This is a genomic window from Salinicola sp. MH3R3-1 (assembly GCF_001937155.1).
Classification (GTDB): domain Bacteria; phylum Pseudomonadota; class Gammaproteobacteria; order Pseudomonadales; family Halomonadaceae; genus Salinicola; species Salinicola halophyticus.
On sequence record NZ_MSDP01000001.1, the window covers coordinates 1 to 228,192 of the forward strand.

General features: G+C 62.1%; 206 protein-coding genes, 2 tRNA genes, 1 other RNA gene and 3 pseudogenes. 109 read left to right on the forward strand and 103 right to left on the reverse strand.

Features of this window, described 5'->3' with window-relative positions; genetic code table 11:
- From BTW08_RS19060 to nuoN, 3 genes and pseudogenes are all read left to right on the forward strand, one after another.
- Window positions 1-208, forward strand: a pseudogene (locus BTW08_RS19060) (NADH-quinone oxidoreductase subunit L); the annotation flags it as partial.
- 93 nt (window positions 209-301) lie between these two features.
- A complete protein-coding gene (nuoM, locus tag BTW08_RS00010; protein WP_075560460.1) occupies window positions 302-1,828 on the forward strand; it encodes an NADH-quinone oxidoreductase subunit M in 1,527 nt (508 codons plus the stop codon).
- Window positions 1,825-3,285 (forward strand): NADH-quinone oxidoreductase subunit NuoN, encoded by a 1,461-nt coding sequence (nuoN, locus tag BTW08_RS00015; protein WP_083627598.1) that lies wholly within the window; start codon window positions 1,825-1,827, stop codon window positions 3,283-3,285. Before nuoM ends, nuoN begins: the two co-directional genes overlap by 4 nt.
- Window positions 3,286-3,435: 150 nt before the next feature.
- On the opposite strand, the gene BTW08_RS00020 is transcribed toward nuoN, so the two are convergent.
- Together BTW08_RS00020 and BTW08_RS00025 are read right to left on the reverse strand one after the other, a co-directional pair.
- Window positions 3,436-4,257 (reverse strand): endonuclease/exonuclease/phosphatase family protein, encoded by an 822-nt coding sequence (locus BTW08_RS00020; RefSeq protein WP_075560461.1) that lies wholly within the window; start codon window positions 4,255-4,257, stop codon window positions 3,436-3,438.
- Window positions 4,258-4,261: 4 nt separating this feature from the next.
- The gene (locus BTW08_RS00025; RefSeq protein WP_075560462.1) at window positions 4,262-4,900 is read right to left on the reverse strand and encodes a thiol:disulfide interchange protein DsbA/DsbL; all 639 of its coding nucleotides are present in this window, start codon (window positions 4,898-4,900) and stop codon (window positions 4,262-4,264) included.
- 379 nt (window positions 4,901-5,279) lie between these two features.
- On the opposite strand from BTW08_RS00025, the gene yihA reads away from it, so the two are divergent.
- On the forward strand, window positions 5,280-5,900 hold the full coding sequence (gene yihA / locus BTW08_RS00030; RefSeq protein WP_075560463.1) for a ribosome biogenesis GTP-binding protein YihA/YsxC: 621 nt from the start codon (window positions 5,280-5,282) through the stop codon (window positions 5,898-5,900).
- A 358-nt stretch (window positions 5,901-6,258) separates the two neighbouring features.
- On the opposite strand, the gene BTW08_RS00035 is transcribed toward yihA, so the two are convergent.
- From BTW08_RS00035 to argH, 7 genes and pseudogenes are all read right to left on the reverse strand, one after another.
- A complete protein-coding gene (locus BTW08_RS00035) occupies window positions 6,259-6,993 on the reverse strand; it encodes an HAD family hydrolase (protein WP_075560464.1) in 735 nt (244 codons plus the stop codon).
- 11 nt (window positions 6,994-7,004) lie between these two features.
- On the reverse strand, window positions 7,005-7,919 hold the full coding sequence (locus BTW08_RS00040) for a tyrosine recombinase XerC (RefSeq protein WP_075560465.1): 915 nt from the start codon (window positions 7,917-7,919) through the stop codon (window positions 7,005-7,007).
- On the reverse strand, window positions 7,903-8,643 hold the full coding sequence (locus BTW08_RS00045) for a DUF484 family protein (protein WP_075560466.1): 741 nt from the start codon (window positions 8,641-8,643) through the stop codon (window positions 7,903-7,905). The genes BTW08_RS00040 and BTW08_RS00045 overlap by 17 nt, the downstream gene beginning before the upstream one ends.
- A 71-nt stretch (window positions 8,644-8,714) precedes the next feature.
- Window positions 8,715-9,548 (reverse strand): diaminopimelate epimerase, encoded by an 834-nt coding sequence (gene dapF / locus BTW08_RS00050; protein WP_075560467.1) that lies wholly within the window; start codon window positions 9,546-9,548, stop codon window positions 8,715-8,717.
- A complete protein-coding gene (gene lysA / locus BTW08_RS00055; protein WP_075560468.1) occupies window positions 9,548-10,852 on the reverse strand; it encodes a diaminopimelate decarboxylase in 1,305 nt (434 codons plus the stop codon). The genes dapF and lysA overlap by 1 nt, the downstream gene beginning before the upstream one ends.
- A gap of 155 nt (window positions 10,853-11,007) precedes the next feature.
- Window positions 11,008-11,106, reverse strand: a pseudogene (locus BTW08_RS19290) (lipoprotein); the annotation flags it as partial.
- Between the two features lie 19 nt (window positions 11,107-11,125).
- Window positions 11,126-12,538: an argininosuccinate lyase gene (gene argH, locus BTW08_RS00065; protein ID WP_075560470.1), complete on the reverse strand. Its 1,413-nt coding sequence runs from the start codon at window positions 12,536-12,538 to the stop codon at window positions 11,126-11,128.
- A gap of 341 nt (window positions 12,539-12,879) precedes the next feature.
- Here argH and hemC point away from each other — a divergent pair, with 341 nt between their 5' ends.
- From hemC to BTW08_RS00090, 5 genes are all read left to right on the forward strand, one after another.
- Window positions 12,880-13,830, forward strand: coding sequence for a hydroxymethylbilane synthase (gene hemC, locus BTW08_RS00070; protein ID WP_075560471.1), 951 nt, complete (start codon window positions 12,880-12,882; stop codon window positions 13,828-13,830).
- Window positions 13,830-14,618: a uroporphyrinogen-III synthase gene (locus BTW08_RS00075; protein ID WP_075560472.1), complete on the forward strand. Its 789-nt coding sequence runs from the start codon at window positions 13,830-13,832 to the stop codon at window positions 14,616-14,618. The genes hemC and BTW08_RS00075 overlap by 1 nt, the downstream gene beginning before the upstream one ends.
- A 6-nt stretch (window positions 14,619-14,624) precedes the next feature.
- Window positions 14,625-16,415 carry a uroporphyrinogen-III C-methyltransferase gene (locus tag BTW08_RS19295; RefSeq protein ID WP_075560473.1) on the forward strand — a complete coding sequence of 597 codons (1,791 nt, stop codon included), beginning with the start codon at window positions 14,625-14,627 and terminating at the stop codon, window positions 16,413-16,415.
- Window positions 16,412-17,635: a heme biosynthesis HemY N-terminal domain-containing protein gene (locus BTW08_RS00085; protein WP_075560474.1), complete on the forward strand. Its 1,224-nt coding sequence runs from the start codon at window positions 16,412-16,414 to the stop codon at window positions 17,633-17,635. The genes BTW08_RS19295 and BTW08_RS00085 overlap by 4 nt, the downstream gene beginning before the upstream one ends.
- 93 nt (window positions 17,636-17,728) lie before the next feature.
- Entirely contained in the window at window positions 17,729-18,679 is a 951-nt protein-coding gene (locus BTW08_RS00090) for an ROK family protein (protein WP_075560475.1), read from the forward strand.
- Window positions 18,680-18,719: 40 nt separating this feature from the next.
- Here BTW08_RS00090 and BTW08_RS00095 read toward each other — a convergent pair whose 3' ends face one another.
- Window positions 18,720-21,209, reverse strand: a complete 2,490-nt coding sequence (locus BTW08_RS00095) for a mechanosensitive ion channel domain-containing protein (protein ID WP_075560476.1) — start codon at window positions 21,207-21,209, stop codon at window positions 18,720-18,722.
- Between the two features lie 532 nt (window positions 21,210-21,741).
- Between BTW08_RS00095 and BTW08_RS00100 the strand changes: the two genes are divergently transcribed.
- Window positions 21,742-23,529, forward strand: a complete 1,788-nt coding sequence (locus BTW08_RS00100; protein ID WP_139313541.1) for a hypothetical protein — start codon at window positions 21,742-21,744, stop codon at window positions 23,527-23,529.
- Between the two features lie 40 nt (window positions 23,530-23,569).
- The gene (locus tag BTW08_RS00105) at window positions 23,570-23,758 is read left to right on the forward strand and encodes a hypothetical protein (protein ID WP_139313542.1); all 189 of its coding nucleotides are present in this window, start codon (window positions 23,570-23,572) and stop codon (window positions 23,756-23,758) included.
- A gap of 98 nt (window positions 23,759-23,856) precedes the next feature.
- Here BTW08_RS00105 and ssrA read toward each other — a convergent pair.
- Window positions 23,857-24,236, reverse strand: a transfer-messenger RNA (tmRNA) gene (gene ssrA, locus BTW08_RS00110).
- A 90-nt stretch (window positions 24,237-24,326) separates the two neighbouring features.
- Window positions 24,327-24,806 (reverse strand): SsrA-binding protein SmpB, encoded by a 480-nt coding sequence (smpB, locus tag BTW08_RS00115; protein WP_075560479.1) that lies wholly within the window; start codon window positions 24,804-24,806, stop codon window positions 24,327-24,329.
- A gap of 211 nt (window positions 24,807-25,017) precedes the next feature.
- Between smpB and BTW08_RS00120 the strand changes: the two genes are divergently transcribed.
- Complete coding sequence (locus BTW08_RS00120) at window positions 25,018-25,452, forward strand: type II toxin-antitoxin system RatA family toxin (protein WP_075560480.1); 435 nt, start codon at window positions 25,018-25,020, stop codon at window positions 25,450-25,452.
- Between the two features lie 13 nt (window positions 25,453-25,465).
- On the forward strand, window positions 25,466-25,774 hold the full coding sequence (locus tag BTW08_RS00125) for an RnfH family protein (protein WP_075560481.1): 309 nt from the start codon (window positions 25,466-25,468) through the stop codon (window positions 25,772-25,774).
- A gap of 68 nt (window positions 25,775-25,842) precedes the next feature.
- Here BTW08_RS00125 and BTW08_RS00130 read toward each other — a convergent pair whose 3' ends face one another.
- On the reverse strand, window positions 25,843-26,265 hold the full coding sequence (locus BTW08_RS00130; protein WP_075560482.1) for an outer membrane protein assembly factor BamE: 423 nt from the start codon (window positions 26,263-26,265) through the stop codon (window positions 25,843-25,845).
- 72 nt (window positions 26,266-26,337) lie between these two features.
- Between BTW08_RS00130 and fur the strand changes: the two genes are divergently transcribed.
- Complete coding sequence (fur, locus tag BTW08_RS00135) at window positions 26,338-26,787, forward strand: ferric iron uptake transcriptional regulator (RefSeq protein ID WP_075560483.1); 450 nt, start codon at window positions 26,338-26,340, stop codon at window positions 26,785-26,787.
- A 158-nt stretch (window positions 26,788-26,945) separates the two neighbouring features.
- Here the strand turns inward: fur and recN are convergent, their stop codons facing one another.
- Window positions 26,946-28,619, reverse strand: a complete 1,674-nt coding sequence (gene recN, locus BTW08_RS00140; RefSeq protein ID WP_075560484.1) for a DNA repair protein RecN — start codon at window positions 28,617-28,619, stop codon at window positions 26,946-26,948.
- Between the two features lie 251 nt (window positions 28,620-28,870).
- On the opposite strand from recN, the gene grpE reads away from it, so the two are divergent.
- The 3 genes from grpE to dnaJ all read left to right on the forward strand — a co-directional run bounded on the left by grpE (window position 28,871) and on the right by dnaJ (window position 32,838).
- Entirely contained in the window at window positions 28,871-29,503 is a 633-nt protein-coding gene (grpE, locus tag BTW08_RS00145; protein ID WP_075560485.1) for a nucleotide exchange factor GrpE, read from the forward strand.
- A 153-nt stretch (window positions 29,504-29,656) separates the two neighbouring features.
- A complete protein-coding gene (gene dnaK / locus BTW08_RS00150; protein ID WP_075560486.1) occupies window positions 29,657-31,594 on the forward strand; it encodes a molecular chaperone DnaK in 1,938 nt (645 codons plus the stop codon).
- A gap of 98 nt (window positions 31,595-31,692) precedes the next feature.
- Entirely contained in the window at window positions 31,693-32,838 is a 1,146-nt protein-coding gene (dnaJ, locus tag BTW08_RS00155) for a molecular chaperone DnaJ (RefSeq protein ID WP_075560487.1), read from the forward strand.
- 129 nt (window positions 32,839-32,967) lie between these two features.
- Here the strand turns inward: dnaJ and BTW08_RS00160 are convergent, their stop codons facing one another.
- Genes BTW08_RS00160 through BTW08_RS00175 form a run of 4 tightly spaced genes read right to left on the reverse strand, consistent with a single transcriptional unit; the run spans window position 32,968 to window position 38,261 of the window.
- Window positions 32,968-33,291: a formate dehydrogenase subunit delta gene (locus tag BTW08_RS00160; RefSeq protein WP_083627601.1), complete on the reverse strand. Its 324-nt coding sequence runs from the start codon at window positions 33,289-33,291 to the stop codon at window positions 32,968-32,970.
- Between the two features lie 40 nt (window positions 33,292-33,331).
- A complete protein-coding gene (fdhF, locus tag BTW08_RS00165; protein ID WP_075560488.1) occupies window positions 33,332-36,196 on the reverse strand; it encodes a formate dehydrogenase subunit alpha in 2,865 nt (954 codons plus the stop codon).
- Between the two features lie 2 nt (window positions 36,197-36,198).
- A complete protein-coding gene (locus BTW08_RS00170; RefSeq protein WP_075560737.1) occupies window positions 36,199-37,755 on the reverse strand; it encodes a formate dehydrogenase beta subunit in 1,557 nt (518 codons plus the stop codon).
- Window positions 37,755-38,261: a formate dehydrogenase subunit gamma gene (locus tag BTW08_RS00175; protein WP_075560489.1), complete on the reverse strand. Its 507-nt coding sequence runs from the start codon at window positions 38,259-38,261 to the stop codon at window positions 37,755-37,757. The genes BTW08_RS00170 and BTW08_RS00175 overlap by 1 nt, the downstream gene beginning before the upstream one ends.
- Window positions 38,262-38,427: 166 nt before the next feature.
- On the opposite strand from BTW08_RS00175, the gene BTW08_RS00180 reads away from it, so the two are divergent.
- Complete coding sequence (locus BTW08_RS00180; protein ID WP_075560490.1) at window positions 38,428-39,552, forward strand: substrate-binding domain-containing protein; 1,125 nt, start codon at window positions 38,428-38,430, stop codon at window positions 39,550-39,552.
- A gap of 74 nt (window positions 39,553-39,626) precedes the next feature.
- Here BTW08_RS00180 and BTW08_RS00185 read toward each other — a convergent pair whose 3' ends face one another.
- The 6 genes from BTW08_RS00185 to BTW08_RS00210 all read right to left on the reverse strand — a co-directional run bounded on the left by BTW08_RS00185 (window position 39,627) and on the right by BTW08_RS00210 (window position 47,343).
- Window positions 39,627-41,282: an OFA family MFS transporter gene (locus BTW08_RS00185; RefSeq protein WP_075560491.1), complete on the reverse strand. Its 1,656-nt coding sequence runs from the start codon at window positions 41,280-41,282 to the stop codon at window positions 39,627-39,629.
- A gap of 271 nt (window positions 41,283-41,553) precedes the next feature.
- A complete protein-coding gene (locus tag BTW08_RS00190) occupies window positions 41,554-42,588 on the reverse strand; it encodes an esterase-like activity of phytase family protein (RefSeq protein ID WP_075560492.1) in 1,035 nt (344 codons plus the stop codon).
- Window positions 42,589-42,708: 120 nt separating this feature from the next.
- The gene (locus BTW08_RS00195) at window positions 42,709-44,574 is read right to left on the reverse strand and encodes a TRAP transporter large permease subunit (RefSeq protein WP_075560493.1); all 1,866 of its coding nucleotides are present in this window, start codon (window positions 44,572-44,574) and stop codon (window positions 42,709-42,711) included.
- A gap of 76 nt (window positions 44,575-44,650) precedes the next feature.
- Window positions 44,651-45,652 carry a TRAP transporter substrate-binding protein gene (locus BTW08_RS00200; protein ID WP_075560494.1) on the reverse strand — a complete coding sequence of 334 codons (1,002 nt, stop codon included), beginning with the start codon at window positions 45,650-45,652 and terminating at the stop codon, window positions 44,651-44,653.
- Between the two features lie 99 nt (window positions 45,653-45,751).
- Window positions 45,752-46,495 carry a GntR family transcriptional regulator gene (locus BTW08_RS00205; protein ID WP_075560495.1) on the reverse strand — a complete coding sequence of 248 codons (744 nt, stop codon included), beginning with the start codon at window positions 46,493-46,495 and terminating at the stop codon, window positions 45,752-45,754.
- Between the two features lie 80 nt (window positions 46,496-46,575).
- Window positions 46,576-47,343, reverse strand: coding sequence for an SDR family oxidoreductase (locus tag BTW08_RS00210; protein WP_075560496.1), 768 nt, complete (start codon window positions 47,341-47,343; stop codon window positions 46,576-46,578).
- 642 nt (window positions 47,344-47,985) lie between these two features.
- Here BTW08_RS00210 and dapB point away from each other — a divergent pair.
- The 4 genes from dapB (at window position 47,986) to greA (ending at window position 54,142) form a co-directional block, all read left to right on the forward strand.
- Entirely contained in the window at window positions 47,986-48,795 is an 810-nt protein-coding gene (gene dapB, locus BTW08_RS00215) for a 4-hydroxy-tetrahydrodipicolinate reductase (protein WP_075560497.1), read from the forward strand.
- 384 nt (window positions 48,796-49,179) lie between these two features.
- Window positions 49,180-50,337: a glutamine-hydrolyzing carbamoyl-phosphate synthase small subunit gene (gene carA / locus BTW08_RS00220; RefSeq protein WP_075560498.1), complete on the forward strand. Its 1,158-nt coding sequence runs from the start codon at window positions 49,180-49,182 to the stop codon at window positions 50,335-50,337.
- 102 nt (window positions 50,338-50,439) lie between these two features.
- The gene (gene carB, locus BTW08_RS00225; protein WP_075560499.1) at window positions 50,440-53,673 is read left to right on the forward strand and encodes a carbamoyl-phosphate synthase large subunit; all 3,234 of its coding nucleotides are present in this window, start codon (window positions 50,440-50,442) and stop codon (window positions 53,671-53,673) included.
- Complete coding sequence (gene greA, locus BTW08_RS00230) at window positions 53,666-54,142, forward strand: transcription elongation factor GreA (protein ID WP_075560500.1); 477 nt, start codon at window positions 53,666-53,668, stop codon at window positions 54,140-54,142. The genes carB and greA overlap by 8 nt, the downstream gene beginning before the upstream one ends.
- Window positions 54,143-54,362: 220 nt before the next feature.
- On the opposite strand, the gene yhbY is transcribed toward greA, so the two are convergent.
- Window positions 54,363-54,689, reverse strand: coding sequence for a ribosome assembly RNA-binding protein YhbY (gene yhbY, locus BTW08_RS00235; protein ID WP_075560501.1), 327 nt, complete (start codon window positions 54,687-54,689; stop codon window positions 54,363-54,365).
- Between the two features lie 377 nt (window positions 54,690-55,066).
- On the opposite strand from yhbY, the gene rlmE reads away from it, so the two are divergent.
- The 19 genes from rlmE (at window position 55,067) to hemG (ending at window position 75,974) form a co-directional block, all read left to right on the forward strand.
- On the forward strand, window positions 55,067-55,744 hold the full coding sequence (gene rlmE, locus BTW08_RS00240; protein ID WP_075560502.1) for a 23S rRNA (uridine(2552)-2'-O)-methyltransferase RlmE: 678 nt from the start codon (window positions 55,067-55,069) through the stop codon (window positions 55,742-55,744).
- A gap of 90 nt (window positions 55,745-55,834) precedes the next feature.
- A complete protein-coding gene (gene ftsH / locus BTW08_RS00245) occupies window positions 55,835-57,802 on the forward strand; it encodes an ATP-dependent zinc metalloprotease FtsH (RefSeq protein ID WP_075560503.1) in 1,968 nt (655 codons plus the stop codon).
- Between the two features lie 157 nt (window positions 57,803-57,959).
- The gene (gene folP / locus BTW08_RS00250; protein WP_075560504.1) at window positions 57,960-58,841 is read left to right on the forward strand and encodes a dihydropteroate synthase; all 882 of its coding nucleotides are present in this window, start codon (window positions 57,960-57,962) and stop codon (window positions 58,839-58,841) included.
- On the forward strand, window positions 58,838-60,223 hold the full coding sequence (gene glmM, locus BTW08_RS00255) for a phosphoglucosamine mutase (protein ID WP_075560505.1): 1,386 nt from the start codon (window positions 58,838-58,840) through the stop codon (window positions 60,221-60,223). Before folP ends, glmM begins: the two co-directional genes overlap by 4 nt.
- Before the next feature lie 79 nt (window positions 60,224-60,302).
- Window positions 60,303-61,052 carry a triose-phosphate isomerase gene (tpiA, locus tag BTW08_RS00260; RefSeq protein WP_075560506.1) on the forward strand — a complete coding sequence of 250 codons (750 nt, stop codon included), beginning with the start codon at window positions 60,303-60,305 and terminating at the stop codon, window positions 61,050-61,052.
- 4 nt (window positions 61,053-61,056) lie between these two features.
- Window positions 61,057-61,437 (forward strand): preprotein translocase subunit SecG, encoded by a 381-nt coding sequence (gene secG / locus BTW08_RS00265; RefSeq protein WP_075560507.1) that lies wholly within the window; start codon window positions 61,057-61,059, stop codon window positions 61,435-61,437.
- 84 nt (window positions 61,438-61,521) lie between these two features.
- Window positions 61,522-61,608: transfer RNA gene (locus BTW08_RS00270), tRNA-Leu, on the forward strand.
- A 151-nt stretch (window positions 61,609-61,759) separates the two neighbouring features.
- A tRNA-Met gene (locus BTW08_RS00275) sits at window positions 61,760-61,836 on the forward strand.
- Between the two features lie 175 nt (window positions 61,837-62,011).
- On the forward strand, window positions 62,012-62,473 hold the full coding sequence (gene rimP, locus BTW08_RS00280) for a ribosome maturation factor RimP (RefSeq protein ID WP_075560508.1): 462 nt from the start codon (window positions 62,012-62,014) through the stop codon (window positions 62,471-62,473).
- 121 nt (window positions 62,474-62,594) lie between these two features.
- The gene (gene nusA, locus BTW08_RS00285; protein ID WP_075560509.1) at window positions 62,595-64,088 is read left to right on the forward strand and encodes a transcription termination factor NusA; all 1,494 of its coding nucleotides are present in this window, start codon (window positions 62,595-62,597) and stop codon (window positions 64,086-64,088) included.
- A gap of 27 nt (window positions 64,089-64,115) precedes the next feature.
- A complete protein-coding gene (infB, locus tag BTW08_RS00290) occupies window positions 64,116-66,641 on the forward strand; it encodes a translation initiation factor IF-2 (protein WP_075560510.1) in 2,526 nt (841 codons plus the stop codon).
- Window positions 66,642-66,707: 66 nt separating this feature from the next.
- The gene (rbfA, locus tag BTW08_RS00295; RefSeq protein WP_075560511.1) at window positions 66,708-67,190 is read left to right on the forward strand and encodes a 30S ribosome-binding factor RbfA; all 483 of its coding nucleotides are present in this window, start codon (window positions 66,708-66,710) and stop codon (window positions 67,188-67,190) included.
- Window positions 67,190-68,116, forward strand: a complete 927-nt coding sequence (truB, locus tag BTW08_RS00300; RefSeq protein WP_075560512.1) for a tRNA pseudouridine(55) synthase TruB — start codon at window positions 67,190-67,192, stop codon at window positions 68,114-68,116. Before rbfA ends, truB begins: the two co-directional genes overlap by 1 nt.
- Window positions 68,117-68,253: 137 nt before the next feature.
- The gene (rpsO, locus tag BTW08_RS00305) at window positions 68,254-68,523 is read left to right on the forward strand and encodes a 30S ribosomal protein S15 (RefSeq protein WP_075560513.1); all 270 of its coding nucleotides are present in this window, start codon (window positions 68,254-68,256) and stop codon (window positions 68,521-68,523) included.
- Between the two features lie 289 nt (window positions 68,524-68,812).
- A complete protein-coding gene (gene betC / locus BTW08_RS00310; protein ID WP_075560514.1) occupies window positions 68,813-70,327 on the forward strand; it encodes a choline-sulfatase in 1,515 nt (504 codons plus the stop codon).
- Between the two features lie 198 nt (window positions 70,328-70,525).
- Window positions 70,526-72,115, forward strand: a complete 1,590-nt coding sequence (locus tag BTW08_RS00315; protein ID WP_075560515.1) for an ABC-F family ATPase — start codon at window positions 70,526-70,528, stop codon at window positions 72,113-72,115.
- Window positions 72,116-72,198: 83 nt separating this feature from the next.
- Entirely contained in the window at window positions 72,199-72,831 is a 633-nt protein-coding gene (locus BTW08_RS00320; RefSeq protein WP_075560516.1) for a cysteine hydrolase, read from the forward strand.
- Window positions 72,832-73,022: 191 nt separating this feature from the next.
- The gene (locus BTW08_RS00325; protein WP_210403156.1) at window positions 73,023-74,390 is read left to right on the forward strand and encodes an aryl-sulfate sulfotransferase; all 1,368 of its coding nucleotides are present in this window, start codon (window positions 73,023-73,025) and stop codon (window positions 74,388-74,390) included.
- Between the two features lie 105 nt (window positions 74,391-74,495).
- The gene (gene hemG, locus BTW08_RS00330; RefSeq protein WP_075560518.1) at window positions 74,496-75,974 is read left to right on the forward strand and encodes a protoporphyrinogen oxidase; all 1,479 of its coding nucleotides are present in this window, start codon (window positions 74,496-74,498) and stop codon (window positions 75,972-75,974) included.
- A 55-nt stretch (window positions 75,975-76,029) separates the two neighbouring features.
- Here the strand turns inward: hemG and BTW08_RS00335 are convergent, their stop codons facing one another.
- The 5 genes from BTW08_RS00335 to BTW08_RS00355 all read right to left on the reverse strand — a co-directional run bounded on the left by BTW08_RS00335 (window position 76,030) and on the right by BTW08_RS00355 (window position 81,707).
- The gene (locus BTW08_RS00335; RefSeq protein ID WP_083627602.1) at window positions 76,030-76,875 is read right to left on the reverse strand and encodes an HAD-IIA family hydrolase; all 846 of its coding nucleotides are present in this window, start codon (window positions 76,873-76,875) and stop codon (window positions 76,030-76,032) included.
- Between the two features lie 100 nt (window positions 76,876-76,975).
- Window positions 76,976-77,908: a glyoxylate/hydroxypyruvate reductase A gene (locus BTW08_RS00340; RefSeq protein ID WP_075560520.1), complete on the reverse strand. Its 933-nt coding sequence runs from the start codon at window positions 77,906-77,908 to the stop codon at window positions 76,976-76,978.
- A gap of 19 nt (window positions 77,909-77,927) precedes the next feature.
- Window positions 77,928-79,535: a gamma-glutamyltransferase gene (locus tag BTW08_RS00345; protein WP_083627603.1), complete on the reverse strand. Its 1,608-nt coding sequence runs from the start codon at window positions 79,533-79,535 to the stop codon at window positions 77,928-77,930.
- On the reverse strand, window positions 79,532-80,638 hold the full coding sequence (locus tag BTW08_RS00350) for a serine hydrolase (RefSeq protein ID WP_246837610.1): 1,107 nt from the start codon (window positions 80,636-80,638) through the stop codon (window positions 79,532-79,534). Before BTW08_RS00350 ends, BTW08_RS00345 begins: the two co-directional genes overlap by 4 nt.
- Before the next feature lie 91 nt (window positions 80,639-80,729).
- Complete coding sequence (locus BTW08_RS00355; protein ID WP_075560521.1) at window positions 80,730-81,707, reverse strand: TDT family transporter; 978 nt, start codon at window positions 81,705-81,707, stop codon at window positions 80,730-80,732.
- Between the two features lie 168 nt (window positions 81,708-81,875).
- Between BTW08_RS00355 and BTW08_RS00360 the strand changes: the two genes are divergently transcribed.
- Entirely contained in the window at window positions 81,876-82,769 is an 894-nt protein-coding gene (locus BTW08_RS00360; RefSeq protein ID WP_075560522.1) for a LysR substrate-binding domain-containing protein, read from the forward strand.
- 167 nt (window positions 82,770-82,936) lie between these two features.
- Here BTW08_RS00360 and BTW08_RS00365 read toward each other — a convergent pair whose 3' ends face one another.
- Window positions 82,937-83,401 carry a DUF2501 domain-containing protein gene (locus tag BTW08_RS00365; protein ID WP_075560523.1) on the reverse strand — a complete coding sequence of 155 codons (465 nt, stop codon included), beginning with the start codon at window positions 83,399-83,401 and terminating at the stop codon, window positions 82,937-82,939.
- A gap of 266 nt (window positions 83,402-83,667) precedes the next feature.
- Between BTW08_RS00365 and BTW08_RS00370 the strand changes: the two genes are divergently transcribed.
- The 10 genes from BTW08_RS00370 (at window position 83,668) to BTW08_RS00415 (ending at window position 93,095) form a co-directional block, all read left to right on the forward strand.
- Entirely contained in the window at window positions 83,668-83,856 is a 189-nt protein-coding gene (locus tag BTW08_RS00370) for a hypothetical protein (protein ID WP_075560524.1), read from the forward strand.
- 182 nt (window positions 83,857-84,038) lie between these two features.
- On the forward strand, window positions 84,039-85,262 hold the full coding sequence (gene ubiM / locus BTW08_RS00375) for a 5-demethoxyubiquinol-8 5-hydroxylase UbiM (protein WP_075560525.1): 1,224 nt from the start codon (window positions 84,039-84,041) through the stop codon (window positions 85,260-85,262).
- A gap of 107 nt (window positions 85,263-85,369) precedes the next feature.
- Window positions 85,370-86,272 (forward strand): phosphogluconate dehydrogenase (NAD(+)-dependent, decarboxylating), encoded by a 903-nt coding sequence (gene gnd, locus BTW08_RS00380; RefSeq protein ID WP_075560526.1) that lies wholly within the window; start codon window positions 85,370-85,372, stop codon window positions 86,270-86,272.
- Between the two features lie 365 nt (window positions 86,273-86,637).
- Window positions 86,638-86,862: a glutaredoxin-like protein NrdH gene (gene nrdH / locus BTW08_RS00385; protein ID WP_075560527.1), complete on the forward strand. Its 225-nt coding sequence runs from the start codon at window positions 86,638-86,640 to the stop codon at window positions 86,860-86,862.
- Window positions 86,863-86,944: 82 nt separating this feature from the next.
- Window positions 86,945-87,349 (forward strand): class Ib ribonucleoside-diphosphate reductase assembly flavoprotein NrdI, encoded by a 405-nt coding sequence (nrdI, locus tag BTW08_RS00390; protein ID WP_075560528.1) that lies wholly within the window; start codon window positions 86,945-86,947, stop codon window positions 87,347-87,349.
- A complete protein-coding gene (nrdE, locus tag BTW08_RS00395; RefSeq protein WP_075560529.1) occupies window positions 87,331-89,508 on the forward strand; it encodes a class 1b ribonucleoside-diphosphate reductase subunit alpha in 2,178 nt (725 codons plus the stop codon). The genes nrdI and nrdE overlap by 19 nt, the downstream gene beginning before the upstream one ends.
- A 97-nt stretch (window positions 89,509-89,605) precedes the next feature.
- Window positions 89,606-90,586, forward strand: a complete 981-nt coding sequence (gene nrdF / locus BTW08_RS00400) for a class 1b ribonucleoside-diphosphate reductase subunit beta (protein ID WP_075560740.1) — start codon at window positions 89,606-89,608, stop codon at window positions 90,584-90,586.
- 198 nt (window positions 90,587-90,784) lie between these two features.
- Window positions 90,785-91,558: a hypothetical protein gene (locus BTW08_RS00405; protein WP_075560530.1), complete on the forward strand. Its 774-nt coding sequence runs from the start codon at window positions 90,785-90,787 to the stop codon at window positions 91,556-91,558.
- A 160-nt stretch (window positions 91,559-91,718) separates the two neighbouring features.
- Window positions 91,719-92,339: an NUDIX hydrolase gene (locus BTW08_RS00410; protein WP_075560531.1), complete on the forward strand. Its 621-nt coding sequence runs from the start codon at window positions 91,719-91,721 to the stop codon at window positions 92,337-92,339.
- A gap of 99 nt (window positions 92,340-92,438) precedes the next feature.
- Window positions 92,439-93,095, forward strand: coding sequence for a tellurite resistance TerB family protein (locus tag BTW08_RS00415; RefSeq protein ID WP_075560532.1), 657 nt, complete (start codon window positions 92,439-92,441; stop codon window positions 93,093-93,095).
- On the opposite strand, the gene BTW08_RS00420 is transcribed toward BTW08_RS00415, so the two are convergent.
- Complete coding sequence (locus BTW08_RS00420) at window positions 93,092-94,333, reverse strand: MFS transporter (protein ID WP_075560533.1); 1,242 nt, start codon at window positions 94,331-94,333, stop codon at window positions 93,092-93,094. The genes BTW08_RS00415 and BTW08_RS00420 overlap by 4 nt on opposite strands.
- A 175-nt stretch (window positions 94,334-94,508) precedes the next feature.
- Between BTW08_RS00420 and BTW08_RS00425 the strand changes: the two genes are divergently transcribed.
- Window positions 94,509-95,090: a TetR/AcrR family transcriptional regulator gene (locus BTW08_RS00425; RefSeq protein ID WP_075560534.1), complete on the forward strand. Its 582-nt coding sequence runs from the start codon at window positions 94,509-94,511 to the stop codon at window positions 95,088-95,090.
- A 12-nt stretch (window positions 95,091-95,102) separates the two neighbouring features.
- Here BTW08_RS00425 and BTW08_RS00430 read toward each other — a convergent pair whose 3' ends face one another.
- The 14 genes from BTW08_RS00430 to BTW08_RS00495 all read right to left on the reverse strand — a co-directional run bounded on the left by BTW08_RS00430 (window position 95,103) and on the right by BTW08_RS00495 (window position 108,259).
- Window positions 95,103-96,152, reverse strand: coding sequence for an EscU/YscU/HrcU family type III secretion system export apparatus switch protein (locus BTW08_RS00430; RefSeq protein WP_075560535.1), 1,050 nt, complete (start codon window positions 96,150-96,152; stop codon window positions 95,103-95,105).
- A 34-nt stretch (window positions 96,153-96,186) separates the two neighbouring features.
- The gene (locus tag BTW08_RS00435; RefSeq protein WP_075560536.1) at window positions 96,187-99,729 is read right to left on the reverse strand and encodes a hypothetical protein; all 3,543 of its coding nucleotides are present in this window, start codon (window positions 99,727-99,729) and stop codon (window positions 96,187-96,189) included.
- Between the two features lie 174 nt (window positions 99,730-99,903).
- Window positions 99,904-100,722, reverse strand: a complete 819-nt coding sequence (sctT, locus tag BTW08_RS00440) for a type III secretion system export apparatus subunit SctT (RefSeq protein WP_075560537.1) — start codon at window positions 100,720-100,722, stop codon at window positions 99,904-99,906.
- A gap of 30 nt (window positions 100,723-100,752) precedes the next feature.
- A complete protein-coding gene (sctS, locus tag BTW08_RS00445; protein ID WP_075560538.1) occupies window positions 100,753-101,022 on the reverse strand; it encodes a type III secretion system export apparatus subunit SctS in 270 nt (89 codons plus the stop codon).
- A 1-nt stretch (window position 101,023) separates the two neighbouring features.
- Window positions 101,024-101,683 carry a type III secretion system export apparatus subunit SctR gene (gene sctR / locus BTW08_RS00450; protein ID WP_075560539.1) on the reverse strand — a complete coding sequence of 220 codons (660 nt, stop codon included), beginning with the start codon at window positions 101,681-101,683 and terminating at the stop codon, window positions 101,024-101,026.
- Complete coding sequence (sctQ, locus tag BTW08_RS00455; protein ID WP_075560540.1) at window positions 101,676-102,848, reverse strand: type III secretion system cytoplasmic ring protein SctQ; 1,173 nt, start codon at window positions 102,846-102,848, stop codon at window positions 101,676-101,678. The genes sctR and sctQ overlap by 8 nt, the downstream gene beginning before the upstream one ends.
- Complete coding sequence (locus BTW08_RS00460) at window positions 102,845-103,327, reverse strand: hypothetical protein (protein ID WP_075560541.1); 483 nt, start codon at window positions 103,325-103,327, stop codon at window positions 102,845-102,847. The genes sctQ and BTW08_RS00460 overlap by 4 nt, the downstream gene beginning before the upstream one ends.
- Window positions 103,324-104,751, reverse strand: a complete 1,428-nt coding sequence (locus BTW08_RS00465; RefSeq protein WP_075560542.1) for a FliI/YscN family ATPase — start codon at window positions 104,749-104,751, stop codon at window positions 103,324-103,326. Before BTW08_RS00465 ends, BTW08_RS00460 begins: the two co-directional genes overlap by 4 nt.
- Window positions 104,748-105,335 carry a type III secretion system stator protein SctL gene (gene sctL, locus BTW08_RS00470; RefSeq protein ID WP_075560543.1) on the reverse strand — a complete coding sequence of 196 codons (588 nt, stop codon included), beginning with the start codon at window positions 105,333-105,335 and terminating at the stop codon, window positions 104,748-104,750. The genes BTW08_RS00465 and sctL overlap by 4 nt, the downstream gene beginning before the upstream one ends.
- Complete coding sequence (locus BTW08_RS00475) at window positions 105,332-106,018, reverse strand: hypothetical protein (RefSeq protein ID WP_075560544.1); 687 nt, start codon at window positions 106,016-106,018, stop codon at window positions 105,332-105,334. Before BTW08_RS00475 ends, sctL begins: the two co-directional genes overlap by 4 nt.
- On the reverse strand, window positions 106,015-106,803 hold the full coding sequence (sctJ, locus tag BTW08_RS00480; protein WP_075560741.1) for a type III secretion inner membrane ring lipoprotein SctJ: 789 nt from the start codon (window positions 106,801-106,803) through the stop codon (window positions 106,015-106,017). The genes BTW08_RS00475 and sctJ overlap by 4 nt, the downstream gene beginning before the upstream one ends.
- Window positions 106,804-106,839: 36 nt before the next feature.
- A complete protein-coding gene (locus tag BTW08_RS00485; protein ID WP_210403157.1) occupies window positions 106,840-107,289 on the reverse strand; it encodes a hypothetical protein in 450 nt (149 codons plus the stop codon).
- A 219-nt stretch (window positions 107,290-107,508) separates the two neighbouring features.
- Window positions 107,509-107,706: a hypothetical protein gene (locus BTW08_RS00490; RefSeq protein ID WP_075560545.1), complete on the reverse strand. Its 198-nt coding sequence runs from the start codon at window positions 107,704-107,706 to the stop codon at window positions 107,509-107,511.
- Between the two features lie 88 nt (window positions 107,707-107,794).
- A complete protein-coding gene (locus BTW08_RS00495) occupies window positions 107,795-108,259 on the reverse strand; it encodes a hypothetical protein (protein ID WP_075560546.1) in 465 nt (154 codons plus the stop codon).
- A 458-nt stretch (window positions 108,260-108,717) separates the two neighbouring features.
- Here BTW08_RS00495 and BTW08_RS00500 point away from each other — a divergent pair, with 458 nt between their 5' ends.
- A complete protein-coding gene (locus tag BTW08_RS00500; RefSeq protein ID WP_075560547.1) occupies window positions 108,718-109,512 on the forward strand; it encodes a tetratricopeptide repeat protein in 795 nt (264 codons plus the stop codon).
- Between the two features lie 13 nt (window positions 109,513-109,525).
- On the opposite strand, the gene BTW08_RS00505 is transcribed toward BTW08_RS00500, so the two are convergent.
- From BTW08_RS00505 to BTW08_RS19065, 7 genes are all read right to left on the reverse strand, one after another.
- On the reverse strand, window positions 109,526-109,993 hold the full coding sequence (locus BTW08_RS00505; protein ID WP_139313544.1) for a hypothetical protein: 468 nt from the start codon (window positions 109,991-109,993) through the stop codon (window positions 109,526-109,528).
- A gap of 47 nt (window positions 109,994-110,040) precedes the next feature.
- The gene (locus BTW08_RS00510; RefSeq protein WP_075560549.1) at window positions 110,041-111,384 is read right to left on the reverse strand and encodes a type II and III secretion system protein family protein; all 1,344 of its coding nucleotides are present in this window, start codon (window positions 111,382-111,384) and stop codon (window positions 110,041-110,043) included.
- 214 nt (window positions 111,385-111,598) lie between these two features.
- Window positions 111,599-113,785, reverse strand: a complete 2,187-nt coding sequence (sctV, locus tag BTW08_RS00515) for a type III secretion system export apparatus subunit SctV (protein ID WP_075560550.1) — start codon at window positions 113,783-113,785, stop codon at window positions 111,599-111,601.
- Window positions 113,782-114,174 (reverse strand): hypothetical protein, encoded by a 393-nt coding sequence (locus BTW08_RS00520; RefSeq protein WP_075560551.1) that lies wholly within the window; start codon window positions 114,172-114,174, stop codon window positions 113,782-113,784. Before BTW08_RS00520 ends, sctV begins: the two co-directional genes overlap by 4 nt.
- A 31-nt stretch (window positions 114,175-114,205) precedes the next feature.
- Window positions 114,206-114,634, reverse strand: a complete 429-nt coding sequence (locus BTW08_RS00525) for a hypothetical protein (RefSeq protein ID WP_139313545.1) — start codon at window positions 114,632-114,634, stop codon at window positions 114,206-114,208.
- Between the two features lie 63 nt (window positions 114,635-114,697).
- Entirely contained in the window at window positions 114,698-115,651 is a 954-nt protein-coding gene (locus BTW08_RS00530; RefSeq protein ID WP_083627606.1) for an EscD/YscD/HrpQ family type III secretion system periplasmic domain-containing protein, read from the reverse strand.
- Between the two features lie 272 nt (window positions 115,652-115,923).
- Window positions 115,924-116,097, reverse strand: coding sequence for a hypothetical protein (locus BTW08_RS19065; RefSeq protein WP_167369271.1), 174 nt, complete (start codon window positions 116,095-116,097; stop codon window positions 115,924-115,926).
- An 844-nt stretch (window positions 116,098-116,941) separates the two neighbouring features.
- On the opposite strand from BTW08_RS19065, the gene mntP reads away from it, so the two are divergent.
- Both mntP and BTW08_RS00540 read left to right on the forward strand, forming a co-directional pair.
- Complete coding sequence (gene mntP, locus BTW08_RS00535; RefSeq protein WP_075560743.1) at window positions 116,942-117,523, forward strand: manganese efflux pump MntP; 582 nt, start codon at window positions 116,942-116,944, stop codon at window positions 117,521-117,523.
- Between the two features lie 66 nt (window positions 117,524-117,589).
- The gene (locus BTW08_RS00540; protein ID WP_075560554.1) at window positions 117,590-118,201 is read left to right on the forward strand and encodes a cyclodeaminase/cyclohydrolase family protein; all 612 of its coding nucleotides are present in this window, start codon (window positions 117,590-117,592) and stop codon (window positions 118,199-118,201) included.
- Here the strand turns inward: BTW08_RS00540 and BTW08_RS00545 are convergent.
- The 3 genes from BTW08_RS00545 to rhtA form a co-directional block, all read right to left on the reverse strand.
- On the reverse strand, window positions 118,196-118,801 hold the full coding sequence (locus BTW08_RS00545) for a LysE family translocator (protein WP_075560555.1): 606 nt from the start codon (window positions 118,799-118,801) through the stop codon (window positions 118,196-118,198). The genes BTW08_RS00540 and BTW08_RS00545 overlap by 6 nt on opposite strands.
- 138 nt (window positions 118,802-118,939) lie before the next feature.
- Window positions 118,940-119,773 carry an AraC family transcriptional regulator gene (locus BTW08_RS00550; RefSeq protein ID WP_075560556.1) on the reverse strand — a complete coding sequence of 278 codons (834 nt, stop codon included), beginning with the start codon at window positions 119,771-119,773 and terminating at the stop codon, window positions 118,940-118,942.
- Window positions 119,774-119,936: 163 nt separating this feature from the next.
- On the reverse strand, window positions 119,937-120,830 hold the full coding sequence (rhtA, locus tag BTW08_RS00555; protein WP_075560557.1) for a threonine/homoserine exporter RhtA: 894 nt from the start codon (window positions 120,828-120,830) through the stop codon (window positions 119,937-119,939).
- A 97-nt stretch (window positions 120,831-120,927) separates the two neighbouring features.
- Here rhtA and BTW08_RS00560 point away from each other — a divergent pair, with 97 nt between their 5' ends.
- The gene (locus BTW08_RS00560) at window positions 120,928-121,500 is read left to right on the forward strand and encodes an XRE family transcriptional regulator (RefSeq protein ID WP_075560558.1); all 573 of its coding nucleotides are present in this window, start codon (window positions 120,928-120,930) and stop codon (window positions 121,498-121,500) included.
- 214 nt (window positions 121,501-121,714) lie between these two features.
- Complete coding sequence (locus BTW08_RS00565; RefSeq protein ID WP_075560559.1) at window positions 121,715-123,322, forward strand: inorganic phosphate transporter; 1,608 nt, start codon at window positions 121,715-121,717, stop codon at window positions 123,320-123,322.
- A 107-nt stretch (window positions 123,323-123,429) separates the two neighbouring features.
- Here BTW08_RS00565 and BTW08_RS00570 read toward each other — a convergent pair whose 3' ends face one another.
- Window positions 123,430-124,221 (reverse strand): helix-turn-helix domain-containing protein, encoded by a 792-nt coding sequence (locus tag BTW08_RS00570; protein ID WP_075560560.1) that lies wholly within the window; start codon window positions 124,219-124,221, stop codon window positions 123,430-123,432.
- A 126-nt stretch (window positions 124,222-124,347) separates the two neighbouring features.
- Here BTW08_RS00570 and BTW08_RS00575 point away from each other — a divergent pair, with 126 nt between their 5' ends.
- The 5 genes from BTW08_RS00575 (at window position 124,348) to ampC (ending at window position 130,217) form a co-directional block, all read left to right on the forward strand.
- Window positions 124,348-125,019, forward strand: a complete 672-nt coding sequence (locus BTW08_RS00575) for a hypothetical protein (protein ID WP_139313547.1) — start codon at window positions 124,348-124,350, stop codon at window positions 125,017-125,019.
- 31 nt (window positions 125,020-125,050) lie between these two features.
- On the forward strand, window positions 125,051-125,584 hold the full coding sequence (locus BTW08_RS00580) for a 2Fe-2S iron-sulfur cluster-binding protein (RefSeq protein WP_075560562.1): 534 nt from the start codon (window positions 125,051-125,053) through the stop codon (window positions 125,582-125,584).
- Entirely contained in the window at window positions 125,581-126,582 is a 1,002-nt protein-coding gene (locus BTW08_RS00585; RefSeq protein ID WP_075560563.1) for a xanthine dehydrogenase family protein subunit M, read from the forward strand. The genes BTW08_RS00580 and BTW08_RS00585 overlap by 4 nt, the downstream gene beginning before the upstream one ends.
- Window positions 126,579-128,921 carry a xanthine dehydrogenase family protein molybdopterin-binding subunit gene (locus tag BTW08_RS00590; protein ID WP_075560564.1) on the forward strand — a complete coding sequence of 781 codons (2,343 nt, stop codon included), beginning with the start codon at window positions 126,579-126,581 and terminating at the stop codon, window positions 128,919-128,921. The genes BTW08_RS00585 and BTW08_RS00590 overlap by 4 nt, the downstream gene beginning before the upstream one ends.
- 108 nt (window positions 128,922-129,029) lie before the next feature.
- Window positions 129,030-130,217, forward strand: coding sequence for a class C beta-lactamase (gene ampC / locus BTW08_RS00595; RefSeq protein WP_075560565.1), 1,188 nt, complete (start codon window positions 129,030-129,032; stop codon window positions 130,215-130,217).
- 49 nt (window positions 130,218-130,266) lie between these two features.
- Here ampC and BTW08_RS00600 read toward each other — a convergent pair whose 3' ends face one another.
- Together BTW08_RS00600 and mqo are read right to left on the reverse strand one after the other, a co-directional pair.
- A complete protein-coding gene (locus BTW08_RS00600) occupies window positions 130,267-131,268 on the reverse strand; it encodes an MDR family oxidoreductase (RefSeq protein ID WP_348638905.1) in 1,002 nt (333 codons plus the stop codon).
- 112 nt (window positions 131,269-131,380) lie between these two features.
- Window positions 131,381-132,988, reverse strand: coding sequence for a malate dehydrogenase (quinone) (mqo, locus tag BTW08_RS00605; RefSeq protein WP_075560566.1), 1,608 nt, complete (start codon window positions 132,986-132,988; stop codon window positions 131,381-131,383).
- A 405-nt stretch (window positions 132,989-133,393) separates the two neighbouring features.
- On the opposite strand from mqo, the gene BTW08_RS00610 reads away from it, so the two are divergent.
- From BTW08_RS00610 to BTW08_RS00625, 5 genes are all read left to right on the forward strand, one after another.
- Entirely contained in the window at window positions 133,394-133,903 is a 510-nt protein-coding gene (locus BTW08_RS00610; RefSeq protein WP_075560567.1) for a DUF6438 domain-containing protein, read from the forward strand.
- A 166-nt stretch (window positions 133,904-134,069) separates the two neighbouring features.
- Entirely contained in the window at window positions 134,070-134,243 is a 174-nt protein-coding gene (locus tag BTW08_RS19070) for a hypothetical protein (RefSeq protein WP_157957535.1), read from the forward strand.
- 156 nt (window positions 134,244-134,399) lie between these two features.
- Window positions 134,400-134,936 carry a gamma carbonic anhydrase family protein gene (locus BTW08_RS00615; RefSeq protein ID WP_075560568.1) on the forward strand — a complete coding sequence of 179 codons (537 nt, stop codon included), beginning with the start codon at window positions 134,400-134,402 and terminating at the stop codon, window positions 134,934-134,936.
- A 148-nt stretch (window positions 134,937-135,084) separates the two neighbouring features.
- Window positions 135,085-135,411 (forward strand): thioredoxin family protein, encoded by a 327-nt coding sequence (locus tag BTW08_RS00620; RefSeq protein ID WP_075560569.1) that lies wholly within the window; start codon window positions 135,085-135,087, stop codon window positions 135,409-135,411.
- A gap of 60 nt (window positions 135,412-135,471) precedes the next feature.
- Window positions 135,472-136,404, forward strand: a complete 933-nt coding sequence (locus BTW08_RS00625; RefSeq protein WP_075560570.1) for a DUF808 domain-containing protein — start codon at window positions 135,472-135,474, stop codon at window positions 136,402-136,404.
- Between the two features lie 44 nt (window positions 136,405-136,448).
- Here the strand turns inward: BTW08_RS00625 and BTW08_RS00630 are convergent, their stop codons facing one another.
- Window positions 136,449-137,024 carry a gamma-glutamylcyclotransferase gene (locus BTW08_RS00630; RefSeq protein WP_075560571.1) on the reverse strand — a complete coding sequence of 192 codons (576 nt, stop codon included), beginning with the start codon at window positions 137,022-137,024 and terminating at the stop codon, window positions 136,449-136,451.
- A gap of 223 nt (window positions 137,025-137,247) precedes the next feature.
- On the opposite strand from BTW08_RS00630, the gene BTW08_RS00635 reads away from it, so the two are divergent.
- A complete protein-coding gene (locus tag BTW08_RS00635) occupies window positions 137,248-137,898 on the forward strand; it encodes a hypothetical protein (protein ID WP_075560572.1) in 651 nt (216 codons plus the stop codon).
- 25 nt (window positions 137,899-137,923) lie between these two features.
- Here BTW08_RS00635 and BTW08_RS00640 read toward each other — a convergent pair whose 3' ends face one another.
- The 4 genes from BTW08_RS00640 to BTW08_RS00655 form a co-directional block, all read right to left on the reverse strand.
- Window positions 137,924-138,196, reverse strand: a complete 273-nt coding sequence (locus BTW08_RS00640) for a hypothetical protein (RefSeq protein ID WP_075560573.1) — start codon at window positions 138,194-138,196, stop codon at window positions 137,924-137,926.
- A gap of 125 nt (window positions 138,197-138,321) precedes the next feature.
- Window positions 138,322-139,695, reverse strand: coding sequence for a nucleobase:cation symporter-2 family protein (locus BTW08_RS00645; protein WP_075560574.1), 1,374 nt, complete (start codon window positions 139,693-139,695; stop codon window positions 138,322-138,324).
- Between the two features lie 107 nt (window positions 139,696-139,802).
- Window positions 139,803-140,339 (reverse strand): YkvA family protein, encoded by a 537-nt coding sequence (locus tag BTW08_RS18755; RefSeq protein WP_083627608.1) that lies wholly within the window; start codon window positions 140,337-140,339, stop codon window positions 139,803-139,805.
- A 166-nt stretch (window positions 140,340-140,505) separates the two neighbouring features.
- Window positions 140,506-141,486, reverse strand: coding sequence for an AraC family transcriptional regulator (locus BTW08_RS00655; protein ID WP_075560575.1), 981 nt, complete (start codon window positions 141,484-141,486; stop codon window positions 140,506-140,508).
- A gap of 79 nt (window positions 141,487-141,565) precedes the next feature.
- Between BTW08_RS00655 and BTW08_RS00660 the strand changes: the two genes are divergently transcribed.
- The 3 genes from BTW08_RS00660 to BTW08_RS00670 all read left to right on the forward strand — a co-directional run bounded on the left by BTW08_RS00660 (window position 141,566) and on the right by BTW08_RS00670 (window position 146,481).
- Window positions 141,566-142,798, forward strand: coding sequence for an MFS transporter (locus BTW08_RS00660; RefSeq protein ID WP_075560576.1), 1,233 nt, complete (start codon window positions 141,566-141,568; stop codon window positions 142,796-142,798).
- Between the two features lie 242 nt (window positions 142,799-143,040).
- Window positions 143,041-144,705 (forward strand): phosphoglucomutase (alpha-D-glucose-1,6-bisphosphate-dependent), encoded by a 1,665-nt coding sequence (pgm, locus tag BTW08_RS00665; protein ID WP_075560577.1) that lies wholly within the window; start codon window positions 143,041-143,043, stop codon window positions 144,703-144,705.
- Window positions 144,706-144,717: 12 nt separating this feature from the next.
- Window positions 144,718-146,481, forward strand: coding sequence for a DUF4153 domain-containing protein (locus BTW08_RS00670; protein WP_075560578.1), 1,764 nt, complete (start codon window positions 144,718-144,720; stop codon window positions 146,479-146,481).
- Window positions 146,482-146,536: 55 nt separating this feature from the next.
- Here the strand turns inward: BTW08_RS00670 and stpA are convergent, their stop codons facing one another.
- The gene (gene stpA / locus BTW08_RS00675; RefSeq protein ID WP_075560579.1) at window positions 146,537-147,811 is read right to left on the reverse strand and encodes a glucosylglycerol 3-phosphatase; all 1,275 of its coding nucleotides are present in this window, start codon (window positions 147,809-147,811) and stop codon (window positions 146,537-146,539) included.
- A gap of 298 nt (window positions 147,812-148,109) precedes the next feature.
- Between stpA and BTW08_RS00680 the strand changes: the two genes are divergently transcribed.
- Both BTW08_RS00680 and BTW08_RS00685 read left to right on the forward strand, forming a co-directional pair.
- Entirely contained in the window at window positions 148,110-148,598 is a 489-nt protein-coding gene (locus tag BTW08_RS00680; protein WP_075560580.1) for a pyridoxamine 5'-phosphate oxidase family protein, read from the forward strand.
- A 157-nt stretch (window positions 148,599-148,755) separates the two neighbouring features.
- Entirely contained in the window at window positions 148,756-149,793 is a 1,038-nt protein-coding gene (locus BTW08_RS00685) for a CNNM domain-containing protein (RefSeq protein WP_075560581.1), read from the forward strand.
- Window positions 149,794-149,827: 34 nt separating this feature from the next.
- Here the strand turns inward: BTW08_RS00685 and phnE (BTW08_RS00690) are convergent, their stop codons facing one another.
- From phnE (BTW08_RS00690) to phnD, 4 genes are all read right to left on the reverse strand, one after another.
- On the reverse strand, window positions 149,828-150,640 hold the full coding sequence (gene phnE / locus BTW08_RS00690) for a phosphonate ABC transporter, permease protein PhnE (protein ID WP_075560582.1): 813 nt from the start codon (window positions 150,638-150,640) through the stop codon (window positions 149,828-149,830).
- A complete protein-coding gene (gene phnE, locus BTW08_RS00695; protein ID WP_075560583.1) occupies window positions 150,637-151,437 on the reverse strand; it encodes a phosphonate ABC transporter, permease protein PhnE in 801 nt (266 codons plus the stop codon). Before phnE (BTW08_RS00695) ends, phnE (BTW08_RS00690) begins: the two co-directional genes overlap by 4 nt.
- Window positions 151,434-152,225: a phosphonate ABC transporter ATP-binding protein gene (phnC, locus tag BTW08_RS00700; protein WP_075560584.1), complete on the reverse strand. Its 792-nt coding sequence runs from the start codon at window positions 152,223-152,225 to the stop codon at window positions 151,434-151,436. Before phnC ends, phnE (BTW08_RS00695) begins: the two co-directional genes overlap by 4 nt.
- A gap of 62 nt (window positions 152,226-152,287) precedes the next feature.
- A complete protein-coding gene (gene phnD / locus BTW08_RS00705) occupies window positions 152,288-153,298 on the reverse strand; it encodes a phosphate/phosphite/phosphonate ABC transporter substrate-binding protein (protein ID WP_075560585.1) in 1,011 nt (336 codons plus the stop codon).
- 232 nt (window positions 153,299-153,530) lie between these two features.
- Between phnD and zigA the strand changes: the two genes are divergently transcribed.
- The 3 genes from zigA (at window position 153,531) to BTW08_RS00720 (ending at window position 157,755) form a co-directional block, all read left to right on the forward strand.
- Entirely contained in the window at window positions 153,531-154,733 is a 1,203-nt protein-coding gene (zigA, locus tag BTW08_RS00710; RefSeq protein ID WP_075560586.1) for a zinc metallochaperone GTPase ZigA, read from the forward strand.
- A gap of 473 nt (window positions 154,734-155,206) precedes the next feature.
- A complete protein-coding gene (locus BTW08_RS19410; RefSeq protein WP_075560587.1) occupies window positions 155,207-156,523 on the forward strand; it encodes a PAS domain-containing methyl-accepting chemotaxis protein in 1,317 nt (438 codons plus the stop codon).
- 131 nt (window positions 156,524-156,654) lie between these two features.
- Entirely contained in the window at window positions 156,655-157,755 is a 1,101-nt protein-coding gene (locus BTW08_RS00720) for an NADH:flavin oxidoreductase/NADH oxidase (RefSeq protein WP_075560588.1), read from the forward strand.
- Window positions 157,756-157,810: 55 nt separating this feature from the next.
- Here BTW08_RS00720 and folE2 read toward each other — a convergent pair whose 3' ends face one another.
- Both folE2 and BTW08_RS00730 read right to left on the reverse strand, forming a co-directional pair.
- Window positions 157,811-158,731 (reverse strand): GTP cyclohydrolase FolE2, encoded by a 921-nt coding sequence (gene folE2 / locus BTW08_RS00725; protein WP_075560589.1) that lies wholly within the window; start codon window positions 158,729-158,731, stop codon window positions 157,811-157,813.
- A 65-nt stretch (window positions 158,732-158,796) separates the two neighbouring features.
- Entirely contained in the window at window positions 158,797-159,966 is a 1,170-nt protein-coding gene (locus tag BTW08_RS00730) for a mandelate racemase/muconate lactonizing enzyme family protein (RefSeq protein WP_075560590.1), read from the reverse strand.
- A 130-nt stretch (window positions 159,967-160,096) separates the two neighbouring features.
- On the opposite strand from BTW08_RS00730, the gene BTW08_RS00735 reads away from it, so the two are divergent.
- On the forward strand, window positions 160,097-161,029 hold the full coding sequence (locus BTW08_RS00735; RefSeq protein WP_075560591.1) for a LysR family transcriptional regulator: 933 nt from the start codon (window positions 160,097-160,099) through the stop codon (window positions 161,027-161,029).
- Between the two features lie 52 nt (window positions 161,030-161,081).
- Here the strand turns inward: BTW08_RS00735 and BTW08_RS00740 are convergent, their stop codons facing one another.
- Entirely contained in the window at window positions 161,082-161,951 is an 870-nt protein-coding gene (locus BTW08_RS00740) for an aldo/keto reductase family oxidoreductase (RefSeq protein ID WP_075560592.1), read from the reverse strand.
- A gap of 109 nt (window positions 161,952-162,060) precedes the next feature.
- On the opposite strand from BTW08_RS00740, the gene BTW08_RS00745 reads away from it, so the two are divergent.
- From BTW08_RS00745 to BTW08_RS00760, 4 genes are all read left to right on the forward strand, one after another.
- Complete coding sequence (locus tag BTW08_RS00745; protein ID WP_075560593.1) at window positions 162,061-162,960, forward strand: LysR family transcriptional regulator; 900 nt, start codon at window positions 162,061-162,063, stop codon at window positions 162,958-162,960.
- Between the two features lie 59 nt (window positions 162,961-163,019).
- Complete coding sequence (locus BTW08_RS00750; RefSeq protein WP_075560594.1) at window positions 163,020-163,952, forward strand: LysR substrate-binding domain-containing protein; 933 nt, start codon at window positions 163,020-163,022, stop codon at window positions 163,950-163,952.
- A 154-nt stretch (window positions 163,953-164,106) separates the two neighbouring features.
- A complete protein-coding gene (locus BTW08_RS00755) occupies window positions 164,107-165,375 on the forward strand; it encodes an amidohydrolase family protein (RefSeq protein ID WP_075560595.1) in 1,269 nt (422 codons plus the stop codon).
- Window positions 165,376-165,449: 74 nt separating this feature from the next.
- Window positions 165,450-166,841 carry a sodium:solute symporter family protein gene (locus BTW08_RS00760; RefSeq protein ID WP_075560596.1) on the forward strand — a complete coding sequence of 464 codons (1,392 nt, stop codon included), beginning with the start codon at window positions 165,450-165,452 and terminating at the stop codon, window positions 166,839-166,841.
- 48 nt (window positions 166,842-166,889) lie between these two features.
- Here the strand turns inward: BTW08_RS00760 and BTW08_RS00765 are convergent, their stop codons facing one another.
- The 6 genes from BTW08_RS00765 to BTW08_RS00790 form a co-directional block, all read right to left on the reverse strand.
- Entirely contained in the window at window positions 166,890-167,732 is an 843-nt protein-coding gene (locus tag BTW08_RS00765; protein ID WP_075560597.1) for a metal ABC transporter permease, read from the reverse strand.
- Window positions 167,729-168,652, reverse strand: a complete 924-nt coding sequence (locus BTW08_RS00770; RefSeq protein WP_281491922.1) for a metal ABC transporter permease — start codon at window positions 168,650-168,652, stop codon at window positions 167,729-167,731. The genes BTW08_RS00765 and BTW08_RS00770 overlap by 4 nt, the downstream gene beginning before the upstream one ends.
- Window positions 168,652-169,548: a manganese/iron ABC transporter ATP-binding protein gene (locus tag BTW08_RS00775; RefSeq protein ID WP_075560598.1), complete on the reverse strand. Its 897-nt coding sequence runs from the start codon at window positions 169,546-169,548 to the stop codon at window positions 168,652-168,654. Before BTW08_RS00775 ends, BTW08_RS00770 begins: the two co-directional genes overlap by 1 nt.
- Window positions 169,545-170,486 (reverse strand): metal ABC transporter substrate-binding protein, encoded by a 942-nt coding sequence (locus BTW08_RS00780; RefSeq protein ID WP_075560599.1) that lies wholly within the window; start codon window positions 170,484-170,486, stop codon window positions 169,545-169,547. Before BTW08_RS00780 ends, BTW08_RS00775 begins: the two co-directional genes overlap by 4 nt.
- A gap of 551 nt (window positions 170,487-171,037) precedes the next feature.
- Entirely contained in the window at window positions 171,038-171,451 is a 414-nt protein-coding gene (locus BTW08_RS00785; protein ID WP_210403158.1) for an HAD family hydrolase, read from the reverse strand.
- A gap of 284 nt (window positions 171,452-171,735) precedes the next feature.
- Entirely contained in the window at window positions 171,736-172,419 is a 684-nt protein-coding gene (locus BTW08_RS00790) for a GntR family transcriptional regulator (RefSeq protein ID WP_075560600.1), read from the reverse strand.
- A gap of 170 nt (window positions 172,420-172,589) precedes the next feature.
- Between BTW08_RS00790 and BTW08_RS00795 the strand changes: the two genes are divergently transcribed.
- The 3 genes from BTW08_RS00795 to BTW08_RS00805 are packed head-to-tail and all read left to right on the forward strand — an operon-like array spanning window position 172,590 to window position 175,360.
- Window positions 172,590-173,357 (forward strand): class II aldolase/adducin family protein, encoded by a 768-nt coding sequence (locus BTW08_RS00795; RefSeq protein ID WP_075560747.1) that lies wholly within the window; start codon window positions 172,590-172,592, stop codon window positions 173,355-173,357.
- Between the two features lie 2 nt (window positions 173,358-173,359).
- Window positions 173,360-174,304 carry a glyoxylate/hydroxypyruvate reductase A gene (locus BTW08_RS00800; protein ID WP_075560601.1) on the forward strand — a complete coding sequence of 315 codons (945 nt, stop codon included), beginning with the start codon at window positions 173,360-173,362 and terminating at the stop codon, window positions 174,302-174,304.
- Window positions 174,305-174,340: 36 nt separating this feature from the next.
- The gene (locus BTW08_RS00805; protein ID WP_075560602.1) at window positions 174,341-175,360 is read left to right on the forward strand and encodes a histone deacetylase family protein; all 1,020 of its coding nucleotides are present in this window, start codon (window positions 174,341-174,343) and stop codon (window positions 175,358-175,360) included.
- A gap of 25 nt (window positions 175,361-175,385) precedes the next feature.
- Here the strand turns inward: BTW08_RS00805 and BTW08_RS00810 are convergent, their stop codons facing one another.
- Window positions 175,386-175,940, reverse strand: coding sequence for a flavin reductase family protein (locus BTW08_RS00810; RefSeq protein ID WP_210403159.1), 555 nt, complete (start codon window positions 175,938-175,940; stop codon window positions 175,386-175,388).
- Window positions 175,941-176,216: 276 nt separating this feature from the next.
- Here BTW08_RS00810 and BTW08_RS00815 point away from each other — a divergent pair, with 276 nt between their 5' ends.
- A complete protein-coding gene (locus BTW08_RS00815; RefSeq protein WP_075560604.1) occupies window positions 176,217-176,423 on the forward strand; it encodes a hypothetical protein in 207 nt (68 codons plus the stop codon).
- A gap of 172 nt (window positions 176,424-176,595) precedes the next feature.
- Entirely contained in the window at window positions 176,596-177,456 is an 861-nt protein-coding gene (locus BTW08_RS00820; RefSeq protein ID WP_075560605.1) for a glycine betaine ABC transporter substrate-binding protein, read from the forward strand.
- Between the two features lie 170 nt (window positions 177,457-177,626).
- Here BTW08_RS00820 and BTW08_RS00825 read toward each other — a convergent pair.
- Together BTW08_RS00825 and BTW08_RS00830 are read right to left on the reverse strand one after the other, a co-directional pair.
- Window positions 177,627-178,265: pseudogene (locus BTW08_RS00825) on the reverse strand (peroxiredoxin); the annotation flags it as partial.
- A 257-nt stretch (window positions 178,266-178,522) separates the two neighbouring features.
- Window positions 178,523-179,056 carry a C40 family peptidase gene (locus tag BTW08_RS00830; RefSeq protein WP_075560607.1) on the reverse strand — a complete coding sequence of 178 codons (534 nt, stop codon included), beginning with the start codon at window positions 179,054-179,056 and terminating at the stop codon, window positions 178,523-178,525.
- Window positions 179,057-179,298: 242 nt separating this feature from the next.
- Here BTW08_RS00830 and gloA point away from each other — a divergent pair, with 242 nt between their 5' ends.
- Window positions 179,299-179,832 carry a lactoylglutathione lyase gene (gloA, locus tag BTW08_RS00835; protein WP_075560608.1) on the forward strand — a complete coding sequence of 178 codons (534 nt, stop codon included), beginning with the start codon at window positions 179,299-179,301 and terminating at the stop codon, window positions 179,830-179,832.
- On the opposite strand, the gene BTW08_RS00840 is transcribed toward gloA, so the two are convergent.
- The gene (locus BTW08_RS00840; protein WP_210403160.1) at window positions 179,829-181,100 is read right to left on the reverse strand and encodes an alpha-hydroxy acid oxidase; all 1,272 of its coding nucleotides are present in this window, start codon (window positions 181,098-181,100) and stop codon (window positions 179,829-179,831) included. The two genes, gloA and BTW08_RS00840, sit on opposite strands and share 4 nt — an antisense overlap.
- A gap of 198 nt (window positions 181,101-181,298) precedes the next feature.
- Here BTW08_RS00840 and BTW08_RS00845 point away from each other — a divergent pair, with 198 nt between their 5' ends.
- Together BTW08_RS00845 and BTW08_RS00850 are read left to right on the forward strand one after the other, a co-directional pair.
- Window positions 181,299-182,951 carry a glucan biosynthesis protein gene (locus BTW08_RS00845; protein WP_075560610.1) on the forward strand — a complete coding sequence of 551 codons (1,653 nt, stop codon included), beginning with the start codon at window positions 181,299-181,301 and terminating at the stop codon, window positions 182,949-182,951.
- 195 nt (window positions 182,952-183,146) lie between these two features.
- Window positions 183,147-184,538, forward strand: a complete 1,392-nt coding sequence (locus tag BTW08_RS00850; RefSeq protein ID WP_075560611.1) for a Na+/H+ antiporter family protein — start codon at window positions 183,147-183,149, stop codon at window positions 184,536-184,538.
- Between the two features lie 29 nt (window positions 184,539-184,567).
- Here the strand turns inward: BTW08_RS00850 and BTW08_RS00855 are convergent, their stop codons facing one another.
- Entirely contained in the window at window positions 184,568-185,473 is a 906-nt protein-coding gene (locus BTW08_RS00855) for a polysaccharide deacetylase family protein (protein ID WP_075560612.1), read from the reverse strand.
- Between the two features lie 118 nt (window positions 185,474-185,591).
- Here BTW08_RS00855 and BTW08_RS00860 point away from each other — a divergent pair, with 118 nt between their 5' ends.
- A complete protein-coding gene (locus tag BTW08_RS00860; RefSeq protein ID WP_210403161.1) occupies window positions 185,592-186,737 on the forward strand; it encodes a M42 family metallopeptidase in 1,146 nt (381 codons plus the stop codon).
- A gap of 157 nt (window positions 186,738-186,894) precedes the next feature.
- A complete protein-coding gene (locus BTW08_RS00865) occupies window positions 186,895-188,301 on the forward strand; it encodes an AbgT family transporter (RefSeq protein WP_075560613.1) in 1,407 nt (468 codons plus the stop codon).
- A gap of 12 nt (window positions 188,302-188,313) precedes the next feature.
- Here BTW08_RS00865 and BTW08_RS00870 read toward each other — a convergent pair whose 3' ends face one another.
- The 7 genes from BTW08_RS00870 to BTW08_RS00900 form a co-directional block, all read right to left on the reverse strand.
- Window positions 188,314-189,258: an efflux RND transporter periplasmic adaptor subunit gene (locus BTW08_RS00870; protein ID WP_075560614.1), complete on the reverse strand. Its 945-nt coding sequence runs from the start codon at window positions 189,256-189,258 to the stop codon at window positions 188,314-188,316.
- Window positions 189,259-189,271: 13 nt separating this feature from the next.
- Window positions 189,272-189,487, reverse strand: a complete 216-nt coding sequence (locus BTW08_RS00875; RefSeq protein WP_075560615.1) for a DUF1656 domain-containing protein — start codon at window positions 189,485-189,487, stop codon at window positions 189,272-189,274.
- The gene (locus BTW08_RS00880; protein ID WP_168170617.1) at window positions 189,477-191,630 is read right to left on the reverse strand and encodes an FUSC family protein; all 2,154 of its coding nucleotides are present in this window, start codon (window positions 191,628-191,630) and stop codon (window positions 189,477-189,479) included. The genes BTW08_RS00875 and BTW08_RS00880 overlap by 11 nt, the downstream gene beginning before the upstream one ends.
- 284 nt (window positions 191,631-191,914) lie before the next feature.
- Window positions 191,915-193,177 carry a winged helix-turn-helix domain-containing protein gene (locus BTW08_RS00885; protein WP_075560617.1) on the reverse strand — a complete coding sequence of 421 codons (1,263 nt, stop codon included), beginning with the start codon at window positions 193,175-193,177 and terminating at the stop codon, window positions 191,915-191,917.
- 121 nt (window positions 193,178-193,298) lie between these two features.
- Window positions 193,299-194,318, reverse strand: coding sequence for a metal ABC transporter substrate-binding protein (locus BTW08_RS00890; protein ID WP_075560618.1), 1,020 nt, complete (start codon window positions 194,316-194,318; stop codon window positions 193,299-193,301).
- A 72-nt stretch (window positions 194,319-194,390) separates the two neighbouring features.
- Window positions 194,391-195,275: a metal ABC transporter permease gene (locus BTW08_RS00895; protein ID WP_075560619.1), complete on the reverse strand. Its 885-nt coding sequence runs from the start codon at window positions 195,273-195,275 to the stop codon at window positions 194,391-194,393.
- On the reverse strand, window positions 195,272-195,970 hold the full coding sequence (locus BTW08_RS00900) for a metal ABC transporter ATP-binding protein (protein WP_075560620.1): 699 nt from the start codon (window positions 195,968-195,970) through the stop codon (window positions 195,272-195,274). Before BTW08_RS00900 ends, BTW08_RS00895 begins: the two co-directional genes overlap by 4 nt.
- Before the next feature lie 413 nt (window positions 195,971-196,383).
- On the opposite strand from BTW08_RS00900, the gene BTW08_RS00910 reads away from it, so the two are divergent.
- The 6 genes from BTW08_RS00910 (at window position 196,384) to BTW08_RS19425 (ending at window position 201,056) form a co-directional block, all read left to right on the forward strand.
- Window positions 196,384-196,665: a HigA family addiction module antitoxin gene (locus tag BTW08_RS00910; RefSeq protein ID WP_075560621.1), complete on the forward strand. Its 282-nt coding sequence runs from the start codon at window positions 196,384-196,386 to the stop codon at window positions 196,663-196,665.
- 563 nt (window positions 196,666-197,228) lie between these two features.
- Entirely contained in the window at window positions 197,229-197,975 is a 747-nt protein-coding gene (locus BTW08_RS00915) for a hypothetical protein (protein ID WP_210403163.1), read from the forward strand.
- 456 nt (window positions 197,976-198,431) lie between these two features.
- Window positions 198,432-199,070: a hypothetical protein gene (locus tag BTW08_RS00925; RefSeq protein WP_075560623.1), complete on the forward strand. Its 639-nt coding sequence runs from the start codon at window positions 198,432-198,434 to the stop codon at window positions 199,068-199,070.
- Window positions 199,071-199,158: 88 nt separating this feature from the next.
- Window positions 199,159-200,373, forward strand: coding sequence for a GIY-YIG nuclease family protein (locus BTW08_RS18860; protein WP_139313548.1), 1,215 nt, complete (start codon window positions 199,159-199,161; stop codon window positions 200,371-200,373).
- A 126-nt stretch (window positions 200,374-200,499) separates the two neighbouring features.
- Window positions 200,500-200,784: a GNAT family N-acetyltransferase gene (locus BTW08_RS19420; protein WP_281491915.1), complete on the forward strand. Its 285-nt coding sequence runs from the start codon at window positions 200,500-200,502 to the stop codon at window positions 200,782-200,784.
- Window positions 200,785-200,786: 2 nt separating this feature from the next.
- Entirely contained in the window at window positions 200,787-201,056 is a 270-nt protein-coding gene (locus BTW08_RS19425) for a GNAT family N-acetyltransferase (protein WP_281491916.1), read from the forward strand.
- A gap of 884 nt (window positions 201,057-201,940) precedes the next feature.
- Here BTW08_RS19425 and BTW08_RS00940 read toward each other — a convergent pair.
- Complete coding sequence (locus BTW08_RS00940) at window positions 201,941-202,648, reverse strand: SIMPL domain-containing protein (RefSeq protein WP_075560624.1); 708 nt, start codon at window positions 202,646-202,648, stop codon at window positions 201,941-201,943.
- Window positions 202,649-202,889: 241 nt separating this feature from the next.
- On the opposite strand from BTW08_RS00940, the gene BTW08_RS00945 reads away from it, so the two are divergent.
- Entirely contained in the window at window positions 202,890-203,264 is a 375-nt protein-coding gene (locus BTW08_RS00945; RefSeq protein WP_075560625.1) for a hypothetical protein, read from the forward strand.
- 470 nt (window positions 203,265-203,734) lie between these two features.
- Window positions 203,735-204,109 (forward strand): hypothetical protein, encoded by a 375-nt coding sequence (locus BTW08_RS00950; RefSeq protein ID WP_075560626.1) that lies wholly within the window; start codon window positions 203,735-203,737, stop codon window positions 204,107-204,109.
- Between the two features lie 239 nt (window positions 204,110-204,348).
- On the opposite strand, the gene BTW08_RS00955 is transcribed toward BTW08_RS00950, so the two are convergent.
- From BTW08_RS00955 to BTW08_RS00965, 5 genes are all read right to left on the reverse strand, one after another.
- Window positions 204,349-205,731, reverse strand: a complete 1,383-nt coding sequence (locus BTW08_RS00955) for a trehalose-6-phosphate synthase (protein WP_075560627.1) — start codon at window positions 205,729-205,731, stop codon at window positions 204,349-204,351.
- Between the two features lie 11 nt (window positions 205,732-205,742).
- Complete coding sequence (locus tag BTW08_RS18865) at window positions 205,743-205,946, reverse strand: hypothetical protein (protein ID WP_139313549.1); 204 nt, start codon at window positions 205,944-205,946, stop codon at window positions 205,743-205,745.
- A complete protein-coding gene (gene otsB, locus BTW08_RS00960; protein WP_075560628.1) occupies window positions 205,913-206,683 on the reverse strand; it encodes a trehalose-phosphatase in 771 nt (256 codons plus the stop codon). Before otsB ends, BTW08_RS18865 begins: the two co-directional genes overlap by 34 nt.
- Window positions 206,684-206,783: 100 nt before the next feature.
- The gene (locus BTW08_RS19075) at window positions 206,784-206,960 is read right to left on the reverse strand and encodes a hypothetical protein (RefSeq protein WP_168170618.1); all 177 of its coding nucleotides are present in this window, start codon (window positions 206,958-206,960) and stop codon (window positions 206,784-206,786) included.
- A 177-nt stretch (window positions 206,961-207,137) separates the two neighbouring features.
- The gene (locus BTW08_RS00965) at window positions 207,138-207,440 is read right to left on the reverse strand and encodes a hypothetical protein (RefSeq protein ID WP_075560629.1); all 303 of its coding nucleotides are present in this window, start codon (window positions 207,438-207,440) and stop codon (window positions 207,138-207,140) included.
- A 249-nt stretch (window positions 207,441-207,689) separates the two neighbouring features.
- On the opposite strand from BTW08_RS00965, the gene BTW08_RS00970 reads away from it, so the two are divergent.
- Window positions 207,690-208,892, forward strand: coding sequence for an ABC transporter substrate-binding protein (locus BTW08_RS00970; RefSeq protein ID WP_075560630.1), 1,203 nt, complete (start codon window positions 207,690-207,692; stop codon window positions 208,890-208,892).
- Window positions 208,893-208,988: 96 nt separating this feature from the next.
- Here the strand turns inward: BTW08_RS00970 and BTW08_RS00975 are convergent, their stop codons facing one another.
- The 5 genes from BTW08_RS00975 to typA form a co-directional block, all read right to left on the reverse strand.
- Window positions 208,989-210,299 carry a branched-chain amino acid ABC transporter permease gene (locus tag BTW08_RS00975; RefSeq protein WP_075560631.1) on the reverse strand — a complete coding sequence of 437 codons (1,311 nt, stop codon included), beginning with the start codon at window positions 210,297-210,299 and terminating at the stop codon, window positions 208,989-208,991.
- A complete protein-coding gene (locus tag BTW08_RS00980) occupies window positions 210,299-211,297 on the reverse strand; it encodes a branched-chain amino acid ABC transporter permease (protein WP_075560632.1) in 999 nt (332 codons plus the stop codon). The genes BTW08_RS00975 and BTW08_RS00980 overlap by 1 nt, the downstream gene beginning before the upstream one ends.
- A gap of 60 nt (window positions 211,298-211,357) precedes the next feature.
- Window positions 211,358-212,062, reverse strand: coding sequence for an ABC transporter ATP-binding protein (locus BTW08_RS00985; protein WP_075560633.1), 705 nt, complete (start codon window positions 212,060-212,062; stop codon window positions 211,358-211,360).
- Window positions 212,063-212,149: 87 nt separating this feature from the next.
- Window positions 212,150-212,920, reverse strand: coding sequence for an ABC transporter ATP-binding protein (locus BTW08_RS00990; protein ID WP_075560634.1), 771 nt, complete (start codon window positions 212,918-212,920; stop codon window positions 212,150-212,152).
- A gap of 213 nt (window positions 212,921-213,133) precedes the next feature.
- Window positions 213,134-214,987 (reverse strand): translational GTPase TypA, encoded by a 1,854-nt coding sequence (gene typA / locus BTW08_RS00995; RefSeq protein ID WP_075560635.1) that lies wholly within the window; start codon window positions 214,985-214,987, stop codon window positions 213,134-213,136.
- A gap of 346 nt (window positions 214,988-215,333) precedes the next feature.
- On the opposite strand from typA, the gene BTW08_RS01000 reads away from it, so the two are divergent.
- Window positions 215,334-215,894: a nucleotidyltransferase family protein gene (locus BTW08_RS01000; RefSeq protein ID WP_075560636.1), complete on the forward strand. Its 561-nt coding sequence runs from the start codon at window positions 215,334-215,336 to the stop codon at window positions 215,892-215,894.
- Here the strand turns inward: BTW08_RS01000 and BTW08_RS01005 are convergent.
- The gene (locus BTW08_RS01005; RefSeq protein ID WP_246837612.1) at window positions 215,891-216,817 is read right to left on the reverse strand and encodes a polysaccharide deacetylase family protein; all 927 of its coding nucleotides are present in this window, start codon (window positions 216,815-216,817) and stop codon (window positions 215,891-215,893) included. The genes BTW08_RS01000 and BTW08_RS01005 overlap by 4 nt on opposite strands.
- A 509-nt stretch (window positions 216,818-217,326) precedes the next feature.
- Between BTW08_RS01005 and glnA the strand changes: the two genes are divergently transcribed.
- From glnA to BTW08_RS01030, 5 genes are all read left to right on the forward strand, one after another.
- The gene (gene glnA, locus BTW08_RS01010; protein ID WP_075560638.1) at window positions 217,327-218,733 is read left to right on the forward strand and encodes a glutamate--ammonia ligase; all 1,407 of its coding nucleotides are present in this window, start codon (window positions 217,327-217,329) and stop codon (window positions 218,731-218,733) included.
- Between the two features lie 143 nt (window positions 218,734-218,876).
- Window positions 218,877-219,491: a DUF4124 domain-containing protein gene (locus tag BTW08_RS01015; protein WP_246837614.1), complete on the forward strand. Its 615-nt coding sequence runs from the start codon at window positions 218,877-218,879 to the stop codon at window positions 219,489-219,491.
- A gap of 213 nt (window positions 219,492-219,704) precedes the next feature.
- On the forward strand, window positions 219,705-220,748 hold the full coding sequence (gene glnL / locus BTW08_RS01020; protein ID WP_075560639.1) for a nitrogen regulation protein NR(II): 1,044 nt from the start codon (window positions 219,705-219,707) through the stop codon (window positions 220,746-220,748).
- A gap of 85 nt (window positions 220,749-220,833) precedes the next feature.
- Window positions 220,834-222,243 (forward strand): nitrogen regulation protein NR(I), encoded by a 1,410-nt coding sequence (glnG, locus tag BTW08_RS01025; RefSeq protein ID WP_075560640.1) that lies wholly within the window; start codon window positions 220,834-220,836, stop codon window positions 222,241-222,243.
- Window positions 222,244-222,419: 176 nt separating this feature from the next.
- Window positions 222,420-224,162 carry an alpha-amylase family glycosyl hydrolase gene (locus BTW08_RS01030; protein WP_075560641.1) on the forward strand — a complete coding sequence of 581 codons (1,743 nt, stop codon included), beginning with the start codon at window positions 222,420-222,422 and terminating at the stop codon, window positions 224,160-224,162.
- Between the two features lie 136 nt (window positions 224,163-224,298).
- Here the strand turns inward: BTW08_RS01030 and BTW08_RS01035 are convergent, their stop codons facing one another.
- On the reverse strand, window positions 224,299-225,411 hold the full coding sequence (locus BTW08_RS01035) for a cobalamin-independent methionine synthase II family protein (RefSeq protein WP_075560642.1): 1,113 nt from the start codon (window positions 225,409-225,411) through the stop codon (window positions 224,299-224,301).
- A gap of 399 nt (window positions 225,412-225,810) precedes the next feature.
- Between BTW08_RS01035 and BTW08_RS01040 the strand changes: the two genes are divergently transcribed.
- Together BTW08_RS01040 and BTW08_RS01050 are read left to right on the forward strand one after the other, a co-directional pair.
- Window positions 225,811-226,629, forward strand: coding sequence for an oxaloacetate decarboxylase (locus BTW08_RS01040; RefSeq protein WP_245392263.1), 819 nt, complete (start codon window positions 225,811-225,813; stop codon window positions 226,627-226,629).
- Window positions 226,630-226,842: 213 nt separating this feature from the next.
- A complete protein-coding gene (locus tag BTW08_RS01050; protein WP_075560645.1) occupies window positions 226,843-228,177 on the forward strand; it encodes a deoxyguanosinetriphosphate triphosphohydrolase in 1,335 nt (444 codons plus the stop codon).
- The last annotated feature ends 15 nt before the right edge of the window (window positions 228,178-228,192 follow it).

Consider the following 228,192-nt stretch of genomic DNA (forward strand, 5'->3'; position numbering starts at 1 on the left):
CTATGACTGGCTGTTCGTGCGGCCCTATCAAGGGCTGGTGAAGGTCAACCGCAACGACTGGATCAACACGCTATGCAATATCCTGCCGTGGTTGGCGCGAGCTTCTCATCACGGGCTGCGCCTGACCCAGACGGGGCTGATGCGCCACTATGCCGTGTCGATGGTGCTGGGGGCGACGCTGCTGCTCGCCTTCCTGCTGGTGGGTTGACGCCATGAGCACACCAACGATGCACAGTGCTGGCAGCCCGGCGACAGCATGTCGGGAACCAACGGAATTCACTCTATCGCGGATGGCTGATTCATGACTCTGGTCTGGCTGATACTGATCCCCTTCATCGGCGGTCTGCTGTGCTGGCAGGCGGAACGCTTCGGAGACCAAGCGCCGCGCTGGATCGCGCTCGGGACCATGCTGCTCGAGCTTCTGCTTGTGATGGGGCTGTGGATCGGCAGCGACTTCAGCCTGCCGGCCGAAGGTGCCGCCGCTGCCTGGACACTGGAGTGGCAGGCCGACTGGATTCCGCGCTTTGGCATCCAGGTCCACCTGGCGATCGATGGCCTGTCGCTGCTGATGATCGCGCTGACCGGGCTGCTCGGCGCCATGGCGGTGATCTGCTCGTGGAAGGAGATCGTGCTTCGGGTCGGGTTCTTCCACCTTAACCTGCTGTGGATTCTGGGCGGTGTGGTCGGGGTCTTTCTCGCCATCGATATGTTCCTGTTCTTCCTGTTCTGGGAAATGATGCTGGTGCCGATGTACTTCCTGATCGCGCTGTGGGGCCACAGCGGTTCGAAGGGCAGTTCGCGTATCGGTGCCGCGACCAAGTTCTTCATCTACACCCAGGCCAGCGGCCTTTTGATGCTGATCGCGATTCTGGGGCTGGTATTCGCGCATCACGCGGCCACCGGCAACTACACGTTCGCCTATGCGGACCTGCTGAACACGCCACTGTCCGAGACCACCGCCTGGTGGCTGATGCTGGGCTTCTTCGTGGCGTTCGCGGTCAAGCTGCCGGTGGTGCCGCTGCACGGCTGGCTGCCGGATGCCCACGCCCAGGCGCCGACGGCCGGTAGCGTCGATCTCGCCGGCATTCTGCTCAAGACGGCGGCCTACGGCATGTTGCGTTTTGCGCTGCCGCTGTTTCCCGAGGCGTCCCACGCATTCGCGCCGATAGCGATGACGCTGGGCCTGATCGGCATCTTCTACGGCGCGATCCTGGCGTGCGGCCAGCGCGATCTCAAGCGCCTGATCGCCTACACCAGTATTTCCCATATGGGCTTCGTGCTGATCGGTATCTATGCCGGGACCGAACTGGCACTGCAGGGCGTGGTCGCGCTGATGGTGGCGCACGCGTTTTCCGCGGCGGGGCTGTTCATTCTCTCCGGCCAGCTCTACGAACGTCTGCACACCCGCGACATGCGCCTGATGGGCGGCCTCTGGGGCCGCATCCGTGGTCTGCCAGGGTTTGCGCTGGTGTTCGTGGCGGCATCGCTGGGCTTGCCGGGCACGGCCAATTTCGTCGGCGAGTTCATGGTGATGTTCGGCGCCTTCGGCGTGGCGCCCTGGATCGTGGTGATCGCCAGTGCCGGCCTGATTCTGGCCGCCGTCTATTCGCTGTTCATCATGCAGCGGGTCTATTACGGCCCACCGGCCGAGGAGACGCCACTGGCTGATCTGGATCTGCGCGAGACGATCCTGCTGTTCGGCATCGTCGCGCTGGTGGTGTTCTTCGGCATCTATCCGCAGCCGCTGCTGGATACGTCCGCCGGGGCCGTGCAAATCGTGCAGCAGAGTGTTCAGCAGGTCGGGGCAATGACGGGAGGTCCTCAATGAGTCATGACGCCGTGATGGCGCTACTCGCCATTTCCCCGTTGATCGTGGTCAGCATGACCGTGGTCGTGGTGATGCTGCTGATTGCCTGGCGCCGCAACCACACGCTGAGTGCCATCGTCACCGCCATCGGGCTCAACGTCGCCCTGCTGGCGCTGCTGTTCGGCTGGACGATGGGCACGGTCGACGTCACCTCGGTGCTGGTGGTCGACGACCTGTCACGTTTCGGCGGGGTGCTGGTGCTGATGTCGACGCTGGCCTGCGTCACCCTGGCGCATCATTACCTCGAAGGCTACGACGGTCCGCGAGACGAATTCTACCTGCTACTGCTGAGTGCGGCTGCCGGTGGCCTGGTGCTGGTTTCGGCGCGCCACATGACGACGCTGTTCTTCGGCATCGAGCTGCTGTCGATGCCGCTGTTCGGGATGCTCGCCTACACCTTTCGCGATCGGGGGGCGCTGGAGAGCGGCATCAAGTACATGGTGCTGTCGGCGGCGGCCACGGCGTTTCTACTGTTCGGCATGGCGCTGCTCTATGCGGTGACAGGGACGCTGGATTTCGCCGAACTGGGCGCGGCGCTGTCGCGTGACGGCGGGGATCCGTGGCTGCTGGCCGGCGCTGGCCTGATGCTGGTGGGCTTGGCGTTCAAGCTCTCCATCGTGCCGTTCCATCTGTGGACGCCGGATGTCTATCAGGGCGGCCCCGGGCCGGCGACGACGTTCCTGGCCACCGCCAGCAAGGTGGCGGTGTTCCTGGTGCTGCTGCGGCTGTTCCAGTCGACGCTGGCCTTCCACCAAGACTGGTGGCACGACCTGCTGGGCTTCATCGCCGTGATCACCATGCTGGTGGGTAACCTGCTGGCGCTGACCCAGAACGATCTCAAGCGCCTGCTGGGCTACTCGTCGATCGCCCATTTCGGCTATCTGCTGGTGGCGCTGGTGGTCAACGACGGGCTCGCGGTGGAGACGGTCGGGGTCTATCTGGTGACCTACGTGCTGACGACCCTCGGAGCCTTCGGTGTGGTCACACTGGTGTCGAGCCCGTACGTCGCGACCGGCGGTACGGCCGATGCCAGCCCCCTTCACCATTATCGCGGTCTGTTCTGGCGTCGGCCCTATCTCACGGCGGTGATGACGGTATCGATGCTATCGCTGGCGGGGATTCCGTTCACGGCGGGCTTCATCGGCAAGTTCTACATCATCGCCGTGGGTGTCGAGGCGCATCGCTGGTGGCTGGTTGGCAGCGTGGTGCTGGGTAGTGCCATCGGGCTCTACTACTACCTGCGGGTGATGGTCACCCTGTTCCTCCACGAACCCGGCATGCAGCGTCGCGATGCGACTCACGACTGGGCCGAGCGCGCCGGCGGCATGGTGGTGCTTGGGGTGGCGGCCCTGGTGATCCTGCTGGGGCTCTATCCCACGCCGATGATCAACTGGGTCAGCTGGGTGGCGGGGTCCTGACTCTCGTCAATACCCGTGGCGCTCGCAACAGTGCCACGGGTACCAACGACGTTTGCCCAACCATTGGGACCTGCCAAAAAAACGCCTCTTCGGAGGCGTTTTTTTATGGGTCGCAATCACGTCTTCAATCGGCGCGGAACGGCTTGGCGTTCAGGAATCCGCGCTGCGGCTGTTGGCCATCCCGATACTGCGGCGACAGGCGGCCGGCAGGTGAATGTCCACGGCGACGGGAAGGTGGTCGGAGAACATCGCTTCCAGCACGCGAGGCTTCTCGGCCCTCAACGATGACGACAGCAGGATATGATCGAGGGCCCGGCGGGGTTGCCAGGCCGGATAGCTGAGCTGCGGCTTGAGCGGATTGAGATCCAGCGCGCGACAGAAGCGCGGATGAGCCAGCAGCTGATCCGGCGTGCAGTTGAGATCGCCCATCACCACGACGTGGTGCAGCGGCTGGATGATCTCTCCCAGGTAGTCGAGCTGGCGCAGCCGACCGCGCTGGCTGAGTGCCAGGTGCGCGACGAAGACGTGCAGCGCGTCCGGGCCTTCGCCATAGCGAGCATGGATCGCGCCGCGCCCGCGCATTCCGGGCAGCCGATGCTCATCGACCCGGTTGGGGGTAAGACGCGACAGTAGCCCGTTGCTGTGCTGGGCAACGTGACCCAGGTTGCGGTTGAGCTGCTGGAAGTGGAAGTCAAAGGCTGAGCGGTTGGCGAGATATTCGACCTGATTGACATGATTGGAACGAAAGCTGCCGCCGTCGGCCTCCTGGAGCCCGACGATATCGTACGCCGACAGAGCGCTGGCGACGATGTCGAGACGCGAGCTGCGTTTGGGGTGAGGCAACAGGTGCTGCCAGCTACGCGTGAGATAGTGATGATAGGCCGAGGTATGGATGCCGACCTGCAGATTGCAGGTCAGCAGCTTCAGTGTCGGCGCGATCTCGCTGGCGGGTGTCGAGGCAGCTACGGACATTCGGTCACTCGCTCTCGGTACGTTCCTCGCGGACTTTCTCGATCAACGCGCTGGCGATCTTCGGCATGTTCTCCAGCGAGCCGGCGGAGTTTGGCGTGACGACATAGCGGCCATCGACGATCAGATCGGGCACGCCCATCAGCTGATAGCCGCGCATCTTGGCCGATGCCTGCTGAATCTCGCTTTTCACGCCGAAGGAGTCGAGTGCCTTGAGGGCTTCGTCCTTGCTGACGCCATAGTTGGTGAAGAACTTGGCGATCTCGTCCTTGTCGGTCAGCCGCTTACCCTGCTTGTGGATGGCGTCCATGAAGTCCTGACGCATTTCATGTTCGATACCCAGCTGCTTGGCCGCATAGAACGCGATGGCGTGCTGTTCCCAGACTTTGCCCAACGGCGCCGCCATCCGGTCGAAGCTGACGTCGTCCGGGAGCTGATCGACCCACTCGTTGAGCGGCTTCTCGAGAGCGTAGCAGTGGGGGCAGCCATACCAGAACACTTCGGTGACTTCGATCTGGTCGGCGGGCACTTCCGTCTTCATCGGCTGGTCGATGACCTGATAGTCCTGACCTTCGACGATATCCGCCGCCATCACTGCGCCCGAGAACGTCAGCCCTGCCAATAGCGCCATAAACGACTTGATCATGCGTTGCTGCTCCTGAATGTCGAGAAAGAAAACCGGTGGTTGAAGCCTTCGTTGTCGAAGCGTCGAGGCTGGAACGCCGCTCGGAAAACATCGCTGCACCGCTGATGAATGCCACGCTACCCGTATTGGAGCCTCGAACGGGCGGCAGGTTCCCTCGCTAGCCTGCTACCGACCCCTTTGCCGTTAGCCTGACAGAAATGAGCGGAAAAGCGTAGGGTGCCCGTCGCTCGTGTTCGGAAGCGAAACATCGTCGCTCGTGTTCGGGAGCGAAACATCGGGCGCTCGTCTTCGGGAGCGCGACTCGACGTCAGCGCTCATCCGCGGGAGAGCACGCGTGCTACACTGCGCGGCGTTACCGTCCACGATGATCGAGCTTGCCATGACTGCCACCCCCGCGCGCCTCAACTACCAGACGGCGACCTTTCAGATCAGCGCGCCGACGCTGGCCAAATGCCCGTTCGATCGGGGAGTCGAGGTCGCTTTCGCCGGACGTTCCAATGCGGGCAAGTCGAGCGCCATCAATGCGCTGACCCAACAGCGGGCGCTGGCGCGAACCTCGAAGACGCCGGGGCGCACGCAGTTGATCAACTTCTTCACGTTGCAGAACGACGATCAGCTCAGGCTCGTCGATCTACCGGGTTACGGCTATGCCAAGGTCCCGGAAGCGATGAAGAAGGAGTGGCAGGCCCATCTCGCCGATTACCTGCATAACCGCCGTTCGCTGGCCGGCTTGATCCTGCTGATGGACGTGCGCCATCCACTTAGCGAGTTCGATATCCAGCTGCTCGAAATGGCGGACGACCGCAAGCTACCGGTCCACATTCTGCTGACCAAGGCCGACAAGTTGAAGCAGGGCCCGGCCAAGGCCTCGTTGCAGCAGGTCAGGCAGCGCCTGGCCGAATGGGAAGACCTGGTCAGCGTGCAGCTCTTCTCGTCGCTGAAGCGCCAGGGCCTCGATCAGGCTTACGGAGTGATGGATCGGTGGATGACGGCGGACTGATCGAATTCGATCCAGCATCTGCTTGGCGGCGAATGCGGGATGCTTCCCCGAAAGACTTATTCGAGTTTCTCCCGCTAACCACTGAAGCCATTCTATCGACCGTTCCGCTCGTTATCGTGAGGGGCAGGCCCCTCACACTCCCCTTTTTGACGCCCAGGACGGCTAAAACCTGCCTGCATCATCGCTGAGCTCGGGTCGGCGCAAAAGGGCATCCTGCCCAACGCGCCTCTTGCATCATCCATGATGCAAGCCCCGGCTCATCGATTCAGCAGGCCGCGCCGTCCTGAATAGGCGTCGAAAGATGGCAAATTCGAGGCCGAGTCGGTCGCAGGGCGTTAATCATGACCCCGAAGTGGGCTCAGACGTCCTGTCGATCCAGCTTAGCGACGATCTCCGGCAGCTCTCGCACATGCGTCACGCGATGCACTCGCGGCGGCAGCTCGCGCTCGCCTTCGTTCTTGGCGTCGATCCAGACGGCATGCATGCCGAGTCGTTGCGCGGCGAGAACGTCCTCTTCCCAATTGTCACCGACGTGCAGGGCACGATAGGGCTGGGTGCCGAGTTGCGCCACGGCGGACAGGAAGGGGCGCGGGTCCGGCTTCGAGGCGTGCATTTCACCCGCGAGAATGATCACGTCGAAGTGATGATCCAGCGACAGGCGCCGCACGTCGACGTTGCCGTTGGTGATGACGCCGAGTCGATAGCGCCGGGCCCAGGCATCGAACATGGGGACGACCTCAGGATAGAGCGCGACGTCGTGGCGCAGGGCCATGAACTGCTCGAAGCCGGCTGCCGCCCACTGCGCCGCTTCGGCCGGAGACAGGCCGTGCTCGGTCAGCAGCTCAATCATGGCGCGTTCGCGAATCCAGCTGTGATCGCCCCGACTCAACGGGAAGCGCTGCATCAACGAGGCGCGAATGGATTGATAGGCTTCCAGCGGGAAGGCTTCGGCCAGCGGTGTCGCCGTGGGGCCGCGATGGGCGTCGATCTGTTCGACGAGCCATTGATAGTGCGCCGGCTCGGCATGGGCCATGACCGGGCCGTTGTGCCACAGCGTGTCGTCTAGATCGAAGGTGATGGCGTCCAGCGGCATGGCGGATGGTCCTAGGGTTTGTCGGAACTCTCGTTGGCGGGCGAAGCCGGCTTGCGTCGCGCGCGGGGATGAGCCTGATCGTAGACCTCGGCGAGCTGCTGCCAGTCCAGGCGGGTGTAGATCTGCGTCGTCGACAGATTGGCGTGGCCCAGCAGCTCCTGCACCGCGCGCAGATCCTGGCTCGATTCCAGCAGATGGCTGGCGAAGGAGTGGCGCAGGCGGTGAGGGTGAAGGTGCTCCGGCAGGCCGCGCTTGCGGGCCGTGTCGGCCAGCCGGCTCTGGATCGATCGATGCCCGAGGCGCCCGCCATGCTGGGCCACGAACAGGGCCGGTTCGCCGTCTCCCGCCAGGGTGCTGCGAAATCCGAGCCAGCTCTGGATGGCCTGGCTGGCGCGACTGCCCAGCGGCACCTGGCGAGGCTTGCCGCCCTTGCCCACGACGCGTACGTGGCGTTGGTCGAGGCTGGCAAGATCGAGTGCCGCCAGTTCCGCCAGGCGCAGGCCGCAGGAGTAGAAGAGTTCCAGCATGGCCTGATCGCGGAAATCGAGCGGATCGCCGTCGTGGGGCGTGTCGAGAAAGTGGCCGAGCAGATCGACATCCACCGGACTGGGCAAGTGGCGCGGCTGACGTGGCGCCTGGGTCAGCTGCACCGGATTGTGTTCGAGTTCACCCCGGTTGACCAGCTCATCGGCGAAACGCGAAAGCGCGGCGCGGCGTCTGGCCAGGGTTCTCGGCGCCATGCCGCGGGTTCGCTCGTGGGCCAGGTAACGCCGCAGCAGCGCGACATCGAGCTCGCGCCAGCTATGCACGTCCTGCGTTTCGAGGTAGCCGATCAGCCCGCCGATATCGCGTCGGTAGGCGTCCACCGTCGCCGGGCTGGCGCGCTGCGCCAGCCGCTTCAGAAAGGCATCAAGCGCGGCCTGCACTGGCGACCTCGGTGCGCCGCAGCAGACGGCTGACGACTTCGCCCAGATACTCCGTGAACAGCGTATCCAGCGTGGCTCGGAAATGCTCGCCATCGTGACTGGCCAATAGCAGGAAGCCCATCGACTCCCCCTGGGTCAGCCGGGTGATGGCGCAGGATCCCGACGCCTGGGGCGCGCTGCAGTGTGGCAGCAGCGCTTGCCAGTCGTCGCGTTCCAGAGTGGTGCAGCAGCTGGTCTGTTGGCTGAGCAGCCGTTCGAGGCGTTGGCGCGCGTCGTCGGTCAGGACGAATCGCGGTGGTTGCCAGGCGTTGGCATTGCGCGGCGTGGCGTGGCACTCCGGCGGCGTCTCCAGCCACAGGCCGATAGCCTGGGTGCGAAAGCGCTCGGCCAGTTGGGTCGACAGGGCTTCTGCCAGGGCGTCGGCATTTTCAGCCTCAATCAGACCGAGAACCAGCTCACGGGTCCGTCGATACTGGGCTTCGTTGTAGCGCGCCGACTCGAGCAGATTCTCGAGACGCCACTCCGCATCTTCGGCGCGGGAACGAAGATCCACCACCAGCCGCTCCAGCAGCGAGACCGCGCCGGGGATGTTGGGGTGAGGCACCTTGAGTTGTTGCAGAAGTCCCTCTCGACCGACGAAGAAGTCGGTGTGCTGCGCCAGCCACTCGGCGACCCGGTCGGGATCGAGTGTCTGGCGAGGCTCGGGGAGCTGGGCGCGTGACATGCGTTGTTCTCCTGTAATCCCTACCGATAGAGCGGTCTTTTTGCCGCATCTTTTTAGTTTCAAGGCGCTTGTTAATTCAGGGCGACGCGTCCCTCGAACACACGTTCGGCGGGGCCGGTCATGAACATCGGCGCCGCTCCGCCTTCCCAGGCCAGAGTCAGGCGACCGCCGCGCAGCTCCACGTCGACCGGGCTCTTTAGCAGCCCCCGGCGAATGCCGCAGGCGACCGCGGCACAGGCACCGGTACCGCAGGCCAGCGTCTCGCCGACGCCACGCTCGAATACGCGCAGACGAACGGCGTGTTCGGAGTCGATCTGCATGAAGCCGACGTTGGCCTGGCGCGGAAAGCTCGGGTGCTGCTGCAATTTCGGCCCGAGTTCGCCCACCGGCGCGCTGTCGACGTCATCGACGTCGATCACCGCATGGGGATTGCCCATCGATGCCACGCTGAAAGCGATGCTGCGGCCGTCGATCTCGAGGTGGTGCACCGGCTCGTCGCGCTCGGCGACGAACGGAATCTCGGCCGGCGAGAAGCGTGGCGCCCCCATATCGACCCGCACTCGGCCATCGGCGTCCACCTTCAGCGTCAACGGGCCGCCCAGGGTCTCGACCTGGAACTCCCGCTTGTGGGTGAGACGCTGATCGATCACGAAGCGGGCGAAGCAGCGTGCGCCGTTGCCGCAGTTTTCCACCTCGCCGCCATCGGCGTTGAAGATTCGGTAGCGGAAGTCCATGTCGGGCTTGCGCGGCGGTTCCACCAGCAGCAGCTGATCGAAACCGATACCGAAGTGACGGTCGGCGAGTTGGCGGATCTGCTCGTCGCGCAGGTAGGCGCGCTGGCTGATCAGATCGACCACCATGAAGTCGTTACCCAGGCCGTGCATCTTGGTGAAGTTCAGCAGCATCAGCTGTTCTCCGGCTGTCGCGATGTCTTTGGCGACGTCTCAGGCGATGTCTCAGGTAAGCGTGACTCCAGGGCCCACAGCGATTCGACACTTTCCCGTTGGCGAACCAGATGACTCCTGTCGCCGTCGACTAGGACTTCGGCAGGGCGGCCGCGACTGTTGTAGTTGGATGCCATGGCGAAGCCGTAGGCGCCGGCCGAGCGCACCGCGAGCAGATCCCCTTCGGCGATTGCCAGCTGGCGTTCCTGGCCGAGGAAATCGCCGCTTTCGCAGATCGGCCCCACCACGTCATAAAGAGCGCTGTCGCGAGTCGAGCGCGTGTCGACCCGCTCGATCCGCTGCCATGCCTGATACAGCGACGGCCGGATCAGATCGTTCATCCCGGCGTCGACGATGGCGAAGTTCTTGGTCTCGCCGGGCTTGAGATATTCGACCCGGGTCAGCATCAGGCCGGCGTTGGCGGCGATGGAGCGGCCCGGCTCGAGCAGCAGCGTCAGATCTCGGCCCTGCAGCCGCTCGCGCACCGCGGCGACGAAATCGCCGGCGGCCGGCGGGCGTTCGTCCTGATAGGTCACGCCCAGGCCGCCACCGATGTCCAGGTGCTCGATGGCGATACCGTGATCGGCGAGCCGGTCGATCAACGCGAGCAAGCGATCGAGCGCGTCGAGATAGGGCGAGAGTTCGGTCAACTGCGAGCCGATATGGCAGTCCAGCCCCACGACCTTGAGATTCGGCCGTTCGGCGGCCCAGGCGTAGAGATCGAACACGTTTTCTGCCGCCACGCCGAACTTGTTGGCCTTGAGTCCGGTGGAGATGTACGGATGGGTCCTGGCGTCGACGTCCGGGTTGACGCGAATCGAGATGTTCGCGACCTGGCCGCGCTCGGCGGCAACCCGGTCGAGACGTTCGAGCTCTGGGCGCGACTCGATATTGAAGCACTTGATGCCGACTTCCAGCGCACGGGCCATTTCGCCGGCCTGCTTGCCGACGCCGGAAAATACCACCTTGGCCGGGTCGCCGCCGGCAGCGAGGACCCGCTCCAGCTCACCCACCGAAACGATGTCGAAACCGGCACCGAGTCGTGCGAGTACGTCGAGTACGGCCAGGTTGGAGTTGGCCTTGAGCGCATAGCAGACCAGATGCGGCATATCGCCGAGGGCGTCGCTGTAAGCCCGGAAATGCCGGGTCAGCGCGGCACGCGAGTAGACGTAGCAGGGCGTGCCGTATTGCTCGGCCAGCCGATCCAGGGCGATGTCTTCGGCGTGGAGTACGCCGTCGCGAACGGGGAAGGCGTCGAACGTCACGGTAGTGCCTCGGCGCTCGGCTGGGCGGGCGCAGGGGCCGGGCTCGCCTGGGGCGGTGCCGGCTGTCGGCGCTGTCCATCGGTATCGCTTTGGCCGGGTGTCTGCTTCGAGGAGGCCGGCGGCTCGTTCTCGTAATCGCCCTGGGGGTCGTAGGTCTTGGTAGCCTCGCTGTCGCCGGGCATGTAGAGCGGCCCTTTCTGGCCGCAACCGGACAGGGCCAGCAGCGATAGGATCAGCACCGACAGCGCCAGCAGCGCGCCGGAGAAGGAAACGTTACGCGACATGACGGCTCTCCTGCAGGGTGGCGAGGGCATCGCGTGCCCGCTGGGCAGCGGCGCGGACCTGGTCCGGTGCGGTGCCGCCGATGTGGTTGCGCGCGGCGACCGAGCCTTCCAGCGTCAGCACCTCGAAAACGTCCTCATTGATCACCTCGGAGAAGCGCTGGAGTTCCTCGAGCGTCATTTCGGAGAGATCCTTGCCCTGCTCGATGCCGTAGGCGACCGCCTTGCCGACGATCTCGTGGGCATCGCGGAACGCGACGCCGGCACGAACCAGATAGTCGGCCAGATCGGTGGCGGTCGAGAAACCGCGGCGCGCGGCTTCGAGCATGCTCTCCGGCTTGGCCTTGAGCGCCGGCGCCATGTCGGCGAAGGCACGCAGGCAGCCCTTGACCGTATCGAGAGTGTCGAACAGCGGTTCCTTGTCTTCCTGATTATCCTTGTTGTAGGCCAGCGGCTGGGACTTCATCAGCGTCAGCAGGCTCATCAGGTGACCATAGACACGCCCGGTCTTGCCGCGCACCAGCTCGGGTACGTCCGGGTTCTTCTTCTGCGGCATGATCGAGGAACCGGTGCAGAAGCGATCCGGCAGATCGACGAAATCGAACTGGGCGCTGGCCCACAGCACCATCTCTTCGCTCATGCGCGAGAGGTGCATCAGCAGGATGCTGGCGAAGGCGGTGAATTCGATGGCGAAGTCGCGATCGCTGACCGCGTCCAGCGAGTTTTCCGACGGACGATCGAAGCCCAGCAGCTCGGCGGTGACATGACGATCGATGGGGTAGGTGGTGCCGGCCAGCGCCGCGGCGCCCAGTGGCAGCACATTGACCCGCTTGCGACAGTCGAGCAGACGCTCATGATCGCGCGTCAGCATCTCCTGCCACGCCAGCAGATGGTGACCGAAAGTGACCGGCTGCGCCGTCTGCAGATGGGTAAAGCCGGGCATGATGGTATCCGCTTCGCGATCGGCCAGCTCGATCAGGCCGCTGCGCAGGCGCGCGAGCTCGGCCGCCACGGCATCGATCTCGTCGCGCAGGTAGAGCCGGATATCGGTGGCGATCTGGTCGTTGCGCGAGCGTCCCGTATGCAGCTTCTTGCCGGTAATGCCGATCTTGTCGGTCAGCCGCGCTTCGATGTTCATGTGAATGTCTTCGAGCGCGATCGACCACTCGACCTCGCCGCGTTCGATCTCGCCTTCGATGGCGTTGAGGCCCTCGATGATGCGATCACGCTCGTCGTCGGTCAGCACGCCGACCCGAGCCAGCATGGTGGCATGGGCGATCGAGCCGCGAATATCGTGATGATAGAGACGCTTGTCGAACGGGATCGAAGCGGTGAAGGCGGCGACGAATGCGTCAGTGGGTTCGCTGAAACGTCCGCCCCAGGATTGGTTGGTTGCCTGCGTCATCGAAAATCGAGCTCTGCGTGGTCTGCGAATGGAAAAAGTCTACGAAACGGCTCCATGAAGCGCTATCCCGAGTGTATCAGAGACGGTGTTGGCATAGGGCGATGTGAACAGGGAGTTGCGAAGAGGGGGAGGTAAGAGACGGTGGAAAGCGGACGATGAAAGAGGTACCGGGGAAGCTGGCCGATGCTCACGACCCTTATCGCTGCGCTCGATTTTTACTCACTCGGCGACTGCTTTATCATGTAAGCCAAGGTTCGCGGACGCGAACACCCACTTGGCGACGAATCGAAGGCACCCGCTGGCGGTGCCGCCGGTGACGACCATTCGACCCGGAGAACGGCGTGCTCGACGCTAATAGATTGAGAATCGCAACCCGCAAGAGCGCGTTGGCGCTGTGGCAGGCCGAACACGTCAAGACGCTGCTGGAACGGTTTCACCCGAACCTGAGCGTTGAACTGGTGCCACTGTCTACCCGTGGCGATCAGATCCTCGACACGCCGCTGGCCAAGATCGGCGGCAAGGCACTGTTCGTCAAGGAGCTCGAAGAGGCCATGCTCGACGGTCGAGCGGATCTGGCCGTGCACTCGATGAAAGACGTGCCGATGCAGTTTCCCGAAGGGCTGGGGTTGTCGGTGATCCTGGAAAGCGGCGCGCCTACGGATGCCTTCGTATCCAACGATTATGCGGGTGTCGATGCGCTGCCGGAGGGGGCGCGAGTCGGCACTTCCAGCCTTCGCCGCGGACTCCAGGTCAGCGCGCGTCGCCCCGACCTCGAGGTGCTGCCGCTGCGCGGCAACGTGCAAACGCGGCTGGGCAAGCTCGATGCGGGTGATTTCGAGGCGATCATCCTGGCCACCGCCGGTCTGCAGCGGCTCGCGCTCGACGAGCGGATCACCGCCGAGCTGACGCCGGAGGAGAGCCTGCCGGCCTGTGGTCAGGGCGCGCTGGGAATCGAGTGTCGTCATGACGATGCGGAGTTGATCACCCTGCTGGCGCCGCTGGATCACGCCGCCACGGCGACGCGAGTGCGTGCCGAACGGGCGCTCAACACCCGGCTCGACGGCGGGTGCCAGGTACCGATCGGCGGCTACGCCGTGCTCGAGAACGATGGCGATACTCTGTGGCTGCGCGGACTGGTGGGGCATCCCGACGGCTCGACCGTGTTGCGCGCCGAAAGCCGAGGCTCGGCCATGGAGCCCGAGTCGTTGGGGATTCGCGTGGCGGAGGACCTGCTGTCGCAGGGCGCCGGCGAGATCCTGGCCGAGGTTTATGGAAACGTTGGCAACGACTGATGCCGGGCCGCGTACTGCTGACACGCCCGGGCCCGAGGGGCGCCGTGCTGGCGCGAGCGCTGCGCGAGGCAGGCTACGACCCGGTCGCGCTCGATGTGCTGCGCTTCGAGACGTTGGCGCTGTCCGCCTCGGTGCGTGCCGCGCTGCTCGATCTCGACCAGTTCCAGGGCGTCATCGTGGTCAGTCCTCAGGCGGCGACGTGTCTTGCTGAAGCCATTGCGTCATACTGGCCGCAGTTGCCACAGGGCCTGCGTTTCTATGCCATCGGCGAGGCCACCGCGCAGACGCTGCATGCTGAACTGGGCGTGCCGGCAGTCATTCCGTCACGCGCCGGCGGCGAGGACAGCGAAGCGCTGCTGGCCGTGGCATCGCTCAGGGCCGTGGCCGGCAAGCGGCTGTTGCTGGCTCGCGGTGAAGAGGGTCGCGAGCTGCTGCGTGAGCGCCTGCGTGAGCGCGGCGCCGAGGTCGAAGCGCTGGCCCTCTACCGACGTCGATATCACCCGCCGTCCTCCCCGGCGAAGACGTGGCTGACGGAAGGGGATTTCGCCGCGCTGGTGGTGACCAGCGGGGAAATATTGCAACATTTGGTCACATGGTGTGGCCAGGTAGCGTTGAACCAACCGCTAATCGTTTCGAGCCAACGGTTGGCTACACTGGCGGGGACGCTGGGATTCGGCTCGCCGCATGTGGCGTCGGGTGCATCTCCGGCGGCACTGAGCGCCGAGATTCGCGCGGTGCTCGATTCACGGAGCGCCACCTTCGATCAGGGTGATCACGAAAAAGGCTAGCGATAGATGAGCAAGCAAAGCAAAGATCAGCAACCGCCGTCGGCAGCGTCTTCCGGCAGCAAGCAGGCGTCGGAAGATCAGACCGGGCCTGACGGACAGGATCCGAAAGCGACCTCATCCGTGACGCCGAGCGCGGGCGACAGCCAGCCGTCGTCGCCTGCCGGGTCGTCCGCGACAACCAACCCGACCCCGCCGGACCCTGCCAAGACCAACCCGATCAAACCGGATGTCGTTCAGCCGGCCGCCACCGATACCGCGACAGGCAAACCGCGCACTGGCCGGGACACCATCGACACGTCGGCGGCGTCTAGCAGTCCCAGCACGGCTGGCGACACGAGTTCCGTCGGCGGCTCCCGGCCAGCCGGAAGCGCCAAGGCGGATAGCCTCGAAACGAGCAGCGCCAGGTCCGATGGCAGCAACAACGCCGGCAATAACAGCGCCGGCAACAAGACAGAGAGCGTCAAGACGGAAAACCCCGGCAAGAGTGACAGGCCCGGCGCGGCAGCGACGAGTGGTGCCAAGGCGTCGGCTTCCAGCGCGGCTGGCAAGTCCGCTACCGGGAAATCCACGAAGAACGGCACCCGTGGCCAATCGAGCCGTCCGACCTCGGCGGGCGGAACGCAACCGCCGGCAGGCGGCGGCTCGGCCTCCGGCGGCGGAATGCGTGGCAACGGCGCCAAGCTGGGGTTGCTGGCCTTGATTCTGGTCATCGTGCTGGCGATCGTGGTGGCTGTCGTCGGCTATCGGGGATGGCAGAAAATTCAGCAGCAGCAGACCCAGTTGAACCAGGTCGGCGCCAACAGCACCACGCTCGATCAGCTCGAGTCGAAAGTCGGCGAGCTCGACCAGAATCGCCAGCAGAACCTGAAAATGATGCGTGGCGAGTTCGATCAATATCGCCAGAAGCTCGATGACACGCTGGACAAGGTGCTCAAGGAGCTGGCGCAACAGCAGCAGGCCGACCCGCGGGAATGGCTGCACGCCGAGGCGGAGTATCTGCTGCGCCTGGCCAACCAGCGCTTGCAGCTCGAGCGCGACGTCAAGGGTGCCAAGGCACTGCTGAATGCCGCCGACGAGCGCCTGCGCGAGGCCGACAACCCGGCGCTGGTGCCGATCCGGCGCGCCATCCAGTCCGAGCTCGCTTCGCTCGATTCGGTGCCGGACATCGATCGCACCGGGCTCTATCTGACACTGATGGCACAGCAGGAACAGCTCGCCCGGCTGCCGCTGAAGCAGGATATCGAAGAGATCGCCGCCGGCAAGGGCGACGCCAAGCCGACCGGCGGCTGGCGTCAGCAGTTGGCAACGCTCGGCAGCGAGCTCAAGGATCTGGTAACCGTGCGTCGTCACGATCAGCCGCTCGAAGCGCTGATCACGCCCCAGCAGGAGTCCTACCTGCGACAGAACGTGCGGTTGTTGCTCGAGCAGGCGCAGCTGGCACTGCTGAAGTCGGAGCCCAAGCTGTATCAGGCCAGTCTCGACAAGGCGCTGGAACTGGTCGAAGGCTACTACGCCACCGACAACGACGGGGTGACCAACTCCATCGACAAGCTCAAGAGTCTTCGCGACAACCAGGTTCGCCCGGAACTGCCGGACATCAGCGAATCGTCGCAGCTGCTCAAGCGTTTCATCGAACAGCGCTTCGGCAACGGCGGCTCTCAGGCTGGCGGTTCACAGAACGGCGGTTCACAGAACAGCGATTCGCAGAATGGAGGCGCACGTAACGGCGGCTCGCAGAATGGCGGCGGACAAAGCGGTAGCTCGACCGATGAATCGGCACAGGGAGAGGGCGCATGAGAAAGCTGATCCTGCTGATCGTCTTCGGTCTGGCGGTCGGCGCGCTGTTCGGGCAGCTGATGCAGTCGCTGCCCGGCTACTGGTTCATTCGTGTTGGCGACACTTCCATCCAGACCTCGTTCTGGTTCGGCTGCGTCCTGTTGCTGGCCGCTTTCCTGATACTCCATTTCCTGCTGCGCGCGTTGACGCGTCTGCGTCGGCCGGTGAGCCGGCTCAAGGTGTGGAACAGCCGCACCCGTCATCGCACGGCGATGAAACGCACCGTTCGCGGATTGGTGGCGCTGGCGGAAGGTCGCTGGAAGCGAGCCGAGAAGTCGCTCACCAAGGCCGCCGACGATTCCGGCACGCCGCTGGTCAACTATCTCTCCGCGGCGCTGGCGGCGCACTATCAGGGTCGTTACGAGCAGGCCGACGTGCTGCTCAAGCGGGCGCACCACAGCACCGAAGGCGCCGATACGGCGGTGGGGCTGGTGCAGGCCCAGCTGATGCTGGATCGCCAGCAGTTCGAGGAAGCCCTGGCGACGCTGACGAGGCTGGAACAGCAGCTTCCGGAGCACCCGCAGGTGCTCAAGCTGCTCAAACAGGCCTATCTCAGCGTCAATGACTGGGATGGCATGCGTCGCCTGCTGCCGCGTCTCGACAAGCACCGCCTGATCACCGAAGACGAGCGTCGCGAGCTCGACCAGCGGGTCTATCGCGAGCTGCTGGTACAGGCCGCGTTGCAGGAAGGCAATCTGCAGCGGGTGCGTTCGTTGTGGGCCGATATGCCGGACAGTCTGCGCAGCGATGTCGAGCTGGTCGGGCTCTACGCCGAAGCGCTGATTCAGGGCGGCGAAGAAGGCGACGCCGAGCGCCTGTTGCGCAACGCGCTCAAGGAGCATTGGGATACGCGGCTAGTGCTGCGCTACGGGCTGCTCAACGTCGACGCCGCACGCCAGCTGGTCTACGCCGAGAAATGGTTGCAGGAACGTCCCAACGATCCGGATCTGCTGCTGACGCTGGGCCGGCTGTCGCTGCGCAACGCCTACTGGGGCAAGGCGCAGGAGTACTTCGAGGCTAGCCAGCGTCAGCGCCCGAGCGGGGTCGTGTGTGCCGAGCTCGCCCGGCTCTATGCCAATCTCGGTGATCACAGCAAGAGCCAGCTCTACTACCGGCAGAGCGTGACGCTGCTCGACAAGTCGCTGCCGGCGCTGCCGCAGCCCAGCGACATGACGCGCTGATCCCGATCTCCGATCGATTGCTCTCCTGGGCGCCTGCGGGCGCCCTTTTTTGTGTGTAATGGACCGTTGCAGGCCGGCTCAAGGAGGACGTTTATGCATTACGGCATCGATGTCGGTGGCACCAAGACCGAAATCGCGATTTACGACCGAGACTGGCAGTGTCTGGATCGCTGGCGTGAGCCGACGCCGGCGCAGGATGGCGAGGCTTTTCTGACAATGCTGACCCGGCTGGTCCAGCAGGCGGATGATCGCTGTGGCGGCCAAGGTACGCTGGGGCTGGGCTTTCCGGGTGTGCTCGATGAGCAGGGCCATCTGGTCGCGGCGAATCTGCCGGGGCTGCGCGCCTGGACACTGGAAACGACGCTGGCAGCACGACTGGATCGCGCTTTCGTGATCGAAAATGACAGTCGCTGTTTCGTGGTCTCGGAAACCGGCCCCGGCGGTGCGGCGGAAGGTCAGCGGAATGTCTTCGGCGCGATTCTGGGGACCGGCGCCGGCGGTGGCGCGATCGTCGAGGGGCGGCTTCTCAAGGGCGGCGGGCGGTTTGCCGGAGAGTGGGGGCACCTGCCACTGCCGGCCGCGGCGGCCAAACGCTACGATCTGCCGTTGCTGTCCTGTGGCTGCGGCCTGGAAGCCTGCCTGGAGGCCTATATCGCCGGGCCAGGGTTAGTGAGATTGCATCGTCATTTCGGTGGCGCGTCGGCATCCGCCGAACAGTGGCACCAGGCCTGGGAGGCGGGCGAGAAATCGGCGCAGCGCGCCCGCGACTGTCATCTGGATCTGGTGGGCGGGGCGTTGGCCAGTGTGGTCAAGCTACTGTCGCCGCAGGTGATCGTCGTCGGCGGCGGCCTGTCGACGATGGATCGGTTCGTGGAGGCCCTGTCGGGCGCTATCGCCGAGCACCTGTTTGCGGGCGTCGAGATACCCGAGGTCGTACGCTCTCGTCTGGGCGATGCCAGCGGCGTTCGCGGCGCGGCCATGCTGGGTGCGGCCGCCTCGGCGGGGAATCCTGTTGTCGGCGGCCATGAAAAAGGCCGCCCGTAGGCGGCCTGTTTAGCTTGGATCTGATGATCGTGTTTTCGGCTTAACGCTCGTCGCCGTTATCGCCGTCGACGTCATCGTGATTCGGCTTGCGATGCGTTTCGTCTTGGGCACGGGATTCGGTCGTCGAACGGCTTTCGCCCTCGATCGCGTTCGGCGCGTCGGTTTGATGCGCCTTCGGCTGACCGGCGGGACTGCCGTCGATCGTGAAGTCCTCCTGCATGATGCGCAGATTGGCGGGCGCCGCCGAGCCGGTGCGATCCTGGCCGAAGTAGAGCGTGGTATGCGGGAACGGAATCTCGATACCGGCCTTGTCGAAGTAGAGCTTGACCAGCCGATTGAACGCTCGCCCGACGCCCCACTGATCGCCCGGGGTGGTCTTGATCACCACGCGAATGTTGACCGAGCTGTCGGCCAGCGCGACGACCCCGGCTACTGTCATCGGCGCCAGCAGTTTGTGCCCATGCTCTTCGCTAGCCTGGAGATCATCGAAAGCGGCCTGCAACTGTTCGATGGCGTAATCGATGTTCTCGCGATAGGCGATGCCGTATTCGCCCACGTGGTTGCCGAACTCACGCATGAAGTTGGAAACGGTATCAACCGACGAGAAGGGCACGATGTGGTAGGTGCCGGCAAGGTCGCGGATCGCCACCGAGCGAATGCTGACGCGTTCGGCGGTGCCGGTGATGCCGCCGGCCGTGACGACATCGCCGGTATTCATCGCATTTTCCAGCTGGATGAATACCCCCGTGATGACATCCTGCACCAGCTTCTGCGCACCGAAACCGATGGCCAGGCCCAGTACGCCGGCGCCGGCGATCAGCGGCCCGATATTGATGCCGATCTGAGACAGAATGATCATCACCGTCATGATGATCAGAGTGATCGCCAGCGCGTTGCGGAACAGGCTCATCAGCGTCTGCGCACGTGCGGTGGGCGCGCCGCCGCCGGTATCCGGATTGAGGAAATTCTCGATCAGGCTGGCCAGGCCGACCCATACGATCGCGGCCACTATCAGAATCAGCAGAACCTGGACCACCGTCGCGATGGTGTGTGAACCGGCATCGCTGACGTACCAGGCAGCAAGATCAAATACGCCCCAGGCATCCAGGGTGTACATCACCACGGCGATCAGGATGATCGCGCGGATGATCTTGAGCAGCGTCGGGATGTAGGAGTTGAGCCGCGACTCCAGCATCGGCAGACGCTGACGAAGCTCGTCGGAAAGGTTGATGCGACGCCCGATCAGCTGAGTCAGGATGCCGGAAACGAGCATGCCGATTCCGATGTAGATAATGGTCTTGAGCGTTGCCAGCAGCACGAATGGCAGTGCCGTCTCGGGATGCAGCAACGTGACGGCAAACACCATGACGGCGTAGAGCAGGGCAATGACATGCCAGATGCGCGCCAGCAGACGAAGCGCCACGCGAGACGCCGACATCTGAGCTGCCTCGGCCTTGGTCATGATCATGTCACGCACGCCGGCGCGATTTTTCAGGATGACGATGACCGACCAGACCAGCGCAATGAGCATGATCAGCACACCAACGGCCTTGCCGAAGGCCGGCGACAGCGTGGTATTGAGGATCGGAACCACCACCAGCATGCCGTAGCCGACGAAGCCCGCCAATGTTGCGAGGAATCGGTTGCAGTAGCGTGCCTGAGCGGCCTCGATTGATACCAGACGTAGCCCTTCGTGACGCGAGGAGAAGAGGACGCGCAGTGCGCATTTGAAGAGCTCGATCAGCAGGAACGCGTTGAGGAACAACGACAGACGAGTATCGAGATTGCCACTTTCGCCGACCAGGAACGTCGCGACCAGATTGCCGGCCACGTAGGCCAGCACGACGACGATGATGTCGACGATGGCCGCCACCAGCACTGACAGGATCACTCGCAGCAAGCGGCTGCGTCCTTCGCCCTGCAGCGCCCACTGGCTGAATTTGGAGAATAACGGGCTGGCGATCCGGCGCAGGATCAAGAACGCAGCGACCGTGGCGATGATCACTAGCGCGAGATCGATCGCGGCGCTGACGAAGTCGCTCATGCTGAACGAAGGCCCGCTGCTGGCCGCGGCATCGCCGCTGCCGAAGAAGCCACCGACCATGGCGACGATGCTGGTGAACTGTCCACCGATATCGCCCGCGATGTGACTGGTGGCCTGCGCCATCCGACGAGGAAACGAGACCGGTGTTTCGGCGCTTCCTTCGCTGTCGCCAGAGGCGGTCGATTCCGCGGCAGGGCTGCCCTCGGTGTTAGCGGCGCCCGACTCCTGATCACGGCTTTCAGCGTCGCTACTGCCTTGAGTCTCGCCAGCCGACTCCTGTTGCGAGGCCAGCTGTCTCAGCCGGTCGATCAGGGCCTGACGCGATTCGGAATTTTCCAGCAGGTCCGCCATGGTGGAATAGGCGGGGCCATCCTTGGCACTTTGCCCTTCGGAGCCGCTGTCCTGAGCGAACACCGGGGCAGCAAATACCAGTAATAACAGCAGTAGCCAGCGACAGAGCCAGCGATCGGGGCGAAGGACTATCAAGCTCCAACCTCCTTGTTTTATGAGCGGATCGATTTGACGGCATGTTGCCAGCCTAACCATCGTTAGGGTAACACTTTCTGGCAGGGGAGAAATTCCGAACCTGAGACGAATGGCGATCCTGTCAGACTAGCCGGCCTGGTCGGGATTTCCACATACGAGACCGTCGCGCTGTTCGCCCGGAAACGGGACTATCGGTTGGAAAATCAAGGCTGGATGAAGAGCTCCGGCGCCCATCGAAAGGTGACGGTCACGATGGCCATCTGATGACCGCAAGCGATACCGGGACCGTGCCGATGAATCCGCGGCGGATGACGTTGCTCGCCCCACGACGCTGATAAAGTTCATGCTCGACGGGCGATGTCTAGCCATCTGGCGGCTGGGATATAGTGGCTGTTAATCGAGAGGGCGATTGATCGAGAGGCGATTGATCGAGAGGCCGGCGCGATGCGATCCGGTTCGGTCGGCTGACAGCGGCCTCGCCGCCGTCAACGCCCTCTCCCTGTCTATCGCCGCCAACCAATCAGGGGCTGCCATGAGTTCATCTTCTTTTGCCGAGCGCATCGAGCAGACCCCCGAACGGGTCGTCGAGGCCGAAGATCGAATGGCGCAGCAGGATTTTGCCGGTGCCATCGCCTTGCTGGAGCCGGCCTTTCAGGCGGGTGTCGACAGTCCTGAACTCGTCGCGGCGTTGCTGAAGGCCTACGAAGGCGCCGGTGATAGCGCCAAGCGGGAAATGATGATGGCCGTCGCGTTGGAGAAAACTCCCGAGTCGCCGCTCAAGCTTCGGATCGCGTATGCCGAAGCGGCGATGACGAGAAAGGACTGGCCGGCGGCCATCGAAAGGTGGCAGTCGATCATTGATCGTGACGAGGCATTCCCTCCGCAGATCTACCTGCGCCAGGCGCGCGCCCTGCTGGCGGCCGAACAGTTCGCTGAGGCGCTTCGTGTGGTGAATCTGGCACTCGAGAAGCAGCCTGGGAACACGACCCTCGCCGATCTCAAGAACGTCATTGCCAGCCACAAAGCGAAGAAGTTTCAACTGGCGGCGCACAAACTGGCGGCGCCGATCGCGATACGCTGGGAGGTCGACGAGGGCCAGAAACAGATTACGAACCTCGAGTCATTCCGCCACTATCGAATCCGCGGTTGGGTCGACGCTCGCCAGGATCAGCGGCCGGAACTGATCGCCTCGACTCATGCAGGGACCGACACCCTCGGGCTTACCGCAGTCGAACCGAGCGCGCCCTATCAGGAAGCGGGCTGGATGTTCGAGCACACTTTCGATCTCTCTCGCGGTCTGACGCTCGGCGTCAGGCTCGAGGGCGGCAAGGCCTATGAATGCCTGCGCTTTTCTCTGGCCCCGGTCATGGAAGTCATCGAGGGCCGTGAAGGGTGGCTTTTTCTGGCCAACGACACCAACGCGAGTATCGATCAGTTCACCGGCAAGCGGCTACTGACGGACGACGAGACTCATCAGTGGCACCGTTTCAGTGCAGAGCTCGCGCCACTGCAACAACAACGCTCTCTGTTGTTCCTGATCGCCAATTCCAAGGAAAAGGTCCGGCCGGAATATTATCCGTTCGAGAAGGCCGATATCACGACCACCGAGCAGGTGTCGGCCATTCTGCAACAGGCGGAAGTCGATTACGCCAACCCCGTCGCGGCGATGCAGGCCGTATCGGACAGTTACTATCAAACGGATACCCATTGGAGCGGGCGTGGCGCCTATCTCGCGTTCGTGGCCTGCATGCGATACTTCGGCCTGGATGACGATTTCGACTCGCTCTACGATTTCGAGCAGCGCGAGCTGGTCGGCGATCTCGGGTCCAAGATCGATCCTCCCGCCAAGTCGCTATCGACCGCCGCCGTCTTTCAGGAGAAAAGCGGGGTCGCCTGCCGTTTTTCCAACCACCTGCCTGGCACCGGTAACATCACGATCTTCGAGAACTCCCGGCCGCGGTATCCCCGCACGCTGCTGATCTTCGGCGGCTCTTCCTCGAATGCCGGCGGGTTCGCGCTGCTGTTCGCGCACATATTCCAGCGAGTCGTCGTGATCAATCTGCCGGGCAGTTATGTGCAGGAGGTCGTCGATCACGAGGCCGCAGATTACGTGATTCTGCAGACCAACGAGCGCTACCTGGCAACGCCGGGCCGGATTCTCCAGACCCTGGATGATGCCAATCTCGACGGTGCCCTGCGGGGCATATCGGCGTCCGAGAGAATCAAGCTGCTGGAGCGGATGAATCGTTACGCGCCCTGCGAGCCGTACCACGGCTTCATGACGGCACTGCTTACGCCGAGTGAAGCTGTATCGACCTGATGATATCGCTGCACGCATAGCCGTTAGTGGAGGAGAGATGATGCTGAAAGTCACGCTGGATCTACGTTGCAACGTCTGCGGTGGCGGGCGATTCCTGCTGCCGACACTGAGCGAGGCATCTGAAGACATTCGCTGCGCCGATTGCTCCGCCTTCAAGTGCAAAGGCAGCGACCTGGAGCGGGTCATGTCCGCCCAGCATCAAAAATCTGCCATGGCTGCGGTGGCCTGAGACAGCGATTAGAGGCCATCGCGCGAAGGTCATGCTTGGCCTGAGTCGCCCGCGGTACAGACACAAAAAAAGCACCCGATTGGGTGCTTTTTCATGTTTGGTGGAGGCGGGGGGAATTGAACCCCCGTCCGCCGGCACTCGCCCATCAGCTCTACATGCTTAGTTCCGTCTTTTGATTTAACGCAGTGCACTCCGGCGGGCAGGATTGCACCTTGCGATCTCTCTAAGGTTTAACGAATGTCAGGAGAGCGCTGACATCCGCGGTCCCATCAGCTTTAGCTCATATCCTCGCGGCGATGAATGGGCACATCGCTTTGAGGCCAGACTAACAACTAGCAGTTTTTACGCTGCCAGTGCGCCTTGAGCATAGTTTTCGTCGTTTGCGACTATTCATTTGCAACGTTGGATTTACGAGATACGTTACGCTCTCGGCATGCACCTCAGGGATTGTCACCGGCGTCGAAGCCATGTCGCCCCCGTATTACGCGATCATTCTAACAGATGGCGGCGAGTCCACGCCATATCAAGTGCCGTTTCAAGCTTCTAGCGCTTGGAAACCCGTCGGAGATCACGCATGGTCTCTGACGATACGGGCTTTCTCGCGATTCCAGTCGCGTTCCTTCTCGGTGGCGCGCTTGTCGTGCAGCTGCTTGCCGCGCACCAGGGCCAGTTCGCACTTGACCAGATTCTGCTTCCAGTAGAGCTTGAGAGGCACACAGGTGTGCCCTTTCTCCTGCGTTCGGGAGAATATCCTGGCGATCTCCTTGCGATGCATCAGCAGTTTCCGCGTCCGGGTCGGGTCCGCCACCACATGCGTGCTCGTCGTGTTGAGCGGCATGATGTGGCTTCCCAGCAGCCACGCCTCGCCATTCTTGACCAGAATGTAGGTGTCGGTCAGCTGGGCCTTGCCCGCGCGCAGGCTCTTGACCTCCCAACCCGCCAACGCCAGACCGGCCTCGAAAGTCTCGTCGATGTGGTATTCGAAACGAGCCTTCTTGTTCTGGGCGATCGTGTTGCTGCTTGGCGCATTTGCTTTTTTCTTACCCATGACACCTCTTTACAGCGATATTCGGTTGCCCGCGGGCGACGCGCTCAGGCAGTTACTGTTTTCTTCTGCGCGCGAGGGATGCCCGACGAAGGTTCGTGTGGAGCCAACTCATGTGAAGTCTAGTTGTGAGGGCAGTCGTGATACCATTCAAGCCATCGAAAACGGTGCCCCATGATACGCATGTCGGGGCGATAAATCAGTGGAGACCCCTATGCCAAGCGTGAATCGGTCTGCATTCGTTCGGCATACACCGGAACAGATGTTTGAACTGGTCAATGATTTCGAGCGCTACCCCGAGTTTCTGCCCGGCTGTCGGCGCGCCAGCGTCCTCGAGCGTGGTGACAGCTTCCTGATTGGGCGCATGACGCTGGCCAAAGGCGGCGTCGAGCAGAGCGTCACCACACGCAACGATCTCGAGCGACCCGAGCGAATCGATCTCTCGCTCGTCGATGGCCCGTTCAAGCGGCTCGACGGTCGCTGGCACTTTCGTGCGATGGGGGAGGATGCCTGCAAGATCGAACTCGAGATGAACTTCGAATTCAGCAATCGGCTACTGGGCATGGCGTTTGGCAGGCTGTTCCAGCAGGTGGCGGGCCAACTGGTCGATGCGTTCACGCGTCGGGCCGATCAGGTCTACGGGCGTTAGAGGGGACATCTATATGCCCGACCTTGTGGCCGATGTCGAAATTGCGTTCGCGACGCCGGCGCATCAGGTCATCGTTCGCGTCTCGCTCGAACCCGGGATGAATGCTCGCCAGGCCGTCATGCTGGCGGATCTGCCAGGGCGGTATCCGGCATGGGCGAATCTCGACTTCGCTCAGGCGCCATTAGGCGTTTTCGGTGAACGCCTGCGCGAGCCGGAGATGTATCTGCCCGCAGAGGGAGAGCGCATCGAGGTCTACCGGCCGCTGGAGATCGACCCCAAGCAGGCCCGACGTGAACGGGCGGCCAACGCCTCATCGCGTTGACCGCCCGGATCATGACGGTGTTCCCGCCATGAATGCCCATTCACGACACCAGGCGCCATCCGGCGAGATTAGATGGCGCTAGGCCCGATCCGAGGCGTCGGCGCGCTCTCGCCGGCACCTTCTACCGCGGGTCCGGGACCGCTGTCCTGGTTCAGCTCGACGTCAGAGTCCATGTCGCCGGATTTGGCGATATCGGTCAGTTGGTCGTTCTGGAAGGTCAGCGTCATGCGTTTCTCGACCGTATCGCCGTAAGCTTCGTCGAGATAGAAGACGTAGTCCCACTGGTCGGACGAGAACGGCGCTTCCATCAGCGGGGTCCCCATGATGTAGGCGACCTGTTCGCGGCTCATGCCGGGATGAAGCTGAGAGACCATGTCCTGGGTGATGAGATTGCCTTGGGGGATATCCCTTTTATAGACGCCGAAGTAGCTGCAGCCGGTGATGAGGGAGGCTGCGAGGAGGAGTACGGTGGTTCTGATCAGATTTTGCATTTGGGCCCGTCTTTCACTATCGTTGCGTGGATTGATCATACCCGACACAAGACGCTACTGCGAAGAGCGACCATGGCCGACGAAAACCAAGAATTGCGTAAAGCAGGCCTGAAGGTCACGCTACCGCGCGTCAAGATTCTGCAGATCCTCGAAGCGACTCGGATGGAAGAAGAGCTCCACATGAGTGCCGAGGACGTCTACAAGGCGCTGCTGGAGTCGGGAGAAGATGTCGGGTTGGCGACCGTCTACCGCGTTTTGACCCAGTTCGAGGCCGCTGGTTTAGTCGTTCGACACAATTTCGACGGTGGTCATGCGGTCTTCGAGATGTCCCAGGAAGAGCACCATGATCACATGGTGGATCTGGAATCCGGCGAGATCGTCGAGTTCTACGATGAAGAGATCGAGCGTCGCCAGCGCGAAATCGTCGAAGAGCACGGATACGAACTGGTCGAGCACGCCTTGGTGCTTTACGTGCGGCCTCGCGGCTCCAAGGCCACCCGTCAGGATGGCGTCAAGAAGTAATCGCTTTCGTCAGAATCACGAAAACGCCGACCTCAGGGTCGGCGTTTTGCGTTTGGGATGTCGTGAGGTTTCGAAAGCGGCCCAATAATTCGAGAACGACCCAGGAACACCGCCGGGTTGTATGACCGAGCGTCGAAACCGAGATGCGAAAGCAGTGGCTAGTGAGCCGAGCTCTGGCTGGCCGCGAGCATCTCGCGGGCGTGAGCCAGGGTCTGGTTGGAGAGTTTGACACCGCCCAGCATTCGAGCCAGCTCCCGCACTCGTCCGGCGTCGTCCAGTTGTGACATCTGGGTATGGGTGGCGTCGTCGCTGGAGCGCTTTTCGATATGCAGATGTTGATGCGCTTGGGCGGCGACCTGCGGCAGGTGAGTGACGGTCATGACCTGGGCGTCGCTCCCCAGCCGGCGCAGCAGTTGGCCGACGATTTCGGCGGTGGCGCCGGAAATGCCCACATCGACCTCATCGAAGACGAGTGTTGCCAGCGTGCTGTGGCTTGCGGCCACCACCTGGATCGCCAGACTGACGCGTGACAGTTCGCCGCCGGAGGCCACCTTGGTCAGCGGCTTCGGCGGCTGGCCCGGGTTGGCGCTGATCTGCAGGCTGACCCGATCCATGCCGTGAGGCTGCGGCGTTTCCAGCGGCGTGACGTCGACCGCGAAACGCGCCTTGTCCATGCCCAGAAAGGCCAGCTGTTCCTGAACCTGCTGAGCGAAGACGGTGGCCGTGCGTTGACGCGTGTCGCTGATACGCTTGGCGGCGTCGCGATATTGCTGGCGCAGTTCGTCCAGGCGCGCGCGCATCGACTCCAGGTCGTCATCGCCGCTGTCGAGCATGGCCAGTTCGTCGGTCAGTTGACGGTGGAGACCGGCCAGTTCTTCCGGCATGACGTGATGCTTACGTGCGACGCGATGAATTTCGCTGAGTCGTTCATCGACCCAGGCGAGGCGCTGCGGGTCGAGCTCGGTGGACTCCACATAGTGATGAAGCTCCCGAGCGGCTTCCTCGAGCTGAATCTGCGCCTCGTTCAGCATGCCCAGCGCTTCCGCCAGGCTGCCGCGGTCGCTACCGGGAACACGACCAAGCCGGGTGGTCGCCTGCAATAACAGCGTCAGCGCACCGTTCTCGTCATGATCGCAGCTGTCGGCGGCGAACTGCGCTTCCTGCAGGCTTTCCTCGACATGGGCCAGCGTCTCCTGTTCCTGTTCGAGGCTTTCCAGCTCGTCCGGCTGCAGATCGAGCTGATCCAGCTCCTCCACCTGATAGCGCAGCAGCTGACGCTTGGCCTGGCGCTCTTCATCGTTTTCGCTGCGCTCGCGGTACTGTCGGCGCAGCGTGTGCCACTGGCGATGCAGATCGCCCAGCTCGGCCACCGCCTGATGATGGCCGGCGGCATCATCGAGCAGACGGCGGTGGGTTTCCTCGTTGAGCAGAGCCTGGTGGGCGTGCTGGCTATGCACATCGATCAGGCATTCGCCGAGCTCGCGCAGGTCCGCAATGGTGCAGGGCTGGCCGTTGATCCACGCCTTGGAGCGCCCGCTGGCGGTAACGACGCGACGAAGCAGGCAGTCGTCCGTGGGGAGCTCGCGGGCGCTCAGCCAGCTCTTGGCTTCTTCCCGCTCGGCGATGTCGAAACGTGCGCTCAGGTCGGCGCGTTCGGCGCCGTGGCGCACGCCGCCGGCGTCGGCGCGCTCGCCCAGACAGAGCCCCAGCGCACCCAGCAGGATCGACTTGCCGGCACCGGTCTCGCCGGTGATGGCCGTCATGCCGGCGTGAAACTCCAGATCCAGCGTGTCGACGATAGCGAAGTCACGAATGGCGAGTTGGATCAGCATGCTGCCTCCCGGTGTCGATGGCGGCCAGTCGAAATCTGGTGAACGAGCGAGGTCTGTTGACTGACGGTCGAGTGTTGTCGATCTGTTCGTTTATACAGTAGTCAAAATTCGCCTTCAATGAATGTCTTGACGGTCGAGAGGTATCGGCGCTTGAGATCTGAATCGATAGCCCCATATAGGCAGACAGCTCCGACGCTTGTCGAAATCACGTTTTTCGAATAACTGTCACAACACCTTGCCAGGAGAGATTCATGGCTAGAGATCCGCAGAACCCCGTAGACGAAGAACTCGAGCGCGCCGAGCGCGACGCTGAACCCCAGCATCAGTCCACCAACGACGCATTGGATGGTGATCTGGAGCAGTTCGCGGAATCGATAGAACACGAGGCGGGCGACACGGAAGGCGAGGCCAATCCCGAAGCCGAGGTTCTGGCTGCCCGGGTCGAGGAGCTCGAGCAGGAGCTGGCGGAGGCCAAGGACCAGTCGATGCGGGCCGCCGCCGATGCGCAGAACGCACGCCGCCGCGCCGAACAGGACGCCGACAAGGCCAAGAAGTTCGCCCTCGAAAAGTTCGTCAAGGAGTTGCTGCCGGTCGTCGACAGCCTGGAAAAGGGCCTGGAGAGCATGCAGGAAGTCGACAGCACGCACCGCGAAGGCATGTCGATGACCCTCAAGATGCAGCTCGATGTGCTGAGCAAGTTCGGTGTCGAGCAGCTCGACCCCCAGGGTGAGCCTTTCGACCCGCAGTTTCATGAAGCGATGACCATGGTGCCCAACCCCGAGTTGGAGCCCAACACCGTGATGGACGTGATGCAGAAGGGCTACACCCTCAACGGCCGTCTGGTGCGCCCGGCCATGGTGGTGGTCAGCAAGGCGGCGAGCTAGTCGTCGTGGGGGCCGAGCTCTCCCGGCGATGCGTTTGAATCGTCGACGGGACTTGAAAGGCGCCGACCAGCCCCCACATAGCAGTCAAACGCGCAGCAAGCGCCGTCATCAAAACGAATTGAGTCGTCAACGAATAGTTAGAGGTGAGGAATTATGGGACGCATCATTGGCATTGACCTGGGTACGACCAACTCCTGTGTTGCCGTACTGGATGGTGACAAGACCCGAGTGATCGAAAACGCCGAAGGCGGCCGCACGACGCCTTCCATCATCGCTTACACCGACGACGGCGAAACGCTGGTCGGTCAGGCGGCCAAGCGTCAGGCGGTCACCAACCCGCACAACACGCTTTACGCCATCAAGCGTCTGGTTGGTCGCAAGTTCAAGGACGACGTCGTTCAGAAAGACATCAAGATGGTGCCTTACGAGATCGTCGAAGCCGACAACGGCGACGCCTGGGTCAAGGTCAACGATAACAAGCTGGCACCGCCCCAGGTCAGCGCCGAGGTGCTGAAGAAGATGAAGAAGACCGCCGAAGACTATCTCGGCGAAGAAGTGACCGAAGCGGTCATCACCGTGCCGGCCTACTTCAACGATTCTCAGCGTCAGGCCACCAAGGACGCGGGCCGCATCGCCGGTCTCGAGGTCAAGCGTATCATCAACGAGCCGACCGCAGCCGCACTGGCCTACGGCATGGATCGTTCCACCGGTGATCGCACCATCGCGGTCTACGACCTGGGTGGCGGTACGTTCGATATCTCGATCATCGAAGTCGCCGATGTCGACGGTGAAAAGCAGTTCGAAGTGCTCGCCACCAATGGCGATACGTTCCTGGGCGGCGAAGATTTCGATCTCAAGCTGATCGACTATCTCGTTCAGCAGTTCAAGAGCGATTCCGGCATCGATCTGTCCGGCGACAGCCTGGCCATGCAGCGTCTGAAGGAAGCGGCCGAGAAAGCCAAGATCGAGCTCTCCTCCGCGCAGCAGACCGAAGTCAATCTGCCGTACATCACGGCGGACAACACCGGTCCCAAGCACCTGGCGATCAAGGTCACTCGTGCCAAGCTCGAATCGCTGGTCGAAGACCTGGTGGCTCGCTCGCTCGGTCCGTGCAAGACCGCGATGCAGGACGCCGGTCTCTCCAACAGCGAGATTCAGGACGTCATCCTGGTCGGCGGCCAGACGCGCATGCCGATGGTTCAGAGCAAGGTTGCCGAGTTCTTCGGCAAGGAAGCGCGCAAGGACGTCAACCCGGACGAAGCCGTGGCCATGGGCGCCGCGATTCAGGGTGGCGTGCTCGGCGGTGACGTCAAGGACGTGCTGCTGCTCGACGTCACACCGCTGACGCTGGGTATCGAGACGCTGGGTGGTGTGATGACCCCGCTGATCGAGAAGAACACCACGATCCCGACCAAGAAGACCCAGACCTTCTCGACCGCCGACGACAACCAGACCGCCGTGACCATTCACGCGCTGCAGGGTGAGCGTAAGCAGGCTGGTCAGAACAAGTCGCTGGGTCGTTTCGATCTGGCCGACATTCCGCCGGCGCCGCGTGGCGTGCCGCAGATCGAAGTGGCTTTCGATCTGGATGCCAACGGCATCCTCCACATCACGGCCAAGGACAAGGCGACCGGCAAGGAACAGTCGATCGTGATCAAGTCCTCCAGCGGTCTCTCCGACGACGAGATCGACCAGATGGTCAAGGATGCCGAAGCCCATGAGGCCGAGGACAAGAAGTTCGAGGAACTGGTCCAGCTGCGTAACCAGGCCGACGGGATGATCCACGCGTCGCGCAAGACGCTCGAAGAAGCCGGTGACAAGGTCGATGCCGACGAGAAAGCCAAGATCGAGACCGCGATCAGCGAGCTCGAGGAAGCCCTCAAGGGCGACGACAAGGATGCCATCCAGGCCAAGCTGGATGCGCTGACCGAAGCTTCCGGCAACCTGGCGCAGAAGATGTATGCCGAGCAGGGCGAAGGCGCCGACGCAGAAGGCCAGCCGGCCGACGACGCCCAGGCCAGCGGCAAGAAAGAGGATGACGTGGTTGACGCCGAGTTCGAAGAAGTCAACGACGATCAGAAAAAGCAATAAACACGACGTCTGACGCCGTGTGATCGGCAGGAGCGCGGGAGCCAACATGACTCCCGCGCTGCTGTTTGCACGGCGCCGACACGGAGGCGGACTCAGTAATGTCCCAACGTGACTATTACGAAGTATTGGGCGTCGATAGAGACGCCGACGGCAAGGACATCAAGAAAGCCTACCGTCGGCTGGCGCAGAAATACCATCCGGACCGCAATCCGGAAGATCAGCAGGCGGCGGAGAAGTTTCGCGAGGTCTCCGACGCCTACGAAGTGCTTTCCGACGACCAGAAACGTGCGGCCTACGATCAGTTCGGCCATGCCGGCGTCGATGGTCAGGGCGGCGGCTTCGGTGGCGGTGGTTTCGGCGGTGCCGGAGCGGGCGGCTTCAGCGATATCTTCGGCGACGTGTTCGGCGATATCTTCGGGGGCGGCGGCGGTCGGCGTAATCCGAACGCACCGCAGCGTGGCAGCGATCTGCGCTACAACCTCGAGCTCGATCTCGAGAATGCCGTATTCGGTACCACCGTCGATATCCGCGTGCCGCGTCACGTCGAGTGCGAGCACTGCGACGCCACCGGCGCCGAGCCGGGCTCCAGCAAGGAAACCTGCCCGACCTGTCACGGCCAGGGCCAGGTACGGATGCAGCAGGGCTTCTTCGCCGTGCAGCAGACCTGCCCGACCTGTCACGGCAGCGGCCAGAGCATCAAGGTGCCGTGTCGCAAGTGTCATGGCGAAGGCCGCGTTCGCGAGACGCGCACGCTGTCGGTGAAGATCCCGGCGGGTGTCGATACCGGCGACCGCATTCGGCTCAATGCCGAGGGCGAATCCGGGCTCAACGGTGGCCCCGCGGGCGATCTTTACGTCCAGGTCGAGATCAAGGCGCATCCGATCTTCGAACGCGACGGCCGGCACCTGCACTGCGAAGTGCCGATCAACTTCGTCGATGCCGCGTTGGGTGGCGAGCTGGAAGTGCCGACGCTGGAAGGTCGGGTCAAGCTCAAGATCCCGCCCGAGACGCAGACCGGGAAACTGTTCCGGCTACGTGGCAAGGGCGTCAAGCCGGTCCGCGGCGGCCCGGCGGGGGACCTGCTCTGCAAGGTGGTGACCGAGACGCCGGTCAACCTCAATGAAGAGCAGAAGGACCTGCTGCGCAAGTTCCAGGACAGTCTGGGCAGTGCCAGCCGCCATTCGCCGCGAAAAGAGGGCTGGTTCGACGGTGTGAAGCGCTTCTTCGAGGACATGAAGCCGTAAGGTTTTATCGTCGCCGAGCGAAAGAGGCCTCATCCGAAAGATCGGATGAGGCCTTTTTTTGTAGGCGAGTGTCTATCAACGAAGATGTCTTGACGGATCACGTCGATCAGTTGACGGCCCCGCATTCGGCTATCCTGCGTCGGAGGTCTCCTCCCAGTCCTTGACGGTCGACGACATGGTCTTCAGCCGAGCGATCGCGAGGCGCGACACCGGGCTCAGTTCGCTGCCATCCGTATCGGCGTAGTCGATGATCTGGCGCTTCATGCTGCGCGCCCAGAATTTCTTGAGATGCGTGGCGACCAGTTCCGCCGCCTGGGCGTCGTTACCATGGTGCAGATTGTTGGCGCCGATCTGATTGACCATCTTGATCAGCGGGGCCGTGGGTCCGCCATGGCCCAGCTCGTCTCTTTCCGAATCACCTCTGTTCGAATCATCTCTGCTCGAATCGCTCATCTCATGCTCTCCCAGGCGCCGAAAGAGTGGCCGGCGGCACTCATTTGAGCGCCGCCTCGGCGGATTCCAGATAACGCTGCTGACGTTCGTCGAAGCGTTGGAAATGCTGCTGCCATGATGACGGTTGAGAGACCTTTTCCACCTGAACCGCTGTCACCTTGTATTCAGGACAGTTGGTGGCCCAGTCGGAGTTGTCGGTGGTGATCACGTTGGCCCCGCTGCCCGGATGGTGGAACGTGGTGTAGACGACGCCCGGCGCCATGCGATCGCTGACGAGACAGCGCAGCACCGTGCGCCCGACCCGGCTGCTGATGCCCAGCCAGTCGCCGTCGCGCAGGCCGCGGAGCTCGGCATCCGAAGGGTGAATTTCCAGCACGTCCTCGGCGTGCCAGGCCACGTTGTCGGTGCGTCGGGTCTGGGCGCCGACGTTGTACTGGCTGAGAATGCGCCCGGTCGTCAGCAGCAGCGGATAGCGGCGGCTGGCGCGCTCCTCGGTGGCCACGTATTCGGTGATGGCGAAGTTGCCCTTGCCGATGGGGAAGTCGAGTGCGTGCATGGTCGGGGTGCCGTCGGGGAAGGCATCGTTGCATGGCCACTGGATGCTGCCTCGCGCTTCGAGCCGAGCATAGCTGACGCCGGTGAAGGTGGGTGTCAGTTGGGCGATCTCGTCCATGATCTCGGAGGGATGGGTGTAGTGCATCGCATAGCCCATCGCGTTGGCCAGATCCTGGGTGACTTCCCAGTCCTCCTTGCCGGCGACCGGTGGCATCACCTTGCGGACGCGGTTGATGCGCCGCTCGGCATTGGTAAAGGTGCCGTTCTTCTCGAGGAAGGTGGAACCGGGGAGCAGCACGTGGGCGTACTTGGCGGTCTCGTTGAGGAAGATGTCCTGCACGATCAGACAGTCCAGCGCGGTCAGGGCTGCTTCGACATGCTGAGTGTTGGGATCGGACTGGGCGATATCCTCCCCCTGGACGTAGAGCCCCTTGAAGGTGCCGGCGATGGCCGCGTCGAACATGTTGGGAATGCGCAGCCCCGGCTCGTCGTCGATCGTGGTGTGCCAGACGGCCTCGAACTTCTCGCGCACGGCGGGATCGGCGACGTGCTGGTAGCCCGGCAGCTCGTGGGGGAACGAGCCCATGTCACAGGAGCCCTGGACGTTGTTCTGTCCGCGCAGCGGATTGACCCCGACGCCTTCGCGGCCGATGTTGCCGGTTGCCATCGCCAGATTGGCGATGCCCATGACCATGGTCGAGCCCTGACTGTGTTCGGTGACCCCCAGGCCGTAGTAGATCGCGCCGTTGGCGGCGCTGGCATAGACGCGAGCAGCCTCGCGGACCTGCACGGCCGGCACGCCGGTGACCGACTCCAGAGCTTCCGGTGAGTGTTGCGCTTCCTGAATGAACTCGCGCCAGCGTCGGTAGGCGTCGCCGTCGCAGCGTTTCGCGATGAAATCGGCGTCTTCCAGCCCCTCGGTCACCACCACGTGGGCCAGCGAATTCACCAGCGCCACGTTGGTGCCGGGCTTGAGCGGCAGATGCAGGCTCCTGCCGCCGTGGGGCGTCTTGAGCAGGTCGATCCGGCGCGGATCGGCGACGATCAGCGTGGCGCCCTGGCGCAGGCGGCGCTTCATCTGGGAGGCGAACACCGGGTGGGCATCGGTGGGGTTGGCGCCGATCACCAGAATCGTGTCGGCCTTCATCACCGAATCGAAGGTCTGGGTCCCGGCCGATTCGCCCAACGTGGTCTTGAGGCCGTAGCCGGTGGGCGAGTGGCAGACCCGGGCGCAGGTGTCGGTATTGTTGTTGCCGAAAGCGGCGCGGATCAGCTTCTGGACCAGATAGGTCTCTTCGTTGGTACAGCGCGACGAGGTGATGCCGCCGATGCTTTCGCGGCCATAGGTCGACTGCGTCTCCCGGAGGCGTCGCGCGGCGAAGGCGATCGCCTCCTCCCAGGCGACGGGGCGCCACGGTTGGTCGATGCTGTCGCGGATCATTGGCTCGCGGATGCGGTCCTTGTGAGTGGCGTAGCCGAAGGCGAATCGCCCCTTGACGCAGGAGTGGCCGTGATTCGCGTCGCCACCCTTGTAGGGCACCATGCGTACCAGCTTGTCGCCCTTCATCTGCGCCTCGAACGAGCAGCCCACCCCGCAGTAGGCGCAGGTGGTCACCACGCTATGCTCTGGCACGCCGTGGTCGATGACGCTCTTCTCCATCAACGTCGACGTCGGGCAGGCCTGCACGCAGGCGCCGCAGGAGACGCACTCCGAATCCATGAACGGCTCGTTCTGGCTGGCGGCGACCTTGGAATCGAAGCCGCGGCCTTCGATGGTCAGGGCGAAGGTGCCCTGGACCTCGTCGCAGGCCCGCACGCAGCGCGAGCAGACGATGCACTTGCTGGGATCGAAGCTGAAATAGGGGTTGGAGTCGTCGATCTCGGCATCCAGATGGTTGGCACCGTCGAAGCCGTAGCGCACCTCGCGCAGACCCACGGCGCCGGCCATGTCCTGCAGTTCGCAGTCGCCGTTGGCAGGGCAGGTCAGGCAGTCCAGCGGGTGGTCGGAGATGTAGAGCTCCATGACATTGCGCCGCAGCCTAGCGAGCTTGCCGTTCTGGGTCGTGACCGCCATGCCTTCGGTAACCGGCGTGGTGCACGATGCCGGATAGCCTCGCCGGCCCTCGATCTCCACCGCACAGAGACGACACGAGCCGAAGGCCTCGAGGTTGTCGGAGGCGCACAGCTTGGGGATGGTGATACCGGCGAGCGCCGCGGCACGCAGCACCGAGGTGCCTTCAGGCACGCTGATCTCGACGCCATCGATGGTCAGCGGAACCAGGGTTTCCGAGAGTCTTGCCGGCGTTCCCAGGTCACGGTCGAACTGTTTTGGATCGAAATGTTGCAGCATGCCTACCTCCCGCCTTCGGCCCGGGGCCGGATCAGATCATCGGGAAAGTGCTTCATTACGCTCTGGACGGGGAACGGTGTCATCCCGCCCATGGCGCAGAGCGAGCCGTCGACCATGGTGTCGCAGAGATCGGCAAGCAGGACGAGATTCTCCTCGGCCCGCTCACCGGCGCGGATACGGTCGATCACCTCCACGCCACGCACGGCGCCGATTCGACACGGCGTGCACTTGCCGCAGGATTCGACGCTGCAGAACTCCATGGCAAAGCGCGCCTGATCGCCCATGTCGACGCTGTCGTCGAACATCACCACGCCACCATGACCGACCACGCCCCCGAACGCGGCGAAGCCTTCGTAATCGATGGGGCTATCCCACTGGCTCTCGGGTAGATAGGCGCCGAGCGGGCCGCCGACCTGCACCGCCTTGAGCGGACGGCCACTCTGGGTGCCGCCACCGAAGTTCTCCATCAGCTCGCGCAGGGTGACGCCGAAGGCCAGTTCGACCAGCCCGCCACGCGCCACGTTACCGGCCAGCTGCAGCGCCAGCGTCCCGCGGGACTTGCCCATGCCGTAGTCGGCGTAGGCCTGGCCGCCGTGGTCGAGAATGTAGGGAACGGCGGCCAGCGAGAGCACATTGTTGACCACGGTGGGGCGGCCGAACAGACCCTCGATCGCCGGCAGCGGCGGCTTGGCGCGAACCAGGCCGCGCTTGCCTTCGAGGCTCTCCAGCAGCGAGGTCTCCTCGCCGCAGATATAGGCCCCGGCGCCGAGCCGGACTTCGAGATGGAAGGCGTGGCCGCTGTCGAGGATGTTCTCGCCCAGATAGCCCGCCGTGCGTGCCCGCGAGATCGCCTCGTCGAGGATGGCGTGGGCCAGCGGGTACTCCGAGCGAAGATAGATGTAGCCCTGGGTGGCGCCCACCGCGAGACCGGCGATCGCCATGCCTTCGATCAGCAGATAGGGGTCGCATTCCATGATCAGACGGTCGGCGAAGGTGCCGGAGTCACCCTCGTCGGCGTTGCAGACGATGTACTTCTGCCCATCGGGCTGGTCATGCACCGTCTGCCACTTGATGGCGGTGGGGAAGGCGGCCCCGCCGCGGCCGCGAAGCCCCGAGGATTTGACCTCGTCGATGATGCCCTGCGCATCGCAGGCGAGTGCCTTCTTCAATCCTTCGAAGCCACGCAGCGTGGTGTAGTCCTCGAGCGACAGCGGGTCGGTCACGCCGATACGAGAGAACGTCAGGCGCTGCTGGGCCTTTAGGTAGGGGATTGCTTCGGTGAGTCCCAGCGCCAGCGGATGGTCCTGGCGTCCCTCGAACAGGCCGGCTTCGATCAGCGCCTCGACGTCTTCGGGCTCGACCGGCCCGTAAGCGACTCGGCCCGCCGCGGTCTCGACTTCTACCAGCGGCTCCAGCCAGCACAGGCCGTGGGAGCCGTTGCGCACGATCCTTAGATCCAGCGAGCGCTGACGTGCGGCGCGCTTGAGACGCGCCGCGACGGCGTCTGCGCCCAGCGCGAGCGCGGTGGTGTCGCGAGGAACATAGACGGTGGTCGTCATCATTTCACCTCCACCACGGTGGCCGTGAGCTCTTCGGCCAGCCGATCGAACTTGGCGGCCGTCATGCGGCCGTGAATCTCGTCGTTGACCCGAATCGTCGGCCCGCAGGCGCAGTTGCCCAGGCAATAGACCGGCTCCAGCGTGATCTCGCCGTCGCTCGTGGTGTGGTGATAATCCACGCCCAGTACCGCTTTGACATGGCTTTCCAGCTGTCGACAGCCCCGCGCCTGACACGCCTCCGCCCGACACACCTGCACCACACTGCGACCTGGCAGCTGCGTCCGGAAGTGGTGGTAAAAGCTGATGATGCCGTGAACGTCGGCGCGTGTATGGCGCAGCGACTCGGCAATGATCGGAATCGCCGCTTCGGGAATGTGTCCGAAGCGATCCTGGATGGCATGAAGCGTGGGCAGCATGGCGCCCGGCATCGATTTGTGGGCGTCGATCACGTCCTGAATCTGTGCCGGCGTCCAGGCGCCGTCGGTCTGCGGGCTGGCGTGTGGCATGGCCTGGTCGTCTCATCAAGCAGTTGGATTTCGTCCGGCGACTTCGCACCTCTCGCCAGCTCTCAGCCAATCGTCTTATAGGAATCGTTGTTCTTAACTGTTTTATGTTGAGTACCGCTAAACGCCAACCTAGCACTCCCGCGGGGCGCGAGAAATATGAACGAATATGCTTAGAAAAAAGTTGAATATCACGCCGGCGTGGCTGTTTCGCAGCGATGACGGCGAACTGCTCGACCCGGTGCTGTTCCGGCTACTCGCCAATCTGCGCGAGACCGGCAAGCTGACGCGTGCAGCGGAAGCCGCCGGCATCTCCTATCGTCATGCCTGGAATCTCCTCAACCGGGGGGAGGCGTTCTTCGGCATGCCGCTGGCGGATATGCGCAAGGGGCATGGCACCCGGCCATCGCCTCTGGGCGAGAAACTGCTGTGGTCGGAGCAGCGGGTCAGGGCAAGATTGGGGCCGCAGATCGACAGCATGGCCTCCGAGCTAAACCATCAGTTGCAGCAGTTGCTCGAGGGCGCGCATCCCGTTCTGCGATTGCATGCCAGCCATGGTTATGCGGTGGCGCTACTGCCGGAATGCCCCGGCGAACTCGATCTGCGCTACTGCAATCCGCTGGAGGCGCTGAACGCCTTAGGCCGCGGCGAGTGCGACCTGGCCAGCTTCCACGTCCCCTCATCTCCGCAGCTTGCCGAGCGAGTGATGCAGGTCTATCGGCCGCAGCTCGAGGGCCAGAGTCAGCGAGGACAGAAGCTCAAGGTGATTCGATTCGTCACTCGCCGACAGGGCTTGATCCTGCGTGGCGAGGACCGAGACAGGATCCAGGGGTTGGCGGATCTTGCCCGGACTGATGTCCGCTTCATCAATCGCGACGAGCACTCCGGGACCCGCGTGCTTTTTAACCTGTTGTTGGCGGAGCAGGGCATCGGAGAGGATCAGATTGCCGGCGCAGGACAGGAAGAGTTCACCCATACTGCGGTAGCGGCCTACGTGGCAGCCGGCATGGCCGATGTCGGGTTTGGTCTGGAAGCGGCCGCAGCCCAGTTCGGGCTCGAGTTTCTGCCGCTCTCCACCGAGCACTATCTGCTGATCTGTCACGAGGATCGGCTCGAGCAGGACAACGTCCAGCAACTGCTCGCCTTTATGAGCTCGCGCTCGTTCCTGGCCGAGATAGCGACGCTGAGCGGCTATGCGCCGGATCGCTGTGGCGAGGTGACGACGTTCGAGGCATTACTGGAGGAGGACCGGATGGCGGAGAACAGAAGGATCGTCGAACGAAACAGGCGCTAGCGCAGGGCGGAAACGACACGACCGGGCGCTCGAGGAGCGTCCGGTCGTGATGGATCCCGGTCGTGACGGGCGGTCTAGAACAGCGCCGCTGCCTTGGCCAGGGCGATGTAGAGCCCGATCAGGAACGGAATGCCCACGCCGAGCCAGGCGAGAACGCCGCCGACACCGAAGCGACCGCGTGCCGCGGTCTCGGCATTGGCGGCGACGCCGTCTTCCTTCTGCAGCGAACGCTCGCGAGCCAGCTCCTCATCGCTCATCTGCTGTTCCGGCTTGACCGGCTTGATCAACAAGTTGCAGATCAGGCCGAGGAACAGCAGCCCCGCCATGATGTAGAGCGTGCGATCGTAGACGAGGCTGGGTTCGACGCCGGCGTCGAGCTGCGTCTGCCGAATGGCGGCAATGACCAGCGGGCCGACCAGGCCGGCGGCGGTCCAGGCCGTGAGCAGGCGTCCGTGAATCGCGCCGACCATCTGGGTGCCGAAGATGTCGGCCAGATAAGCCGGGACCGTGGCGAAACCGCCGCCATACATGCTGAGAATGACGCAGATCGAGATCACGAACAGACCAGCCATACCCAGATGGCCCCACATCGGCAGCAGGCAATACATGATGATGCCGATCACGAAGAAGCAGAAATAAGTGTTCTTGCGCCCGATCTTATCCGATAGCGAGGCCCAGAACAGACGCCCGACGCTGTTGAACAGGCTGATCAGGCCGACCAGGCCAGCCGCTGCGGCGACCACTGCCGCCTGCTGCGCTTCGTTGAGAGCCGCGGCGCGATCCTCGAGGCCGACCAGGGCGCCGCCGAAGACGTCCTGCAGCATCGGGCTGGCCATCGAGATCACAGCGATCCCGGCGGTCACGTTGAGGAACAGCACGCCCCAGATCAGCCAGAACTGCTTGGTCTTCCACGCTGTTTTCAGGTGGACGTGACCCTGGGTGATCATGGTGTTGGTCTTGGCATTCTTCGGTGCCGTCCAGCCGGTGGGTTTCCAGCCGTTGGGCGGTACGCGGAAGCCAATCGCCCCGCAGGCCATGACGATGGCATAGATCACGCCCATGGTGATCAGCGTCATGGCGACACCGGTGCCGCCGTCCGCGGAGTAGTGATTCATCAGCAGCACGGCCAGCGGCGCGCCGACCATGGCACCACCGCCGTACCCCATGATGGCAAACCCGGTCGCCATGCCGCGGCGGTCCGGGAACCACTTGATCAGGGTCGAGACCGGTGTGATGTAGCCGAGACCCTGGCCGATGCCGCCCAGCACGCCGCAGCCCAGATAGACCAGCCACAGCTGATGGTTCATGACCCCCAGGCCACCGACGATCAGACCGCCACCCCAGCACAGCGCGGCAATGCAGCCGGCCTTTCTCGGCCCTGCATGCTCGAGCCAGGCACCCCAGATCGCCGCCGAAACACCGAGCATGGCAATGAAGATACCGAACACATAGGTGACCTGGGGGACGCTCCAGTTACAGCTCGTCGTGGTCAATGCCTGGAACAGACCGAGATTGGTGCAACTGGCAGGGGCGTTGACGATCTCCTGGCTCATGGGGAGCCAGAACACCGAGAAGCCGTAAGCCATGCCGATACAGAGATGGATCGCCAGCGCCGCCGTGGGTACCAGCCAGCGATTGAAGTTAGGTCCCGCTACCGTTCTTTCGCGGGAGAAAAAACCCGCCGATGTGTCGCCGCCGGCATCCAGCGCGGCCTGATTGATCCCACTCATCCTGAACCCTCGTCTTGATTATCGTGTCGTTGGCGCTGCCGGTGCTACCGGGAAGACACCGCGTGCTCTACAGCGGCAGGAACGGCCTTGGGCTTGAGCGCCGTACCTATGAACACGGATTCTTATCGTTGAGTGTCGCCGCATTCACAGTGTCGTCGGCAGGATCGAATCAGCGGGAGAAAATGGCAACTAGCGGAAATCATTATGCTGTGCCGTGCATACGTGCGACATCGGCTCTCCTGGCTGCGACATCTATCGCGCCGGCCAGGAGTCAGGGCGCCCGATCGTCGACCTCGGTTACGGCAAAGCAGGTCAGCAGGGTGCGCTGCACCAGACTAAAATTGTCGTCACTGACCATCAGGTAGCGGTGACCGCCGATGCCGGTCAGTCCTTCGAAGTTGTCCAACGACCAGCCATCACTGTTGGAGAGCCGCGCCAGTTCGCTGATACGCACGCTGCCGTCGGCCTCGAGATGGGCGCGGCGTAACCGAATCACGAGTGAAGCCGGCGGCGTGTAGGCTCGCTCCAGGGTCAGCAGGTCGCCGTCCAGATTTTCCATGGCGGTCAGTGCGCTGTTGGCGTTGTCGGCCAACGGATAGCGCCACTCGTGCTGACCGTCGAGGCTGAACAGCCGAGTGAGCTTCTCGGGCCAGCCCTCGGGGGGCGTTTCGATCCCGCCGATCAGACCGTGGCCGGGTAGCGCGGCGATCGCCTCCAGCCCGCCGTTGGATGCGACGTCCGATAGCCCGGCCGGTCGGTGCGGTGGTTCGCTGGCAATACCCGAGGGCAGGAAGCGCTGCCAGCGGGCGTTGCTTTCTGCATCACCCGGCGCGTCGCCCCCGGTGTCGCCCGCTGCACTGCCTTCAAAGCCGATTACCAGCTGCGTATTGCCGCGAATGTCATCGTCGGCGTTCTCGAGCGTCAACGCTTCGGCATCGCTACCGGCACTTTCCAGAATGGCGCCGTCCTCGCCGCGCAACGGGTAGGTATCCAGCGGTTCATAATCGCGCAGCTCGCCGCTGCCGCTGAACGTCAGGCGGGCGCGATGCAGCCAGCCGCGATCGGAAATCAGAAACAGCATCGCTTCGTCGTCGTCCCAACCGAGATCGGAGAGCCCGCCGACCGGCGTGCCGTCCTGCCACTCCCCGGGCAGCGCCAGCGTTCCGCACCAGTCGATGTTGGGCGTGCTCGCCAGCAGGTCGAGCGGCGCAAGCGCCGTTCGTTGAGGCACGGCGCTGCAGCCGGCGAGCAACACCGGCCCCAGCCATGCGATGAATGTGGCAAGCCTGGGAGACGACAGCGACATGAGCGCTTTTCCTTCGACCGTGACTGCCTGTCAGTATATCCACAATCCCCGACTCGTTGATGACAACCGCCGACCCCTGAGGGGGCCAGCGCAGCAACGCAGGCTCCGGCGGCTATTCACTCATTCCAGCAGGCCCCATAGCCCGATGGTTAGCGAGGGAAACGCGCAGAGCAGGACCACGACGCACATCGTTGCCAGGACGAAGGGTATGACGGCGCGGAAAACGGCCGAGGGTGGCACGTTGGCAATCTGTGACGTGATGAATACCAGCAGCCCGACGGGTGGCGAGACGCCGCCGAGTTGCAGTGTGACGATCATGATGATGCCCAGCTGGATGGGGTCGATACCGGCATTGATCATCATCGGCAGGAACAGCGGAGCAATGATCAGCATGGCCGGGGTGAGATCCAGGAACATGCCTGCCGCCACCAGCACGAGAATGAGAATGAAAAAGAGCCCCAGCGGCCCCTCTGCCGCCGTACCGGCCCAGCCGACGATCGCCTGAGGCACCTGTTCGGCGATCAGGACCCAGGCAAAAGGTACCGACGACGCGATGATGAATCCGATCAGTGCAGCGTCCATGGCACAGTCACTGAAAGCACGGTAGAACGTTTTCCAGCCGTACTCCTTGAACACCATTTTCCCCAGGATAAAGGTCCAGAAGAGGGCAACGACGCCTGCCTCGGTGGCCGTTATGATCCCGAAGCGAATCCCGCCCAATACCCCGACGGTGATGACCAACACGGGCAGAGCGCGGAGAAAGCTGTTACGCACGGTCAGCCACGGGGCGTGCTCGCTGGAGGACTGATAGTCGCGTCGAACCGAAATGGCATAGGCGACGCCCATTAGGGCCAGCGCGATCAATACCGCCGGTAGCACGCCTGCCGTGAATAGCTTGGCCACCGAAACGTTGGCGACGGAGGCATAGACCAGCATCGCGATAGCCGGCGGCACGACATTGGGCAGTATCGCCGAGGAGGCGCTGACGGCACAGGAGAACGCCGGCGAATAGCCACGCTTGACCATCTCGGGAACGAGGATTTTGGTGCTGCTGGCGGCATCGGCGCTGGACGAACCGGAGATGCCACCCACCATCAGGCTGTTGAGAATGTTGACGTGTGCCAGGCCGCCACGAAAGTGGCCCACGAGAGAGACGGCAAACTCGATGAGCCGCGCTGACAGTCCGCCGAGATTCAGCAGATAGCCTGTCGAGAGAAAGAAGGGAATGGCCAGAAGAATGAATTTGGTCGAGCCGGTCACCATGTTCTGGACGACAGCAGGAGGCGGCAGGATAAAAGACGCAGAGCTGGCAATGAAGACGGCCAGGACCAGAGCGAAAGCCACGGGCACGCCGATGGCGATAGCCAGGAAGAATGCCGCGAGCATCACGAGGCTCGGCGAAAAGCCTCCCAGAAAGGCGAGGCCGCCCGCGTCGATCCACTGGAACAGTAGCCAGGCGACGCCGATGCAGACGAGGTTGCGCAGACAACCCTGCAGAGAATCGACGCGGCGGACCAGCAGGAATCCCAGCGAAATGAGAGCCGATGCGGGGATCACGGCATACTTGATGGCCTTGGGCCATTGCAGGCTGGCGCTCAGGCCCCCGACCATGTCGGTCAGCTGCATGCCGCCCGAATACATCATGATCAACGTCAGCGCCAGCAGCATGGTGGCCACGGGTTCGAGCAGTGCCTGTACCATCGGCAGGCGCCCCAGAGGCAGCAGATCCGCCACGACATGACGACTGCGTCGCACGCCTAGCGCTGCGCCAAGGAAAATCAGCCAGGTGAAGCACCAGATGGCGAATTCTTCGGTCCACGAAAAGGAGCTGTTGAACACATAACGGGCGATGACGCCGGTAAGTACCGCGACGGACATCGCAACCAGGATGGTGAATACGGAAAGCCGGACGAGACCTTCCAGACGGGCCGCCGATCGATCGAGCAGCGATATTGCAGAGGAGAGAGCGGGTTGATCGGCAGCCATGATGCCACCTCCAGGATAGGGATCGATCGTCAATGACAGGCGCGCCACCCAGGCCCGGCCCGGGTGGCGCAAAAGCTTACTTGGCGTTGCGGATCAGTTCGACCAGCTCAGAGCCGTTGGGGATCTGGTCGATGTACTTGTCCCGCACGGGGGCCATCGCTTCCATCCAAGGTGTCTTGTCTTCGATGTCGATGATGGTGGCGCCATCAGCGACCGTCTTTTTCAGCGCTTCCTCGTCATCCTTCTGGCGCATTTCCGGAACATGCGACTGGACCTCGAGCGCCGCCTTGGTGATCGCCTGCTGATAGTTCTCGGGGAGCCGCTTCCACCAGTTCTCGGCGACGACCCAGGTGCCCATGGCATAGATATGGTCGGTTTTTACATAGTAAGGCGCGACTTCGTAGAAACGGTTTGTCAAATAATTGGTTGCCGTATTGTCGAAGAAATCAATGACGCCCGTTTGCATGGAATTGTAGATTTCGGGTGCCGGAACCGGCGTCGGGTTGGCACCGGCTTCTCTCCAGGCGTCCACATGCAATGGGCTCTGGATGACGCGCATCTTTTTACCCTGAATGTCGTCGATGGAGTGAATCGGGAAGCTGCTCATCAGTTCACGCACACCGTTGACGGTGAAGCCGAGCAGATGAAAGCCCTGATCCTCGAAGCTCGAGGAGAGCGCTTCGGTAAGTGGCTCGCTGAGCGCCGTAGCGTTGGCTTCGTCGGTAATGACGTAGGGAAGATCCAGGACCTGGACCTCGGGCACCCAGGATGACAGCACCGAGCTGGTGATGATCCCCATCTGCACGGAGCCCAGCCGGATGCCTTCTGCGGACTCGGTTTCTCCTCCCAGAACGCTGTTGGGAAATAGCTTGATATCCACGTTGTCGTCAGTACGTTCACGGACCAGGTCGGCAAACTCCTGAGCGGCCTTGTACTTGGTATTTCCCTCGGGAACGTCCAGTGACAGTTTCGCATTGTACTGTGCCGCGCTGGCGGAAATGCTACCCATGGCCATGGCAACGCCGAAGGATACGGCGGCAAGACGGGGAGCGTGTTTCAGGATGGTATGTGTCGTCATGTCATGTCCCTCTGGGAGTTTATGCTGATGTGTCGATCGATTGAATTTTTGTAGGAAAAGGCTGTTTTTATTGTTGGTGAGCCTGACGTCGGCGGATGATTAGACCGTATCCAACTCCAGACCCACGTTCAGAAGCTTCGGATCGACGTTTCGCTCGATGGCGTTCACGGTCGCGCCCATGAAATCCATCAGACGATCCGAAGCCTTGGCTGCCGCCTGCGCATCCTGAGCAAGAACGGCTCGCAGAACCCCGAGATGACCGTGAACGGTGTCGGCCAGATCCTGGTTCGGTTTGGCGTGCGTGTGATAGATCCATCCGATTCGACGAAACATGGTGTGCAAGGGCCGCAACGAGTACTCCAGAAAGGGCTCGTCACAGATTTTCAGTATCTGCGCGTCGATTTGAAGATCGAAACGATTGAACGTCGAGAGCGACATCGAAGCTGACTGCTCTTCCATGGCCTGGGAAATCTGGCCCAGCAGAGTTCGCTGTTGCGGTGAAGATTTTTCACAGGCCAGCGTGACGAGAAATCGCTCCATATCTCGTCGAAGCTTGAGTAAAGTCGCCGTTCGCGGCAGGTCTACGGGCGCGATCTGAACACCTTGACGTGGTCGTATCGTGATCAGCGTGTCCGAGGCCAGTCGGGTTACCGCCTGATAGACCGGCATGCGGTTATAGCCTGTCATGTCCTGCAGATCTCGAATTCGCAGATAGCTACCGGGCCTGAGCTGGCAGGTAACTATCAGCTCTTCGATTTCCTTGTAAGCGTGCTCCAGCAGGCTCTTATTGTCGCGGCCTTTGTCCTGAGGAACCGGTAACGCTATGTCCTGGCCATCTGGCATGATGTCGGGTCCGGTCGATAATGGAACAGTGGGGCAATATAAGCTGCGGTACGGCTGAGTTTTCAGTCGAAATCCCGCTTTTAAAGCACCGATATCATGCCGCCGTCGGCGTAGATAATTTGCCCGTTAATATAGTCGGAAGCCTGGGATGACAGGTACAACACGGTTCCGATAAGCTCTTCGGGCCTCCCCCATCGTCCCGCCGGCGTTCGCCCTTTGACCCAGGCGTCGAATTCGGCATTGGCGGTCAATGCCTCGTTCATGTCGGTCAGCATATAACCGGGGCCAATGGCGTTGGCCTGAAGGCCCAAGCCGCCCCATTCCGCCGCCATGGCCTTGGTCAGCATCTTGATGCCGCCCTTGGCCACGGTATACGGGGCGACCGTGGCGCGCGCGAGTTCGCTGGTCAGTGAGCCGATGTTAATGATCTTGCCATGGCCGCGTTCGACCATGCGTTTGGCCGCTTCACGACCGACCACGAACGCCGAAGTCAGATTGGTATCGAGAACTCGCTGCCAGTCGGCGGTTTCGAGCTCCAGCATGGGTTTACGAAACTGAATGCCGGCGTTATTAATCAGAATGTCGATCGTGATTCCCGCGTTATCGAACCGGTTGAAGGCCTCCTTGACGGCGTGATCGTCGGTGACGTCAAAGGCGGCAATCTGGACGTCATGACCCGCCTGAGACATCTCTTCAGCGGTAATGGCGAGCCGTTCCTCGTTGATACCGTTGAGAATGACCTTGGCGCCGGCGGATGCCAGACCTTCCGCGAAAGCGCGCCCCAAACCTCTCGATGAACCCGTCACCAGTGCGGTCTTTCCGGTCAGGTTGAATAGCTGAATCGACATTCGCGACTTCCTTGTTTTTCGATTGAGTTCATGAAGCGCCTATCGCCATTCTTTTCTGCGTGTTGAAGAATTAATATCCCGGAGAAACGGTAGATGCTGTCCGTTTAACCTGCCTATGACGAAACTTAGTGATGCCGATTTCGCTGTGATATTTTTTGATATATCAGGAATAACAGCGCTACCAAATGGCGTCAAACGGACTTTGGGTTGATCTCGATGGCGGCGCTTTTTCTTTCCGCGACTTTGTTGTTAGAGATTGATTCCAAAGAATTTTATATGCGTTATGCTTTGGTTTATGAGGCTAAAGTTTAGTCTTGATGGAGCGCGAATCATTGTCCCTCGTCATGCGTTATAGAACTCGATCGACGGCAGATTTTATTTAGCGCGTTTACCGTTCTCCCGGTAATTTAGTCGTATGCCCTGGTTTTCTAGGTCAGTTGTAACCTGCCCTTGATGCGCTTTTTAAAAGCGGGTCCTGGCGATTCAGTCTTCAATTTTTTTAGCGCTCAACTCGAAACACGAACGAATGACGGCGTTCGTTGGAGGCGCGGGGGTGTGGCATTGATATACTGCCGCCAATGACGGTCATCGGCGCGGTGAACCTGCGCCAAACCAAACCAGGGCGACGCAACGGGAGGAAGCATGACGCGGATTGCGATCATGGGGGCGGCAGGCCGGATGGGGCGGATCTTGCTGGAAGCCACACACAACAGCGACGCTGCGAAGCTGGGCGCGGCGATCGTGCGCCCGGAGAGTTCGCTGCTGGGCTGTGATGCCGGCGAAATGGCCGGGCTCGGCAGGCTCGGGATCAAGCTGTCGGGCTCGCTGGATGGCGCGAGGGACGATTTCGACGTGCTGATCGACTTCTCCACCCCGGCGTTGACGCTGGAGAACCTCGCCTGGTGCGCCGACAACGACAAGGCAATCGTGATCGGTACGACAGGCCTCGATGAAAGTCAGCTGAAGGCTCTCGACGGTTTTGCCGCGCGAGTGCCGATGGTGTTTGCCGCCAACATGAGCACGGGTATCAACCTGACGGTGAATCTGCTCAAGACCGCGGCCAGGGCGCTGGGTGATGCCGGCTACGACATCGAAGTGATCGAGGCGCACCATCGTCACAAGGTCGATGCGCCTTCTGGAACTGCGCTGATGCTGGGCGAGGCGGTAGCCGAGCCGCTGGGTCGCGATCTGAAGACGCACGGCGTCTTCGAGCGGGTCGGCCAGGTGGGCCCGCGGGACCCCCGCGAGATCGGCTTCGCCACGGTGCGTGGCGGCGATATCGTCGGCGAGCACACGGTGCTGTTCGCGGCCGAGGGCGAGCGCATTGAGATCACCCACAAGGCCTCGAGTCGGCTGACGTTCGGCAATGGCGCCGTGCGTGCGGCGGCGTGGCTGGCCGGGCGTCCGGCAGGTCGCTACGACATGCAGGATGTACTGGGCTTGAAAGACTAGCGTTGCGAAGACCTGAGCTTGCGGAGCCGGGTGGCGCGGAAAACCGGTGGCGCGGAAGAGCAAGCCGGCGCGGCATGGTGATGAATCGCGATCTTCACTGGAGCCGGAAGTCGGTTTCCGGTATCATTTCTCCAATTTGGCCGGGCCAGCGCTGCGGGCATCAAGATTGCCCCAGAGATTGAAGATTCGCCGCTCTCGATGCGGCAATCAGCATAATGAAGCGGGATGAAACCGGTCTTACCGGATTTCGTCCCGCTTTTTTACGACCTTGCGGCGGCTTGTGCGGTCAATACGAAGTGAGGGCGTGATGCCAGGCCTAGACGCCATGTGTTGATGGGCGTGTTTTGATATCCAGTTTGATGACCAGTGAAGGAGGATGTTGCCTTGAACAGACCCGCGATACTGGCTCTTGAAGACGGTAGTGTATTTCACGGTACCGCGATCGGAGCCGATGGACGAACCAGCGGGGAGGTGGTCTTCAATACCGCCATGACCGGTTATCAGGAAATTCTCACCGACCCTTCCTACACCCGACAGATCGTGACCCTGACCTACCCGCATATCGGCAACACCGGCATCAACCTCGAAGACGTCGAGTCGACCCGCATCTGCGCGGCCGGCCTCGTGATTCGTGATCTACCGCTGATCGCCAGCAATTTCCGCAGCACCACATCGCTCTCCGAGTATCTCGCCGCGCAGAACGTCATTGGCATCGCCGATATCGACACCCGTCGGCTGACGCGCATTCTGCGCAGCAAGGGCTCGCTGGACGGGGCCATTCTGGCCGGCGCTGAAGCTCAGGGCGATGACGCCGTCGAGCGGGCTCTGGCGGCCGCCCAGGCCTTTCCGGGGCTCAAGGGCATGGATCTGGCCAAGGAAGCCTCCTGCCAGTCCAGCTACCAGTGGACCGAGGGCGAATGGGCTTTGGGTCAGGGATATGCCGATACCGCCAGCGCTGAGCGCCCCTATCACGTGGTCGCCTACGACTACGGGGTCAAGCACAACATCCTGCGCATGCTCGCGTCCCGCGGCTGCCGCCTGACCGTGGTGCCGGCGCAGACCCCGGCCGCCGAAGTGCTGGCGATGAACCCGGACGGCGTCTTCCTGGCCAACGGACCGGGCGATCCCGAGCCCTGCGATTACGCGATCACGGCGATTCGCGAGATTCTCGAGACCGATGTTCCGGTATTCGGCATCTGCCTGGGTCATCAGCTGCTGGCGCTGGCCGCCGGCGCCAAGACCGTGAAGATGAACCACGGCCATCACGGCGCCAACCATCCGGTCCAGGATCTGGACTCGGGGCAGGTGATGATCACCAGTCAGAATCACGGCTTTGCCGCCGACGAGACCACGCTGCCCGCCAACGTGCGAACCACGCACCGCTCCCTGTTCGATGGCACTCTCCAGGGGATCGAGTTGACCGATCGTCCGGCGTTCAGCTTCCAGGGCCATCCTGAGGCAAGCCCTGGGCCGCGTGACGTCTCGCCGCTGTTCGATCGTTTCGTGACGATGATGCAGAGCCGTCAGCGGCAGGTCGCCTGAGCCGTCAGCGACAGGTCGCATGCCATCAGCGGCAGTTTGGAATTCAGTCATCCTGGGTCGGCGCCAGCCGCCGACACCACCATTTTCGACGAGTGTTAGCGCATGCCAAAACGTACGGATCTCGACAGCATTCTGATCATCGGCGCCGGCCCCATCGTCATCGGGCAGGCGTGCGAATTCGACTACTCCGGGGCCCAGGCCTGCAAGGCGCTGCGCGAAGAGGGTTATCGCGTCATCCTGGTCAACTCGAACCCGGCGACCATCATGACCGACCCGGTGATGGCGGATGCCACCTACATCGAGCCGATCACCTGGCAGACGGTGGAGAAGATCATTGAGCGCGAGCGGCCCTCGGCGATCCTGCCGACCATGGGCGGCCAGACCGCGCTCAACTGCGCGCTGGAACTCGACAAGCACGGCGTGCTCGAGAAGTACGGCGTGGAGATGATCGGCGCCAACGCCGATGCCATCAACAAGGCGGAAGACCGCGATCTGTTCGACAAGGCGATGAAGAACATCGGTCTCGAGTGTCCCAAGGCCGAAGTCGCCCACAGCATGGATGAAGCGTGGAGAATCCAGGCAACGCTCGGCTTCCCGGTGATCATCCGCCCCTCCTACACCATGGGCGGTTCCGGTGGCGGCGTCGCGTATAACAAGGAGGAGTTCGAGGAGATCTGCGATCGCGGGTTCGAGCTTTCCAACAACCACGAGCTGCTGATCGACGAGTCGCTGCTGGGTTGGAAGGAGTACGAGATGGAGGTCGTTCGTGACAAGAACGACAACTGCATCATCGTCTGCGCGATCGAGAACTTCGACCCGATGGGCGTGCATACCGGCGACTCCATCACCGTCGCGCCAGCGCAGACGCTGACCGACAAGGAGTACCAGATCATGCGTAACGCATCGCTTGCGGTGCTGCGCGAGATCGGTGTCGAGACCGGGGGCTCCAATGTCCAGTTCGGTGTCGACCCGGACACCGGGCGCATGGTGGTGATCGAGATGAACCCGCGGGTGTCGCGTTCGTCGGCGCTGGCCTCCAAGGCGACGGGTTTCCCGATCGCCAAGATCGCTGCCAAGCTGGCGGTGGGCTACACCCTGGACGAACTGCAGAATGACATCACCGGCGGTGCCACGCCGGCGTCTTTCGAGCCGTCGATCGACTATGTCGTGACCAAGATTCCACGCTTCACCTTCGAGAAGTTCCCCCAGGCCAACGATCGTCTGACCACGCAGATGAAGTCGGTGGGCGAGGTGATGGCGATCGGGCGGACGTTCCAGGAGTCGATGCACAAGGCGCTGCGCGGCCTCGAAATCGGTGCCGACGGCCTCGATCCGAAAGTCTCCGACTTCGGCCCGGAAAACATGGCGCTGATCAAGGGCGAGCTGCAGGCCGCCGGCGCCGACCGCATCTTCTATATCGGCGATGCCATGCGCAGCGGCATGAGCGTCGACGAGATCTTCGCGCTGACCCATATCGACCGCTGGTTCCTGGTCCAGCTCGAGGATCTGATTCTGACCGAGGCGGCCGTTACCAAGCGCTCACTGCACGATCTGAGTGCCGATGAGCTCTACCGTCTCAAGCGCAAGGGCTTTTCCGACGCGCGCCTGGCCACCCTGCTGGGCGTCTCCGAGAGCGAATTCCGTCAGCGCCGTCAGCAGCTCGACATCCGCCCGGTCTACAAGCGGGTCGATACCTGCGCGGCCGAATTCGCTTCCGATACCGCCTACATGTATTCGACCTACGAGGAAGAGTGCGAGGCGGAGGTCACGGATCGCCAGAAGATCATGGTGCTGGGCGGCGGGCCCAACCGGATCGGCCAGGGGATCGAGTTCGACTACTGCTGCGTGCATGCGGCGCTGGCCATGCGCGAGGATGGTTACGAGACCATCATGGTCAACTGCAACCCGGAAACTGTCTCCACGGACTACGACACCTCCGATCGACTCTACGTCGAGCCGGTCACGCTGGAAGACGTGCTCGAGATCGCCGACAAGGAGAAGCCGGTCGGGGTGATCGTGCAGTTCGGCGGGCAGACGCCGCTGAAACTGGCGCGGGCCCTGGAAGCCGCCGGCGTGCCGATCATCGGTACCACGCCGGACGCCATCGATCGCGCCGAGGATCGCGAGCGCTTCCAGCAGATGATCGACAAGCTGGGTCTCAAGCAGCCGCCCAACGCCACCGCGCGCAGCTTCGAAGACGCCTTCGCCAAGGCCGAGAAGATCGGCTATCCGCTGGTCGTGCGGCCGAGCTACGTGCTCGGCGGCCGGGCCATGGAGATCGTCTATACCGCCGAAGAGCTCGAGCGCTACATGACCCATGCGGTCAAGGTCTCCAACGATTCGCCGGTACTGCTGGATCACTTCCTCAATGCCGCCATCGAGATCGATATCGATGCGGTCAGTGACGGCGAGCAGGTCGTCATCGGCAGCATCATGCAGCATATCGAGCAGGCCGGCGTGCACTCCGGCGATTCGGCGTGTTCGCTGCCGCCCTACTCGTTGCCGATGGAGGTGCAGGACGAGATGCGCGAGCAGGTCAAGCGCATGGCCGTCGAGCTCAACGTGGTCGGCCTGATGAACGTGCAGCTCGCCTGGCAGGACGGCGAAATCTACATCATCGAGGTCAATCCGCGCGCCTCGCGTACGGTGCCGTTCGTGTCCAAATGCATCGGCACGTCGCTGGCGCAAATCGCGGCGCGCTGCATGGCCGGCCAGTCGCTGGCCGACCAAAACTTCACCCGCGAGTTGATTCCGGATTTCTACGCGGTTAAGGAGGCGGTGTTCCCGTTCAACAAGTTCCCGGGTGTCGATCCGATCCTGTCGCCGGAGATGAAGTCGACCGGCGAGGTGATGGGCAGCGGTGCGACCTTCGCGGAGGCGTTCTACAAGGCGCAGCTGGGTGCCGGCGAGGCGATTCCGCGATTGACCGGCGAGCGCCAAGCGTTCCTCTCGGTACGCGAACCCGACAAGCAGGGTGTTATCGAGGTAGCTCAATCTCTGCTAGCCTTGGGCTTCAGTTTAGTGGCAACACGTGGCACGGCCAGGGCTCTGGAAGAGGCTGGTCTGTCCGTTGCCGTCGTCAACAAGGTTTTTGAAGGCCGTCCGCATATCGTCGATCTGCTCAAGAACGACGAAATCGCCTATATCGTGAATACCACGGAAGGCCGCCAGGCGATCAACGACTCCTCGGTCATCCGGCGCACGGCGCTGGCACGCAAGGTACCCTATGCCACGACCCTGGCGGGTGCGCGTGCGGTGTGCATGGCGCTGGAGTACGGAAACGAGATCACGGTGCGGCGGCTGCAGGAACAGCATGCAGGAGTAGTCAATGAATAAGGTCCCGATGACCGTCCACGGTGAACAGGCCTTGCGTCAGGAGCTGGAGCAGTTGAAAGGCGTGGAGCGTCCGCGAGTCATCAACGACATTGCGGTCGCCCGCGAGCACGGCGATCTCAAGGAGAACGCCGAATATCATGCCGCCCGCGAGCAGCAGGGATTCATCGAAGGGCGTATCCAGGAGATCGAGGGCAAGCTGTCATTGGCTCAGGTCATCGATGTGGCCAAGATACCCAACACCGGCAAGGTGATCTTCGGTGTCACCGTCGAGCTGCTCAATCTGGAGACCGATGAAGAAGTGCGCTATCGGATCGTCGGCGAGGATGAGGCCGGGATCAAGGACGGCAAGATATCGGTGACTTCGCCCATTGCGCGTGCGCTGATCGGCAAGCAGGCGGGCGACGTGGTCAACGTCCGCACGCCGGGTGGCGATGTGGAGTACGAAATTTCCGGCGTCGAGCATCTTTGACCGCTCACGCGCAGCTGCGCGTCGGCCAAACGGCGTTGAAAACGGCCTCGGCATGCTGATTTACACCCCGTAAACTTCGCTGTCTCGGCCGCTTTCGCCTTGTTCGTTCCTAGCTCGCAAGCGCTTGCAAGACAGGCAGCCGCAAGCGAGAGAAGCCGCGACACTGTCGCGGCTTCTCTCGTTGTGGAGCATCTGTTTTCGCGGCTCGCGGCTTTCGTGTTCAGTGCCGGCCGTGATGTTCCTCGGCGCGCTGGATGTTGGAAAGCTTGGGATTGACCTTGGGGTTGTGGCGATAAAGCAGGGCGACCTTGCCCAGCGTCTGGACCAGTTCCGCGCCGGAGGCCTCGACCAGCTCTTCGACCATCGCCTGGCGTTCCTCGCGGTCGGCAATCGCCAGCTTGACCTTGATCAGCTCGTGGTCTCGCAGCGCGCGGTCGAGTTCCTGCTGGGCGCCTTCGCTCAGACCGTTTTCACTCACGGTGACGATCGGCTGAAGGTGGTGGCCGATGCTGCGAAAGGCTTTCTTTTGTGCGGATGTTAGGCTCATGGTAATCTGACCGTTGGACTTCGCGATATTTTACAGCGGTGCTGCAATCGGTCTCACCACCGCACTGTCGAAACGCGCCATGTTACGGGTTTCGATGGCAACAGGAAAGATGCCGTTGCTCGTCGGCCGTGTTCGGGTACGACCCGATTTGGGGATGGCCGGATCCGGGCATTACCAAGTCCTGACACGGCTACGTCCTATAATGGCTGACTCTTGAAATGGCTAAGTCTTGAAATGGCTAAGTCTTGAAATGGCTCAGACCTGTAATGGCTCAGTCCTGGCATGGCACGGTCGATGTGTCCGGCAGCTTGCGAGCTGCACTCCAGTCCCGCAGTACCGCTCTTCGCTTTCTCGACTATTCTTCCAGGTGATCATCAGTGGCGCGCTCTTCCAGCTCTAGCTCCTCATCCGGCGCTGACAAGGCCGGTTCTCCCACGCGGCAAAGCAAAAGCAGCGCCGGCTGGATGAAAGAGCATTTCGACGATCGCTATGTTCAGCAGTCCTGGAAGGATGGGTATCGTTCGCGTGCAAGCTATAAGTTGCTGGAACTGGACGAGCGTGACAAGTTATTGCGTCCCGGCATGGCGGTGATCGATCTGGGCGCCGCGCCGGGCGGCTGGAGTCAGGTCGCCGCCGAGAAAGTCGGCACCGAGGGGATGGTGATCGCCTCCGATATTCTGGAGATGGACGCGCTGGCCGGCGTCAGCTTCATTCAGGGCGATTTCACCGAAGAGCAGGTGCTGGCAGCGATTCTGGGCGAGCTCGGTGAGCGCCGTGTCAATCTGGTACTGTCAGACATGGCGCCGAACATGAGCGGCATGGCGGCGATCGACCAGCCACAGTCGATGTATCTGGTCGAGCTGGCTCTCGATCTGGCGAAGCAGACGTTATCGCCCGGCGGCCATTTCCTGGCCAAGGTTTTTCAGGGCGAAGGATTCGATGACTACCTGCGGGATCTGCGAGGCAGTTTCCGCAAGGTAGTAACACGCAAGCCGGAGGCGTCACGGGCTCGGTCCCGGGAAGTCTACCTGCTGGCGCAAGGATTTCAGGGCTAGGCTTGCAAGCGTGGTTGAGCGACCCCATCTGGTGTAGTGTCAGATCACGGCAAGCGCAGGCAGCAAGGTTCGTACTACGAGGGTGGTGTCTTGAACGACATGGCGAAAAATCTAATTCTCTGGTTGGTCATCGCGGCTGTACTGCTGACGGTGTTCAACAATTTCAGTGTCGATAGCTCGCCGCAGACGATGAGCTATTCACAGTTCGTGCAGCAGGTCCAGAAGGACCAGGTGCGCAGCGTGACCATTGAGGGTTATACCATCAATGGCGAGCGGGACGACGGTACGCAGTTCCAGACCATCCGCCCGGCAGCCCAGGATCCCAAGCTGATGGACGACCTGCTGGCGCACGACGTCACCGTCGTCGGCCAGAAGCCCGAAGAGCAGAGCCTGTGGACGCGCTTGCTGATTGCCAGCTTCCCGATCCTGCTGATTCTGGGCATCTTCGTCTTCTTCATGCGTCAGATGCAGGGTGGTGGCGGTGGCAAAGGCGGTCCGATGAGCTTCGGCAAGTCGAAAGCCAAGCTGCTGAGCCAGGACCAGATCAAGTCCACCTTTGCCGATGTCGCCGGCTGTGACGAAGCCAAGGAGGAGGTCGTCGAACTGGTCGACTTCCTCAAGGATCCTTCGAAGTTCCAGCGTCTGGGTGGGCAGATTCCCCGCGGCGTGTTGATGGTGGGTCCGCCAGGCACGGGTAAGACCCTGTTGGCGAAAGCGATTGCCGGTGAAGCCAAGGTGCCGTTCTTCAGCATCTCGGGTTCGGACTTCGTCGAGATGTTCGTCGGCGTGGGTGCTTCCCGTGTCCGCGACATGTTCGAGCAGGCCAAGAAGCAGGCGCCTTGCATCATCTTCATCGACGAGATCGATGCCGTCGGTCGCCATCGTGGTTCCGGCATGGGCGGTGGTCATGACGAGCGCGAGCAGACGTTGAACCAGCTGCTGGTCGAGATGGACGGTTTCGAAGCCAACGACGGTATCATCGTGATCGCCGCCACCAACCGCCCCGACGTGCTCGATCCGGCGCTGCTGCGGCCGGGCCGCTTCGACCGTCAGGTCACCGTACCGCTGCCGGACATTCGGGGGCGCGAACATATCCTCAACGTTCACCTGCGCAAGGTGCCGATGTCCGACGGCGTCCAGGCCAGCATCATTGCCCGCGGGACGCCGGGCTTCTCCGGCGCCGATCTAGCCAACCTGGTCAACGAGGCGGCGCTGTTCGCGGCGCGCCGCAATCGTCGCACCGTCGGCATGGAAGAGCTGGAGCTGGCCAAGGACAAGATCATGATGGGCTCCGAGCGGCGCTCCATGGTCATGTCGGAGAAGGACAAGCTCAATACCGCTTATCACGAGTCCGGCCACGCCATTATCGGTCTGGTGATGCCCGAGCACGATCCGGTCTACAAGGTCACCATCATTCCGCGCGGTCGAGCGTTGGGCGTGACCATGTTCCTGCCGGAAGAAGATCGTTACAGCTACTCCCGTCAGCAGATCATCAGCCAGCTCTGCTCGCTGTTTGGCGGACGTATTGCCGAAGAGATGACATTGGGGCCGAATGGCGTCACCACCGGTGCCTCCAACGATATCAAGCGTGCCACCGAGCTCGCGCACAGCATGGTCGCCAAGTGGGGCCTGTCCGAAGAGATGGGGCCGCTGATGTACGACGAGGACGAGTCGCATCAGTTCTTGGGCGGTCCAGGTCAGGGGGGGGGCAAGCTGAGCTCCGGAGAAACCTCGACTAGGCTGGACAAGGAAGTGCGTCGGATCATCGACGAGTGCTATGCCATGTCCCGCAAGATCCTCGAGGACAACCGCGACAAGCTCGACCTGATGGCGGAAGCGCTGATGCAGTACGAAACCATCGATGCCTTGCAGCTCAAGGACATCATGGAAGGCCGCCAGCCGCGTCCGCCGAAGGATTGGGGCGACGACGGCCCGACATCGGGTTCCGGTCGTGCCGTCGACGATCCCGAGCCGCAACCGAAGGAAGATGGCGCCGCGGACGACGAGTCCGACAGCCGTCGCCCGTCCGATCCGCTGGGTGGGCCCACGGGCCTGTAAGTGCCCCATGCGTGCGTTGAACGAACAGCGCTTCGAATAATGCAGCGACAGCAATTGCGACAGGGCGTCAGAGATGGCGTCCTGTTGCGTTTCGAGTCGGTTGCGCGACGATCCCCGCCTGCCTAGAGTGGGCGTTTTTGCGAGTAATGGATTCTCAATGACCGACCCGGTACCCGTCGGCGCTCGCTTGCGCTGCGGTCATCATACCCTCGACCTATCGCGTCCCTGTGTCATGGGCATCCTCAACGTGACGCCGGATTCGTTTTCGGACGGCGGGCGGTACAACGGCCTGGACGACGCCCGACGTCACGCCGAGCGCCTGCTTAACGAAGGGGCGACCATTCTCGACGTCGGTGGAGAATCGACTCGTCCGGGTGCCGAGGCCGTACCGCTGGAAGTCGAACGCGAACGCGTGTTGCCGGTGGTCGACATGCTGGTGTCGGAGTTCGATGCGCTGGTATCGGTCGATACCAGTGCCCCGGAGCTGATTGGCGAGATCGCCCAGGCGGGCGCCGGACTGATCAACGACGTGCGTTCGCTGACTCGCCCGGGCGCACTGGCGGCGGCGGCGGCCACCGAGCTGCCGGTGTGTCTCATGCACATGCTGGGCGAGCCCCGGACGATGCAGCAGGCCCCCCGTTACGAGCGGCCGGTCGAGATCGCCGTGGCGGATTTTCTACGCGAACGAGTGGCGGCCTGCGAGGCGGCGGGGATCGCGCGCGAGCGGCTGCTGCTGGATCCCGGATTCGGTTTTGCCAAGACCCTCGAGCATAATTTGCAACTGCTCAATCGGCTGGAATCGCTGACGGCGCTGGAATTGCCGCTATTGGTGGGCATGTCGCGCAAGAGCATGATCGGCCAGACATTGGGGCGGCCCGTCGACCAGCGACTTCCCGGTGGATTGGCCTTGGCAGTGATGGCGGTGGAACGGGGCGCTAGAATCGTCAGAGTGCACGACGTCGCCTCCACGGTGGATGCAATCAATATGGCTTGGGCCGTGCTTCAGGAACGACCAGCTTCAGGAACGGAGCGATCATGAGTAGACGTTATTTTGGTACCGACGGCATTCGCGGGACCGTCGGCGAGTATCCCATCACTGCCGATTTCATGCTCAAGCTGGGCTGGGCGATGGGCCGGGTGCTGGCCCGCAAGCTCTCCGGCCATCAGGCGCGGCACAAGTTTTCCCAATCGATGCGGCCCAAGGTGATCATCGGCAAGGACACGCGGATTTCGGGGTACATGTTCGAATCGGCGCTGGAGGCGGGGTTGTCGGCCGCCGGTGCCGATGTGTCGTTGCTCGGCCCCATGCCGACACCGGGTATCGCCTATCTGACCCGGACGTTTCGAGCCGATGCGGGCATCGTGATCTCCGCGTCGCACAATCCGTATCAGGACAACGGCATCAAGTTTTTCTCGGCAGAGGGGCTGAAGCTCGCCGACGAGGTCGAAACGGAGATCGAGAGCGAGCTGGACAAGCCGCTGGAAACGATGGCGCCGAATCAGCTCGGCAAGGCGGTCCGGATCAACGATGCCGCCGGACGCTATATCGAATTCTGCAAATCCACGGTTCACAACCGTCTCGAGCTGCACGGCCTGCGAATCGTGCTGGACTGTGCCCACGGGGCGACCTATCACATCGCGCCCAATGTCTTCCGCGAGCTGGGAGCCGACGTCAGCGTGATCGGCGGCGAACCCGACGGTCTCAATATCAACCAGGACGTGGGCTCGACGCATACAGGACGCTTGAGCGAAGCCGTGCTGGCGCGCCAGGCCGATCTGGGTATCGCCTTCGACGGTGATGGCGACCGGGTGCTGCTGATCGATCGGCACGGCAAGCTGGTGGATGGCGACGAGATTCTCTATATCATCGCGCGGGATTTGCACGCTCGTGGCAAGCTCAATGGCGGGGTCGTGGGTACGCTCATGACCAACTTCGGCCTGGCCGCCGCCTTCGAGAAGCAGGGGATTCCCTTCGAGCGGGCCAAGGTGGGCGATCGATATGTGGTCGAACGGCTGCTCGCCAACGATTGGCTGCTGGGGGGCGAGGCGTCCGGCCACATCGTCTGCCGCAATGTACAGACGACCGGGGACGGAATCGTCGCCGCGCTGCAGGTGTTGGCGGTGATGATGCGGGAAGGCGCGCCGCTGGAGCAGCTGCTCGATGGCTTCGAGAAGGCGCCGCAGTCGCTGATCAATGTTCGACTGCCCGCGGGCTTCGATGCCAGATCGCTGTTGGACAGCCAGGCGCTGCGCCAGACGGTGAGCTCGGTCGAGGATGAGCTGGGCGGTAGCGGTCGGGTGTTGTTGCGCCCGTCGGGCACGGAGCCGTTGATCCGGGTCATGGTGGAAGGACGGCCACGATTCGATGTTCAGGCCATGGCCCAGCGGATCGCCGATAGCGTCGAAACCTTGATCGCCTGAACCAACGAGATAGCCGGCGGCACTTGTTGTCTTGCTGTCAAGGCTCTTATACCATGTCGCACCACCGATGGGAGGTTGCATGCGCAAGCCGTTGATCGCGGGTAACTGGAAGATGAACGGCTCGGCGGAATTGGTCGAGACGTTTGGTCGAGCATTCGCCGAGATTGAGTTGCCGTCGCCAGTCGACGTGGTGATCCATCCTCCGTTTCCCTACCTCGATGCCGCGCGCCGCGCGTTCGCGGACACGCCTCTCGGCCTGGGCGCCCAAACGCTGAATCCGTTGTCCTCCGGTGCGCGCACCGGTGAAGTCAGCGGGCAGATGCTCGGCGAATTCGGGGTCGAGTACGTGCTGATTGGCCACTCCGAGCGTCGCCAGCTCTTTCAGGAAAGCGACGAGCAGGTTTACGAGCGTGTGGTCGCCGCGCTTCAGGCTGGGATCAGCCCGATCCTGTGCGTGGGCGAGACGCTCGAAGAGCGCGATGCCGGCCACTCCGAGGAAGTCGTGTTGCGCCAGGTAGGCTACGTCATGGCCCGGCTCGAGCCGAGTCAGCGGCGCCAGATGACGCTTGCTTACGAGCCCGTCTGGGCCATCGGTACCGGACGTACTGCGACACCGGAGCAGGCTCAGCAGATGATGGCCGCGATTCGCGCCTATCAGGCCGGCTTCGACCGTGAGTTGGCCGAGTCGCTGCGTCTGCTTTACGGCGGCAGCATGAGTGCGGATAACGCACGGGCGTTGCTCGCGCAGCAAGATATCGACGGCGGCCTGATCGGCGGAGCGTCGCTCAAGGTCGACGATTTTATAGCGATTTGTCAGTCAGCAGGTTGATTTCATGCAAATAGCAATTTTGTTGGTTCACGTTCTGGCCGCCATCGCACTGGTGGTGTTTGTCCTGCTGCAGCAGGGCAAGGGAGCCGAAGCGGGCGCGGCTTTTGGCGGCGGTTCCTCGCAGACCGTCTTCGGTTCGCGCGGTAGCGGCGGGTTTCTGTCCAAGCTGACAGGCGGCCTGGCGGCGCTGTTTTTCGTCACGTCGCTGGGGCTCGCGTACTTCGCCACCAACGCGGGCAATGCGCCGCAAAGTGGTATTCCCGACGCTCAAGTGATCGAGCAGCAACAAAATGGCGCGCCTTCGCTTGACGATGGTGCCCAAAGCGGGAATAATGCTGCGCCAGCACTCGAGGAAGGTGGCGGTCAGGAATCGTCAAATCCTTGAGTGGAAAGGAAAACTCGCTACGTTTAGCTAGACCCGTAGATGTGGCGAGATTGGTGTAGCGCTTAGGCGCTACACACCCCTGATGCCGAAGTGGTGGAATTGGTAGACACGCTATCTTGAGGGGGTAGTGACCTTGTGGTCGTGCGGGTTCAAGTCCCGCCTTCGGCACCATCGCCAAGCTTACCGATTCGGTGAGTCGGGCGATAAAGCAAGAGTTCCAGCAAGACGATTCCGCTTGCCGATGTCGGTAAAAAGAATCGGGCGATATCACGGCCTTCCTTGACCCATCTCAAGGTCGTTTCTATAATCGCCAACCTGATGTTGCGGGGTGGAGCAGTCTGGTAGCTCGTCGGGCTCATAACCCGAAGGTCATCGGTTCAAATCCGGTCCCCGCTACCAAGTTTTTTGAAAGGCCCCTTCCTGAGAAGGGGCTTTTTGTTAGCGGCTCTGTCGTTTTCAACGTGTTGTCGTTGTCGACGTCGCTGCTGACGCCAATGCCAGTCAGCCACCTAGCACCTTGCATGTCTCTCAACTCCCGGTCAGGTGCCTGATGCAACTGCTGTAGGAGTCGTTTGTGGTCACCAAGGACGCAGCACTGTATGCGCTCATCGAGCCGGTGGTTACCGCCATGGGCTTCGAGCTGTGGGGCCTCGATTATCTGGCTCAGGGTAAGCACTCCAAGCTGATGGTCTATATCGATAGCCCCAACGGCATCTCGGTCGATGATTGCGCTGGCGTCAGTCGCCAGATCAGCGGCGTCATGGATGTCGAAGATCCCATCCCGGGCAATTACAGCCTGGAGGTTTCCTCTCCAGGACTCGATCGCCCACTTTATACGCTTGATCATTTTTCGCGCTTTCGCGGCCAGGTGGTGCAGCTCAAGCTACGCACCGCGTTTGATGGTCGGCGCAAGTTTCAGGGGCGCTTGGCCGGTATCGACGGCGACGAAGTGCTGCTGCACATGGACTCGGAAGAATACTGCTTTCCCATCGAAAGCATCGATCAGGCTCGCGTCGTCCCGCAGTTCGACGACTGATTTCGATCACCTGTTATTCGATAATCCAGTTGTTCGAGACTGACATTCGAGACTGACTCATTCATTCGAGACCGACTCAGTTATTCGAGATCAAGAACCGGTTTTTCGGCGAGGCATAGCCATGAGCAAAGAGATACTGCTGGTCGTTGACGCCATCTCCAATGAGAAGAGCGTGCCCCGAGACGTCATTTTCGAGGCGGTCGAGGCGGCGTTGGCCAGCGCGTCGCGCAAGCGTTTCGAAGGCCAGGACGTCAGCATTCGCGTTCAGATTGATCGCCGCACCGGCGAGTACGATACTTTCCGCCGCTGGGTCGTGGTCGAAGACGAAGAGTATCTCAGTGAAGATCGCGAAGTGCCGCTGTCCGAGGCGGAAAAACGCGAGCCCCCGCTGGCAGCAGGCGATGTCATCGAAGATCAGGTCGAGTCGGTGGCGTTCGGACGGATCGCCGCCCAGACCGCCAAGCAGGTCATCGTGCAGAAGGTGCGCGAGGCCGAGCGGGCCCAGATCGTCAAGCAGTACACCGAGCGGGAAGGTGAGCTGGTGGCGGGTATCGTCAAGAAAACGACACGTGATGGCCTGATCATTGACCTTGGCGAGAATGCCGAAGGGTTTCTGCCGCGAGGCGAGATGATTCCCGGCGAGCGTTACCGCATGAACGAGCGGGTGCGCGCGCTGCTGTGGAAGGTCGATGCGGAAGCACGCGGCTCTCAGCTGATTCTGTCGCGGACCAAGCCGGGTGTACTGGTCGAGCTGTTCAAGATCGAAGTGCCGGAAATTGCCGAACAATTGATCGAGATCAAGGGGGCCGCCCGGGACCCGGGTGCGCGTGCCAAGATCGCGGTCAAGACCAATGACAGGCGCATCGATCCGGTCGGTGCCTGTGTCGGCATGCGTGGTTCACGCGTGCAAGCGGTGTCCAACGAGCTGCGTAACGAGCGCGTGGACATCATATTATGGGACGACAACCCTGCGCAGTTGGTGATCAATGCCATGGCGCCGGCGGAAGTCGCTTCCATCCTCGTCGACGAGGACGCCCATTCGATGGACGTCGCCGTTGGCGAAGACAACCTCGCTCAGGCCATCGGTCGTAGCGGACAGAACGTCAGGCTCGCCAGCGAGTTGACGGGCTGGACGCTCAACGTCATGACCGTCGATGAAGCCGAGGGTAAACGCGAGCAGGAAGTCGACAGCCTGGTCGAATATTTCATCAACCATCTTGAGATCGACGAAGACGTTGCCCGTATCCTGGTCGAGGAAGGGTTCACGACGATCGAAGAGCTGGCCTATGTGCCGCTCGAAGAGATGCTGGAGATCGAAGAGTTCGATGAGGATCTGGTCGAGGAACTTCGTGCACGAGCCAAGGATGAGCTTCTCAACTTGGCCATCGCGTCGGAAGAGCAGCTGGATGGCGCTCAGCCCGCCGAAGACCTTCTCACGATGGACGGCATGGACCGCCACCTGGCTTTCATTCTTGCCAGCCGTGGCATCGTCACCATGGAGGACCTCGCAGAACAGTCCATCGAGGATTTGAAGGATATCGAAGACGTGGACGAGGAGCGCGCAGCGGCACTGATCATGACTGCCCGTGCGCCTTGGTTTCAGAGCGAAGAGTAACGTGGTCACGGGTTCAGGAGGGTCGTAATGTCAGACATGACCGTAGAAGAGTTTGCCGGCAAGGTGGGACGCGATGTGTCCCGCTTGCTGGAACAGATGAAAGATGCGGGTTTGCCGCATCAGAAAGAAAGCGACGCGGTCTCCGAAGAAGACAAGCAACGTCTGCTCGATCACCTGACCAAGAGTCACGGTGGTGGCCGCGGCCCGCGCAATCGCATCACCTTGACGCGCAACACCCGTAGCAAGATCCGTTCGGGCGAGCGCGGCAAGACCATCGAGGTGCAGGTGCGCAAGAAGCGGACCTACGTCAAACGGGATGCGGAACCGGTCGAGGAAGCACCGGCCGAGGAGAGCGGGCCGCGTCAGCTGGTTGGCGACATGGCCGACCAGGCGCAGCAGCAGGCTGACCAGCAGTCCAGCGCCGAGGTGGCCAACGAGTCGGTTCAGGAAAGTGCCGGCCAGGAGGTCTCCAACAAGGCCGCCGCACCGGCTCCCGAGCCGCAGGCGCCAGGTGCAGACATTTCTCAGGAGCCGCAGGTCGAGGACAACGAGCCGACTTCCAACAGTCAGCCGTTCGTCGAGGCGCCGCCCAAGGAACCGCGTACCGAGAATCGTCGCGCCCATCCGAAGAAGGACAAGGAGCGTGATCAGGGTCGCCGCGGACGTCGTGACGACAATGATGATCGCTCCGAGCGTCGTCGCGGTACCGGTGCCAAGAAGGTCAAGCGTGCCGAGCGTCGCGGCAGTCGCCGCGGTCGCAGCGACAACGAGCACGGCTTCCAGCGTCCGACTCAGCCGATCGTGCGCGAAGTCGCACTGCCGGAGTCGATCAGCGTTGCCGAGCTGGCGGACAAGATGTCGGTCAAGGCCAACGAAGTGATCAAGGCCATGTTCAACATGGGCGCGGCGGTCACCATCAACCAGACCATCGATCAGGACACTGCCGCGATCGTGGTCGAGGAGATGGGGCACAAGCCGAAGCTGGTCAAGGAAGATGCGCTCGAGACCGCAGTGCTCGAAGGCATCTCCTATGAAGGCGACGAGATCACCCGTTCGCCGGTCGTGACCGTCATGGGTCACGTCGACCACGGCAAGACTTCGCTGCTCGACTTCATCCGTCGGACCAAGGTCGCGACTGGCGAAGCCGGGGGTATCACCCAGCACATCGGGGCGTACCACGTCGAAGGCGAACATGGTGGCGTCACTTTCCTGGATACCCCGGGTCACGCAGCGTTTACCGCCATGCGTGCTCGTGGTGCCCAGGCTACCGACGTCGTCATCCTGGTCGTCGCGGCGGACGATGGTGTCATGCCGCAGACGGTCGAAGCCGTCGAGCACGCCAAGGCCGCCAACGTGCCGCTGGTCGTCGCGATCAACAAGATCGACAAGGAAGGCGCCGATCTCGATCGGATTCGCAACGAGCTGTCTCAGCACGGCGTGATTTCCGAAGAGTGGGGCGGCGATACCCAGTTCGTGTCGGTCTCGGCGAAAACCGGTGACGGCATCGATCAGCTGCTCGAAGCGGTACTGCTGGTTTCCGAAGTGCTCGAGCTCAAGGCCGTTCCCGAAGCGCCCGGCAAGGGTGTGGTGGTCGAATCGCGCCTCGACAAGGGCCGCGGTCCGGTGGCAACGGTGCTGGTACAGAACGGTACGCTCAAGCGTGGCGATATCGTCCTCGCCGGCCTGCATTACGGTCGTGTCCGGGCGTTGACCAACGAACTCGGCAAGCAGGTCGAGTCGGTGGGCCCGGCCATGCCGGTCGAGATCCAGGGTCTCGACGGTACGCCGGAAGCCGGCGAAGACTTCATGGTGCTCACCGACGAGAAGAAGGCGCGTGAAATCGCCAACTTCCGCCAGGGCAAGTACCGCGAAGTTCGTCTCGCACGGCAGCAGAAGGCCAAGCTGGAGAACATGTTCAGCCAGATGGGCCAAGGCGATGTCGCCAAGGTCAACGTCGTCCTCAAGGTCGATGTGCAGGGCTCGCTGGAAGCGATCCGTGGCGCACTGGAAGAACTCTCCACCGACGAAGTTCAGGTCGCGGTCGTCTCCTCCGGGGTCGGCGGTATCACCGGAACCGACGCTAACCTGGCGCTCGCCAGTGAAGCGATTCTGGTCGGCTTCAACGTCCGTGCCGACGCCTCCGCTCGCGAAATCGTCGAACGTGAAGGGCTGGATCTGCGCTATTACAGCGTCATCTACCAGCTGATCGACGAGGTCAAGCAGGCCATGAGTGGCATGCTGGCACCGGAGTGGAAAGAAGAGATCGTCGGTATTGCCGAAGTGCGCGATGTGTTCAAAGCGCCGAAGATCGGTGCCATCGCCGGCTGTATGGTCGTCGAGGGCTCCGTTCACCGCAACAAGAAGATCCGTGTCCTGCGCGACAACGTGGTCATCTACGAAGGCGAGCTGGAATCCCTGCGTCGCTTCAAGGATGACGTCAACGAAGTGCGCAACGGCATGGAGTGCGGTATCGGCGTCAAGAACTACAACGACGTCCAGGTCGGTGACAAGATCGAGGTCTTCGATCAGGTCAAGGTCGAGCGTACCCTGTAAGTGACAGGATCCCGCGGGTGCCTGAGTTTTACGACATAGGCGCTTGCGGGATCTCGAGAGGCAACGATGCGCGAATTCAAACGAACCGACCGGGTCGCCGACCAGCTGCAGCAGGAGCTGGCCGTTCTGATCCAGCGCGAGATCAAGGATCCGCGTCTGGGGATGGTCACGGTCAGCTCGGTGACGGTCAGTCGCGATCTGGGTTACGCCGATATCTACGTGACGCTGCTGGGCGAGAACGATCCGGAGCGGGTCAAGGAAAACATGGCCGTGCTCAAGCGGGCGGCCGGGTTTCTGCGCTCCCAGATCGCGCGTCGGATCAAGCTGCGTCACGTCCCCGAGCTACGTTTTCACTACGATGAAAGCGTGGTACGCGGGCACAAGCTGTCGGCCCTGATCGATGAAGCCGTCGGCAGGGACCGTCCGCCGGAAGGCGGTGAGGTGACTCCGGCAGACAGGGCTCTCGAAGACGACACTCGCGAAGAAGACACTCTGGAAGACGAGGCTCATGACAGCGAGTCTCGGAAAGAGGATGGAGAGTCGCGCTGATGGCTCGGCGTCGTAAGGGGTTGCCCATCAATGGCGTGCTGCTGCTCGACAAGCCCAAGGGCGTATCGAGCAATCATGCGCTCCAGCGTGCCAAGCGGTTGTTTCAGGCACGCAAGGCGGGTCACACCGGCACGCTGGACCCGATGGCAACCGGCTTGTTGCCGGTTTGCCTGGGGGAGGCGACCAAGTTCTCCGCTCACCTGCTCGAAGCCGACAAGGTCTACCGTACCCGAATCAAATTCGGTGAAGTGACTGCCACCGGTGATGCAGAAGGTGAAGTGGTTGAGCGCCGGTCGCTGCCTTCGAGACTGGATCATGACGCGGTCGAAGCCGCTCTCGAACGTTTCCGCGGCGAGATCGAGCAGATCCCGCCGATGTATTCGGCGCTGAAGCATCAGGGGCGCAAACTCTACGAGCTTGCGCGTCAGGGCGAAACGGTTGAACGTGCGCCGCGACGCGTGACGATATATGATATGCGCCCGCTCGGCTGGGAGCCCGATGGTCTTTGGTTGCAGGTTCGTTGCAGCAAGGGCACCTACATTCGGACGCTGGCCGAGGATATCGGAGCCGAACTGGGTTTCGGCGCCCACATCACCGCGCTGGAGCGTCTGGAAACAGGACCGTTCGGCAGTGAAGGGCGGCTATCCTTCGAGGCACTCGAGGCGATGAGCGACGAACAGCGACTGGCGCAGCTATTGCCGGTCGATGTCATGCTCGCCCATCTTCCGACGCTCGAGGTCGCGGAAAGCGTGGCCCATAGCCTGCTTCTGGGTCAGCGGGCGGCGGTACCGGAAAGCCAATTGGCACCGGGAGCAACCGCAAGACTCTATCGCGACGAATCCTTTCTGGGATTGGTCGAGATGACCGCGCCGGGGGAAGTGACTCCTCGACGTCTGGTCGACACGACAGCAGCGGAACCGAGCTGAGCCTTTTGGGGCCAGACGGACATGCTGTCAGCATCGCTTCGATGCGCCCGTCTTCGTGACGGTTAACCGGGAGGCTGCAAATATGCGTGGTCTCCGACATTCATCATTCAGGCATATTGCTTGCTGGAGAGTTTTTCATGGCACTAACTGCTGAAAAGAAGGCCGAGATCGTCAAGGAATTTGGTCAGGGCGAAAGCGACACCGGTTCCCCGGAAGTCCAGGTCGCACTGCTGAGCGCCAACATCGACGGTCTGCAGGGTCACTTCAAGGATCACAAGCAGGATCACCACTCTCGTCGTGGCCTGATCCGCATGGTTAACCAGCGTCGTAAACTGCTGGACTACCTCAAGGGCAAGGACTTCGAACGCTATCAGGCGTTGATCAAGAAGCTTGGCCTGCGTCGCTAAATCGCTGAGCCGCCGCTTCTGGCGGTGCTAGCGACAGCCGATGGCCTGGTGCCGTTGGTGAAAGAGCCCTACCGATCCGTTCGGTGGGGCTTTTTTGTGGATGCCTGTTTTTCTTCGACCCTGCGGCGTCACTTCCTGCTGTCAGGGGCTGCGCTCGAATGAGTGATGGAACGTTCAGCCCAAGCTTCGCTTGGCCTCAGGCGTCGAATTGATCGTTTGCACTGATTCGTTCCCGGCGCGCAAGCTGGAGCCTATCTCGAACGACAAATTCAACGACGCAGGAGGACGCATGACGCGACCCAATATTCTGGTACTGATGGCCGACCAGGTGAACGGCACGTTGTTTCAGGACGGGCCGGCGGACTTTCTGCACGCGCCCAATCTCAAGAAGCTGGCCAAACGATCGGTCAATTTCAGCAACGCCTATACGCCGAGCTATCTGTGCGCGCCGGGCCGTGCGGCCTTCATGTCGGGCCAGTTGCCGTCGCGTACCGGCGTCTACGACAACGCCGCCGAGTTCCGTTCAGCGGTGCCGACCTGGGCCCATCACCTGCGTCGCGCCGGCTACTCGACCTGTCTCTCTGGCAAGATGCATTTCGTCGGTCCGGATCAGTTGCACGGTTTCGAGACGCGTTTGACCACCGATGTCTATCCCGCCGACTTCGGCTGGACGCCGGACTATCGCAAGCCCGGCGAGCGCATCGACTGGTGGTATCACAATCTGGGCTCGGTCACCGGAGCTGGCGTCGCCGAGATCTCCAACCAGATGGAGTACGACGACGAAGTCGCCTTCCACGCCGAGCAGAAACTGTTCGATCTCTCCCGCGGGCATGACGCGCGTCCGTGGTCGATGTGCGTGAGCTTCACCCACCCGCACGACCCTTATGTCACGCGGCGCAAATTCTGGGATCTGTACGAAGACTGCGAGCATCTCGATCCGGAGCAGGACGTGGTGCCCTTCGACGAACTCGATCCGCACAGTCAGCGGGTCTTCGAGGCCAACGACTACACCAAGTTTGATATCCAGCCGGAAGACGTGCGTCGGGCACGGCGTGGTTATTTCGCCAATATTTCCTATATCGATGACAAGGTCGGTTCGATCCTGGACGTGCTGGAACGGACCCGGATGCTCGAAAACACCATCATCGTGGTCTGCTCCGATCACGGCGACATGATTGGCGAGAAGGGGCTGTGGTTCAAAATGAGCCCGTTCGAAGGCTCCTCCAGAGTGCCGCTGATGATTGCCGCGCCGGGCCTCGAACCGCGCTCGGTCAAGGCGCCGGTATCGACCATCGACATCAATGCCACGCTGGCCGATCTGGTGGGCATCGATCTCTCCGAAGTCGAACCCTGGACCGATGGCGAGTCGCTGCTGCCGCTGGCGCGAGGTGGCAGCCGCGAGACGCCGGTCTACATGGAGTACGCCGCCGAGGGCACCCAGGCGCCGCTGGTGACGATTCGCGAAGGCCAGTGGAAGTTCAACCACTGCGAGATCGACCCGCCGCAGCTGTTCGATCTTGAGGCCGATCCGCACGAGACCCGCAATCTGGCCGACGACCCGGACTACGCTGAGACGCTGGCGGAATTCCAGGCCAAGGTCCGCGAGCGCTGGGACATGCAGCGTTTCGACGCCGAGGTTCGCGAAAGCCAGGCACAGCGGCTGATCGTCTACGAAGCGCTGCGCAACGGGCACTACTATCCGTGGGATCACCAGCCGTTGCAGGACGCTTCCCAGCGCTACATGCGCAACCACATGGATCTCAACATCGTCGAGGAGTCCCAGCGCTTCCCCCGCGGTGAGTGATACGCCGGCTGCAGGAGGCCGAGGCGGCAATCATTTTGCGCCTGACGTATGAGCGAGCGCCGCATCCGCGTATAATCTGTCTACGACGAACGTCCCAGACGAAAGCCGAGCGCCAGTCTCGGCTTTCGTCTTTTCATTCTGTCGTCTTTTCATTCTGTCGTCGTTTCATTCACGCCCTTTCCCGCGAGATTCCCCGCTGTGCTCTCTACTGCCAACATCACCATGCAGTTTGGCCCCAAGCCGCTGTTCGAGAACGTTTCCGTCAAATTCGGCGGTGGCCATCGCTACGGCTTGATCGGCGCCAACGGCTGCGGCAAGTCCACCTTCATGAAGATTCTGGGGGGCGACCTGGAGCCAAGCGGCGGCCAGGTGATGAAGGACGCCACTACGCGGCTGGGTAAACTGCGCCAGGATCAGTTCGCGTTCGAGAACGAGCGGGTGATCGATACCGTGATCATGGGGCACGAGGAGCTGTGGGAGGTGGCCGCTGAACGCGAGCGGATCTACTCTCAGGCGGCGATGAGCGACGAGGACGGCATGAAGGTCGCCGATCTGGAAGTGCGCTTCGCCGAACTCGAGGGTTATACCGCCGAGTCCCGCGCCGGCGAACTACTGCTGGGGCTGGGCATTCCGCTCGAACAGCACACTCAGCTGATGAGCGTGGTGGCGCCGGGCTGGAAGCTGCGGGTGCTATTGGCACAGGCGCTGTTCAGCGATCCCGACGTGCTGCTGCTCGACGAGCCCACCAACCATCTGGATATCAACACCATCCGCTGGCTGGAAGACATTTTACGGGCGCGTAGCTCGACGATGATCATCATCTCTCACGATCGTCATTTCCTGAACAGCGTCTGCACCCATATGGCGGATCTCGACTACGGCGAGCTGCGGCTGTTCCCGGGCAATTACGACGAGTACATGATCGCCGCGACCCAGGCCCGCGAGCGCCTGCACTCCGAAAACGCCAAGAAGAAGGCCGAAATCGCCGAGCTGCAGCAGTTCGTCAGCCGTTTCTCGGCCAACGCCTCCAAGGCCAAGCAGGCGACATCGCGTCAGCGCAAGATCGACAAGATCCAGCTCGACGAGGTCAAGCCGTCGTCGCGGGTCAGCCCGTTCATCCGTTTCGAGCAGACCAAGAAGATCCATCGCCATGCGCTGACGGCGGAGAAACTCTCCAAGGCGTGGGGTGACAACGTACTGTTCGATCGCCTGGGCCTGCAGATCGAAGCCGGCGAACGGGTGGCGATCATCGGCCCCAACGGCATCGGCAAGACCACGCTGCTCAATTGCCTGGTCGGTACGATGACGCCGGATGCCGGCGAGGTGAAGTGGACCGACGCAGCGGAAGTGGGTTACTTCGCCCAGGACCACGCCGCCGACTTCGAAAGCGGGGAGACGCTGTTCGACTGGATGCGCCAGTGGACCACCGAGGGCGAGCAGACCGTTCGCGGTGCGCTGGGTCGGATGCTGTTCTCCAACGATGACATCGGCAAGTCGGTCAAGGTGATCTCCGGCGGCGAGCAGGGGCGGATGCTGTTCGGCAAGCTGATCCTGCAGAAGCCCAACGTGCTGGTGATGGATGAGCCCACCAACCACCTCGACATGGAATCGATCGAGGCGCTCAACCTGGCACTGGACAACTATCCCGGCACGCTGATCTTCGTCAGCCACGACCGTGAATTCGTCGGCTCGCTGGCCACCAGAATCATCGAGATGAAAGAGGACGGCATCGTCGATTTCAGCGGCAACTACGACGACTATCTGCGCAGCCAGGGCGTATACGGCTAGCGTTCGCTGCACTACCGCTCCCTGACCGGGTTTGGGCTACGCTAAACGACAGCGAGTCCATTCCCTTTCAGGAGCTTCCCCCCATGACATCCGCCCTTCCCCAGCGCATTGATCCGATCAAGACCGCCCTGGTACTGATCGAATTCCAGAACGATTTCACCTCTGAAGGCGGTGCGCTTCACGACGCCGTGAAAGGCGTGATGGCGGGCAATGACATGCTGGCCAAGACCCGGGATCTGGTCGCCAGAGCGCGTGCCGCGGGCGTCAGCATTCTCCATGCGCCGATCCAGTTCGCATCGGGGTACGGCGAGATCACGGCCCGACCCTACGGTATTCTGGCGGGTGTCGTCGACGGCAAGGCCTTCGTCAAAGGTGAATGGGGTGCCGAAATCTGCGAGGCACTTACGCCGCAGCCCGGTGACATCGTCATCGAAGGCAAGCGCGGCCTGGACACCTTCGCCTCGACCAACCTCGACTTCATCCTGCGCAGCAAGCGTATCGAAACGATCGCCCTGGCCGGTTTCCTGACCAACTGCTGCGTCGAATCGACCATGCGCTCGGGCTACGAGAAGGGTTTCGAGGTGCTGACGCTGACCGATGCCGTCGCCGCCACCAGCGAAGCCGAGCACGATGCCGCCATCGCCTACGACTACCCGATGTTCTCCAAGCCGATGACCAGCGCCGAGTTCGCCGGATTACTCCCGGGCGCCGCGTAGGCGCGAAACGTTTCCGGGTCCGGGAGAGAAATGCCGTCGCGAGGGTCTTATGTAAAGATCTCTCTTAAAGATCTATCGTAAAGCCGATGGCGATCAACGACTTTCATCATCGGCCAAGTGGATTTCGCCGATACCGCAGTGCCGGCCACACCCGCGCACGGCGGGACTCGACGAAGGAGCGACGAGCGATGATGTCACGAGCAAGATCCGTTTCGGTATTACTGGGTGCCATGTTGACGACCGTGGCGACCGCAGCCATTGCCTTGCCCAGCAGTTTCCCGACCGGTACCACCTATTACGATCCCGAGCGGGCCTACAACGGTTTCGTGCTGTTTCCCGGCGGCGATCTCAAGACGCACCTGATCGACATGAACGGCAACGAGGTTCACCGCTGGGACTACGAAGGTTTTCCTCCGATCCCGCTCTCCGCCGATCAGGCCGATGGCGAAAAGGGCCATCTGCTGGTGCAGCTGGCGCGGGCCGAAAAACTGCCTGAACATGCCAGTCCCGGTAACGGGCTGACCAACGCCTCGGTCGCGGAAGTGAACTGGGACGGTGAGGTGAAATGGCAGTGGGGCAGTCAGCAGGACCCGGTCTATCAGCATCACGATATGCGCCGCCTGCCCAACGGCAACAACCTGGTGATGACCGCCGGCATACGGGAACTCAACGGTTTCGACTACGAGATCATCGACAACGCGGTGGAAGAGGTCGATGCGGACGGCAAGGTCGTCTGGTCCTGGACGGCCGGAGACCACCTTGATGAGATGGGTTTCTCCGACGAACGGCTGCGCTCGCTCAAGGATTCCGAGGATCCGGACTTCCTGCATCTGAATACCGCGGTGCCGGTCGGGCCCAATCACTGGTATGACGACGGCGACGAGCGCTTCGCGCCGGATAATATCCTGATCAACTCGCGCAATGCCAACGTCACTTTCATCGTCGATCGCAAGAGTGGCGAGATCGTCTGGCGCCTGGGGCCGGATTTCCCCGCGCTGCAACTGACCGGTAAGCTCGGGCGCCCGGTCGACCAGACCGTGGGCTCGCACGATGCGCATATCATTCCGGAGGGTTTGTCGGGCGCCGGCAACCTACTGATCTTTGACAACCAAGGCAATGCGGGCTTCCCGCCGTCGAAGCAAGGATTCTTCTCTTCGTCCCGCGTGATCGAGGTCGATCCGACCAGCGACAAGATCGTCTGGCAGTACTCCGGCGACATGTCCGGGCGCTCGCCTTACACCTTCTACAGTTCGTTCATCTCGAGCGCGCGTCGATTGCCCAACGGCAATACGCTGATCGACGAGGGCCAGAACGGCCGTCTGTTTCAGATCACGTCGGCAGGCGAGATCGTGTGGGAGTACGTCAGCCCGTTCTTCGGCAAATCGATGCCTGAGGACGACTACGTCACCAATCAGGTCTATCGCGCGCAGCTGGTGGATTACGATTGGGCACCGGACGGCACGCCCCACGAGGAAACCGCGGTGAAGCCGGACTGCGGTCGCTATCCGGCGGCGCCCGGCTGCCATCCGGGCCAGCCCGACGCGCCTTCCGGCACCTGAGCTTCTCGACCGGCCGGCGTGACGGCAAGCCGTCGCCCGCCGGCCGGATGCAGATGAGGTGAGGTCTGCGTAGACTGCATCACACACTTCCCCGCACGAGTCGCCATGACCAGCCACGCCGCAGATTCCTCGCCCGCCACGAATGCCGCTTGGGATGACCATGCTCGGGATGTCGCCTCTCGGGATGACGCTGCTCGGGATGATACCCCGCTCGATACCTTGATCGTCGGCGCTGGCGCGACCGGGCTGGCGGCGGCCTGGACGCTGGCCAAGCGCGGGCAGAACGTGACCTTGCTCGAAAGCAACGATCAGGTCGGGGGCAATCTGCATACCGAGCGGGACGGCGAGTGGCAGATCGAGCACGGCCCCAACACCGTGATCATGAAGCCGCCGCTCTATGCGTTGCTCGACGAGCTCGACCTGCTTGGCGAAGCTCAGCCCGCCAATGCGGAAAGCACCAAGCGTTTCGTGGTGCTGAACGGCCAGCCCGTGGCGCTGCCGATGAAGCCGCTGGATGCGCTGACCAGCCCGATCATCGGCTGGCGCGGTTGGGCACGGCTCGCTCGCGAGCCGTTCATTGCCCGCTCGACGGCATCGGAAGAGACACTGGCCGCTTTCGTGTCGCGCCGCCTGGGGCCAAGGATTCTCGGACGCATGGTCGATCCGTTCGTCTCCGGCGTCTATGCCGGAGACCCCGCGCGTCTCTCGGTTCAGGCCGCGATGCCACGGCTGGCAGCGATGGAACAGGAGCATCGCTCGCTGATCATTGGCGGTCTCAAGAAGATGCGTCAGGCGCGCCGCGATCCGTCACCGATACCGGTCGAATGGCGGGGCAAACTGGTCAGCTTTCCGCAGGGGCTGCAGCGTCTGACGGACCGGCTGGCAGAGGGGATTACCGCCCAGCCGACCGCGACAATTCAGACCGGCTGCGAGATCCGCGGCATTCGTCGCGAAGGCGAACAGTGGGTCGTCGAGGATCGCAACGGCCGGCAATGGCGGGCCCGTTCGCTGGTGCTGGCGGTGCCGGCGCCCGTGGCGGCAGCGCTGTTGCGCCCGCTGGACGAGCGGCTGGCGAAGCCGCTGGCAGCCATCGCCTATCCGCCGGTCAATGCCATCGCACTGGGTTTCCGCGAGCAGGATATCGCGCACCCGCTGGATGGTTTCGGCGTGCTGATTCCGCGCGCCGAAAAACGCCGAACGCTGGGCGCACTGTTCTCGTCGACGCTGTTCGAGGGTCGCGCGCCAGCCGGCCACAAGCTGCTCAACGTATTCATCGGCGGTCGCCAGAGTCCCGAAGCGGCAGTCGGAGACGATGCGACACAGGTGTCACGGGTAATCGGCGATCTGCGCGATCTGTTGGGCATCCGCGGCGAACCGGTGTGGCAGAAGGTGACACGCTGGCCGCAGGCGATTCCGCAGTACGAAGTCGGTCATCTGGCGAGAATCGAGGCGCTGGATGACGCGCTTCGGGCGTATTCCGGGCTGCACCTGGCGGGTAACTGGCGTGGCGGTATCGCAGTGGGCGACTGTCTCGAGAACGGTCGCCTGCTGGGCGAGAAACTGCTGGCGGCCGAATCGACCTGACGGCGGAGGCGCCGTCAGGTCAATATCGATTGATCCACTGGCTCAGCCCGTCGATCTACTTGTCCACCAGCTCCGCCACCGACGACAGGATCTCCCGGGGACGGAACGGATAGCGTTCGATCTCGGCCTGATCGGCGATACCGCTCAATACCAGCACCGTGTGCATGCCGGCTTCGATACCGGCGACGATATCGGTATCCATGCGATCGCCGATCATCCCGGCGCCGTCCGAGTGGACGCCGAGCTTGTTCAGCGCCGAACGGAACATCATCGGGTTGGGTTTGCCGACGATATACGGCTTGCGCCCGGTGGCCTCGGTGATCAGCGCCGCGATGGCGCCGGTAGCCGGCAGAACGCCTTCCTGGCTTGGCCCAGTGGCATCCGGGTTGGTGCAGATGAAGCGCGCGCCCTGCAGGATCAGCCGAATCGCCTTGGTGATCGCCTCGAACGAGTAGGAGCGGGTTTCACCGAGCACGACGTAGTCCGGCTTGGTATCGGTCATGATGAAGCCGGCTTCGTGAATCGCGGTGGTCAGCCCCGCCTCGCCAACGACGAAGGCCGAGCCGCCCGGCGCCTGATCACGCAGGAACGAGGCCGTCGCCAGTGCCGAGGTCCAGATCTTGTCCTCGGGAACCTCCAGGCCGCTCTGCCTTAGGCGCGCGCTCAGATCCCGCGGGGTGTAGATCGAGTTGTTGGTCAGCACCAGAAACGGGATCTCGCGCTCCCGCCACTGATTGATCAGCTCCGATGCGCCAGGGATGGCCTTGTTCTCGTGGACCAGGACGCCATCCATGTCGGTCAACCAGGATTTGATGTTACGTCGACTCGCGGTGTTGTCTTTTTTGCTGGTCTCTTTACTGGTCTCTTTACTGGTCTCTTTATTAGTCTCTTTATTAGACATGGGGCCCCTTGGCACGCGTGTGGAGAGATGATCGATACCTGATTACTGGTTCCGCCAGTTTAGCAACTTGTCGGCAACAAGTGATGTCGACTTCACCCGCTCAGTAGCCGCGTTCGGCATCGGCCAGATCGGGTACGTTGCCCTCGCGCTCGAAGCGTTCGATATTGGCGGCCACGATCCGGCTGCCGGTGGGCGCGTCGATCAGCGAGGCGATGTGAGGCGTCACCGTGATCCTGGGGTGCGACCAGAACGGATGCTCGCTCGGCAGCGGTTCGACATGGAACACGTCCAGCGTGGCGTGACTCAACTGGCTGCTATCCAGCGCGGCGAGCAGGTCGTCGTCGACGAGATGAGGGCCGCGCCCGACATTGATCACGCTGGCGCCTTTCGGCAACTTGGCGAAAAGCTCGGCGTTAAGAATGCCCGTCGTTGCGTCGGTCAGCGGCAGCAGGCAGACCAGAATCTCGCAGCGGCCGAGGAATGCTGCGAATTCGGCGTCGCCGGCGAAGGTCGTTATGCCCTCGATCTCGCGTTGCGTGCGTGACCAGCCCAGCGTCTCGAAACCCAGCGCGGAAAGCGTGGAAGCCGCTGCGCTCCCCAGGTTGCCGAGCCCCATGACGCCCACGGGGCGATCCGTCGCTGGCGGAACGACCAGCTGCTTCCACTGCCGGGCGCGCTGGTTGGCGCTGATCGTCGGCATGTCGCGATGGTGGCTCAGCACATGCAAGGCTACGTACTCGCGCATGCGCTGGGTCAGATCCGTACCCACGGTGCGAATGATCGGTATCTGGCGAGGCAGTTTCGTATCGGCCAGCACGTGATCGATGCCCGCGCCCAACGACACGATCGCCTTGAGATTGGCAAAGGGCAGGAACGCCCCGTCAGCCGGCTTCCAGACCACGGCATAGGTCACCGCGTCGGCGTCGCCGGGGTCGTCGATGGAGCGGATCGTCCAACTCGGCATCAGCGCCTGAAGCTGCTCGATCCACCAGTTTGTTTTATCCACACCCGGTATTGAGACAACGATGGACATCTCGGAATCCTGGTAGTGATCAGGGGCGCACGACCGGCTCGTCATCGCCGAGCGGTTCGATGTGAAACGGCGCGGGCGCGGCACCGCCGCCGACGGGTTGCGTCGGGTCGTTGATGCCGACGCATTCGCCCGTGGTCGGATTCCGCGATACCGCCGACACACAGGCGTAGAGCTTGGGGAACACTACCTGCTGGGCGATCTCCAGTTCGAAACGTTCGCCCAGCCGTTTCAGCGTCGCCGGATCGAAGCGCGGATCGACCCGGACCGAGCCGCGATAGCTGGCATCGATTCGCGGATGATGTATCGCATCCTCCACACTCATGTCGAAGTCCATCATCAGCGCGGCGACCTGGGTCACCGCCGGCATGATCAGATTGCCGCCGGAAGCGCCCACCGAGAAGCGCGCCTCGCCGTCTTTCACGGCCACCGTGGGGCACATGTTCGACGAGTTGATACGCTTGCCGCCTTCCATGGTGGTGGGGTAGCCGGGGCGCGGGTCGAAGTAGCTGACGCTGTCGTTCATCAGCATCCCGGTGGAGGGCAACGTGACACCGGAACCGAAACGGTTGAGCAGGGTATAGGTGAGCGCCACCATGTTGCCCTCGGCGTCCACCGACGACATCGATGAGGTGCAGGCGCCCTGTTCCGTGATGACCCCGTTGCGGATCTTGTGCCGCTTCCAGCAATGCTCCAGCGCCTCGGCGTAGGCGAGCCAGGTTTCTGCCGTCGGGTTTTCCGGTGGCGTCGGCATCGCCTCGAGTGCGTATGCCAGCATCTCGCGCTGGCGCAGGCCGCCGGAAACCTCGCCCGGTGTGTAGAGCGTATAGCCGCGGTGCTCGGCGGCCATCGGCGCGTACTCGAACACCTCATAGGCGGCGAGATCCGCGCGGGAAATCCGCGAGCCGCCGGCCTGAAGATCGGAGACGATCCGTTCGGCCAGCGCACCACGATAGAACGTTTCGGCGCCGCCCTCGGCAATCTCGCCCAGCGTCTCGGCCAGATTCGGGATTCGCAACCGGCTCTCCGGCGTCGCCGGGTGGCCGCCGGGCAGATAGATCGATGCCGATATCGGATCGCGGGCCAGCGTGCGCGCGCAGACGCCAATCTGCAGGCTGGTGAACCAGTCGACGTGCAGCCCGCGCTCGGCCAGCTGAATGGCTGGCGTCATGACGTCACTGCGCGACCGGGAACCGAAGCGCGAGAGCGCATGATCGAGCCCGGCCACGGCACCGGGCACGGTGATCGAGCGATAGCCTTCGGTATTGGCGTTGTCGACCACGCCGGGAAAACCCATCGGCGTCGCCGGTAGCGCCGGATCGACCGGGTAATCCTCGAGCCGCATATCGTCGGGCAACGTGCCCTGGAAATCCAGCGCCACCGCGCGCTGCTCCTTCGCCAGCCAGATCACCATGAAGCCGGCACCGCCGAGGCCGCTCATCCACGGCTCGACCGCATTGAGCGCGTAGGCGGTTGCGACAATGGCATCGATGGCGTTGCCGCCGGCGTCGAGCTGCGCGGCGCCGGCCTGCGCCGCCAATCGATGCTGGGAAGCCACGGCTCCTCGGCTCGAGCGAGCGGCGGGCGTGGTCAGCGTCCAGTTTTCGATATCGCGATGGGGTTGGATCACGAGTTGGGGCCCTCGTTGTCGTGATTCGCTGTCGCCTCGATCAGATCGCCGACCAGCGCCTCCACGTCGTCCAGGTAATCGCTGCCGCTGGACGGCGGCGTCGGATCGGAAGTCATCACCACGGTCATGGCTCGGGATGGCACGATGTAGAGCAACTGGCCGCCATAGCCCCAGCCGTAATAGACCGGTTCGCCGGCGAGTTCGGTGATGAACCAGCCGTAGCCGTAATCGTCACCGTTGAAGAACGATCGCGTGCGCGGCTGCCACGAGCGCTCGATCCAGTCGGCGGAAAGCACGCGCTGGCCGTCGAGTTGACCGTTGTGACGAAACATCTCGCCGAAACGCAGTAGCGCCTGCGGCGTCAGCCCCATCTCGTTGCCGCCGAAGTAGATGCCTTGCGGGTCGCGTGTCCACGGCGGAATGGCGAAATTCAGCGGCGCGCCCAGCCAGTCTCGCGCGAGCGAAAGCGTGCTGCGGCCGATCACTTCGGTGAGTGCGGCCGAAAGCAGATGGCTGTTACCGGTGGAGTAGAGCATGCGACCGCCGGGCTCGGCGACAAAGGGACGCTCGAGCGCGTCGGCAATCCAGTTCGAGCTGGCGACCCAGGCGCCGTAGTTGCTGCCGGACGTGCGCTCCAGTCCGGCCTGCATCGAGAGCAGGTTGCCGACGGTGATGTTGTTCACGCGAGGATCGATATCGGCGGGGACGCGATTGCCGAGCAACTCGACTATCGGCTGATCGACGCTCTCGATCACGCCGCGATCGATCGCCGCGCCCACCAGCGCCGAGATCAGCGTCTTGGAGAGCGACTTGATGTTGGCGGTCTCGTCGGTGGCGTGGCCGCGAAATCCTTCGTCGATCACGGTTTTGCCGTCGATGGCGACCATCAGGGTGTGGCTGCGGGGTAGCTCGCGGGCATGTTGGATCGCGCCGGCGCGAGTGGCTTCGGGCAGCGGACTGGCCAGGGTCAGCGACGGTAGCGTCGCCAGCATCAGGCTGATGGCAAGACGCTGCCAGCGAAGACGGGCGGCGACGGAAAAGGGACGGGGAGAGCGGGTAATCGGCATGCGTTGAGTCTGGCGCATGCCGTCAGGTTCTTCCATGCCGTCATGCGGAACTCGTTATCAGGCGCTCGTTATCAGGCGCTCGTCATTAGAGAGGCCGCGTCAGACAATTTACGGCAAAGGGAACACCTCAGACTGTGCGGGGCATCGTGCTCTGGCGCCAGGCATGGAGATAGAAGCCGAGGTAGCGCAGGGCGACATAGCCGACGATGGCGGTGGCAACGATCACTTCCAGTATCGCCAGGCCGTGAACGATGGCGATATCGTGCGCGTCGAAGCCGTGGGCCTGCATCCACCCGGCGGTCTTCGAAAGCGCCGTGGCGCCGATCACCATGGGAAACGTGAACGCGGCGTAGCCCGGGCTGTAGGGCAGCCGTAGCAGCTTGAAGAAGGCCAGGTAGATGATCAGGGTCATCAGCACCGCGATGCCGCCGAGCAGGGCGGTCAACAGCGGCGATGGCTCGGTGATCACGGTGAGATATCCCGCCAGCGACAGGCTCGCGGGTGCCGCCATGATGGCGATGGTCGGCTTGGCCGGGTCGGGAATTTCCGGCGCGAAGATCAGCCGATAGATCATCACCGGCAGCAGGATGGCGTAGAGCCCCATGCCGAGGTAGAGCAGACCGATGGCCAGGGGCTGCAGCGCCGCGAGACCCGGAAACGCGACATCGGCGACGATGATCCCCACCGGCGGTACGAACCAGGCCGGCACCATATGGTGAAGTTCGAAAGCCTTTGCCCGATGCACGACGAAAGCGGCGAAAAAACTCAGGTGAAGCACCACCGCGGCGAGCCAGAGGGCGACGCCGGCCTCCGGCAGCAGCCAGTCTCCTACGGCTTTCGACACCACCATCAGCGCCATGGCGAAGGTCGGGACGACGCTACCGACGACGGGATGCGCCAGATCCGCCCAGAGCAGACGCGGGTGAAACACGAACTTGGCGCCGAGAACCAGCAGCAGGATCGCGGCGATTGTCGCGCCGCTCAGCTGTGCCACGCCGCCCAGCGGCGCGAAACTTTCCCAGCTCCAGCCCAGGCTGGAGATGCCCAGCGCCAGGCCGGCCATCGGGGTCGGGGCGGTCTGGAGTCGCTGAAACATAGCGGGCATGGAGGTTCTCCTCGAATCGATGGAGACACCTTATGGCAATTCGAGCTATCGTTATATTTTAACTTTCTTCACTTGGCGTTTTATAAAAATTAACGACCAGGGATTTGACGATCAGGCATTGGACGCTCAGGCATTGGGCGATCACGAATCGGGCAATCAGGAGAAACGATGGCGATCACCTTTCGTCAGTTGCAGGTCTTCGTCGCGGTGGCTCATGAGCGGACGCTGACGGCGGCGGCATCGACGCTGTTCCTGACCAAGCCGGCAGTCAGCATTGCGCTGGCCGAATTGGAGAAGCAGTGCGGCCGTACGCTTTTCGATCGCCATCGCAACCGACTCCATCTCAACGATCAGGGCCGCCGGCTGTTGCCGATGGCGGACGAACTGCTGGCCCGCAGCGAGGCAATCGAGCAGCTGTTCGACAACGACGCCCTGGGCGGGCATCTGCATATCGGTGCCAGCTACACGATCGGTCATCAGTTGCTGCCGTCGCTGCTGAGGGACTTTCGTCTCGAGACCGGGCATCGGGATCAACGGGTTACCATCGCCAATAGCGCGGCAGTCTGTGCGTCGCTGGAGGCGTTCGAGCTCGATATCGGCATGATCGAGGGGCGTGCAGCGGGAGAGCGTTTCCACGTGCTGCCGTGGCGGCGCGATCGGATGCTGATCGCGGCGGCCCCCGATCATCCATTGGCGCATCGGGGCAGGATGGCGGTTGGTGCGCTGGCGGACTACGGATGGCTGCTGCGAGAGCCGGGCTCGGGGACTCGCGAACAGTTCATGCGCTTCATTGCGCCCCAGCTGCCGCAATGGGAGCTGAGCCTGGAGATCAACTCGGCAGAGGCGATCATCAATGCCGCCGCGGCCGGTCTCGGATTGACGTGTCTGTCCGCACTGGAGGCGCGTCACGCCCTGAACGATGGTCGCCTGGTCGAGATCGAACTGGCGCTGGAAATGACCCGCGAATTCAGCCTGGTGCTGCACCGCGACAAGTATCGCAGCCCGTTGATCGAGCGGTTCGTCGAATTCTGCCGCGATCGGAGTGACAGCTTCGCCGCCTGAGCTGTGAACCCGGCCAGCCACCGCGCGCCCCGATTCCGAGAAGCGAACCCGGGGCGCCCGGCCTTGGTGATGCGGGCAGTGGTGAAGTGAATAATGGTGAAGTGGATAGTGATAAAGCGGACAGCGGCGAAGCGGCTACCAGTGCAGCGAATCGTTCGCTGGCGGTATCAGCCGCCGAGGAACGACGACATCGCCTTGTCGGTGATCATGCCGCACGCTTTCTTGCCCACCTGATCCTTGAGCTGGGTCAGGCTGAAGGTCTGACCGTTCCCGCCATCGAGCAGCCCGCTCAAGCCTTGCTGGTAGCTGTCGCTCTCCTCGGCCTGACTCTGGCCGCCGATCTTCTCGAGCAGGCTGTTCTTGACCTTGTCGGTGGTGCTTTCGGTATAGCCTTGGTCCTGGCAGTAGCCGAGCACGCCGGCCACGTTCTGCATGCTACCCAGGTTCATCGAGCCGGAGCCCAGCGAGCTCAGCAGCGACGCGCCGCTGGCGGTGCCCGTACTCTGGGAGGATTGGCCGGACATCATCTCGCCGGCGTTTTTCTTGACGCTATCGAAACTGTAGGCCGAGGCCATCGGCGAGGCCGCGACGGAGACGGTCAGCAGCGTGGCGGAAAGGAAACGAAGATTCATCAAATGAGACTCCTGGCTGAAAAAGAAACCCTGCAGGCGAGGGTCCGATGAAGCGATTCGCGGCTGGTGACACCATGTTGACGATGGGCGATGAGACGCCAAGCTAGCGCTGTCCTACGCTAGGGTAACCATGAATGGCCGTGTCGGCCTGGCGAGACGATCTCCGGAAGATCACATTGACCGAAGACGAAACGCCGAACCGGCGTCATGGTCTAGGCTTGGAGTGTCGGAAGGGATCCGATGTTCCCTCGAAAAAAGGAGATGTCATGATTATTACCGTTGGCGAATTCAGGAAAGTGCTCGAAGAGTACGACGATGATCTGGAATTGAGTTTCAGCGGTCTGGAATATCATCGTGTTCGGGCCAAGGGCGAGATGCATCTGGAAGTCGAGTTCGAAGAGAAGATCTTCAGGGACAAGGTGGGCCACATCAAGGTTCATGGCGAGAAGCACTGAGCTTGTCGCTCGGCCTCCGGGCTCCATCGAGATGATCGTTCTCCGGCGCCGCAGTGAACGGGATGCCGCGCGAAGGACGGGCCGCGAAGAACGATGGGGCCCGCCAGGCGCCATGGCGACGTTTCGCCGTGGCGCCCTTTTCCGTTACCGTTACGGCCCACCGATATCAGGGAGCGGCACCCATGGATGATTCAACCGCTGTGACACGGGTCGACGTCGCCATCGTCGGGGCCGGGCCGATCGGCCTGTGTTTCGCCAATGCGTTGTCGCGTCAGGGTGTCAGCGCCATGCTGATCGATCGTCAGCCGCGCTCGGCGATGATGAATCCCGATAGTGATGGCAGAGAGATTGCGCTGACCCGGTCCTCCCAGCAGATCCTCGACAAACTCGATGTCTGGTCGCGAGTCGAGCCGGCCGAACGCGCCCGGATGCGTGGTGCCAAGGTTTTCGATGGCCAGTCGCTATTCGCGATGCAGATCGCGCCGGATGCGTCGAAAGACGAGCCGCTGGGCTGTCTGGTGCCCAATCGGGTGATCCGGCGAGCGGCTTATGCAGCGTTGCAGACCACTACACCGCAGGCGTCGGCGCCCGGGCCGGGCGAGATCCTGTGGCGTGACGAGCAAGAAATCGCCCACTTCCAGACCGGCGATACCGCCGTCGATCTCGTTCTCGAGAGTGGCGAGCGTATTCATGCCTCGCTGCTGGTGGCGGCGGACAGCCGCTTTTCCACCACGCGCCGGGCCATGGGTATCCCCGTTCACAGCTATCAGCACGGCCAGCATATGCTGGTCTGCCGCATGCATCATGACGAACCTCATGATCAGACGGCGTGGGAGTGGTTCGGCCACGGCCAGACGCTGGCGCTGCTACCGGTCGATACCCACTGCTCGTCGGTCGTGCTGACGCTCTCTCCAGCGGACATGGAGAAGCAACTCGCGCTGAGCGTCGAAGCGTTCGACGCCGATATCACCCAACGTTTCGGCGGCCGCCTCGGGGCGATGCGTCGGGCCGCCGAACCGCACCGCTATCCGCTGGTCAGCGTCTATGCCGAGCGTTTCGTCGGGCCCCGTCAGGCACTGATCGGCGATGCCGCCGTGGGCATGCATCCGGTGACCGCGCACGGCTTCAATCTCGGCCTGCAGGGACTGTCGCGGCTGGCGGATCTGATCGGTGACGCGCGGGCGCAGGGCGAGGACATTGCATCGTCATCGCTGCTCAGGCGCTACCAGCGCGAGCAACGTCTGGCGACCGCGCCGCTGTTTGCCGCGACCCTGGCGATCGTCGGTCTATATACCGATGACCGCACACCGGCCAGGCTATTGCGCAAGGCGGTGCTGCGAGCCGGTGAGGCGGCCTGGCCGGTCAAACGGCTGATCGCCGGCCATCTGATGCGCTCGTCGAACTAGTCGCACTCGACACGTGGCCGCCGGATGCCATTCGTCGGGCGATGCCGGGAAGACTCTGGCTCTCGCCTTTCTCTTCTCAAGACCTTTCTCTCTCAAGAGGAGTTCGTATGGATCTTGCAATGGTGGGACTCGGGCGCATGGGCGCCAACATGGCCGAGCGGCTGGTACGCGCCGGGCACCGCGTGGTGGGCTCTGACCCCAGCGAGGAGGCGATGGCGAAGGCGGCCGAGAAAGGCATCGAGTCGTCGGCATCGCTGGCGGCGGCCGTCGAAGCGTTGCCGGCGCCCAGAATCATCTGGCTGATGGTCCCGGCCGGCCCGCTGGTCGACAAGCTCATCGCCGAGCTCGAACCGATGTTGTCGAAGGACGACATCGTGATCGACGGTGGCAACTCGATGTACAAGGACACCGTGCGCCGGGCAGAAACGCTGCGCGAGCATCATCTTCACTATGTCGATGTCGGCACCAGTGGCGGTGTCTGGGGGCTGCGGGAAGGCTACAGCATGATGGTGGGGGGCGAGACGCCCATCGTCGATTCGCTCAAGCCGCTGTTCGAAGCCCTGGCGCCGGCCGCCGACAAGGGGTGGGGGCATGTCGGTCCCAGCGGTTCCGGCCACTTCACCAAGATGGTCCACAACGGCATCGAGTACGGCATGATGCAGGCCTACGCCGAAGGTTTCGCAATCATGGAGCGCAAGGATTTCGATCTCGATCTGCATCAGGTCGCCGAAATCTGGCGTCATGGCAGCGTGGTACGCTCCTGGCTGCTCGATCTTACTGCCGACGCGCTGGACAAGAACCCGTCGCTCGAGGGTATCGCCCCGTACGTGTCGGACTCGGGTGAAGGCCGCTGGACCGTGGCCGAAGCCATCGAGCTCGATGTCAGCGCACCGGTGATCACGCTGTCGCTGCTCGAGCGTCTGCGTTCCCGCGAGCAGGACTCCTACGGCGACAAACTGCTCTCCGCCATGCGTAACGAGTTTGGTGGCCACGCGATCAAGAAGGACTAGTCCGGCACTGCTTTCACCACCCGATCGAGACGCTTGAGCTGTCCGCGCGATCTTCATCGGCTACCAGATGTAGTGTCTCGACGCGCCGGGCGGCACAAGCCTCCGGCGCGTTTTGCGTCCCGGGGCACGACTTTTTGACCCTTGACATGGCGTGAGGCGAGCTACCATGCGGGCTCCGTGAGGGCCCGAAACTGTCCACAGGAAAGTCACAGAAAAAGACCACATCTATGCTTGGAAAATGGGTGGGCTACCATATATAGTGTTTTCCAGAAGCAGCGGAGGCGGTGAAAAACCGGATCCTTACGCTGCCCAAGCCTGCACCATCGGCCGTCGGTGGGCGATTTTTCCTGTCAAGGATGGTTATCATGAGCATCACGATCTATAGCAAGCCTGCCTGCGTCCAGTGCAACGCCACGTATCGCGCCCTGGACAAGCAGGGAATCGACTATACCGTGGTCGACCTGACCCAAGATGCCGCTGCGATGCAGCGTGTCCAGAATCTGGGTTATCGTCAGGTCCCCGTCGTGGTGGCAGGTGAAGATCACTGGGCCGGCTTCCGTCCGGACAAGATCAGCACGCTGGTAGCCTGATCTGACCCTTTCGAATTTGTCGGGCTAGCGTGGAACCGGGTTCCGCGCTGCCGAAAACCGCGCAGGGCGCAGGAGAGCCGTCATGGCTGGGCTGGTCTATTTCTCGACCAAATCAGGCAATACACGGCGCTTCGTCGAAAAGCTGGGATTACCGGCAAACCGGATTCCACTGAACCGAAGCGACCCGTCCCTGCAGATTGAAGAACCCTATATTCTCGTTGTACCGACCTACGGTGATGGCGACCCGCGTTCCGCGGTACCCGCGCCAGTCATTCGTTTTCTGAATGACGAACACAATCGGTCCCTGATTCGCGGCGTGATCGCCGGCGGCAATACCAACTTCGGCCATTCCTTCGGTCTGGCCGGTCGAGTCGTTGCGCAAAAGTGTCAGGTACCGCTTCTCTATCGTTTTGAACTGATGGGCACTGTCGAAGATGTCCATCGAGTCCTCGCAGGAGTGACCGAATTTTGGAAACGCTCAGCCTAGATACCGGTACGGCAGCGCGACCCGCCGCCGGCGCCGAACATAACGCCAAGGCGCTCGACTACCACGCGCTCAACGCCATGTTGAACCTGTACGATGCCGACGGCCATCTGCAGCTCGACAAGGACCGCGAAGCGGCGCGTCAGTATTTTTTGCAGCACGTGAACCAGAATACGGTGTTCTTTCACTCGCTGAAGGAAAAGCTCGATTATCTGGTGGAAGAGAGCTACTACGAGCAGAGCGTGCTCGATCAGTACGATTTCAGCTTCGTCACCGCGTTGTTCGATCAGGCCTATGCGGCGAAGTTTCGCTTCCAGAGTTTCCTGGGCGCGTTCAAGTATTACACCAGCTACACACTCAAGACGTTCGACGGCAAGCGCTATCTCGAGCGTTTCGAAGATCGTGTCTGCATGGTCGCGTTGAGTCTGGCTCGCAGCGACGAGACGCTGGCCAAGCAGCTGGTCGAAGAGATCATTCATGGCCGCTTCCAGCCGGCGACGCCGACCTTCCTCAACTGCGGCAAGCGTCAGCGCGGTGAGCTGGTGTCGTGCTTCCTGCTGCGCATCGAAGACAACATGGAGTCCATCGGGCGCTCGATCAATTCGGCGCTGCAGCTCTCCAAGCGTGGTGGCGGCGTGGCGTTCTCGCTCTCCAACATTCGTGAAGCCGGCGCCCCGATCAAGCGTATCGAGAACCAGTCCTCCGGCATCATTCCGATCATGAAGATGCTCGAAGACGCCTTCTCCTACGCCAACCAGCTGGGCGCGCGTCAGGGCGCGGGTGCGGTCTATCTCAACGCGCATCATCCGGACATCCTGCGGTTCCTCGACACCAAGCGCGAGAACGCCGACGAGAAGATCCGGATCAAGACGCTGTCGCTGGGCATCGTGATGCCGGACATCACCTTCGAGCTGGCCAAGCGCAACGAGGACATGTACCTGTTCTCGCCCTACGACGTCGAGCACATCTACGGCGTGCCGTTCGGTGACATCAGCGTCACCGAGAAGTACGAAGAGATGGTCGCCGACGGTCGTATCCGCAAGAAGAAGATCAACGCCCGCGAGCTGTTCCAGACCATCGCCGAGCTGCAGTTCGAATCCGGCTACCCGTATCTGATGTTCGAAGACACGGTCAACCGCGCCAATCCGATCCACGGCCGGATCAACATGTCGAACCTGTGCTCGGAGATTCTGCAGGTCAACACGCCGACCGAGTACGACGACGATCTCGGCTACCGTCAGGTCGGCGAGGATATCTCCTGCAACCTGGGCTCGCTCAACATCGCCAAGACCATGGATTCGCCGAACTTCGGCACCACGGTGGAAGCGGCCATTCGCGGTCTGACCGCGGTCTCCGAGATGAGCAACATCACCTCGGTGCCGTCGATCGCCGAAGGCAACGCCAAGTCGCACGCCATCGGCCTGGGGCAGATGAACCTGCACGGTTATCTGGCGCGTGAGCACATCCTCTACGGTTCGGAAGAAGGGTTGGATTTCACCAACATCTACTTCTATACCATCGCGTTTCACGCCATTCGCGCTTCCAACCGCATCGCCATCGAGCGCGACAAGCGCTTTGCCGGCTTCGAGAAATCGACCTATGCCAGCGGTGAGTACTTCGACAAGTACACCGAGCAGGCGTGGGAGCCGAAGACCGAGAAAGTGCGCGGGCTGTTCGAGAAGAGTGGTATCGAGATTCCGACCCAGGACGACTGGCGCGAGCTGAAGGCATCGGTCATGGCTCATGGGCTCTTCAACCGTAACCTGCAGGCGATCCCGCCGACCGGTTCGATCTCGTATATCAACAACTCCACCTCGAGTATCCACCCGGTGACGTCCAAGGTCGAAATCCGCAAGGAAGGCAAGCTGGGTCGCGTCTACTACCCGGCGCCGTATCTGACCGACGACAACCAGGAGTACTACCAGGACGCCTACGAACTCGGCCCGGAAAAGATCATCGATACCTACGCCGAGGCGACGCAGCACGTCGATCAGGGCCTGTCGCTGACGCTGTTCTTCCGCGATACGGCGACCACCCGTGACGTCAATAAGGCGCAGATCTACGCCTGGCGCAAAGGTATCAAGACGATCTATTACATTCGTCTGCGTCAGGCCGCCCTCGAGGGGACGGAAGTCGAGGGCTGCGTTTCCTGCACTCTGTGATCGTCCTTCCATAACGACCGACTTTGCGTGAACGCGCCGGGAAACGATGGCGAAACGTCTTTCCCGGCGCCAACCGAACGAGAGCACTCCCATGGATATGCCCGCTACCTCTGCCGCCCGTCACCTGAATCGGGTCGATGCGATCAACTGGAACCGTCTTCAGGACGACAAGGACCTGGACGTCTGGAACCGCCTGACCGGCAACTTCTGGCTGCCGGAGAAGATTCCGCTCTCCAACGACATTCCCGCCTGGAATACGCTGACGGAGAAGGAGCAGCAGCTGACGATCCGCGTTTTTACCGGTCTCACGTTGCTCGACACCATCCAGGGAACGGTGGGCGCGCCGGCACTGATCGAAGATGCGGTAACCGCTCATGAAGAGGCGGTTATCACCAACATCAGCTTCATGGAGTCGGTCCATGCGCGCTCCTACAGCTCGATCTTCTCGACGTTGTGCACCACCCGCGATGTCGACGACGCCTATCGCTGGAGCGAAGAAAACCCGTTCCTGCAGAAGAAGGCCGAGCTGATTCTCGAGCGCTATCGCGCCGAAGACCCGCTGATGCGTAAAGTCGCCAGCACCTTCCTGGAGTCGTTTTTGTTCTACTCCGGCTTCTATCTGCCGATGTACTGGTCGAGCCGCGCCAAGCTGACCAATACCGCTGATTTGATTCGTCTGATCATTCGCGACGAAGCGATCCACGGTTACTACATCGGCTACAAGTTCCAGCGTCAGTTGGCCAAGCTGCCGGCGGAGCGTCAGGAAGAGGTCAAGGTCTACGCTTACGAGCTGCTGCACGAGCTCTACGACAACGAGGTCAAGTACACCGAGTCGCTCTACGACGACGTCGGCTTCACCGAGGACGTCAAGAAGTTCCTCCACTACAACGCCAACAAGGCGCTGATGAATCTGGGCTTCGAAGCGCTGTTCCCGGCCAGTGTCACCGATGTTAGCCCGGCGATCCTCGCCGCGCTGTCGCCGGGATCCGACGAGAACCACGACTTCTTCTCCGGCTCAGGCTCCTCCTACGTCATCGGCAAGACGGTCAGCACGGAAGACGACGACTGGGCATTCTGAGCTTCATGCGAGAACGGGTCATCGTGTTTCCTGAAAACCGCCTCCGGGCGGTTTTTTCATGTCGGCACGAGGGGAACGACAATGTCAGGCTTTGCCGATTTGGTGATTCACCCTTCCACGTTCACTGCACACTGCCTGCACGAAACGGCGAGATAGTACTCCTGCACCGCGTCTCGGTGCGCAACCGGAGTCGAAGTCATGAAATTTCAAAAATCACTCATCGCGCTGGCCGTTGCCGCTTCCACCTTGTCACCGCTGGCCCTGGCTGCAGCCACTGAACAACCCAAGCAACCCGCGCCTCACGAAGCGCGCATGGTGCATGGCAATCCGCTCAAGGACGCCGTGGTCGCCAGCTGGAATCTCGACAAAGACGAGCTGGCCAGTCTGGCCCAGGCCGACAGCGATTTCCGCGCAGGCCTCAAGCAACTGCACGGTGATTCCAATGATGGCGACGACAAGGCCGCACCGGAACAGCGTCGCGCCGCGATGGAATCCCTGCTGGAGCAGCAGCGTGAGCAGCTGGCCGGCGTGCTGACCGACGAACAGCTGCACGCCTACCAGATGCTGGAGCGCCCGCGGCCTTCGATGATGCGTCATCACGGTGGCCCGAAGATGGATCCGGCGCAGATGAGCGCACAGCTCGAAAAGCGTTACGCGCCGCTGTTCGCGACCTGGGATCTGAACCAGGATCAGAGCACCAAGGTGCTGAACGCCGAACGCACCTTCTTCGATGGTCTGCATCAGCTCAAGCGCCCCGATCCCAAGGCTGACGAGGCGGCGAAAGACTCCCGCGGCGCCCAGTTCAAGCAGCTGCTCGAACAGCGCCACAGCGCGCTCTCCGAGGTGCTCGACGACGAGCAGGTTGCCGCTTTCGAGGCGCTGACCCAGCCACCACGCGGCCCGCATCACGGCCCGCATGGTGGCCCGAATCATGGCCCGCAGCCGAAACACGAAGCGCCCGCGGCCAGCTGAAGCCATCGCCACACCTGTCGATTGTCAGCATTGCGAGCCCTTCTCCGGAAGGGCTTTTTCGCGTCTCCCCTCATACCATCGCCTGACGTCTCCAGCCGCAGTTGTTAGTCTTTAGCCGAACGCGCCTTGTCATCCACCCTCTGCGATCGGAAACCCTCTCATGGAAGATCAATGGCTCGCCTGGGCCAAACGCCTCTCGGCGCTGGCCGGTACCGGGCTGCACTACTGCCACGACAAGTTCGACCGCGAGCGCTATGAAGAGGTCGCCGAGCTCTCGACCGCGATGATGGCGGCGCTGGGCGATATTCCCATCGGTCGGGTAAATCTGGCGCTGGGCGAGGGCGAAGGGCACGTCACGCCCAAGATCGATGTGCGTGCGGCGATCATCGACGACGGCAAGATTCTGCTGGTGAAAGAGAAGATGGACGGGCGTTGGACGATGCCCGGCGGCTACGCCGAAATCGGGCTGTCGGCAGCCGACAACACGGTCAAGGAGGTGTGGGAAGAAGCCGGCGTCACGGTCGCGGTCAAACGGCTCTACGCCATCCGCCACAAGGCCAGGCACGCCTACCCGCCGGACGTGCTCGATTTCTACAAGCTGTTCTTCCTCTGCGAGCGCCTCGACGGTGCGCCGCTCGATCCCGGCCATGAAGTGCACGATGCCGCCTATTTCTCGCCCGCCGAGCTGCCGCCGCTCTCGGAGCCTCGCGTCATCGCGCGGGACATTGCCGATGCCTTCGATTTCCATGCCGACCCGCATCGCGCGGCGCTGATCGATTGAGTCATTTGTCGCCGACGTTAAACCTCCTGACATCGAGGCGGTCTATTCAAGGGCAGGGCTTCCCTGCATCGGGGCGAGTGGAAACTGACGGGAGGGGTAATGAACGCACAGAAGATTCTTTCGCAGATCATGAAGCAGGCCGGCGGTGGCGGTAAATCGTCGTCTGGCAATAGCGGCTTCGACGTCAAGTCGCTGATGGGCGGCGGTGCGCTGGGCATGCTGATCGGCAGCAAGCGTGGTCGCAGCATGGGTGGCAAGGCGATCAAGTATGGCGCATTGGCCGGCCTCGGCGCGCTGGCGTGGAAGGCCTGGCAAACGCACCAGGAGAAGTCCTCCGCGCCCGACGCCGCAGCCACCACCGAGACCGACCGGCCGCTGGAACAGCTCTCCGGCGAACCTCAGGAGACGCGAAGTCTGCTGATTCTGCGCTCGATGATCGCCGCCGCCCGTGCCGACGGCCACATCGATGCCCAGGAGCGCGCCGCATTGGCCGAGCAGATCGACGCACTGGGCGCCGACGATGAACTGCATGCCTGGGTCGAACAGCAGATGGCCGCGCCGCTGGATGCCGATGCGATTGCCCGCAATGCGGATTCACCCCAGGCGGCGCGCGAGGTCTATCTGGCCAGCGTGGCGATCGTCGATGAGCAGAATCCGATGGAACGAGCCTGGCTCGATCAACTGGCGGCGGCGCTCAAGCTCGACGGCGATCTGTGTCGAACGCTCGAGCGGCAGGCGTCGGAAGCGTCGTTTTAAGCGGGGCTGTGGCATCGCGCCCGAGGTTCGGCCTCGGCCTCGGGCTGGCGCTGCGTCAGGGTGCCGAAAAACGCCGCCAAGGATAGCAATGCCACCAGGCTGCCATAGGCGTAGGTGGTGGGGATCAGACCGAAATGTTGGGTCGCGATGCCGCCGCAAAGCGCCAGGGTGCTGGCCGACAGGTAACAGATCACGTAGAACGCGGCCATCAGCGCCGACCGCTCGGTAGGCGGCGCCAGCGGCATGACGACGCGCATGGCGCCCATGAACGCGGCGCCGAAGCCGATACCGGCGATCGCCGTGCCCACCAGCAGGATCGCAACCGACTCCCGATAGACTCCCAGCAGCAGGCCGGCCATGCCGACGATCAGGCAGGCGGTGCCCAGCAGCACGGCCAGCCTTGGTGGTTTGGCGCGCAGGATCAGCACGCTGATGCCGCCAATGAAGGGCAGCAGAAACGTGATCAGGCAGCCCACCAGCGGATTGTGTACGCCGCTGATCGTGCCCACCAGTGTCGGCCCCAGCGACAACGAAAAGCCGCCCAGCGCCCACGACGAGACCACGGCCGGAATGACCCGGAACAGCGGACCGCGCACGGCCGGCGGGATTGTCGCGCGGGGGCGAAGCGCCGCCAGTGCGCCGGGCCTTGGCGTTACGCTCTCCGGGATCCGACGCAGACACAGCCCCATGACGACGAGCATGACGATCAGGACCCCGTAGACCAGGCGCATGGGCGCCGGGGCGTAGGTCACCAGCAGGCCGGCGATGAGCGCACCGATTCCCATCCCGGACAGCGGCGCGATGCTGGCCAGCACTGGGCCGCGGGTATGATCGCTGTCGAGCATTGCTGCCGCCAGCGCGCTGGTTACGATTCCAGTGGCGATGCCTTGCAGGATTCGCGCCGCCAGTACCCACGCAAGCCCGTCGGCGACCAGGAATAACCCCAACGACAGGATCTCGCCCACGATGGCGATGGCGACGACCGGGCGTCGGCCGATGTAGTCCGATAGCGAGCCGGTGGTGAGCAACGCCAACAGCAGCGCGAACACGTAGCTGGCGAAGACCAGCGTCAGCCAGGTCGTCGAGAAGTGCCAGGTCGACTGGTAGATCTGATACAGCGGCGTCGGAGCGCTCGAGGCGGCGAGGAACGTCACCATCAATACCGCGTAATAGACCAGCGACCCGAGCCTGGGCGCGGGGTAGACATTGGTCGAGCTGCAAGGGGTAGGCGGTGACATCGAGGAATCCGTTAATGCTAAAATTTTGCGTTAATGATAGTCTGACCGTGCCCGGCGAATAAAGCAAACGCTTTGCGTTTAGTAGCGGAGCGATGGATGTACCTTATCCGCACCAGGTTTCATTTCGCCGGTTTTAGTCGATTGGATTCATCGAACAGCGCTTGCGGAGAGAGTCATGGCGATCAAGGAAGCCGTTAGGCCAGGGGGGCGCAGCGCCCGCGTGCAGGAAGCGGTCCATCAAGCCGTTCGCGAGCTGCAGACCATCAAGGCTCGAGACGAGCTGACAGTGCCGCAGATCGCCGAGCGCGCCGGGGTTACACCTTCGACGATCTATCGTCGCTGGGGCAATCTTTCGGAGCTGGTGGCCGACGTCTCGGTGGAGCGGATGCGTCCCGACGAGGATCCAGCGGATACCGGCACGCTTGCGGGTGACCTGCTGGCCTGGGGGCAACATTACCTCGAGGAGATGACATCGGTGCCGGGTCAGCGCGCGCTCAACGACGTCATGGCTAGCGCTCATGACGAGCGGCGAGAGCGCTGCTGCCGTTACAGCGAATCCCTGATGACGACGTTGCACGATCGAGCCCTCTCCCGCGGCGAAACGCCGCCGCCGATCTGCAAGCTCATCGATGGCGTGGTCGCGCCGATGACGTATCGCCTTCTCTATGACCGCGATTCGGCAACCGTCGACAATCTGCAGCGTTGGATCGACTGCACGCTGCAAGACGGTGACGCCGGGGTCGCATACCGCCAATAAATCCGTTGACTGTCATATCAGCTTGGCTGCCACCAGCAGATCGGCGACAGACTGAAAGGTCCCATCGGGAATCGGGTCTCCATTACCGGCGCGTCTGGCGATGCTCTTGGCCAGCTCCGCATCTGCCGACCGCGGAATATGCCGAGGAATCGAGCTCGCCAGCAGAGCGGTCGCCTGTGAGGGGTCTGCCTTGCAGGTGACCAGCGGTACCGGTGTTTCGCCACGTACGTAGCGGATGCCGACCAACCAACCATCTTCGGTGCCGATCATCATCGAGGCATGTTGTACGCCGACCTTGGCATTCAACTGATGCATTTCACGGCGGCGTTTGCGGCGCTCCTGGTTCATCGTCGGATCGCCTTCCTGATCCTTGCGCTCGCGCTTCTGTTCGGTTTTGGTCATGCGCTGGTCGCGCCGAAACAGCCAGCGCTGCAACATCACGTCGAAGCCCCCGACCAGCAAGAACGCGATCAATGCGGTGATGACCAGTGGCTGCAACAGATCGATGAAAGTGCCCTGGATGCAACCGAAGCCGCAACTTGAGGATTCCATCAACGATTGCAGACCGAGCCGATAGACGATGACCAGCGCAACGGCCAGGGCCAGCATCTTGAATAGCGACTTCAGGAACTCGGTCAGGCCGCGCACCGAGAAGATACGCTTGAAACCCTGTACCGGGTCGATCTTCTCCGCTTTGGGCAGCACCGGTTCGGTGGCGAAGACGAAACCCTGCGAGACCACGATGTTAGTCAGCACGATGATCACGAAAGTGAGCGCCACCAGCGGCAACACCGACAGCAGCAAAACCTCTCCCGCCTGCGCCACCAGGCGTGGCCATAGCGAGTCGAAGGGTTCGGTATAGAGCTGCGCTGTCGTGTCGAGCAGGCCCCGGACGCGTGCGATGATGTCGCTGGCACTGACCGCGATGTAAAGCGTGCAGGCCAGCATCACCATTGCCGTGACCAGATCCGCGCTTTTGGAGACCTGGCCCTTTTTGCGCGCATCGCGAAGTTTCTTCGTCGATGGCGGTAGTGTCTTCTCTTCGGAAGGTTGCTCGCTCATGCGCTCATGGTGTCATGTCGGTTTCTGCCGAATCTCAAGCCATCTGAGTCTCGAGGTTGCTGCCGTCACCGGCGTAATCCTCATGATTGAAATCGTCCCAGCCCGATTCGGGCAGGTGGCCCTCTTCAGTGTAGAACGCGTATTCGTCGCTACGGTATTCGAAAATGCTCTGGTCATCGGGCGCATCGCGCTGACCGTAGTTCTGAATATACTCTTCGAGAAACTCGTAGCGGTTCAAGCCATCTTCGGTCAGCAGACCGTCCTCGTCCAGGGACGTGAAGAGATCCTTGAGATCGGCTTCATGGCTCTCGAGTGCATTGGTGCGCTTGATGTCCTGGACGATGGAGAAGGGTAACGTCGCGAGCGTCAGTGCGGCAGATACCCAGAAAAGCGGACCGGTGGCGGCGCGAGCAACGGCAATACCCTTGAGCGCCGCGAGCGAGGAAGCGCCCCCGGCAAGGCCGAAGGCACCAGCGGCGACGGTCACGGCGCCCTGGCCGATGGTGGCACCATCGCCACTGTCGGCGCCGCGCTTGATCATCAGCCCACCAAGCGCGATATCCAGCGCGCCGGTGGCCGAGTTGGCTGCGCCATCCAGAACCCTCAGGAAGGAGCTCACGGAACGTGTCGTCGTGGTGGCGTCGGGCAATGCCGGGTTCTTGGCGAATCCGTCCTTGGCGCCTTTGACGACTTTCCCGGCGTCGTCATAGGAGATATCCAGTTTCTTGGCCAGGGTCTCCTGATCGCCGACAGGAGCATCCTTGATGATCTGCTGCATGTTGTCGCTGAAACGCTCCCACGTATGAGGATCGGGAGCGGGTGCCTTACCCTTGACCTTGTCGTCGCCCCAGATCTGCGGCAGCGTCTTGTCGAGGCCCAGCATGGCATTGACGTTAGTGCCATTAACCTTGTCGATGATGTTGCTACCGAGATTGACGAAATGCTGGCTGGCGCCGAAGAAGCTGATGAATTCCTTGGCGATCGCCATGCGTCCTTCGGTGGTGTCGGCGAGTGAACCACCCTTGCCGGCCAGCTGATAGATGCCCGAAGCGAGCGAGATCAGACCGCCGGCCGAACCCAGCGCGCCGTTGCCGTTGAGCGTGCCGATCAGCGACATCATGCCGCCATTGGTCTTTTCGTTGAGCGCCTTGTATACGCCGTTCTTCATCAGACCATCGATATCCTTTTGGGTGATCGAGCCATTCTTCTGGAAGCGATCCCCGAGCTCCTGTAGCGCCTTGCCGAAGTTCTTCGCCGTCTGCTGATCGTTGAGGTATTCGTTGACGAACTTATCGATCGTCTCCGCCGTGCGTCGTGGAATATCGACACCGGCGCGCTTGAGTGCGGTCAGAACGGTCTTGACCACGTCCTGAGTCGCGGTCGCGGTATTGGCATCGTTGATCTGGTCGGGATTGGCGATCAGGTCGTCGAGATCGGTGACCATCGAATCGACCTGCAGATTCTGGGCGAATTCAGCTGCCTTGTCGGTCTCTTCGGTCGCCGGGAATAGCGTGGAGAGGGCATTGTAGGTCTTCGAAATATCCTGTTCGGCGAGTTCGCCCTGTCCGCTCTCGCGGAGGTCGTTGATGTAATCGATGTACGCCTCGCTGAACGCCGTTTCCTCCAGCCGAGAGGCGATATCATCTTTGTTGGCGACCTTGCTGACGGCGCCTGTCTGTGCCGATGCGTAATCCTTCTGCACGGCTTCGGAGGCAAACAGGTCGCCAAGACGAGCATCGAGTTTTTCGCCATCGACGACCGATGACAGATCGTCGCCGCTAGCGTGATCGAGACTCAGTCCCTCGGAGATGTCGAGTCCGACCAGATCCAGACCGTTTTCGAGCGCACCCTGGGCGCGCAGGGCTCGGTAGAACTGGGCGCGCTCGTCGTTCTTGTCGATGCTGCCGTCTTCGATGCCCGTCTTCCACTCTTCGATCAGGTTCTGCCAGGTCAGCTCGCTGACGGTTAACTTGCGTGAACTGTCGTCCGGGTCGGTCTCGCTGGTCTCCATCGACTGAATGTCGACATCGCTGAAGGCTGGCAGGTCGTGATCGCGCCGCGCCGTATCCAGCTCCGCGTTGTCGGCCAGGCGCTGGGTGTTGGTCTCGCCACCGTGCTTCGACCAGTAGCCGTCGAAGACATTGGTGACCTTGTCGCCGTCGTCACCCGCGGCACTACCGATGCGCGCGCGCAAATCATCGTTGACCTGAGTCACGGCATCGCTCGCGTTGACGCCCTCCCTGACCTTGCTGTCGATCAGGTTCTGGTAGAGCTGCGACAGCGTTTCAGAACTGTCGATATGCAGAATGTTGCGGCTGTCGGTGAGCGTGCCGCCGGCCATGGCAGAGGCCAGGGCGTTGAGGTTGTCTTCGTAGCTCGGGTTATCTGTCACGGTGTTGTCGGCGAGAAAATTGTCGTACCCGGCATAACCGGCGCTGATGGCGTCGTCCTTGCCGCCGTGACGATCCCAGTAGCCGTTGAAGACGTTGAGACCGTCATCGCTATCTTTTCCGGTATTGCTTAGCGCATTGCCGGTGCGGTCAAGCAAATCGCTCTTGGCGTCGTCGATGGCCGCCTGGAGATCCGGGGCGTCGCCGCGCTCACGCTGCTGGTCGAGCTGATACTCCACCAGCTGGCTGAACTGGCTGGCGGCGTCTCCCGTCAGCGGTCTCACCTTGCGGTCGTCGATATCGATGCCTTCGGCCATGTCGGAGGAGAGCGAATTCAGCGTGTCGTCGTAGGCGATGTCGGCCTCGTCGCGATTGGCCAGATAGCTCTCCTGGGCCAGCTCCTCGGTGTCCTCTTCGCCACCGTGACGCTTGAAATAGCCGTCGAAGACATTGGCGACGTCGCCACCGCCGACGCTGTCGATGCGCTCGCGCAGATCGTCGTTGACGTGATCCATCGCTTCCTGAGTATCGTCGCCCTGATCGATCCGGTTCTGGATCAGATTCTTGTAGAGTTGGGAGAGCGTGTCCGATGAGTCGAGATGCAGGATCTTGCGCTGGTCGGTCAGCGTGCCGCCGGCCATCCCCAAGGCCAGGGCATTGAGCTTGTCCTCGTAGTCGGGGTTGTCGGTCAGCGTGTTATCGGCCAGATAACCGTCGTAGGCGTCATAACCCGCGTCGATCGCGGCCTCTTCGCCGCCATGGCGCTTCCAGTAGCCCTCGAAGACATCGAGTCCCTTGTCGGCGTTGCGGTCGGCGTTGTCGAGGGCATGTCCGATGCGATCGAACAGCGCTTTCCTGGCGTTGTCGATCGCCTTGGACAGGTCGGGGTTCTTGCCGTCGGCGCGCTGGGCGTTGAGCTCGGCGGTGACCAGCTTCTCGAACTTGTCTGCGGCGTCTCCCGTCAGGCTGGAAACCCGGCGCTTGTCGATGTCGATGCCTTCCGCCATGTCCACCGCCAAAGAATTCAGCGTGTCCTCGTAATCCTGACTGCCGGGCTCGAGAGTTTCCTTCTCCTTGCCGCCATCCCCGGCCATCTTCTGCGCCAGCTTGAGCAAGGAGGTGAAAACTTGAGTGGGGGCGGACGAGATCGTGCTTTTGTCGAGGGTGACATCATCGTTGACGCGCATCGGCTTGTTCTCTCTGGAAGGCGTTGGCTCGAGGACGCCGACGTTCGATCCATGAAAAGGACGGGGCGGCATCGCGGGAAAACGTCTCCAGTATTCAGGCGCCGGATGACGACCCGATGGCAGCGGCGAAACGCTGAGTAACGGACTGTATGGCTTTAGTGGGGCGGAAGACGGCTATCGCATGGCGCCGAGAATGGCCTCGAGGCGGCCCATGTTGAGATTGACGATATCGAGTTGATCCACCATCAACGGAATCAGGAAGACCACGTAGATCAGCATCAGGAAGGCGAACAGCAGGTTCTTGATCGGCAGCGAGAGATCGAAGGCGTGGAGATTGGGCGCCATCCTGGCGACGTAGGCCAGCATCAGGTCGGCGATCAGCAGCGCGATCACCAGCGGGGCGATCATCAACACGCCGATTTCCATCACCTGATCGAGCAGCCCGAGCAGCGCCATCGCCGAGGTTTCCGAGAGCAGCGGGATGAAGTCCACCGCCGGCCACAGCGCGTAGCTGCGATAGAAACCGTCGAGCAGCAGCATGAAACCACCCGTGATGAAAAACAGTGCCAGCAGCGTGATCGTCATCAATGTCGAGGTCACGCCGGACTCGGTGGCCCCCATCGGGTCGACGATCTGCGCCATGGTCGAGCCGCGTTGCAGATCGATCAGTTCTCCGGCGACCTCGGCGGCCCAGAACGGCACGCCGAACACCAGGCCGATAGCGACGCCGACCAGCAGTTCCTTGATCACCATGCCGGCGACGCTGAAGGTCGACAAGGTCTCCGCGTTCACCATCGCATCGAAAAGCGGCACGATCAGCGGCATCGAGATCGTCACCGCCACGGCGGAGCGGATCATGCCGGTCAGTCCCAGTCGATTGAACGCGGGTGTGACCAGCACCATTCCCAGTGCTCGCGCCACACCGACCGCCGCCGCGGCTATCAGTGGATAGGCGAAGTCGGTGAGGAACTGAGCAAAATCTTCGTAGTTCATGCGCGCGGCTCGTTGAAGCTGGCGCCGAGCCTAGCGTGACCAGGCGGCAAAATTATCCAACACCTGATCGGTGATGTTGACGATCTGCCCAGCGAGCAGGGGGCCTGAGACGATCAGCACCAATAGCACTGCCACCAGTTTGACCGCCTGGGGCAGTGTCTGGTCCTGAATCTGGGTCAACGCCTGCAACAGACCCACACCGAAACCGACGGCGATCGCCACGAGCAGTGCGGGTGCCGAGACCAGCAGCACCGTCCACAGGGCGTTTTTCATCAGTGAGAGGAAAATGTCGTCCGTCATCCTAGCCGCCTCCGTAGCTCAGAATCAGTCCATGCATGAGTCGCGACCAGCCGTCCACGGCCACGAACAGGAAGATCTTCAACGGAATCGAGATCAGTGTCGGGGAAACCATCATCATGCCCATCGCCATCAGCACATTGGAGACGATCAGGTCGATGATCAAAAACGGGATGTAGAGCAGGAAACCGATCTCGAAGGCGCGGGTCAACTCGGAGCTGACGAAAGCCGGTATCAGCACGATCAGATCATCGCTTTGCAGGTCTTCGCGCGCCTCGTCCGACCACAGCGTGCGAGTCGCATCGATGAAAAACGCACGTTCGCGCTCACTCGCGTAGCGGGACAGATACTCCTGCAACGGCCCGCGTAGCGCCTCGCCGGTCTGCTTGATCTCCTCGACGTTGGCCAATCCTGCCGAGCGCTGTTCGAACTGGTGGGCCATCTCCCCGATCAGTGGCGTTGTGATGTAAACCGTCAGGATCAGCGCAATGCCGTAGAGCACCAGGTTGGGCGGCGTCTGCTGCACGCCGAGGGCGTTGCGGATCAGAAACAGCACTACCGAAATCTTGAGAAAGCCCGTCATCGTGACCACCGCCAACGGCACCAGGCCGATAGTGGCGACCACGATGATGATCGCGATCAAGTTGGGCTGGAACTCAGTCATTCCCGGCGTGTCCTTCATCGAGCGCGAGCCTTACGATCTGTACCCCGATGGCGTCGCCGATCGCGACCAGGCGCCCACGCCCCATCCGCCGGCCGTTGACGACCAGGTCCACGGCTCGCTCCGGTTGGCGTTCCAGCGGCAGTACGCTGCCTTCACCGAGCTTGCGCAGCTCGCCGAGCGACAGTTCCAGCCGGCCCAGCTCGCAGGTCAGCTGTACCGGCAGGTTATCCATGACAGCATCGGCTTCCAGCGAGGGTTGGGTGGGCGATTCTTTTTTGTCCACAGGGGGTTCGCTCATGACACTCTCTTCGAGGGATGAATTCGCGTGTGACTCCGGACGATTCGCGATCAACGGCCCAGTGGCCTGAAGTCCGGTTTCGCCAAAACGAGCGCGGCAGCCGAAGTGATCGGCCAGATTCAGTTGTACCTCATCGTCCGTCGCCGTATCGAGCATGACCACATCGCCGGGACGCAGGCTGCGGAACTCGCCCAGCGTCAGCGTTTGCCGGCCACACTCGACCCGAAGTGTGGAGATGATGCCATTGGCCGGCGCTCGCTGTGCCGGAAAGGCACGGTCGAGCTGCGGCAGCAGCCGCTCGGCGGTCGGAATGGCAAGATCGAGGGCCAGCGGGTGAGATTCGCCATCGAGCTCGAGGATGAAACAGAGACGCATCGTGGACTCGGGCGGTGCCGATTTGCCGGGTATCAGACGAATGCCCGCGCCCAGTGAAGCCTCCAGCGGCTCTAGCCACTCGAGCCAGACGACTTCCAGCCACATGGCGGCCAGTTCGGCATCGACGTCGTGCCATTCGCGCAGGCGTTCGGGATGCTGGCTAAGTCGATCGAAGGCTCGAGTGCTACCGCTTAGGGTTAGCCGTTCCTCGCCAAGACAGAGCGTGATCGCCTGCGCTTGTTCGACCTGCGTGTTTTGGTCGAGCAGACGCAGGCTGGCCACATGGCCGTGCCAGTCGAAGCCGAGCGGCTGGCGGAGCACGTGCAGGGCGTTATGCAGCGCGAGCCGGGAGGCCTCGACGCGTGGCAGTGCCGATATCGCCAGCGGGGTGACTCGGGCCGCTGTGGTATCTCCCGGCGAATCGGCTGTGTCGGTCGTGTCAAACAAGGGCTGGAATCGAGTCTCGGGCGGCGCCGACGACAGGTTCGTCATGTGATGTCTCCTTGCCCCTGGCGCGCCTCTTCCATCTCCAGTTCCGCCAGACGCTCAGCATTTATCGCCATGGTGCGCTGTTGATCGGTTTGCAGACGTTCCAGCGCCCGCTGGGCTCGCAGGCGTCGGCCCCATTCGGCGGCCTGTGCATCGCGTTCTTCTTCGGCGAGCTTGAGATGACGCGCCTGCGATCGGCGCTCGTGAAGCAGCGTCTCTCGATGCGCGGCGTCGTCGGCCATCGTCTGTTGCCAGTCGGCCAGCGCTTCGGCGTTGAGCGGGCGATTCTCGCTGGCTTCGAATTGTGCCTGGTCCCGTTGATTGGCGCTGCGTTGGTGTTCCACCAACGATTGCTCCAGTACCTGACACTGTGCCGCCAGATCTTTGCAGTGGCGCTGGCCTGTCGCCAAGGCTTCCTCAGCCAGACGCGTGCGCTGACGTCGCAGCTGCATCAGGCGTTCGAGCTGATGCGGTGAGGTCATCGGGCGAGCTCCCTGAGCCGCTTCAGAGTCTCTGTAAAATCGCTGAGGTCATCCCGCGACTGGCGCAAAAAGTCATTGATCGCGGCATGCTTGCGAATCGCTTCATCGGTGGCGGCGTCGCTGCCCTCACGATATTCGCCCACCTGGAGCAGCAGCTCGACATCACGATAGCGTGCCATCAGGTCGCGAATCTTGCCGGCGTCGTGGCGGTGGTCCTTGCTGGCGACGGTCTCCATCAAACGGCTTCGGCTGGCCAGCACGTCGATCGCCGGGAAGTGATCGCGGCGGGCGAGATCGGCACTCAACACGATATGTCCGTCGAGAATGGCGCGCGACTCCTCGGCGACCGGGTCGAGCGTGCCATCACCTTCGGTCAGCACCGTGTAGATTGCCGTGATGCTGCCTCCGGAAGCGCCGCCGGGGCCGGCGCGTTCGAGCAGCCGGGGGAGAGCGGCGAACAGCGACGGCGGATAGCCGCGCCGGGTTGGCGGCTCGCCGGCGGCGAGACCGATCTCGCGCTGAGCGCGAGCAAAGCGGGTAAGGCTGTCGACCAGTAACAGCACGTCACGTCCCTGGTCGCGGAAATACTCCGCCACGCTGGTCGCGACCAGCGCGGCGCGGGCCCGCTCGATCGCCGGACGGTCCGAGGTGGAGACGACGCAAACGGTACGGCGTCGAGCCTCGGCATCGAGCTGGACGTCGAGCAGCTCTCGCACTTCACGCCCACGCTCTCCGACCAGCCCGAGGACGACGACTTCCGCGCTACTGCCTTTGACAATGGCCGAGAGCAACGAAGATTTACCCACACCGGGTTCCCCGAACAGGCCGATACGCTGGCCTCGGGCGACCGTATTGAGCGCGTCGATGGCGCGCACGCCAAGTGCCAGAGGATGCTCGATCAGTTGGCGGGTCAAAGGGGGCGGAGGCTCTGCATGCACAGGATACTCGTGCAGAGAGCCGTCGGTTCGTGAAGCGTTGGCGGTTGGTGGAGAGGCGGATTGTGAGGCGTCGACCGACGGCGCCGGCGGGGTGTCCAGCCACTCGCCGAGCGGGCTGATCACGCGGCCGAGCAGATCATCGCCGACGGCCACGCCCTGAGCGCGGCCGGTGGCGATCACCTCGCTGCGGGTCGATAACCCCTGCAGCTCGCCGATCGGCGAGAGCACGGCGTCTTCTTCCTCGAAGCCGATCACCTCGGCAGCGATGCGACGACCGCTGACGGGGTCACGCAGGTAACAGAGTTCACCGATGCTGACGCCTTCGATACTGGCGTGGATCAATAGGCCTCGAATCCGTCGCACTCGGCCGTTGATCTGGCGGGTTTCGGTCTGCGCGATACGTTCGCCGAGCCTCGGCAGCAGACCGTCGAGCGCTGTGAGGGCGTCGTCATTGTCGTCGGGCGTCGCGGATATCTCTGTGTTCATGCCGATGCCTTGCCGTCGAACAACGCCTGACGAAGAACGTCGAGCTGCGAATCCACGCCGATATCCATGACCGCAACCGGGCTGACCAGCAGGCACTGACCTGGCCCCAATTGGGCGTCGGCTTCGACCTGAAAATCGACCGTTACGGGCGGATGCTCGGCAAGCAGTACGGCCACGCGGGACTCCAGTGCCGGGGCCACGCGAATGCGCAGGCGATGTTCGTGACGCCACTCGGATAGCGCCTGACGTACGCAGCGGGCGATCAGATCGGCGTCATCGAACTCGCCGAGCAGTCTTCGGACCAGATTCAGCGAGAGTTTGGCAAGGGCGGGCTCGAGGCTCTCCAGATAGCGTTTGATGTCGGCCTGGGTTGTCGCCAGCAGCTTTGCGGCCTGAGCTTCGCCATCACGACGGCCGGCTTCGAAACCCTCGGTGTAACCGGTATTCCGCGCCTGCTGGGATTCGGCGGCCTGATCGTCTGCCCGCTGGCGTGCATGATCGAGAAAGGCGTAACCGTCGACCCAGGCTTCGGCTTCCGCGGCGCGCAAGATCACCTTGCCGGGGCGTGGGGGGAGTGAGTTCATGCCGGATCACCGCCTTGTCGAGTGGCCTGGTCCTGCATGACGTTACGCGAGAGTAGATGCGCTGCCGCCAGGCGGGCGATCTCTCTGGCCTTGTCCGTGTCCTCATGGCTGCCGATGTCGATGTGGTCGTCGACTGCAGGCTGTTCAGAGGAATCGCTGGCAGTTAGCTGACCGAGCCAACCCAACTGAAGCCAGGCTCGCAGCGAGGGCGGTCGTGTCTCCGCCCACACCAACAGGCAGCGGCTGCCGGCCCGTTCGATTCTGGTCTCGAAGGCATCGAGGTCATCCCCGACGGCTTCGTCGGCGTTGCCATGGCTGCGATGGGTCAAGGCCAGCGCATAGAGATCGGCGCCCAGACGCTGCTTGAGCGCGGCGACGCGTGGCGCCTGGATTTCGCGAACCACGGCATTGGCATGGACGATGACGCCGGCTGCACGCACGCAGTCCGTTAGCGCGGCGGCGTCCAGCTGGCGCAACGCGTGATCGGCGGCGTCTGCCTCGGGCAGTGCATCAATCGCGGGTAAGTTGTGGCGGCGCCGCAGTCGCTCGGTCAGGCGCTGTCGAAAACGCGGCTGCGCGACCCAGCGTTGCAGGGTCACATTCAGGGCGATGCCGTCCAGACATTCGACCCAGTGTGTCCGATCGATGCGCACCGGCAGTTCGGCGTCGGCCGCTGTCATCATGATGGTGTCGCCAAATCATAGGGGCGTTGGCGGCGCTGCCGCCAGATCAGCCAGCCCACCGCAAGGCTCAGTAACAGGATCGCCGCGATCATCAGGCCGAGTAACCACCCGACGCTGGCGACGCTGGTAGCCGGCATCGCGATGCCCAGGAACGAACTCATCATCGGCTGCGGCGTCGAGCGCGTCTCCTCCGGGAGGCGAGAGACGACCGGCACCACAGAGACCTTGTCGTAGGAGAGGCCGGCGATGCCGTTGGCGACCAGTGTCTTGATCTGGGGAATCAGCGGATCGATATCCAGCGACGGGATATAGCGCACGAAGACCGATGCCGACGACGGCGTGCTGTTCTGCTGCAGTAGATCGTTGTCCGGCAACACGACGTGAACGCGTGCCGACAGCACGCCGTCGATCTGGGAGACGGTGTGAGACAGTTCCTGGCTCAATGCGTAGATCATCTGGGCGCGCTCCTGTACGGGAGACGATACCAGACCGTTGCCCTGAAAGACCTCGCCGAGGTTGGTGAACTTGCGCTCCGGCAGGCCGGCGCGATCAAGCACGTCGACCGCTTCAGCGAAACGATCCTCGTCGACGGTCACCGTCATCTGGCCTTCGTCGTCGGACTGTCGATTGGCGGGAATCCCGTTGCGTGCCAGTGTGGCCACGATCACGTTCGCCTCGCGCTCATCGAGGTGCGTGTAGAGGTTGGTATCGCAGGCCTGCAGCAGTAGAGCCATCATTAGCCATGCAATGACCTGCAGCGGACGTCGATATGGATATCGGAACACGCGTGAACGGCTAAAGCGTCGATCGAAGTGCAAGTGTCATTGACCTTTCAGCAGAGTATTGGCCGAGCCGGAGACCTGCGTGGCGCCACGCACCACCATGGTGGTTTCGATAGAGTGATCGAAGACCTGCCCCAGCGAGTCGACGACCTTGGCCATTTTTTCATCGCCGATCGCGGAGGGCGCATCACCCGCATCCGGCGCTGGCGAGGTTTCATGGGTCGTTACCTTGGCGAAGCGGTCGGGCGCCTGCGCATCCGGAATCTTGGCCTGCTGCGCGAACGTGTTGACCCGGTCGACGAAACCGTCGAGGTTGTTGATCAGGTTCGAACCCAGCTCGCTGGGGCTAGCCCCGGCAGGAGAAGCGCCAGACTGACTCGCCATATGTTCGAACAGATTCTGCGAGGCCAGCGCCTTGGCGCTCGTTTCCGTTGCAGGGGGCGTCGGTGTCAACGCCCCGGCACTCGGTGGTGTCACGGGAGTCATCATTCACCTCGTCGTCAGGCTCGTGTCTTTTTCGACTGATATCGTCACCAGCAGCGCCGCGAACGGCAGCAACCGCCAATCTTTACTGCATCGAGTAGCGGTTGCTGCCCTGGATGTGTCGAGTCATGGAGTCGTTACTACCCGCTCCAGCTTTCACCATCAGGCCCACTCTTCACCACCCAGCTTGGTCTTACTCGCTCAGCTTGGTCTTCATCGCTCAGCTTAGTCTTCACCACCCGACATGGCTTCGCTCAGCATGTCTTTCATCATTGGCATCAGAATCAGCTGTCCGCCGACCTGGACCATGCCCTCGTTCATGGTTTCCTGGAATTTGGCGTTGTCGAGCGCGTCGTCGAAAGCCTGGGAATCGGTGGTCGAGTCACTGGTTGCGTTGCTGCTGCCTACGGCATCGATAGCCATGTATCGTCTCCTTCGGTTTTCGCATTGACCGATCGGCAAACGCGCCGTCGGTGAGTCATCGCAATACTGCTGCCTTTCTTCCCAGGCATCACTCGCGGGTGGCTGGCTGCGCCACACTGCCTCGGAACACTCTGACTTCGCCGGGCTTGGTGAGCGTCGGCGTTCGGCGCAACGCCTCCACGCGCTGTGCCACTTCCGCGAGCCATGACGGTGGTCCCATCGCCTCCAGGCGATGGCTGCCATCACGGATCTCGGCGCTTAGCGGGGCGCCGATCCTGGCGGCTTCGATATCGGTGCGCAGACTTGGCACGTCCACGCCATTGAGATCGAAGCTTTGCCGCCCCAGCTCTTCACGGGCGGCGACATGCAGCACGTATCCGTCGAAGAACCACGCCAGGCCGTTTGCCTGACACACCTGCGCGAGAAAATCGGCGGCGGTGGTGGCATGAATATCGCCACGAACCTCACCATCGACGGCGTCGCTGACTTCCAATGGTAGCGACAGGTTGCGGCCGAATTCCTGCAATACGTCACGTACCTTCTGGTCGATCACCACGTATCGATAACTGCGCTCTCCCCACGGTGGATGGCCAGAAAATGACGCAGGTGCTGCCGCAGACGTCTGTTCCAGAGAAGATGCAGGTGCCGCGAATACTGTGCTCCAAGGCGCGGCAACCAGGATAAGTAATGCCAGCACGGCGGCAGGTGGAAAGCATTCACGTCGTCGTGGAACGCTCAGCCAATGTGATGCATCCTCCCCGTGCAACGGACCGTGTTTATCAACCCTAGCAAGATCGTGATGACGGTTTAGTAGACTGTTGTATGTCTTCTTGTGACTTTCGCTTGTGTTCTGTAAAGGCTTGTCATCACGTGATGAAATTCGACGCTGCCCCCAACCGCCGGTTCTCCGGTACGCTGTCTCTCCACTCCACGAGCCCATGGACTGATTCACGGATGAAGGCACCTTTTAAGCATTCTCGGTTTGCGTACGCCGGATTCGTGCACACTCGGATGACGCATTGTCGGCTCAAGTGCGCACTGGCGGCCATCGGTATCGGCTGTCTGCTCTCGGCGTGTGCGGCTACACCGACCGGCAGCACCGAAGGCCGGCTGCTCAAGCTCGCCGATGACGTCGATCAGCGCGGTGATCATGCAACGGCTGCCGCCATGTACGAACGCGCTCTGGAACAGGGTGAAGCCTCCGCTGATATTCAGGTTCGTCTGGGCAACGCACGCCTGGCTGCCGGTGAGCCTGCCGCGGCTGCCGAAGCGTTTCGCGCGGCACTGCACGAGGATATCAACCTGGCTCCGGCGCTGCTGGGGCTGGGAACGGCGCAGCTGCGCCTGGGCGAGCCGGAGAGCGCGTTGCGTAGCCTTTCCCGAGCCGCGCCAGCGATCAATAGCGTCTCGGGTTGGAGCCGACTCGGTGCGGCTCAGGCGCTGACAGGTCGGCCCGGGCAGGCGATGGCCGCCTTCGACAAGGCTGTTGCGCTCGAACCGCGGGACCTGGATCTCCAGGCCAATCTGGCGCTGGCCGAGTCGCTGGCCGGCGATAATGCCAGGGCGGTGGCTGCCATGCGTCAGATCACGGCTTCCCCGCTGGCCGAGGCTCGACATTACCGCAACCAAATTCTGGTGCTGGTGCTCGCCGGGCAGACCGACGAAGCGCGTCGCGTCGAGATTCCCGACCTGCCGACCGCAAAGCGCGAGTCGCTGATCGCCAGCGCCGAACGGTTGGCTGCCATCCCCGGTGCCGCCGAGCGTGCCCAGGCACTGGGACTGGCCATGGCATCGCGCCGCGACTGACGGCGTTTCGAGGTTACAGGCCATTGGTGGTCGCGGTGTTGCCCATCGCGCTGCGCGCCTCGTTCTCGAGCATGGCGCGCCGCTCGCTGGCGCGTTCGCGGTCATTGAGACGTTCGCGGGCGGCGTTGGCCACCGGTGCCGCCTGCGCTGGCCCCATCTCTTGCCCGCGAGTCAGATCCTGAGGATTCGCCACCATCAGCTGAAGATTGAGGTCATTGGCACAGCCCGGCGGCAGTGACACCAGGCCGGTGTCGTCGGGCTGTGTCTGGCACAGATTGGGAATCGTCACCGATTGGCTGCCCGCCACCGCGCCTGATGGTTGGGGATTGGCGACGGCGACTTGTCGATAGCCGCTGGTCCAGTTCATAGGTCCCATCGACGATTGGCAGCCGGCCAGCAACCCAAGGCTCAGAAAAACCGACGCCAGCAGCGGCACGAGGCGCCATGTCTTGCGTATCGATGCGGTCGGACTTGATGACATGGTGCTGTTCTCCTCATTCATTTCAGCTTCGATCATTGCCGCCTCGGTCATTGCAGATAGAAGCCGAAGGGATCATCGATGCCGGCGGATCGAGCATGCTGGGCGGGATCGTCACCCAGTCGCGGATTGGCGCTGACCTGAGCCCGATCCAACGGCGTTCTCGGTGCCGGCGATGAGGAGGGGCGAACCAGATAGGGCGTGATCAGAATCACCAGTTCTGTCTCGTTGCGCTGGAAGCGGCGCGAGCGAAACAGCTGGCCCAGAATCGGAATATCACCCAGCACCGGAATGCGCTCCAGCTCATTGGAGACCTGGCGCTGAAACAGTCCGGCAATGGCGAATGTCTGACCGCTGCCGACTTCGACCACGGTATCGGCTCGGCGAACCTGCAGCGACGGTACGTCGTAACCGGCGATCTGAACGTTGTCGCTGGTCAGACTGCTGACTTCAGGACGCACTTCCATCGAGATGCGACCATTGGGCAGCAATGTCGGCGTACTCAGCAGCGATACCCCGAATTGCTTGTACTGAATACCCACCAGATCGCTGTTGACCGGCACGGGAATCGGAATTTCTCCGCCTGCCAAAAAGCTCGCCGTCTGCCCGGAAACCGTGGTGATGTTGGGCTCGGCCAGAATTTGCAGCAAGTTGTTCTGCTGTAGCGCTTGCAGCAGACCGTCGACCCCCTCGCTGCCGGGAGAGCTGGCAATATTGCTGGTCAGCACGCCGAACGAGAACGAGCCATTGTTGATCAGCGCATTCCAACTGACGCCGTAGCTGAGCAGTTCGTCGCGGGCGACTTCGGCGAAACGCACTCGGATGTTGATCTGGTTGGTGCCGTCGTAGGTGGATCGATCGAGACTGCCGCCGGCCGGTGCCTGAGCATCGAGCGTCGATTGGGTCGCCATGGCGCCCTCCACCGAATTGCTGCGGCCCTCGGCTATCAGTTGATTGCCGGCCATGTGCAGACGCACCTGGCTGTCTCCATCGATACCGCGCAGTGCTTCGCTTGCCTGGGCATCGCCATCGCGCACCTGCAGGCGCAGCGATGCCTGGCTTTCATCATCGGCGCCGAGAGCGATCAGGTTGGTGTCACCGGCCTGCTTGCCGAATAGATAGATCACGCCTGGCGAGACGACCTGCACGTCAGCGACGGCGGGATTGGCGACGAACACCGAAGCCACCTGCTGATCGAATCGCAGAATGCGCCCTTGGCCGGTCTCCACTCTCATGGCGCCACCGGAAGCATCGATGGCGACATCACCCTGGGCCGGCAATGAAGTGACGATCAGTGACGTGACGGTGGCCAGTAACAGTAGCGTTACCTGCGATATCAGACGAATGGCGGTCTGGAACGGTTTGACGTCGATGGAGATTGCGCTTGCCTTCATGATTGTTGCTGCCACTGTGTCACGGGTATTCTCCATCCCAGCTGATCCCATTTTTGTTGATCCCGTTCCTGTTAATCCAATCGCCATGCCGGGTCGCCACGCTTGGCTATCATTATTGATTTTGATGACTTTATATCTTTTTAGGCTGTGTAACGCTTTTCCATTGTGACCGGAATGGACTCTTTGGAGTGTCATCGACGCTTTCTCGGTCGAATCAGGACTTGGCTTGCGTCTCGGCCTCACGTCGAGATGCCGGTTTCGGTAAACGTACCTGGGCGATCGCCTGCAGACTGAATTCCGGCGCAATTTCCGGCCAGGCCATGACCGCAAGGTCTATGTCATGCTGCTTGAGCCACTGCTGCAGCGTGGCGCGCACATCACTGGCAACGACCACCACGGGATGCAGGTCGGCATCGAGTGTTTCCAGCTGTTGCTGGAACCAGGCGTTGAGCGCTCGTGATAACGGTGCCGGCAGCCCGCTTCGCAGGGGTTGATCCTCGGCATGGCGTTGGGCGCTGCGCAGCGCTTCTTCCATCGGGCGGGTCGCGATCCAAGCCGGTAACACTCTGTCGCTGCGGGCGTGACGATGACTTATCTGGCGCGCCATGGCGGTACGGATGCGATCGGCCAACCGAGCGCTGCTGGATTCCTGCGGTCCCCAGGTCACCATTGCCTCGAGAATGGTGCGCATGGCGCGAACTGGCACGCCTTCGTTGACCAGTCGGCGGAGGATTTCCGCCATCTTCTGCAGCGACACCACACGGACGGCTTCGGTGACCAGCTCGGCGTAATCCGACTCCATGTGCGACAGTAGCGCACGGGCTTCCTGAATGCCGACAAAGTCGCCTGCGTAGCGCATCAACGTACGCTCCAGGCAGCGTTCCAGCACCTGATCCGGCGTGCGATATCTGACACCGGCATCGGTCAATGCGGTGCTCGCGGATTCCGGCAGCCACTGCCAGTTGCCGCGTCCGGCCAGCGCCGGATGCGTCTCCGTCGTCAGTTCGAGCAATTCCAGGGTGCTGGGATCATCATCCAGCAGCACTTGAGATTCCGGCAGTTCGCCGTTGAGCACCGGGACTTCGTCCAGTTCGACCGCAAAGCGGCGTGCGGCGAGTGCCGGTTCCAGCCGTAGTCCGACGGAGGGAATGGCAATGCCGAGATCGCGCTCGACCCGCTCACGGGCAGCCTGCATCCCCTCACGCAGCACTTCTAGCGGCAGCGTATCGGCGAGACCGGCACCCAGGCAAAGCATGACACGATGCTGCCGAGGGTCATCGTCGGCCGAGCGGGAGAGACTTGAGTTAGAGAGGTCTGAGTGGGAAGGCGCGGCGTCGTGGGTGGCATCGTTGGATGTCAGGGCCGCTGTGCCTTCCGCTCCTGTCCCTGTCTGGGGGGCTTCGTCGGCCTGCTCGCGAAGATGACGTCGGCGTAAAATGAAGGCAGCGCTTCCCAGTAACGCCGAGATGGCCAGGAAAACGCCGGTGGCAAAGCCCGGAATGAAGGCCGCGCAGAACAGTACCGCCGCCGTCAGCCCCAGCGCCTTGGAATTGCTGCCCAATTGACCCACGATCTCGCTACCCAGATCGCTGGCGTTGTCGGAGCTAACGCGAGTGACGACGGTGCCGGCACCTATCGAGATCAACAGGGCGGGAATCTGGGCGATCAGACCATCACCGACGGTCAGCAGCGAATAGGTCTCCACGGCCTCGCCGAATGGCATGTCGTGTTCCAGCATTCCGATCAACAGGCCGCCGATCAAGTTGACAAAGAGAATCACCAGCCCGGCAATGGCATCGCCCTTGACGAACTTCATCGCCCCATCCATTGCCCCGTAAAGCTGACTTTCGCTTTCCAGCAGCGAACGTCGACGACGAGCTTCGGCGTTATCGATATCGCCGTTACGGGCTTCATTGTCGATACTCATTTGCTTGCCGGGCATGGCATCGAGAGTAAAGCGTGCCGCGACTTCGGCGACGCGCTCCGAACCTTTGGTGATGACCAGGAACTGGGCGACGGTGATGATCAGAAACACCACCATGCCGATGACGACTTCGCCGGCAATAACGAAGTTTCCGAAGGCGTCGACGATCTGGCCGGCATCGGCATCCAACAGAATCAGCCGAGTGGTGGTAATCGATAGCGACAGGCGAAACAGTGTCGCCAGCAAAATGATCGGCGGTAGCGACGAGAACTCGACCGGATGCGAAATATAGAACGCCACTACCAGAATCAATAGGCTGAAGGCGATGTTGATGCCGATCAGCGCATCGACCAGCGCGGTCGGTAGCGGAATGATCATCATCACCACCGCCAGCACCATGAAAGCGGCGATGATCACATCGCTGCGCTGAGAGGCGCGGCGAGCCACCATGTTGAGACGACCGAGAATCTCGTTCATGCCGCAGGCTCTCCCCGTTGATTGGCGTCGGTCGATGGCGGCCCGAGCCGACCCTCTTCCCGCTTTCTTCGTTCGAGATACGTCTGAAAATGTTGCCGAGCGGATGCATGTTCACCGTTCAGCCATTCGGCCCGGCTGCGTAATAGCAGCAGTGTGTTGTCGTGTTGTCCGCTCGCCTCGAGACGAGCGATGACGTTGATCGCGCGTTGTCCATTACCGGTGGTCAGAAATCCTCGACACAGTGCGTGAAGCACGCCGAGATGATCCGGAGCCATGCGATTGGCGATCAACAGCAGTGCCAGTCCTCTCTGAGCCTGCCCACTCTTCAAATACAGATGCCCCATCAAATGGAGCAGGTCGGCGGCGTCGCGATCATCGTTGTCGTTCATGCGATTGTCTGTTTCATGAGTCGAAGAGGGTTCATGAAAGACTCTTCTCACCAGGATCATCGTCTAGCGAGGGTGCCATGGCTTCATTCATGCGGCCTTCCCACGCCTGACGCCATTCGAGCTCTTCGCCAATGATGTCTCGTGCCATGGCGACGATGTCGTCATCCGCTTCCAGCTTGGGCAAGATGCTGTCGACCACGTGCTGGAGCAACTCGATGCTGCGTGCATTTTCATAGCTCCGGGAATCGCTGGCTGCGGGTTGCGCCAATGCATCCAGTCGATCGGCTAGAGCCGGTTGCTCGGTCTGTCGGCTACGCGATTCGCTGACCGCACGTGTGAACGCCGTATCCTTGGGCGGCGTCTGATCGAAGGATTCGGCATCGATGCGTCCGATCGGCCCGGCGTCGGCACGAGATGCACGATAGCGATCTCCTGGCATCGGGCGATCAGGAATCTTCATGGAACGACAGCCCCGTCAGCGCGCATGGCGTAGTTGAGAGATGAATCGTTAGAAATCGATCGTTCAAAGCGTCAGCGCAAATTGATCATCACCGCGGCGGAGCATGATCTGATCCGATTGAATCGCTGAGATCACCCAGCCGGACTCTAGCGCCGCACCGGGGTAGAGTCGCTTTCCCTGATGGTCGATGACATAAGGGTTTTCACCGAGCCACACGGCCTGTAGGCGCAGATCGGGCTGGGCCGGCGCCTGTTGCGGTTTAGCGTCGTTGAGTAAAACGTTGTGGCTACCATAACGTTGATCGAACCAGCGCTGAGTCTGGTTCCACGTTTCGGCTTGCGCTGCCGTGTATTGACCGGAGACGCTCAGGTAGCCGCCATGATCAGTGACCTCCAACGTGGAGAGCCCAGCGCTTGTTAGCTCCTGGCGCAAAGAGGCCGCCGGGCTGAGGCGTGCGTCGTTGACCAGTTGGCGGGACCCTTCTATGGCCTGCGTATCGAGTGTGGCAGGTGACGAGTAGTTACCGATGCTGGCACCGGCCTGGTTGACGTCGATGAACTCGTAGAGCGCCAGTACCCCAAGCGTTGCCACCAGGGCCAGCAAGGTGAAGGCGCGATTGAGGGAGCTGCGCCAGCGTGGTGGCAGCGTCGGAAGCTTGGGAAAAGCGGGAAGCATCGGTGACGCCGCGGGGCGCGTCAGCTTCAAAGCGACGTCATGGAAACGCAGCTCGGCTGGCAAGTCGCTACGTAGCCCGGTGCCCCGGGTGACAACGCGACCGTTGACGATGACATCGCCGCCAATGGCTTCGACAGCCATCTGGCGCCCGTGAAAACGTAGCACCAAGTGTTCGGCCGTCGTGCCAGAATCGCCCAGCACAACATCGGCAGTCTCATCACTGCCGATTCGGCAAACCGGATCAGTCAGCTCGATCATCGCTCCGCTATGTAAGCCAGCGGTGACCCTAAGCGTCGTTACGACTTCGCTTGCCGACGCCGAAGAGGAGGAGGCGGGTTTCATGCGTTTAACTCGCTAGTGTCGTACGAAGCATTGAGAAATTCCTTGGCTGTCCGTGCCGAATCGATCAGGTCGGAGAGCCAAAGAAGCTCCTGGATGGGTCTCGTTTTTCAGGTTGTCAGCGACTTTGCAAATGTGTCGCCTCGATTCATCATCTCCCGGCTTTACAGTCTTCATTGTTGGACCAAGGGCCGTCACGTGAACGTTCTGCCGCTTTGCCGGATGATGGGGTAGAAACGCCGCGAGCGGCATAAGGCCGCCCGCGACTGGCCGCATTAGTTCTGCGGACGCTGCTTGGTCGCGTCGAGCATCGTCTTCTTCTCGGTCGTGACCTTGGTAATTTCAGCGGATTTCTCGATCGCCTGATCAAAAACCGCTTTCAACTGACTAATGGAAGAATCAGCGCTGTCGTTTGAAGTCGACGGATCGATTGCAGGAGTATCAGCCATGGTATTTCTCCTAATAGCGTGAGTTTCAGAGTCTGCAATTCTAGCGGTGCTAGAAAAGGTGCTAGATCGAATCCGCAATATTAGCGAGACGTCAGGAACGCGATCCAACGTAATTCAGGTTACTGGGTTTGCGTGACAAGAGGGCTAATTTGAAGTAAATATTTGATTCTTTGCGTATCGATTAGGTAAGCAAAATAAAACCCAGTTTTTGTCTTCAAGTTATTGATATAAAATAAAAATATATTATATTGAACGTTCATTCAAATACCTGAGATGGCGTTTTTATTACTTTATATTACATTAAATCGGTTGTTTGAATGTGTTTTTCGCCTTCGTTATAGCGGTTCACGATATGAGCTGGGGAGTTGTGCAATAAATTGCACGTCTTGCTTGATAATGAGAGTTTCTATTCTAAGAATCAGTATTTTCTTAATTAAAAATGGTTGAATAAACGTCCCGGTGTCGTTATCCAGAGACGGCGTTGATTATCAATGTCTCTCAATGGCGTCATCCCCTGATCGGTTGAGTGCCGCATCTGCAACCCCGCCATCAAAGTCCAACCGGCGTTAACTTGATTAACGCTAACGACATGAATTAACCGTGGTGAATTTTCTCTTTAAATTCAATCATTTATTGATGTTCTTCGGTGGTGTGACTATAGTCTATCTCCTCCTTGGGGAGTAGCCGATCGCCGCTGTGCTGACTGCCGGTGGTGATGCTCGTGTCAACACACTCGGCAATGCCGTGGCACGAACGCCGGGTCCGGTTGGCGAGACCATGGACATCCGCAGTGCAACGTCGGGAATTGCGGATGTCGTGGCGATATTACCGGCTGGATAAGACCATGAACCCTGCTTCTCTCGTATTGCTTGCCTTTGCCATGTCGACCGATGCCTTTGCCGCATCGATCGGCAAGGGCGCGGCCCTCACCCGTACACGCTTTCCCGAAGCGCTGCGAATCGGCGTGATCTTCGGTACGGTCGAAGCGATCACGCCGATTATCGGCTGGGCCGTGGGGTTGGCAGCGACGCGATTCGTCTCCGAGTGGGATCACTGGATCGCCTTCGTGCTGCTTGGCGCGCTTGGCGGGCACATGATCTGGGAGGGGTTCAAGCCGGTCGACAGCGAAGCGGATCACCAGAAGATACCGGAGCGTAAATCGGTCTGGCTGCTGGCCGTCACGGCGCTGGCGACCAGCATCGATGCCATGGCGGTTGGCGTGACCCTGGCTTTTGCCGACGTCAATATCCTGGTCGCCGCGCTGGCGATCGGTCTGGCGACGACCTTCATGGTGACCATCGGCATCATGCTGGGGCGTGCGATCGGCTCGCTGATCGGCAAGCGCGCCGAGATCGCCGGCGGGATCGTGTTGATCGCGATCGGTATCACGGTCCTCTATGAGCATCTATTCGCCCACATGGGTTGAAGCCTTTCCGCGCGCTGGCGCCGCTCGCTGTCTATGCTGAACCGTGATCCCGTCACGGAGTGCCGCATGTCATCTTCTCTCTGGCAACGTTCGCTTGCCGATTTCCAGCACGCCGTTGAAACCCGTTCCACACCGGGATGTGGCGCGGCAGCGGCATTGAGTGGCTGCCTGGGCCTGTCGCTGATTCTCAAGGGCGTGCGGTTGCATCGAGGCGAATCCGACCTCGATCGTCATCGCCGCCGGCTGATAGAAGAAGGCGATGGGCTGCAGAAAGCGCTGGCCGAGGCCGTCGATGACGATGCCGCGGCGTTCGCCGACTATCTCGAAGCGCAGCGTCTACCGAGTGATACCGACGCCGAATCGGAGCAGCGAGATTCGGCACTGCGCGAAGCCCGCGATGCATCGATTCAGATTCCGCTGGCGGCCGCCGAGCGATGCCAGAACGGGTTGGTGCTGGCGGTCGAGGCGCTGTCGCTGACGTCGTCGGCGATGGAGAGCGACACGCTGGCCGGCACGACCATGCTGCGCGCCGCGATGGAGGCGCTACTGATCGGCGTCGAGTCCAATCTCGAGGCTCTGCCCGATCCCGCCGCAAGGCAGAAGCTGGAGGTTTGCTGTGGCGAGCTTCGCGACAGCGCTCGAGCCAGCTGTCATCGGCTCGGCATTGACGCCTCATGACGCCAGCACGCTCCCCCACGCCACTGCCAGCAGCAGTAGTGCCAGCGCGCGATTGAACCACTGCCACTGGCGTTTGGTATGAAACAGACGGGCGACACCGCTGCCGATCATGCCCCAGAGGGCCAGGCAGGGGAGCGCCACGATCCCGAACGTCAGCGCCAATACGCCGATCTGCGTCGCGCTCGACGCCGAGTCGGTGAACACGCCGACGACCGATAGTGCCATCATCCAGGTCTTGGGATTAACCAGCTGCAAGCCGGCAGCCTGTCGGGGGCCGAAAGCCGGCGCGCCTGATCTCTCTGCGTCGGTCTCGATGCTCGGGGGTTGGCTGCGATAGAGCCGCCATGCCAGCCAGGTCAGCCAGCCGACGCCGATGGCGGCCATCAGCTGGCGAATGACGGGATAGGCCAGCAGCGTCTGCGACAACCCCAGGCCCACCGTCAGCACGATCGTGGCCGCTGCCAGACTCGCGCCAAAGACCGCCGGTAGCGTGCTTTTCCAGCCACGGCGTGCGCCCTGAGTGAGTATCAGCAGATTGGTCGGCCCCGGGGTGATCGAAGCGACGAAGGCGAAGAGGGCAAACGGTAGCCAGGCAGACATGAGCGACTCCAGAAATGGCGTGGAGTCGGAACTATCGCGCCGTGATCGCCGCGCGTCTGGAAGGTTTGAGCAGTCGCCCACGTCGAACTCGCCAGGAACTCCGGGTTGGATTCAGTCTTGAGTTCAGTTCAGTTCAGTTCAGCCGGTCCGGGAGCAGCGCTGACGATAGTCCGCCGGGGTCAGGCCATAGGCGCGCCGGAACCAGCGACCCAGATGGCTCTGGTCGGCGAAGCCGAGCTGGCTGGCGACCGCCGCCGGGGATTCGCCGCCAGCGAGCCGCTGGCGGGCGAGACTCAGGCGCAACTGCACCAGATAGGCATGGGGTGCCAGCCCGAAGGCCGACTTGAAGGCGCGGGTCAGGCGGAAGCGATCGACGCCGCACTGCTCGGCCAGTGACTGCAAGCCGATGTCCTGTTCGCAATGCGCGTGCAGAACCTCCCGGGCGCGTCGAGCAACGGCGGGCAGACGGGGATCTTCCCGCTGGCGTTCTCGCCAGCCAAGATGCGGGACCAGTCCCTGCAATAAGGCATCGAGAGCGTCATCGCGTTCCAGCCTCGAAGTTGGCAGGCGTAGCGTGGTGAAGGCGCGGGCGACATGGGTGATCAATCGGGGGTCCTCGACCAGCGTCGAGGCGAAGCCCGGCTCGCCGGAAGCCGTACCGGTGACCGCGAACTGGCGCAGCTCGCGTTGAAGCCAGGCGGGGTCGAGATAGAGCATGGCGTAGGTGAAACCGCCCTCGGTCGGGGCATGGCCGTCGTGAATCTCGCCGGGCTCGACGAAAAACAGTCGTCCCGGCGTGCTGTCATGGCGGGTACGACGACAATGGAACTGCTGCACGCCCTGTTCGGTGAAGCCGACCAGGTAGCTGTCGTGCCAGTGGGGATCGTAGGCGTGGCCTTCGAAGTGGGCGCGGATCGTCTCGATGCCCGTGTCACCGTCCTGCTGCAGATCGATCCAGTTCGTCGATGTCATGCTGCCTCCCGACCGGCGCCCAGGGTCGATGCCTGCAACGCCCGATCCGCTCAGCATGCCAGAGGGCGAGGTTCATGTCTGGAACGTTCGTGCAGTCTGTAACGTTCGTGCGGTCTGGAATGCTCGGCACTGGCAGGCATCAAAGGCGCCTCTAGCGGGATGTTCAGTCCGGGACCGGTGTCTCGAACGTATCCCGGCGCCGGATCGTCAGCGTGGTGCCGATCGAGGCGGCGATCACCAGTCCGATGGCCAGCCATTGCAGGGTGCTCAATAGCTGGCCCAGGAACAGCAGCCCCGAGAGCGCACCGATCGCCGGTTCCAGGCTCATCAGCGTGCCGAAGGTCTGCGTCGGCAGCCGCGGCATCGCGATCATCTCGAGCGTGTAGGGCAGCGCGGTAGAGAGCACCGCCACCGCCAGCGCGTAGGGCAGCACCTCTGGCGCGAACATCGCCGTGCCCACGTCGAGCAGGCCCACCGGAGCGATGACGACGGCGGCGATGGTGACGCCAAGCGTGGCGCTCTGGGCGCCGTTGATGGCACCGGCCTTCTGTCCGAACAGGATATAAAGCGCCCAGCATACCCCGGCGCCGAGCGCACAGGCGGCGCCGTAAGGATCGACCGGGCCGCTGCGATCATCGCCCAGCAGCAGCAGGCAGGCCAGGCCGATCACGGCGAGAGCCACCCACACCAGATCCAGCCAGCGTCGCGACGACAGCATCGCCACCGCGAGCGGGCCGGTGAATTCCAGCGCCACCGCAATCCCCAGCGGCACGGTCTGCAGCGCCTGATAGAACAGCAGGTTCATGATCCCGAGGGCGACGCCGTAGATCAGCGTCGATTTCCACGCCCGACGGCTCAGCGGCTGGCGCCAGGGGCGCATGACGATCAGCAGTATCAGCGCGGCGAAGATCAGACGAATCGAGGTCGTACCGGTGGCGCCGATGACCGGAAACAGCGACTTGGCGATGGAGGCGCCGCTCTGGATCGAACACATTGCCACCACCAGCATGGCCACCGGCCAGATCCTGGCAAGCAATTCGCGCATGGCGACTGACATGACACCTCCGAAAGTGTGCGGCATGATGGCTCGCCAGACATTGCCACGGTGCCATGCCGGCGGCCGATGGCATTCGACGAGAGCCGCGATTGTACGGATGGGCAATATATTGCACAAGGCTAACGAGCGTCCCGACGTACTGGTCCACGTGGCTGCTAATGTGAGACGTCGGCGCCAGGCCGCAGGGCTGAGTCAGCAGGCGCTGGCGGATCAGGCCGGTGTGAGTCGACGCATGCTGGTCAATATCGAGAAGGGCGACGTCAACGTCAGCCTGAGCACGCTCGATCGTCTGGCCGAAGCGTTGGGGGTGCTGTTCTATGCGTTGGTGCAGCCGCCCGATAGCGAAGACTCGGCGCGTATCGACGAGGTTGCCTGGGTGGGAAAGCATCCCGACAGTCGCGCTCGACTGCTGGCGAGCAAACCGGCGCGTCAGGAGGTCGAGCTATGGTCGTGGTCGCTCGAGCCGGGTGACGTCTACGAGTCGGCCGCCGACGACAACGGCTGGCACGAGATGCTGGTGGTAATCGAGGGAACGCTGACCCTGACCCTCGGCGAACGCGAGCTGACGATCGAAGCCGGCGACTTCCATGTCTACCCCAGCGACCAGCCCTATCGTTATCGCAACGACGGGCCGGGCCGGCTGCGCTTCATTCGCAACGTGGTGCACTGAAGCCGAGCTAAACCGCTGGCGGGGGACGGCCCCTCCTCGCCAACGCGGCCCGTCTGCTCGTAGTCAGCCAGTCATTCGTCCTGAATGGCTTAATGGCCTTTCGCCATCACGATCCTGCGTCACCGTTCTGTCACGCTCATGCGCCAATCTGCCGAGGAATCAGCCACCAATCACGGCCTGATCCATCTTCAGCAGAGAAGGGGAGGAAGCGAGCATGGCCAATCCGGCAGCCAGCGGTAATCCGACGATACTCGGTGATTCCGGAGGAGGATTGCGGACAAGTCTCTTTTTCGGCGTTCTGCTTGTCGCCACGACGGGTTATTTCCTCGTCTGGGGGCTGGGCTACATTCGCGGCGACAATACGCTTTTGTTCGTGCTGGCCACGTTGTTTGGCGTATTCATGGCGTTCAATATCGGCGGCAACGACGTCGCCAATTCATTCGGCACCAGCGTCGGCGCCGGCACGCTGACCATCAGGCAGGCGCTGTTCGTGGCGGCGATCTTCGAGGTCAGCGGCGCGGTCATCGCTGGCGGCGAGGTGACCTCGACCATTCGTGGCGGGATCGTCGATCTCGGTGGTATCCAGGTAGCGTCTCTCGACTTCGTCTACATCATGATGTCGGCGCTGATTGCCGCGGCAATCTGGCTGCTCTTCGCGTCGCGCAAGGGGTATCCGGTTTCGACCACCCACTCCATTGTCGGCGCGATCGTCGGCAGCTCGATCACGCTTGGCGTCCTGATCAACGGCAGCGACTCCGCGCTGGACCTGGTCCAATGGGGGCAGATCGGTCAGATCGCGATTTCCTGGGTGCTGTCGCCACTACTGGGTGGCGTGGTCGCCTATCTGCTCTACTCCCAGATCAAGAAGCACATCCTCTCTTACAACGAAATGGCCAAGAGCGAACTCACCGCGGTTCGCGAAGAGAAACGGCAGCATAAACGTGAGCATAAAGCGCGCTTCGAACGGCTTTCGGAAATTCAACAGATCGCTTACACCCACGCGATGGCGCGAGACATGCAGACGGTGAACGAGGGCGATTACGGGACGGAGGATCTGGAGTCCGAGTACTACCGCGACCTGCACCAGATCGACGAGAAACGGCGCCAGATCCACTCCCATCGCGCGCTGGAGAGCTGGGTGCCCATGGTGGCCGCGCTGGGCGCCATGATCATCTCGGCAATGCTGCTGTTCAAGGGTCTGAAGAACATGCAGCTTGGCCTGAGCACGCTCGATAACTACCTGATCATGGGAATGATCGGCGCCGTGGTGTGGATGGCCACCTTCATCTTTGCCAAGACTCTCAAGGGCGAGTCGCTGGATCGCTCGACCTTTCTGATGTTCAGCTGGATGCAGGTATTCACCGCTTCCGGCTTCGCTTTCAGCCATGGCTCCAACGATATCGCCAACGCCATTGGTCCGTTCGTGGCGATTCTCGATGTGCTGCGAACCGGAGCGATCGCCGACGAAGCCACGATCCCCCCACTGGCGATGCTGACCTTCGGTGTGGCGTTGATCGTCGGGCTCTGGTTCATCGGCAAGGAAGTGATCAAGACCGTCGGCGAGAATCTGACCAAGATGCACCCGGCGTCCGGTTTTTCCGCGGAGCTCGCCGCCGCCGCCGTGGTGATGCTCGCCTCGATGCTGGGCCTGCCGGTTTCCAGCACCCACATTCTGATTGGCGCCGTGCTCGGCATCGGCATGGTCAACCGTCAGACCAACTGGGCACTGATGCGGCCCATTGCCCTGGCCTGGATCATCACGCTGCCGGCCGCGGCGTTGATGGCAGCGATCGCTTTTCTGATACTGAGAACCGTACTTTGATCGCTTCAACAGACGTTCGGAGTCGAATCGGCGAGCCAGCAACTCACTTTCTGACTCGCCGAGAGCGTGCATCGGTATCGTGAAAGCCTCGCGCCTCGATCGAGCGCTCACTCCACCCCCAGATAGATCATCAGGCAGGCGCCGGGCAGATCGGGAATCCTGAGCGGCAGATAATCGAACTCCCGGTTGCTGCCATCCGGCAGCTGCATCGACTTGCGACCACTGCCTAGGTCGAGCACGTCCTGTTCGGCCCAGAGTTCGCGAAAGACGTCGCTCGCCTCGAGCAGGTCGTCGATCAACTGGCGCATGCGCGGATCGCCGGCGTAGCGCGTGGCCTGGCTACGAAAGATCGACACCAGCGTGCGGGCGGATCTCAGCCAGTCGGCCTCATGCGTTTCGATGCGCTTCTGAGTAAAGACCCACCAGAGCTTGTTGCGCGGATGCTTATCCCCGGTGCGCTCGATATCGAAGAGCTGCGCCGCGGCCCGGTTCCAGGCGATCACTTCCCAGTAGGCGTCCATGACGTAGGCCGGGTCCGGCTCCATTCGGTCCAGCAGACGCTGAAGAATCGGGTTGATCGTCGAGCCATTGTCGATGGCGCGCGGCGGTGCCGGCCGCCCCGCCAGCGCATAGAGGTGTTCGCGCTCGGTTTCGGTCATCAGCAGGGCGCGCGCGAGACAGGCCAGCGCCTGATCGGAAGGCTGAACGTTGCGCCCCTGTTCCAGTGCGGTGTACCAGGCCGTGCCCATGCTGGCGCGAGTGGCGACCTCTTCGCGGCGAAGGCCCGGCGTGCGCCGCCGACGACCCGGCGGGAGTCCCGCCAATTCCGGCGTGACGGCGGCGCGTCGGGTGCGCAGGAATTCGCCCAGTGAGGGCGCGTTTGAAGAGGAGGAAGACATGCAGCGTCGCTTTAGCCTGTCATTGGTAAACGTAGGATAACGTCGGGGATTATGTAGGATCAGCGGACATATTAGGGTTTTCGACAGGGATTGGAAATCAATCTGACGACGGATCGGAGATTCTGGATGACCTGCTATCCGCGCATCACGCTGCTCATCGGCTCTGATGGCCGGGCCGAGCTGGGCGTAGTCCCATTCGAGACCCCCGAAAACACGGCGGCGACCGACGTGGTGGAGGCCATGTCAGAAACCCCGCCGGAGGCAACGGAATACATCCCGCCGGAAATGCTGCTTCTGGACGACGCCGGCGCGCTACAGCGCGTGGCGGATCATATCGCGGCGACCCATGGGCGACTCGATCTGCTGATCCTGGATGCCGATCCACGCTCGAGTGAACCCGCGCCGGAATCACCGCTCGTGCGTCGCAGCCTGCCGTTTCGCTTTCATCTGTTGGCACCGCTTTTGCTGCTGTCGCCCTTGCTCGAGCGCTCTCGAACCGGGCGCGTGGTGGTGTTCCACACGGGCGATGCCGAGCGTGCGGCCTGCGGGGTCAGGCATCTCGGCCCATGGGTGGAAAGCGCCGGGATTCGGCTCGAGTCCGTCTCGCTGGCCGCCACCATGACCGAGCGCATCGGCAAACGGTTGATGACGGATCTGGTCAGGCGCCTGGACGACGAAATCGATGGATATGCCGAGGAGGGAGTGAATATCCGCACCCCCGCGGACGCCGCGAACAGTCGGGTGAGTGTCGCCCTTTCTCGCTCATCGAAGAGGTCTAAGCTCGAAGTTGGTTCATAACGATAAACGCAACCGTGACCCGAGGCTCGATATGCAATGGACGATCAATGGCCAGGTTCGGGAGGCCGAGGTGGATTTCCGAACGTCACTGCTCGATCTGCTCCGCGAGCAGTTCCAGCTCAGCGGCACCAAGAAGGGCTGCAACCAGGGCGCCTGTGGCGCCTGCACCGTGCTGGTCGACGGTGAACGCATCAACGCCTGTCTGGCGCTGGCGGTTCAGTATCAGGGCCGCGCGATCACCACGGTTGAAGGGTTGGCCGAGAACGGTACGCTGCATCCGGTGCAGGCGGCGTTCATCGAACACGACGGCTTCCAGTGCGGTTACTGCACGCCGGGCCAGCTCTGTTCGGCGGTGGGCATGATCGGCGAACTCGAGCGTGACCATCCCAGCGCCGTCACGGCCGACCTGGCGGCGAACGGGATCGAATGGAATCGCGACGAGCTGCGCGAGCGGATGAGCGGCAATCTCTGCCGCTGCGGCGCCTACAACGGCATCGCCGACGCGATTGCCGCCGGGCTCGCCAAGGAGCTGGGTGAGGAGCTAGGTGAGGAGATAACGCGATGAACGCCTTCGATTATCATCAGGTCGCTGACAGTGAACAGGCGATCGAGCAGGCCGTGCGCTCCCGGCGAGCGAAATATCTGGGTGGCGGCACCAATCTGGTCGATCTGATGCGCGAGACCGTCGAGCGTCCGCAGGCCCTGATCGACGTGACGCGACTCTCCCGCGATATCGACGAGACCGGTGACGGCGGCCTGATCATCGGCGCTGCCGTCACCAATTCGGCGTTGGCCGGCGATGCTCGCGTGCGCAGCCGCTATCCGGTGCTGGCCCGCGCGATTCTAAGCGGCGCCAGCGCGCAGATTCGCAACATGGCGACCGTCGGCGGCAACCTGCTGCAGCGCACGCGCTGCGCCTACTTCTACGACGTGGCGGCCCGCTGCAACAAGCGCGAGCCGGGCGCGGGCTGTGATGCGCTCGAGGGTTTCCATCGCTATCACGCCATCCTGGGTACGTCACCATCCTGCATTGCCACGCATCCCTCGGACATGGCGGTGGCGCTGGCGGCGCTCGACGCTCGCATTCATCTACGCGGCCCCGAGGGGGAACGGCAGCTGGCGATCACCGAGCTCCATCGTGAGCCGGGCGAGCGGCCGGATCTCGAAACCGAACTGCAGCCCGAGGAGCTGATCGTCGCGGTCGAGTTGCCGCCGCTGCCGATGGCGGCCCGTTCGGATTATCGCAAGGTGCGCGACCGCGCCAGCTACGCCTTTGCGCTAGTGTCTGTGGCGTCCATGGTCGAACTCGACGGCGAAACGATCCAGGACGTACGCCTGGCACTGGGCGGCGTGGGGACGAAGCCGTGGCGTGCGTCGCGGGTAGAAGCGGCGCTGCGTGGCCAACCTACGACCGAGGCGACGATTGCCGCCGCCGTCGACGCCGAGCTGATCGATGCCCGGCCGCTGCCGGGCAACGCCTTCAAGGTCGAACTGGCGCGACGAACGCTGATCGCGGAGCTGTCGCGGCGTATCGCCGATGCGCGTAATGGAGGTGAGGCATGAGTGCTCTCGATAAAGAACGATCGGGCGATAACCAACCCGCGGGCGTCGCCCTGGCCGGCGATTACTGGCGCCCGGAGGGCCGGCCGGATCCGCTGAGCGAGAAATGGCGAATCGGAATCGGCGCGCCATTGTCGCGTGTCGACGGGGCGGAGAAGGTCACCGGTAGCGCGCGCTTTGCCGGCGAGTTCACCTTCGAGGGCATGGTCTATGCCGCACTGGTTTACAGCGCCATCGCCAACGGCCGGATCCTGGCTATCGATCGGCGTGAAGCCGAGTCGATGGACGGCGTGGTATTGGTGATGACCCACGAAAACGCGCCGCGGCTCAATACGCCGCCGGTCTTTCTCCGCTCACCCAACGGCGCCGCCGGCGACGATCATCCGATCATGCAGACCGATCGCGTCCACTGGAACGGCCAGCCGGTGGCACTGGTGCTGGCCGAGACCCAGGAACAGGCCGATGCCGCCGCCGAAAGCATTCGGGTGGATTACGCGGCTGAGCCGGCGATGACCGATTTCGAGCTGGCGAAGACCCACGCGCGTCAGCCGGACAACGTGCTGGGCGGGCCGGCGGAGATCACGGTCGGCGATGCCGACGCCGCGTTCGAAGCGGCAGCACACCAAATCGATGCCACTTACACCACGCCGCGCCACAATCACAACGCCATCGAGCCCCATGCGCTGACACTGGCCTGGACGACTGGAGATGGGGATGAGAGTGGGCGCGAGGGTGAAACGCTGCGGATTCACGATGCCTCCCAGTGCGTCGATCTGGCCGTGGCGTCGCTGGCCGAGGTGTTCGGCATCGAGACCTCGCAGATTCACATCACTTCACCGTTCGTGGGTGGTGGCTTCGGCGGCAAGGCGCTGTGGCAGCACCAGATTCTGGCCGCGGCGGCAGCGAAGCTCGCGGATCGCCCGGTACGGCTGGCGCTGTCGCGCGAGGGCGTCTATCGCGTCGTCGGCGGGCGGGCCTGCACCGAACAGCGGGTGGCCCTCGGCGCGGACGAGCAGGGCAGGCTGCAGGCGCTCATTCATTCCGGCATCGCTGCGATGACGCAGCACAACAACTTGCCGGAGCCATTCTTCCAGGCAACCAAGTGCCTGTATGCGGCCGACCATATCCGACTGTCGATCGACGTCGCGGACATGCACATGCTCGCCAATACCTTCATGCGCGCGCCGGGCGAATCGGTGGGCACCTTCGCGCTGGAATCGGCGCTCGACGAGCTGGCCGATCAGCTCGGCATGGATCCGCTGGAGCTCAGACGCCGCAACGAGCCGGAGCGTGATCCCACCAGCGGGCTGGCGTTCTCCTCGCGTCACCTGCTGGAAGCGGCTCGCAGCGGCGCCGAGCGCTTTGGCTGGTCCGAGCGCAGCGCCACGCCTGGTCGTCGACGCGAAGGTGAATGGCAGATCGGGATGGGCTGTGCGACGGCCACCTACCCCTATATCCGCATGCCCGGCGCGGCGGCACGCATCACGCTCACGCCTGACGGCGCGACCGTTGGCATCGCCGCGCACGAGATGGGCATGGGCACGGCGACGGTGCAGACCCAGGTCGCCGCCGCGCGGCTGGGGTTGCCGGTGGAGAAGATCGCTTTCCACTATGGCGATTCGCATCTGGCCGGAAGCGTGCTGGCGGGCGGCTCACAGCAGACGGCGGCGATCGGCGGTGCGGTGATTGCCGCGCAGCGGGCGCTGGTCGCGGAATTGCTGGCGCTGGTGGGGCAGGATTCGCCGCTGTCCGGTCTCTCGCCGGACGAGATCGAATGCCGCGACGAAGGCCTGGGTGCGCTCGGCAATGGCTCGCGTTTCGAGACCTACGCGCAGATTCTGACGCGTGCCGGGCAGAGCGAACTCTCTGTGCAGGCGGACGCCGCCGGGTCGGAAGAGCTCGCCAACTGGTCGATGCACTCCTTTGGCACCATCTTCTGCGAGGCGGGTGTGAATTCGGTGACCGGCGAGGTACGCATACGCCGTCTGCTGGGGTCGTTCGACTGCGGCCGGATTCTCAACGCCAAGACGGCGACGAGCCAGTTCCGCGGCGGCATGATCATGGGTCTCGGTCTGGCGTTGATGGAAGAGACGCTGTTCGATCCGCGCAGTGGCCGGGTGATGAACCCGAGCCTCGCCGACTATCACGTCCCGGTACAGATGGACGTGCCGGAGATCGAGGTGATGTGGACTGATATTCCCGACCCGCACACGCCCATGGGCGCCCACGGCATTGGCGAGATCGGTATTACCGGCGTCGGCGCGGCAGTGGCCAATGCCGTCTACAACGCCTGCGGCAAACGCGTTCGTGATCTGCCGATCACGCTGGACAAGCTGCTGTAGCCGATCGACGACGGTTTCGGTTTGCCAGCTTTTTGCGCATGATTGGCGGCATCGTTTTCCGCGTCCGACGATGCCCGTCGGCGCGCACTGCCGAGGATCGAAATCGTCATGAAAGGAATCACGTTGGGAGTGTCGTTGCTGTTACTGGGCTCATCGAGTCTGGCGTTGGCGGAGGGCGATGACGGCGATGTTCGCGGTGCCGTCGATCCGGTCATCGAGTCGCTGATGCGCCAGCAGAGCATTCCCGGCATGGCGGTGGCGGTGGTGCGTCCGCAGGGCACGCAGATTCTGAATTACGGCGTCGCCGACCGTGATGGCGGGGCATCGGTCGATGACGAGACTCTGTTCGAGATCGGCTCGCTCAGCAAGACGTTCACCGCCACGCTGGCATCACTCGCCGCCGTCGAGGGCAAGCTCGATCTCGAGGCGCCGGTCAGTCGTTATCTGCCGACGCTCGAGGGCAGCGCGTTCGACGAGATCACCGGGCGCAATCTGGGCACGCATACCACCGGCGGGTTGCCGCTATTCGTGCCCGACGAGGTGACGGACCGCGACTCGCTGATGAGCTGGTTCCGTCAGTGGCAGCCGACCGAGGCGATCGGCGAGGTGCGCACCTACTCCAACCTGGGTATCGGTCTGCTCGGCGTGGAGACGGCGGCAAGCCTGGACAGCGAGTTCGTGCCGGCGATGCGGGCGCACGTGCTGGATCCGCTGGGGTTGCAGCACACCTGGTACGACGTTCCCGATAGCCAGATGGCCGATTACGCCATGGGCGAAAGCAAGGATGGCCAGCCGATTCGCGTGGCGCCCGGCGTGCTCGATGACGAGGCCTACGGCATCAAGACCACCGCCGGCGATCTGGCCAGACTCGTCCAGGCCAATCTCGGTCTGCTCGAGATCGACGACGACCTGAAGCTGGCGATCGACACCACGCGCCAGGGTTATTTCCAGGTCGGCGACATGACCCAGGATCTGATCTGGGAGCAGTATCCGCTACCCGTCTCGCTGGACACGCTGCTGGCCGGCAACGGCTACGACATGATTCTGAAGCCCAACGCGGCTGAGGCGATCGAGTCATCTCGGTCATCGCAAGCGCAGGCGCCGCGGGACGACGTCTGGGTCAACAAGACCGGCTCCACCAACGGCTTCGGCGGCTACGTCGTTCTCGTACCCGGCAAGCAGGTCGGGCTGGTGATGCTGGCCAACAAAAACTATCCCAACGATGCGCGCGTGAAGGCAGCCTACGAGATGCTGTCGAAGCTGAACGTGATCGACGGCGGCGATGCCGGGCACTGAGTACGCGCCCGGCCTGGCTTCATCAGCGTTCCGGGACGGGGCGGCAGAATCAATGATTCACGTCGACCACGAGTCGGCCCCGAACCTGGCCGGCGAGAAGCTGATCGGCGGCCTCGATGGCGTCGCTCAGGCCGATGTCTCGTGAAATCTCGTCCAATACGGCGGCGTCGATATCCCGCGCCAGTCTGGCCCAGGCCCGCTCCCGCTCTTCCTGGGGGCGGGTGACGCTGTTGATGCCCAGCAGGCTCACGCCACGCAGAATGAAAGGCGCGACGCTGGCGGGAAAGTCCATGCCCTGCGCCAGTCCGCAGGCGGCGACCAGGCCGTCCGGCTGAATCTGCGCGCAGACGTTGGCCAGGGTGTGGCTACCCACGGAATCGATGGCGGCGGCCCAGCGGGCTTTCGCCAGCGGCTTGCCCGGTTCCGACAGTGTCTGGCGGTCGATGATCTCGGCGGCACCCAGGCGTTCGAGGAAGGCGGCTTCCTGCGGCCGCCCGGTGGCCGCGATCACGCGGTAGCCACGCTGTGCCAGCAGGGTGATGGCGAAACTGCCGACGCCGCCGTTGGCGCCGGTCACCAGTACCTCGCCGTGCTCCGGTGTCAGGCCGTGCCGTTCAAGCGCCAGCAGACTGAGCATCGCCGTGTAACCAGCGGTGCCGATGGCCATGGCCTGGCGGCTATCCAGCGTTGCCGGCATCCGCGTCAGCCAGTCGCCGTTGACGCGTGCCTGCTGCGCCAGCCCGCCCCAATGCCTCTCGCCGATACCCCAGCCGTTGAGCAGAACCCGGTCACCGACACGCCACTCGGGATGCTCGCTGTGCTCGACGACACCGGCAAGATCGATGCCCGGCACCATGGGGAAGTGACGCACGATCGTCCCCTTGCCGGTAATCGCCAGCGCATCCTTGTAGTTGAGCGTGCTCCATTCGATGTGAATATGGACGTCTCCCGCCGGCAACGAGGCTTCGTTCACCGGCTTGAGGCTGGCGTTGCTTCGACCGTTTTCCTGTTCCACCACAATGGCATTGAACATCGACATGGCATCGAACATCGAGTTGTCCTTCTATTCGGCGTAATCCTGATTCATCGAGAGCAAACATGAACGCCCGCCCTGGCTTCTGCCAAGGCGGGCGTCATCGTTGTGCGGTAGCCATCGATCCCGCTCAGCTGCCGCTGGTTTCCGGTTCCGAGCTAGGCGCTGCAGGCGTCGTGGTGAGATCCGGTTCGGTGAGCTCGAGCAGTTCACGCGACATCGCACGAGCGTCGTAAAGCAGCTGCGGATTGTCGGATAGCGCCTTGCCGAAGGAAGGAATCATCGCCTTCAACTTGGCTTGCCATTCGGGGCTTGCGATCTGCTCGGGAAAAACCTTTTCCAGCAGCGTGAGCATGATCGAGGGGGCGGTGGAGGCACCCGGCGAGGCACCCAGCAGAGCGGCAATGGAGCCTTCCGCGCCGGTCACCAGTTCGGTACCGAACTGCAGAGTGCCGCCCTTGCCTTCGACATCCTTGATCGTCTGCACCCGCTGGCCGGCAGTCCACAGTTTCCAGTCGTCACGCTGAGCTTCCGGGTAATAGTTCTGAAGCTCCTTGAACTGGCCGCTCTCGGACATGCGCAGCTGGCTGATCAGATAACGCACCAGATCCATGTTGTTGATGCCGACCTTGGTCATCGGCCACAGATTGTTGGGCGTCACCGAGCGCATCAGATCGGTCCAGGAGCCGTTCTTGAGAAACTTGCTCGAGAAAGTGGCAAACGGCCCGAACATGATTGCCGGGGTGCCATCGAGGATGCGCTTGTCGATATGCGGTACAGACATCGGCGGCGAGCCGGCCGGCGCGAGGCCATAGACCTTGGCGTCGTGCTTGGCGACCACTTCCGGGTTGGTCGTGAAGAGGAACTGCCCCCCAACCGGGAAACCGCCATATTGCCGTGCTTCGGGAATACCGGATTTCTGCAGTAGCGGCAGTGCCGCGCCCCCGGCGCCGATGAACACGAACCGCGCGTTGACGCTGCGCTCGTTTTCACCGTCGCTGGTATTGGCCACGGTGACTTTCCAGCTGCCGTCCCGGTTGCGCTCGAGATCGCGGACCTGGGTGTTGACGGAAAGGTGGAAATTGTCGCGGCGGGCCAGCGAGTTCATCATCTGGCGGGTAATCTCGCCGAAGTTGACCTCGGTGCCGATCGGCATGCGGGTCGCGGCCACGGGTTCATCCGTATCGCGGCCGGTCATGACCAGCGGGATCCACTCCGAAATTTTCTGCGGGTCGTCGGAATAGTCCATCCCGGCATAGAGCGGATTCTGGCGCATCGCCTCGAAGCGCGTCTTCAGAAACGATACGCGCTCGCCGCTCCAGACGAAGCTCAGGTGCGGAACGGTATTGATGAAGGAGCGCGGATTGGCCAGCACGCCTTCACGGACCTGGCTTGCCCAGAACTGACGTGAAACCTCGAACTGCTCGGTAATGGTGATGGCGCGCTGAATATCCACGCTGCCATCGGGTTGAGGCGAGGTGTAGTTCATCTCGGCAAACGCCGAATGCCCCGTGCCGGCATTGTTCCAGACGTTGGAGCTCTCTTCGGCGGCCTTGTCCAGACGCTCGTAGAGGTGGATGGTCCAGTCGGGCTGCAATGACTGAAGCAGAGTTCCCAAGGTGGCACTCATGGTGCCGCCGCCGATGAGGACGACGTCGACGTTTTGGGTGTCGCTGGATTCGGCTCCAGACTGGGTCTGCAGGCTGGAACAGAATGTCATGCCGTGGCGCAATTTCATGAAGGTTCTCTGTCTGATGGATACGGACAGGCGCGAACGCGACTAGGGCGACAGTTTAATGAGGTCGCGGCGTTAGTGCCATGATTATGACAGAGGCCAGGTACGGCGGTGTACGTCGGAAACGTCTCTTTGTTCAACAAAATCATCGTTCTGTCAGGAAATGACGGATTTTTACAACATCGATGGATGTACGCGGCGCTCGCTACCGTTAGAGGATAGGATGTCGCAGAGAAAGCCGCCATTCAAGCGGGCCCAGGCGCCGTTCGAAACGTCTCCAAGTCGTCCGAGACGTTCGAATCGTTCGAGACGTCCAAATCGTTCGCGACGTCCATAGGGAGCCGGCTGCTTTCTTCGGTCGGCTTCGAGCGAGCCGGCTGCCACCATTGAAACGCCGAGGGAAATGACATGACACGACAAACCGCCTGCTGTCTGGCGATGGCATGGGTCGCGCTACTGATCGCCGGATGCAGCCAGCAGCGAACACTCTCAGGCAGCGAGCCGACAGCAAACGCTTCGCCGGTGACCGAGATCCGTTATCAGGTCGGGCCGTGTCATGGCATGTGCCCGGTCTACAGCCTCGGCCTCAGTGAGGACGGCACCACCCGCTTCCATGGGGAGCAGTTCACGGCTCTCGAGGGCGAGCGGGTACGGGTCAGCGATCCCGGGCGCTTTGCGCTTGTCAAACGCCAGCTTTCTTCGTGGCAGCCAGCCATGGGAACAACAATCGACACGCCGGACTGCGGCCCGCGTGCGACGGATCTTTCCCACTACACGGTCACCTGGACGAACAGTGAGGGTGAACAGGCCGTGCTGAACCATGACAGCGGCTGCCACTCGGAAGACGCTCGGAGGTTGACGGAAGTGCTTCGTTCCGTGCCCAAGACGGTGGGAATCGAGGCGTGGGTGGAGCAATGATCGCTGGCTGACTGCGATGGAAGGCTGGCTGAATGAGAAGGTCAGCGGCATTCGACCATTCCGAGCTTGACGAATGGCAATCTGTTTAGCATGCTAACTAGGCGTCGCGGCAAAACGTCGCAGGGCGTCTTTTTATTCCAGTAGTGGTCATGAAAGAGGAGTGGTCATGAAAGCGTTCAATAAACTGTTTTCGATGTTGGCCGCCATCGTCGTCTCCGCCGTATTGCCGTTTTCCATGGCTGCGGAGAGCGAAGCCAGCCAGCATCAGAATTCCTACAGTGGCACCAGCGTTACCTCCTCCGTGACCAGCGAGGACAAGCAGGACGACGAGCCAGTCTGAATGCCGCGTGAAGGTGCCGAATGATCGAGAGCCCCGGTATCAGATCGGTAGCGGGGCTTTCTCGCGTTCCCGGGCCTGTCTCTAGCGCTAAAGTCGGCTGGCAGTGAACGCCGGCGCAGGCGAGGATGGGTTCACTTTCCCCGACGGAGCCCTGACATGCCTGTCTATGCCTATTTCGATGCGGTACCGACGCTACCGGACGACAACAGCTACTGGATCGCGCCGAGCGCCCATGTCATCGGTCAGGTCGAACTGGAAGCGGACGTGGGCGTGTGGTTCAACGTGGTGATTCGTGGCGACAACGATCGGATCGTGGTCGGCGAGGGTAGCAATATTCAGGAAGGCTGCATGCTGCATACCGATCCCGGTTTCGTGCTGCGTGTCGGTCGGGGCTGCACCATTGGCCACCACGCGATCCTTCACGGCTGCACCCTGGGCGACAATACATTGATCGGCATGGGCGCGACCGTGCTCAACGGCGCCGAGATCGGCAATAACTGTCTGGTGGGTGCCAACGCCCTGGTGACCGAGGGGAAATCCTTTCCGGACAATTCGTTGATCGTCGGCGCGCCGGCCAAAGCCGTGCGCACGCTCGATGACAAGGCGGTCGAGGGGTTGAAAGCGTCGGCGGCGCACTACGTCGAGCGCTGGCAGGCATTCGCTCGCGGGTTGAAACGTCTGGACGTCGATTGACGCTCGCCTCCCGATCCGGCTTGCCCGAACCGTCGTCTCGCCGCGCTTGCCATTGACACCATGACGAAACCCTCGCTGTCGGCGAGGGTTTCGTGTTTTTACAGCTACAGTGTCTAGGGCGCGAGGCAATCACGTTCGAGGAGAGAACATGACTATCGATTACACCACCGACGAACCCGACCGGGAGTCGCTGCGCGACATTACCGGCCCGGCAGTCGTTGAATTCGGCGCGCCCTGGTGCCCTTGGTGTCAGGCTGCCCAGCCACTGATCGCCGAAGCGTTCGAGGGGCTCGATGATCTGCCGTATTTCAGGATCGAGGACGGCAAGGGCCGACCGCTCGGGCGGGCATTTGGCGTCAAACTCTGGCCGACGCTGATCTTCCTTCGTGACGGCGAAGAGGTTGCGCGTTGCGTGCGGCCGGAGTCGGCAGAACCCTTGCAGCAGGCGTTGGCGAAAATCGTCACGTCTCCTTGAGAATTTCCGCTACGCTTGGCGCTCTCGCCCGTTTCTTGACCGACCGATAGAGGATTCTTCGTGGCCGCAGGCAGTCTACTGACACTACTCGACGATATCGCCACGTTGCTCGACGACGTCTCCCTCATGACCAAGGTGGCCGCCAAGAAAACGGCAGGTGTTCTGGGCGACGATCTGGCGCTCAATGCCCAGCAGGTCACCGGCGTTCGCGCCAACCGTGAACTGCCGATCGTCTGGGCGGTGGCGAAAGGGTCGCTGCGCAACAAGCTGATTCTGGTGCCGGCGGCGCTGTTGATCAGTGTGATTGCGCCCTGGTTGATCACGCCGCTGCTGATGGTGGGCGGTGCGTTTCTCTGTTACGAAGGCGCGGAAAAGCTGGCTCACAAGTTTCTGCATGGTGGTGCCGAGGCGAGCAAGGAAGACGTCCGAGCTGCCGCGCAGTTGAAATCGAAAGAGGAGCGGCTGGCGTTCGAGAAGGACAAGATCAAAGGCGCCGTACGCACCGATTTCATTCTCTCGGCGGAGATCATCGCCATCACGCTCGGTTCGGTGGCGAGTGCCAGTTTCACCCAGCAGGTCGTGGTCCTGGCGATCATTGCGATTGCCATTACTGCGGTCGTCTACGGCCTGGTAGCCGGTATCGTCAAACTCGACGATCTCGGTCTCTATCTCACCGAGCGAGCCTCGTCGCTGGCGAAATCAATCGGTCGCGGGATTCTGTGGGCCGCCCCCTATCTGATGAAGCTGCTGTCGATCGTCGGCACCATCGCGATGTTCCTGGTCGGCGGAAGCATCCTGACGCACGGCGTCCCCTTCATTCACCATGCCATCGAGGATCTTGCCGAGCTGCCCGGTGATATCCCGGGTGTCGGCGCGATCATTCAACCGCTGACGCCGATGCTGTTGAACTTCAGCTGCGGTCTGATCGCCGGCGCGATCGTGCTCGGCGTGGTGCAACTGATCAAGAAACTCAGATCCGGCAACGGTCACTGACGAATGGCCTGATCACCCGCCGTGCGAGTGATCGGAGACACCCTTCACTCCGCGAGCAGGGCGCGCTCCAGGGCAAACACATGGGCGTCCTCGAACCCCAGCTCGCGTAGCGCCGCGGCGAGGTTGAGCAGATAGTCCCGGTTGGGGCCGCTCGGGCCATGCGATTCAGCGATCTGCCGGGCCATGGCTGCTTCATCGGCGGGGCCGAGATAGGCGGCGTTATCCTCCCCGGCCAGATACACCACACCCTCGGCCTGCTCGACATCGTCTGCGGAGCCATCCTCGAAGCTCATCTCTGTCACGACGCGCAAGTAGCCGTTCTTCTCGCGGATATCCAGCGGCTCGAACACGCTGGGGGGAATGCGGTAGGCCATGCCGTGGCAGATGGCCTCGGCGTCCGGCACCAGCGTTACCACCCGCCCCGGGGCTTCCGGCGTGCCGCGATGGTCGTGAGAGCCTTGCCAGAAGCGCCGCGTCCAGCCGCGAATCGAGGCCGGTCGACGCTCCAGATAGTCGAAATCTGCCTTCCAGATCAACGATCCGTAGCCGAATAGCCATACCGAGTCGTGGTCGTCGAAGTAGGTCATCCGACGGTTGTGGGCAGTGGTATCGAAAGACATGGGACTCCGGTGTGAAACGCTGAAGAATGGGCAATATGAGGTGGCAAGCGGTGTATCTCAAGGCCGGTCGCTGGCAGCTGCCTTCGCGACTCGCTGACGACACTCCCTGCGGATTTGACAGCCGGCGTGATGGTGCCATGTTGAAGCTCTATCATCTTTAAAGCTCTATCATCTTTGGAACTCTATCGCCGTTGAAACTCCGTCTTCGCTTCCAGCAGCTAGCATGGCCAGTCAAAAACGGATCATCGAGACGCTGATGCAGCGTCATGGGCGAACCTTCGCCAGTGAGCTGGGCGTCGATCTGCGCAGGAACACGCCGTCACCGCTGTTTCGTCTGCTCTGCTACTCGCTGCTGACCAGTGCGCCGATCAGTGCCGATCTGGCGATGCGCGGTGCCAAAGCGATGGCCAAGGCCGGCTGGACGACGCCGCAGAAACTGAAGGCCAGCGACTGGGCAACCCGGGCGCGGGTGCTCAACGAATCCGGCTATGCGCGCGTCGACGAAAAGACGGCGACCCAACTGGCGGACATGAACGCCGCACTGCTGGAGACGTACGGCGGCGATCTGCGCAAGCTGCGAGAGGAAGCGGAAGGGAGCCCGAAGGCGCTTCGCAAGCGACTCAAGGCGTTCAAGGGAATCGGTGGCACCGGGGCCGATATCTTTCTGCGCGAGATCCAGCTGGTCTGGGACGAGTGCTATCCCTACGCCGACAAGGCCGCGCTTTCCGCCGCCGAGAAGCTGGGACTCAAGGCCGATGCCACCAAGCTCGCCAACAAGGTCTCGCGGGAGGATTACCCCAAGCTGATGGCGGCACTGGTACGCTGCAAACTGGCCAAGGACTCTCAGGGCGTGCGGGACGCAGCCGAGGCCTGAGCTTTCGTCTGCGCCGCTGATCGATTTACCACTGGCGCTGGGAGTCGCTCAGCCACTTGCCGGCCGGTCCGATACCGTCGGTACACCAGGGTTCGCTCAAGCGTGTGATGAAGAAACGGGTCTTTTTGCCGAAGGCCCGGTTCAGTCGAGAGCGCAGGAACTCGATCGGGTCGGTCGACTCGATCAGCCAGGTCGTGCGAAACAGCGGTATGGACTCGAAGCGTTTGAGCATCGATTCCAGTCGGTGGCTGTCCATTCTTCCCAGCGGCCTGTCGAATGTCAGGCAATAAATGCCCATGGCATACTCCTTGCTGCCGAGTTGGCCCAATTTCATTCACGTCTAACCAATCCAGGGTAGACCGATCGGCGATGGGTTGTCTTCACCACCGGTGAAATCTTGCCAATCATTGTCGAGACACGCGGTCATCGATCGTTGCTGGAGTCACGGCTCTCTTTGGGCAACACGAGATTGAGCACGATCGACGCCAGTGCCCCCGGGATCAGCCCCGACTCCAGCAGTACCCTGATCTGCTGGGGCGCGCCTTCGTACAGCCCGCTTTGAGCCGGCAGACCGATTGCCAGCGCCAGGGAGATGCCGACGATCAGCATGTTGCGCTTGTTGAAGGCCGCGTGGGAGAGCATTTTCACCCCGGCGCTGGCGATCATGCCGAACATGATGATTACCGCTCCGCCCAGAACGGCAGCCGGAATCGCCGATACCAGCGCGCCCAGTTTGGGAACCAGACCCGCCACGACGAGAAACCCGCCGCCGATGGCGACGACGAAGCGGCTGGCGACACCGGTGAGGGCGACCAGACCCACGTTCTGACTGAAACTGATCTGAGGGAAGGCGCCGAAGAGTGCCGCGAAGCTGCTGGAAAGACCGTCCGCCATCACGCCACCGGACAGTTCGCGTTTGGTGGCCTCGCGCTCGGCACCGCCGATCGCCGTTCCGGAGATATCGCCGATCGATTCGGCGCAGGTAACCACCGACATCAGCGTGATCGCTACAATCGCCGCCGGGTCGAAGCTGATGCCGATTTCGAACGGCATCGGCAGTTGGAACCAGCTCGCCTCACCGACCTTTGAAAAATCGAGCAGACCGAAAGGTGCCGCGACCACGCAGCCGACCAGAATGCCGATCAGCACCGCGGCTTCGGAGAGAAACCCGCGGCAGAACTGGTGAAACGCCACCGTGACGATGAAAACCAGCGCGGCCAGCAACAGATGATGCGGTGCCCCGAAATCCTCGGCACCGACGCCGCCGCCGACGTAGGCAAAACCGACCGGCAGCAGCAAAATGCCGATCAGCAGCACGAAGGTGCCGGATACCACCGGCGGGAAGAAGATGCTCAGGCGTTTGTAGAAAATCCCTACCACCGCCATGGCCAGACCGCCGATCAGCGCCCCACCGAAGACCGCCGGCAGGCCCTGGGCCGCGGCGATCGGGATCATCACCGGCACGAAGCCGAAACTGGTCCCCATCACGATCGGCAGGCGCGCTCCCAGCGGGCCGATACCCAGCGTCTGGACCAGCGTGGCAATGCCCGCCACGAACATCGCCATCTGCACCAGGAACACGGTATCCGCACCGGACAGGCCCGCGGCGCCGGCGATGATGAGTGGCACGGCAGCATTGCTGACGAACATCGCCAGCACATGTTGTATACCAAGTGGAATGGCTTTTCTCAGCGGCGGGAAATAGTCGACGTCGCGTAACCGACTTTCGCTGTCTTCAGCATGGTGGCGGCCTTGGCTGTCCGAATTTCGACGCGCCGCGGCGGTGTCATGAGTCATTGAATACTCCAAAGTCTTTTGTTGTTGTCTCTCTTTGGCGATCTACTCTAGAGCGTTTTTGTGTACAAAAAAAGTCGCTGAACCGGCAAGAGGCGACCGGTACGATTTCATGTCTCGCGTTCGTTTGGCCACCAGTGCGCCAGGGCGGACTCCGCCTGAAGCTTGATGTCTTCATCGATGTAGATCGACACCGCCACCAGCGCTGCGGCCAGGACGCTGGCATCGTCGGTGTAGCCGACACCGACGATGAAATCGGGAATCGCGTCCAGCGGCGAGATGAAATAACCCAGCGCACCGATGATGGTCGATTTGGCCCAGAACGGCACGTCGGGGCGCCTGAGCACGAAATAGAGCTGCAGCGCTTTCAGGGCCACCTCGCGGCCGGCGCGCTTGCCGAAGCGAGTCAGCTTGCGCCAGAAGCGCTCGTCGCTGTAGACGCCCTGATGCGCACTCACGTCCTGAGGGGCGACGGCCTCTGTTTCGAGGGTCTGTGTCTTAAAGGCATGTGTCTTAAAGGCCTGTGTCTTAAGGGGCCGTGTCTCGCCGGGCTCCGTCGGCAGCCGAATGGTGTCGTCGTGCACGATATCGCCCGGAGCTTCGGGCGTTCGCCCGCGAAAAAGTCGGTCACGGTTAAACAGGGGCATGATGGCGATCCGTCGTGGCAGGCAGTCGCTACAGTCTAGTGAGAACGGCGGAGGCGGCACAACGATCGCGGAAAGCGTCCGTGACGGTTCGCGCCTGACATGATGGACGCCGGCTTCTTCGCCGGGTAGATCACGCCGATGGCGTGGCGCCACAGTGAGTTCCTATTCATCGGTGGCTGCGAACTGCCCCCGGCGTCCTGCCCGTGGCGCGCTTGAACGCGCGACTGAACGCGGCTTGAGACCCGTAGCCCAGGCGCCAGGCAATCTGATCGATGGATAGCTGCCGCTCGGCGATCCACTGCGCGGCCAGGCGCATCCGTAACTGGGTGACGTAGCCGAGCGGCGAGACGCCTAGCGAGCCGCGGAAGCGTTCGGCGAACACCGAGCGCGAGCTGCCCATTTCTGCCGCCATCGCAGCGACCGTCCAGTCGCGTCCGGGCTCGCGGTGGACGGCGGCGATGACCTTGCCCAGGCGCGGGTCCCGCAATGCCTCGATCCAGCCGCCGATATCGGCGCAGTCGCACTCGACCCAGCCACGCACGATGCTGGCAGCCACCACATCGGCCAGCCGCGAGAGAATGCCGGCGGCGCCAGCCCGCTCGAGACTCGCTTCGCGCGCCATCGCCTCCAGCATCGGCAGCATCTCCGGGTAGCGCGAGAGCAGGGTGCCGACATGCATCACCGCGGGCATCAGCGTCAACAGCGGCTGCATACCGCCCAGATCGAACTGCATGCAGCCGCTGAACAGGCGTACCGGTGGCGTGCCGTCCAGCGTGTCGGGGCATTCATTGACGCAACTGAAGTCATCACACAGCGGCAGCGCGTCGATCTGTTCGATGTCGCGGCTCTTTACCTCGGACGACGAGAGCAGACAGTGCTGGCCGCCCCGGGGCAGCAGCACGGCATCGCCTGTCTCCAGAATCTGTTCGTCACCGCCGAGCCGTAGCAGGACAGGCCCCTGGGCGACGAAATGAAATTGCGCACAGCGGATATCGGTATCGAAACGGATGCCGAAAGGCGGGGCTATCTGGACGCGCCGATAGTTCAGCCCGGACAGCCGCATGCCCAGCAGCAGCTCATTGATCCATTCGCTGGAGCGCAACGGAGCATCGACGGGCGCAATGATTTCGGACGTTTGATCAATCATGCCGGAGTTTTAGTGATAGAGGATCCTGCGATACTACTTTAGTCTAGGCGTCATCCCAAGTCTTGATTGGAATCTCGAAATGACGACGCCAGACACTCAATTCTCGACGCCCGAGCCGCCCACGCCATCGCTTTGGGTCGCCGTGTTTTCACTGACGATGGGCGTTTTCAGCCTGGTGATGGCGGAATTTCTGCCGGCCAGCCTGCTGACCCCGATGGCGGACTCGCTGGCCATCAGCGAAGGTCAGGCCGGGCAGGCGGTCACGGTGACGGCAGTGGTTGCGCTGCTCTCCGGCTTGCTGGTGACCTCCGTGACGCAGCGACTCGATCGTCGCCACGTGCTGCTGGGATTCTCCGTGCTGATGATCGCTGCCAATCTGGTGGTCGCGTTCGCGCCGCACCTGGCCTGGCTGCTCGTCGGCCGGGTACTGCTCGGCGTGGCGCTGGGCGGGTTCTGGGCACTGTCCGCCGCTACGGTGATGCGGCTGGTGTCGGAGCATGACGTGCCGCGGGCGCTGTCGCTGCTGTTCACCGGAGTCCCTATCGCCACCATCAGCGCCGCCGCGCTGGGCAGCTATCTCGGCGATATGATCGGCTGGCGCAACGTGTTCCTGCTGGCGACGGCACTGTCGGTCGTGACGCTGGTCCTGCAGTATTTCACCCTACCGCGAATGGAGCCCGGACGGCCGACGCCGCTGGGTACGCTGGTCAGCGTGATGAAGCGACCAGGCATGGCGGCCGGCATCGTGGCCATTCTGCTGGTGTTCTGCGGGCATTTCGCGTTCTTCACCTATGTCCGTCCGTTTCTCGAAGGCGTTTCCCGCATGGGCATCAACGAGCTCTCGTCGACCCTGTTGGCGTTCGGTGTCGCCAACTTCGTCGGCACGTTGGCCGCGGGTTACCTGCTCGAGCGCAGCCTGCGTCTGACACTCTTGATGATGCCGCTGATCATGGGCGTGATGGGCTGGTTGCTGGCCACGCTGGGCGGCTTCTCGATGACCACAGATGCCATCATGGTGGCGCTGTGGGGCTTCGCCTTCGGCGCCGTGCCGGTTGCCTGGTCGACCTGGATCACCCGGATCGTGCCGGACGAAGCCGAGAGCGGCGGTGGCTTGATCGTGGCCTCGATTCAGTTGGCGATCGCGCTGGGGGCCGCCGTCGGCGGGGTGATGTTCGATATCAGCGGCGTGCTGGGCGTGTGCGCGACGGCCGGCACGCTGTTGCTGGCCGCCTCTGCGCTGATCCTGGTGGCCGTCAGGACGCGGCCGGAGGCAGCGGCCGATCGCGATGCCGTGGCGACCAGCTGCCAGTAACGATTGACAAAGCCTGCAGTCCGGCCGACCGGGCCGGATGGCTGGCGCGGATGGCTGGCGCGAGTGAATGGCGCGGATGGCTGGCGTGAGTGAATGGCGGGGATGAGCAGATCGGATGAGTGGGGGATGACCGTAGGCTTCAAATAGACCGGCAGCATGGACGAGCTCATCTTGCTTGTCGGGCGGGGATGATGGTCTGCTATAGGGAATCTGTCCCCAAGGACCATCGAAAGGAACCGACGATGAGTATCGATCCCCAAGCAGGACGCTTGCCCGACGAACACAGCCTCGCCAATATCCCACGGCTGGTGTCGCGCTATTACAGCGAACGCCCCGATGTCAGCGATCCCGGTCAGCAGGTCGCGTTCGGTACCTCCGGCCATCGCGGCTCGTCGCTGAAGACGAGCTTCAACGAGTGGCACATTCTGGCCACGACCCAGGCGATCTGCGAGTACCGCGACACTCAGGGCATCGAGGGGCCGCTGTTCATCGGCATGGACACCCACGCGCTGTCCGAGCCGGCGTTCGTCTCCGCGCTGGAAGTGCTGGCGGCCAACGGGGTCGAGACGCGAATCGACGCCGGCTGCGAGGAAACCGGCGGTGACGTCGGCTTCACGCCGACGCCGGCGATCTCCAACGCGATTCTGGTCTACAACCAGGGCCGCACCGGCGGCTTGGCCGACGGCATCGTGATCACCCCGTCCCACAATCCCCCCACGGACGGCGGCTTCAAGTACAACCCGACCAACGGTGGCCCCGCCGATACCAGCGTGACCAAGTGGATCCAGGAACGCGCCAATGAACTGCTCGCCGCCGGGCTCGAGGGCGTTCGGCGGATCAGTTACGCCGAAGCGCTGAAAGCGCCGACGACCCAGCGTTTCGATTTCATCGACAGCTACGTCAGCGGCCTCGACAAGGTCATCGACATGGCCGCGATTCGCGACTCCGGGCTCAAGTTCGGCGTCGATCCGCTGGGCGGCGCCGGCGTTCACTACTGGCCGCGGATCGCCGAAAAGTACGATCTGCCGCTGGAGGTGATCTCCACCACGGTCGACCCGACCTTCCGCTTCATGCGCGTCGACTGGGACGGCAAAATCCGCATGGACTGCTCGTCGCCCTACGCCATGGCCGGGCTGATCGAGAACAAGGATCGCTTCGATGTCTCGTTCGCCTGCGACACCGATCACGATCGTCACGGCATCGTCGCCCGTTCCACGGGATTGCTGAATCCCAACCACTATCTCGCCGTCGCCATCGAGTATCTCTTCACCCATCGCCCGAACTGGAGCGACAAGGCGGCCATCGGCAAGACACTGGTGTCGTCGTCGATGATCGATTACGTCGCCGAAGGCATCGGCCGAGAAGTGATCGAGGTGCCGGTAGGCTTCAAGTGGTTCGTCGACGGCCTGATCGATGGCAGCCTGGGTTTCGGTGGCGAAGAGTCCGCCGGCGCCTCGTTCCTGACACTCGATGGCAAGCCCTGGTCCACCGACAAGGATGGCCTGATCCTGGGCCTGCTGGCCGCCGAGATCACCGCCGTCACCGGCAAGGATCCGGGCGAACGCTACCAGGCATTGACCGAGCGCTTCGGTGCGCCGGTCTACGAGCGTGTCGACGCACCGGCCAACCGCGAGCAGAAAGCCAAGCTGGGCAAGCTCTCACCGGAGCAGGTGACCGCCGAGACGCTGGCCGGCCATCCGATCACTCGCAAGCTCACCGAAGCGCCCGGCAATGGCGCCGCCATTGGCGGGCTCAAGGTCGTCACCGAGGCCGGCTGGTTCGCTGCGCGCCCCTCCGGCACTGAAGACGTCTACAAGATCTACGCCGAAAGCTTCGAAGGCGAAGCGCACCTGAAGCAGATTCAGCAGGAAGCCAAGGCGCTGGTCGACGAGGTGCTGGCGATCTAGGCAGCGAACCGTATGTCGGCGCGCAGCAAAGAGCGCTGGCGGCAACGCCTGCGAGAGATGGCCAGCTATCGGGAGGTGCTGTTGCGCTTCCCGGTAGTGATCGCGTGGCTTCTGGCCGCGACGTTCGTCGCCAACCTGTTGATCGAAGAGATCGGCCCGGCGGATGCCGCGTGGCGCGTGCTGCTGGGTCTCGCGTGTGCCGCGACGGCCGCGCTTTCGGCCACGCTGGGTTTCGAGGCCGTGACGCGCCGGCGCGAGGGGGTCGGGCCGGGCGTTCGCCAGCTCGCGGCGGCGATCGCCGGGGCATGCGGGTTCTGTCTGGTCTGGTTTCAGGACGCGTTGCATACCTCGACGTGGCTGCTGGCGTTCGCGCTTGTCGCGCTGATTCCGGTCGCTCCCTACCTGGCGGGGGGCAGCGGGGAATCGTTTCGGGGGTTGCTGGGTCGCCTGACCTTCGCCTTTCTGCTCGCCGCCATTGGCTGGAGTCTGCTCGGGGGCGGTATCTCGCTGGTTCTCGTCAGTCTGAACCTGCTGTTCGGGCTCGAGGTGCCGTTCGAGCTCTATGCGCACCTGGCGGCGATGACGGCGCTGCTGTTCGCCCCCCTGTTCTGGTTGGCATTGATACCTCGGAGATTCGATCTCGCCGCCGACTGCCGTCTCGATACGCTGTCGGCCAGAGCGGTCAGCGTGCTCGGCGAGTGGGTCGCCGCGCCGCTGATTCTCGTCTACGCCGTGATCCTGCATGTCTATGCCGTGAAATGTCTGCTGGTTGGTGCGCTTCCCAGCGGTCAAAGCGGCTGGCTTGTCTCCGGGTTCGGTATCTGTCTGGTGACTGCGCTGGTGATCTGCCGGCCTTTCATGCGCGGGGCGCGGGCGCTGACGGGTGCTTTCCTGCGCTATTGGCCGTGGTTGTTGCCGGTGCCACTGCTGTTGCTGACCATGGCGCTGATACTGCGTATCGGGGCCTACGGCGTGACACCGGAGCGCTATCTGTTGGCGGCGCTGGCGCTGGTGCTGGCGATCATCGCGGCGTTGCAGAGTTTTCCGCGTTGGCGAGGCGATATTCGACCGATGGCCGCGATTCCCGTGCTGGCGATGCTGTTGGCGAGCTTCGGCCCGCAGGGTGCCGAGTGGACATCGATTCGCAGCCAGAGCGAGCGCTTTCTGGCGATCGTCGAGCAGCCCGCGAGAAATCCGCAGCAGACCGGCGAAGCCCTGGCGGCGCTGGGTTATCTTCGGAATGTCGACGCGCTGGCGCGGGTGGCACCGGCCGGCGCCAAATTGTCGAACGACACGTCATCGAATGACACGTCGTCGAGCCAGAAGGCGCCGAGCCTTGAAACGGTGGCGCGATCCTGGGGGCTTGACCCGTCGACGGTCGGGGGTGCCGGCAGCGGATCCCTTTACTTCTCCCGCGTCTACATAGGCGCGGCGGGGATCGCGCTGGAGGGCTTCGATCTGATGCTGAGCGGCGTCGATGTGTCCGCAGGCCTTGTGGCCGAGGTGCCTTTGCCATCGGGGCGGATGCTGCGCCTGCAGTTGGAAGGGCAAACGTTACGGGTCTCTTCGGCGACCACAACATCGCGTTTCGATCTGCCTCCCGAGATGACCGCGACATCGAGCGGCACTGACAGCGAGCCGGAGTTGGTCACGCTGCGCCAAGACGGCGTGCGGCTGGGGCTGGTGCTGGAAACGGTCAGCGGTTCCAGCAACCCCGTGCCGACGCTGGATCATTTCTCCGGCACGATACTGGTAAACGCGAAGGACTGGCGCTGATCTAAGTTGTCGATCGACGATTTCGAATCAACGCCCCCGAATCGACATCTTCGAGTCACCGCCGCGCGACCAGCTCGCAGAAAAAGTCGATGTACTGTTCGTGACCGCGGGGGAAAATCACATCCAGCTCGAGGGCGTCATCGGGATCGCTGATCCCCTCCAGCGCCGGCCAGAGTTCGACGCTCGGGTCTTCGCCGTGTCGCGCCAGCCGCTCGGCATCGACACCGGCACGGCGTACTTCGCCGCCGCTGCTGTCGATGTAGAGCACCCGGTTGCCGCTGGCGAAAGCCTTCCCCAGCTGCTGGACCAGCGTCAGAAAGCCGCGGTCGCTGCCGCCACGCTGTCGCTGCGATCCGGCGTTGGAGTCCTGTGTGAATGATGTCACGGTGTCGCCGACGCCGACGAGGCGTGGCATCAGCGCTGGATCGAAGTGATCGCGCGCCAGCGCCAGCAGCGCGGCGTGATCGCGAGGCGCTTCCCGGGCGTTGAAGCTCTCGCCCAGCGGATATTCACCGGTGTGGCGATGGTAGTAGCGGTTGAGAATGATCAGCACGCCGACTTCCTTGACGGCGCCACGCAGCATCAATTGGAAATCGGTAGTGCCGGCGTTGCCATTGGCAACGCCGTCGCTCTCGCGCAATCGTTCATTGCCGTTGTCGTCCTGGCCCGCATTGGGGGCGTAGTGGACGAAGAAGGCGTCATCGAGACCGGCCTGATTGGCAGCGTCGAGGCGCTCACGCATGAAGTCGGCGACGGCGGCCTGTAGCGTCCGGTAATGCGCCGGATCGGCCCGCCAGTGGTGATGGAAGACGTTCAAGTTGAGCGTCGGCGACGCCAGGTTGTCGAGCACCGCGGCGGCGATCAGATCGCGCCGCACGTCCGGCGGCAGCGAGTAGGGCGGCCGGGACAGCAGCGATTCGAGAAATGCTTCGGCCTGAGCGGGAAACGCCTTGAGGAACGCGAGCTCGGCGTCGGTGACGCCGGGATGGCTGACATTGCCGAAGCGATCCTGCCACTGCACGCCGCCGGCGGCCAGGCCGGGCAGATAACGCCCCTGTTCACCGGCGCGGTCCCGGGTTTCGAATAGCGCCTCGACGATGCCGTTCACGCCGCGCGAGCCGATATGCTCGCCGTTGGTCAGCACGTAGAAGTGGCCATCGAGCCGGCGCGCGGCGTCGAGATAGCGACGCTCCAGGCGTCGAGTCAACGGATCGCCGACCAGACCCATGCAGACGCCGTCGAGATCCTGAATGATCAGCAGGTTGTCGGTAGCCGCCAGTTCGTCCAGCAGGGCGGCGTGGTCGAGAGAGAAGGGACGAGTCAGGGACATGATGAGCGTCCGGGTCGAAGGCGAATGAATGAGGGCGAATGATGCAGGCTCGGAGCCACGGTTCGTCACCAGTATAACGGCAGCGGCCGCAACGAATAGCGCGGGTTTGCCCGACCGGGAAGGCGCGACTAGGCTGCTATGAGTCTTTACCGGTCGCCGTGGTGATGGCCGATCGAAAGACGCGTCGATCGCAACGACGCCAGATAGGTTAGCCGCAAGACGCTCACGCCCGGATGGCGTGTTGATCGCCCGAAACGGGGACAACCCCCGGATAGGGCAACATTAGCAGGAGGCAATAATGTCCAGTCCCGAGCATAAGCAGAAGATCTGGAAGCTGATCGAAAAGATCAAGGTCGGTATGTTGGTTACCCTAGACGATGGCGTGCCGCGTTCACGCCCCATGCATCTGGTGCAGGATGCCTACGACGGTACGCTCTGGTTCTACACCCGGCGCAGCGCGGAGAAGGCATTCGAGGCGAAAGCCGATCAGGATGTCTGTCTTTCCTTCTCGGATCAGGATGACGGCGTCTACGTATCGATGTCGGGTACGGCGCGTCTCAATCATGATCCCGAGCTGATCGAAAAATACTGGAATCCGTTCGTGGCGGCGTGGTTCACCGGTGGCAAGGAAGATCCCGATATCACCATGATGGAGATCGACATCCATTTCGGCGAGCACTGGCAGTCGCGGGACAGCAAGACGTTCCAGCTCTACGAGTTCGCCAAGGCCAATATCAAGAAGGATCACAAGCCGGATATCGGTGAAAACGAGAAATTCGGTCACTGACGTCTGTCGCCTTTTCAGGCACTTTGTCTACTCAACGCCGCCAATGTCTCGCGACATTGGCGGCGTTGACGTTAGAAGCGGTGCGTCAATCGGTATCATTGACAGCCGTGCGCCAAGTCAGGATAAAGAGTCCTCACAAGTCACATAGCGACCCCCCATGTTTCTGCTGACGGCATTCGTCGTTCTCTCGATTGGTTTTTCCTTCGTCTGTTCGGTGCTGGAAGCCGCGCTGCTTTCGCTGACGCCGAGCTATATCGCGCAGCTCAAGGACACCCGCCCCAAGCTTCACGATAAGCTCAACAAGCTCAAGTCCAACATCGATCGGCCGCTGGCGGCGATTCTGACCCTCAACACCATCGCCCATACCGTGGGGGCGACCGGCGTCGGTGCACAGGTAGCGGTCGTGTTCGGCGATGCTCACGTGGCGATCGCCTCGGCGTTGATGACGTTCGGCATCCTGATTTTCTCGGAGATCATTCCCAAGACCATCGGCGCCAGCTACTGGCGAGCCTTGGCGCCATTTCTGCCGCGGATTCTGCGCGTCATGGTACTGGTGCTGCTGCCCTTCATATGGCTTTCGGAGATGATCACCAATCGCATCGCCAAGAGCGAGAATGACATCGATATGCGCGGCGAGATCAAGGCCCTGGCGCGGATCGGGCTAGAGGAGAAGGCGCTGGATCCGGACGAGACGCGCACCATCACCAATATTCTCAATCTCCACGAGATCCTGGTGAAGAACGTCATGACGCCGCGAACGGTTTGCGAGACGGTGACCCCCGATATGACCGTGGCCGATTTCGATCGTCGCTACGGCAAGACCCCGTTCACGCGTTTTCCGATCATGGATGGTGCCGAGGACGCGCTGGGTTATATCCACAAGGCGGATACCTATCACGCCGAAGACGAGCAGACGCTGAAGTCGCTGATGCATCCGGTTTCCACCGTCGACGAGGCCGATAGCGTCGAGCATGTCTTTGCCGCCATGCTCAAGAATCACAACCACATGCGCGTGGTCTACGACGACCACGGCAGTTGGGTGGGGGTGATTACCATGGAAGACGTGATCGAGACGATCCTGGGTCAGGACATCGTCGACGAGACCGACAACGTCCACAACCTGCGCAAGTACGCCAAGCAGCGCTGGTTGAAGCGAATCAAGCGCGACGAATCCGCCCTGCCGCCGCCGACCTGAAGTCGGCGGCGGCCCTCCATTGCCGGGGGCAGAATCAAATGACCTTCTTGCGCAGCCAGGCGGCCAGCGCTTCGCCCAGAATCACCAGCGCGATGATCGCCAGCAGAATGGTCGCCACGGTCTGCCAGGCCAGCGTATCGATGGCGCCCTGCAGGATCACGCCGATGCCGCCGGCGCCGACCAGGCCGAGCACGGTCGATTCGCGCAGGTTGATGTCCCAGCGCAGAATGCTGATCGCGAAGAAGGTGGGAATGACCTGCGGCACGATGGCGTAGAGCACCACCTTGGCCCGCGAGGCGCCGGTGGCTTCCAGCGCTTCCACCGGGCGGCGGTCGATCTCCTCGATCGCCTCGCCCAGCAGTTTGCCGAGAAAGCCGATCGACCGGAACATGATCGCGATGATTCCGGCCAGCACGCCAGGGCCGAAGATCGCCACGAACAGCAGCGCCCAGATCAGCGTGTTGACCGATCGGCTCGAGACCAGAATGAAACGCCCCAGCCATAGCGTGAAGCGGTTGGGCGTGGTGTTCTGGGCCGCGATATAGGCGATCGGCAGCGACATGAATACGGCGACGAAGGTGGCGATGGTGGCGATGTTGAGCGTCTCGACCAGCGCCCACAGGATCGCGCGGATATTGCTCACATCCGGCGGCACCATGCGGCTGAACAGATCGCCGACCTGGGCAGGGGCGCCCCACACCCACGGCCAGATGATATCGATGCTCTCCACGGCCCATACCACGGCAGCGCCCACCACCAGCATCATGGCAAGGCGTTTCCAGCGCTGCTGCGGGGTATAGCGTGCCCAGGTGCGTTCGGCTACGTTCGGGGTCGTCTGGATGGTCATCCGATGTTCCTCCTGATGCGCCCGCTGACCGCTTCGCTGATCAGGATGACGCCGATGATCACCAGCGTGATCGCCAGCGCGAAGTCGTAGTCGTAGCGTCCGAAGGCGTTCATCAGCGTCGAGCCGATCCCGCCGGCACCGACGATGCCGACCACCGCCGAGGCGCGCAGGTTACTGTCGAGCTGATAGATGCCCAGGCCGATCTGGCGCGGCATGATCTGCGGCAGCACCGCGAACTGCAGCACGCTGATGTAGCGCGTGCCGCTGGCGCGCAGGGCCTCCACCTGGCCCCAGTCGATCTCCTCGATGCGCTCAGCCAGCATCTTGGCGACGAAGCCGATCGAGTAGAGCGTCAGGGTCAGAATGCCGGCCACCGGGCCGAACCCGACCGCCTTGACGAACAGGATCGCCACAATCACCGGGTGGAAGCTGCGCGCGATGATAATGATCGCACGCCCCAGCAGGTAGATCGGCTTGGCGGCGATATTACGCGCCGCCATGAAGGCGATGGGAACGCTCAATGCGAGTCCCAGCAGCGTCGCCAGAATCGCGATCTGCAGACTCTCGAGAAAACCGTCGATCAGCAGCTCGTAGCGATCGAAGTTGGGCGGGAAGGCGCCGGAGAAGATCCGCGCGGCGCGGGTCATGCCCTGGCTGATGCGATCGAGGTCGAACGGCAGGATCGAGATCGCCCAGATCGCATAGACCACGACCCCGATGACCAGCCCCCAGCGCAACAGCGGGTTGGCAATGAACGGCGGCTTGCGCCAGGTGCGGCGTTCGCTCGTCGCGTTCATGACATGACCGCCTGTGCCTGGCCGGCATCGGCCTGCCGGCGATCTTCACCCGGCGTGCCGTTGTAGACGGCATCCATCGCCTCCTGATCGAGATCGGCCGGCTTGCCGTCGAAGATCAGCTTGCCGAACCGCATGCCGACGATGCGCTGGGTATATTCCCGCGCCTCGGCCACGTTATGGATGTTGATCAATACCGGCAGCGAGAGCTCCTGGGCGAGGGTCTGCAACAGTTCCATGATCTGACGGGAACTGACCGGGTCCAGTGAAGCCGTGGGTTCGTCGGCGAGCAGGATCTCCGGCTGCTGCATCAGTGCCCGTACCACGCCGACACGCTGACGTTCGCCGCCGGACAGCGCGTCGGCTCGCTTGTTGGCATAGTGGGCGATACCTACGCGCTCCATCAGGTGATAGGCGCGCTCGATGTCCTCGGCCGGATACTTGCGCAGGGCAGCACGCCAGTAGGGGATGTAACCCAGGCGTCCGCACTGGACGTTCTCCATCACCGTCAGCCGGTCCACCAGATTGAAGCCTTGGAAGATCATGCCGATCCGCCGGCGCGCCTTGCGCAGCTCTTCCCGCTTGAGATGGGTCAGTTCGAGACCGTTGAGCTCGATACTGCCTTCCGTGGGTTCCACCAGCCGATTGATGCAGCGCAGCAGCGTGCTCTTGCCCGCCCCCGAGGCGCCGATGATCGAAACGACCGATTCGCCGGCCACGTCGAGATCGAGCCCGCGCAGCACCGGCTCGCCATGGCCGTAACGCTTGACCAAATTCTGAATGCGCAGCATTGGGATTCCTCGTGGCTGACGGCGCCATCGTCCTTCATGACAGAAAGCGCCGTCAGGCCGGGTTATTCGACGTTTTTCTGGGAGTAGACAACGCCGTTGGCATCCTGGATGTCACGAATGACTTCCCAATCCTTCTGGTAGGTGACCGGCACGAACTTGGTCACGCCGTCGAACTCTTCGCCCAGCTCCGTCCCTTTCATGTCGAAGCTGAAGAACGCCTCCTTGATCTTGTCGATCAGCTCCGGCTTGAGGTTATTGGCGTAGGTATAGGAAGTGGTAGGGAAGCGCTTGGATTCGAAGATGATCTTGACCTCATCCGGGTCGTATAGCCCGCGCTCGGCCATGCGATCGACCACTTCGGAGGCCACCGGTGCGGCGTCATAGTCACCCGCGACCACACCCAGCATCGATTGGTCATGAGAACCCGAATAGACCACTTCGTAATCCTCGTCCGGGGTGATGCCCTGCTTGGGGAACAGCGCGCGAGGCGCCAGGTTGCCGGAATTGGAAGTCGGCGAGGTGTGTGCCACACGCTTGCCCTTGAGATCGCTCAGCTCGTCGATGCCGCTGTCCTTGCGGGTATAGACCTGCAGGGTGTAGCCGAACTCGCCGTCGTCGCTGCCCATGATCGCGAAGGGCACCGCGCCTGCCAGGTTGACCGCGAACGGGGTCGGCCCGGTTGAGAAGCCGGCGACCTGAATGCGGCCGCTGCGCATCGCTTCGATCTCGGCGGCGTTGGACTGTACGGCGTAAAAGCGCACGTCCTTGCCGGTCACGTCGCGCAAGTGTTCGATGAACGGTTCCCAGATGTCGGCATAGATCGCCGGATCCTCGACCGGGGTGTAAGCGAAGACCAGCGGATCGGGATCGAGGTACTGGGACTCGTCGGTCGGCGCATCGGCGACCAGATCGCCATCGGCATCGCAGTACATCGGCGCCAGATCGCCGCGTTGCGGGCATTCATCGGCGGCCTGGGCCGCGAAGGCGAGACCGCAGCCGAGCGTCAGCGTGGCCAGGAAGGAGAGAGGAAGGCGTAGTGAGCGTGATTTGGATCGTTTGAGGCGTCGTAGCATGGCAGCGTCTCCTGAGACGGAGGTTGTTATAAGCGACACCGGCCGCGCATGTTGTGTATCTGGTTAGGCTGCGTTCGGTGTCATCGTTTTGTCACAGTGTGCGCAATATTCGGCGAAAAGCGCATTCGACTTTCGCTAATGACCGCTGCTCATGTTCGTTTTCGAGCAATCAATCAGGGTTGCCGCTGTATTTGTTACGATATAACATAATAAAAAATCATTGAGATTTCTCATGCAACCATTACCCGTTACCGTCCTGTCCGGTTTTCTCGGCGCCGGCAAGACGACCGTTCTCAATCACCTGCTCAACAACCGCGACGGCCGGCGCATCGCGGTGATCGTCAACGACATGAGCGAGATCAACATCGACGCGGCGCTGGTCGAGCGCGAAGTCGACTTCAATCGCGCCGAAGAGAAACTGGTCGAGATGAGCAACGGCTGCATCTGCTGCACGTTGCGCGAGGACCTGTTGATCGAGGTGAATCGGCTCGCCGACGAGGGGCGCTTCGATTATCTGGTGATCGAATCCACCGGCATCTCCGAGCCGCTACCGGTGGCCGAGACCTTCACCTTCGAGGACGAGCAGGGGCGGAGCCTGTCCCAGGTCGCCCGGCTGGATACGCTGGTCACGGTGGTGGACGGCGCGAACTTTCTTTCCCAGTACCACGAAGCCAAGTCGCTGGCCGAAGCCGGCGAGAGTCTGGGTGAAGAGGACGAGCGCAACGTCGCCGATCTGCTGGTCGATCAGATCGAATTCTGCGACGTGCTGTTGATCTCCAAGGCCGACTTGATCGACACGCGCGCCCTCGGCGAACTCGAGGCGGTACTGAAAAGCCTCAACCCCGACGCCGAGATCATCGCGATTGAGAACGGGCAGGTGCCGCTGGAGAGGGTGCTGAATACCGGCCGGTTCAGCTTCGACAAGGCACAGCAGGCGCCGGGCTGGCTCAAGGAAATGCGCGGCGAGCACGTGCCGGAGACCGAGGAGTACGGTATTTCCAGCTTTAGCTTCGAGGCGCGGCGGCCGTTTCATCCCGCGCGCTTTTTCGAAGTGCTCCATGGCGACTGGGGAGACGGCAAGCTGCTACGTTCGAAAGGTTTTTTCTGGCTCGCCAGCCGGCCGCAGTTCGCCGGTCAGTGGAGCCAGGCCGGCGGTATCGCCCATCACGGCTTCGCCGGCCTGTTCTGGCGCGCGGTGCCGGAATCGCGCTGGCCGCAGGATCCCGAGTATCGCGCCTCGATCCTGGAGAAGTGGCAGGAGCCGTTCGGCGACATGCGCCAGGAACTGGTGTTCATTGGCCAGGGGCTGAATGCCGCCGACATTCGCCGGCGGCTCGAGGCGTGTCTGCTGAGTGATGAGGAACTGGCGCGCGGCAAGGACTACTGGGTGACGCTGCCGGACCCGTTCCCCGAGTGGGATATAGCCGCCGTCTGATCACGCTTTCGACGTTTCCAGAATCTGGCCGCCAAGAGTCTGGTCTCCACCGGAGCTTCCCCGATTATCCTCACAAGGGTATCGGGGTTTTTTAGGGCTCGGTGTTTTCTTCAGTACGACATCTCTATTTATCAATATAGCTAGATTCATCGATATCACTAAATTCATCGATATAACTAGCTTGAGTGGAACATCTAAGTGCTCGATTCGTAATACAGGTATTGCCTCGATGCCATTATCCTGAATAAAAGTGGCTTGCGCGCGGCGACTGTCAGCATGACCCTAATATTACTTCGGTTTTTAATTCATGCGCTTAGCTGCCCGAAGACTAAAATTTCGGACAATACTGTCGATATTGATGGCAACGCTTTTAGTCTGGCTGAAACACACTCGCTAATAACGTCGTTTCAGGCCCACCATAGAATTCCAAGTGAGTCGTCAAGAACTCATTGAATAATAAAGGAACGCCGCACATGGCCCTATTTCGCTCGCCGCGTCATCATGAAGCCGTGCTCGATGCCATCCATCGTGCCATGGCCATCATCGAGTTCTCCCCGGAGGGCATCATCCTTACCGCCAATACCAACTTTCTCGATATCACCGGGTATCGTGGCGTCGACTTGATCGGCCAGCACCACCGCCAACTTTGCGATCCGGCACTGGCCGCGAGTCGAGAATACTCGGTCTTCTGGGATCGGCTGCAGCAAGGCGAGTTCATTACCGGTCGTTTCAAGCGCATTGCCGAAGACGGCCACACGCTCTGGCTGGAAGCCTCTTATAATCCGGTCCGCGACCGTCGTGGAAAGATCATTCGCGTGGTCAAGACGGCGACCGACATCACCGCGCGGGTACGCGACGAGCAGGACATGCACAGCCGGCTGAACGCCATCGATCGGGCCATGGCGGTCATCGAGTTCTCTCCCGACGGACACATCCTGACCGCTAACGATAATTTTCTGAATACGGTGGGCTACGCTCTCGAAGAGCTCCAAGGCACGCATCATCGGATATTCTGCGAACGCGATTATGCAGCGAGTCAGAAGTACCGTGATTTCTGGGTCCATCTGAACGCGGGTGAATTCATGTCGGGGCAGTTCAAACGACTCGACAAGCAAGGTCGAACGCTGTGGCTCGAAGCGAGCTATAACCCGGTCTTCGATTCCGAGGGGCAGCTCTACAAGGTGGTCAAGTTCGCGACCGATATCACCGACCGCGTGACACGTGAGAATGAAAGCGCGCAAATGGCCTATCGCATTTCGTCGAACACGGAAACGTCCGCCAGCGACGGTTCGCGTATCATCGACGAGACCATCACCGAAATTCGTTGTATCGCTGATCAGGTTGCGGCTGCCTCGCAGCTGATCGACTCCCTGGCGCAACGCTCCGCCGACATCAGCGCGGTGGTCGAAAGCATTCGCGATATCGCCGAGCAGACCAACCTGCTGGCGCTCAATGCCGCCATCGAGTCGGCCCGTGCCGGTGAGCATGGCCGCGGCTTCGCGGTGGTGTCTCACGAAGTACGCCAGCTGTCGATATGCACCTCCCAGGCCACTCGCGACATCACCGCCACCGTCGCCAGCCTGCGCGATCTCACCCACGAAGTGAGCGGTGGCATGCAGGCCTGTCTGGGCAGCGTGGAAAACGGCGTCCGCATGGCGGGCGAAGCCGGTCATGCCATCGATAAGATTCGTGCCGGGGCCAACGATGTCGTCAGTGCCATTGCTCACGTCACATCGACCCTATCTCACCTCGAAGCTGAGAACGCTCCGACCCTGCGGTGCGCGACATGAATATGGGCATATCGTGATCAGCCCCCGGGGATATTTAGATCTTCTTTTGCGGCTATCGATGAGGCGCGGCCATTGCCAAACAATTATTAGCCAGCTACATTTTCGCCATCATTCGTTTCCGGAATTTTTCCATGGCATCCCCCAAGCTGTTCACGCCGCTCAAGCTCGCCGAGCTCGAGCTGGCCAATCGCATAGTGATCTCACCGATGTGCCAGTACTCCGCCGACGAGCAAGGCAACATGACTGACTGGCATACGATCCATCTCGGCAATCTGGCGCTCTCCGGTGCCGGCCTGCTGATGGTCGAAGCTTCGGCGGTGGCGCCGGAAGGGCGCATCACCCCAGGCGACGTCGGCCTCTATTCGGACGATAACGAGCAGGCCATGGCGCGCATGCTCGAGTCCGTGCGTGGCCACTCGCAGATGCCGATCGGTATCCAGCTCGGCCACGCCGGGCGCAAGGCCTCCTGTCAGGCGCCGTGGGAAGGTGGCGCGCAGCTGTCGCTGGAGCAAGGCGGCTGGCAGACCGTGGCGCCCTCCGAGGTCGCGTATCAGGACGATCAGCGTCCGCCGAAAGCGATGAGTCTCGACGATATCGAAGCGCTCAAGGCCGGCTTCGTGGCCTCGGCCAAGCGTGCCGAGCGCCTGGGTTTCGAGCTGATCGAGCTCCATGCGGCCCATGGCTATCTGCTGCATGAATTCCTGTCGCCGCTCTCCAACCAGCGCGATGACCAATACGGCGGCAGCCTCGAAAACCGCATGCGGATCGTGCTGGAAATTTTCGACGCCGTCCGCGAGGTCTTCCCGCAGCAGAAGCCGGTGGGTATTCGTATCTCCGGCAGTGACTGGGTCGAGGGCGGCTGGGATCTGGAGCAGAGCGTGGAATTGGCCAAGGCGCTGGACGCCCGCGGCTGCAGCTTCATCGACTGCTCCGGTGGCGGTCTCGATCCGCGCCAGGCGCTGGATGTGGGTCCCAGTTACCAGGTGCCGTTCGCGCGGCGCATGAAGCAGGAAGTCGCCATGCCGGTTATCGCCGTCGGGCTGATCACCGAGCCTGAGCAGGCCGAAGGCATCGTCTTCAGCGGTGAAGCGGATGCCGTCGCGCTGGCACGCGGCATGCTCTTTGATCCGCGCTGGCCGTGGCACGCCGCCGCCAAGCTCGGCGCCAGCGTTCACGCGCCGAAGCAGTACCTGCGCAGCCAGCCGCACACGTTGAAAGGGCTGTTCGGCTAGGCATCCGTCGGTTTGGCTTGGTGGTATCCCGTCGTCGGTGATCGACGACGGGGCTTCATGCAGGCAGGTCGCGTTCCACCACGGCAATCGCATCATGGGCATGCAGGCTTTCGGCATGCACGATCTCGATGCGATAGCCCGTGACGTCGGGCTGTGCATCGCAGCCCTCGGCCAGACGCCGGGCGGCATCCTCGCAGAACATCAGGTTGGCGCCATTGCGCTCTGCAAAGGCCTGCTCATCGATCCGTTTTACCAGTGTCTGAACCGGTGTCTGCAGCAAGCGCTCGAAAGTATCGATACGATCGGCAGCGGCGAATGCCGCCCGGGGACTTAGCGTGAGCGAGAGCGCGGCCCGGCTGCGCTGACTGTGCGGCGTGGGGAAAGCGCCCTGGTGCTCGATCCAGTCGGCGACGGTACCGGCATCGATGTCGGCATGCCTCTGTTCTTCCACCCAATGGCGCCAGTCCCGGGCCATGGCGTGGCGCGCCAGCGCGGTCGAGCAGGGGCAGGTGGAGGCGTAGTCGATTGATAGCGTCAGTATGGTCTCAAGCGCTTCTCGGCTGCCTTTCAATTCCAGCCTGCACGGATAGTGACGCCAACCGCTCTCGCCACTGAGCAGCGCCGGGCGGCGCAGTGGCAGATCGAAGCGCAGCGTTAGTGCCAAGGCCTGACTGATGCCTTGCTGGCTATCGAGCAAGGCGTTACCCAGCGTCGTCAATCCGGCCGGTGTTAGCGGCGACTCGTCGAGTCGGTCCAGCAGCCGATAGAGCCGGGACATGTGAATGCCGCGCTGGCCAGCGGCGAGATCGACACTGACGTCGGCGGTGGCGGGCAGCCGAGTGCCATCCTCCCATTGCAGGCGGGTGGCGATGCCCTGCATGCCGACATGTTGCAGGGCGCGGTAAGCCGACGCCCTGGACGGTTCCGGTTCGCGCCCAGCGGCGACATCCGGTAGCGGCGGTACGGTGAGGTTCATGATCGCTCATCGATGTCATTAATGTTATTTTATAACATATCTTTTGGCGTCGATGAGCACAACCTTCACTCGCCGCCGAGTTCGCGCATGACCTTGTAGAGCGCCGATTTTGCTTCGAACCCGACGCCCGGGACGTCGGGCAGGGCGACGTAGCCATCTTCCACCTGGATGCCGTCGGCAAAGCCGCCGAAGGGCTGAAACACGTCCGGGTAGGATTCGTTGCCGCCCAGGTGCAGGCCGGCGGCGATATTGAGCGACATCTGATGGCCGCCGTGGGGTACCACGCGGCGGCTGGACCAGCCCATCTCGGCCATGACATCGAGCGTACGCAAATACTCCACCAGCCCGTAGGAGAGCGCGCAGTCGAACTGCAGGTAGTCGCGATCCGGGCGCATGCCGGCGTAGCGCAGCAGGTTGCGGGCGTCCTGATGCGAGAACAGATTCTCGCCGGTGGCCATGGGCAGGTCGTAGTGGTTGGCCAGCTCCGCCTGCAGCGCGTAATCGAGCGGGTCGCCGGCCTCTTCGTACCAGAACAGGTTGTAAGGCTTGAGCGCTTCGGCGTAGGCGATGGCCGTCGCCTGATCGAATCGACCGTTGGCATCGACCGCCAGGCGGCTGCCGTCTCCCACCACCTTCAGCACCGCGTCGATCCGGCGCAGGTCCTCGTCCAACGGGGCGGCGCCGATCTTCATCTTGACCACGCTGTAGCCGCGATCGAGATAGCCCCGCATTTCCTCCTGCAGCTTCGAGTGGTCCTTGCCGGGGTAGTAGTAACCGCCGGCGGCGTAGACCCACACCTTGTCGTCGGCCTGGCCATCGCGGTAGCGCTCCGCCAGCAGCCGATAGAGTGGCTTGCCCTCGATCTTGGCCACGGCGTCCCAGACCGCCATGTCGATCGTGCCGACTGCCACGGACCGCTCGCCGTGGCCGCCTGGCTTCTCGTTGGTCATCAACGTCTTCCAGATGGCGAACGGGTCCAGGTTGTCGCGATCGTGATCGATCAGTGTCTCGGGATCGGCCTCCAGCACCCGCGCCAGAAAGCGATCGCGCATCAGCGCACCCTGGCCGTAGCGGCCGTTGGAGTTGAAGCCGTAACCGATCACCGGCTTGCCGTCGCGGATCACGTCGGTGATTACCGCCACGACCGAGCAGGTCATCTTGGAGAAATCGATATAGGCATTGGCGATGGGGGAGGCGATCGACGCGGTCTGTTCACGGATGTCCACAATACGCATGGCGGAATACTCGTCAGTGAATGGTGAAAGCCACGATAGCGCTGGCCATGGATCGCCAACCAATGCTATTAACGAGGGTTGTCATGCCTAAACGGCATTGCTATTGGCATCCGCTCACAGGAATCGATCCATGGAACTGGTCTGGCTCGAAGACTTCATTGCGCTGGCGGAGCACGGCAGCTTCGTGCGTGCCGCGGAGGCGCGCCATATCACCCAGCCGGCCTTTAGCCGACGGATACGGGCGCTGGAGGCGTGGATGGGCGTCACCCTGTTCGTGCGTACGCCACAGGGGACGTTGCTGACCGAGGCGGGGCGGGCGATGCAGGGCGGCGCTCTCGAATCCGCCACCCGCCTGCATCGGTTGCGTGAAGAAGTCCGAGAGGTGGCGGGCAAGACCGCCCGGACCCTGCAGTTCGCGGCGACGCATTCGCTGTCGTTCACGTTCTTTCCGCGCTGGATCCGTCAGGTTGAGAAGGGGACGCCGATCGAGGCGCTGCAGCTTCATACCGAGAGCATGATGGAATGCGAGCAGAGGCTGACGCAGGGGCGGGTGCATTTCCTGCTCAGTCACCGTCACCCGGAGGTGCCCACGCGGCTCGATCCGGGCCGGTTCGAGAGTCGAAGGATCGCGCAGGACACCCTGGTACCGCTGATCGGTGCGGAATTGAGCAGAAAACTCGGCGAGGGCAAGGACGCAGCGGCGGGCTTCGATCCCGAATTCCTGTCGGCGGACGATCCCGCCGCCCCCTATCTGGCCTATACCGACGCTTCCGGACTGGGGCGCATCGTTGCCCACCGGCTGAGCAGCAATGCCGAGTTCGCCCCACGAGCGCCGCTGTTCTCGAGCCACCTGGCGGCGGTATTGATGTCGATGGCGCTGGAGAACAAGGGCATGGCCTGGCTGCCGCTCATCCTGGCGGAGTCGGAATGGCGCGAGCACCAGCTGGTCCGGGCGCTCGGGCCGGCCTGGGATATCCCCGTCGAAATTCACGTGACCCGGGCCAGGACAACGCTGCCGGCTTTCGCCGAGGCATTCTGGGAGCGTTTGATGACACGGGATTAGGACACGAAATGAGACCGCCGCGACGCTCCCGAGCGTGCCCGCGTCGATCACCCTATTGACCGCCGATACGATCCAGCAACGCCATCTGCGCCGCGGGAATCTCCAGCGCGGCCGCCTCGATGTTCTCCTGCAGATGCTCTGGCGACGAGGTGCCAGGGATCAGAAGAATGTTGGGTGAACGCTTGAGCAGCCATGCTAGTGCCACCTGCATCGGCGTGACGTCGAGTGTCCTGGCGACCTCTGTCAGCGTTTCCGACTGCAAGGGCGTGAAGCCGCCCAGCGGGAAGAACGGCACGTAGGGAATGCCGTCCGCGGCCAACTGATCGATCAGTGCATCGTCGGCGCGATTGGCCAGGTTGTACTGGTTCTGCACGCAGACGATGGGCACGATTTTCCGTCCATCGGCGACCTGGGTGGCGGTGACGTTACTCAGCCCGATGTGCTTGATCAGGCCGCGCTCGCGGAGTTCGGCGAGCGTCGTCAGCGGCGCCTCCAGCGAGCCTTCCGCCGGCCCGTGCACGTCCAGCATGCTGCGCAGGTTGACGACCTCCATCTGCTCCAGGCCCAGGTTGCGCAGGTTGTCTTCCACTGCCTGGGTCAGCTCTGCCGGCGAGAGCGCGGGCAGCCAGGCACCGGTTTCATCGCGCCGGGCGCTGACCTTGGTGACGAGGCAGAGCTCGCTCGGGTAGGGGTGCAACGCCTGTTTGATGAGCTGATTGGTGATGTGCGGACCGTAGAAATCCGAGGTGTCGATGTGATCGATGCCGGCAGCAATCACGTCCTTCAGCACCTGCACGGCGCGCGCCGGATCCTTGGGCGGACCGAATACGCCGGGGCCGGCGAGCTGCATCGCCCCGTAGCCCAGTCGTTTGACCTGACGATCGCCGAGGGTATAAGTACCGGCTTTGTCGATGAGGGACATGCGTTCACTCCTGTGTCGAATAGGGGATGTCGGACGGTTTTATCGTAGACCTCTCGATGCTGTGCGACTATTCCAACCAATCGATACAGGTCGTACGGAGAAATGCACAATGAGCGCCGATCTCAGTGATCTCCAGGCGGTGCTGGCCGTTGCCAAGGCCAAGGGATTTCGGGAAGCGGCACGGCTCACCGCCACCAGCCCGTCGCGCTTGAGCGATGCGGTGCGCCGCGCCGAGACCGCCCTCGGCATTCGACTGTTCCATCGCACCACACGGGCGGTGACGCTGACCGAGGCCGGCGCCGCGCTGGTCTCGCGGCTGGCACCGGCGATCGAGGAGGTAGAAAGCGCGCTGGACGCGGTCAACGGGTTCCGGGATCGCCCGGCCGGCACGTTGCGTCTCAACGTGCCGGTCAGCGCGGCGCGGTTGATTCTGCCATCGATCCTGCCCGACTTCCTCAAGGCCTATCCGGAGATCCGCGTCGAGATCACCGCCGACAGCGCGGCGACGGATACGCTGGCGGCGGGCTTCGATGCCGGCATTCGCTACGATGAACTGCTCGAGCAGGACATGATCGCCGTGGCCATCGGCCCGCGTGAGCAGCGTTTCGCGCTGGTCGCCTCGCCCGACTACCTGTCGCGTTGCGGCACGCCCGCGCATCCCCGCGATCTGCTGCAGCACGCCTGCATTCGTGGCCGCTTCGCCAACGGCAATCTGCCGCCGTGGGAGTTCGAGCGCGGGGAGGAATCGATTCGCATCGAGCCCGCCGGGCCGTTGACGGTCAGCATCGGCGGCGGCGTGGACCTCGGGGTCGAGGCGGCGTTGCAAGGCGTCGGCCTGATCATGCTGTTCGAGCAGTGGCTTGAACCGTATCTTCAAAGCGGCGCGCTGGTGCCGGTGCTCGAACCCTGGTGGCAACGTTTCACCGGGCCCTACCTCTACTATTCGGATCGCCGGCTGGTACCCGCGCCGCTGCGGGCCTTCATCGATTTCGTTCGCGATCGCGGCTAGCGTTCCCGGCGGCGCGATGACGTATCCTGCTCCTCTTCGTTGTCTCCGTGGAGCTTCTCATGCGCATGTCACCGCTGCCGCCGCTCAACGCCCTGATCGCCTTCGAAGCGGCCGTGCGACACATGAGCTTTACCCGGGCCGCCGTCGAACTGAACCTCTCCCAGAGCGCGGTGAGCCGGCAGATCGTTCACCTGGAGCAGTTCCTGGGCCGCAAGCTTTTCATCCGCGAGCAGCGGCAACTGGCGCTGACGCGCGCGGGGGAAACCTATGCGCTGCAGGTGCGTTCGATCCTGGACGACTGCGTCAACGCCACCGCCGAGGTGATGAAATCTACCGGCGAGAGCGAGCTGACGGTGGCTTGCACCGCCGGCGTGGCGCAGTTCTGGATGGCACCCCGGTTGGGTCGGTTTCGGCGTCAATATCCCAATATCAAGCTGCGCCTGATCGTGCGCGACGGGGTGACGTCGCTGTCGTCCTTCGAGTTCGATATCGGGCTTTACTACTTGAAGCAGGCATCTCTGCCGGGATTCGAGACCACTTATCTGATCCCGGAGAAAGTCTTTCCGGTCTGTGCGCCCGGTTATCTCGACGCCTGCCGGGAGCGTCATGGGGTGGGCCCGGACTCGGGGTTGACGCCGGAGCAGTTGAGCGAGGAGACGCTGCTGGTGCTCGAGGATGCCCAGAGCCTGTGGATCTCCTGGCGTGACTGGTTTCGCTATCACCATTTGCCGACGGTGAGCCTGAACAACGCCATCGCCATCAATCACTACCCGCCACTGGTCGAAATGGCGGTACTGGGCGAAGGCATCGTGCTGGGTTGGCAACACGTCATCGACAGTCAGATCGACAGGGGGCGGCTGGTCCGTGCGACTGATCACTGGGCGAGCCACGGGGGCGGTTATTTTCTGATCACGCCGGACGAACGTCGGGAGAACGTCGCCACGCGCTGTTTCAAGCGCTGGCTGCTGGAGATGGCGCCGCAGGGAGATTGATCGCCCGACGCAGGATCGATGCGCTGGCCGCATGCTGGCATGCATTTTTAACGCTTTTCAGGGGCTCGAGGCGCTGGGTAGGCTCAAGTCGTATTTGGATGACTATCACGACAGTACCACCCAAGCACAATAATGCCTCCCGAGAGCCCAATTCATGACCGAACTTTCCTCCGCACTCCCGTCGCCAGCCGTCCTGTTCCGTAACGCCAATCTGGTCGATGGTTCGTCCCCCGAGCCGCGTGCCGGAGTACACGTTCTCGTCGAGAACGGCCGTATCGTCCAGGTCTCCGACACGCCGATCGAGGCGCCTGATGATGCCCGCGTGATCGATCTCGAAGGGCGCACGCTGATGCCGGGCCTGATCGACTGCCACGTTCACGTCATTGCGACGACGGCCGATCTCGGCGCTAACGCGCTGCTGCCGGATTCATTGGTCGCCGCGCGTGCCAAACCGATCATGGAAGGCATGCTGATGCGTGGCTTCACCACGGTGCGCGATGTTGGCGGTGCCGATCGGGGCATCCAGCAGGCGGTGGCGGAAGGCCACTTCGTCGGGCCACGACTGGTGATCTGTGGCAAGGCGCTTTCCCAGACCGGCGGTCACAACGATTACCGCGGCTTCTATGACGAGCGCGACGATCAGTACCAGACCCGGCGCCTGGGGTCGATGGGGCGCATCTGCGACGGCGTCGAATCGGTACGCCGTGCCGTGCGTCAGGAGATCAAGGCGGGCGCACAGTTCATCAAGGTGATGGCCAATGGCGGAGTCTCCTCTCCCAGCGATCCGATCGAATTCCTGAGTTTCTCCATCGACGAGCTCAAGACGATTGTCGAGGAAGCCAGCAACGCCCAGACCTACGTGTCTGCCCATCTATATACCGACGAAGCGATTCGCCGCGCCGTCGAAGCGGGCGTGCGTTCCCTCGAACACTGCAATCTGATCGAGGCGGACACCGCTCGTCTGGCCGCCGAGCGCGGCGCCATGGCTTGCCCGACACTGGTCACCTACGAACGCCTCAAGATCGAAGGCGCCGACTACGGGCTCAAGCCCGAGTCAGTCGCCAAGATCGACGACGTCCGCCTGGCCGGGCTCGAGAGCCTGATCACCATGCACGAAGCGGGGCTGCCCATGGCCTACGGCACCGATCTGCTCGGTGAGATGCATCCGCACCAGTCGGAAGAGTTCGTGATCCGCTCTCAGGTGCTGCCGCCGCACGAGGTGATTCGCAGTGCCACTTCCACCGCGGCCAAGCTGCTGCGCATGGAAGGCGAGATCGGCTGCATCGCGCCGGGGGCGTGGGCGGACCTGATCGTGGTCGACGGCAATCCGCTGGAAGACATGAGCCTGCTGACCGGCCAGGGCAAGCATCTGTCGCTGATCATGCAGGGCGGCCGCGCGATCAAGGATCGCCTTGGCCACTGATCCAGCCCGATCCGGAATCAACCACACCCCACAAAGATCACAACCCATAACAATCAAAACAGGAGACTGCGATCATGCAGGCATTCTTCGTCATTGCGTATATCGTATTGATGGTCGTCATCGGGCTTTATTTCTCGCGACGCAAGGTCCACGACGACACCGACTTCATCGTGGCCGGGCGTTCGCTCTCCACGCTGGTACTGACCGCGACGCTGCTGGCCACTTTCGTAGGGTCGGGATCGATCGTCGGCGGGGCCAGCTTCGTGTTCCAGCATGGCCCCGGTGCCGCGATCTTCTTCTTCGCCGGCACACCCATCGCTGCCCTGGTGGTCTACTTCCTGCTGGCGCAAAAGATGCGGCGCTCGCGGGCGACCACCATCCCCGGATTGATCGAGGAACGTTTCGGCCCCACGGCGCGCTCGATCGCCTCGCTGATCATTCTGCTGGCCTACGTCGGCATCGTGTCGTATCAGTTCACCGGGGCCGGACAGGCGCTCAACCTGGCGTTTGGTCTGCCGGTGTGGCAAGGCGTGCTGATCGCGGCGGCGATCATGATTGGTTTGGCGACCATGGGCGGCCTGGTCTCGGTGGCCTACACCGACTATCTGAGTGCGATCATCATCTTTGGCAGCATGCTGATCGCCGCGCCGCTGGTGCTGACTCGTCTCGGAGGCCTCGGTGAGATGATGGACGCGCTGCCGGCGACGCATCGGACACTGCTGGGTGGTCTTTCACCGTGGCAGGCGCTGGGCTACTTCCTGCCGCTGTTCCTGCTGATTCTGGGCGATCAGAACCTGTTTCAGCGTTTTGCCGCGGCGAAAGACCCGGCCACGGCCAAGAAAGCCGCCATGGGCCTGGTCCTTGCCTCGATCGTTTGTACCGGACTGATTACCCTGCTGGTCTGCGCCACGCGGGTCATGTTTCCGGACATCACACCCTCCACAGCGATGATGACACTGGCCCGGGAAGGGTTACCCACGGTCGTTGGCGGGCTGCTGCTGGCGTCGCTGGTGGCGCTGCTGCTGACGACGGGGAACAGCTATCTGCTGTCGGCGTCGGCCAGCCTGACCCAGGACATTCTCGGCGGTCTGTTGAAACTCGACATCCCGGCGCGCAAGGCGCTGCTGATCAATCGCCTGACCGTCGTCGGGCTCGGCATTCTGGCCTGGATACTGGGCGCGTTCTTTCCCAGCGTGCTGGCGATGCAGATGTACTCCTACGGCATGTACGGCGCCGCAATCACGCCGGTCTTCCTGGCGGCGCTGCTGTGGCCGCGCGCTACCCCGGCCGGCGCGCTGTCGGCGATGATCGTCGGTGGCGTGATGACGCTGGTGTGGGAGATCGCGCTGGGCAAGCCGATGGGCTGGAACAGCGTGCTGGTGGCGATGCCGCTGGCGGCGGTGACGCTGATCGGCGTGAGTCTGCTGAGTCGGCCGCGGGTGGCCGTCGAGTCGCCCTCCGTCTGAGGGTAGATGTCGCCGTTCGCATCGGAGACGGGGTAAGGCCGAAATGCCTTACCCCGCTTTCGTTTCTCGGCTTGCCACACGTCGCGTCGAAACGATGAACGCGATCCCGAAGACGATCGAGAACAGCAGCACGATGGTTGGGGCCGGCGCGCTGTCGAGAAAGAACGAGAGATAGACGCCGAGAAAGGCGATGACGGCGGACATCACTGCCGACATCAGCAGCATGGTGCTGAAGCGTCGGGTCAGCAGGAAGGCGATGGCGCCGGGCGCGATCAGCAGGGCAATGGCCAGAATGATCCCGGCGGCCTTCAAGGCGCCGACGATGGTCAGCGAGATCAGGCAGAGCAGGCCGTAGTGCAGCAGCCGGGTTCGCAAACCGACCGCCCGGGCCTGGGTCGGATCGAAGGCGTGGAGCAGGAAGTCCTTCCACTTGAGACCGATGACGCCGACGGTGATCAAGGCAATCAGCGCCGATTCCCCGATATCGCGCCAGGCCACGCCCAGAATGTCGCCGAACAGGATGTGATCGAGATGGACCGTCGACTGGATTTTGACGTAGAGCACCAGGCCGATGCCGAACATGCCGGAATAGACGATTCCCATCACCGTATCCTGCTTGATCCGGCTGTTTTCCTCGAGGAAGCCGGTGGCCACGGCACAGAACATGCCGGCGACGAAGGCGCCGATGGCATAGGGAATGCCAATCAGATAGGCGATCACCACGCCCGGGAAGACGGCGTGGGAGATGGCATCGCCCATCAGCGACCAGCCCTTGAGCACCAGAAAGCAGGAGAGCAGGGCCATCGGCACGGTGACCAGCACGGCGATGACCATGGCGTTGACCATGAAGCCGAACTGGAACGGCATCAGCAGCGTATCGAGCCAGCTCATGAATGCGACTCCGTCGTTTCGGCCACTGGCGTCCGTGCCAGCGACGCTGCGGCCCGGCGTCTCGCGGCCAGCATGCCGTGCTTGGGCGCGAACAGGAACGCCATGAGGAAAATCGACGTCTGCAGCACCACGATGATGCCGCCGGTGGCACCGTCGAGAAAATAGCTGACGTAGGCACCGAAGAAGCTGGTCAGCGTGCCGATCGTCACCGCGATGATCAGCAGCCGCGGGAAGCGGTCGCTCAGCAGATAGGCCGTGGCTCCCGGCGTGATGACCATGCAGATCACCAGAAACGCGCCCACCGTCTGCAGCGCCGCGACGGTCGAGGCGGCCAGCAGGGTGAAAAACAGGATCTTGAGCGCGGTAGGGTTGAGCCCGATCGAGCGGGCGTGACTCTCGTCGAAGAACGTCACCATCAGATCCTTCCACTTGGCCAGCAGGATGACCAGCGAGACCACGCCGATCGTCACCAGTTGCAGCGTATCGGTGGGCGTGATCGCCAGAATGTTGCCGAGCACGATGGTCTGGATATTCACCGAAGTCGGCGATAGCGACACCATGAACAGCCCCAGGCCGAAGAACGAGCTGAAGATCAGACCGATGATGACGTCTTCTTTCAGCTTGCTGCGCTGGTTGAGAAACAGCATTGCCGCCGAGGCGAGCCCGCCGGCAAAGAAAGCACCGAGCGAAAACGGCAGTCCCAGCATGTAGGCGCCGGCGACGCCGGGCACGATCGAATGCGACAGCGCATCGCCGATCAGCGACCAGCCCTTGAGCATCAGGTAGCAGGAGAGAAACGCGCAGACGCCGCCGACCAGCGCCGACACCCACATCGCGTTGCGCATGTAGCCATAGCCGAAGGGCTCGACTAGATAACCGAAGGGCTCGACTAGATAGCCGAACGGCATGAGGAGGTCCATCAACGGGAGCCTCCCTTTCCGGTACCGCGGTGGCGCCGCGCGGCAATACCGTTCTGCATCACCAGCGGGCGCTCGTCGTCGGTGAACACGCCCACGGCATGGGGCGGCGCGCCGGCCTGCTGGGATTGATCGAGCACGAAATGGCGCAGCACGCCGCCGAAGGCGCGCTCCAGGTTGTGCTGGGTGAATATCTCGTCGGTGGGCCCGTGGGCGAGCACCGTGCCCTTGATCATTATCGTACGGTCGCAGAATTCCGGCACCGAGCCGAGATTGTGGGTCGAGACCAGCATCACGCGCCCCTCGGCGCGCAGTTCGCGCAGCAGCCGGATGATCTGATCTTCGGTCTGGACGTCGACCCCGGTGAACGGCTCGTCGAGCAGGATCACCCGGCTATCCTGGGCCAGCGCACGGGCCAGGAACACGCGCTTCTTCTGGCCGCCGGAGAGTTCGCCGATCTGACGCTGACGGAACTCGCTCATGCTGACGCGTTCCAGCGCGGTTTCGACCGCGTCGTGGTCGGCCCGCCTGGGCATTCGCAGCATCCCCATGTGGCCGTAGCGGCCCATCATTACCACGTCCTCGACCAGCACCGGGAAGTTCCAGTCGACCTCTTCCGACTGCGGCACGTAGGCGATCAGATTGCGCTTGAGCGCGGTTTTGGCCGGCAGGCCAAGCACCTGGATCTCGCCTCGAGCCAGACGCACGAAGCCCATGATCGCCTTGAACAGCGTCGACTTGCCGGAACCGTTCACGCCCACCAGCGCGGTAATCGTACCAGCGGGGATCTCGAAACTGGTGTTGCGCAGCGCGGTATGACCGTTGCGATAGATGACGGCGGCATCGGTCACGCGGATGCCGGCACCGGCTGGCTCGACGTCGGCCGATGGCGTCGTCATGATGAAGCCCCCTGAGTCAGGCCTTTGACGATCGTCTCCGAAGTGACGCGCAGCAGGTCGATATAGGTCGGCACCGGGCCGTCGGGTTTGCTGAGCGAGTCGACGTAGAGCACGCCGCCGTAATGGATGCCGGTCTCGCGGGCTACTTGCTGCGCCGGTTTGTCGGAGACGGTGCTCTCGCTGAAGATCGCCGGAATGTCGTTGGCGCGAATGACATCGATCACCTGACGAACCTGCTGTGGCGTGCCCTGCTGATCGGCATTGATCGGCCACAGATAGCGCTCGCGCAGGCCGAAATCCCGCGCCAGATAGGAGAACGCGCCTTCGCTCGTCACCAGCCAGCGATTCTCCTCGGGGATCTGCGCCAGCGATTCGCGGATGGGCGCAACGGCGGCTTCGATCTCTTGCTTGTAGCGTTCGGCGTTGTTGCGGTAAGTCTCGGCGTTGGCGGGGTCGTGCTCGATGAACGCGTCGCGGATGTTGTCGACGTAGATCAACGCGCTCGTCGGCGACATCCAGGCATGCGGGTTGGGCTTGCCGTCATACGGACCCTCGGCGATGCTGATCGGCTCGATGCCTCTCGATACCACCACGCTGGGCACGTCCTTCAGGTTGTGGAAGAAACGTTCGAACCAGCGTTCCAGATCGAGGCCGTTCCACAGGATCAAGTTCGCATCCTGGGCGCGCAAAATGTCGCGCGGGGTCGGCGCGTAGTTATGGATCTCGGCGCCCGGCCGGGTAATCGATTCCACCGTCGCCGCATCCCCGGCCACGTTCTGCGCCATGTCCGCGATCACCGTGAACGTGGTCACGGCCTTGAACTTCTTCTGGCTGACGTCTTGGCCGGTGCCCTCAGCGCTGGCGGGGAGAGCGAGCAAGGTGCCGAGGATCACGCTCGCGACACCCACCATCACCGAACGTTGTAAACCTCGCTTCATGGTCCATCTCCTGGTTCTCGAGCTTTTGGCTCTCAGACACCCAGCGATCGTGGTCACCTGCAACGAAGCCGGTGGCAGCTCTGTGTTAGCGCGCTGATACACGGGATCGCAGCGCCGATGCTTCGATGGCAAACGATTAGCGACCCTGTCTAGTTAACCGGGGTTTAACTCTATTCCCTAGGTTTCTATTTGTAGCATCGGTTAAGGTTTGGCGTGAAGCCTTTTCGCCTCACGCAACCACGAAAATCGAGCGGGGCGATGGAGCGCGTCCGTCTATCGTCTAGACTCGTGGCACATGAAATCAGGAGGACTGCGATATGCCCGCAGCGAAGTTTTTGTTTTTGGTGACGATTCTGGTGGCCTCGACCCTGGTGCTGGGCGGATGCTCGCCGATTCCTGATGCGCCAGGTCCGATCGGCATCCCCGGTATCTGACGTCTATCTGGCCGTTATCGATGAGAGAAGTGAAGGGTCGCGCCCGGTCACCGAGCGCGCTGATACGACGCTTCGGGAGTAATGGGAGTGATGGGAGTGGTGGGAGCGATAGAATGATCAGCTGTCGTTGACGAGTCTCTTGGCCAGCGCCCGACAATCCGCGAGATGCCAATCGGCGTCTCTCGTCTCCCGGGCCTGCGGCGCGTTGACCAGCACGGTTCGCGCGCAGGCGGCTCGGCCGCAGGCCATATCCAACTGGCTGTCGCCAACCATGACCAGATCCGATGGCGCCACCTTCCAGCGTTGGATGAAGCGCTCCAGTCCGCCGGGGTGGGGTTTGGGCGGTGCCTCGTCGCGGCCGAGCACGTCATCGGGAGCGAAGCAGTCATCCAGGCCGATGGCATCGAGGGTGATGTGCGCCAGCTCCTTGGCATTGCGGGTCAGAATGCCGAGCCGACAGCCACGCTCGCCTAGTGCCTGGAATGAGTTCGATGGCGCCGGGGGCAGCGGTGGAACGCATGGCGAGTTCACGCTCGTGTTCGAGCAGCCAGGCGTGTTTGGCATCGCGATCGGCCGCGGGCAGCGTTTCCAGATGATGGAGAATATCGGCGCTGTCAGGAATTTCGAGATGACGGCGAATGGCGGGGAAGTCATGCACGCCGACGGTCAGCGTGCCATCCATGTCGAAGACCCAGTGGGTCAGTGTGTCGAGTGTGATGGGTGGCATGGCGGCTCCGAGATCGAAGGTATTTCTCATCCTATCCAAGTGAGCCACGGATGTCAGAACGGGGAGAGTCGATTGGAACGTCGACCGTTCAGGACGTCTCCCGCTCCCTAAACATCTCCACCACCCGCTGCTGGGCGATGCCGATGTGGTAGTCGATCGCCGCCTCGCAGGCATCCGGATCTCGTGTCCGCAGCGCGTCCATGACGGGTTGGTGGCTCTCCGCGACCTGTGTGGGGTCGTCGTAGAGCTGGCCGATCAGCAGAATGCAGAAACGCATCTCGTGGCACAGCTCGTCGAATACCCGCACCAGCCGCTGATTGCCGCTGAACTCGCACAGCATGCGGTGAAAGGCGACGTCCTCCTCGATCTGCTGGACCGCTGATCCCTCGCTGGCGACCCGACGCATGGTCTCGAGCTGGGCGTCGAGCGACGCCTCCATCTCGGCCGTCAGTTTGCCGGCGAGCAGGCGAACGGCATGACGCTCGAGACACAGGCGCAGATCGTAGACATCGTCGAGTTCTTCGGCATTGAAGGTGCGCACGAAGAAGCCGCGCCGCGGCTGCGACACCAGCATGCCGCGGCTTTCGAGCAGGCGTGCCGCCTCGCGAACCGGCGCCCGGCTGACGCCGAAGTCGCGCGCCAGCTGCGCCTCGGCCAGATGCATGCCCGGCGCAAACTCTCCCTTGAGCAGGGCTTCGGTCAGCATGTCGGCGATCTGATTGACCAGATCGCGCTGCTGGATGGTGGCAAATCCCCGCGTGGTCGTCGTCATGTCGTCTCGTTGGGCTGGCGGTTACCGATCGTGGCACTATCGCTGAAAACCTGACCTGGGTCGACTGTCGAGTGTCGACAGTTTGAGAGCGGCCTGATAGCTTACCTACAACACAGCCCAGTCACGATTGCCCGATGCGCAACCCGGATCGAGCCCACCAGGAGAGCGAGATGGATACGCTGACAGATACCTCCCGATCTACCACAAAGTCCGACGCGCGCCGTGATCTGGCGGCCGCCTACCGCCTGATCGCCCACTTCGGGCTCGATGACAGCATCTATACGCATATCTCGGCGCGGGCCGAGGCGGGCAAGGAACACTTCCTGATCAATCCTTACGGCTATCGTTTCGAGGAAGTGACCGCGGCCAATCTGGTCACTATCGATCTCGAGGGCAACGTGATCGATGACCCGGAAAGCGCAGGCGTCAACAAGGCCGGCTTCACCATTCACAGTGCGATCCATGAGGCGCGACAGGACGTGCACTGCGTGCTGCATACGCACTCGGTCGCCGGGGTGGCGGTCTCCTGTCTGGAAGAGGGGCTGCTACCGTTGAATCAGTGGTCGATGGAGTTTCACGGGCGTACCGCCTATCACGACTACGAGGGCATCGCGCTGGATCTGGCCGAGCGCGAGCGCCTGGTGGCCGATCTCGGCGACAAGCCGGTCATGGTGTTGCGCAATCACGGCATGCTGGTGTGCGGGCGCACCGTGGGCGAGGCGTTCAAACGGATGCACAATCTCGAGCGCAGCTGTCAGGCGCAGCTGGCGCTGATGGGTAGCGGCATGGAGATTCGCCGTGTCGACCCTGCGCTTGCCGAGCACACCGCCCGGCAATATGAAGAGTGGGATTCGGATCACGGCGTCACCGACCACGATCCGGAGTGGGACGCCTACCTGCGCCTGCTGAAGCGCATTCAGCCGGATTTCGAGGGCTGAGCATGGCGCGAAAAATTTGCGGCGTCCTGCTGGGTTCTCCGGAGATCATGACCGAATACATCGCGGCGTTCGAGCAGGCGACGCCGCAGTTTCATCTGGCCTTGCCGCAGGATGTCGCCGATCCCGAGGCAGTCACCTTCGCGTTGGCCTGGGACCCGGGCGCCGACGATTTTCGGCCCTACCCTAACCTGCGCCTGGTGTCGTCGATCGCCGCCGGCGTCAACGGGATTCTGGCCAGCGCGAGCCTGCCCGGTGACGTACCGCTGATGCGGATTGCCGGTGAATCCCAGTCCCAGATGATGGCGGGTTTCGTGACCTGGCACGTGCTCTGGCACCACCGCCGCTTCGGCGAATACCTGACCCATCAGCGACAGGCGCACTGGGAGCGCCTGCCCAAGCGCGATGCCAGTGACGTGCGTGTCGGTCTTCTGGGCGCCGGCAAGATGGGCGGGGCCGTCGGGCGGGCACTCAAGGCGCTGGATTACGATGTGGCGATCCATTCGCGTAGCGGGCGCAATCTGCCGGCAGGTATCACGGGCTTCAGTGGTGACGAGGGTCTCGCTCAGCTCGCCGCGCGCAGCGAGATCCTGATCAACCTGCTACCGCTGACGCCGGAAACTCGCGGCATCCTGAACGCCGAGCTGTTCACTCGCCTGCCGACCGGCGCCGTATTGATCCATGTCGGCCGCGGCGAGCAGCTCATCGAGGCCGAGCTGCTCGCCGCGCTCGATAGCGGGCAGCTCTCGGCGGCGTCGCTGGATGTGTTTGCAGTGGAACCTCTGCCGACAGATCATGTTTTCTGGCGCCACGACAGGATCGTCGTGACCCCGCACGATGCCTGCGATTCGACGCCGACTCAGGTGGCCCACGAGGTCGCCGAAGCGATGGCGCGGCTGGATGACGGCCAGCTGCCGGCAAGCGTCGTGGATCGCCACGCGGGCTATTGAGGATCAGGTGGGCTGCGTATGACAAGGACAACATCGATGAAGACCTTTTTTCACGACGACCAACTGTTGCACCAGCCGCAGACCTATTTTTCCCGCGGCAGGATGCGAGAACCCCAGGAAGTTCGCGATCGCGCCGAGCATCTGCTGGCGGCGGCCAGACGGCTCGGCTTCGAGATTCGGGAACCGGCGGATCATGGGGTCGCTCCCTTGCGGGCGGTGCACTCGCTGCCCTATCTGCGCTTCCTCAAAAGCGCCTATCGGCGCTGGCACGAGCTCGACGAGGACTGGGGCGAAGAGGTGATCTCCAGCATCTTCGTGCGCTCGCCCAATGCGCTGCGCGGGATTCTCGCCGAGACCGCGCGCTACCTGGCCGATGGCAGTGCGCCGGTGGGCCAGCATACGTGGCAGGCCGCCTACTGTGCGGCCCAGAGCGCGGTGGCCGGTGCCGAAGCCCTGCTCGGCGGTGACCGCTTCGCCTACACGTTGTCGCGCCCGCCGGGGCATCATTCGGGTATCGATTCCGCCGGCGGCTTCTGCTTTCTCAACAACGCCGCCATCGCCGCGCAGCATCTGACTTCGCGCTATCCGCGCATGGTCGTACTCGATACCGACATGCACCACGGCCAGGGTGTGCAGGAGATCTTCTACGAGCGTGATGACGTGATGTACATCTCGATCCATGGCGACACCACCAACTTCTACCCGGCGGTCACCGGCTTCGAGGACGAGCGCGGGCGCGGCGCGGGGCTGGGTTACAACCTCAACCTGCCGATGCCCCATGGCTCACCGGAGTCGGTGTTCTTCGAGCGTCTCGAGGAAGCCTGTCAGGCCATTCGTCTGTTCGAACCGGATGCGCTGGTGCTGGCGCTGGGCTTCGATATTCACGAGAAAGACCCCCAGGCCAAGGTGTCGGTCTCCACGCCGGGATTCGGCAAGCTCGGCCGCGCCATCGCCGATCTCGACCTGCCGACGCTGGTGGTGCAGGAGGGCGGCTACTACCTGAAAGGGCTCGAGGCGAATGCGGTGAGCTTCTTCGAAGGGTTATCGGGCCGGTGACAGATCGGCTTCGCAGGACAGCCGCCTAGAGATTCTGGATCCGAAAATCCTCCGATCGGTCGATCTCGTCGCCGGCGACCATGAAGCGACCATGGCCACGGTAGTGGAGCGTCCGCGGGAGCTCGATCGAGGTGTCGACGTGGGCCTTGACGATCTCCCAGATGAACAGCTCGTGGCGGTCGATCTGGCTATCATCGGCCAGCCGGCATTCGAAGCTGGCGTAGCATTCGGCGACCAGCGGGGCCGAGACCTCGTCTCCTGCGACCGGGGTCAACCCGAACGCCTCGAATTTGTCGATGTCGTCGCCATCGCTGTTGCCCACGCCGACCACGGCATCGATAAGATCCAGCGTCGGCACGTTGATCGTGCATTCGCGGCTTTCGCGCACCAGCCGGTGGCTATGGTTGCCGGCGGTGATCAGGCAGCCGAAGTGTGCCGGCGCGAAGCCGAGCATCATGTGCCAGCCCATCACCATCAGATTGCGTTCGCCCTGCCACTGGGAGCCGACCAGTACGATGGGGCCGGTTTCCAGATGGCAGCGGCTTTGATCCAGCGGGAAATCGGTCTTGAATGATCTCAAGCGACGTTCCTCTCTGCCGATAGTGTGATTCCAGCATAGATCTCTGACAAAGACCTCTGACATAGATCTTTGGCAAAGATCTCTGACATAGATCTTTGGCAAGGACCTCTGGCTAAGATTTTTGGCAAAGGCCTCTGAAAAACACCTCTGGCATCGATGACTCGCATACCGCTTATCGATGCCTTCAATTTTTCGTCACAATCTTGTGGTTATATCCTGTGTGCCATCGGACTCCTTTATCTAGAATCCGGCCCCCTCTATTCAAGGAGAAGCAGCGTGAAGATTTCAGGGCGCATCAAGGCGTTGATCATTATGGCCGTCGTTGTCTACGTGCTCGCGCACGTGGTACGCGCCATGCTGATGACGCTGATTCGCCCGCATGCGCTGCTGCCTCCGCCGCGACGGTCGTCGGCACTTCCACGATCAGCGCCACGCCTCGAATGTGACGAGGCCGAAACGCTCAAGCACTGCACGCGTTGCTGACGAGCGCTTACCCGTAGCACAGTGATATCGACGCACCCGGTCCCTCGGATCAGGTGCGTTTTTTGCGAGCTACGAACCCACGCCAACGCCATCGTCGGCTATGATGAAATCCTGCCGTGGCACCGTTTGCTGCTCACGGTGACGACGCCCCGAGGCCAAGGACAGGATTTTCATGCAATCAATCAAGACCGCCCTGATCGGCGCCGTCCTCTGCAGTGTGGCCACTCAGGCTAACGCGGCGGATAGCGTTACCATCGGCACCAACAACTGGGCCGAAAACATCGCCATCTCGCACATGTGGCAGCAGTTGCTCGACGAAAAAGGGCACGACGTATCGCTGAGTGAAGTCTCCAAGCCGGTACTGTTCGGCGGGCTGGCGGAGGGCGATATCGATGTGTCTCTCGAGGTCTGGCTGCCGAGCGATTCCGAATATCTCAAGCCTTATGGAGAGCGGATCAGCCTGCACGACACCTGGTACGACGATGCGCTGGATGCACTGGTCGTGCCAGCCTACGTCGAAGACATCGATACCATCGAGCAGCTCAAGGCGCATGCCGACGATTTCGAGTATCAGGGGGAATCGACGATTTTCGGCATCGAGCCCGGCTCGTCGATCGCCAGCGAAACCGATGCCACCATCGAACAGTATTCGCTACCGTTTCGCCAGTTGAGCAGCAGCGAGTCGGCGATGCTGGCGCAGCTCAAGGATGCCTATCAGCGCCACGAGCCGATCGCCGTGACGCTATGGCAGCCCCACTGGGCGTTTGCCGAGTACGATCTCAAGGTGCTGAAGGACCCCAAGAAGACCTACAGCGCCGGCGAGCAGATCAAATGGGTGTCGTATCAGGGCTTCGCCGCGTCGCATCCCGACGTCGCGAAGATGCTCGATGCCTGGCACATGACGCCGGAGCAGCTTTCCCAGCTGATGCTGACGATCGAGAAAGCCGGCGATCCCGATGACGGTGCGGCCCAGTGGATCGAAGAGAATCGGAAGCTGGTCGACGGCTGGCTGGCGGCGGATGACAGCGACTGAGCGTCAGCTCACCGTCGTTTTCCCGAGCTATCTTCTTCACGGATTCTTGAAAGATTTTCGGTAACTCGCACCGCCGCTCACAAAAACGCCCGCACTCGAAAGAGTGCGGGCGTTGCCGTTTCTGCAAGGCATCGTTATTGAATGGCGTTACCGACGCCATGCCATCACGATCACTTGTTCGGCTGCTTGGTGACGCGGAGATAGGGCTTCTTCTCGTCCCAGCCGTTGGGGAAGAGTTCCTTGGCCTTCTCGTTGTCGATCGAGGGCACGATGATGACGTCGTCACCGTCCTGCCAGTTGACCGGTGTGGCGACCTTGTAGCCGTCGGTCAGCTGCAGGCTGTCCAGCACGCGCAGGATCTCGGCGAAGTTGCGGCCGGTGCTGGGCGGATAGGTGATCGTCAGGCGCACCTTCTTGGCTGGGTCGATGATGAACACCGAACGCACGGTATTGGTACCGCTGGCGTTGGGGTGAATCATGCCATAGGCCTCGCTCACCGAGCGGTCGCCGTCGGCCAGCAGCGGGAAGTTGAGCCCGCAGCCCTGGGTCTCCTCGATATCGCCGACCCAGCGGGTGTGATCGTCCAGCGGATCGACGGAGAGCCCGATTGCCTTGGTGTTGCGACGTTCGAATTCCGGCTTGAGACGCGAGACTTCGCCCAGTTCGGTGGTGCAGACCGGGGTGAAGTCCGCCGGATGGGAGAACAGGATGACCCAGTTGTCGCCGGCCCATTGGTGAAAGCTGATCGGCCCGTCGGTGCTTTCCTGGGTGAAATCGGGAGCGGTATCGCCAAGTTGCAAAGCCATGACTTTCTCCTGTTGCCGTTGGCGGCCTCGGTTCGAAGCCTAGAGTCGAATGCTCATCATGACGAGCGAGGGCGGCGCTGTGAAACAATCGATAGCCATAACGACATGCCTGCGCTCGTGCGATGTATCCGTAACATGGATGAGTGACGTACCCATAACGTGGTAGCCAAGATCCGATATCTCAAGGGCGCGACGGTTTTTCCCTCACATGCCCCCCCAGTTGGCACTCTCGGATCCGTGTGCGGGCTACGACGACCCGGTCAGTTCGTGGGGGCGGCCGCGCCCAGGTAGTGCTTGCGCCAATAGCGGATATCCAGCGACGAGACGCTGACGGTTCGCCCACTGCCGGGGGCATGGATCATCTGGCGATCCCCCATGTAGATACCGACATGGGTGGCGTGGCTGCCGGCGCCGAAAAACAGCAGATCGCCGGGACGGGCAACATCGATCTCTTTCAGAGCGTGAAACTGATCGTTGGACGTCCGTGGCAACGAGACGCCGATCTTGCCGTAGGCCATCTGAACCAGTCCCGAGCAGTCGTAGCCCCTGGGCGTGCTGCCGCCCCATTGATAAGGCGTGCCGAGCGCATCCTTGGCGGCGGACATCACCAGAATGCGGTCGATGGAAAGGTTGTTGCCATCGATGGCGGGTCCGTCGTCGCGAGTGACGATCGCCTTCTGCGTGCTGCAGCCGGCCAGCAGAAGCAAAAGCAGCCCGGTGAATAACAGGCTTAGGCGAGAAAGAGCCGGCGGTCGGCAAGCGCGGGTTCGAGGTGTGACAGCGCGTTGCGCCATGGGGTGGGGAATCGTGCCTGTCGCCATGCCCGTGGGCCCTGTTTGCCGGTTTCAACCGAGTGTAGAGCAGAGTCCGGGTAGCGCAAAGTCGTCGGCCGGGTCCGTCAGCGACATGACCGCATCGACGTCGGCGCTTGTGACGGCCGGACGGTGCCCTCATCTCTCCCACCGATGCCTTCGCCCACGACGTCGTCATCATCCGTCTTAGTCCCTCTTTTCATCGTCAGCCCAAGGAGTGTTCCATGACGATCGCCGAAGATCAGGTTCCCGGCGTGCAGCCCGCCACCGCCGATAGCCAGGGTTTCGTACTCAACCACACCATGCTGCGGGCCAAGGATCCCGAGGTCTCGCTCGCGTTTTATACCCGCGTGTTCGGCATGCGCCTGCTGCGCAAGCTCGATTTCCCCGAGATGCAGTTCACGCTCTACTTTCTGGCGCGGGTCGACGACGAAAGCGCCATCCCCGAGGACGACGGCGAGCGCACCGCCTACACCTTCTCGCAGAAAGGCGTGCTAGAGCTGACTCACAACTGGGGCAGCGAGAATGACCCCGACCTCCGCTACCACGACGGCAACGCCGAGCCGCAGGGCTTCGGGCATATCTGCTTCTCGGTGCCGGATCTGGCGGCGGCAGAGCAGTGGTTCGATGCCAACGACGTCGAATTCAAGAAGCGCTCGGACCAGGGAAAGATGAAAAACGTGATCTTCGTCAAGGATCCCGACGGTTACTGGATCGAAGTCGTCCAGCCCTCGCTGTCGAAAGGGCTGGGAATCTAGGGCATATCGCCCGGCGTCTCTCCACCCGGCAGGGCGTTGCTTGGGTGCTGGGATGAATCGCGCTGGGGTGAGTCGCCTTGGGTCGATGCATAGGGTGAACGGCGCAGACAGCTGGCATCGAGCTGGTCGAGAGCGGGGCGGCCGAGCTGGGCCATCACGTTGTGCAGCTGATCCTTGAGCAGATCAATGGCGTGGGCCGCACCCGCTTCGCCGCCGAGTGCCAAGCCGTAGAGCGTGGCGCGTCCGCACAGCACGCCTTCGGCGCCTAGCGCTACCGCCTTGGCGATGTCGCTGCCGCGTCGAACGCCGCTATCCAGCAGCACGTGCATCGAATCGCCTACCGCGTCGACCACTTCGGGCAGGGCGTCCAACGTCGCCGGGGCACCGTCGAGCTGGCGCCCGCCGTGATTGGTGACGACCACGCCGTCGGCGCCGATGCGCTTGGCCTCGCGCGCGTCCTCGGCGTTGAGAATTCCCTTGATCAGCAGCTTGCCGGGCCAACGCTTGCGGATATCGGCCAGCACTTCCCAGGTCAGCCGACGCGTCATGCGCTGATTGATGTAGCCGGCGGCGCTGCCGGCGCTCTGTTGCTCCCTGGGCAGATATTTCATCAAGTTGCCAAGCGTCGGCAATCCCTGGGGCCAGAGCGCACGATAGGCCCACTGCGGATGCAGGCCGGCGTCCAGCAGGTAAGGCCACGCCAGACGCCGCGGGTTGAGATAGCTTCTCGAATCCCACTCCCGACGCCCCAGCACCACGGTGTCCGTAGTGACCATCAGTACTTCGGCGCCGGCGTGTTTCGCCCGCTCGAGCATGTCATTGCGAACCGCTTCGTCGTCCAGCACGTAGAGCTGAAACCAGAGCCTCACCGCCGGCACCGCAGCGGCGATCTGCTCGAGGCTGGCGCAGGAGACCGTGCTCAGGGTGAACGGGATGCCGCGACTGGCCGCGGCCTTCGCCAGGGCGATATCGCCGTCCCGCCACAGCATGCCGTTGTAGCCGGTGGGCGCGATCGCCAGTGGCAGTTCGGCGGGGCCATCCAGCAGCCGGGTTCGGCTGTCGCGGGCTTCGACGTCGACCAGGGTGCGCGGCTGCCAGCCCCAGGCGGCAAAGGCGCGGCGGTTGTCGCCGAGGGTGATCTCGTCTTCCGAGCCGCCGTGGACATATTCCCAGGCGAAGGCGGGGAGTCGGCGACGCGCCATCCATGCAAGCTCGTCGATGCTCTGGGCGCGGCGCCAGCGGTAATGGGAGGAGTAGCGTCGTTTCACGGGGCCTCTCGCGGTCGGCGGATGACGATGCGATCGACGTTAGCACGCCACTCGTTTTCCGGCGATTCCACCAACGGCGAGGAACGGAACCCCGCCAGCGCGATGGCGTCTGATAGGAGATTCTTCCCGAGGCAGCCCGATTCGCGACGATCGGGTATGCTGCGACATCGACGGCAATTCACTAAAGGATGCGTGTTCATGGATCGTAGAACCCTGCTGAAGAGCTCCATCGCGTTGGCCGCCTGGTATGGTCTGCCCTCGGCCCCGCTGTTTGCGGCGGCGCGGGCTTCCAGCGGTATCGCGGATGGGCAGTCCGAGGCGTTCAGCTTCGATTGGCTACAGCAGTTCGCCAAAGGCCTGGCAGCCAAGGCCTACCAGAGCAACGTCGAGCAGCTACCGCCGACGCTCGCCAATCTGACGCCGCAGCAATACAACGCCATCGGCTACGATCCCGACCATTCGTTGTGGAAGCGTATGAATGGCCCGCTCGATATCCAGTTCTTCCATGTCGGCATGGCGTTCAACCAGCCGGTGCGGATGTACTCGATCGATCCCGCTACCCAGAAAGCCAAGGAGATCCATTTCCGCCCGGATCTGTTCGATTACTCCAAGGCCGATGTCGACGTCTCCCAGCTCGAAGGCCAGGGCGATCTCGGTTTTGCCGGCTTCCGCGTGTTCAAGGAGCCCTCGCTGACCGAGCGCGATATCGTCTCGTTTCTGGGCGCCAGCTATTTCCGCGCGGTTGATGACACCTATCAATACGGCCTTTCGGCGCGCGGCGTGACGGTGAATACCTACAGCGACGGCAACAAGGAGGAGTTCCCCGCCTTCACCCGATTCTGGTTCGAGACGCCCGAGAAGGGCGCGACCACGTTTACCGCCTATGCGCTGCTGGATTCGCCGAGCCTGGCCGGCGCCTATCGTTTCGTCATTCACTGCGAGGATGATCGCGTGGTGATGGATATCGACAAGCACCTCTATCCTCGCGAAACGATCGCCCAGCTCGGGGTCACGCCGATGACCAGCATGTTCAGCTGCGGTACCCAGCAGCGCGACATGTGCCTGACCTTCCACCCGCAGATCCACGACTCCGATCGACTGTCGATGTGGCGTGGCAACGGCGAGTGGGTCTGCCGGCCGCTCAACAATCCGCCGCGGGTCCAGTTCAATACCTTTGCAGACGACAACCCCAAGGGCTTCGGCCTGCTGCAGACGGACCACGACTTCAGCCATTACGAAGACATCGTCGGCAACTATCACAAGCGTCCGAGTCTGTGGGTCGAGCCCAAGGGCCAGTGGGGCAAGGGCGCCATCCAGATGCTCGAAATCCCCACCACCGGCGAGACCATGGACAACGTGGTGGCGTTCTGGAAGCCGGAGCAGGCGATCGAGCCGGGGCAGACGCTGAGCTACGGCTACAAACTCCACTGGAGCGCGCAACCGCCGGTCAAGCCGGATCTGGCTCGGGTGCGCAAGACCTTCACCGGTATCGGTGGTTTCCCCGAGGGCTGGGCGCCGGGAGAGCACTATCCCGAAGTCTGGGCCAAGCGCATCGCGGTGGATTTCATCGGCGGTCAGCTCAAGCACTTCTACGACAACGATATCGGCATCCATACCCAGCTCGATGTGCCCGAAGGCGACGTCAAGCAGCTCGAGATTCTGTGGGTCGAGGAGATCGACGGCTTCCGCATCCAGTTCGACTGGTATCCGACCAGCGATTCCACCGATCCGATCAACATGCGCCTGAACCTGACCGCCGATGACAAGGCGGTGAGCGAAACCTGGCTCTATCAGTACTTCCCGACCCCGCCGGAAGAGAGAAACTATCCCGCGCATCCGGCGGCCAGCTGATAACGCCAAGGCACTGACAACGACGATAGAAGGACATCCCGAACGGGGCGGCCAGTTGGCCGCCCCGTTTCGTTTGCGGTAATCCGCTTTTTTCCGATTTTTCCTGGCGTTCACTGGCGGGGTCGATATCATCGGCGGCTTCGTCTGGCGGCAGGGCCCGGCAGGCAGGGTTCACGGTTTGAAAAGAGGCGATTCATGAATGCTGTGGTGCTGGCCATTCTGATCATGGTCACGTTGAGTCTGGCGCGGGTCTCGGTGGTGTTTGCGTTGATCGTTGCGGCACTCGTGGGCGGACTCTACGCGGGGATGCCGCTGGACGGGATTCTCGAGGCCTTCAATGGCGGGCTGGGTAACGGGGCGACGGTCGCCATCTCCTATGCAGTGCTGGGAGCGTTTGCGGTAGCGCTGTCGCGTTCGGGAATTACCCAGGGGCTCGCTCGCCGCGCCGTCGAGCGATTTCATCTCGAGGGCGTCGGAGCAGGTCGGCGCAAGGTGACGCTGGGTTTGCTGGGCTGTCTGCTGCTGGCCGCGATCAGCTCGCAGAACCTGATCCCGGTGCATATCGCTTTCATTCCGATTCTGGTGCCGCCGCTGCTGGTGCTGATGAATCGTCTCAGGCTCGATCGACGCGCCGTGGCCTGCGTCATCACCTTCGGTATCACCGCGCCCTACATGCTGTTGCCGGTGGGCTTCGGCGCGATCTTCCTCAACGACATCCTGCTCGGCAATCTCAACGCCAGCGGCGCGGATCTAGGCCTTCATATCGAGGCCGCGCAGGTGCCGCTGGCGATGGCGATACCCATCGGCGGCATGGCACTGGGGCTGCTGGTCGCGGTGTTCTTCAGCTATCGTCGTCCGCGGGATTACCAAGACCGTGCGCTCGTCGGTCAGAACCCCGAGTCCGCTCAGGTCCAGGCCCAGGCCCAGGCCCGAGCCCAAGATCAGTTCGAAGGGGCACGCCAACGTCTCGAGCCTTGGCAGAAACTGGTGCTGGCGCTCGCTCTCGTCGGCACCGTGGTCGTTCAACTGCTCACCGAGTCGATGGTGCTGGGCGGGCTGTTCGGCTTCGCATTATTGTCCGCCAGCGGCGTGTTTCGCTGGCGCGAACAGGACGATGTCTTCACCGAAGGCATGCGGATGATGGCCCAGGTCGGTTTCATCATGATCGCCGCGGCCGGTTTCGCCGGGGTGATGCAGGCGACCGGTTCCGTCGACAGCCTGGTGACGAGTTCCGCGGCGATGATCGGCGACCACAAGGGGCTGGCGGCGCTGATCATGCTGATCGTGGGTCTGTTCATCACCATGGGCATCGGCTCGTCGTTCTCGACCATTCCCATCATTGCCTCGCTCTACGTGCCGCTGGCGCTGAGCTTCGGCTTCTCGCCGCTGGCGACCGTCGCGCTCGTCGGTACCGCGGCGGCGCTGGGCGATGCCGGCTCGCCGGCCTCGGATTCCACCCTGGGGCCCACCGCCGGGCTCAATGCCGACGGTCAGCACGACCATATCTGGGACAGCGTGGTGCCGACCTTCCTGCACTACAACGTGCCGCTGCTGGCGTTCGGGTGGATCGCAGCGATGGTGCTTTGAGCTACGAGCTACGAGCTACGAGCTACGAGCTACGAGCGCGAGGCCGTCTGCTGGCTGGCGTGATCGGCGATGGCGCCGGGCGTGGTCCACCAGACCCGCTCGGCCTCGCCATAGGCGGCAAGTTCACCAAGCACTTCGCGCAACTGGCGCAGACGGAACGGCTGACCGATCAGCCACGGATGCAACGCGATACCCATGACCAGCGGCTGGTGGCGGGACTGTTCCCGAAGCTCATAGAACTGATCGCGAATCATGGTGGCGAACTCGTCCATCGAGACGCGATGGGCCGATATCGTCGGAATATCATTGAGCTCCTGCGGATAGGGGATCGACCACAGGTCGCCGTGAGCCGTCTGCATGGTGATCGGGCGGTCGTCGTGGGCCCAGTTGAGGGAGTAGCCGAATCCCGCTTCGCGGAGCAGGTCGGGCGTCGTCTCGCTCTCCGAAATCCAGGGTGACAACCAGCCACTTGGCGCGGCGCCGTAGCGTTCGGCGAGCCGGTCCCGGCAGTCGTGGATCAGCTCGCGCTCCTGCGCTTCACTCATCTGGCCTTGGCGCTCGGCATTGGTATGACCATGAGCGATGAGCTCGTCACCACGCGCCTGAAACGCGTCCAGTAGCGTCGGGCAGTGATCGAGAATCGAGGTGTTGGCGATCACGCCGATCGGCAGGTTCAGCGACTCGAAGAGTTCCAGGCAGCGCCACGCGCCGACGCGATTGCCGTAATCGCGCCAGGCGTAATTGAGCACATCTGGTTCGCCCTCCGGTGCTGGTGGCGCGATCCCCACGCCGCGCCCTTCGCCGAAAGCGTAATGCTCCAGGTTGAAACCGATATAGACGGCGAGGTCGGTATCGCCGGGCCAGCGCCACGTGTCCCTGTCGGTGATGGCGCGGTAATCGAAGCGTTGATGGTGGCGTAGCGGGCGGCGAGTCATCCTTGTCTCTCCAGATCGAGTGGGACCACTAGCGTAGACGCGAACGAGACCGATGAGGCAATCACGCTTCATAGGCTGCTAAGCTAGAGTCACCTTCATGACTCGTTAGGGAAGATGGATGAGTAAAAGCACCGACAAGAGCCCCAAGACCGCTAAAACCACCAAGACGACGAAGCGTGGCGCCACGCCGCTCAATGCAGAAGCGATGACGTTTCTGGAGCGCTATCTCAACAACGCCTCGCCCACCGGCTACGAGTGGGAAGGGCAGAAGCTGTGGATGGAATACCTGCGCCCGTACGTGGATGAGTTCATCACCGACACCTACGGCACCGCGGTCGGCGTGATCAATCCGGACGCCGAGTACAAGGTGGTGATCGAAGGCCACGCCGACGAGATCTCCTGGTACGTCAACTACATCACCGACAACGGCCTGATCTACGTCGTCCGCAACGGCGGCAGCGATCATCAGATCGCGCCTTCCAAGCGCGTCAACATCCATACCGACAACGGCATCGTCCAGGGCGTGTTCGGCTGGCCGGCGATCCATACCCGTCGCCAGGGCCCGAAAGAACAACCGCCCGAGCTCGACAATATCTTCATCGACGTCGGCTGCAGCACCAAGGACGAAGTCGAAGCGCTCGGCGTCCACGTCGGCTGCGTGATCACTTACCCGGACGAATTCTTCGTCCTCAACGGCGACAAGCTGGTCTGCCGGGCGATCGACAACCGCATCGGCGGCTTCATGATCGCGGAAGTGGCGCGGCTGCTGAAGGCGCGCAAGCAGAAGCTCGACTTCGGTCTCTACATCGTCAACGCGGTGCAGGAAGAAGTGGGCCTGCGCGGCGCGGAGATGATCGCCGAACGGCTCAACCCCAACGTCGCCATCGTCACCGATGTCAGCCACGACACCTCGACGCCGATGATCGAACCCAAGCGTGAGGGCGCCAACAAGATCGGCGACGGCCCGGTGATCTGCTACGCCCCGGCGATCCAGAACAGGCTGCGCGAACGGCTGATCAAGGTCGCGACCGAGCAGAAGATTCCGTTCCAGCGCCTGCCGCGCTCGCGCGCCACCGGCACCGATACCGACGCCTTCGCCTACAGCAATTCCGGTGTCGCCTCGGCGTTGATCTCGCTGCCGCTGCGTTACATGCATACCACCGTCGAGATGGTCCACAAGCAGGACGTCGAGAACGTGATCGAGCTGATCTACCACACCCTGCTCGACATCAAGCCCGGCGAGACCTTCAGCTACTTCGACTGAGGCTCGTGATGCCGGCCCGGGCCAACAGCTCGGGCCGGCTAGTCGGCGTAACATCATCAAAACCGAAGCACCCTCAAAATCTAAGCAGTATCAAAAACTAAGCACCGTCAAAATCTGAACACCACGTCACCAACAACAACATCGTCTGGGGGTTCTCATGGCAAAAGCGACCGGCACTCTGCGCTGGTACGAACGCGTACCGCATCCCGCCATTCTGATTTTCTGTCTGTTGATCGTCGTCTGGGTTATGACGCTGATCATCCCCGCTGGGACTTTCGATCGGCATGAGATCGATGGCCGTAGCGCGGTCATTCCCGGCACTTTCCATTTGATCGACGCGGCGTCACCTTCCTTTCTGGAAATCTTTCACGTCGTGCCGCTGGGTATGGTTCAGGCGGCGAGCATCATCATTGTGGTATTGATCGGCGGCGGACTATTCCGCGTACTCGAAGCGACTGGCGCGCTGGAAAACATGGTCGGCACCCTGGTCAAACGCCTGGGCTCCGATCATCCGGTGCCGCTGATCTGGCTGATGACCTTCGTCTTCGGCGCACTCGGCGTGGCGGTGGGTTACGAGAACAACATCGCGCTGATCCCGATCGCCGTGCTGCTGGGTCGGGCGATGGGCGGTGATCGTCTGGTGGGGACGAGTATCGCGCTGGGCGGTGTGGGCATTGGCTTCGCCACATCGCCGATCAACGTCTATACGGTGGGCGTTTCGGATCAGATTGCCGATCTGCCGCTGTTCTCCGGGGCCGGGCTTCGCAGCGTGTTGTGCGTCGGTGCGCTGTGTCTGCTGGCGCACCACACCAGCCGCTACATGAAGAAGCTGAGGCGCGACAGTAATGCCACGCTGCTGCGCGATGCCGAGGACGAAGGCAGCTCGCTGCGCAAGCCGCTCGCCGACTATCGGCTGAACGCCAGCGACTATCGCGTGCTCGGCACGTTCGTGATCGGGCTCGCGATCATGCTCTATGGCGTATTCAGCTACGGCTGGTACATCGACGAGATATCCGCCACCTTCCTGGCGATCGCCATCGTGGCGGGGCTGATGGCGCGGCTGCCGGCTTCGAAGATCAACACGTACTTCTTCGAGGGCGCGGCCTCGGTGACCACCGGCGCGTTGCTGGTAGGCCTGGCGAGAGGGCTTCAGGTACTGCTCGAACAAGGGCAGATCGGCGACACCATCGTCCACACCCTGGCCGAACCGCTGGGCCACATGCCGGTGCTGGTCTCGACGCTGGCGATGACCCTGGTTCACTCGGTCATCAACTTCTTCATTCCTTCCGGCAGCGGTCAGGCGATGGCGACGATGCCGATCATGATTCCACTGTCGGATCTGATCGGAATGACCCGGCAGACCGCGATCCTGGCCTTTCAGGTCGGCGACGGCCTGACCAACCTGATCGTGCCCACCTCGGGCGGCACGCTCGCCATGCTGGCGATGGCACGGGTGCCCTATGACGTCTGGGTGCGCTTCTTCTTTCCGATGCTGCTGCAGGCGTTTCTGTTGAGCTGGGTCATATTGGCGATCGCCGTCGCGATCGACTGGGGCCCGGCGTGATGCCGCTGGACGTCAGATACTGATCAAGCCTTCCCACCACTGGCGGATCGACTTCCACCAGCCGGGCGAGTCCTCGCGGTCCTGGCGGTTGCTGTCGAGATAGACCGTGGCGGTCAGGCCCGCGGAGAGCTTGGTGCCCGCGGGGATGTCGTCCAGCGCGATGCGTACCGGAATCCGCTGGGAGAGCCGTACCCAATCGAAGGAGGCGTTGACCGCGGCCAGACCGTTGTTCTGGCTGCTGAGGCTGCCGTCGCTGATACCGCGGGCGAAGCTGTCGACATGGCCCCAGATGGCCTTGTCGCTGGAGAGCAGCTGGACGCGAACCGGCGCGCCGATATCGATGCTGTCGAGCTTGGTCTCCTCGAAGTAGCCCAGCACGTAGAAGCTTTCGGCATCGACCAGCGTCATGGCATCGGTGCCCACGCTTACGTACTGGCCGGGGCGCAACAGCAGGTTGGTGACGTAGCCGTCGACCGGCGCGCGCACGGTGGCGCGCGCCAGATCCAGCTTGGCCTGATCGACTTCGACCTTGGCCTGCTCGACGGCGGCCTGGGCCGTGGCCAGCGAGAAGCGGGCGTTGTCCTTGTCTTCCTGCGAGACGTAGTTCTTCAGCCGCTGGCGACGACTGTTGGCTGCCTGCGCTTCGTCGCGCTGCTGCGACAGTTGATGGAGATTGGCCTGGGCTTCGTCCAGCGCCAGCTGGTAGCGCTGCTGATCGATGGTGAACAGCACGTCGCCTTTGGCCACTCGTTGGTTGTCGTGGACCTCGAGATCGTCGACGAGCCCGGCGACATCGGTGCCCAGATTGACCACGTCGGCACGCACGCGGCCGTCGCGGGTCCACGGGTCGTGCATGTAGTGATTCCAGATCTGGGCGACGGCAACGATCGCGGCGACGACCAGGGCAAGGGTCAGGAGTAGCCGCACACTCTTGCGGAGTCCGGTAGGCCAGTTCATCAAGGTCTTTTCCTTATCCAGCGATCGGTAGCGAACCCGTGAGGGCGAGCACCGACCACAGCAGCAAAGCGAAAATGGCGATATCCGCCAGCACCGGTTGCCAGAACCAGTGATAGAGTCCCAGGCGGACGAAAAGGCGGCGAAGCAGCAGATAGAGCCCCAGCGCCAGCAGAACGGGAACGGCCAGCGGCGGTAACAGAAACCCCAGAAACGACCACTCAGTCAGCATGTCGGGACCCTCCGGACGTAGCGTTGGCCGTAGACGTGGCGGCGGTCGCGTCAGAGGCCGCATCGCCGGGCCCATCGAGGCTCTCATCGATTTCATCGGTAGTTTCACCGGCGCGGGCTTCGAGCGCGACCCCGGGTGCTTCGCGCATCAGATGGCCCAGCATAGCGATTTCGCCGATGCTGGCGATCGGCAGATGGGCCTGGTGATAGAGCCGTTCGACCCAGCCGACGGCCTCGTCGGCGAGTTCGTGCCAGACGGCGGGATCGTGACGGCGCCGGGCAACCACGCGCCTGCCGATGTCGCCGAGCCAGGCTTCGATCTCCGCGCGGTGGGGGCCGAGCGCATCGCGCAGACGGCGGATCCTCCATACACAGAGCGCCAGCGCATGCAGGTCGATGGCCTCGCGCACGGCGCTGTCACTGCCGCCCAGCGCGACCAGTCGGCCCAGGCGGTCGTAGAGCCGGCTCTCCAGCCGCGCCCGATTGGGCAATGACTTTTCCCGAAGCAGCCGGCCGAGACCTCGCCAGTAGGCGGCCATCAGTGTCTCGATCCGTTCTTGCGCGGAGCGCTGGCGGAACAGCGAATAGGTGATCATGGAAGCGATGGTGCCAATGATCGAAGCCAGCCCGCCATTGATGTAGCTCGTGGGCGAGAAGGTGTAGGTCGAATGCAGATTGAGCAGGGTCATCATGGTAATGGCCCCGGCCAACCCGATCAGCGACCAGCGCGGGTGCGGCGTCATCAGGGTGCCGATAGCGACCGGGATGCCGATGGCGATGGCCAGCAGCGGAAAGCCGTTGATGGCCGGCAGCACCAGAAACAGCAGAATGCCCCCCAGAATGACCGCGGCGATCGAGCCCCACAGGAATTGATAGACCACGGCGGCGGGGTTGGGCGCCTTGGCGAACAGCATGGTGAAGACGCCGAGCAGCATCATCGCCAGATAACCGGAGTGCCAGCCGCTGTGCACCCAGATCTGGCCCAGCAGCTCGAAGGCGATGAACACACGAAAAGCGTTGTAGCGGGCGACGAAGTGTTCGTTGTGGGTGACGCGAGAACGGCGTTCACGGGGCAGCGCCTTGACCTTCGACGAGGTCGGATCGTCGAGCGCGTTGCGCAGCCGACGGCCATGCTGCAGAAGCCCCAGCACTTCGCCCAGGCGCTGGCGAACCAGCTCCGCCCGGGCGCGGGTGCGAGGTGCGATGGCGTCGTCGTTCCAGTCGAAATCGGCCAGCGACAGGCGTTCGGTCGGCTTGCCATCCGGTTCGGACTCGATGGCCCGGAGCAGCGGTAGCGCCTGCTGTCTCAATTCGGCCAGCCAGTGCTCGCCGTCGTCGCAGTGGCGCAGATAGTCGAGTGCCGTTTCCAGTTCGCGCACGGCAGTGATCAGCGCCAGGCCGTCGCTGGCGAAGCGGTCCAGCGCGGGGATGAAATGACTGAGACGGCGAGTCTCCAGCCGGGCCAGCCCCCGCAGCTTCTCGAACTGCTGATAATGCTGGAACAGCGCTTTCAGCGGGGCGTCGCGACTCGCCTGAGAACGTGGCTGAGAGCGTGGCTCGGCGAGCGTCGTCAGCGTTTCGGTGGCGGCCTGGGAAAGAAAGCGGGAAAGCGCACTCGGTAGCGCACGGCTGCCGAAACGCGGCGCGATCACCACGTGCGCGAGCAGGCCGCAGCCGATGCCCAGCGCCGTCTCGCTGAAACGCCCTTGCGCCACCGACCAGATATTGTCGATGCCGTTACCGATCGCCGTCAGCGAGACCAGCGTCGCGGTATAGCCGCTGAGCATCATCACGTAGCCGAGATGTTCATCCTGCTCGAGCATGACCCAGTACATGCAGAACGCCAGCCACGCGCCGGCAAACAGCAGGTAGAGCATGGGTTGCTGGCCGAACAGCGCGATCATCACCAGGCCGACGATGGCGCCGAACAGCGTGCCGAATAGCCTGGCCACGCTGCGCCCGATGATGATGCCGATCGGCGGCGTGCCGCCGGTGAACATGACCGGCTGCAGGGTCACGATCATCACCGCCAGAATCGCCCAGGCGGGCTGATAGAGATCGAGGCGCATCGACAGGAACAGCGCCAGCCAGACGGCCAGCACCGTTCGCAACGCCAGCAACCAGTGATCGGCAGGAATTCGCATCATAAATGACCAGGACCCGTGAATGCGGGCATCCACGGGTCGATGTGTTAGAGCGCGGTAAATGAGTCTCGAAACGCGTCTGAGAACGTATCAAGCGCAGTAAAAGTTAGGCTGCGAATAATCTCATTGAACGCGACTTTTGTCTACCGCCGAGAGAGAAGATCGGCGAGGGGAGAACATTGGAAAAATATATAAGGTCGAAGGATGGCAACGGACCGGCGTGCTCGATCGAGCCTTGAGGACAGTGGCCGTTGTCGGAACGACTGTTGCCATCAAGCACTCGGTCAGGAAGATAGTTCCCGCCGTCGCCGGACATCGACCGGCCAGTGAGTGGAGAGCCTCTGAGCCAGCGGGCGCTCGCAGGCGAGATGGATACGCGGCAGACCCAGCCATGACGCCAATTGCTCGAACTGCCGTGACAGGGCGGTGAGATGTGATTCGTCGAAGGTGATGCCCGGCTCCGGGTGAATCGCCAGCACCGTCAGTTCACCGTCGGCGCGCCGGGCGCGCAGATCGATTCGGCCGATGAGCCGGTCGCCGTGAAGAAATGGCATGACGTAGTAGCCGTAGACTCGCTTGGCCGGCGGTACGTAGAACTCGAGGCGGTAGTGAAAGCCGAACAGGCGCTCGGTCCGTTCGCGAAACCAGATCAGCGAGTCGAACGGGGAGAGCAGGGCGGAGGCGTCGATCCGGCGGGGGATTCGCGGTTCGCCGACGACATAGGCGGGCTGGCGCCAGTTTTCGACTGAAACAGACGTCAGCGTTCCGTCCTCGGTCAACGTCTGCAGCGCGGCACGGGTGTCCTGCGGCGCCAGCCGGTAGTAGTCGCGCAGATCCTTCTCGGTCGCCACGCCGAGCGCGCTGGCGGACTGGCGCAGCAACTGACGGTGAGCCTCGAGTAGATCGGGCTCGGGCTGGTTGAGTACCGTCGCGGGCAGCACTCTCTCGGGCAGATCGTAAAGCCGTTCGAACCCTCGACGGCGGGCCACGGTGACTTCACCGGCGGCAAACAGCCACTCCAGCGCGTGTTTCTCGTCGCTCCAGTCCCACCAGGGCCCGGCCGGGCCTTCACGAGTGTTCAGCGCGCCGGCACCCAGCGGGCCGTGATTGCGCACGCTGGCCAAGACGCGATCGATCACCTCACGCCGCTCTCGGCCGAATCGAGCGAGGTGCTTGTAGATCCCGATGCCATCTTGCGCGCGGCGCATGCGCCAGCGCATCGCGGGGTAGAGCGAGATCGGCAGCAGCGAGGCCTCGTGGCCCCAGTATTCGAACAGTGACCGGTGGCGATTACGGCTCCAGGCCGCCTCGTCGAGCAGTGCGGTCGGGTAAGGGCCAAGACGCGAGAAGACCGGCAGATAGTGGGAGCGGGCCAGCGCGTTGACGGAGTCGATCTGCAGCACGCCGAGACGATCCAGCAGACGATTCAGGTGACCGCGATTGACGCTGTCGGAAGACCCAGGCGTGAAGCCCTGCGCCTTGAGCGCAAGACGACGTGCCTGAGCGAGCGTGAGACGGCGTTGAGACGGGGGAATCACTGGCGACATGCTAGGGACACTTTCTCGGCGAAAACGGCAAGGGAGGCTGCCGGGAAAGTGTCGTTCAAGCGGAGGCAATTGACCAGCGCCGGGACTGACCAGCGCCGACGCGGCGCTGGCCTGGCGGGCGCTAGTCTTCGGCTTCCAGCGCGTCGAGCAGGGTGTCGACGTTGTGCTGGAACATGCCGAGATAAGTGCTGCCTTCGCCGTCCGGCGTCAGCGCGTCGGCGTAGAGCGTGCCGCCGATGGCGACACCGGTCTCTTCATGCAGCTGATTGATCAGCGCCGGGTTGCTCATGTTCTCGAGGAACAGCGCCTTGGCGTGGCTGGACTCGATCTGTTTGATCAGGTTGCCCATGTCGCTGGCGCTGGGCTCGGCCAGCGTGTTGATGCCCACTGGCGAGAGCAACTGCAGGCCATAGGCATCGGCAAAGTATCCGAAAGCGTCGTGGCTGGTGATGATCAGCCGATTGGCCTCGGGAATGTCCGCCATGCGCCGCTTGGCGTCGGCGTCCAGCGCTTCCATCTTCTCGATGTACTGCTTGGCGTTGGCCTGGTAGTCGTCGGCATTATCGGGGTCGAGCTTGACCAGCGCGTCACGAATGTTGCGGGCGTACTGTTCGCCGTTCTCGAGATCCTGCCAGGCGTGCGGGTCGACATCGCCGTGATGATGGTGGCCTTCCTCGGCAGCGGCGTGATCATGATCGTCATGGTCATGGTCATGGTCATGGTCATGGTCATGGTCATCGCCGTGGTCGTGACCTTCCTCTTCTTCATGACCTTCGAACGGTCGTGTCTTGATGCCGTCGCTGGCGACGACGATGTCACCCTCATATTCGCTGGCGTCGATCAGCCGGTCGATCCAGCCTTCGAGCTGCAGGCCGTTGACCACGATCAGATCCGCGTCGGCGAGTGACTTCGCATCATCCGGCTTGGGTGAAAAGGCATGCACATCGCCATCCGGGCCGACCAGCGACGTGACCGCGACATGATCCCCGCCGACGGTTTCGACCATATCGTCGAGAATGCTGAAACTGGTGACGACCTTGAGCGGGTCCGCGTGAGCGTAGACCGGTGACAGGGCGGCGATACTCAGGCTACCGGCGAGCACGCTCTTGAGCAGCGTTGAAGCGATCGATTGGCGGGACATCATAAATCCTCGTAATAGAGTGGAACGGTGGTGAATCAGCGTGGAACGGGGTACTGAGTGATGAGTGCCGGATCAGCCGTGAGCGTCCGGCGGCAGCATCGGTTGAACCCGGCGGCGCCAGCGGGCAAAGACACTGTGATAACGCCCGAACAGCGCGGAAAGCAGGTAAACCACCCCGGCAAACAGAATGATGCAGGGCCCGGAGGGCAAGCCGGCGTGGTAGGAGAGCAGCAGCCCGCCGACGCTCGAGACCATGCCGATGGCGATCGCCAGCCCCATCAACCCCTCGAGCCGCTTCGACCAGAAGCGCGCGGCGGTGGCCGGCAGCATCATCAGGCCGACCGCCATTAGCGTGCCCAGCGTCTGAAAGCCGGCGGTCAGGTTGAGCACCATCAGGCCCAGAAACAGCCCGTGCACGGCGCTGCCGCGGATGCCTTGGCCGCGCAGAAACAGCGGATCGAGACATTCGACGACCAGGATGCGGAAGATCGCGGCCAGCACGATCAGGGTCAGGCTCGACACACTGACGATCAGCCACAGCGCGGTACCGTTGACGGCCAGAATCGAGCCAAACAGCACGTGGGTCAGATCGACGCTGCTGCCACGCATCGAGATCAACATCACCCCGGCGGCGAGCGAAATCAGATAGAAGCTGGCGATGGCCGAGTCTTCACGGTGGCCGGTCAGGCGCGACACGCTGCCCGCCAACCCTGCTACCAGCAGCCCCGCGAGCAGGCCGCCGAAGCTCATCGCCGGTAGCGAAAATCCGGCCAGCAGAAAACCGACCGCGACGCCCGGCAACACGGCGTGGGCCATGGCGTCGCCGACCAGACTCATGCCGCGCAGCGTGAGGAACACCCCCAGCGGCGGCGCGACCAGCGACAACGCCAGCCCGGCCACCAGCGCGCGGCGCATGAAGCCGAAATCCAGCAGCGGAGAAAACAGCCAATCGATCATGCCAACGTCTCCGCCGGGGAAGAGGCGTCGCCGGCCCGAGAGGGCGTCGACCAGGTGCCGTGCCCGCGTTCCAGCCGCAGGGTTCGATCGGCAAGACGGGTCATCTGATCGTGATCGTGCAGCACGATGATGATCGCCGCGCCCTCGGCCGCCATGGTGCGCAGCACGTCGATCAATACCTCAACGGTGGCGGCATCGACATTGGCAAACGGCTCATCGAGCAATAGCAGCTGGGCTTCCTGCATCAGCGTGCGGCCGAGCAGGGCACGCTGGCGCTGGCCGCCGGAAAGCTCGCCCAGCGGGCGGTGTTCGAACGCCTGCAGCCCCAGGCGCTGCATCACCGCCTGACCACGGCGATACTCCGGTGGCCCGTAGCGCTTGAAGCTGCCGTGGGTCGGCCAGCAGCCGCTCATCACCAGTTCTTCGACGCTCATGGGGAAGGTCAGATCCAGCGCCAATTGCTGCGGCAACCACGCGCGCCGCGCGTTGGGAACCTCGCAGCGAACGCGACCGCTGACCGGGCGAAGTTCGCCCATGATGCCCTGGACCAGCGTGCTCTTGCCGGCACCGTTTGCGCCCACCAGCGCGGTAATCGTGCCGGCCTCGAAATGACCGTCGATATTCTCCAGCACCATCCGGTTGCCCTGCGCCAGCGACAGGGACTCCAGTGTTAGTAGCGTGTTGGGCTCTGCCATGGATCGTGTCTGCAACGGAGCCATCAACCGAACACCCCGCCCGCCCAACCGGCGACGAGCCACAGCACCGCCAGAGGAATGAGCGCGAGCAACACACGCCGCCCAGCGCCAAGCGACATCAAGGAAAAGTGGCACGGCCCATCGGGGCGATGGCGGTGACGATGTGACATGAACAGATCTACCTGAAGAAAACAGGTAGAAAGGTTATATCATAACAAAATGGCTGCCAAGCGGAGATTGTCGACTGATGCCTTGTGCATGGAAGCCACGGCTTGGGAGTCGTACATCTTGCCCCGAACCCTGGAAGGGCACTGGGCTATCATCGTCAACGGGAACTGGTTTCTTACCGTCACTTTCGAAGGTAAGGACGCCATCCTGGTTGATTATCGGGATTACCACTAAGAGGTCATCACATGAACCGTATGCATAATCCCGCGCATCCTGGCGCCGTCTTGCGCGAGTACATTGGCGATCTCTCTATTACTGAGGCCGCCAAACGACTTGGCGTGACGCGCGTCACGTTATCTCGGATTCTCAATGGTGGGGCCGGTATCTCGGCGGATATGGCGTTACGCCTTGAGCAGGCCTTAGGTACCAGCGCAGAAATGTGGCTGGAGATGCAGCTCAAGTATGAACTGTGGCAAGCGTCACAATTGCCTCGTGCCCAAGTGACACCGCTGCACACAGCGGTGTGATCGAGATGTGAAGGGGTGCTTGCTCACGCTATAGGAAGTCTCCTGAATCAATAAAGCCATTACCCGCCCCCCTCCCGCCAGCCCAATTCGCGACGAGTCTCCGCACCACCAGGGAAATGAGCGCCAGCAACACTCACCGCCCCGCGCCAAGCGACATCAGAGGAAAGTGACACGGCCCATCGGAGCGATGTCGATGACGATGTGACATGAACAGATCTACCTGAAGAAAACAGGCAGAAAGGTTATATCATAACAAAATGGGTGTGAAGCAAAGATTGCGAGCGCGCCCGTCTTGTAAGAGATCGCCGACAAGCCTTTTGGCGGGGTTGTGGTACGGTGGGATCTGCGTTACCAAGAGTTACAGGGTGGCCGGAACTGTAGTGAGTAATGATCCGCGCGCATTCAGCAACCGGGCTGAATGACTACAAGCGACCCAGAGAGAATGGTTCGAGGACGGCCGCATGCGCGTTCAAGAGTGTGATGCAGCAAGAACAGTTATTGGTGTTATGTTGCCGAGCCATACTTAATGACGAGCAACTTCAATAGGTTAGTGGCCTATCACCATGCGCAATAACATTGTTGAACGTGCGTACTCGTTCAAGTGGCAAAACGAGCGCTATCTAATATCTGTTATAAATCAGGGAGGTAACTTGCGAGAGTTCCGATTTAGCTTAATTGTCTTTACCGCTCTGCTTGTTATCGTTGCAGGCGTTTACTTCTTGATCATGCTGAATGGCGGCCAGATTAGCCTTAGCACCAGTAATCAGGATTGGGCCAGTTTTGGAGCGTACTTCGGAGGCGTCCTCGCGCCTGCAGCATCTTTGCTCGCAGGCTATCTTGTCTACAAAAGCTTCAGGTCCAACACATATCAACAAAAGCTGCTGGTAATTCGAGAAGCTTTGGGCAGGCTGGATCAACAGTTAGAACACAATTTATACACTCCGTTTAACAACGACTGCTTTGGTGAGGAGTACCGTGGGTTGCCATTAAGAACCATAGTTTATGCGGTTTCGAACGGAGAGCTAGAATCAAATGAAAGATTCGACGGCGCGGTGCTCTCGTTACTACATAATATTTCAATACTCGCTCACTCAATACTTACCTATCTAAAATTACTCGAAAGATTCCCTACGGAAGAAACAGATACGAATTGGCTTAGAAACCTGGAACATCATTACTGGATTGAGAAGTATTCACCGATCTGTACAAGAATGAAAACCATAGTTGGTAAAAATGCAATGCAACAAAAAATCAAAGAGAACCAGTTGGAGAGCTTTCGCGTCATCTTTAACGGTGGCTATGATTTATAACCATTCACGGAATGGCGGGCGTGCGAGACACGCCGCTTCGTTCAGCATTATAAATGGTGAAGTCATGACGGTAAACCGCATGAGACTGGACAAAATCTTGAAAGAAAACGAGGACGTCAAACGGCTTGGTATTTCGGTTAAATACATGTGCCTTTCCTTGATGTGCGATCACCACAAATCATTGCACGGCGAACTATTCGACGTGGAAAAAATTAAAGATCTATACAGTCTGGAAAATGTCCCTGAAGACTGTCGCTGTAGCGTAATTCAAGTTCTTGTGGATGAGGCAGGAAAGCCACGGAGCCCAAGTATAGTGGAGAAGGCCAAATCGCAGGCCAGCGACAAAAATTTATAACAAATCGCAGCAGTACGCGGCCGATGGCCGCCGGTCGCCCTTTCCATGGCTCCTTCGTCGCCATTCCAAGGTCGTCGCTGTGCTCAGATTAGGTTCTATACATGCAAACGGTCGATGACTACTTGGACCGGACGGAAAGCGCCGTTCGGCTTCTTTTTGACGGTATTAAAGATTATATTTCGATCCTTCGAACCTCAGCAGGGGTGACTTTCGTGACTTCTGAGCCTTATGGACCTAAACAAGACGCTGAGTATGCTGCGTGGAAGGCAAAAAATGCTAAGAGATTGCTTGCAGCACGCGAGGCAGAGCAAAGGTACCTGGCTGAGTCCTTCGCATTAGACACCCTATCTGGTTCCGTCTTGCAGGTCGCGGCAAAAGCAATTGAGATTTACGGGAAGAGCCACCCCATCCCGGAGACCTTTAAAGGTATTGTTAAGCCAAAGCTGTCCAAGTTTTGCGATGGGCGGGACGTCCGTACCGTGCCACTCGGGCTCATTATTTACGCCGCTCGGAATCAACACACTCATTTCAATGAAGGCAAGTTGAGAGAGCCAAGTGCTGCAGTCTTTAAACGGCTTGCAACAGAGCACGGCTATGGGGGCCAGCAACAAATTTTTGATCCGGCGTTTGATATTGATAATCCGCGTTTGGTGAGTCTCGCTACTAATGTCACTGGTCTTATCGAGTGGAGGGCTTACGAAAGCTATCTTGGAGATATGCATGCATTGCTACAAACCTAAACAATACAGTCACGGCGACGTCTACTCAATTGCGGCTTCGCCTACCGCACGTGCTGTTGGCGTTAGCTTTTGAAATGGATACCGAGCGATGTTTACAAAAAATCTGCAATTAGCTCAAGTTGCAAGCAAAAGTCCGCCGAAAAAGGGCTTGGATGCAATTTTGGCGAAACAAACGAGAAAAGCAAAAAATTACAAGTACAAGTACATCAACCCTGCGGCAGTCAAGAATATAGTTGGGAAATGGGCTCCACTCTCGGCGTGGAACTTCTCTTTTTTAATGGAATGCTTTATGGCCGTATTAAACGATAACGGCGCCAGCATCATGAATTCAAAAGGCACATATAAAACAAATATAACCGGAGTTCCAGAGGCGTTAAAAGGTGTTGGTGAAAAGCTGCTAAAAAGTAACCGCAGGTATAAGTCACGGTCATGGAAGCTTTTTGATGAGCTTGATTTTGACATAACACATAGTTGCGTAGAAGGCGAACCAGTAGAAACTATGGTAAAGCCATATTTTGCTTTTGAGGAGTTCCGGCGCAAAAAAGAAGAAACACGCGTAGTAGTCCATGCTACTATCGCGCGCTTTGAGGGTACAATATGGACAATATCTTTTCCCTTACAATATATTATGAAATGCTACCCAAAGATAAAAAATCAACATTTTGGGTATTGCCATAAAATCGCATTGCTTGATGAAGGTGGCGGCATCGATAAAGAATATATCTATGTTGGGGTCACCGGAAGGAACTGGCTTCAACGAATGAATGAACACTTCAATGAAATAAAATCGGGTAGTAATAAGCTCTTTCATCAAACATGGCGAGAATTTACCGGCAAGAAAAACGTCATGCTCAGCAGCGAGTTAGTGGTAGGCGATCACAGTTATGAACAAATCATGTCATGGGAAGAGGATTTTGTTGATAAATACATGGAGTTGGGAGTGTCGCTAAATATGATCCCAGGTGGCTTCAAAGGTATGCGCTTTCTTCATAAACACCGGCTCCTGAACAGCGATAAAGTTACTATTAAAGAAAGAGACGCAGCGCTAGTTGAATATCAGCGCCAACATCCAAAAGCGGGCATTCCCAACCTATTTATTAGTGAGTTGTGGAAAGATGATGAGTACGCTGCACGAATCATTTGTGGTCCTGAGGGTAGACTTTCTGTTCAACAAGTTCAGGAGATCAGGAAGCTCAATAGCATGGGTGTATCTCTGGGAAAAATTGTGGAGTTGGTCAACGCCTTGAATATTCAGCAAGTACAGCGTGTAATTAGCGGCGAAACGTATACACGAATTCACTAGCGTGGAAAGTCAAATAAAAGCTAACAAGGAAAATTCACGCGGACTGCCAAAAGCCGCGCCGCTTTACGGCTTTTGGCATCCGGTGATTTTCGGCGTTAGGCTCCAAGAGCAGGGATATCTCCTCCTATGGCAGAGTTATTTGAATTTGAGACCAAGCGGCTGCATTTGCGGCAGTGGAGAGAGAGCGATCTTGAGCCGTTCGCTGATCTCAACGCCGACCCACAGGTTATGGAATTCTTCCCCGAACCGCTAAGTCGTCGGGAGAGTAATGAAATAGCGGAAAACTCCCGTTCGCTCATCGAGCAGCGCGGCTGGGGATTGTGGTCGGTAGAGATTAAGGCCAGCGAGCTATTCATTGGTTTTTGTGGACTGAATGTACCACCGATTCGTTGCCTTTTTCTCCATGTATAGACATGGGTTGGCAATTATCTCGTGCCCACTGGGGGCAAGGTTGCGCATCGGAGGCTGCCCGCGGCGCGCTGAATGTTGCGTTTCGACAGATTGGCCTTTCCGAAGTTTTTGCCTTTACCGTAAATGGCAATCGGCAATCGCGCCGTGTCATGGAGCGCATCGGTATGAACTACATTTGCGAGTTTGAGCATCCCAGCTTACCGGAGGGTAATCCACTGCGGCCGCATGTACTTTACCGACTTTGGCAAGAGCAGTGGGGCATAACAGCCTAACAATTCGCTGTAGTTGACTGCCCTAAATGCTGCCGCGCTTAGGGTTCCCTCCGCGCTTCGCGCTCCGGCGTCAACTGAGCTTAGGCGTTATGGATAGGGAAATTTATGAATCGATCATGGAACCTGAAGGATCTTCGCGATTACATTATCCACGAGCGCGATAAAGATCAGGAGCTGCTCAATTTAGTCATGTCAATTGATCGTGGAATTGATATTTTACGCCATCATCTTTCTACAGCTCGAGATGCGCTCTCTGATTGTTTGATTCGGATGCGAAAGCCCACAAACAGCATTTTGAGAGAATACTGGATATGTCTGAGGCCAGGAAGAGTTCCAACTAGCCAAAGTCTCAAATGAAGTCAATACGATTGCTGCAATTTATACCGCGCGATCAGTCTTTGACCTATTCTCTCAATTGGTTCGCGGTCTCCTTTTAGAAGATAAACTTACTAGAGACACTTGTAATATCTTCCGCGTCCGAGATCATTTTGAAGAAGGGAGACTTCGAAATGTCATAGATGAGTTGCTTCAGAGCGAAGGGTTCAGGTATATCAACGCTTTTGTGAATGTTACAAAGCATCAATCTTTCGTCAAATATGGGTCATGGATTGACTTCGAAAACGATAAATCCGGAGTAAGATTCAGTTCTTTCGAATACCGAGCCGAGGTGTACCCGCAGCTTTGGTCAGAAGAGATCTTAGAAAAAACTCTGACTACAAAGAACGAAATTGTGACTGCTGGTATCGCGCTCAAACACCAGCTAATACCGCAGCAAGCATAGCCAAGCGCTCCAGCCGAACTCTAAATTGGAGGCTGAGCTTCAGCGTTATATCTACTCTGGCTTAACATCCGCGTCTGGCCGAAAGCGGACGCTAGAACTAACCTCACTCCTCCAGCGCGTAATCGATGGTCGTCACCACGCGCACCCGTTTGATATCGGGGGTGTAGCTGTCGAGATCCTCGATCGAGAAGTAGCCTTGGCTGGCGCTGCGAATCGCGCCGACGCGACTGCCTGAGTCTCTGGCGAATTGCTGGGCGACACCGCGGGCATCCTTGGTGGCTTCGGCGACCATTTCCGGCTTTAGGTCATTGAGGCCGGTGAACAGGAATTCGGTGCGGTAATCGTAGTTGGGTGACAGCACGACACCGGCACGCACCAGTTCTCCGGTCTGGGGCATCGCTTTCTTGACGTTATCGACCGTCGGGGTTCGCAGCAGCACCGTGGCTTCGGCCTGATAACGCTCGTCCGGCCGGTCGGCGCCATAGAGATTGGCGAATCGGTCGGTGACCTGGGGGGAGGTCACGGTGATATTGGCAGCCTCGAAGCCACGCTGGGTCAGGAATTCGCGAATTCGGGTTTCCTGAGCGGTCAGGTCGCGCTGCAGCGTTTCCAGCTCGTTGGCGGTGACGGTGTAGTGCAGCGGCCAGAGTGCCATGTCCGCCGCCACCTCGCGTTCCGAGAGCCCTTTGACGGTGACGCTGCGGCCGGCATCGCGCCAGGTTTCGGCGGCATCCTCGATATAGCTGCCACCCCAGATCATGCCGATTGCCAGCAAGCCTCCCAGAATCACCGCGCTGCGTGTCGGTAGCATTGCTTTCTCCTATTGCCATAGCCGTCTGCTGGCATTGTCCTGATAGCCAGTATCGTAGCCGGTTATCAGTGCCGTGGGGTAGACCGCCGCCGTCTGGCAATCCGGTGACTCTATCCATCAATCCCGGTGATATTTTATTTCAGACTTACTGATTAGCCAGCTAATAAGGTGATCCCCATAATCTCGTCATCGGTTAGGCCAAGGGGCCAACCACTCAAACGAAGATGATTGGAGGTTCACCATGAAAACTCGCATTCTCGCCGCTATCGCACTGGCCGTTGCACTCCCTGCCGCCGCCCAGGCCAACAGCGTCATGGAGCAACGCGCTTTCGCTCAGCAGCATGAAGCGCTGAATACCCAGACAACTTCCAGCTATCAGTTGCTGCCGTCCGACTATCGCATCAATACCGTCAGCGGTGGTCACAGCACCGCGGCCGATCATTCCCTGGCCTATGTCGCAGCGATCACACAGCGGGCAACCGCTATCGCTGGTGGCAATAGCGAGCTGGTCGCCCAAGGGCAGAGCGATGCAGCCGCGCAGTCGCTGCAGAACGTCAATGGCGGCGGCGATACCGGGCAGGGCAATGTCGAAATGTCTTTCGCCAGCCTCGATTGATCGATAAGGCTTGATCAATTTGCGCCCGGGTAGCGGGCGCTCGAAACAGGACGAAACTGCTCAGGCACTTTCAGGTTTGCCGTGCTTCTGATCTCCAGTGGCTTTTGATCTCCATTGGCTTTGATTTCCAGTGTTTTGGGATTCCAGCACCTTTGATAAACCCGTACCTCCAACTTCCCCGATCCATCCTCTGGATCGGGGTTTTTTATGGGTGAAAGGGCAGGCCACGCCATGTGCAAAAAATTAACGGCGATGCCTCGATCGCGGTGCCAGACATGACAACGCCCGGCAGTGGCGAGATGACCGCTTTGGAGTGCCGACCCCGGCGGGACCGAGCCGGCGTCCATCAATCCCGGTGATACTCGAATTCGGGTCAACTGATTAGCCAGCTAATAAGATGCCCGCCATAATCTCGTCATCGGTTAGGCCAAGGGGCCAACCACTGAAACGAAGATGATTGGAGGTTCAACATGAAAAATCGCATTCTCGCCGCTATCGCACTGGCCGTTGCACTACCGGCCGCCGCTCAGGCCAACAGTGTCATGGAGCAACGCGCTTTTGCTCAGCAGCATGAAACGCTGAATACGCAGACGACTTCCAGCTATCGGGCGCTGCCGACCGACTACCGTGTGAACGCCTTCAACAGCGGCTATAGCGTTGAAGCGGGTCGCGCGCTGGCCACCGTCGAAGAGACCACCCGCCACGGGACCCACCTCATCGGTGGAAGCAACGACCTGATTGGTGAAGGCCACAGCGTGGCCGCCGCTCAGGCGCTGCAGAATGTGAACGGCGGCGGCGATACCGGTCGCGGCAACGTCGAAGTGACTTTCGCCAGCCTCGACTGATCGAAATCGCTGTGACGCCAGGCGCCCGATTGCCGGGCGCCCTGACAGGAATTGAAACTCGAGCCGTATGACACTCGAGCCGACACGACCACTTTTTGCTTCTTCCTAGTCGCTTCTTGCTAGTTGGTACTTGCTAGCCGGTACTTCCAGGTTCCCTGTACCTCCAACTTCCCCGGTCCATCCCCTGGTCCGGGGCTTTTTATGTGCGCAACCTTTTAATTCTCGCTTACGTCGAACTTCTACTGGTCGTCGATCTTCTGCTGACTGAGATGCTCCATGAAGCGTCGGCGCCATTCGAGCAGGCTGTTGCGCCTGAGAATGCCGATCATCTGCTGGTAGCGTTCGCGACGCTCCTGCTGCGACATGTTGAGCGCCTGTTCGATGGCGCTGGCGATGGCGTGCACATCGTAGGGGTTGACCAGTAGCGCGCCGCTCAGCTCCTTGGCGGCGCCGGCCAGTTCGCTGAGCACGAGTACGCCGGGGTCGTCGGGGTCCTGGGCGGCGACGAACTCCTTGCACACCAGGTTCATGCCGTCGCGCAGCGGGGTCACCAGGCCAACCCGGGCGGAGCGGAACAGGCCGATCAGCGCGTCGCGGGGGTAGGTCTGGTTGAGATAGTGCACCGGCACCCAGTCGAGATCGGCATAGGTGCCGTTGATGTGCCCGGCCATCTCCTCGAGCTGGCGACGCAGCTCGTCGTATTCCGGAATCGCGCTGCGCGAGGGGCTGGCGATCTGCATGAACATCGTCTTCTGGCGGCGATGTTCGAAATCAGTAAGTAGCGCTTCGAAGGCGTTGAAGCGCTGAATCAGGCCCTTGGAGTAGTCGAGGCGATCGGCGCCGATGATCAGGTCGCGTTCGCCGAGATCTTTCTGGAGCTGAAGCGCCTGTTCGTTGGCACAGGAGCGTTCGGCCTCATCGGCCAGCTCATCGACATCGATACCCACCGGGTAGACGCCGGTGCGCACCTTCCGGCCGTTGCATTCGATGGTGTCGCCGGTGACCTCGGCGCCGAAGGTCTCGATCGCCGCCTGGCGGAAAGCGTGCAGGTCGTTACTGGTCTGAAAGCCGATCAGGTCGTAGTGCAGCAGGTCGTCGAGCAGTTCGCGATAGCCGGGCAGCGCGCGCAGCAGATCGTAGCTGGGGAAGGGGATGTGCAGGTAAAACCCCATCGGATCCTTGATGCCCTTCTGGCGCAGTTCCTTGGCCAGCGGCAGCAGGTGGTAATCGTGCACCCAGATCAGCTCACCGCCTTCGAGCAGAGTGCTCAGCGCAGCGGCAAAGCGCTCGTTGACCCGCCGGTACGCCTTGGCGTAGCTCAGCCGGAAGTCCATGGCGCCGAGGTTGAAGTGAAAGACCGGCCAGAGGACCTCGTTGGAGAAGCCGAGGTAATAGTCGTCGTAATCCTCCTGGGACAGCGACAGGGTGGCGTAGGTGATGTTGCCACGCTCGACGGTGTTGGGCTCGCTGGCGGGCGATTCACTGACCTGGCCGTCCCAGCCGAACCACAGCCCGCCATACTCGTTGAGGGCGCCGGTGATCGCCACGGCAAGGCCGCCGGCCTCGGATTTGCCGGGTTCGGGGATGGATACGCGATTGGAAATGACGATGAGACGGGTCATGCGGGCTCCTCTCAGCCATGGCTGAGATGCAACGCCGAGTCGATCGACTCGGCGTTGCAGTAGGTCTGCGGGAAAATGCGCCACAGCGCGGGTTTGGTAGTGTCCAGGTCGTGGGAGAGCAGACCCGGGAAAGGGCCGGCAAGGCTTGGTACGAGGTCGTATTCTGCGTCGCGCGGCGGGGTCAAGCGCCTTGCGCTGCCAGACTCTCCAGCCATGTCAGTACCTCCTGTACTGATTCGAGATAGCAGCTCGCGGCGGTCTCCCCCTGGCTGCCGACTCGCACGGCATGGCCGCCGCGAGCGTTGACGACGCGAAAGGCGTCTTCATCGGTGACATCGTCGCCGATGAAAACCGGCGTGCGCGCCTGGAAGGCCGGTGTTTCATCGAGCAGGCGGGCAACGGCGGTTCCTTTATGATAGCCGCCGGGGCGCAACTCGAGGACGCACTTGCCGGAAATCAGCTCGAACGTGTCGCCGAGGGCCCGATGCTGAGCCTCGAAAAACTCGTGACACGCTTCATCGAGCTCCGGGGCGCCACGGTAATGCAGCGTCAGCGACACGCCCTTGTCCTCGTAGTGCAGGCCTGGGTGACCCTCGACGAAGGCTGCCAGGGCATCCCGACAGGAAGCCAGCTGGGCGGGCTGGTCGATTGCCGTATGACGCGTGCCGTCGGCGTCGCGCCACTCCAGCCCGTGGATGCCGGCCATCGGCAGGGAAACCGGCGCAAGCAGTCGCTCGAGCTGGTCCAGCGGGCGTCCGCTGACCACCGCCACGGCACCGTCGAAGGTCCTGTCGAGTTCGCCGAGCAGCGCTTTCAGACGCGGCGATACGTGGACATCGTCGGGATGGGCTTCGAGCGACACCAGGGTGCCGTCGAAATCGAGAAACAGCGCCCAGTCGCGACGAGGGGGGGGCAGCCGAGAAGAAGGCCGGTTCGAGGATGGTTTGGACATGGGCCTGCGCGAGCTCTCTGAGTGAAGGGTCGGATCCATCGGCGTAGCTCGGTCCGGTATCGTCGGCTCTGGTGTCGTCGGGTCCGGGGTGTCGGCCGCTTTAATGCTCGGCCTGTTCGAACTGCTCGGCGGCGCGCAGGGCTTCTTCCTGAGTCGTATGCTCGGAGACGACGTTCTCGTTGTCGGGCTGGCTTTCGTCGATCACCACCCAACCGGTGATCGTGTCTTTCAGGTCGCTGCTGTCGAAAACCGGTTCGACGCGGGCTTGTTTCTGCATTTTTCATCCTCCGTGATGATGTCGCTCAGGGTTGAGCGACGGGTCCCGATGGTTCGAAAGAACGTTATCGATAGTTCGAAAGACGTTCTCGATGATTCGAATGAATGGTCCTGATGGTCTGAGTGAACGGTCTCGTCGGCATGGCAAGCCATCGCAACGCTTGCCTGCCCGCGCGGCTCAGTCGTCGTCTGCGGCCGACGCCTGGAATGCCCGCTTGTCATCGGGAAGCCTAACCATGTCGCCGACACTGAGTTCGCCGTGGGTGTCGTGGCGATCACCGTCGTCGCCGACCAGCGCGGCGACCTTACCGATGCTCACGCCGTCCTTGTAGGCTTCTACCTTCACCCGCACCGTGGAGCCGTGGTAGCGAGCGGTCAGCATCGTTCCCGGCTGCGGCGTTGCGCGATGCTGCTCATCCTTGGCGTAGTGAGCGTCGACGCTGGCGCCACCCGGGGTGTCCCATTCAACATGCTTGTGCATAGCGGTTTCCTTAACATTGGTAAGCGTGCTGTTCAGCGTAGCCGTTAATCGTTCGGTCTGCCGTCGCCTCGAGAGTGGCGCTGTTCGTCACCCGTCATGCGCTATCATGGGGGCGGTCAGGCACGCCGAAAGGTGAAGACACGAACCGTTACGAATGCTTGTCTTTTGGGCGCCGTGCCAGCAGAGTAAACATCGTCTTTCACGACCCCATAAAAGTCTTTCACGACCCTACAAAGAGCGACAACAACGATGAAGAAGACAGTACTCGCACTCGCCATCGCGGCAACCACGGCCTGCGCCGGCGTCGCCCAGGCGGATGTCAAAGTGGGATTTCTCGGGGGCTTCACCGGCGGTATCGAAAGCCTGACGCCGCCGATCTTCGATGGCGCCAAGCTCGCCGTGCAGGAGGTCAACGAGCAGGGCGGCCTGCTGGATGGTGAAGACATGGTGATGCCGTCAGGCGATACGACCTGTTCGGACGCCTCGGCTGCCTCCAACGCTGCCGATCGCCTGGTGAATAGCGAGAAAGTGACCGCGATCGTCGGCGCGCTATGTACCGGTGCCACCATTGCGGCGGCCAACAATGCCGCGATCCCCGGCGGCGTGGTGATGGTCTCGCCGGCTTCCACCGCTCCGGCGGTGACGGATCTCGACGACAACGATCTGGTCTTCCGGACCGTGCCTTCCGATGCCTTCCAGGGCGAGCAGCTGGCCAAGCTGCTGCTGTCCAAGGGCATCGAGGACGTCGCCGTGACCTACGTCAACAATGACTACGGTCAGGGCCTCGACGACGCCTTCACCAAGACCTTCGAAGCCGAAGGCGGCTCGGTCTCCGCCAATCTGGCGCATGAGGACAATCGGGCGGACTATCGTTCGGAGATCGGCAAGCTCTCTTCCGGCGGTTCGCAGACGCTGGTCGTGCTCGCCTACGCCGATACCTCGGGCCAGACGATTCTGCGTCAGGCCTACGAAAGCGGCGCGTTCACTCAGTATGCCGGCGGTGACGGCATGGTCGGCAACTCGCTGGTCGAAGCGGTCGGCGCCGACGTACTCGAAGGCATGATCGCGACACGTCCGGGCTCCCCGGATGCGCCGGGCGGCGATGTCTTCAACGATCTGGCGAAGAAGGCCGATATCGATCCGAGCGCGGTGTTCGCGGCGCAGTCCTACGATGCCGCCTTCCTGCTGGCGCTCGCCATCGAGAAGAACGGCAGCGCGGACCGCGAGGGTTTGTCCAAGGCACTGCGCGATGTCGCCACCGAGCCGGGCGAGACGATCCTGCCGGGTGAATGGGAGAAAGCCAAGAAGTTGCTCAAAGAGGGTAAGGAGATCAACTATCAGGGCGCTTCCGGCAACCAGGAGTTCGACGACAACGGCGACGTGCCGGGCATCGTGGTCGAAATGGCGGTCGAGGATGGCAAGTTTGTCACCAAGGGTGCGATTGGTGAATAAATAGCGAGCCGCCGACGACTGATCGGCGTCACTGTTCAGATAGCAAAACCCCGAGCTCAGGCTCGGGGTTTTGCGTTTCGGGCTTCGTAAAATCGCTCAATCGTGATGTGCGACCTTCTCCGGTATCAGTCCGCGCGGGGCGAAGCGCAGCACCAGCAGAATCAGCAGGCCGATCACGAACACCCTCGCCTGCAATGCGCGACTGTCGAGATTGCCCGGCTGCCAGTCGAACCAGTGCGAGCCCAGTGCGACGAAGGCGTGCATCACGGCCAGCGCCATCGGGCCCGACATGATCCAGATCACGTAGACCAGCACGGCGCCGAACAGGGTGCCCAGATTGTTGCCCGGGCCACCGAGAATCACCATCACCAGCACCAGGAAGGTGTGATTGAGCGGCAGGAAGCCCTGCGGATCGAACAGGCCGTTGAAACTGGTCAGCGCCGCGCCGCCGATGCCCATCAAAATACAGCCGAAGACGAAGATCTCCTGACGGCGGCGATTGATCGACTTGCCCATGGCCGCGGCGGAGACTTCGTTGTCGCGGATGGCGCGGATCATGCGGCCCCAGGGGGCGTGATAGGCGCGATGGAGCAGGAAGAAGATCACCGCGATCATCACCACGGTCACAGAAAGATAGAGCGCTCTCGCCGTCAGAAAGCCGACGTCACCGGGTTCCGCCACCGGCCAGGGCAGCGGCGAAATCGTTGCGGTGCCGCGAGTGAGCCAGTCGGAGTTCTTGAGAAACGCTTTGATGATCTCGGCGATGCCCAACGTCGCGATGACCAGATAGTCGCTGCGAAGGCCGAGGCAGATATGACCGATGAAGTAGCCGACACCGCCGGCCAGTACACCGCCGACGATCCAGCCCAGCCATACCGGCAAGCCCAGGCCGCCGATGAACTCCACCTGGGATTCGATATCGCCGGTCACGCTGCGCAGCCAGCTGATTACGACCAGGTAGCCGACGAGCCCGGCGACGATGGCCAGCGTCGTGCGCAGCAGTTTGGGAACGCCGATGCGATCGAGCCGGCTGATGCCGAAGACCAGCGCGGTCACCACGACCATCGCCAGCAGCACCCAGCCCAGGCGGCCAGGCAGATCGCTCGCCCAGAATTCGTGATTGACGGGGATGCTGAAGAACGTCGCCGAGAAACCGCCCAGCGCCACGAAACCCATGATGCCGGCATTGAACTGGCCGGCGTAGCCCCACTGGATGGTCAGGCCGAGGGCGAGAATCGCATAACAGGAGGCTTCGACCAGCATGCGCGTGGAATAGGCCGGGCCCATGGTCGCGAACACGGCGAGCACGACGATGGCGAGCCCGCCGAACAGCACGAGTTCGCGCTTTGGCATCGCGCGGCGGGGCGCGGTTTGCCCTGAGCTGGGCGTGTTGGAAGTCGAATTCATCAGATCACCTTCCCTTTGAAGATGCCGGTCGGACGCCAGATCAGTACCGCGATCAGAATGAAGAAGGGCACGACGATTTTGTATTCGGTACCCACCAGCGCGAGGTTGTTGGGGAGTTCCAGCCACGTCGGCAGGCTATCGCGCAGCGGCCTGAGCAGCACCGACCAGTTGAACACCGCCAGCGTTTCGGCGAAGCCGACCAGGAAACCGCCGGCGATGGCGCCATACGGATGACCGACGCCGCCGACGATGGCAGCGGCGAAGATCGGCAGCAGCAGGAAGAAGCTGAGATCCGGCTTGAAGGCGACATCCAGCGACAGCAGCGTTCCGGCCAGGGTGGCCAGCGACCCGGCGATGACCCAGGTCAACGTGATGATCAGCTTGGTGTTGATGCCGGAGGCCCGGGCGAGATCGGGGTTGTCGGACATCGCCCGCATCGCCTTGCCCAGTCGGGCCCGAGTCAGAAACAGGTGCAGCCCGACCACGGCGATCACGGTCACGATGAACAGAATGATCTGCGGTTCGGTGAGGATGATCGGTCGGGTCACGCCGGGCACGTCGATGCGGAAGATCTCCTTGCGCGCGTCGACGTAGAGATTCTGGGAGCCGGTACCGGCGAACAACCGGATCAGACCCTGCAGCATCAGGGTGACACCGAGCGACGCGATCACCATCACGATCGGTTTGACACCGTGATTGCGCAGCGGCTGATAGAAGGCGCGGTCGATCCCCACGGCGATCAGTGAGGTGATCGCCATCCCCACCGGCAGCATGACGATGGCCGTGGGCAGGCCGAGCGGGTCGCCGGCATGGGGAAAGGCCAGCGTCAGCAGCAGCACGGCCAGGGTGCCGAGGGTCATCATGTCGGCATGGGCGAAGTGGGCGAAGCGCAGGATGCTGTAGATCAGCGTCACGCCGACCGCGCCGATAGCGTAGATGCAGCCGGTGACGCTGCCGGCGATCACCACGTAGTTGAAGAAATAGATCAGCTCATTCACGACAGGGTCTCTCTTGAAAGCGGGGTCCCGCGGCCGGGAATACCGGACGACAAGGCGGCGTCAGCCACCGAGGAAGCTCTTGGCCACTTGCGGATCGTCGAGCAGCGCCGCGCCGGTATCGGTGAAACGGTTCTGCCCGGCCGCGAGCACGAAGCCCTTGTGCGCGATACGCAGCGCCTGCTTGGCGTTCTGCTCGACCATCAGCACGCCGACACCGGCGGCATTGATGGTCTTCACCCGCTCGAAGATTTCGTTCATGTAAAGCGGCGAGAGCCCGGCGGTCGGCTCGTCGAGCAGCAGCACGCTGGGTTCGTTCATCAGCGCCCGGCCCATGGCCACCATCTGACGTTGGCCGCCGGAGAGCTCGCCGGCCGGCTGGCGGCGTTTTTCCAGCAATGGCGGGAAGAATTCGTAGATCTGGGCCTTGAGCCGCGAGGCGGTGGCGGGCTTGAGGAACGCGCCCATCTCCAGGTTCTCCTCGACGGAGAGACTGGGGAAGATGTTCTTCTCCTGGGGGACGAAGCCCATGCCCATTTCCACCAGCTTGTGGGGAGAAAGGTTGGTAATCGCTTCGCCGCGCAGCCGGATCTCGCCCTGGGTAATCGTCAGCAGGCCGAATATGGCCTTGAGCATGGTCGATTTGCCGGCGCCGTTGGGCCCGACGATGACGCCGATCTCATCGGCCTCGATCGTCATGTCGACGCCGTTCAAGATGTTCATGCCGCCGTAGCCGCCATGAACGTCGATTGCTTCGAGTAGTGGCATTGTGTGCTCGTTTGTTATTGCGTCGCGAGTACTGGCTGTTGTTTTCCAGCCTCGAGCCGGTTCCGGGCTCCAGGTCGGTTCTGAAATCTAGGCAGGCTCGGCGCCAAAGTAGGCTTCGATCACTTCCGGATTGTTCTGGATCTCGGTGATCGACCCTTCCATCATCACCTGACCCTGGGCCAGCACGATGACCGGGTCGCACAGCCGCGCGATCATGTCCATGTCGTGTTCGATGACCAGGAAGGTGTAGCCGAGCTCGCGATTGAGGCGTTCGATATTGCCCATCAGGTCACCGAGCAGGGTGCGATTGACCCCGGCGGCGATCTCGTCGAGCAGCACGACGCGGGCATCGGTCATCATGGTACGGCCCAGCTCGAGGAGCTTCTTCTGGCCCCCGGAGAGATTTCCGGCCAGTTCGTTGCGCACGTGCGAGAGCCCGACGAAGTCGAGCACCTCGAGCGCACGGCGGCGAACTTCGGCTTCCTGACGTCGCACCTCGCCGGGTTTCAACCAGGTGCTGAACAGGTTCTCGCCTTCCTGGCTCGGTGGCACCATCATCAGATTCTCGAGCGCCGTCAGTTGGCTGAACTCGTGGGCAATCTGAAACGTGCGCAACAGCCCTTTATGGAAGCGCTCGTTGGCGGAGAGGTGGGTGATCGCTTCGCCGTCGAGCAGCACCTCGCCACTGTCGGGCATGAGGCTGCCGGCGATGATGTTGAACAGGGTGGACTTGCCGGCACCGTTGGGACCGATCATCCCGGTGACCGAGCCCTTGGCGACCTGGATCGAGCAGTCGTCGATGACCGTCAGGCCCCCGAACGACTTGCGGATATTGCGGACATCGATGATCGGCGTCATCGGGTTTCCCTTGGCACGTTTTTACTATTGTTCGAGCAAGCCCGCCGTTAAGGCGGCGCTCCTGGCAGTCGCTTGTTGATGATGTTGCCGATTGTACAGCGGTCGGTCATCTTGAATAGTCTTTCTTGTTCAACGCTCGAACGCCACAAACGAATACACCCGCCGAAGGGCGGGTGTATCGATGTCACGTCACGCGTTTGAATCGGCGCGTGATCAGCCTTTCTTGCCGGCTCGCTTGCGCTCGTTCTCGGTCAGGTGCTTCTTGCGCAGACGAATATGGCTCGGCGTCACTTCTACCAGCTCATCGGAGTCCAGGAACTCGATCGCCTGTTCGAGCGTGAACTTGATCGGCGGTGTCAGCACGATGTTTTCATCATTACCCGTCGAGCGCATGTTGTCGAGCTTCTTGCCCTTGGTCGGGTTGACCACCATGTCGTTGGCACGGTTGTTGATGCCGATCAGCATGCCTTCGTAGACTTCCGTGGCGTGATCGATGATCAGCTTGCCGCGCTCCTGCAGGGCGTAAAGCGCATAGGCCAGGGCCTTGCCGCCGACCATGGAGACCAGTACGCCGTTGCGACGCTCGATCGAGGCGTCTGGCTTCAGCGGGCCGTAATGATCGAAGCGGCTGGTCAGGATGCCGGTGCCCGAGGTCAGGGTCAGGAACTGACCACGGAAGCCGATCAGACCCCGCGCGGGGATGATGAAGTCCAGACGCACACGACCCTTGCCATCCGGGTTCATGTTGGTCATCTCGCCCTTGCGGTAGCCGAGCTCTTCCATCACCGAGCCCTGATGCTGCTCTTCACAGTCGATGATGACTTCTTCGTACGGCTCCTGCTTGACGCCGTCGATCTCGCGGATGATGACCTCGGGGCGGCCCACGGCCAGCTCGAAGCCTTCACGACGCATGGTTTCGATCAGCACCGAGAGGTGCAGCTCGCCACGTCCGGAGACCTTGAATTTCTCCGGGGTCTCAGCCTGCTCGACACGCAGCGCCACGTTATGGATCAGCTCCTGGTCGAGACGATCCTTGATGTTGCGGCTGGTGACGTACTTGCCTTCCTTGCCGGCGAACGGCGAATCGTTGACCTGGAAGGTCATCGAGACGGTCGGCTCGTCGACGGAGAGCGGCGGCAGCGCTTCGACGGTGTTGACGTCGCACAGCGTGTCGGAGATCGCCAGGTTGTCGATACCGGTGATGCAGACGATGTCGCCGGCGGTGGCTTCGTCGGTCTGCACGCGTTCCAGACCCATGTGCGTCATCACCTGGCCGATCTTGCCCTTACGGGTCGCGCCTTCCTTGGTGATGATGCTGATCTGCTGGCTGGGCTTGACGCTGCCGCGCTTGATGCGGCCGAGACCGATGACGCCAACGTAGCTGTTGTAGTCCAGCGCCGAGATCTGCATCTGGAACGGGCCGTCGAGTTCGACCTTGGGCGGCTCGACGATGTCGACGATCGACTGGAACATCGGCGTCATGTCGTCGGCCATCGCGTCCGGTTCCATGCCGGCGATGCCGTTGAGCGCGGAGCAGTAGATGATCGGAAAGTCGAGCTGCTCGTCGGTGGCGCCCAGGTTGTCGAACAGATCGAAGATCTGATCGACAACCCAGTCCGGGCGCGCGCCAGGACGGTCGACCTTGTTGACCACGACGATCGGCTTGAGACCCTGGGCGAAGGCTTTCTGGGTCACGAAGCGCGTCTGCGGCATCGGGCCGTCGACGGCATCGACCAGCAGCAATACGGAATCGACCATGGACATGACGCGTTCGACTTCACCACCGAAGTCGGCGTGTCCCGGCGTATCGACGATATTGATGTGGTAATTGTGGCCTTTACCGTCGTCCCAGCGGATCGCGGTATTCTTGGCCAGAATCGTGATGCCGCGTTCCTTCTCCTGATCATTGGAGTCCATGATCCGGTCTTGGCCTTCGGCCTTGCGATCCAGCGTGCCGGACTGGCTCAGGAGCTTATCGACCAGTGTCGTCTTGCCATGGTCGACGTGGGCGATAATGGCAATGTTCCTAATGCTCTCGATACGAGCGTTAGAGGCGTTGTCACTCATGGGGCGGTTTCCATCGTAAAATGTGTGCGCCCATGTCTAAGTCGATGATCCGCGCTCTAGCGCTGGATCGACGAGTCCCCTGGGCACTGAGTAGGAGGGTCGGGCGCGCATTGTACAGCCAAGCGCGCGACACTGGCTACTTTAGTCTATCGGGATATTGTGTCGATGGATCGCAGGATCTTTCTGGGCGATTTCCGCGCGTGGCGCCAGGCATAGCGATAGGTAGGGCGATGTCTATCGATCAATACGGCGGTGCGTCTGTCGACCAGGTATTACGTTAAGTCTATCGACTGGGTGTGGCGGTATTTCTATCGACAAGGGCGGCCACGGTGGTTCGAGGATGCTCATGGGTGATGCCGAGAGAGTGTGCGAGTGGATTCGCGCCGATGCCTGGCGCATGAGCGCGCTGCGCCAGGCGCTTTCGCTGGGCTTGCCCGACTGGTGGCTGGCCGCCGGGTTCGTGCGCAATCTGGTCTGGGATCGGCTGCACGGCTATGTGCCGTCGACACCGCTCAACGATATCGATCTGGTTTACTTCGCGCCCGCCAGCACCAGCGCGCTGATCGATCGCCAGCATGAAACGAGCCTCATCGACGCCACCGGTCTGCCTTGGTCGGTCAAGAACCAGGCGCGCATGCATCGCCGACACGGCCATCTCGCCTACACCTCTATAGAGGAAGCGCTGAGCGTGTGGGTCGAGTGTGAAACCGCGGTGGGGGTGACGCTGGATGACGATGACGGTCTTCACCTGATCGCGCCATTGGGTTTGGCGTCGCTGCTGGCCGGACGCGTTACCCACAATCCGCGCCATGGGGATCGCGAGGTGTTTCGTCGTCGGGTCGTTGCCAAGGGGTGGGGTCGTCGCTGGCCGGGACTCGAGATAGAAGGCCCGCCCGGCGAGAGCTAGCTCGGCAGCTTGCCCAGCAGCCAGTCGAACAGCCGGCCCGGGCTGTTGGCGACCGGTTGCGTGATCAGAAAACGCGGCAACAGAACGGTGTCGTTCGGCGGTTCCAGCCAGCCGGCACGGCGGGTCAGGACACGCTCGAAGCCGGCGTTGACGGCCAGTCTGGTCAGCGCCTCGTCCGCAAACTCATTGTTGCAGGCCGCCACGTTCAGCGGTTGGCGGCACAGAACCGCCAACTGATGCTGACTGTCGCGCAATCGATGGAGCGTCTGAGGACTGCCAGGCGTGGATCGCACCGGCATCAGGTTGCCGAAACGAAAGAGTCCGCCCTGTTCGAGACGGCGAATGCTGAACGCATCGAGTGCCTGATCGATAAATGCCGGTTCGCTACCCAGTGATTCGGCGATCATGCCCAGTGCGGCCCCTTTCTGCGACCGTTCGAGTTCATTGATGTAGAGCTTGATCGCCTGGCTGTAACGCTCGTCGCGGTGGCCGTTGGCCAGCGGCGGCATCGGCAGGCCCGCGTCGGCGAGCAGCCGGTGCGCACTAGCGGCGGTATCTTTGCGCCACAGCGCTTCGCCGATGACTTCGTGCCAGCTGCTCCAGGCCTGCTGGGTGACCGGGCAGGGGAGAAACACGTTGGCGGGGAGCGCCAGCCGCTCCAGCGTCGGCGAAACCTGTTTGAGCGTGTCGCGCCAGCCGCCGTCGAATGTCAGCGCAATCCGGGGCAGTTGATCGTGGTGCAAGTGCAGCGCGCTTTCCAGACTGACGATCTGGGCGCTTTCAGTGAGACTTTCCAGCAGTTGCCGGAAGCTGTCCGGGCCCAGACACCAGTCGGATCGATGTGGCAGGCGGGCCTCGGCTTCGTCAGCCATCACCCGGCGCAGGGCGAGAATGGCGCTGCGGCCCCATAATGGTTCACTCAAATTGAGGCGCCAGTGGCCCCTTAGGCGTTGTACGACGTCCTGTGTACGATCCAGCCTGGGCATGGGGAATTCCGTTACTGAAGTCGTTGATCGCCATCGCTTCCGGCGCCTTTCTACACTCTCTACAGTATCCGTTGCCGATCGCGTTTGGGCAAAGTTTCCGGGCGAAGCCGTAAGAGACATTGTGGTGCATTTGACTCCATGGGTGCGCCAAAATGGTTCATAAGGCAATCAGCCGATCTAGGCTGAAAGCCAACAGAAAGGCCGTGAGTCTCGCATGAAGCCTTCGATCTGTAGGGAATCGCCTTTTTTATCATCTGCTTACGGCTTCGTTTCACCACTTTGCTTCATTTTGGCACATTCTCTGCATGACAATGTAAAAATGGTGTGCGCGTGGGCAAGAGTGCCGACTTCATGCTACAAAATACGCACGCCACACATACGTACGCCAAACAACGGTGTTGGTCATTCGCCAACGAATCGAGCCATGGCTCACAGTGGAGGACAACATGTCTGAGAAAACCCTCGCCCTTATCGAAGAACACGACGTCAAGTGGGTGGATTTGCGCTTTACCGATACCAAGGGCAAGGAGCAGCACGTCACGATCCCTGCCACTGCCATCGATTCGGATTTCTTCGAAGACGGCCAGATGTTCGACGGCTCTTCCATCGAAGGCTGGAAAGGCATCAACGAGTCCGACATGATTCTGCGTCCGGAAGACGGTACCGCGTTTCTCGACCCGTTCACCGAAGACTCCACCCTGGTGCTGCGTTGCGACATCATCGAGCCGGCCACCATGCAGGGCTACGAGCGCGATCCGCGCTCCATCGCCAAGCGCGCCGAAGCCTATCTGAATAGCACCGGCCTGGGTGACACCGCGTTCTTCGGCCCGGAGCCGGAATTCTTCATTTTCGACGAAGTGCACTGGAAGTCCGATATCGAGGGCTCCATGTACAAGATCTCATCCGAAGAAGGTGCCTGGTCCACCGACCGTCAGGTCGAAGGCGGCAACCTGGCGCACCGTCCGCGCGTCAAGGGCGGCTACTTCCCGGTTCCGCCGGTCGACAGCTTCCACGATATCCGTAGCGCCATGTGCAACACGCTGCAGGCGATCGGTCAGGAAGTCGAAGTGCATCACCACGAAGTGGCCAACGCCGGTCAGAACGAGATCGGCGTCAAGTTCAACACGCTGGTGAAGAAGGCCGACGAAGTTCAGGAAATGAAGTACGTCATCCACAACGTGGCGCACGCTTACGGCAAGACGGCGACGTTCATGCCCAAGCCGCTGGTGGGTGACAACGGTTCCGGTATGCACGTTCACCAGTCTTTCTGGAAAGACGGCACCAACCAGTTCGCCGGTGACGAGTACGCGGGTCTGTCCGAGATGGCGCTTTATTACATCGGCGGCATCATCAAGCATGCGCGTGCCCTGAACGCCTTCACCAACGCCTCGACCAACTCCTACAAGCGTCTGGTGCCGGGTTTCGAAGCGCCGGTCATGCTCGCCTACAGCGCGCGTAACCGTTCCGCGTCCATTCGGATTCCGTATACCTCCAACCCGAAAGGCAAGCGTGTCGAGACGCGTTTCCCTGACCCGACGGCCAACCCGTACCTGGCCTTCTCGGCGATGCTGATGGCCGGGATCGACGGCATCAAGAACAAGATTCATCCTGGCGATGCCATGGACAAGAATCTGTATGACCTGCCGCCGGAAGAAGGCAAAAAAGTGCCGACCGTGGCGACCAGCCTCGATCAGGCGCTGGAAGCACTCGACGCCGATCGCTCCTTCCTGACCGAAGGCGGCGTGTTCACCGACGAGATGATCGACGCCTACATCGCGCTGAAGAGCGAAGACGTCGAGCGCCTGCGCCTGGCGACGCATCCGGTCGAGTTCGATCTCTATTACAGTGTCTAAACGGGCTTGAGCGTCTAGCCCCGCGGACCTGACGGAAGCCCCACTCTGGTGGGGCTTTTTTCGTGGCACGTCACGTTCGTGCGCTTTCAGCCGATGTTGTGCCTGGCCGATAGGAGATATCGGACGATAACGGAGGGGTGGCGATGTCGGTACGAATGTTGGGTTTGAGGACCTGGGTTGGCCTGGCGGCTGGCATTGTCTCGTCGGTGATTGTCTCGCCGATGGCTGTCTTGCCGATGATTGTCTCGTCGGCCCAGGCGGCGTCGGTGTACCGTCATGTCGACGCTGACGGTAACGTGGTCTACAGCGACGAGCCCCGGGCCGGGCATCGCGTGGATCTCAAGCCGATTGCGGTGGTCGACCCTGACACGCCCGAAATCCGCACGCGCTCAGACCAGCCGACGCCGGCATCCGCCTCGGCGGTCGACTATGAGCGCTTCACGATTTCCAGCCCGCATGACGAGCAGACGCTGCCCACCGGCCAGGCCGGCAACGTCCAGGTGCAGCTGGCGATCGAGCCGGCGCTGCAACGTGGCGATCGGGTCCAGCTCCGGGTCGATGGCGAAGTGCGCCAGTCACCCATGCACACCAATGTGTTCGCGCTGAGTCAGCTCGAGCGTGGCGAGCATCGGTTGCAGGCCGAGCTGGTCGACGCGCAAGGGCGGGTACGTCTGGCGACGCCGGCGGTAACGCTCTACGTGCAACGGGCCAGCGTCAATCTGCCGGCCAACCCGAACAATCCCAATCGCCAAAAATAATGGCAGCCGTGAAATCGATCCCCATCGGCAGGCATGGATCTGGGTGATTGCACCATTTTGGTGAATGAGCGCCTGGGCGGTTCGGAACGGATCGCTTCGGGTGGGGGACGCGCCTGCATCAAATGAGCCTCCCGCGTAGCAGCGCGAAATCGGGGAGTGGCGCGGTTCTTGCACTGTATAAGCACATACCGGATCACCACGATGGAACGACGCATGTATCAACGTTTGTTGGAGCATCTGACGACCGCCGTCGTACTCCTCGACGACAGCCTTCAGGTGCGCTGGCTCAACCCCTCCGCCGAGGCGCTGCTGGCCGCCAGCCGGCCACGGGTGATGGGACAGTGGCTGGAGTGCCTCAACGGCGAGGATGGTAGCGTTCGCCAGGTCCTGCTCAAGGCCATGCAGGAGTTTCACCCCTACACTCAGCGCGAAGCCACGCTGATACTGGCCGCGGGGGACGTGATCACGGTGGACTTCACCGCGACACCGATCACCAGCCGCGAACTGCTGCTCGAGATCGAGCCGCGCGACCGGCTGTTACGGATCTCGCGGGAGGAGGCGCTGATGGCGCGCCAGGAAACGGTCAAGGTGCTGATGCGCGGTCTCGCTCACGAGGTCAAGAATCCGCTGGGCGGTATCCGCGGTGCGGCGCAGCTGCTGGAGCGGGATCTGCCCGACCCGCAGCTCACCGAATTCACCCGGATCATCGTCGAAGAGGCTGACCGGCTGCGCGATCTGGTCGATCGCATGCTGGGCCCCAACACCCTGGTTCACCACGAGCCGCTCAACGTGCACAAGGTACTGGAGCGCGTACGTGCGCTGCTCGAGGCGGAGCACCATCAGCTGAGCTTCGAGCGCGACTACGACCCCAGCGTGCCGGACCTGATCGGCGACGAGCCCCAGTTGATCCAGGCGGTGCTCAATATCGCGCGCAATGCCGTTCAGGCGATGGAGGAGTTCGACACGCTCGAGCCGCGCCTGCTGCTGCGCACCCGGGTTCGCCGCCAGTTCACGCTGGGCGCCGAGCGCCATCGACTGGTGTGTGAAGTGGCGATCATCGACAACGGCCCCGGCATTCCGGAGCACATCCGCGAGACGCTGTTCTTCCCGATGGTTTCCGGGCGCGCCGAGGGTAGCGGGCTGGGGCTGTCGATCGCGCAGTCGATCCTGCATCAGCATCAGGGCCTGATCGAGTGTGAATCCCATCCGGGAGTGACGGAGTTTCGTCTGTTGATTCCTTTCGAGGCGCCGTCGTAAGTCTGATTCTATTCGCCCTCGTCCGTGGACGAGCGATTGACGAAGTCGCCGAGAGCGCGATTCACCGTTCTGCTGGAGAACTGCCATGACTGAAGTCGCCCGTATCGCGATCGTCGACGATGATCGTGCGATCCGCTGGGTTCTGGAAAGAGCTCTGGCGCAGCCGGATCTCGAGGTGCAGTCGTTCGAACGGGCCGATGCCGCGCTCGAGTCGATCGAGCGACATCCGCCGGACGTGCTGCTGACCGACATTCGCATGCCGGGGCTCGACGGGCTCGATCTGATGGCCAAGGTCCGCGAGATGCATCCCGACCTGCCGGTGATCGTGATGACCGCGCATTCGGATCTGGACAGTGCCGTGGCCTCCTATCAGGGTGGGGCGTTCGAATATCTGCCCAAGCCGTTCGATGTCGACGATGCGCTGGCGCTAGTCCGGCGGGGCGTGGCGCACGCCCGCGAACGACGTTCACCCGCCGCCATGCCGGAGGGGCTTTCCGCCGAGATCATCGGCGAGGCGCCGGCGATGCAGGAGGTGTTCCGGGCCATCGGCCGGCTGTCGCAGTCGCACATCACCGTGCTGATCAACGGCGAGTCGGGAACCGGCAAGGAGCGGGTCGCCCAGGCGCTGCACCAGCACAGCCCGCGCAGCGGCCATCCGTTCATCGCGCTCAACATGGCCGCGATCCCCAAGGATCTGATGGAGTCGGAACTGTTCGGCCATGAAAAGGGCGCCTTCACCGGTGCCGCCGCCCAGCGCCGCGGCCGCTTCGAACAGGCCGATGGCGGCACGCTGTTCCTGGATGAAATCGGCGATATGCCGGCCGATACCCAGACGCGGCTGCTGCGCGTGCTGGCGGACGGCGAGTTCTACCGGGTGGGTGGTCACATGCCGGTCAAGGTCGATGTGCGGATCATCGCCGCGACGCACCAGTACCTTGAAAAGCTGGTGACGGAGGGGCGCTTCCGCGAGGATCTGTTCCACCGGCTCAACGTGATTCGCGTGCATCTGCCACGGCTGTCGGAGCGCCGCGAGGATATTCCGCGTCTGGCTCAGCACTTTCTCGCCGAGGCCGCCAAGGAACTCTCGGCGGAACCCAAGGTTCTGACCAAGGACGCCGAGACGCATTTGACGCGCCTGCCCTGGCCCGGCAACGTGCGTCAGCTGGAAAACACCTGCCGCTGGCTGACGGTGATGGCCTCAGGCCGGGAAGTGCTGGTCGACGATCTGCCGCCGGAGCTGCGTGACATCGAAGGCAACGAAGCGCCGAGCGGGGACTGGCGCAACGCGTTCCGGGAGTGGGCGGACCGAGCCCTGGCCTCGGGTCATACGCACCTGCTAGAGGAAGCGGTGCCGGATTTCGAGCGCATCCTGATCGAGACCGCCCTGAAGCACACCGGCGGGCGCAAGGGCGAGGCGGCCGAACTGCTGGGTTGGGGACGCAACACCTTGACGCGTAAAGTGAAGGTGCTTCTGCCGGCGCTGGCCGACGAATAGCGCCTGCGCGACGCCACACAACTGGCAGGCCGGCGCGCCAAGGCGGCTCAAGGCGCGGCTTGCGTGCTAGAAGCCTCGTGCCTGGAAAGCAAGACAACGCCCGGTCGAACGCCGGGCGCTGTCGTCGTTGGCTATCTTGCGAAGCCGTGAATCAAAAGACACCAATGGGAAATTCTATGTCCGATCCAACCCAATGGTGGCGTGGCAGCGTCATCTACCAGATCTATCCCCGAAGCTTCATGGATGCGCGGGGTGACGGCATCGGCGATCTGCCCGGCATCACCGCCAAGCTGGACTACGTGGCAGAGCTGGGCGTCGATGCGATCTGGATTTCGCCGTTCTTTCCGTCGCCGATGAAGGATTTCGGCTACGACGTGACCGATTACCGCGGCGTTGATCCGATGTTCGGCTCCTTCCACGACTTCCAGATGCTGCTCGAGCGCGCCCACGGACTGGGCCTGAAAGTGATCATCGACCTGGTGCTCAGTCACACTTCCGATCAGCACCACTGGTTCATCCAGAGCCGCAGCTCACGCGACAACCAGAAATCCGACTGGTACGTCTGGGCCGATCCCAAACCGGATGGCACGGCGCCCAACAACTGGCTGTCGTTTTTCAGTGGCAGCGCCTGGACCTTCGATAGCCGGCGGCGTCAGTACTACCTGCACAACTTCCTGTCGTGCCAGCCGGATCTCAACTTTCACAATCCGGCGGTGCGCAAGGAGCAGCTCGACAACGCGCGCTTCTGGCTCGATCTGGGCGTCGACGGCTTTCGTCTGGACACCTCGAATTTCTACTTCCACAGCCAGGCGCTGCAGAACAACCCGGCGCTCGGCAGCGGCGAGTTCAAGACGCCCAGCGTTCCGGCCTCGAACCCTTATTCGATGCAGCGTCACCAGTTCGATATCAGTCAGCCGGAAAACATTGGGTTCCTGAACGAGCTACGCGCGCTGATGGACGAATACCCCGGCACCATGACCGTGGGGGAGATCTCCGACGACCGCCCGCTGGAGCGCATGGTCGAGTACACCATCGGCGATGATCGTCTGCACATGGCCTACACCTTCGACCTGTTCGATGCCGAGTTCAGTGCCCAGCGACTGCGCGATATCATCGAACACTTCCAGTATTACGCGGGCGATGCCTGGCCGTGCTGGGCGCTTTCCAACCATGACGTCCAGCGCGTCGTGTCGCGCTGGACCCAGCACGAGAATCTGGAACAGCACGGCCCGCTGGTGGCCAAGGTCGCGACGGTCATGCTCTGTTCGCTCTACGGCAGCATCTGCCTCTATCAGGGCGAGGAACTGGGATTGCCGGAAGCCGATGTGCCCTACGAGCGGCTGGTCGATCCCTACGGCCTGGCGCTATGGCCGGAGTACAAGGGGCGCGACGGCTGTCGCACGCCGATGCCGTGGACGAGCGGTGAGCTTGGCGGCTTCACCTCTGTCGAACCCTGGCTACCGGTGGACGGCCATCATCGCCAGCTCTCGGTCGAGAGGCAGCTCGCCAATGCCGACAGTACGCTGCGGGTGACGCGGGAGTTTCTGCGTTGGCGCAAATCGCAGTCGGCGATGGTCGACGGGACGCTGATCCTGAGCGACTTCGATGACGACCTGCTGGGCTGGCTGCGAGTGTCACACGACCAGGCGATTCTGGCGGTCTTCAACCTGACCAGCGAATCGCGATCCACCAGCCTGCCGGCCGGTGCCGGCGAGATCGTCTTCCAGGCGGGCTTCACGCCGCATCTGAGTGACAGCCGGCTGACGCTGCCGCCGTTTCAAGCGGCGTTCGTGCATGTCGACCGCAGCAGTATCGATCCCCGAGCGCTGATCGAGCAGGAGCCCGATCCCGAACGCAAGGGCTTCCTCAGTCGGCTGCTGGGGTCGCTGATGCGCAACGAGGATGGCGAGTCTCAGTGACAGCGAGCCCCTTCTGACCGATCAGCTCTGATGATAGGGCTCGGCTGAAAAGATTGTCCGAGGGGGATCGCCCGATCGAACTCGGGGAGATGCGGCACCTGCTCGTGGCGTACTCCCCGAGACCGGCTCTAGTGTCTCAGCCCTTGTTCCAGTAGGCGTTGGCGATCTCCAGGGTCAGCCGGATCTTGTCCCACTGCGCCTGCTCGGCGAGATCGTTACCCTCTTCGGTGGAGGCGAAGCCGCACTGCGGGCTCAGGCAGAGCTGGCGCTTGTCGACGAACCGAGAGGCTTCATCGAGGCGCGCCCTGACGGCCTGCGGGTCCTCGAGTTCGCCCACCTTGGTAGTGATCAGCCCCAGCACGGCCTGCTGATGACCTTCGGGAATGAAGCGCAGCGGATCGAAGCTGCCGGCACGGTCGCTGTCGTACTCGAGGAACCACGCATCCACATCAACCTTGCCGAACAGCGTTTCGGCGACCGGCTCGTAGCCACCTTCGCTGATCCAGGTCGAGCGGAAGTTGCCGCGACAGACGTGGAGCGAGACGTACAGGTCGTCCGGCTTGTCGGCCAGGGCGTGATTGAGCATCTCGGCGTAGATTGCCTGCAACTGATCGGGATCGTCACCGCGGTCCCGCGCCGCCTGCAGCTCTTTCTCGGAGCAGAGATAGGCCCACACGGTGTCGTCCAGCTGAAGATAGCGGCAGCCGGCATCGTAGAACGCCCGCACGGCGTCACGGTAGGCGTCGGCGGTATCGGCGAAAAACGCGTCAAGACTCGGATAAACGCCGCTGTCGATCTTCTTTCGCCCGCCCCGGAAGTGCAGCACGCTGGGGCTGGGAATCGTCATCTTGGGCATGACATTGGCGACGCTCGCCAGATAGCGAAAGTCGTCCAGCATCGGGTGCGCGGCGTTGAAGCCGACCCTGCCGTCGACCCGGATCTGCTTGGCGCTCGTCTGAACGCCCTGGAACTGGATGCCCTGATCGCCCTGATATCCGGTGACGCCGTCGAGCTGTTCGAGGAAATCGAAGTGCCACCAGGCACGACGGAATTCGCCGTCGGTCACGACCTCGAGTCCTGCGGCTTGCTGCTGTTCGACCACGTGGCGAATTTCGCGATTCTCGACCGCCTTCAAGGCGGAGACATCGATATCGCCCTGCTGGAACTGCGCACGCGCCGTCTTCAGCGCCGCGGGGCGAAGAAAACTGCCGACGATATCGGCTCGGAATGGGGGATGCGACTGCGACATGGGGTTTCCTCACATGATGGACCATCGGCATGCTCGGCATGACGATGCTGAGGCCGCTAATGATGCGGGTTGGTCGCCGATTCGGCCAATGAAGGGCGCTCAAGCCAGTCATGCATGTCATTCATTGTTCAGTCGTGGGGCCGTTGGGCGTCAGCGTCGTTTTCTCAAACTTTAGTGGTAGGATTGTCGACCCGCGTCTAGGCCTTCACCGTGACTTCATCGGCTATCGGCGGGGCAGTTTCCAAGATGACGCCCTCGTATTCGAACGACTGAATTTTGAACGACTGAATCTTGAATGACTGAATCTTGAACGACTGAGTTTTGAACGACAGGGTAAAAGAACAGGAGCATTCCGTGACGACCCCTTCCCAACACGATTTACGTAACGAATTTCGCCGCCTGCTGGCCAGCGACGACTGCTACTACACGGCGTCGGTATTCGATCCGATGTCGGCCCGGATCGCCGCCGATCTCGACTTCGAGGTAGGCATTCTGGGCGGCTCCGTGGCGTCGCTGCAGGTTCTCGCCGCACCCGATTTCGCCTTGATCACGCTGAGCGAGTTCGTTGAGCAGGCCACCCGCATCGGCCGTGTGGCCCGTCTGCCGGTGATCGCCGACGCCGATCATGGCTACGGCAACGCACTCAACGTAATGCGCACCATCACCGAGCTCGAGCGTGCCGGCATCGCCGCGCTGACCATCGAAGACACCTTGCTGCCGGCACAGTACGGTCACAAGTCTACGGATCTGATCCCGGTCGAGGAGGGCGTCGGCAAGATGCGCGCGGCACTCGAAGCGCGCATCGATCCGGCGCTGTCGATCATCGCTCGCACCAATGCCGGCCAGCTCGACGACGATGCCGCCGTCGCCCGGATCCGGGCCTATCAGGCCGCCGGCGTCGATGCCATCTGTCTGGTCGGCGTGCGGGATTTCGAGCACCTGGAAAAGCTAGCCGCGCCGCTGACGGTGCCGCTGATGCTGGTCACCTACGACAACCCGCAGCTGCGCGATCGGACACGGCTGGCCAAGCTCGGCGTGCGAATCGTCGTCAACGGTCACGCGGCCTATTTCGCGGCGATCAAGGCCACCTACGACTGCCTGCGCGAACAGCGCGACATCGCCACCAACGATCTGGATGCGTCGCAGCTGTCGACGCGCTATTCGACGGTCGACGAGTATCGGATCTGGGCCCGCGAATACATGGACGTCAAAGAGTAGCCCCCGACTCACGCGCTGCGAGCGACGAGCTGAAAATCCTCGCGGTATGTCCATAAGAGTGGATCTTGGTAGGTCAGATGCTTGACTCGCCGAACGGTCGCGGCATCCTGTCGAAGCTCGAAGCTCGAAGCTCGAAGCTCGAAGCTCGAAGCTCGAAGCTCGAAGCTCGAAGCTCGAAGCTCGAAGCGGCCTTTACTGATAACGGAGACCACGATGACCGCCATGCAATGGGAACGCCTGCTCGATCCCGTCCGCCTGCACGATGCCCGGACCTCGCGTGGTGAAGCCGGTCGCAGTCCGTTCCACAAGGACTACGACCGCATCGTCTTCTCGGGTTCGTTTCGGCGTCTGGGGCGCAAGACCCAGGTCCATCCGCTCACCGACAACGATCATATCCACACCCGCTTGACCCACTCGATCGAGGTGGGCTGCGTCGGCCGCAGTCTGGGGATGATCGTCGGTGAACAGCTGCGCGACAGCCTGCCGGAGTGGGTTACACCTGCCGATCTCGGCGTGATTGTGCAGGCGGCCTGCCTGGGACACGACATCGGCAACCCGCCGTTCGGCCACGCCGGCGAGTATGCGATCCGCGACTGGTTCAAATGGTCCGAGGCGCACGGCGATGGGCTGCTCGATGGTCTCGACGAGGCGCAGCGCCAGGATCTGTTGACCTACGAAGGCAACGCGCAAGGCTTTCGCGTCGTGACCCAGATCGAGTACAACCAGTTTCGCGGCGGCATGCGACTTTCCGCGGCGACGCTGGGCACGCTGCTCAAGTATCCGTGGACCGTCGAACACGGCGGCCAGATGGGCAAGTTCGGCTGCTATCAGTCGGAGAAGCTGCTGCTGGCCGAGGTCGCCGAGCGTCTGGGGCTGAAAGCCACGGGCGAGTCGAAATGGTGTCGTCATCCCCTGGCCTACCTGGTCGAGGCGGCGGATGACATCTGCTATGCGCTGCTCGATCTCGAGGACGGCCTGGAGATGGGCATTCTGCGCTACGAGGAAGTTGCCCAGGTGCTGCTGCAGATCGCCGGCGAACCGCCGGCCGGTTACGAGCAGATGGAGACAGACGGCGTGTCGCAGCGCCGACGTATCGCGGCGCTGCGCGGTGCGGCGATGGAGCGAGCGGTCAACGAAGTCGGCGACGTGTTCGTGCAGCACGAGAAGGCGCTGCTCAACGGCACGCTCAATGACGACCTGCTCGAACTGTGTCATCCGGATTTGACCTGGGGGGTCTCCTCGGCCAAGCAGCTGGCCCGCGAGCGGATCTTTCAGAACGAGCGCAAGGCCAAGCTCGAGATCGGGGCCTACACTACGCTTGGCATTCTGCTCGAGGCCTTCATCGGGGCGGCCCACGAGCTGCACCATACCGGGCACTCCTCCTTCAAGCACCAGCGCGTGCTGGCGTTGATCGGCGAGAACACGCCCAAGCCGAACTGGCCGCTCTACGACAGCTATCGGCGTATGCTCGATTTCATCGGCGGGATGACCGACCACTACGCGGTCGAGCTGGCCCAGGAGATGGGCGGCCGCCTCAAGGGCGACTGAGAGCCGACAATCACG

Excerpts from the sequence above, each read along its gene's own strand:
- BTW08_RS00575 (WP_139313547.1), top strand. The coding sequence starts at position 124,348 with ATGACCTGCTATCCGCGCATCACGCTGCTCATCGGCTCTGATGGCCGG.
- secG (WP_075560507.1), top strand. The coding sequence starts at position 61,057 with ATGCAAATAGCAATTTTGTTGGTTCACGTTCTGGCCGCCATCGCACTG.
- gnd (WP_075560526.1), top strand. The coding sequence starts at position 85,370 with ATGGATCTTGCAATGGTGGGACTCGGGCGCATGGGCGCCAACATGGCC.
- BTW08_RS00720 (WP_075560588.1), top strand. The coding sequence starts at position 156,655 with ATGGCATCCCCCAAGCTGTTCACGCCGCTCAAGCTCGCCGAGCTCGAG.
- BTW08_RS00855 (WP_075560612.1), bottom strand. The coding sequence starts at position 185,473 with ATGACTCGCCGCCCGCTACGCCACCATCAACGCTTCGATTACCGCGCC.
- BTW08_RS19420 (WP_281491915.1), top strand. The coding sequence starts at position 200,500 with ATGGCAGAGTTATTTGAATTTGAGACCAAGCGGCTGCATTTGCGGCAG.
- BTW08_RS00590 (WP_075560564.1), top strand. The coding sequence starts at position 126,579 with ATGAGTGCTCTCGATAAAGAACGATCGGGCGATAACCAACCCGCGGGC.
- BTW08_RS00475 (WP_075560544.1), bottom strand. The coding sequence starts at position 106,018 with ATGATGACAGCGGCCGACGCCGAACTGCCGGTGCGCATCGATCGGACA.
- BTW08_RS00105 (WP_139313542.1), top strand. The coding sequence starts at position 23,570 with ATGCTGAAAGTCACGCTGGATCTACGTTGCAACGTCTGCGGTGGCGGG.
- glnL (WP_075560639.1), top strand. The coding sequence starts at position 219,705 with ATGTATCAACGTTTGTTGGAGCATCTGACGACCGCCGTCGTACTCCTC.
- BTW08_RS00500 (WP_075560547.1), top strand. The coding sequence starts at position 108,718 with ATGACGCATTGTCGGCTCAAGTGCGCACTGGCGGCCATCGGTATCGGC.
- BTW08_RS01050 (WP_075560645.1), top strand. The coding sequence starts at position 226,843 with ATGACCGCCATGCAATGGGAACGCCTGCTCGATCCCGTCCGCCTGCAC.
- BTW08_RS00550 (WP_075560556.1), bottom strand. The coding sequence starts at position 119,773 with ATGACATCGACGAACTGGATCGATCTGCAGCAGGACGGTGACACGGGC.
- nrdI (WP_075560528.1), top strand. The coding sequence starts at position 86,945 with ATGGCTGGGCTGGTCTATTTCTCGACCAAATCAGGCAATACACGGCGC.
- greA (WP_075560500.1), top strand. The coding sequence starts at position 53,666 with ATGAATAAGGTCCCGATGACCGTCCACGGTGAACAGGCCTTGCGTCAG.
- BTW08_RS00360 (WP_075560522.1), top strand. The coding sequence starts at position 81,876 with ATGGCGATCACCTTTCGTCAGTTGCAGGTCTTCGTCGCGGTGGCTCAT.
- rbfA (WP_075560511.1), top strand. The coding sequence starts at position 66,708 with ATGCGCGAATTCAAACGAACCGACCGGGTCGCCGACCAGCTGCAGCAG.
- BTW08_RS00350 (WP_246837610.1), bottom strand. The coding sequence starts at position 80,638 with ATGGAAGAACCTGACGGCATGCGCCAGACTCAACGCATGCCGATTACC.
- BTW08_RS00985 (WP_075560633.1), bottom strand. The coding sequence starts at position 212,062 with ATGCCACTACTCGAAGCAATCGACGTTCATGGCGGCTACGGCGGCATG.
- BTW08_RS00205 (WP_075560495.1), bottom strand. The coding sequence starts at position 46,495 with ATGCCAGATGGCCAGGACATAGCGTTACCGGTTCCTCAGGACAAAGGC.
- BTW08_RS01030 (WP_075560641.1), top strand. The coding sequence starts at position 222,420 with ATGTCCGATCCAACCCAATGGTGGCGTGGCAGCGTCATCTACCAGATC.
- BTW08_RS00670 (WP_075560578.1), top strand. The coding sequence starts at position 144,718 with ATGTCGGCGCGCAGCAAAGAGCGCTGGCGGCAACGCCTGCGAGAGATG.
- BTW08_RS00660 (WP_075560576.1), top strand. The coding sequence starts at position 141,566 with ATGACGACGCCAGACACTCAATTCTCGACGCCCGAGCCGCCCACGCCA.
- BTW08_RS00365 (WP_075560523.1), bottom strand. The coding sequence starts at position 83,401 with ATGAATCTTCGTTTCCTTTCCGCCACGCTGCTGACCGTCTCCGTCGCG.
- nusA (WP_075560509.1), top strand. The coding sequence starts at position 62,595 with ATGAGCAAAGAGATACTGCTGGTCGTTGACGCCATCTCCAATGAGAAG.
- BTW08_RS00125 (WP_075560481.1), top strand. The coding sequence starts at position 25,466 with ATGCCCGACCTTGTGGCCGATGTCGAAATTGCGTTCGCGACGCCGGCG.
- BTW08_RS00435 (WP_075560536.1), bottom strand. The coding sequence starts at position 99,729 with ATGCGCGTCAACGATGATGTCACCCTCGACAAAAGCACGATCTCGTCC.
- BTW08_RS00020 (WP_075560461.1), bottom strand. The coding sequence starts at position 4,257 with ATGTCCGTAGCTGCCTCGACACCCGCCAGCGAGATCGCGCCGACACTG.
- BTW08_RS00580 (WP_075560562.1), top strand. The coding sequence starts at position 125,051 with ATGCAATGGACGATCAATGGCCAGGTTCGGGAGGCCGAGGTGGATTTC.
- BTW08_RS00770 (WP_281491922.1), bottom strand. The coding sequence starts at position 168,652 with ATGGACCTCCTCATGCCGTTCGGCTATCTAGTCGAGCCCTTCGGTTAT.
- BTW08_RS00620 (WP_075560569.1), top strand. The coding sequence starts at position 135,085 with ATGACTATCGATTACACCACCGACGAACCCGACCGGGAGTCGCTGCGC.
- BTW08_RS00085 (WP_075560474.1), top strand. The coding sequence starts at position 16,412 with ATGAGAAAGCTGATCCTGCTGATCGTCTTCGGTCTGGCGGTCGGCGCG.
- BTW08_RS00485 (WP_210403157.1), bottom strand. The coding sequence starts at position 107,289 with ATGATGACTCCCGTGACACCACCGAGTGCCGGGGCGTTGACACCGACG.
- BTW08_RS00795 (WP_075560747.1), top strand. The coding sequence starts at position 172,590 with ATGGATACGCTGACAGATACCTCCCGATCTACCACAAAGTCCGACGCG.
- BTW08_RS00970 (WP_075560630.1), top strand. The coding sequence starts at position 207,690 with ATGAAGAAGACAGTACTCGCACTCGCCATCGCGGCAACCACGGCCTGC.
- BTW08_RS00885 (WP_075560617.1), bottom strand. The coding sequence starts at position 193,177 with ATGTCGCCAGTGATTCCCCCGTCTCAACGCCGTCTCACGCTCGCTCAG.
- BTW08_RS00890 (WP_075560618.1), bottom strand. The coding sequence starts at position 194,318 with ATGTCCCGCCAATCGATCGCTTCAACGCTGCTCAAGAGCGTGCTCGCC.
- BTW08_RS00680 (WP_075560580.1), top strand. The coding sequence starts at position 148,110 with ATGTCCAGTCCCGAGCATAAGCAGAAGATCTGGAAGCTGATCGAAAAG.
- phnD (WP_075560585.1), bottom strand. The coding sequence starts at position 153,298 with ATGCTACGACGCCTCAAACGATCCAAATCACGCTCACTACGCCTTCCT.
- BTW08_RS00090 (WP_075560475.1), top strand. The coding sequence starts at position 17,729 with ATGCATTACGGCATCGATGTCGGTGGCACCAAGACCGAAATCGCGATT.
- BTW08_RS00425 (WP_075560534.1), top strand. The coding sequence starts at position 94,509 with ATGGCGATCAAGGAAGCCGTTAGGCCAGGGGGGCGCAGCGCCCGCGTG.
- nuoM (WP_075560460.1), top strand. The coding sequence starts at position 302 with ATGACTCTGGTCTGGCTGATACTGATCCCCTTCATCGGCGGTCTGCTG.
- sctQ (WP_075560540.1), bottom strand. The coding sequence starts at position 102,848 with ATGACGAACCTGTCGTCGGCGCCGCCCGAGACTCGATTCCAGCCCTTG.
- BTW08_RS00525 (WP_139313545.1), bottom strand. The coding sequence starts at position 114,634 with ATGAAGATTCCTGATCGCCCGATGCCAGGAGATCGCTATCGTGCATCT.
- phnE (WP_075560583.1), bottom strand. The coding sequence starts at position 151,437 with ATGAACGCGACGAGCGAACGCCGCACCTGGCGCAAGCCGCCGTTCATT.
- BTW08_RS00775 (WP_075560598.1), bottom strand. The coding sequence starts at position 169,548 with ATGACGACGCCATCGGCCGACGTCGAGCCAGCCGGTGCCGGCATCCGC.
- BTW08_RS18860 (WP_139313548.1), top strand. The coding sequence starts at position 199,159 with ATGTTTACAAAAAATCTGCAATTAGCTCAAGTTGCAAGCAAAAGTCCG.
- BTW08_RS00860 (WP_210403161.1), top strand. The coding sequence starts at position 185,592 with ATGAGTAAAAGCACCGACAAGAGCCCCAAGACCGCTAAAACCACCAAG.
- BTW08_RS00875 (WP_075560615.1), bottom strand. The coding sequence starts at position 189,487 with ATGCTGACTGAGTGGTCGTTTCTGGGGTTTCTGTTACCGCCGCTGGCC.
- ubiM (WP_075560525.1), top strand. The coding sequence starts at position 84,039 with ATGGATGATTCAACCGCTGTGACACGGGTCGACGTCGCCATCGTCGGG.
- rhtA (WP_075560557.1), bottom strand. The coding sequence starts at position 120,830 with ATGTCAGTCGCCATGCGCGAATTGCTTGCCAGGATCTGGCCGGTGGCC.
- BTW08_RS00490 (WP_075560545.1), bottom strand. The coding sequence starts at position 107,706 with ATGGCTATCGATGCCGTAGGCAGCAGCAACGCAACCAGTGACTCGACC.
- BTW08_RS00630 (WP_075560571.1), bottom strand. The coding sequence starts at position 137,024 with ATGTCTTTCGATACCACTGCCCACAACCGTCGGATGACCTACTTCGAC.
- BTW08_RS00585 (WP_075560563.1), top strand. The coding sequence starts at position 125,581 with ATGAACGCCTTCGATTATCATCAGGTCGCTGACAGTGAACAGGCGATC.
- BTW08_RS00100 (WP_139313541.1), top strand. The coding sequence starts at position 21,742 with ATGAGTTCATCTTCTTTTGCCGAGCGCATCGAGCAGACCCCCGAACGG.
- gloA (WP_075560608.1), top strand. The coding sequence starts at position 179,299 with ATGACGATCGCCGAAGATCAGGTTCCCGGCGTGCAGCCCGCCACCGCC.
- BTW08_RS18865 (WP_139313549.1), bottom strand. The coding sequence starts at position 205,946 with ATGGCTGGAGAGTCTGGCAGCGCAAGGCGCTTGACCCCGCCGCGCGAC.
- BTW08_RS00170 (WP_075560737.1), bottom strand. The coding sequence starts at position 37,755 with ATGACGACCACCGTCTATGTTCCTCGCGACACCACCGCGCTCGCGCTG.
- fur (WP_075560483.1), top strand. The coding sequence starts at position 26,338 with ATGGCCGACGAAAACCAAGAATTGCGTAAAGCAGGCCTGAAGGTCACG.
- BTW08_RS00760 (WP_075560596.1), top strand. The coding sequence starts at position 165,450 with ATGCAGGCATTCTTCGTCATTGCGTATATCGTATTGATGGTCGTCATC.
- BTW08_RS00975 (WP_075560631.1), bottom strand. The coding sequence starts at position 210,299 with ATGAATTCGACTTCCAACACGCCCAGCTCAGGGCAAACCGCGCCCCGC.
- BTW08_RS00545 (WP_075560555.1), bottom strand. The coding sequence starts at position 118,801 with ATGTCTGCCTGGCTACCGTTTGCCCTCTTCGCCTTCGTCGCTTCGATC.
- pgm (WP_075560577.1), top strand. The coding sequence starts at position 143,041 with ATGAGTATCGATCCCCAAGCAGGACGCTTGCCCGACGAACACAGCCTC.
- BTW08_RS00130 (WP_075560482.1), bottom strand. The coding sequence starts at position 26,265 with ATGCAAAATCTGATCAGAACCACCGTACTCCTCCTCGCAGCCTCCCTC.
- BTW08_RS00900 (WP_075560620.1), bottom strand. The coding sequence starts at position 195,970 with ATGGCAGAGCCCAACACGCTACTAACACTGGAGTCCCTGTCGCTGGCG.
- dnaJ (WP_075560487.1), top strand. The coding sequence starts at position 31,693 with ATGTCCCAACGTGACTATTACGAAGTATTGGGCGTCGATAGAGACGCC.
- hemG (WP_075560518.1), top strand. The coding sequence starts at position 74,496 with ATGACCAGCCACGCCGCAGATTCCTCGCCCGCCACGAATGCCGCTTGG.
- recN (WP_075560484.1), bottom strand. The coding sequence starts at position 28,619 with ATGCTGATCCAACTCGCCATTCGTGACTTCGCTATCGTCGACACGCTG.
- BTW08_RS00990 (WP_075560634.1), bottom strand. The coding sequence starts at position 212,920 with ATGACGCCGATCATCGATGTCCGCAATATCCGCAAGTCGTTCGGGGGC.
- BTW08_RS00430 (WP_075560535.1), bottom strand. The coding sequence starts at position 96,152 with ATGAGCGAGCAACCTTCCGAAGAGAAGACACTACCGCCATCGACGAAG.
- glnG (WP_075560640.1), top strand. The coding sequence starts at position 220,834 with ATGACTGAAGTCGCCCGTATCGCGATCGTCGACGATGATCGTGCGATC.
- BTW08_RS00765 (WP_075560597.1), bottom strand. The coding sequence starts at position 167,732 with ATGAGCTGGCTCGATACGCTGCTGATGCCGTTCCAGTTCGGCTTCATG.
- fdhF (WP_075560488.1), bottom strand. The coding sequence starts at position 36,196 with ATGCTGCAACATTTCGATCCAAAACAGTTCGACCGTGACCTGGGAACG.
- BTW08_RS00790 (WP_075560600.1), bottom strand. The coding sequence starts at position 172,419 with ATGACGACGACCACGCGGGGATTTGCCACCATCCAGCAGCGCGATCTG.
- carB (WP_075560499.1), top strand. The coding sequence starts at position 50,440 with ATGCCAAAACGTACGGATCTCGACAGCATTCTGATCATCGGCGCCGGC.
- BTW08_RS00340 (WP_075560520.1), bottom strand. The coding sequence starts at position 77,908 with ATGTCCATCGTTGTCTCAATACCGGGTGTGGATAAAACAAACTGGTGG.
- truB (WP_075560512.1), top strand. The coding sequence starts at position 67,190 with ATGGCTCGGCGTCGTAAGGGGTTGCCCATCAATGGCGTGCTGCTGCTC.
- betC (WP_075560514.1), top strand. The coding sequence starts at position 68,813 with ATGACGCGACCCAATATTCTGGTACTGATGGCCGACCAGGTGAACGGC.
- BTW08_RS00325 (WP_210403156.1), top strand. The coding sequence starts at position 73,023 with ATGTCACGAGCAAGATCCGTTTCGGTATTACTGGGTGCCATGTTGACG.
- BTW08_RS00850 (WP_075560611.1), top strand. The coding sequence starts at position 183,147 with ATGAATGCTGTGGTGCTGGCCATTCTGATCATGGTCACGTTGAGTCTG.
- mqo (WP_075560566.1), bottom strand. The coding sequence starts at position 132,988 with ATGAAATTGCGCCACGGCATGACATTCTGTTCCAGCCTGCAGACCCAG.
- BTW08_RS00045 (WP_075560466.1), bottom strand. The coding sequence starts at position 8,643 with ATGTCACGCGCCCAGCTCCCCGAGCCTCGCCAGACACTCGATCCCGAC.
- BTW08_RS00925 (WP_075560623.1), top strand. The coding sequence starts at position 198,432 with ATGCAAACGGTCGATGACTACTTGGACCGGACGGAAAGCGCCGTTCGG.
- BTW08_RS00370 (WP_075560524.1), top strand. The coding sequence starts at position 83,668 with ATGATTATTACCGTTGGCGAATTCAGGAAAGTGCTCGAAGAGTACGAC.
- BTW08_RS00180 (WP_075560490.1), top strand. The coding sequence starts at position 38,428 with ATGCTTAGAAAAAAGTTGAATATCACGCCGGCGTGGCTGTTTCGCAGC.
- sctR (WP_075560539.1), bottom strand. The coding sequence starts at position 101,683 with ATGACTGAGTTCCAGCCCAACTTGATCGCGATCATCATCGTGGTCGCC.
- folP (WP_075560504.1), top strand. The coding sequence starts at position 57,960 with ATGACCGACCCGGTACCCGTCGGCGCTCGCTTGCGCTGCGGTCATCAT.
- glnA (WP_075560638.1), top strand. The coding sequence starts at position 217,327 with ATGTCTGAGAAAACCCTCGCCCTTATCGAAGAACACGACGTCAAGTGG.
- BTW08_RS00610 (WP_075560567.1), top strand. The coding sequence starts at position 133,394 with ATGACACGACAAACCGCCTGCTGTCTGGCGATGGCATGGGTCGCGCTA.
- BTW08_RS00915 (WP_210403163.1), top strand. The coding sequence starts at position 197,229 with ATGCGCAATAACATTGTTGAACGTGCGTACTCGTTCAAGTGGCAAAAC.
- BTW08_RS18755 (WP_083627608.1), bottom strand. The coding sequence starts at position 140,339 with ATGCCCCTGTTTAACCGTGACCGACTTTTTCGCGGGCGAACGCCCGAA.
- BTW08_RS00465 (WP_075560542.1), bottom strand. The coding sequence starts at position 104,751 with ATGAACACAGAGATATCCGCGACGCCCGACGACAATGACGACGCCCTC.
- BTW08_RS00530 (WP_083627606.1), bottom strand. The coding sequence starts at position 115,651 with ATGAAACCCGCCTCCTCCTCTTCGGCGTCGGCAAGCGAAGTCGTAACG.
- BTW08_RS19065 (WP_167369271.1), bottom strand. The coding sequence starts at position 116,097 with ATGGCTGATACTCCTGCAATCGATCCGTCGACTTCAAACGACAGCGCT.
- yhbY (WP_075560501.1), bottom strand. The coding sequence starts at position 54,689 with ATGAGCCTAACATCCGCACAAAAGAAAGCCTTTCGCAGCATCGGCCAC.
- BTW08_RS00510 (WP_075560549.1), bottom strand. The coding sequence starts at position 111,384 with ATGAAGGCAAGCGCAATCTCCATCGACGTCAAACCGTTCCAGACCGCC.
- BTW08_RS00505 (WP_139313544.1), bottom strand. The coding sequence starts at position 109,993 with ATGTCATCAAGTCCGACCGCATCGATACGCAAGACATGGCGCCTCGTG.
- BTW08_RS00865 (WP_075560613.1), top strand. The coding sequence starts at position 186,895 with ATGGCAAAAGCGACCGGCACTCTGCGCTGGTACGAACGCGTACCGCAT.
- nrdF (WP_075560740.1), top strand. The coding sequence starts at position 89,606 with ATGCCCGCTACCTCTGCCGCCCGTCACCTGAATCGGGTCGATGCGATC.
- BTW08_RS00955 (WP_075560627.1), bottom strand. The coding sequence starts at position 205,731 with ATGACCCGTCTCATCGTCATTTCCAATCGCGTATCCATCCCCGAACCC.
- glmM (WP_075560505.1), top strand. The coding sequence starts at position 58,838 with ATGAGTAGACGTTATTTTGGTACCGACGGCATTCGCGGGACCGTCGGC.
- BTW08_RS00075 (WP_075560472.1), top strand. The coding sequence starts at position 13,830 with ATGCCGGGCCGCGTACTGCTGACACGCCCGGGCCCGAGGGGCGCCGTG.
- zigA (WP_075560586.1), top strand. The coding sequence starts at position 153,531 with ATGCAACCATTACCCGTTACCGTCCTGTCCGGTTTTCTCGGCGCCGGC.
- BTW08_RS00600 (WP_348638905.1), bottom strand. The coding sequence starts at position 131,268 with ATGTTCGATGCCATGTCGATGTTCAATGCCATTGTGGTGGAACAGGAA.
- BTW08_RS00565 (WP_075560559.1), top strand. The coding sequence starts at position 121,715 with ATGGCCAATCCGGCAGCCAGCGGTAATCCGACGATACTCGGTGATTCC.
- BTW08_RS00845 (WP_075560610.1), top strand. The coding sequence starts at position 181,299 with ATGGATCGTAGAACCCTGCTGAAGAGCTCCATCGCGTTGGCCGCCTGG.
- nrdH (WP_075560527.1), top strand. The coding sequence starts at position 86,638 with ATGAGCATCACGATCTATAGCAAGCCTGCCTGCGTCCAGTGCAACGCC.
- BTW08_RS00910 (WP_075560621.1), top strand. The coding sequence starts at position 196,384 with ATGAACCGTATGCATAATCCCGCGCATCCTGGCGCCGTCTTGCGCGAG.
- BTW08_RS00190 (WP_075560492.1), bottom strand. The coding sequence starts at position 42,588 with ATGTCGCTGTCGTCTCCCAGGCTTGCCACATTCATCGCATGGCTGGGG.
- sctL (WP_075560543.1), bottom strand. The coding sequence starts at position 105,335 with ATGAACTCACTCCCCCCACGCCCCGGCAAGGTGATCTTGCGCGCCGCG.
- BTW08_RS00185 (WP_075560491.1), bottom strand. The coding sequence starts at position 41,282 with ATGAGTGGGATCAATCAGGCCGCGCTGGATGCCGGCGGCGACACATCG.
- smpB (WP_075560479.1), bottom strand. The coding sequence starts at position 24,806 with ATGGGTAAGAAAAAAGCAAATGCGCCAAGCAGCAACACGATCGCCCAG.
- BTW08_RS00685 (WP_075560581.1), top strand. The coding sequence starts at position 148,756 with ATGTTTCTGCTGACGGCATTCGTCGTTCTCTCGATTGGTTTTTCCTTC.
- BTW08_RS00520 (WP_075560551.1), bottom strand. The coding sequence starts at position 114,174 with ATGAACGACAACGATGATCGCGACGCCGCCGACCTGCTCCATTTGATG.
- BTW08_RS00940 (WP_075560624.1), bottom strand. The coding sequence starts at position 202,648 with ATGCTACCGACACGCAGCGCGGTGATTCTGGGAGGCTTGCTGGCAATC.
- BTW08_RS01035 (WP_075560642.1), bottom strand. The coding sequence starts at position 225,411 with ATGTCGCAGTCGCATCCCCCATTCCGAGCCGATATCGTCGGCAGTTTT.
- rpsO (WP_075560513.1), top strand. The coding sequence starts at position 68,254 with ATGGCACTAACTGCTGAAAAGAAGGCCGAGATCGTCAAGGAATTTGGT.
- yihA (WP_075560463.1), top strand. The coding sequence starts at position 5,280 with ATGACTGCCACCCCCGCGCGCCTCAACTACCAGACGGCGACCTTTCAG.
- tpiA (WP_075560506.1), top strand. The coding sequence starts at position 60,303 with ATGCGCAAGCCGTTGATCGCGGGTAACTGGAAGATGAACGGCTCGGCG.
- BTW08_RS00965 (WP_075560629.1), bottom strand. The coding sequence starts at position 207,440 with ATGCACAAGCATGTTGAATGGGACACCCCGGGTGGCGCCAGCGTCGAC.
- BTW08_RS00405 (WP_075560530.1), top strand. The coding sequence starts at position 90,785 with ATGAAATTTCAAAAATCACTCATCGCGCTGGCCGTTGCCGCTTCCACC.
- nuoN (WP_083627598.1), top strand. The coding sequence starts at position 1,825 with ATGAGTCATGACGCCGTGATGGCGCTACTCGCCATTTCCCCGTTGATC.
- typA (WP_075560635.1), bottom strand. The coding sequence starts at position 214,987 with ATGAGTGACAACGCCTCTAACGCTCGTATCGAGAGCATTAGGAACATT.
- phnC (WP_075560584.1), bottom strand. The coding sequence starts at position 152,225 with ATGCTGCGCATTCAGAATTTGGTCAAGCGTTACGGCCATGGCGAGCCG.
- BTW08_RS00460 (WP_075560541.1), bottom strand. The coding sequence starts at position 103,327 with ATGACCTCACCGCATCAGCTCGAACGCCTGATGCAGCTGCGACGTCAG.
- BTW08_RS00560 (WP_075560558.1), top strand. The coding sequence starts at position 120,928 with ATGGGCAATATATTGCACAAGGCTAACGAGCGTCCCGACGTACTGGTC.
- BTW08_RS00635 (WP_075560572.1), top strand. The coding sequence starts at position 137,248 with ATGGCCAGTCAAAAACGGATCATCGAGACGCTGATGCAGCGTCATGGG.
- BTW08_RS00880 (WP_168170617.1), bottom strand. The coding sequence starts at position 191,630 with ATGCGAATTCCTGCCGATCACTGGTTGCTGGCGTTGCGAACGGTGCTG.
- BTW08_RS00755 (WP_075560595.1), top strand. The coding sequence starts at position 164,107 with ATGACCGAACTTTCCTCCGCACTCCCGTCGCCAGCCGTCCTGTTCCGT.
- infB (WP_075560510.1), top strand. The coding sequence starts at position 64,116 with ATGTCAGACATGACCGTAGAAGAGTTTGCCGGCAAGGTGGGACGCGAT.
- BTW08_RS00355 (WP_075560521.1), bottom strand. The coding sequence starts at position 81,707 with ATGCCCGCTATGTTTCAGCGACTCCAGACCGCCCCGACCCCGATGGCC.
- BTW08_RS00640 (WP_075560573.1), bottom strand. The coding sequence starts at position 138,196 with ATGGGCATTTATTGCCTGACATTCGACAGGCCGCTGGGAAGAATGGAC.
- BTW08_RS00745 (WP_075560593.1), top strand. The coding sequence starts at position 162,061 with ATGAGCGCCGATCTCAGTGATCTCCAGGCGGTGCTGGCCGTTGCCAAG.
- BTW08_RS00200 (WP_075560494.1), bottom strand. The coding sequence starts at position 45,652 with ATGACGACACATACCATCCTGAAACACGCTCCCCGTCTTGCCGCCGTA.
- BTW08_RS00025 (WP_075560462.1), bottom strand. The coding sequence starts at position 4,900 with ATGATCAAGTCGTTTATGGCGCTATTGGCAGGGCTGACGTTCTCGGGC.
- BTW08_RS00780 (WP_075560599.1), bottom strand. The coding sequence starts at position 170,486 with ATGAAGCGAGGTTTACAACGTTCGGTGATGGTGGGTGTCGCGAGCGTG.
- BTW08_RS00830 (WP_075560607.1), bottom strand. The coding sequence starts at position 179,056 with ATGGCGCAACGCGCTGTCACACCTCGAACCCGCGCTTGCCGACCGCCG.
- dapB (WP_075560497.1), top strand. The coding sequence starts at position 47,986 with ATGACGCGGATTGCGATCATGGGGGCGGCAGGCCGGATGGGGCGGATC.
- BTW08_RS00420 (WP_075560533.1), bottom strand. The coding sequence starts at position 94,333 with ATGTCACCGCCTACCCCTTGCAGCTCGACCAATGTCTACCCCGCGCCC.
- BTW08_RS00415 (WP_075560532.1), top strand. The coding sequence starts at position 92,439 with ATGAACGCACAGAAGATTCTTTCGCAGATCATGAAGCAGGCCGGCGGT.
- folE2 (WP_075560589.1), bottom strand. The coding sequence starts at position 158,731 with ATGAACCTCACCGTACCGCCGCTACCGGATGTCGCCGCTGGGCGCGAA.
- BTW08_RS00800 (WP_075560601.1), top strand. The coding sequence starts at position 173,360 with ATGGCGCGAAAAATTTGCGGCGTCCTGCTGGGTTCTCCGGAGATCATG.
- dnaK (WP_075560486.1), top strand. The coding sequence starts at position 29,657 with ATGGGACGCATCATTGGCATTGACCTGGGTACGACCAACTCCTGTGTT.
- argH (WP_075560470.1), bottom strand. The coding sequence starts at position 12,538 with ATGACGCAGGCAACCAACCAATCCTGGGGCGGACGTTTCAGCGAACCC.
- BTW08_RS00820 (WP_075560605.1), top strand. The coding sequence starts at position 176,596 with ATGCAATCAATCAAGACCGCCCTGATCGGCGCCGTCCTCTGCAGTGTG.
- sctT (WP_075560537.1), bottom strand. The coding sequence starts at position 100,722 with ATGAACTACGAAGATTTTGCTCAGTTCCTCACCGACTTCGCCTATCCA.
- dapF (WP_075560467.1), bottom strand. The coding sequence starts at position 9,548 with ATGCTGCTGAACTTCACCAAGATGCACGGCCTGGGTAACGACTTCATG.
- BTW08_RS00570 (WP_075560560.1), bottom strand. The coding sequence starts at position 124,221 with ATGTCTTCCTCCTCTTCAAACGCGCCCTCACTGGGCGAATTCCTGCGC.
- BTW08_RS00175 (WP_075560489.1), bottom strand. The coding sequence starts at position 38,261 with ATGCCACACGCCAGCCCGCAGACCGACGGCGCCTGGACGCCGGCACAG.
- BTW08_RS00410 (WP_075560531.1), top strand. The coding sequence starts at position 91,719 with ATGGAAGATCAATGGCTCGCCTGGGCCAAACGCCTCTCGGCGCTGGCC.
- BTW08_RS00805 (WP_075560602.1), top strand. The coding sequence starts at position 174,341 with ATGAAGACCTTTTTTCACGACGACCAACTGTTGCACCAGCCGCAGACC.
- BTW08_RS00540 (WP_075560554.1), top strand. The coding sequence starts at position 117,590 with ATGTCATCTTCTCTCTGGCAACGTTCGCTTGCCGATTTCCAGCACGCC.
- BTW08_RS19295 (WP_075560473.1), top strand. The coding sequence starts at position 14,625 with ATGAGCAAGCAAAGCAAAGATCAGCAACCGCCGTCGGCAGCGTCTTCC.
- BTW08_RS00950 (WP_075560626.1), top strand. The coding sequence starts at position 203,735 with ATGAAAAATCGCATTCTCGCCGCTATCGCACTGGCCGTTGCACTACCG.
- BTW08_RS01015 (WP_246837614.1), top strand. The coding sequence starts at position 218,877 with ATGTCGGTACGAATGTTGGGTTTGAGGACCTGGGTTGGCCTGGCGGCT.
- BTW08_RS00320 (WP_075560516.1), top strand. The coding sequence starts at position 72,199 with ATGACATCCGCCCTTCCCCAGCGCATTGATCCGATCAAGACCGCCCTG.
- BTW08_RS00730 (WP_075560590.1), bottom strand. The coding sequence starts at position 159,966 with ATGCGTATTGTGGACATCCGTGAACAGACCGCGTCGATCGCCTCCCCC.
- BTW08_RS00160 (WP_083627601.1), bottom strand. The coding sequence starts at position 33,291 with ATGAGCGATTCGAGCAGAGATGATTCGAACAGAGGTGATTCGGAAAGA.
- sctV (WP_075560550.1), bottom strand. The coding sequence starts at position 113,785 with ATGAACGAGATTCTCGGTCGTCTCAACATGGTGGCTCGCCGCGCCTCT.
- BTW08_RS00615 (WP_075560568.1), top strand. The coding sequence starts at position 134,400 with ATGCCTGTCTATGCCTATTTCGATGCGGTACCGACGCTACCGGACGAC.
- mntP (WP_075560743.1), top strand. The coding sequence starts at position 116,942 with ATGAACCCTGCTTCTCTCGTATTGCTTGCCTTTGCCATGTCGACCGAT.
- BTW08_RS00735 (WP_075560591.1), top strand. The coding sequence starts at position 160,097 with ATGGAACTGGTCTGGCTCGAAGACTTCATTGCGCTGGCGGAGCACGGC.
- BTW08_RS00335 (WP_083627602.1), bottom strand. The coding sequence starts at position 76,875 with ATGTCTAATAAAGAGACTAATAAAGAGACCAGTAAAGAGACCAGTAAA.
- BTW08_RS00895 (WP_075560619.1), bottom strand. The coding sequence starts at position 195,275 with ATGATCGATTGGCTGTTTTCTCCGCTGCTGGATTTCGGCTTCATGCGC.
- BTW08_RS00945 (WP_075560625.1), top strand. The coding sequence starts at position 202,890 with ATGAAAACTCGCATTCTCGCCGCTATCGCACTGGCCGTTGCACTCCCT.
- sctS (WP_075560538.1), bottom strand. The coding sequence starts at position 101,022 with ATGACGGACGACATTTTCCTCTCACTGATGAAAAACGCCCTGTGGACG.
- grpE (WP_075560485.1), top strand. The coding sequence starts at position 28,871 with ATGGCTAGAGATCCGCAGAACCCCGTAGACGAAGAACTCGAGCGCGCC.
- BTW08_RS19410 (WP_075560587.1), top strand. The coding sequence starts at position 155,207 with ATGGCCCTATTTCGCTCGCCGCGTCATCATGAAGCCGTGCTCGATGCC.
- BTW08_RS19425 (WP_281491916.1), top strand. The coding sequence starts at position 200,787 with ATGGGTTGGCAATTATCTCGTGCCCACTGGGGGCAAGGTTGCGCATCG.
- BTW08_RS19075 (WP_168170618.1), bottom strand. The coding sequence starts at position 206,960 with ATGCAGAAACAAGCCCGCGTCGAACCGGTTTTCGACAGCAGCGACCTG.
- BTW08_RS00750 (WP_075560594.1), top strand. The coding sequence starts at position 163,020 with ATGCGCATGTCACCGCTGCCGCCGCTCAACGCCCTGATCGCCTTCGAA.
- BTW08_RS01000 (WP_075560636.1), top strand. The coding sequence starts at position 215,334 with ATGGGTGATGCCGAGAGAGTGTGCGAGTGGATTCGCGCCGATGCCTGG.
- BTW08_RS19070 (WP_157957535.1), top strand. The coding sequence starts at position 134,070 with ATGAAAGCGTTCAATAAACTGTTTTCGATGTTGGCCGCCATCGTCGTC.
- BTW08_RS00120 (WP_075560480.1), top strand. The coding sequence starts at position 25,018 with ATGCCAAGCGTGAATCGGTCTGCATTCGTTCGGCATACACCGGAACAG.
- otsB (WP_075560628.1), bottom strand. The coding sequence starts at position 206,683 with ATGTCCAAACCATCCTCGAACCGGCCTTCTTCTCGGCTGCCCCCCCCT.
- BTW08_RS00655 (WP_075560575.1), bottom strand. The coding sequence starts at position 141,486 with ATGATTGATCAAACGTCCGAAATCATTGCGCCCGTCGATGCTCCGTTG.
- BTW08_RS00645 (WP_075560574.1), bottom strand. The coding sequence starts at position 139,695 with ATGACTCATGACACCGCCGCGGCGCGTCGAAATTCGGACAGCCAAGGC.
- ampC (WP_075560565.1), top strand. The coding sequence starts at position 129,030 with ATGAAAGGAATCACGTTGGGAGTGTCGTTGCTGTTACTGGGCTCATCG.
- BTW08_RS00740 (WP_075560592.1), bottom strand. The coding sequence starts at position 161,951 with ATGTCCCTCATCGACAAAGCCGGTACTTATACCCTCGGCGATCGTCAG.
- BTW08_RS00210 (WP_075560496.1), bottom strand. The coding sequence starts at position 47,343 with ATGTCGATTCAGCTATTCAACCTGACCGGAAAGACCGCACTGGTGACG.
- BTW08_RS00870 (WP_075560614.1), bottom strand. The coding sequence starts at position 189,258 with ATGAACTGGCCTACCGGACTCCGCAAGAGTGTGCGGCTACTCCTGACC.
- phnE (WP_075560582.1), bottom strand. The coding sequence starts at position 150,640 with ATGACCATCCAGACGACCCCGAACGTAGCCGAACGCACCTGGGCACGC.
- BTW08_RS00035 (WP_075560464.1), bottom strand. The coding sequence starts at position 6,993 with ATGCCGCTGGACGCCATCACCTTCGATCTAGACGACACGCTGTGGCAC.
- BTW08_RS00195 (WP_075560493.1), bottom strand. The coding sequence starts at position 44,574 with ATGGCTGCCGATCAACCCGCTCTCTCCTCTGCAATATCGCTGCTCGAT.
- stpA (WP_075560579.1), bottom strand. The coding sequence starts at position 147,811 with ATGTCCCTGACTCGTCCCTTCTCTCTCGACCACGCCGCCCTGCTGGAC.